Annotated in this window: 163 protein-coding genes and 5 pseudogenes (1 of these 168 only partly in view); 69 read left to right on the plus strand and 99 right to left on the minus strand. The window is 67.9% G+C overall.

All coding sequences use genetic code 11. The annotated features are described in order from the left end of the window. From WFQ67_RS21120 to fadD2, 7 genes are all read right to left on the minus strand, one after another. Window positions 1–242, minus strand: partial view of an SGNH/GDSL hydrolase family protein gene (locus WFQ67_RS21120; protein ID WP_337058089.1) — the start only. 586 nt of this gene lie to the left of the window's left edge; the window shows 242 of its 828 coding nt (coding positions 1–242); its start codon is at window positions 240–242; its stop codon lies beyond the left edge, outside the window. A gap of 372 nt (window positions 243–614) precedes the next feature. Continuing rightward, complete coding sequence (locus tag WFQ67_RS21125) at window positions 615–782, minus strand: hypothetical protein (RefSeq protein WP_213628722.1); 168 nt, start codon at window positions 780–782, stop codon at window positions 615–617. 1 nt (window position 783) lies between these two features. After that, window positions 784–1845 carry an HlyD family secretion protein gene (locus WFQ67_RS21130; RefSeq protein WP_337058090.1) on the minus strand — a complete coding sequence of 354 codons (1062 nt, stop codon included), beginning with the start codon at window positions 1843–1845 and terminating at the stop codon, window positions 784–786. Window positions 1846–1858: 13 nt separating this feature from the next. After that, the gene (locus WFQ67_RS21135) at window positions 1859–3391 is read right to left on the minus strand and encodes an MFS transporter (protein WP_337058091.1); all 1533 of its coding nucleotides are present in this window, start codon (window positions 3389–3391) and stop codon (window positions 1859–1861) included. Window positions 3392–3612: 221 nt separating this feature from the next. Continuing rightward, window positions 3613–4518: a LysR family transcriptional regulator gene (locus WFQ67_RS21140; RefSeq protein ID WP_285962332.1), complete on the minus strand. Its 906-nt coding sequence runs from the start codon at window positions 4516–4518 to the stop codon at window positions 3613–3615. Between the two features lie 225 nt (window positions 4519–4743). After that, window positions 4744–6429 carry a long-chain-fatty-acid--CoA ligase FadD1 gene (gene fadD1, locus WFQ67_RS21145; protein ID WP_337058092.1) on the minus strand — a complete coding sequence of 562 codons (1686 nt, stop codon included), beginning with the start codon at window positions 6427–6429 and terminating at the stop codon, window positions 4744–4746. 285 nt (window positions 6430–6714) lie between these two features. After that, entirely contained in the window at window positions 6715–8403 is a 1689-nt protein-coding gene (gene fadD2 / locus WFQ67_RS21150; protein ID WP_213628718.1) for a long-chain-fatty-acid--CoA ligase FadD2, read from the minus strand. 274 nt (window positions 8404–8677) lie between these two features. Between fadD2 and WFQ67_RS21155 the strand changes: the two genes are divergently transcribed. Then, window positions 8678–9634 carry an alpha/beta hydrolase gene (locus WFQ67_RS21155; RefSeq protein WP_213628717.1) on the plus strand — a complete coding sequence of 319 codons (957 nt, stop codon included), beginning with the start codon at window positions 8678–8680 and terminating at the stop codon, window positions 9632–9634. After that, window positions 9631–10101, plus strand: a complete 471-nt coding sequence (locus tag WFQ67_RS21160; protein ID WP_021219258.1) for a MaoC family dehydratase — start codon at window positions 9631–9633, stop codon at window positions 10099–10101. The genes WFQ67_RS21155 and WFQ67_RS21160 overlap by 4 nt, the downstream gene beginning before the upstream one ends. 63 nt (window positions 10102–10164) lie before the next feature. Here WFQ67_RS21160 and WFQ67_RS21165 read toward each other — a convergent pair whose 3' ends face one another. The 3 genes from WFQ67_RS21165 to WFQ67_RS21175 are packed head-to-tail and all read right to left on the minus strand — an operon-like array spanning window position 10165 to window position 13230. After that, a complete protein-coding gene (locus WFQ67_RS21165) occupies window positions 10165–11037 on the minus strand; it encodes an HlyD family secretion protein (RefSeq protein WP_337058093.1) in 873 nt (290 codons plus the stop codon). A gap of 11 nt (window positions 11038–11048) precedes the next feature. Beyond that, window positions 11049–11255, minus strand: coding sequence for a DUF1656 domain-containing protein (locus WFQ67_RS21170; RefSeq protein ID WP_173176391.1), 207 nt, complete (start codon window positions 11253–11255; stop codon window positions 11049–11051). Continuing rightward, window positions 11242–13230 (minus strand): FUSC family protein, encoded by a 1989-nt coding sequence (locus WFQ67_RS21175; RefSeq protein ID WP_337058094.1) that lies wholly within the window; start codon window positions 13228–13230, stop codon window positions 11242–11244. The genes WFQ67_RS21170 and WFQ67_RS21175 overlap by 14 nt, the downstream gene beginning before the upstream one ends. 176 nt (window positions 13231–13406) lie before the next feature. Between WFQ67_RS21175 and WFQ67_RS21180 the strand changes: the two genes are divergently transcribed. Genes WFQ67_RS21180 through WFQ67_RS21195 form a run of 4 tightly spaced genes read left to right on the plus strand, consistent with a single transcriptional unit; the run spans window position 13407 to window position 17023 of the window. Beyond that, window positions 13407–14042 carry a TetR/AcrR family transcriptional regulator gene (locus tag WFQ67_RS21180; RefSeq protein ID WP_337058095.1) on the plus strand — a complete coding sequence of 212 codons (636 nt, stop codon included), beginning with the start codon at window positions 13407–13409 and terminating at the stop codon, window positions 14040–14042. After that, window positions 14039–15001 (plus strand): HlyD family secretion protein, encoded by a 963-nt coding sequence (locus WFQ67_RS21185; RefSeq protein ID WP_337058096.1) that lies wholly within the window; start codon window positions 14039–14041, stop codon window positions 14999–15001. The genes WFQ67_RS21180 and WFQ67_RS21185 overlap by 4 nt, the downstream gene beginning before the upstream one ends. Beyond that, on the plus strand, window positions 14994–15941 hold the full coding sequence (locus WFQ67_RS21190) for an ABC transporter ATP-binding protein (protein WP_337058097.1): 948 nt from the start codon (window positions 14994–14996) through the stop codon (window positions 15939–15941). Before WFQ67_RS21185 ends, WFQ67_RS21190 begins: the two co-directional genes overlap by 8 nt. Continuing rightward, complete coding sequence (locus WFQ67_RS21195) at window positions 15938–17023, plus strand: ABC transporter permease (protein WP_213628711.1); 1086 nt, start codon at window positions 15938–15940, stop codon at window positions 17021–17023. Before WFQ67_RS21190 ends, WFQ67_RS21195 begins: the two co-directional genes overlap by 4 nt. Before the next feature lie 179 nt (window positions 17024–17202). Here the strand turns inward: WFQ67_RS21195 and ccoM are convergent, their stop codons facing one another. The 4 genes from ccoM to WFQ67_RS21215 all read right to left on the minus strand — a co-directional run bounded on the left by ccoM (window position 17203) and on the right by WFQ67_RS21215 (window position 18567). Continuing rightward, the gene (gene ccoM, locus WFQ67_RS21200) at window positions 17203–17319 is read right to left on the minus strand and encodes a cytochrome c oxidase subunit CcoM (RefSeq protein ID WP_276574430.1); all 117 of its coding nucleotides are present in this window, start codon (window positions 17317–17319) and stop codon (window positions 17203–17205) included. Between the two features lie 161 nt (window positions 17320–17480). Then, the gene (locus WFQ67_RS21205) at window positions 17481–17636 is read right to left on the minus strand and encodes a hypothetical protein (protein ID WP_021219249.1); all 156 of its coding nucleotides are present in this window, start codon (window positions 17634–17636) and stop codon (window positions 17481–17483) included. Next, entirely contained in the window at window positions 17633–18229 is a 597-nt protein-coding gene (locus WFQ67_RS21210) for an alpha-ketoglutarate-dependent dioxygenase AlkB family protein (protein ID WP_173176378.1), read from the minus strand. The genes WFQ67_RS21205 and WFQ67_RS21210 overlap by 4 nt, the downstream gene beginning before the upstream one ends. Window positions 18230–18270: 41 nt before the next feature. After that, window positions 18271–18567, minus strand: a complete 297-nt coding sequence (locus tag WFQ67_RS21215) for an aspartate-semialdehyde dehydrogenase (RefSeq protein ID WP_173176376.1) — start codon at window positions 18565–18567, stop codon at window positions 18271–18273. Between the two features lie 156 nt (window positions 18568–18723). On the opposite strand from WFQ67_RS21215, the gene rapA reads away from it, so the two are divergent. Then, on the plus strand, window positions 18724–21573 hold the full coding sequence (rapA, locus tag WFQ67_RS21220; RefSeq protein ID WP_213628710.1) for an RNA polymerase-associated protein RapA: 2850 nt from the start codon (window positions 18724–18726) through the stop codon (window positions 21571–21573). Window positions 21574–21732: 159 nt separating this feature from the next. On the opposite strand, the gene WFQ67_RS21225 is transcribed toward rapA, so the two are convergent. From WFQ67_RS21225 to WFQ67_RS21250, 6 genes are all read right to left on the minus strand, one after another. After that, window positions 21733–23073 carry a spinster family MFS transporter gene (locus WFQ67_RS21225; protein ID WP_173176548.1) on the minus strand — a complete coding sequence of 447 codons (1341 nt, stop codon included), beginning with the start codon at window positions 23071–23073 and terminating at the stop codon, window positions 21733–21735. Between the two features lie 151 nt (window positions 23074–23224). Beyond that, window positions 23225–24004 (minus strand): hydroxypyruvate isomerase family protein, encoded by a 780-nt coding sequence (locus tag WFQ67_RS21230; protein WP_213628709.1) that lies wholly within the window; start codon window positions 24002–24004, stop codon window positions 23225–23227. Then, window positions 24001–24885 (minus strand): NAD(P)-dependent oxidoreductase, encoded by an 885-nt coding sequence (locus WFQ67_RS21235; RefSeq protein ID WP_337058098.1) that lies wholly within the window; start codon window positions 24883–24885, stop codon window positions 24001–24003. The genes WFQ67_RS21230 and WFQ67_RS21235 overlap by 4 nt, the downstream gene beginning before the upstream one ends. After that, window positions 24882–25133 (minus strand): DUF5064 family protein, encoded by a 252-nt coding sequence (locus WFQ67_RS21240; RefSeq protein WP_337058157.1) that lies wholly within the window; start codon window positions 25131–25133, stop codon window positions 24882–24884. The genes WFQ67_RS21235 and WFQ67_RS21240 overlap by 4 nt, the downstream gene beginning before the upstream one ends. Further along, a complete protein-coding gene (locus WFQ67_RS21245; protein ID WP_337058099.1) occupies window positions 25021–25275 on the minus strand; it encodes a DUF5064 family protein in 255 nt (84 codons plus the stop codon). Before WFQ67_RS21245 ends, WFQ67_RS21240 begins: the two co-directional genes overlap by 113 nt. A gap of 190 nt (window positions 25276–25465) precedes the next feature. After that, window positions 25466–25783, minus strand: a complete 318-nt coding sequence (locus WFQ67_RS21250) for a DUF2288 domain-containing protein (protein ID WP_111260598.1) — start codon at window positions 25781–25783, stop codon at window positions 25466–25468. Window positions 25784–26085: 302 nt separating this feature from the next. Between WFQ67_RS21250 and WFQ67_RS21255 the strand changes: the two genes are divergently transcribed. From WFQ67_RS21255 to WFQ67_RS21275, 5 genes are all read left to right on the plus strand, one after another. Continuing rightward, window positions 26086–27207 carry a branched-chain amino acid ABC transporter substrate-binding protein gene (locus WFQ67_RS21255; protein ID WP_021219241.1) on the plus strand — a complete coding sequence of 374 codons (1122 nt, stop codon included), beginning with the start codon at window positions 26086–26088 and terminating at the stop codon, window positions 27205–27207. 115 nt (window positions 27208–27322) lie between these two features. Next, the gene (gene livH / locus WFQ67_RS21260) at window positions 27323–28246 is read left to right on the plus strand and encodes a high-affinity branched-chain amino acid ABC transporter permease LivH (RefSeq protein WP_111260597.1); all 924 of its coding nucleotides are present in this window, start codon (window positions 27323–27325) and stop codon (window positions 28244–28246) included. Then, entirely contained in the window at window positions 28243–29502 is a 1260-nt protein-coding gene (locus WFQ67_RS21265) for a high-affinity branched-chain amino acid ABC transporter permease LivM (protein WP_173176365.1), read from the plus strand. The genes livH and WFQ67_RS21265 overlap by 4 nt, the downstream gene beginning before the upstream one ends. Next, window positions 29502–30269: a high-affinity branched-chain amino acid ABC transporter ATP-binding protein LivG gene (gene livG, locus WFQ67_RS21270; RefSeq protein WP_021219238.1), complete on the plus strand. Its 768-nt coding sequence runs from the start codon at window positions 29502–29504 to the stop codon at window positions 30267–30269. The genes WFQ67_RS21265 and livG overlap by 1 nt, the downstream gene beginning before the upstream one ends. Window positions 30270–30272: 3 nt before the next feature. Continuing rightward, the gene (locus tag WFQ67_RS21275; protein ID WP_043242782.1) at window positions 30273–30974 is read left to right on the plus strand and encodes an ABC transporter ATP-binding protein; all 702 of its coding nucleotides are present in this window, start codon (window positions 30273–30275) and stop codon (window positions 30972–30974) included. Between the two features lie 188 nt (window positions 30975–31162). Here WFQ67_RS21275 and WFQ67_RS21280 read toward each other — a convergent pair whose 3' ends face one another. Continuing rightward, complete coding sequence (locus WFQ67_RS21280; RefSeq protein WP_337058100.1) at window positions 31163–32077, minus strand: LysR family transcriptional regulator; 915 nt, start codon at window positions 32075–32077, stop codon at window positions 31163–31165. Between the two features lie 115 nt (window positions 32078–32192). Here WFQ67_RS21280 and WFQ67_RS21285 point away from each other — a divergent pair, with 115 nt between their 5' ends. After that, on the plus strand, window positions 32193–32792 hold the full coding sequence (locus WFQ67_RS21285; protein WP_337058101.1) for a short chain dehydrogenase: 600 nt from the start codon (window positions 32193–32195) through the stop codon (window positions 32790–32792). Between the two features lie 3 nt (window positions 32793–32795). Here WFQ67_RS21285 and WFQ67_RS21290 read toward each other — a convergent pair whose 3' ends face one another. Further along, the gene (locus WFQ67_RS21290; RefSeq protein WP_213628705.1) at window positions 32796–33191 is read right to left on the minus strand and encodes a DUF488 domain-containing protein; all 396 of its coding nucleotides are present in this window, start codon (window positions 33189–33191) and stop codon (window positions 32796–32798) included. Window positions 33192–33257: 66 nt separating this feature from the next. Here WFQ67_RS21290 and WFQ67_RS21295 point away from each other — a divergent pair, with 66 nt between their 5' ends. Together WFQ67_RS21295 and gap are read left to right on the plus strand one after the other, a co-directional pair. Continuing rightward, window positions 33258–33920, plus strand: coding sequence for a COG3650 family protein (locus tag WFQ67_RS21295; protein WP_213628704.1), 663 nt, complete (start codon window positions 33258–33260; stop codon window positions 33918–33920). A gap of 129 nt (window positions 33921–34049) precedes the next feature. Continuing rightward, a complete protein-coding gene (gap, locus tag WFQ67_RS21300) occupies window positions 34050–35048 on the plus strand; it encodes a type I glyceraldehyde-3-phosphate dehydrogenase (protein ID WP_213628703.1) in 999 nt (332 codons plus the stop codon). 3 nt (window positions 35049–35051) lie between these two features. Here gap and WFQ67_RS21305 read toward each other — a convergent pair whose 3' ends face one another. From WFQ67_RS21305 to WFQ67_RS21350, 10 genes are all read right to left on the minus strand, one after another. After that, entirely contained in the window at window positions 35052–35564 is a 513-nt protein-coding gene (locus WFQ67_RS21305) for a GNAT family N-acetyltransferase (RefSeq protein WP_337058102.1), read from the minus strand. 1 nt (window position 35565) lies between these two features. Continuing rightward, window positions 35566–36660: a PLP-dependent cysteine synthase family protein gene (locus WFQ67_RS21310; RefSeq protein ID WP_337058103.1), complete on the minus strand. Its 1095-nt coding sequence runs from the start codon at window positions 36658–36660 to the stop codon at window positions 35566–35568. Window positions 36661–36669: 9 nt separating this feature from the next. Next, window positions 36670–37575: a DMT family transporter gene (locus tag WFQ67_RS21315; protein ID WP_337058104.1), complete on the minus strand. Its 906-nt coding sequence runs from the start codon at window positions 37573–37575 to the stop codon at window positions 36670–36672. A gap of 75 nt (window positions 37576–37650) precedes the next feature. After that, entirely contained in the window at window positions 37651–37998 is a 348-nt protein-coding gene (locus WFQ67_RS21320; RefSeq protein WP_213628699.1) for a Na+/H+ antiporter subunit G, read from the minus strand. After that, window positions 37995–38264: a K+/H+ antiporter subunit F gene (locus tag WFQ67_RS21325; protein WP_213628698.1), complete on the minus strand. Its 270-nt coding sequence runs from the start codon at window positions 38262–38264 to the stop codon at window positions 37995–37997. The genes WFQ67_RS21320 and WFQ67_RS21325 overlap by 4 nt, the downstream gene beginning before the upstream one ends. Then, window positions 38249–38749 carry a Na+/H+ antiporter subunit E gene (locus WFQ67_RS21330; protein WP_173176333.1) on the minus strand — a complete coding sequence of 167 codons (501 nt, stop codon included), beginning with the start codon at window positions 38747–38749 and terminating at the stop codon, window positions 38249–38251. Before WFQ67_RS21330 ends, WFQ67_RS21325 begins: the two co-directional genes overlap by 16 nt. Then, a complete protein-coding gene (locus tag WFQ67_RS21335) occupies window positions 38746–40248 on the minus strand; it encodes a monovalent cation/H+ antiporter subunit D (protein WP_337058105.1) in 1503 nt (500 codons plus the stop codon). Before WFQ67_RS21335 ends, WFQ67_RS21330 begins: the two co-directional genes overlap by 4 nt. Continuing rightward, on the minus strand, window positions 40245–40577 hold the full coding sequence (locus WFQ67_RS21340) for a Na+/H+ antiporter subunit C (RefSeq protein WP_021219224.1): 333 nt from the start codon (window positions 40575–40577) through the stop codon (window positions 40245–40247). Before WFQ67_RS21340 ends, WFQ67_RS21335 begins: the two co-directional genes overlap by 4 nt. Next, window positions 40577–43372 carry a monovalent cation/H+ antiporter subunit A gene (locus WFQ67_RS21345; protein ID WP_337058106.1) on the minus strand — a complete coding sequence of 932 codons (2796 nt, stop codon included), beginning with the start codon at window positions 43370–43372 and terminating at the stop codon, window positions 40577–40579. The genes WFQ67_RS21340 and WFQ67_RS21345 overlap by 1 nt, the downstream gene beginning before the upstream one ends. Window positions 43373–43609: 237 nt before the next feature. Further along, window positions 43610–44074 carry a glycine zipper 2TM domain-containing protein gene (locus tag WFQ67_RS21350; RefSeq protein WP_031287607.1) on the minus strand — a complete coding sequence of 155 codons (465 nt, stop codon included), beginning with the start codon at window positions 44072–44074 and terminating at the stop codon, window positions 43610–43612. Between the two features lie 158 nt (window positions 44075–44232). Between WFQ67_RS21350 and WFQ67_RS21355 the strand changes: the two genes are divergently transcribed. Further along, entirely contained in the window at window positions 44233–44469 is a 237-nt protein-coding gene (locus WFQ67_RS21355) for a hypothetical protein (RefSeq protein ID WP_173176327.1), read from the plus strand. Here WFQ67_RS21355 and WFQ67_RS21360 read toward each other — a convergent pair. The 8 genes and pseudogenes from WFQ67_RS21360 to dinG form a co-directional block, all read right to left on the minus strand. Beyond that, window positions 44454–45602, minus strand: a complete 1149-nt coding sequence (locus WFQ67_RS21360) for a glycerate kinase (protein ID WP_337058107.1) — start codon at window positions 45600–45602, stop codon at window positions 44454–44456. The genes WFQ67_RS21355 and WFQ67_RS21360 overlap by 16 nt on opposite strands. Before the next feature lie 51 nt (window positions 45603–45653). Continuing rightward, the gene (locus tag WFQ67_RS21365) at window positions 45654–47012 is read right to left on the minus strand and encodes a GntP family permease (RefSeq protein WP_213628693.1); all 1359 of its coding nucleotides are present in this window, start codon (window positions 47010–47012) and stop codon (window positions 45654–45656) included. Between the two features lie 85 nt (window positions 47013–47097). Further along, window positions 47098–48249, minus strand: a complete 1152-nt coding sequence (locus tag WFQ67_RS21370) for a sugar diacid recognition domain-containing protein (protein ID WP_213628692.1) — start codon at window positions 48247–48249, stop codon at window positions 47098–47100. A 59-nt stretch (window positions 48250–48308) separates the two neighbouring features. Further along, window positions 48309–48956: a pyridoxamine 5'-phosphate oxidase gene (pdxH, locus tag WFQ67_RS21375; protein ID WP_173176318.1), complete on the minus strand. Its 648-nt coding sequence runs from the start codon at window positions 48954–48956 to the stop codon at window positions 48309–48311. A gap of 48 nt (window positions 48957–49004) precedes the next feature. Then, window positions 49005–49670, minus strand: a pseudogene (locus WFQ67_RS21380) (OmpA family protein); the annotation flags it as partial. 177 nt (window positions 49671–49847) lie between these two features. After that, window positions 49848–50993, minus strand: coding sequence for a serine hydrolase domain-containing protein (locus WFQ67_RS21385; protein ID WP_213628691.1), 1146 nt, complete (start codon window positions 50991–50993; stop codon window positions 49848–49850). A 105-nt stretch (window positions 50994–51098) separates the two neighbouring features. Beyond that, window positions 51099–53573, minus strand: a complete 2475-nt coding sequence (locus tag WFQ67_RS21390) for a beta-agarase (RefSeq protein ID WP_337058108.1) — start codon at window positions 53571–53573, stop codon at window positions 51099–51101. Window positions 53574–53710: 137 nt separating this feature from the next. Next, window positions 53711–55855, minus strand: coding sequence for an ATP-dependent DNA helicase DinG (dinG, locus tag WFQ67_RS21395; RefSeq protein ID WP_173176312.1), 2145 nt, complete (start codon window positions 55853–55855; stop codon window positions 53711–53713). A gap of 93 nt (window positions 55856–55948) precedes the next feature. Between dinG and WFQ67_RS21400 the strand changes: the two genes are divergently transcribed. Beyond that, complete coding sequence (locus tag WFQ67_RS21400; RefSeq protein WP_173176310.1) at window positions 55949–56413, plus strand: CopD family protein; 465 nt, start codon at window positions 55949–55951, stop codon at window positions 56411–56413. A 19-nt stretch (window positions 56414–56432) separates the two neighbouring features. Here WFQ67_RS21400 and WFQ67_RS21405 read toward each other — a convergent pair whose 3' ends face one another. From WFQ67_RS21405 to WFQ67_RS21420, 4 genes are all read right to left on the minus strand, one after another. Continuing rightward, a complete protein-coding gene (locus WFQ67_RS21405; RefSeq protein ID WP_337058109.1) occupies window positions 56433–57197 on the minus strand; it encodes a collagen-like protein in 765 nt (254 codons plus the stop codon). Then, entirely contained in the window at window positions 57190–57465 is a 276-nt protein-coding gene (locus WFQ67_RS21410) for a DUF1145 domain-containing protein (RefSeq protein WP_111260571.1), read from the minus strand. Before WFQ67_RS21410 ends, WFQ67_RS21405 begins: the two co-directional genes overlap by 8 nt. 112 nt (window positions 57466–57577) lie before the next feature. Then, the gene (locus WFQ67_RS21415; protein WP_337058110.1) at window positions 57578–58312 is read right to left on the minus strand and encodes an OmpA family protein; all 735 of its coding nucleotides are present in this window, start codon (window positions 58310–58312) and stop codon (window positions 57578–57580) included. Window positions 58313–58411: 99 nt separating this feature from the next. Beyond that, window positions 58412–59110, minus strand: a complete 699-nt coding sequence (locus WFQ67_RS21420) for an OmpA family protein (RefSeq protein WP_213628686.1) — start codon at window positions 59108–59110, stop codon at window positions 58412–58414. A gap of 134 nt (window positions 59111–59244) precedes the next feature. Between WFQ67_RS21420 and WFQ67_RS21425 the strand changes: the two genes are divergently transcribed. Genes WFQ67_RS21425 through WFQ67_RS21435 form a run of 3 tightly spaced genes read left to right on the plus strand, consistent with a single transcriptional unit; the run spans window position 59245 to window position 61363 of the window. After that, entirely contained in the window at window positions 59245–59742 is a 498-nt protein-coding gene (locus WFQ67_RS21425) for a DUF6231 family protein (RefSeq protein ID WP_213628685.1), read from the plus strand. 4 nt (window positions 59743–59746) lie between these two features. Next, window positions 59747–60217, plus strand: coding sequence for a YchJ family protein (locus WFQ67_RS21430; RefSeq protein WP_213628684.1), 471 nt, complete (start codon window positions 59747–59749; stop codon window positions 60215–60217). 51 nt (window positions 60218–60268) lie between these two features. Further along, window positions 60269–61363 carry a hypothetical protein gene (locus WFQ67_RS21435; protein ID WP_337058111.1) on the plus strand — a complete coding sequence of 365 codons (1095 nt, stop codon included), beginning with the start codon at window positions 60269–60271 and terminating at the stop codon, window positions 61361–61363. A gap of 57 nt (window positions 61364–61420) precedes the next feature. Here WFQ67_RS21435 and WFQ67_RS21440 read toward each other — a convergent pair whose 3' ends face one another. From WFQ67_RS21440 to WFQ67_RS21455, 5 genes and pseudogenes are all read right to left on the minus strand, one after another. Continuing rightward, window positions 61421–61990 (minus strand): DUF4166 domain-containing protein, encoded by a 570-nt coding sequence (locus WFQ67_RS21440; protein ID WP_337058112.1) that lies wholly within the window; start codon window positions 61988–61990, stop codon window positions 61421–61423. Further along, window positions 61987–62358 (minus strand): 1-pyrroline-5-carboxylate dehydrogenase, encoded by a 372-nt coding sequence (locus WFQ67_RS21445; protein ID WP_173176294.1) that lies wholly within the window; start codon window positions 62356–62358, stop codon window positions 61987–61989. Before WFQ67_RS21445 ends, WFQ67_RS21440 begins: the two co-directional genes overlap by 4 nt. A gap of 369 nt (window positions 62359–62727) precedes the next feature. Beyond that, entirely contained in the window at window positions 62728–63591 is an 864-nt protein-coding gene (locus tag WFQ67_RS30470; protein ID WP_442969617.1) for a methyl-accepting chemotaxis protein, read from the minus strand. Beyond that, window positions 63583–64353: pseudogene (locus WFQ67_RS30475) on the minus strand (MCP four helix bundle domain-containing protein); the annotation flags it as partial. The pseudogene WFQ67_RS30475 and the gene WFQ67_RS30470, both read right to left, overlap by 9 nt. 150 nt (window positions 64354–64503) lie before the next feature. After that, on the minus strand, window positions 64504–65868 hold the full coding sequence (locus WFQ67_RS21455; protein ID WP_337058114.1) for a CSLREA domain-containing protein: 1365 nt from the start codon (window positions 65866–65868) through the stop codon (window positions 64504–64506). 327 nt (window positions 65869–66195) lie between these two features. Between WFQ67_RS21455 and WFQ67_RS21460 the strand changes: the two genes are divergently transcribed. Beyond that, window positions 66196–66999 (plus strand): SDR family NAD(P)-dependent oxidoreductase, encoded by an 804-nt coding sequence (locus tag WFQ67_RS21460; protein WP_337058115.1) that lies wholly within the window; start codon window positions 66196–66198, stop codon window positions 66997–66999. Window positions 67000–67255: 256 nt separating this feature from the next. Here WFQ67_RS21460 and recJ read toward each other — a convergent pair whose 3' ends face one another. Next, window positions 67256–68971 (minus strand): single-stranded-DNA-specific exonuclease RecJ, encoded by a 1716-nt coding sequence (gene recJ / locus WFQ67_RS21465; protein WP_173176286.1) that lies wholly within the window; start codon window positions 68969–68971, stop codon window positions 67256–67258. A gap of 88 nt (window positions 68972–69059) precedes the next feature. Further along, window positions 69060–69599, minus strand: coding sequence for a YaeQ family protein (locus WFQ67_RS21470; RefSeq protein ID WP_173176284.1), 540 nt, complete (start codon window positions 69597–69599; stop codon window positions 69060–69062). A 190-nt stretch (window positions 69600–69789) separates the two neighbouring features. Between WFQ67_RS21470 and WFQ67_RS21475 the strand changes: the two genes are divergently transcribed. Beyond that, a complete protein-coding gene (locus tag WFQ67_RS21475) occupies window positions 69790–71472 on the plus strand; it encodes a hypothetical protein (protein ID WP_337058116.1) in 1683 nt (560 codons plus the stop codon). 243 nt (window positions 71473–71715) lie between these two features. Here WFQ67_RS21475 and WFQ67_RS21480 read toward each other — a convergent pair whose 3' ends face one another. From WFQ67_RS21480 to bacA, 10 genes and pseudogenes are all read right to left on the minus strand, one after another. After that, window positions 71716–72891 (minus strand): GGDEF domain-containing protein, encoded by a 1176-nt coding sequence (locus WFQ67_RS21480; RefSeq protein ID WP_213628676.1) that lies wholly within the window; start codon window positions 72889–72891, stop codon window positions 71716–71718. Window positions 72892–73071: 180 nt separating this feature from the next. Next, entirely contained in the window at window positions 73072–75789 is a 2718-nt protein-coding gene (locus WFQ67_RS21485; RefSeq protein WP_337058117.1) for an AAA domain-containing protein, read from the minus strand. Between the two features lie 250 nt (window positions 75790–76039). Next, a pseudogene (locus WFQ67_RS21490) lies at window positions 76040–76729 on the minus strand (phospholipase D-like domain-containing protein). 15 nt (window positions 76730–76744) lie between these two features. After that, window positions 76745–77242: a rhomboid family intramembrane serine protease gene (locus WFQ67_RS21495; protein ID WP_173178779.1), complete on the minus strand. Its 498-nt coding sequence runs from the start codon at window positions 77240–77242 to the stop codon at window positions 76745–76747. A gap of 50 nt (window positions 77243–77292) precedes the next feature. Further along, window positions 77293–82545 (minus strand): DNA repair ATPase, encoded by a 5253-nt coding sequence (locus WFQ67_RS21500; protein WP_337058118.1) that lies wholly within the window; start codon window positions 82543–82545, stop codon window positions 77293–77295. 83 nt (window positions 82546–82628) lie between these two features. Further along, window positions 82629–82868, minus strand: coding sequence for a hypothetical protein (locus tag WFQ67_RS21505; protein WP_271105225.1), 240 nt, complete (start codon window positions 82866–82868; stop codon window positions 82629–82631). Between the two features lie 102 nt (window positions 82869–82970). Beyond that, the gene (locus WFQ67_RS21510; protein ID WP_373874747.1) at window positions 82971–85022 is read right to left on the minus strand and encodes a flotillin family protein; all 2052 of its coding nucleotides are present in this window, start codon (window positions 85020–85022) and stop codon (window positions 82971–82973) included. 37 nt (window positions 85023–85059) lie between these two features. Continuing rightward, complete coding sequence (locus WFQ67_RS21515) at window positions 85060–85689, minus strand: OB-fold-containig protein (RefSeq protein ID WP_213628672.1); 630 nt, start codon at window positions 85687–85689, stop codon at window positions 85060–85062. Between the two features lie 61 nt (window positions 85690–85750). Beyond that, entirely contained in the window at window positions 85751–86446 is a 696-nt protein-coding gene (locus tag WFQ67_RS21520; protein WP_337058119.1) for a PspA/IM30 family protein, read from the minus strand. A 14-nt stretch (window positions 86447–86460) separates the two neighbouring features. After that, window positions 86461–87081: a biofilm formation regulator BacA gene (gene bacA, locus WFQ67_RS21525; RefSeq protein ID WP_263153043.1), complete on the minus strand. Its 621-nt coding sequence runs from the start codon at window positions 87079–87081 to the stop codon at window positions 86461–86463. Between the two features lie 331 nt (window positions 87082–87412). On the opposite strand from bacA, the gene WFQ67_RS21530 reads away from it, so the two are divergent. The 4 genes from WFQ67_RS21530 to WFQ67_RS21545 all read left to right on the plus strand — a co-directional run bounded on the left by WFQ67_RS21530 (window position 87413) and on the right by WFQ67_RS21545 (window position 91709). Beyond that, entirely contained in the window at window positions 87413–88612 is a 1200-nt protein-coding gene (locus WFQ67_RS21530; protein ID WP_213628669.1) for a CaiB/BaiF CoA transferase family protein, read from the plus strand. 23 nt (window positions 88613–88635) lie between these two features. After that, complete coding sequence (locus tag WFQ67_RS21535) at window positions 88636–89520, plus strand: TIGR02285 family protein (RefSeq protein WP_337058120.1); 885 nt, start codon at window positions 88636–88638, stop codon at window positions 89518–89520. 166 nt (window positions 89521–89686) lie between these two features. Next, window positions 89687–90838: a copper-containing nitrite reductase gene (gene nirK / locus WFQ67_RS21540; RefSeq protein ID WP_442969615.1), complete on the plus strand. Its 1152-nt coding sequence runs from the start codon at window positions 89687–89689 to the stop codon at window positions 90836–90838. A 58-nt stretch (window positions 90839–90896) separates the two neighbouring features. Continuing rightward, window positions 90897–91709, plus strand: coding sequence for an SUMF1/EgtB/PvdO family nonheme iron enzyme (locus WFQ67_RS21545; RefSeq protein WP_337058121.1), 813 nt, complete (start codon window positions 90897–90899; stop codon window positions 91707–91709). Window positions 91710–91911: 202 nt separating this feature from the next. On the opposite strand, the gene WFQ67_RS21550 is transcribed toward WFQ67_RS21545, so the two are convergent. Further along, on the minus strand, window positions 91912–92223 hold the full coding sequence (locus WFQ67_RS21550; protein WP_337058122.1) for a transcriptional regulator: 312 nt from the start codon (window positions 92221–92223) through the stop codon (window positions 91912–91914). Between the two features lie 370 nt (window positions 92224–92593). On the opposite strand from WFQ67_RS21550, the gene WFQ67_RS21555 reads away from it, so the two are divergent. The 6 genes from WFQ67_RS21555 to WFQ67_RS21580 all read left to right on the plus strand — a co-directional run bounded on the left by WFQ67_RS21555 (window position 92594) and on the right by WFQ67_RS21580 (window position 99183). After that, window positions 92594–93061, plus strand: coding sequence for a BRO-N domain-containing protein (locus tag WFQ67_RS21555; RefSeq protein WP_337058123.1), 468 nt, complete (start codon window positions 92594–92596; stop codon window positions 93059–93061). Continuing rightward, the gene (locus WFQ67_RS21560) at window positions 93058–93309 is read left to right on the plus strand and encodes a hypothetical protein (protein ID WP_173178733.1); all 252 of its coding nucleotides are present in this window, start codon (window positions 93058–93060) and stop codon (window positions 93307–93309) included. The genes WFQ67_RS21555 and WFQ67_RS21560 overlap by 4 nt, the downstream gene beginning before the upstream one ends. Before the next feature lie 831 nt (window positions 93310–94140). Then, entirely contained in the window at window positions 94141–95559 is a 1419-nt protein-coding gene (ccoG, locus tag WFQ67_RS21565; RefSeq protein WP_173178735.1) for a cytochrome c oxidase accessory protein CcoG, read from the plus strand. A gap of 77 nt (window positions 95560–95636) precedes the next feature. Then, window positions 95637–97046: a GntR family transcriptional regulator MpaR gene (gene mapR / locus WFQ67_RS21570; RefSeq protein WP_337058159.1), complete on the plus strand. Its 1410-nt coding sequence runs from the start codon at window positions 95637–95639 to the stop codon at window positions 97044–97046. Window positions 97047–97358: 312 nt separating this feature from the next. Next, the gene (locus WFQ67_RS21575; RefSeq protein ID WP_111263385.1) at window positions 97359–97556 is read left to right on the plus strand and encodes a hypothetical protein; all 198 of its coding nucleotides are present in this window, start codon (window positions 97359–97361) and stop codon (window positions 97554–97556) included. A 154-nt stretch (window positions 97557–97710) separates the two neighbouring features. Further along, a complete protein-coding gene (locus WFQ67_RS21580; protein WP_213628650.1) occupies window positions 97711–99183 on the plus strand; it encodes an inorganic phosphate transporter in 1473 nt (490 codons plus the stop codon). A 61-nt stretch (window positions 99184–99244) separates the two neighbouring features. On the opposite strand, the gene WFQ67_RS21585 is transcribed toward WFQ67_RS21580, so the two are convergent. Beyond that, window positions 99245–100735, minus strand: a complete 1491-nt coding sequence (locus WFQ67_RS21585; protein WP_337058124.1) for a helicase HerA-like domain-containing protein — start codon at window positions 100733–100735, stop codon at window positions 99245–99247. A 118-nt stretch (window positions 100736–100853) separates the two neighbouring features. Between WFQ67_RS21585 and WFQ67_RS30480 the strand changes: the two are divergent. Next, window positions 100854–101873: pseudogene (locus tag WFQ67_RS30480) on the plus strand (HAMP domain-containing protein); the annotation flags it as partial. Between the two features lie 93 nt (window positions 101874–101966). Then, window positions 101967–102731: a methyl-accepting chemotaxis protein gene (locus WFQ67_RS30485; RefSeq protein WP_442969618.1), complete on the plus strand. Its 765-nt coding sequence runs from the start codon at window positions 101967–101969 to the stop codon at window positions 102729–102731. 94 nt (window positions 102732–102825) lie between these two features. On the opposite strand, the gene WFQ67_RS21595 is transcribed toward WFQ67_RS30485, so the two are convergent. Then, window positions 102826–103014, minus strand: a complete 189-nt coding sequence (locus WFQ67_RS21595; protein ID WP_213628648.1) for a hypothetical protein — start codon at window positions 103012–103014, stop codon at window positions 102826–102828. A gap of 37 nt (window positions 103015–103051) precedes the next feature. Continuing rightward, a complete protein-coding gene (purU, locus tag WFQ67_RS21600; protein ID WP_111263380.1) occupies window positions 103052–103903 on the minus strand; it encodes a formyltetrahydrofolate deformylase in 852 nt (283 codons plus the stop codon). 308 nt (window positions 103904–104211) lie between these two features. Between purU and mvaT the strand changes: the two genes are divergently transcribed. After that, complete coding sequence (gene mvaT / locus WFQ67_RS21605; RefSeq protein WP_111263379.1) at window positions 104212–104589, plus strand: histone-like nucleoid-structuring protein MvaT; 378 nt, start codon at window positions 104212–104214, stop codon at window positions 104587–104589. A gap of 82 nt (window positions 104590–104671) precedes the next feature. Here the strand turns inward: mvaT and sbcB are convergent, their stop codons facing one another. Then, window positions 104672–106102, minus strand: a complete 1431-nt coding sequence (sbcB, locus tag WFQ67_RS21610; protein WP_337058126.1) for an exodeoxyribonuclease I — start codon at window positions 106100–106102, stop codon at window positions 104672–104674. Window positions 106103–106283: 181 nt separating this feature from the next. Between sbcB and WFQ67_RS21615 the strand changes: the two genes are divergently transcribed. The 7 genes from WFQ67_RS21615 (at window position 106284) to WFQ67_RS21645 (ending at window position 114176) form a co-directional block, all read left to right on the plus strand. Then, the gene (locus WFQ67_RS21615) at window positions 106284–107036 is read left to right on the plus strand and encodes a hypothetical protein (RefSeq protein ID WP_213628646.1); all 753 of its coding nucleotides are present in this window, start codon (window positions 106284–106286) and stop codon (window positions 107034–107036) included. 90 nt (window positions 107037–107126) lie between these two features. After that, window positions 107127–107864 (plus strand): RDD family protein, encoded by a 738-nt coding sequence (locus tag WFQ67_RS21620; RefSeq protein ID WP_173178743.1) that lies wholly within the window; start codon window positions 107127–107129, stop codon window positions 107862–107864. Further along, window positions 107861–108838 carry a stage II sporulation protein M gene (locus tag WFQ67_RS21625; protein ID WP_213628645.1) on the plus strand — a complete coding sequence of 326 codons (978 nt, stop codon included), beginning with the start codon at window positions 107861–107863 and terminating at the stop codon, window positions 108836–108838. Before WFQ67_RS21620 ends, WFQ67_RS21625 begins: the two co-directional genes overlap by 4 nt. Beyond that, complete coding sequence (locus tag WFQ67_RS21630) at window positions 108825–110426, plus strand: DUF4129 domain-containing protein (RefSeq protein WP_337058127.1); 1602 nt, start codon at window positions 108825–108827, stop codon at window positions 110424–110426. Before WFQ67_RS21625 ends, WFQ67_RS21630 begins: the two co-directional genes overlap by 14 nt. After that, complete coding sequence (locus WFQ67_RS21635; protein WP_337058128.1) at window positions 110423–111724, plus strand: DUF4350 domain-containing protein; 1302 nt, start codon at window positions 110423–110425, stop codon at window positions 111722–111724. The genes WFQ67_RS21630 and WFQ67_RS21635 overlap by 4 nt, the downstream gene beginning before the upstream one ends. Beyond that, window positions 111721–112848 carry an AAA family ATPase gene (locus tag WFQ67_RS21640; protein ID WP_244862989.1) on the plus strand — a complete coding sequence of 376 codons (1128 nt, stop codon included), beginning with the start codon at window positions 111721–111723 and terminating at the stop codon, window positions 112846–112848. Before WFQ67_RS21635 ends, WFQ67_RS21640 begins: the two co-directional genes overlap by 4 nt. After that, window positions 112845–114176 (plus strand): DUF58 domain-containing protein, encoded by a 1332-nt coding sequence (locus WFQ67_RS21645; RefSeq protein ID WP_337058129.1) that lies wholly within the window; start codon window positions 112845–112847, stop codon window positions 114174–114176. The genes WFQ67_RS21640 and WFQ67_RS21645 overlap by 4 nt, the downstream gene beginning before the upstream one ends. A gap of 124 nt (window positions 114177–114300) precedes the next feature. On the opposite strand, the gene WFQ67_RS21650 is transcribed toward WFQ67_RS21645, so the two are convergent. The 3 genes from WFQ67_RS21650 to WFQ67_RS21660 form a co-directional block, all read right to left on the minus strand. Beyond that, on the minus strand, window positions 114301–114660 hold the full coding sequence (locus tag WFQ67_RS21650; protein ID WP_173178748.1) for a PilZ domain-containing protein: 360 nt from the start codon (window positions 114658–114660) through the stop codon (window positions 114301–114303). A 61-nt stretch (window positions 114661–114721) separates the two neighbouring features. Further along, entirely contained in the window at window positions 114722–115144 is a 423-nt protein-coding gene (locus tag WFQ67_RS21655; protein ID WP_111264567.1) for a DUF4124 domain-containing protein, read from the minus strand. Between the two features lie 84 nt (window positions 115145–115228). Continuing rightward, entirely contained in the window at window positions 115229–115603 is a 375-nt protein-coding gene (locus WFQ67_RS21660) for a tetratricopeptide repeat protein (protein WP_213628640.1), read from the minus strand. A 161-nt stretch (window positions 115604–115764) separates the two neighbouring features. On the opposite strand from WFQ67_RS21660, the gene WFQ67_RS21665 reads away from it, so the two are divergent. Both WFQ67_RS21665 and pyk read left to right on the plus strand, forming a co-directional pair. Then, a complete protein-coding gene (locus WFQ67_RS21665; protein ID WP_263153013.1) occupies window positions 115765–116568 on the plus strand; it encodes an outer membrane assembly lipoprotein YfiO in 804 nt (267 codons plus the stop codon). An 87-nt stretch (window positions 116569–116655) separates the two neighbouring features. Then, complete coding sequence (gene pyk, locus WFQ67_RS21670) at window positions 116656–118107, plus strand: pyruvate kinase (RefSeq protein ID WP_263153012.1); 1452 nt, start codon at window positions 116656–116658, stop codon at window positions 118105–118107. Window positions 118108–118343: 236 nt separating this feature from the next. Here pyk and WFQ67_RS21675 read toward each other — a convergent pair whose 3' ends face one another. From WFQ67_RS21675 to WFQ67_RS21685, 3 genes are read right to left on the minus strand one after another with little or no spacing between them, the layout of a single operon-like run. Next, complete coding sequence (locus tag WFQ67_RS21675) at window positions 118344–119117, minus strand: enoyl-CoA hydratase (RefSeq protein ID WP_213628638.1); 774 nt, start codon at window positions 119115–119117, stop codon at window positions 118344–118346. 24 nt (window positions 119118–119141) lie between these two features. Next, window positions 119142–120080: an iron-sulfur-binding ferredoxin reductase gene (locus WFQ67_RS21680; RefSeq protein ID WP_213628637.1), complete on the minus strand. Its 939-nt coding sequence runs from the start codon at window positions 120078–120080 to the stop codon at window positions 119142–119144. Then, window positions 120073–121200, minus strand: coding sequence for a GGDEF domain-containing protein (locus WFQ67_RS21685; protein ID WP_337058130.1), 1128 nt, complete (start codon window positions 121198–121200; stop codon window positions 120073–120075). The genes WFQ67_RS21680 and WFQ67_RS21685 overlap by 8 nt, the downstream gene beginning before the upstream one ends. Before the next feature lie 224 nt (window positions 121201–121424). On the opposite strand from WFQ67_RS21685, the gene WFQ67_RS21690 reads away from it, so the two are divergent. From WFQ67_RS21690 to WFQ67_RS21705, 4 genes are all read left to right on the plus strand, one after another. Then, window positions 121425–122948 (plus strand): fumarate hydratase, encoded by a 1524-nt coding sequence (locus WFQ67_RS21690; RefSeq protein WP_213628635.1) that lies wholly within the window; start codon window positions 121425–121427, stop codon window positions 122946–122948. Window positions 122949–123394: 446 nt separating this feature from the next. After that, window positions 123395–125602 carry a type II secretion system secretin GspD gene (gene gspD / locus WFQ67_RS21695; protein ID WP_442969619.1) on the plus strand — a complete coding sequence of 736 codons (2208 nt, stop codon included), beginning with the start codon at window positions 123395–123397 and terminating at the stop codon, window positions 125600–125602. Window positions 125603–125654: 52 nt separating this feature from the next. After that, complete coding sequence (locus WFQ67_RS21700) at window positions 125655–128453, plus strand: M66 family metalloprotease (RefSeq protein WP_337058132.1); 2799 nt, start codon at window positions 125655–125657, stop codon at window positions 128451–128453. Continuing rightward, window positions 128431–128973 carry a hypothetical protein gene (locus WFQ67_RS21705; RefSeq protein WP_337058133.1) on the plus strand — a complete coding sequence of 181 codons (543 nt, stop codon included), beginning with the start codon at window positions 128431–128433 and terminating at the stop codon, window positions 128971–128973. Before WFQ67_RS21700 ends, WFQ67_RS21705 begins: the two co-directional genes overlap by 23 nt. Before the next feature lie 18 nt (window positions 128974–128991). On the opposite strand, the gene WFQ67_RS21710 is transcribed toward WFQ67_RS21705, so the two are convergent. The 11 genes from WFQ67_RS21710 to WFQ67_RS21760 all read right to left on the minus strand — a co-directional run bounded on the left by WFQ67_RS21710 (window position 128992) and on the right by WFQ67_RS21760 (window position 139777). Next, window positions 128992–130308 (minus strand): Nramp family divalent metal transporter, encoded by a 1317-nt coding sequence (locus WFQ67_RS21710; protein ID WP_213628631.1) that lies wholly within the window; start codon window positions 130306–130308, stop codon window positions 128992–128994. A 110-nt stretch (window positions 130309–130418) separates the two neighbouring features. Next, window positions 130419–130919, minus strand: a complete 501-nt coding sequence (locus WFQ67_RS21715; RefSeq protein WP_213628630.1) for a hypothetical protein — start codon at window positions 130917–130919, stop codon at window positions 130419–130421. 129 nt (window positions 130920–131048) lie between these two features. Further along, the gene (locus tag WFQ67_RS21720; protein WP_173178761.1) at window positions 131049–131351 is read right to left on the minus strand and encodes a ribbon-helix-helix domain-containing protein; all 303 of its coding nucleotides are present in this window, start codon (window positions 131349–131351) and stop codon (window positions 131049–131051) included. A gap of 274 nt (window positions 131352–131625) precedes the next feature. Continuing rightward, complete coding sequence (locus WFQ67_RS21725) at window positions 131626–132207, minus strand: DJ-1/PfpI family protein (protein WP_337058134.1); 582 nt, start codon at window positions 132205–132207, stop codon at window positions 131626–131628. 88 nt (window positions 132208–132295) lie between these two features. Next, a complete protein-coding gene (locus WFQ67_RS21730; RefSeq protein WP_213628628.1) occupies window positions 132296–132859 on the minus strand; it encodes a DUF2846 domain-containing protein in 564 nt (187 codons plus the stop codon). A gap of 76 nt (window positions 132860–132935) precedes the next feature. Beyond that, complete coding sequence (locus WFQ67_RS21735) at window positions 132936–134093, minus strand: phospholipase D-like domain-containing protein (protein ID WP_213630435.1); 1158 nt, start codon at window positions 134091–134093, stop codon at window positions 132936–132938. Then, on the minus strand, window positions 134090–134671 hold the full coding sequence (locus WFQ67_RS21740; RefSeq protein WP_173178764.1) for a YceI family protein: 582 nt from the start codon (window positions 134669–134671) through the stop codon (window positions 134090–134092). Before WFQ67_RS21740 ends, WFQ67_RS21735 begins: the two co-directional genes overlap by 4 nt. 142 nt (window positions 134672–134813) lie before the next feature. Beyond that, window positions 134814–136121 (minus strand): OprD family outer membrane porin, encoded by a 1308-nt coding sequence (locus WFQ67_RS21745; protein WP_337058135.1) that lies wholly within the window; start codon window positions 136119–136121, stop codon window positions 134814–134816. Between the two features lie 131 nt (window positions 136122–136252). After that, complete coding sequence (locus WFQ67_RS21750) at window positions 136253–137023, minus strand: IclR family transcriptional regulator (RefSeq protein WP_213628626.1); 771 nt, start codon at window positions 137021–137023, stop codon at window positions 136253–136255. Between the two features lie 194 nt (window positions 137024–137217). After that, on the minus strand, window positions 137218–138552 hold the full coding sequence (locus tag WFQ67_RS21755; protein ID WP_337058136.1) for a citrate-proton symporter: 1335 nt from the start codon (window positions 138550–138552) through the stop codon (window positions 137218–137220). A gap of 16 nt (window positions 138553–138568) precedes the next feature. Beyond that, window positions 138569–139777: an amidohydrolase gene (locus tag WFQ67_RS21760; protein WP_213628624.1), complete on the minus strand. Its 1209-nt coding sequence runs from the start codon at window positions 139775–139777 to the stop codon at window positions 138569–138571. A 181-nt stretch (window positions 139778–139958) separates the two neighbouring features. On the opposite strand from WFQ67_RS21760, the gene WFQ67_RS21765 reads away from it, so the two are divergent. After that, complete coding sequence (locus WFQ67_RS21765) at window positions 139959–140351, plus strand: GFA family protein (RefSeq protein WP_213628623.1); 393 nt, start codon at window positions 139959–139961, stop codon at window positions 140349–140351. Between the two features lie 152 nt (window positions 140352–140503). On the opposite strand, the gene WFQ67_RS21770 is transcribed toward WFQ67_RS21765, so the two are convergent. The 4 genes from WFQ67_RS21770 to WFQ67_RS21785 form a co-directional block, all read right to left on the minus strand. After that, complete coding sequence (locus WFQ67_RS21770; protein ID WP_213628622.1) at window positions 140504–140836, minus strand: amidase; 333 nt, start codon at window positions 140834–140836, stop codon at window positions 140504–140506. Next, entirely contained in the window at window positions 140833–141945 is a 1113-nt protein-coding gene (locus tag WFQ67_RS21775) for a serine hydrolase domain-containing protein (RefSeq protein ID WP_337058137.1), read from the minus strand. Before WFQ67_RS21775 ends, WFQ67_RS21770 begins: the two co-directional genes overlap by 4 nt. 109 nt (window positions 141946–142054) lie before the next feature. After that, on the minus strand, window positions 142055–142840 hold the full coding sequence (locus WFQ67_RS21780; protein ID WP_111263078.1) for an MBL fold metallo-hydrolase: 786 nt from the start codon (window positions 142838–142840) through the stop codon (window positions 142055–142057). Between the two features lie 268 nt (window positions 142841–143108). Further along, window positions 143109–143993, minus strand: a complete 885-nt coding sequence (locus WFQ67_RS21785) for an acyl-CoA dehydrogenase family protein (RefSeq protein WP_337058138.1) — start codon at window positions 143991–143993, stop codon at window positions 143109–143111. 138 nt (window positions 143994–144131) lie between these two features. Between WFQ67_RS21785 and olsB the strand changes: the two genes are divergently transcribed. Both olsB and WFQ67_RS21795 read left to right on the plus strand, forming a co-directional pair. Then, complete coding sequence (gene olsB / locus WFQ67_RS21790; RefSeq protein ID WP_213628619.1) at window positions 144132–144902, plus strand: L-ornithine N(alpha)-acyltransferase; 771 nt, start codon at window positions 144132–144134, stop codon at window positions 144900–144902. Between the two features lie 14 nt (window positions 144903–144916). Beyond that, window positions 144917–145690 carry a lysophospholipid acyltransferase family protein gene (locus WFQ67_RS21795; RefSeq protein WP_337058139.1) on the plus strand — a complete coding sequence of 258 codons (774 nt, stop codon included), beginning with the start codon at window positions 144917–144919 and terminating at the stop codon, window positions 145688–145690. 3 nt (window positions 145691–145693) lie between these two features. Here the strand turns inward: WFQ67_RS21795 and WFQ67_RS21800 are convergent, their stop codons facing one another. Both WFQ67_RS21800 and WFQ67_RS21805 read right to left on the minus strand, forming a co-directional pair. Then, complete coding sequence (locus tag WFQ67_RS21800; protein ID WP_213628617.1) at window positions 145694–146554, minus strand: universal stress protein; 861 nt, start codon at window positions 146552–146554, stop codon at window positions 145694–145696. A 69-nt stretch (window positions 146555–146623) separates the two neighbouring features. Next, window positions 146624–147205: an acyl carrier protein phosphodiesterase gene (locus WFQ67_RS21805; protein ID WP_337058140.1), complete on the minus strand. Its 582-nt coding sequence runs from the start codon at window positions 147203–147205 to the stop codon at window positions 146624–146626. A gap of 161 nt (window positions 147206–147366) precedes the next feature. On the opposite strand from WFQ67_RS21805, the gene WFQ67_RS21810 reads away from it, so the two are divergent. From WFQ67_RS21810 to WFQ67_RS21820, 3 genes are read left to right on the plus strand one after another with little or no spacing between them, the layout of a single operon-like run. Then, complete coding sequence (locus tag WFQ67_RS21810; protein ID WP_263154411.1) at window positions 147367–147669, plus strand: ArsR/SmtB family transcription factor; 303 nt, start codon at window positions 147367–147369, stop codon at window positions 147667–147669. 44 nt (window positions 147670–147713) lie between these two features. Beyond that, complete coding sequence (locus WFQ67_RS21815; RefSeq protein ID WP_337058141.1) at window positions 147714–148877, plus strand: MFS transporter; 1164 nt, start codon at window positions 147714–147716, stop codon at window positions 148875–148877. Between the two features lie 15 nt (window positions 148878–148892). Beyond that, window positions 148893–149942 carry an alkene reductase gene (locus tag WFQ67_RS21820; protein WP_173178778.1) on the plus strand — a complete coding sequence of 350 codons (1050 nt, stop codon included), beginning with the start codon at window positions 148893–148895 and terminating at the stop codon, window positions 149940–149942. 285 nt (window positions 149943–150227) lie between these two features. Here WFQ67_RS21820 and WFQ67_RS21825 read toward each other — a convergent pair whose 3' ends face one another. Beyond that, window positions 150228–151067, minus strand: coding sequence for an ATPase (locus WFQ67_RS21825; RefSeq protein WP_337058142.1), 840 nt, complete (start codon window positions 151065–151067; stop codon window positions 150228–150230). A gap of 315 nt (window positions 151068–151382) precedes the next feature. Here WFQ67_RS21825 and WFQ67_RS21830 point away from each other — a divergent pair, with 315 nt between their 5' ends. Beyond that, a complete protein-coding gene (locus WFQ67_RS21830; protein WP_111263068.1) occupies window positions 151383–151643 on the plus strand; it encodes a hypothetical protein in 261 nt (86 codons plus the stop codon). 6 nt (window positions 151644–151649) lie between these two features. Here the strand turns inward: WFQ67_RS21830 and WFQ67_RS21835 are convergent, their stop codons facing one another. Continuing rightward, a complete protein-coding gene (locus WFQ67_RS21835) occupies window positions 151650–152639 on the minus strand; it encodes an NAD-dependent epimerase/dehydratase family protein (RefSeq protein ID WP_337058143.1) in 990 nt (329 codons plus the stop codon). 176 nt (window positions 152640–152815) lie between these two features. On the opposite strand from WFQ67_RS21835, the gene WFQ67_RS21840 reads away from it, so the two are divergent. Then, window positions 152816–153874, plus strand: a complete 1059-nt coding sequence (locus tag WFQ67_RS21840) for a saccharopine dehydrogenase family protein (protein ID WP_337058144.1) — start codon at window positions 152816–152818, stop codon at window positions 153872–153874. Window position 153875: 1 nt separating this feature from the next. Here the strand turns inward: WFQ67_RS21840 and WFQ67_RS21845 are convergent, their stop codons facing one another. Next, the gene (locus WFQ67_RS21845; protein ID WP_213630433.1) at window positions 153876–154772 is read right to left on the minus strand and encodes a LysR family transcriptional regulator ArgP; all 897 of its coding nucleotides are present in this window, start codon (window positions 154770–154772) and stop codon (window positions 153876–153878) included. A 91-nt stretch (window positions 154773–154863) separates the two neighbouring features. Between WFQ67_RS21845 and WFQ67_RS21850 the strand changes: the two genes are divergently transcribed. From WFQ67_RS21850 to WFQ67_RS21865, 4 genes are all read left to right on the plus strand, one after another. Next, window positions 154864–155271 carry an ACT domain-containing protein gene (locus WFQ67_RS21850; protein ID WP_337058145.1) on the plus strand — a complete coding sequence of 136 codons (408 nt, stop codon included), beginning with the start codon at window positions 154864–154866 and terminating at the stop codon, window positions 155269–155271. A gap of 3 nt (window positions 155272–155274) precedes the next feature. Beyond that, window positions 155275–155877: a LysE/ArgO family amino acid transporter gene (locus WFQ67_RS21855; RefSeq protein ID WP_213628609.1), complete on the plus strand. Its 603-nt coding sequence runs from the start codon at window positions 155275–155277 to the stop codon at window positions 155875–155877. Window positions 155878–156082: 205 nt separating this feature from the next. Beyond that, the gene (gene sodB, locus WFQ67_RS21860) at window positions 156083–156664 is read left to right on the plus strand and encodes a superoxide dismutase [Fe] (protein ID WP_111263062.1); all 582 of its coding nucleotides are present in this window, start codon (window positions 156083–156085) and stop codon (window positions 156662–156664) included. Window positions 156665–157050: 386 nt separating this feature from the next. After that, complete coding sequence (locus WFQ67_RS21865) at window positions 157051–159117, plus strand: putative bifunctional diguanylate cyclase/phosphodiesterase (protein ID WP_213628607.1); 2067 nt, start codon at window positions 157051–157053, stop codon at window positions 159115–159117. A 170-nt stretch (window positions 159118–159287) separates the two neighbouring features. Here the strand turns inward: WFQ67_RS21865 and WFQ67_RS21870 are convergent, their stop codons facing one another. Together WFQ67_RS21870 and WFQ67_RS21875 are read right to left on the minus strand one after the other, a co-directional pair. Next, the gene (locus tag WFQ67_RS21870) at window positions 159288–160199 is read right to left on the minus strand and encodes a GIDE domain-containing protein (protein WP_213628606.1); all 912 of its coding nucleotides are present in this window, start codon (window positions 160197–160199) and stop codon (window positions 159288–159290) included. Further along, window positions 160199–160771 (minus strand): LemA family protein, encoded by a 573-nt coding sequence (locus WFQ67_RS21875; RefSeq protein WP_043241229.1) that lies wholly within the window; start codon window positions 160769–160771, stop codon window positions 160199–160201. The genes WFQ67_RS21870 and WFQ67_RS21875 overlap by 1 nt, the downstream gene beginning before the upstream one ends. 201 nt (window positions 160772–160972) lie before the next feature. On the opposite strand from WFQ67_RS21875, the gene WFQ67_RS21880 reads away from it, so the two are divergent. From WFQ67_RS21880 to WFQ67_RS21910, 8 genes and pseudogenes are all read left to right on the plus strand, one after another. Beyond that, on the plus strand, window positions 160973–162310 hold the full coding sequence (locus tag WFQ67_RS21880) for an imelysin family protein (RefSeq protein ID WP_263152971.1): 1338 nt from the start codon (window positions 160973–160975) through the stop codon (window positions 162308–162310). Between the two features lie 245 nt (window positions 162311–162555). Continuing rightward, window positions 162556–163983: a di-heme oxidoreductase family protein gene (locus tag WFQ67_RS21885; protein WP_337058146.1), complete on the plus strand. Its 1428-nt coding sequence runs from the start codon at window positions 162556–162558 to the stop codon at window positions 163981–163983. Window positions 163984–163993: 10 nt separating this feature from the next. Continuing rightward, the gene (locus WFQ67_RS21890; protein ID WP_337058147.1) at window positions 163994–165058 is read left to right on the plus strand and encodes an imelysin family protein; all 1065 of its coding nucleotides are present in this window, start codon (window positions 163994–163996) and stop codon (window positions 165056–165058) included. Window position 165059: 1 nt separating this feature from the next. Next, entirely contained in the window at window positions 165060–166154 is a 1095-nt protein-coding gene (locus WFQ67_RS21895) for a DUF1513 domain-containing protein (RefSeq protein WP_337058148.1), read from the plus strand. A 688-nt stretch (window positions 166155–166842) separates the two neighbouring features. Further along, window positions 166843–166953, plus strand: a pseudogene (locus WFQ67_RS30490) (hypothetical protein); the annotation flags it as partial. Between the two features lie 228 nt (window positions 166954–167181). Beyond that, window positions 167182–167886 carry a methyl-accepting chemotaxis protein gene (locus WFQ67_RS30495; RefSeq protein ID WP_373874750.1) on the plus strand — a complete coding sequence of 235 codons (705 nt, stop codon included), beginning with the start codon at window positions 167182–167184 and terminating at the stop codon, window positions 167884–167886. 334 nt (window positions 167887–168220) lie between these two features. Continuing rightward, window positions 168221–169375, plus strand: a complete 1155-nt coding sequence (locus tag WFQ67_RS21905) for an efflux RND transporter periplasmic adaptor subunit (protein ID WP_337058150.1) — start codon at window positions 168221–168223, stop codon at window positions 169373–169375. 23 nt (window positions 169376–169398) lie between these two features. Beyond that, on the plus strand, window positions 169399–172464 hold the full coding sequence (locus tag WFQ67_RS21910; RefSeq protein WP_213628601.1) for a multidrug efflux RND transporter permease subunit: 3066 nt from the start codon (window positions 169399–169401) through the stop codon (window positions 172462–172464). A gap of 55 nt (window positions 172465–172519) precedes the next feature. Here the strand turns inward: WFQ67_RS21910 and WFQ67_RS21915 are convergent, their stop codons facing one another. From WFQ67_RS21915 to WFQ67_RS21930, 4 genes are all read right to left on the minus strand, one after another. Continuing rightward, complete coding sequence (locus tag WFQ67_RS21915; RefSeq protein ID WP_337058160.1) at window positions 172520–173224, minus strand: lipopolysaccharide kinase InaA family protein; 705 nt, start codon at window positions 173222–173224, stop codon at window positions 172520–172522. 385 nt (window positions 173225–173609) lie between these two features. Further along, the gene (locus tag WFQ67_RS21920) at window positions 173610–173834 is read right to left on the minus strand and encodes a hypothetical protein (protein ID WP_111263051.1); all 225 of its coding nucleotides are present in this window, start codon (window positions 173832–173834) and stop codon (window positions 173610–173612) included. A gap of 559 nt (window positions 173835–174393) precedes the next feature. Next, a complete protein-coding gene (locus WFQ67_RS21925; RefSeq protein WP_337058151.1) occupies window positions 174394–175671 on the minus strand; it encodes a sensor histidine kinase in 1278 nt (425 codons plus the stop codon). Further along, window positions 175661–176344 carry a response regulator transcription factor gene (locus WFQ67_RS21930; RefSeq protein WP_213628598.1) on the minus strand — a complete coding sequence of 228 codons (684 nt, stop codon included), beginning with the start codon at window positions 176342–176344 and terminating at the stop codon, window positions 175661–175663. Before WFQ67_RS21930 ends, WFQ67_RS21925 begins: the two co-directional genes overlap by 11 nt. 153 nt (window positions 176345–176497) lie before the next feature. Here WFQ67_RS21930 and WFQ67_RS21935 point away from each other — a divergent pair, with 153 nt between their 5' ends. Further along, window positions 176498–177226 carry a phosphatase PAP2 family protein gene (locus tag WFQ67_RS21935; RefSeq protein WP_173179704.1) on the plus strand — a complete coding sequence of 243 codons (729 nt, stop codon included), beginning with the start codon at window positions 176498–176500 and terminating at the stop codon, window positions 177224–177226. A 95-nt stretch (window positions 177227–177321) separates the two neighbouring features. Here WFQ67_RS21935 and WFQ67_RS21940 read toward each other — a convergent pair. Then, window positions 177322–177726, minus strand: a 405-nt coding sequence (locus tag WFQ67_RS21940) for an integrase core domain-containing protein (protein WP_337058152.1), incomplete at its 5' end; no start/stop codon positions are given.

Here is a 177726-nt window from a genome sequence, read left to right on the forward strand (position 1 = left end):
TCGCGCACGTCCAGCGGGCGCGGCTGGGCGGCATCGAGCGACATCTGCCGGACCATGCGCGGCAGGTCGTTGTAGAAGGTGTAGCTGTTGCCCACGAACAGCACGCTGAGCGGGCGGCCCGTCACGGCCTGCGGCGAGGCGGAACCGATCACCGGTTTCGCGGACGGGTTTTCAGCGGCCACGGTCGGGCCGACGACGACAATTCCCAGCATCCAGGCCAGGAGGATTCGACGCACGTTCATACGCATGGAGGTCCCCCAGGAAGCGCAACGGTGCGGGCCACGGGCCCGCGGACCGGCGCAGGTTATGCGAATCCACCGCTGTCGCAATGCTGGAAACGGGCGCGAGCGACGGGAGGTCATACCGTTCGGTAGAGCTAGCGAAGCGGTGGGTTGAGCGAGTGGAGACATGCTGGATCGTTCCCGGCGTGACGACGCGCAGCTCCTGGCTCCGCTTGGTGGAGGTAGAAAGCGACCTCCACCCCTACGCATCCATCAGCTCCTGTGTGAAGCGTTGTGCCGTTGTGTGGGGGCGACTTCAGTCGCCAAGCGGCGCACAGCGCCGCCGCCCTTTTGTGGGAGCGGATTCATTCGCGATCGCCTTCCCCGGAGCCATCAGGCACCTGGCGCCGCCTCCTCCCCGTCCAGCGCCTGCCAACCGCTAACGAGTGCGCGGTAGAGGGCCACCAGCGCCAGGGCGGCATCGGGCCGGGTGAAGTCCGGGCCGACGCTGCAGGCGCCGAGGCCCATCGCCAGGACCAGCAGAGTCGCGTGTCGACGCATCTCAGTTCACCCCCGCCAGGGCCTCGGGCTCGCCACGGGTGTCCACGTCGGCTTCCACCGACATGCCCACCCGCAGGCGCGCGGCCAGGGGCTGGCCCTCGTCGAGGCGGACCTTCACCGGGATGCGCTGCACCACCTTGGTGAAGTTGCCGGTGGCGTTGTCCGGGGCGATGGCGGCGAAGGTCACGCCGGTGGCCGGGGCGATGCTCTCCACATGGCCTTGCAGCACCTCGCCGGGGAAGCTGTCCACGGTCACCTGCACCGCCTGGCCGGGGCGCATGTGGGTGAGCTGGGTCTCCTGGAAGTTGGCGACCACGTAGGCCCGCGCCAGGGGCACCACCGCCAGCAGGGCCTGGCCGGGGCTGACGAAGGCGCCGACCCGCACCGCGCGGCGGCCGATCGTACCGTCCATGGGGGCGCGCAACTCGGTGTGGGAAAGGTCGAGCTCGGCGCGTTCGAGGCCGGCGCGGGCCTGTTCCAGGGCGGCCTGGGCGGCGTCGCGCTGGGCGGCGAGGATGTCGGTCTGCTTGCGCGTGGCCGAGAGCGCGGCGGTGTGTTCGGCCTGGCGCGCGCGGCTGGTGTCGAAGCGGCTGCGCGCCTGCTGGGCGCTCTGCAGGGTGCCGGCGCCCTGCCCGGCCAGGTGCTGGTAGCGCTCCAGCTCGTGGCGGGCGAACGCCATCTCGGCGCGGTCCGCCTCCACCGTGGCCTCGGCCTGGCGGATCAGCGCGTCCTGGCGCTCCAGAGTGGCGCGGGCGTTGGCCAGCCTGGCCTCGGCGCTGGCCACTGCGGCGCGGGCGCCGGAGCGCGCGGCGCGGTAGTCGCGGTCGTCGATGCGCGCCAGCAACTGGCCGGCCGTCACCGGCTGGTTGTCTTCCACCAGCACCTCGCCGATGAAGCCGGAGACCTTGGGGGCCACCAGGGTGAAGTCGGCCTGGACGAAAGCGTCGTTGGTGCCTTCGCCCCCGCTGCCGGCGGTGAAGTGCCAGGCGCTCCAGGCGATGAGGCCGGCGCCGGCGAGCAAGGCGCCGACGATCAGGGGGGTACGGTTGTGTGTGTCGGTCATGGTGATTCTTCCGTTAGCTCGGGGCACGCGGCGGGTAGATGCGCGTGGGCACGAAGGGGATGGCGATGATCAGCGCGGCCGCCAGGACGGCCAGGCACAGGTAGAGGTCGGCGGAGGCCAGCACCGAGGCCTGCTGGTGGACACGACGGGCCAGTTGCGCGCCCTCCTCCAGCAGCGGGCCGTTGCCCAGGCGGTCCACCAGTTGGGTGGAGTGCAGGTGCAGGCGCAGGGTGCCGAGGGCTTCCAGCACGCCGCCGGCCAGCACCGCGGCGAAACCCTTGATGGTGTTGAACCAGGCCGAGGCGAAAGGGCCGTCCGGCGGCGTGATGCTGCCGGTGGAGAGCATCAGCAGCGGCAGCACCGCCATGGGCTGGCCGAAGATCTGCAACGCCTGCACCAGGTAGAAGTCCTCGCGGGCCCAGGCCGAGGTCATCCCCGAGCCCAGCCAGCAGGCAACGGCGAGCATGGCCAGGCCGCAAGCCAGCACCCAGCGGCAATCCACCCGGCGCAGGTTGCACAGGGCCGCCACCAGGGGCAGCGCCAGCAGTTGCGGCAGGGCGACCACGAGGAACACCGGGGCGCTCTGCAGAGGCCGGTAACCCTGCACCTGGGCCAGGTAGGCGGAGGGCACGCTGATCACCCCCAGCAGCACGAAGAGCACACCGCCCAGCACGAACAGGGCGAAGCTGAGGTTGCGCAGCTTGAGCAACTGGAGCTTGAAGAAGGGCAGCGGGTGCTTCCACTCGTTGAGCAGGAACAGCACCAGCAGCACGGTGCCCCCGCCCAGCAGCAGGCGGATCAGCGGCGACTCGAACCAGTCCAGGCGGTCGCCCTGCACCAGGCCGACCACCAGCATCGACAGCGCGGGGAAGCCCAGCAGCAGGCCCAGCCAGTCGAACTGGCGGAAGCGCTCCAGGCGCAGCGGGTCCTGCGGCAGCCCCCAGGCCACCGCGAGCATGGCCAGCAGGCTCATGGGGACGATCTGCCAGAAGGCCCAGCGCCAGCCGACGAACTCCACCCAGAACGCCGCCAGCGGCGTGCCCAGGCCGGGGCCGAAGGTGGCGATCAGGGCGTAGCCGGCCAGGCCGTAGAGCTTGATGTTGGCGGGCAGGAAGCGCAGCGCCACGGTCATCAGCATCGGCGGCAACGCACCGCCGGCCAGGCCCTGCAGGGCACGCAGGGCCATCAGGCACTGCAGGTTGGGCGCCAGGGGGCCGAGCAGGCCCAGCAGCATGAAGGCGCCGATGGCGGCGAGGGTGAAGCGGCGCAGGGAGAAGGTCACCGAGAACCAGGGGGCGAAGGCCATGGCGCAGACCGAGGGCGCGGCGTAGAGCGCCAGCAGCCAGGTGCCTTCGTCACGGCCGATGCCCATGGCGCCCCGGATATCGGCCAGGGCGATTTTGGTGACGTTCTCGTTGAAGCCGGCCACCAGCACCGCCAGCAACACGCCCACGAGGCCGACGACGATGCGCAGCCCGAAGGGCGTCGGCACCGGAGCGGCCGCGGGCTTGGCGGCGGCCTGGGGCAGGGACAGGGGCACGTTCATCGGAGCGGTGCTCCGAGGGCGCGCGAGTGCATGCAAGACATGGGGCTTTCCGGGTTTCAGGGGTACGCGGAAAGTCTATGGACGGCCATGGCATGCCGAAAATTGCAATATTTCTAATTCATGAGTGCGCACGGCGCACGGATAGATTCAGTGGGTCCCCGCGTTCGGGGATGACGGGGAGAACGGCGTGCGCACGCCAGCGGGGATGGGCGCTCCACTGCTCAACCGGGCAGGCCGTCCTCGCAACAGCGCTTGATCAGCTGGCGCAGCCAGCGGTGCGCCGGATCACTGTCGAAGCGTGGGTGCCAGGACTGGCGCACGCGCACAGTCGCCAGCGGCAGGGGGATCTCGAAGGCGCGCAGGGGCAGGCCAAGCCGTTGGCAGGTGGCGACCACGGGGTCGGGCATCGGCAGGATCAGGTCCGAATCCAGCATCGCCAGCACGGCGGAGAAGAAGCTGGGGGCGATCATCACCACCTTGCGCGACAGGCCGAGTTCCGCCAGCGCCTGGTCGATGGGGCCCTTCGCCAGGCCCCGGCGCGACACGCTGATGTGCTCGCAGGCGGCGAAGCGCTCGACGTCGAGGGGGCCTTCCAGCAGCGGGTGGCCCTCGCGCACCAGGCCGCTGAAACGGCATTCGAACAGGCCCTGGGACTTGATCTCCGGCCCCAGGGTGAGCGAGGCGCCCACCATCAGGTCGATGCGCCCGGCACGCAGGGCGTCGTCGTCGCCGTCGATCTCCGGGACGAAGCGCAGCACCGTGCCTGGTGCCTCGCGGTGGGCGCGCTCGAACAGGCGACCGCCGTAGCAGACCATGAAGATGTCGTTGGTGCGGATGTTGAAGGTGCGCTCCAGGTTGGCGAGGTCCACCCGGTCGGCATGGAACAGGCCGCTGGCGCGCTCCACCAGGTCGCGCACCTGCTCGCGCAGCTCCAGGGCCCGGGGCGTTGGCACCAAGCCGCGACCGGCGCGCACCAGGATCGGGTCGCCCACCGCCTCGCGGATGCGGGCCAGCGTCCGGCTCATGGCCGGGGCGCTCAGGTGCATGCGCCGAGCCGCCCCGGCGACGCTGCCTTCGTCGAGCAGCACGTCCAGGGCGACCAGCAGGTTGAGATCGGGCAAGGGCATGTGCCGGCTCCAGGGCGGTCGCGAAGAGTCGGCACTCTAGCGGGCGGGAAATGGGGCGTCGAGGCGTTGCAGGCGGGATCGGACTTGTAGCCCCGCGCCAACTTGCGGAGCAGTCAGCGACTAAGCGGTGACGGGTTTCGCGGAGCTCTACCCATCCTACGGAGGCCAAGGCGGCGGAGAAAAGAAAAAGCCCCGCGGGTGCGGGGCTCGTTCATGCACAACGGATCAGCCCTTGAGCTTCTTCAGTTCCTGGTCACGCAGTTCACGGCGCAGGATCTTGCCGACGTTGGTGGTCGGCAGGCTGTCGCGGAACTCGACGGCCTTGGGCATCTTGTAGCCGGTGACGTTGGCGCGCATGTGCTGCATCACCTCGTCCTTGGTCAGGCTGGCACCCGGCTTGACCACCACGAAGACCTTGATCGCCTCGCCGGACTTCTCGTCCGGGATGCCGATGGCGGCACATTGCAGCACGCCCGGCAGGGTGGCGAGCACGTCTTCCAGCTCGTTCGGGTACACGTTGAAACCGGAGACCAGGATCATGTCCTTCTTGCGGTCGACGATGCGCATGTAGCCGTCTTCCTGGATCAGGCCGATGTCGCCGGTCTTCAGCCAGCCGTCCGCCGAGAGGATCTCGTCGGTGGCGTCCTGGCGCTGCCAGTAGCCCTTCATCACCTGCGGGCCCTTGACGCACAGCTCGCCGATGGCGCCGATGGCGAGGTCGTTGCCCTCGTCGTCGACCACCTTGCACAGGGTCGAGGGGACCGGGATGCCGATGGTGCCGATATGGATGCTCTGGAACGGGTTCACCGACACCACCGGGCTGGTCTCGGTCATGCCGAAGCCTTCGCAGATGGCGCAGCCGGTGACGTCCTTCCAGCGCTCGGCCGCGGCCAGCTGCAGGGCCATGCCGCCGGACAGGGTCAGCTTGAGGGCGGAGAAGTCGAGCTTGCGGAAGTCCTCGTTGTTGCACAGGGCGACGAACAGGGTGTTGAGCCCCACGAAGCCGGTGAACTTCCAGTTGGACAGCTCCTTGACCATGGTCGGCAGGTCGCGGGGGTTGCTGATCAGCACGTTGTGGTTGCCGGTCAGCATCATGGACATGCAATGGAAGGTGAAGGCGTAGATGTGGTACAGCGGCAGCGGCGTGATCAGCACCTCGCAACCTTCATTGAGGTTGGCGCCCATCAGCGCCTTGCACTGCAGCATGTTGGCGATCAGGTTGCGGTGGGTCAGCATCGCGCCCTTGGCCACGCCCGTGGTGCCGCCGGTGTACTGCAGCACGGCGATGTCGCTGGCAGCCGGGGACGCGTCCTTGACCGGCTTGCCACGGCCCTTGGCCAGGGCATCGTTGAGCTTCACCGCCTGGGGCAGGTGATAGGCCGGGACCATCTTCTTCACGTACTTGACGACGCTGTTGACCAAGAGGCGCTTGAGCGCCGGCAGCATGTCGCCGACTTCGGTGACCACGACGTGCTTGATGCCGGTGCGCGGCAGGACGTCCTGGGCCAGGTGGGCCATGTTGGCCAGGCAGACCAGGGCCTTGGCGCCGGCGTCGTTGAACTGGTGCTCCATCTCCCGCGCGGTGTACAGCGGGTTGGTGTTGACCACGGTGAGGCCGGCGCGCAGGGCACCGAAGACCACGATGGGGTACTGCAGCACGTTCGGCAGCTGCACGGCGATGCGATCGCCGGGTTGCAGGTCGGTGTTCTGTTGCAGGTAGGCCGCGAAGGCGCCGGACAGCTCGTAGAGCTCACCGTAGGTGATGGTCTTGCCCAGGTTGCTGAAAGCGGGCTTGTCGGCAAAGCGTTGGCAGGACTCTTTCAATACCGCCTGGATATTGGGGTACGCGTCGGCATTGATTTCCGCAGGAATGCCTGCTGGATACTTGTCCTTCCAGAAATTTTCGGTCATGGAAGCCCACTCCTAAGCAACAGCTGATCTTCACTGCACGAGGCAGTTGTTTGTTGTGTTCTGTGCGGTCGTTTCGGCCCTTTCCAGGGCAAAAAAACGCGCCGAGAGTAGCAGCTTTGCAAATGGGCGACCAGAGCCAAACAAGGCCCAACGAGTCATTAAAATGACCGAATGCAATGATTTCGGTCATCTTTAGAGTAACGTCTCTAATCGGCGTGCAGAAGGCGTCGCAGAGGGATCGCCGTGCATCCGCCGGCCCTCGCGGGCCGGGGATGGGGGGAAGGGTCAGGCGATGTCGCGCAGCTCGCGACGGAGGATCTTGCCGACCGGCGTCATCGGCAGGGCGTCCTTGAGGACGATGTGCTTGGGCACCTTGTAGCCGGTGAAGTTGGCCTTGCAGTAGGCCTTCAGCTCGTCGACGCTGAGGCCGCCCTCGCGGGCCACGACGAACAGCTTCACCGCCTCGCCGGACTTGTCGTCGGGCACGCCGATGGCCGCGCAGCTGGCCACCTTCGGGTGGGCCATGACCACGTCCTCGATCTCGTTGGGGTAGACGTTGAAGCCGGAGACGATGATCAGGTCCTTCTTGCGGTCGACGATGCGCACGTAGCCGTCCGGGTCGATCACGGCGATGTCGCCGGTCTTCAGCCAGCCTTCGGCGTCGAGCACCTCGGCGGTGGCCTCCTCGCGCTGCCAGTAGCCCTTCATCACCTGCGGGCCCTTGATGCACAGCTCGCCGCGCTCGCCCAGGGGCAGCTCGGCGCCTTCGTCATCGATCACCTTGAAGGCGGTACCCGGCACCGGGATGCCCACGGTGCCCAGGCGCGCCAGGCTGCCGTAGGGGTTGGTGCTGGCCACGGGCGAGGTTTCGGTGAGGCCGTAGCCCTCGACCACGGAGCAGCCGGTCATGGACTGCCAGCGCTCGGCGGTGGCCTTGACCAGCGCGGTGCCGCCGGAGTTGGTGACCTTGAGGTTGGAGAAGTCCAGGTCCTTGAACTCGGGGTGGTCCATCAGCGCGACGAACAGGGTGTTGAGGCCCAGCAGCGCGGAGAAGCGCCACTTCTTCAGCTCCTTGACGAAGCCTGGGATGTCGCGCGGGTTGGTGATCAGCACGTTGTGGTTGCCGTTGACCATCATGCACATGCAGTTCGCGGTGAAGGCATAGATGTGGTAGAGCGGCAGCGGCGCGATCATGATCTCCTGGCCCTGCTTCATCAGCGGCTGGCCGTCCGGGCCCAGCTGCGAGAGGCAGGCGTCCACCTGCTGCATGTTGGCCACCAGGTTGCCGTGGGTGAGCATCGCGCCCTTGGCCACGCCCGTGGTGCCGCCGGTGTACTGCAGCACGGCGATGTCCTCCAGGCCCACCTTCACCGGTTTCAGCGCGTGGCCCTGGCCCTGCTTCAGCGCGGCCTTGAAGGACACGGCCTGGGGCAGGTGGTAGTCCGGCACCATCTTCTTGACCTTCTTCACCACGGTGTTGACCAGCCAGCCCTTGAGGGCCGGCAGCATGTCGCCCATGCGTGCTTCGATCAGGTAGTCGATCTCGGTATCGGGCAGCACTTCCTGCACCAGCTTGCCGAACAGGTTGACGTAGACCAGCGCGCGCACGCCGGCGTCCTTGAACTGGTGGCGCATCTCGCGGGCGGTGTACAGCGGGTTGGTGTTGACCACGATGAGGCCGGCGCGCAGGGCGCCGAACACGGCGATCGGGTACTGCAGCACGTTGGGCATCTGCACCGCGATGCGGTCGCCCGGCTTGAGGTCGGTGTGCTTCTGCAGGTAGGCGGCGAAGGCGCCGGAGAGGCGGTCGAGCTCGGCGTAGGTCAGGGTGACGCCGAGGTTGCTGAAGGCCGGTCGGTCGGCGAATTTCTTGCAGGAACGTTCGAAGACCTCGATCACCGAGCGATAGGCGGTCAGGTCGATCTGGTCGGGGACGCCAGCAGGGCGTTTGTCGCTCCAGAAATCAGGTTGCATTGTTCTTATCCTCTTTGCCCTGAATGTGTCTGGCCCGCGAGCGGGACTGCCCGGAAATTAGCAGGTCCGCACCCGTACGCAAATACTCGCGAACGCGTCATAGACAGTGTGAATCTTGCCGCCATCGCCCGTGCCTGAGCGGCCCGCGGCACCCTGACCACCCGCTGCCCGGGCGGTCCCGCAGGGAACCGATCGGTCAGCCACCTGCCGAGCTTTGCGCCGCCAGGCCGCCCGTGCACAATGCGTCGACACCCCAACGCCACAAGGATTGGCCATGCCCCACGATGCTTTCTGGCTCACCGCCAGCGATGGCGCCTCGCTGCACGTCAACCGCTGGAGCGGCGATGCCCCGCCAAGGGCCGTGGTGATGGTCGCCCACGGCATGGCCGAGCACGGTGGCCGCTACGCGCGCCTGGGCCAGGCCCTGGTGGCGGCGGGCCTGGAGCTCTACGTGCACGACCAGCGCGGCCACGGTCGCACCGCCCAGCACGGCATCCTCGGCCTGTACGCCGAGCACGACGGCTGGAACAAGGTGGTCGGCGACCTGGCCAGCCTCAACCACCACATCCGCCAGCAGCACCCGCAGGTGCCGATCGTCCTGCTCGGCCACAGCATGGGCAGCTACATCGGCCAGGCCTACCTGATGCAGCACAGCTGCAGCCTGCAGGGCGCGATCCTTTCCGGCTCAAACTACCAGCCGGTGGGGCTCTACCGCGCCGCCGCCGTGGTGGCGCGGCTGGAGCGCTGGCGCCAGGGCCCGAACGGCCGGAGCGCGCTGATCGAGTTCCTATCCTTCGGTTCCTTCAACAAGGCCTTCAAGCCCAACCGCACGCCCTTCGACTGGCTCAGCCGCGACCCGGACGAAGTGGACAAGTACGTCAACGACCCGCTGTGCGGCTTCCGCTGCACCAACCAGTTGTGGCTCGACCTGCTCGGCGGGCTTCAGACCATCACCCCGGTGAAGAACCTGGCGCAGATCGACCCCGACCTGCCGTTGCTGGTGGTCGGCGGCGCGCGCGACCCGGTCAGCGACGGTCGCCGCCTGGACGACCTCGCCCGCGCCCTGGGCGAGGCCGGGGTGAAGGACGTGCAACTGAAGATCTACCCCGATGCCCGCCACGAGCTGCTCAACGAGACCAACCGTGACGAGGTGACCGCCCACCTGCTCGACTGGCTGGAGCATGCCCTTGCCCACAGTCGCTACTGCCAACCGAACAAGGAGACCCCATGACCCAGGTAACCAACTTCACCTATGACGCCCTCGAAGTCGGCCAGAAGGCCAGCTACGCCAAGACAGTCGAGGAGCGTGACATCCAGCTGTTCGCCGCCCTCTCCGGCGACCGCAACCCGGTGCACCTGGATGCCGAGTACGCGGCCGGCACGATCTTCAAGGAGCGCATCGCCCACGGCATGTTCAGCGGCGCCCTGATCAGCGCGGCCATCGCCTGCGAACTGCCCGGCCCGGGCACCATCTACCTCGGCCAGCAACTGAAATTCACCCGCCCGGTGAAGCTCGGCGACGCCCTGACCGTGGAACTGGAAATCCTCGAGAAGCTGCCGAAGAACCGCGTGCGCATCGCCACCCGCGTGTTCAACCAGAACGCCGAGCAGGTGGTGGACGGCGAGGCCGAGGTCCTGGCGCCCAAGCAGTCCCTGGCCATCGAGCTGCCGGAGCTGCCGCCGATCACCATCGGCTGAACCCCGCAGGCAGGATGCAAGAAGCCCGGCAATCGCCGGGCTTTTTCGTTGCACAGGAGCACACTATTCCTGCGCGTGCGGCGGGTCCCCGACCGTGACGCTGGCGGTCATCCCCGCGCTGAGCCGGATGTCCTCCGGCACCGGGTCGAGCTTGATCCGCACCGGGATGCGCTGGGCCAGGCGCACCCAGTTGAAGGTGGGCTCGACGTTGGCCAGCAGCTGGCCGTCGGGGCTGGCGTTGCGGTCGGTGATGCCGCGGCTGATGCTTTCCACCGAGCCGGTCAGGGGGCGACCGGCGCTCATCAGCCAGATCTTCACCGGCGCGCCGACGTGGATGCCCGGCAGCTTGGTCTCCTCGAAATAGGCCTGCACATAGAAGGAGGCGTCATCCACCAGCGCCATCACCGGCTGCCCGGCGTTGGCGTAGTTGCCCTGGGCCAGGCGCAGGTTGGTGATCTGTCCGCTGCGCGGCGCGCGCACTTCGCTGCGGGCCAGGTTGAGCTCGGCGACCTTCACGTCCGCCTGGGCCTGGCGATATTCGCCCCGGGCGATGTCGGCGGTGATCTGCGCGTTCTCCTTCAGCTCGGCGCTGATCGCCTGCGGCCCCAGGTGGGCGCGGCGAGAAGCCTCGTGCTCGCGCAGGCGCAGCTGCTGCTGGCGCGTCTCGGCCACCGCGCGGGCTTTCTCCAGGGCCGCCAGGTAGCGCTCGCGGTCGACACTGAGCAGCAGGTCGCCGGCTTTCACCTGCTGGTTGTCGTGGACCTTGAGGTCGACGACCCAGCCGGAGACGTCCGGCGAGATCACCACCACGTCGGCACGGATGCGCGCGTCGCGCGTCCAGGGCGAGAGCATGTAGTGCTGCCAGAGGCTCCAGCCACCGACGATGGCGGCGGCGACCAGGCCCAGGGTGATGACGATACGCAGGGTGGAACGCATGGGTTTCTCCTTCACCAGTGCCCGAACCAGGCGACCAGCAACGACAGGACACAGACATACAGGGCACAGTCGAACAGCGCTTCGTGCCAGATCCAGCGCGCCATGCCGACGCGCTGCAGGGCCAGGCGCAGTACGCCCGTCGCCAGCAGCGCCGCCAGCGCATACATCAGAAAGGGGCTGAGCAGCACGCCGCCCAGGGACCATTCACGCAAGCCCATGGCTCGCCTCCTGTTGTTCACACCATTGGCGCCAGCTCTGCCGCAGCTGCAGCAGGGCCGCCTGGGCCAGGCGCCGGTCGATGCTGGTGCCGGCCTCGCGCAGGGCGCGGATCAGTTGTTCCGAGGGTTCGTCCATCGCACCCGCCAGCGACACCGCCGGCCCGCGCTCCAGCAGCGGCTCGATGCTGCGCAGGAAACGCGCCTCGCAGGCCTCGACCGAGCGCTCGCCGGCGGCCAGGCAACGGCGCAGGTGCAGCAGTTCGTCGCCGATGTCGAGGCTGGTGATGCCGTCGTCCCAGCGGTTGCGCGACTGGCTGGGCAGCGCCGGGTAGTGCCGCGCCAGCTGCAGCAGGCGGTCGGCCATGCGCCCGCCGAACCAGTTCTCGGCACCGGCCAGCGCACGGTGGGTGAGGCGGCCCAGGTCATGGAAGGTGGCCTTGAGCAGGCGCCGCCCGTGCCAGCCGGGGTTGGTCAGCACGATGACGCGGAACACCAGCACCGCGAAGCCCACGCCGAGGAGGATGGCCATGGCCTCGTTGAGGAACAGCGCCACGTCGAAGTGCATGGTGTTCTGCGGTGCGCAGAGCACGATGAAATGCAGGCAGAAGGAGGTGGAGGTCGCCCCCAGTGCCGGCTTGGCCATGCCCAGGGTGCCGAAGAACAGCGGTACGCCGAGGGCCATGCAGAGCAGCGGGAAGCCGCTCATCTGCGGCAGCACCACCTGGCCGATGAAAAAGGCCACCGGCAGCGCGTAGAGGATGCCGCGCAGGAACATCATGCCGATCTGCTCGGCGTTCTCGCGGCTGGCGAACAGGCTGCAGACCACGCAGGTGAGGGTCAGCGCGCCCACCGAGGAGGTCCAGGCGGTGGCCAGCCAGAACGACGCCAGGCCGACGAAGGCGACGCTGCTGCGCAGGCCGTAGAGCAGCGCGGTGGGCAGGTCGCGGTGCCAGGACAGCGGCGCACCGGCATCTTCCGGCGCCTCGCCGCGCTCCACTGCACGCAGGGCTTCGGCGGCGGCGAGCATCTGCCGCAGCATCACCGCCAGGCGGCCCAGGCAATACTGCTGCACGGGCACCAGGTCGTCGGCTTCGGCAGCGTCCAGCAGGCGCTGGCCGAGGGCTTCGCAGGCGGCGTCATCGGGCTCGGCCAGGCGTTGCAGCACCTCTTCCATCCAGGGCGCCAGGCGCTCGGCCTCGCCCGCCGACAGTTGCCGCCACTGCCGGGCCACGCCCCGGGCCAGGCGCAGCAGGCTGAGCAAATCGCGGCTGAGTACCCGCAGAGCGGCGGCGCGCTGGCGGCCACGGTTGCCTTCGAACCAGGCGTGCTCGCGCTGGGCGTCCACGGCGACGATGCGACCCAGCACCCCGAGCAGGCCCTGGCGTTCATGGGGCTCGCCGCGCAACGCCGAACGCGCGGCGGCGATGCCGGCACTCCAGGCATCGCCGGCCTGGCGCGCCAGCTGGCGCTCCACCCGCTGCGGCCAGACCAGCGCGCTGACGGCGGTGGCGCAGATGATGCCGAGGCAGATCTCGGTGCAGCGCGCCACCGCCTGGTCGAAAACGGTCAGCGGGTGGGCGATGGCCGGCAGGCCGATGATCGCCACCGTGTAGCCGGCCAGCACGAAGGAGTAGGACCAGGCGCTGCGCAGCATGGTCGAGGCTGCGGTGCACAGGCCCAGCCAGGTGGCCAACGCGAGGATGAACAGCCAGGGCGCCTGCGCGAACAGGGCCATCGCCACCACAGCCATGACGGTGCCGACCAGGGTCCCGAGCAGCCGTGCCAGGCCCTTCTGCACCACCATCCCGGACAGCGGCTGGGCGACGATGAAGGACGTCATCAGCGCCCATTGCGGCTGCTCCAGGCCGAAGCGCAGCGCGCACCAGAGCGCCAGGCCACCGCCCAGGAGGGTCTTGATGGCGAACTGGAGAGCCGGGATGTCGGGGGCGAGGAACGCCCGCAGGGAATCGCGCACGCACAGGACCTTGAGGGGAATTGCCAGAAGGATAGGCCGCTTCGGCCGGTCATGAGTTCAACGGAAACAATTATTAGCAAGCTATCTAAATGCCGTCCAGCGGATTATCGAAGCACCGTTTGAAAATTAATTAAATGAGTATTTAAATAATTCCATCATTCTCCGGGACTTGCCGCATGACCACTCCCCGCGCCCCCGGCCGCCCCGCCGGCGAAGCCCAGCAACGCGAGCGCCTGCTCGACACCGCCTGCGAAGCCTTCGCCCAGCAGGGCATCAAGGCCAGCAGCCTGCGCGGCATTGCCCAGAGCACCGGGGTGACGCCAGCGATGGTCAATTACTACTTCGGCAACAAGCAGCGCCTGGTGGATGCGGTGGTGGAAGAGCGTTTCCTGCCGTTGGTCCGCAACCTGGCCGCGCGCCTGCAGGAGGCCGGCGACGAGCCCCTGGAACTGGTGCGCCTGTTCGTGCGCGGCATCAGCGAAACGGTCGCCGAACAGCCCTGGATACCACCGCTATGGGTGCGCGAGATCCTCTGCGAGGGCGGCGTGCTGCGCGAGCTGCTGCCCCAGCGCATCGCCCCGCTGATTCCGATGCTGCTGGCCCAGCGCTTCGCTGCGGCCCAGGCCCGTGGCGCCCTCAACCCGGATCTCGACCCGCGTCTGCTGGTGGTCTCGCTGATCGGCCTGACCATGCTGCCCCACGCCGCAGCGCCGCTCTGGCGCGGCATCTTCGCCAACCCGGAGATCGGCAGCGACGCCCTCGTCAACCACACCCTGGCCCTGCTCGAACGCGGCCTGGAGGTATCGCCATGACCGCCCGCACCTTAATTCCCGGCCTCCTCTGCCTGGCCCTGCTGGGCGGTTGCGACCGCCGCGACAACGAGCCCCTGCTGGGCACCCTGGAATGGGACCGCATCGGCGTGCCCGCCGAAGCCTCGGAAACCATCCTCGACTGGAAGGTGGCCGAAGGGGATGCGGTGCAGGCCGGGCAGTTGCTCGTTGAACTGGACCCGCGCCGCCTCGATGCGCGCCTCGACCAGGCGCGCGGCCAGGTGGCCCAGGCCGAGGCGCGCCTGGAGGAACTGAGCAACGGCGCACGCCAGGAAAGCATCGACGCCGCCCGCGCCACCCTGGTGCGCAACCGCGCCGATGCCACCGAGGCCGGACGCAACTACCAGCGCGTCGCCGCCCTCTACACGCGGGGCCAGGTGGCCATCGCCGAGCGCGATCGCGCCCGTGCCAGCCGTGACCAGGCCGACGCCGCGGTGAAGAACGCCGATGCCCAGTTGCGCGAACTCACCAATGGCACCCGCCCGGAACAACTGGCCCAGGCCGCCGCCGAGCTGCAGGCCGCCCGCGCCGCGCTGGCCCGGATGCAGGTGGATCGCGAGCACCTGAGCGTGCGCGCACCCCGCGCCGGCCGGGTCGACGCCCTGCCCTTCCGCCCCGGCGACCAGCCGCCGGCCAACGCCGAGGTGGTCAGCCTGCTGGTGGGCGAGACGCCCTATGCGCGGCTGTTCATCCCCGCCCCGGTGCGTTCGCGCATCGCCATCGGCGACCGCCTGCAGGTGGGCGTCGAGGGGGTCGAGGGCCTCTTCACCGGGCGAGTGCGCAGCATCGCCAGCGAGGCCAGCTTCACCCCCTACTACGCCCTGACCGGCAGCGACGCCAGCCGCCTGGTGTACCGCGCCGAACTGGTGCTGGAGGGAGAGGCAGCCGCACGCCTGCCCGCTGGCCTGCCGCTGCATGCGGAGCGCCCGGGCGATGAATGACGGCGAAGCGGTGATCCGCGCGCGCGGCCTGACCAAGCGCTTCGGCCAACTGACGGCTGTGGACGGATTGAATCTCGAGGTGGACCGCGCCGAGGTATTCGGCTTCCTCGGCCCCAATGGCTGCGGCAAGTCAACCACCATCCGCATGCTCTGCGGCCTGCTGCTGCCCAGCGAGGGGGAGATCGAGGTGCTCGGTTGCCAGATCCCCCGCGACGCCGAGGCGCTGAAGCGACGCATCGGCTACATGACGCAGAAGTTCTCCCTCTACGAGGACCTGACCATCGGCGAGAACCTGGAATTCCTCGCTGCCGTGCAGGGGCTCTCGCGCCCCGAGAGCCGCCGCCGCATCGAGGAGTTGCTGGAGCGCTACTGGCTGGCAGACCGCCGCAAGCAGCTCGCCGGCACCCTCAGCGGCGGGCAGAAGCAGCGCCTGGCCCTGGCCGGGGCGGTCCTGCACAAGCCCGACCTGCTGCTGCTCGACGAACCCACCAGCGCGGTCGACCCGCAATCGCGCCGGGAATTCTGGGACTCGCTGTTCGAGCTGGCCGAGGCCGGCACTACGCTGCTGGTCTCCACCCACTACATGGACGAGGCCGAACGCTGCACGCGACTGGGCATCCTCGACGCCGGCCGGCTGGTGGCCGACGGCAGCCCGGCCGAGCTGATGGGCGCCCTGCCCGGCCACCCGATGCTGATCGAGTGTGCCCAGCCACGCCAGGCGCAACGGGCGCTGCAGGGGACCGACGAGGTGATCGCCATGGCGCAGATCGGCGCCTCGCTGCGGGTACTCAGCGCCGAGGCCAACGCCGGCGAGCGCATCGCCCGGCGCCTGGCCGAGCAGGGTGTGGAGGCCGAGGTGAAGGAGACCGAGCCGAACCTGGAGGACGTCTTCGTCACCGTCACCCACCAGCCGATGCAGAAGGCGGAGGCCGCCCGATGAACCTGCACCGCCTGGGCGCGATCGTCCTCAAGGAGCTGCGCCAGTTGCGCCGCGACCGCCTGACCTTCGCCATGATCGTCGGCATTCCCATCATGCAGCTGGTGCTGTTCGGCTACGCCATCAACATGGATGTGCGCGGCCTCGACGCCGCGGTACTGGACCAGGCGGACACGGCGCGCTCCCGCGAGGCAGTGGCGGAGATCGGCTCCAGCCAGGTGGTGAACTTCCGCTACCACCTGGGCAGCCCCCAGGAAATCGACCAGCTGCTGCGCGTCGGGCGCATCAGCGCGGCGCTGGTGATCCCCCGCGATTTCGAGGCCCGGGTGCAACGCCAGGACCCAGGGCGCCCGCCACTGCAACTGGTGGTGGACGGCTCCGACCAGGTGGTGCAGGCCTCGGCCCGCCAGTTGGCGGGTTTCCCCTTGCAGGGCTGGAACAACCGCCAGGCGATGGCGGTGGTGAACTTCTACAACCCCGAGCGACTGGCACCGCTGAACACGGTGCCGGGGCTGATCGGGGTGATCCTGACCATGACCATGGTGCTGTTCACCGCCATCGCCCTGGTGCGCGAGCGCGAGCGCGGCAACATGGAGATGCTGATCACCACGCCGGTCTCGCCCTGGGAGCTGACCATCGGCAAGGTGCTGCCCTTCGTCGGCATCGGCCTGGTGCAGGTGACGGTGATCCTCATCGTCGGCCTGCTGCTGTTCGAGGTGCCGGTGCGCGGTTCGCTGCTGGAGCTCTACGCAGCGGCGCTGCTGTTCATCTTCGCCAGCCTGACCCTGGGCGTGTTCATCTCCACCCTGGCGCAGAGCCAGTTCCAGGCGATGCAGATGGCCTTCTTCACCTTCCTGCCGCAGATCCTGCTGTCGGGGTTCATGTTCCCCTTCGCCGGCATGCCGCGCATCGCCCAGTGGATAGCCGAGGTGCTGCCGCTCACCCACTTCCTGCGCCTGGCGCGCGGCATCATGCTGCGCAGCGCCACGCTGGCGGAGCTGTGGCTGGAGATGGTCGCGCTGCTGGTGTTCACGGCGGTGATGCTCGGCGTCGCCGTATCGCGGGTGCACAAGCGGCTGGACTGATGGCGATGGACCATAAAGTGCCGTGGGTCGGGAGAGATCCCACATACCGGAGACTGGGCGTCACGGATTTCACCCGCCCTACGTGAAGGTGTGGAGCTCGGCGGGGCAAAAATCGCGGACGAAAAAAAGGGCGACCGAAGTCGCCCGAGGTGCCTTGCGTGCCTGTGAACCTGGTGGACTCAAGCCTTGTCGCGCTTGTGCGAGTCCTTCCAGATGAAATACCCGACGCCTGCGAAGAAGGCGACCATCAGACCTACGGTCCCGATACCGGCGAGAACCACTACATCGATGAACATTTGGCTGCCTCCTGCGTTGGCGTTGTTTGTTTCGATGGGTCAAAGGTAGACCCGCGCCTGGCAGGGGAAATTGATCTGGATCAATGGGCGCAGGGCCCCGCCGGCGAGGCCGTCGGGGAACTGATCCAGGTCAATTTAAATGGGGGGTGCAGCGGAGGGATTCAGCGCTTTTTCGGCTTGCGGGGCTTTTTCGATTTGCCCAGGGGCATGGCCTGCTCGAAGGCGTTGCGCACGTCGTTGAGGCGTTTCTCGTGCAGGTCATGGATGCGTTTGTCACGCTCGGCGCCGAAGTCGACCAGTTTCTCGTCATTGCTCATGAACGGATCCAGCGGAAGGTGAGATTCAGGCGAGGATCGCAGGGCGTGCGCGTCTTCGCCACCTGGTGTTGCCAATGATGCTGTGTCGGACCGCTCATGACCAGCAGCGCCCCGTGCCCGAGCTGCAACGAATGCCCGATGCGCCCACTCCCCTTGCGACGCAGATCGAAACGCCGGGTTCCGCCGAGGTTCAACGAAGCGATGAGCGGATCGCGCCCGAGCTCTGCCTCGTCGTCGCTGTGCCAGCCCATGGAATCCTGGCCGTCGCGGTAATAGTTGAGCAGCGCACCGTTGAGCGGCTGGCCGACCGCCTCCTGCACACGGGCACGGATCTCGGCCAGCAGCGGTGTCCAGGGCAGCGGGCGGTGCACCAGGCCGGAGTAGCGGTAGCTGGCCTCGGCATCGCCGTACCAGGCCAGCAGCCTGGGCACCGGGTAGTCACGGCCGTGCAGATGGACACTGGGTTGTTCCCAGGGGGTTTCGGCGACCAGGCGGGCGAACCAGTCGTCGGCTTCTTCGACGGATAGCCAATGGGGTTCGAAACGCAGTTGGGCGTCGGGCAGGTCGAGGGGGATGTCGTCGAACAGGTCCACGGGGTCAACCGGAAAGGGGCTGGGTGGGAATCATGCGCGCCTCAGACTTCGACATCCACCCACAGCCCCTGGCGCGGGAGCTGCTCGATCACCTCTTCGTCGGCCTGTTTCACATCGCCCTCGGCCAGCTCCTCGGCCGTGTAGCCCCGGCGCTGGCGGCGGCGCTGCTCCTCGCGGAGCATCTCTTCGGCCTCCTGCGGGTGGCGCCGGTCCAGGCCGATGGCGCTTTCCTCGGAGCCTTCCTTCGCCGGCGTGACAGGCGGGATGTCGGGACGCGGCTTGATCACGTCCTGCTGGGATGTCACGGGAACCAGGCTATGGGGTATCGGCGGCAACATGGTTTCGGCCCTCCTCTGATCAGACTGTCGGCAGGGCGTATCACTACTTTAACGCCGCTCGCTACACTGCAACAGACATATGGAGCGCAAGTCCCGTCGCTCTTGGCACCGCGTTCCGTTAAACTTGCCGGCTTTTTTGCATGGTGGGAGAGACGCATGGCGCAGCAGTACCAACCGGGGCAACGCTGGATCAGTGACAGCGAAGCGGAACTGGGGCTCGGGACCATCCTGGCATCGGATGGACGCCTGCTCACAGTGCTCTACCCGGCCACGGGCGAAACCCGCCAGTACGCCCTGCGCAATGCGCCCCTGACCCGCGTCCGCTTCGCCCCGGGTGACGAGATCACCCACTTCGACGGCTGGAAGCTCACCGTCCAGGAAGTCGACGACATCGACGGCCTGCTGATCTACCACGGCCTCACCGCGCAGCACGAAGAACGGACCCTGCCGGAGACCCAGCTCTCCAACTTCATCCAGTTCCGCCTCGCCAGCGATCGCCTGTTCGCCGGCCAGATCGACCCGATGAACTGGTTCGGCCTGCGCTACCACACCCTGGAGCACCAGAGCCGCCTGCTGCAATCCCCGCTCTGGGGCCTCGGCGGCGCCCGCGCGCAACCCATCGCCCACCAGCTGCACATCGCCCGTGAAGTGGCCGACCGCATCGCCCCGCGCGTCCTGCTGGCCGACGAAGTGGGCCTCGGCAAGACCATCGAAGCGGGCCTGGTGATCCACCGCCAGCTGCTGTCCGGCCGCGCCAACCGCGTGCTGATCCTGGTACCGGAGAACCTCCAGCACCAGTGGCTGGTGGAGATGCGCCGCCGCTTCAACCTGCAGGTCGCGCTGTTCGACGGCGAGCGCTTCCTCGAGAGCGACGCCAGCAACCCCTTCGAGGACGCGCAGCTGGCGCTGGTCTCCCTGGAATGGCTGAAGGACAGCGAGAAGGCCCAGGACGCCGCCTTCGCCGCCGGCTGGGACCTGCTGGTGGTCGACGAAGCCCACCACCTGGTCTGGCACCCGGAGCAGGCCAGCGACGAATACCGCCTGGTCGAGCAACTGGCCGAGGTCATCCCCGGTGTGCTGCTGCTCACCGCCACCCCTGAACAGCTGGGCCAGGACAGCCACTTCGCCCGCCTGCGCCTGCTCGACCCGGCGCGCTTCCACGACCTGGAAGCCTTCCGCGCCGAAAGCGCCAACTACAAGCCCATCGCCGAAGCCGTGCAGGAGCTGCTGGACCAGGGCCGCCTGTCGCCCGGTGCGCACGCCACCATCTCCGGCTTCCTCGGCGCCGAAGGCGAAGCCCTGCTGGCCGCCGTCTCCGATGGCGACAGCGAGGCCGCCGCCCGCCTGGTGCGCGAGCTGCTGGACCGCCACGGTACCGGCCGCCTGCTGTTCCGCAACACCCGCGCCGCCGTGCAGGGCTTCCCCGAGCGCAACCTGCACCCCTACCCGCTGCCGAGCCCCGTGGAATACATGGAGCTGCCGGTGGGTGAACACCCCGACCTGTATCCGGAAGTCAGCTTCCAGGCGCAGCAGGAAAGCGGTGACGAGGCCGAGCGCTGGTGGCGCTTCGACCCGCGCGTCGAATGGCTGATCGACACCCTGAAGATGCTCAAGAAGTTCAAGGTGCTGGTGATCTGTGCCCACGCCGAGACCGCCCTGGACCTGGAAGACGCCCTGCGCGTGCGTTCCGGCATCCCCGCCACCGTGTTCCACGAAGGCATGAGCATCCTCGAGCGCGACCGCGCCGCCGCTTACTTCGCCGACGAGGAATTCGGCGCCCAGGTGCTGATCTGCTCCGAGATCGGCAGCGAAGGCCGCAACTTCCAGTTCGCCCACCACCTGGTGCTGTTCGACCTGCCGGCCCACCCGGACCTGCTGGAACAACGCATCGGCCGCCTCGACCGCATCGGCCAGAAGCACACCATCCAGCTGCACGTGCCCTACCTGGAAACCAGCCCGCAGGAGCGCCTGTTCCAGTGGTACAACCAGGCACTCAACGCCTTCCTCGCCACCTGCCCCACCGGCAACGCCCTGCAGCACCAGTTCGGCCCGCGCCTGCTGCCGCTGCTGGACGGCGGTGACGACGGCGAGTGGCAGGCCCTGGTGGACGAGGCCGAAGCCGAGCGCAAGCGCCTGGAAGGCGAGCTGCATGCGGGCCGCGACCGCCTGCTGGAGCTCAACTCCGGCGGTGCCGGCGAAGGCCAGGCGCTGGTGGAGGCGATCCACGAGCAGGACGACCAGTTCGCCCTGCCCATCTATATGGAGGCCCTGTTCGACGCCTTCGGCATCGACAGCGAGGACCACTCCGAGAACGCCCTGGTGCTCAAGCCGGGCGAGAAGATGCTCGACGCCGGCTTCCCCCTGGGCGACGACGAGGGCGTGACCATCACCTACGACCGCAACCAGGCGCTGTCCCGCGAGGACATGCAGTTCCTCACCTGGGAACACCCCATGGTGCAGGGCGGCATGGACCTGGTGCTCTCCGGCTCCATGGGCAACACCTCGGTGGCGCTGATCAAGAACAAGGCGCTCAAACCCGGCACCGTGCTGCTCGAACTGCTCTACGTCAGCGAAGTGGTGGCGCCGCGTGCGTTGCAGCTGGGCCGCTACCTGCCGCCGGCGGCGCTGCGCTGCCTGCTCGACGCCAACGGCAACGACCTGGCCAGCAAGGTGGCGTTCGACACCCTCAACGACCAGCTGGAAAGCGTGCCGCGCGGCAGCGCCAACAAGTTCGTCCAGGCCCAGCGCGACGTGCTTTCGGCGCAGATCCACGCCGCCGAAGCGAAGATCCGCCCGCGTCACGAAGCCCGTGTGGCCGATGCCGTGAAGCGCCTGAGCGCCGAGCTGGACGAGGAACTGGCGCGCATGACCGCCCTCAAGGCCGTCAACCCCAGCGTTCGCGACAGCGAGATCGAAGCCCTGCGCAAGCAGCGTGACGACGGCCTGGCGCTGATGGAAAAAGCCGCCCTGCGCCTGGAGGCGATCCGCGTGCTGGTGGCGGGTTGATCGAGGTTCGCGGGAAGTGAAAAAGCGCGCCTCGGCGCGCTTTTTCTTTATCTGCTGTAGCCCGGGCTTCAACCCGGGGGAAGGCCCGTGCGATGGGTTTCGCTTCGCTCTACGCCACCCTACGAAAGCTGCCGCCACATAGGATGTGCCGTGCAGTCCTCAGGCCGGCACCGCGTTGACGCTGCCCGTTTCCATCCCCGCACGCATGCTGCGGGCATCACGGCCGAAGCAGCGGGCGGCCTGGAGCAACGCCAGCATGGTCAGGCCCAGGGCCACGGGGATCAGGTACATGGCGTCGTGCAGCCCAATGGCCTTGAACTGCTCGGTCATCTCGCTGGCGCCGGCGGCGTACATCGCGGCGTGGGCGAAGTGGTCGGACAACAGCCCCACCACCACCGGGCCGAGGCCACCGCCGAGCAGGTAGAGGCCTGCGAAGAACAGCGCCATCGCCGTGGCCCGCAGGCGCGGCTCGATCACGTCCTGAATGGCGGTGTAGACGCAGGTATAGAAGGTGTAGGCGAACAGCCAGCCGATGCTGAACACGCCGACGAACAGACCGATCTCGATGCGCCCGGAGAACAATGCGAAACCGGTGGCGAGGGTGGCGACCAGCATGCTGCCGGTGGCCAGCAGCAGGCGGCCGCGCTCGGACTTCTCGTGGGCCTTGTCGGCCAGCCAGCCGCCGACGGTGAGGCCGATCAGCCCGGTGACCCCGCAGATCACCCCGGTGGCCACGGCCGCGCTCTGCAGCGGCAGCAGGAAGTAGCGTTGCAGCATCGGCACCATGAAGGAGTTGCAGGCGTAGGTGGCGAAGTTGAAGGTGAGGCCCGCCAGGGTCAGCCACCAGAAGGTGCGGATCGCCAGGACCCGCCGCAGCGGCTTGTCCACGGGCGAGAGGTCGACCTTGACCGACTCCGCGGCCCCCCGGGCCGGTTCCTTGATGAAGAACATGAACAGCGCCAGGATCAGCCCCGGGATCGCGGCGATGACGAAGGGCGCACGCCAGCTGCCGAAGGCCTGGACCATGGCGCCGATGGTGAAGAAGGCCAGCACCAGGCCCAGCGGCAGGCCGAGCATGAAGATGCCCATGGCGCGGGCGCGCTTGTTGGCCGGGAACAGGTCACCGATCAGCGAGTTGGCGGCCGGCGCGTAGCTGGCCTCACCGATGCCCACGCCCATGCGGATCAGCAGGAAGCTCCAGAAATTCCACGCCAGGGCGTTGACCGCCGTCAGCCCGCTCCACACCGCCAGCCCCCAGCCCATGATCTTCTTGCGCGAGCCGGTGTCGGCCATGCGCCCCAGCGGCAGGCCGGCGATGGCATAGACGAGGGTGAAAGCGGTTCCGATCAGGCCGAGCTGGAAATCGCTCAGGCTCCACTCGTGGCGCACCGGCTCGATGATGATGGCCGGGATGGTGCGGTCGAAGAAGTTGAACAGGTTGGCAAGGAACAGCAGGAACAGAACGCGCCAGGCGTTCGCCGCCTGGGGGGAAGGCTGCAAAGGCTGCATGGGGTCGGTCTCGATTGTTGTTATCTGCCGGGCAAACCGCCTGCCAGGCTTGTAAGCCGCAATCTAGACCCTGCGGCCGTGCCCTGTCTGCGAACATTCGCAAGCGTTATGTAGGACAATCCAACACTGCCGCCTCGCGCCCTCAGCGCGCCTTGAATGCGGGCAGCCAGCCCAGGCTCTCCCCGGTTGGCTTGCCCGGCCGGTACTCGGCGGCCAGCCAGCCGGCGTAGCCACTGTCCTCCAGCGCATCGAGCAGGGGCGCGAAATCCGTGGAGCCCGAGCCCGGCTCGGCGCGACCGGGGCAATCGGCGAACTGCACATGGGCGATGCGCCCCGCCAGCAAGCGGATGCCGGCGACCACGTCCAGGTCCTGGCGGGCCATGTGGTACAGGTCGAACTGCGCGGCGACGTTCGGCCGGCCTACGGCACGCAGCAGTTCATCCAGGTGCTCCGGCGTATGGATCAGGAAGCCCGGCATGTCGATCGGGTTGATGGCTTCGGCCAGTACCTGGATGCCCAGCGGGTGGAAGGTGTCGGCGGCCTTGCGCAGGTTCGCCACCAGGGTCGCCAGGGCGGTCTCGCGGTCCAGCCCCTCGCCCAGGCGGCCGGGCAGCACGTTGACGAACAGCGGGTTGACCACCGCCGCGTAGGCGTAGGCCTGGCGCAGCGCGGCATCGAATGCGTCCTGGCGCGCCGGCACCGCCGCCAGGCCCGGGCCGCCCTGCAGCAGGTCGGCGGCGGGCAGGTTGATCAGCAGCAGCGGCAGGCCGGCCTGGTCCAGCGCGGCCTTGAGCTCGCCGGCCGGCAATTCGTAGGGAAACTGGATTTCCACCGCTTCGAAGCCCGCAGCCGCAGCGGCGCCGATGCGTTCGATCAGCGGCAGCTCGGTGAACAGCATGGAGAGGTTGGCGGCGATCCTCATGACTGCTCCTCGCGGTACATCTCCACCAGCGTCGCCGGATCACGCGCCAGGTTGCCCTGGCTGCCGTGCAGGCGCATCAGTTGCGCGGCCAGGCCGCTCATGGGGGTGGCGCTGCCCTCCTCGCGGGACAGCTTGACGGCGGTGTCCAGGTCCTTGAGCAGGGTGCGCACGTGCCACTTGATCGGCTCGAAGCGGCTCTCGGCCATCTGCGGCGCGAGGATCTGCAGCGGCCTGGAATCGGCGAAACCACCCGCGAGCGCGGGGGCCAGCAGGCTGGCATCGACACCGGACCTTTCCGCCAGCGCCACCACCTCGGCGATCACCAGGGCGTTGCACGCGACGATCATCTGGTTGCACACCTTGGTCACCTGGCCGGCACCGACCTCGCCCATGCGAGTCAGGCGCTGGCCGAGATGGGCCAGTATCGGGCGCACGCGCTCGACATCCTCCTCGCGACCGCCGGCCATGATCGCCAGGGTGCCGGCCTCGGCCCCCGGCGTGCCGCCGGAAACCGGTGCGTCCACCCAGCGCATGCCGGTACGGCGCTCGAGCTCGGCCGCCATCTCACGGGTGGCTGCCGGTTCCAGGCTGGAGAAATCCACCAGCAACTGCCCGGGCCGGGCGCCTTCGACGATGCCGCCCGGGCCGAAGACCACCTCGCGCACCACGGCCGTATCGGCGAGGCAGAGCATGACGATATCGGCCTGCGCACAGAGCGCGGCGGGGCTGTCCACACGGCGTGCGCACAAAGCTTCGAGGGGGGCGCATTTGTAGGCGCTGCGGTTCCACACCGACAGCGGGTAGCCGGCGGCGAGCAGGCGACGGGTCATCGGCAGGCCCATCAGGCCGATGCCGGCGAAGGCGATGCTGGGAAGGGTCATGCAGGTGGGCTCCGGAAAACGGGTGCCCAATCTAAACCCAACGGTCGGCCTGTGCACCTCTGCGGCAAGGCGCGGATCGCGCACCAGCATCGGGCAACCGGTAACACCACGCCCCATATAAGGGCACCGAAATGCTCAACGCCCGTCCTTGAGCGGGGGTCGAGGTCCACCGGCTCGCCCGGCTCGACCTGTAATTGCCCACGGATGTCCTCGAACATCGCCTCGAACGCCTCGTGGCCACGCAGGATGGGGGCCGCTATCCAGAGGCAGGCCATGCTTCGCGACGATGCGCGACACGACGCAGGCGAAGTGGCAGGCGATGTCGCGGTGCGACGCGAACGCCTCCTCGAAACGCTCGCCGTCGACCTCACCCAGCAGGCGGAACTGCAACGGCGTGCTCTCCTGCTCGTCATGGCGGGCTGGTAATGGAGATAGGGGATGAATCCGGGCTGGCCGGACAGGCCGGGGAGATCGCCGCGATGCGGATGGCCGGGCTTGAAACTGGAGGCACTCCCGAGGGGATGGCTGGCGTCGGTCGCAGCCGCCTGGACAGACAGGAGTGCCGCAGGTCCCCCTTCGATCAGTGCCGGGTCGGCGCCTCGTCGCGCTCCTGGATCAGCACCCAGGGGGCGACCACCACGGCCCAGAGCTTGGGATCGCGCGCCAGCAGGTCCTGCGCACGGGTCTCCTCGACCTTGCTCAGCGCACCACGGCCCAGCAGCTCGGCGACCTTGGGCTTGTCGTCCTCGGCGACGGCCAGGGCCACGCCGACCAGGTCCTCGGCGCCCTCGACCCAGAGCAGCGCGCCCCGTGCGAAGAAGGGCTGCAGCTCCTCCCAGGTGATGGCGGCGGTCTCGCCAAGCAGCTTGGCATAGAGGGTGCTTGAGGAATCGTTCATGGCTTGCTCTGAGTGGGAAAGTAACGGTTGCAGGGCGGGCAATGATAACCAACGCCTGCCATCTTGTTCACAAGTCCAGCCAGACGCTTCCTGCTCCAATCGGGGCACGCCGTTTTTCTATACGTTTGTTGTGATTAAGCGACATAGGAACATTCACCCCCCATGTGTCGGCTTTTCAAGCCGCAAATCGGCACTCTACACTGTACCGGTACAGTTGCCGCGGGATATGGCGGGGTGGAAAAAGGACCCTGTCCTGTAGGCAATCAGGACAAAAACAACGAAAAACATAAGAGTGGAGCACTATGAACAAGGCTACCAAGCAGATTTCCAAACTGTTCGCCGCCATGGCCCTCGCCGGTGTTGCCAGCTACTCCGTAGCCGCCGACACCATCAAGATCGCCCTGGCCGGCCCGGTAACGGGTGCTGTCGCCCAGTACGGTGAGATGCAGTTCATCGGCGCCAAGATGGCGATCGAGCAGATCAACAAGGCTGGCGGCGTGAACGGCGCTCAACTGGAAGGCGTGGTGTACGACGACGCCTGCGACCCGAAACAAGCGGTCGCCGTAGCCAACAAGATCGTCAACGATGGCGTGAAGTACGTCGTCGGCCACCTGTGCTCCAGCTCCACCCAGCCCGCGTCCGACATCTATGAGGACGAAGGCATCCTGATGATCACCGCGGCGTCCACCAGCCCGGAAATCACCTCCCGTGGCTACCAGCTGGTGTTCCGCACCATCGGCCTGGACAGCCTGCAAGGCCCGACCGCCGGCAACTTCATCGCTGACCACATCAAGCCGAAGACCGTCGCCGTCATCCACGACAAGCAGCAGTACGGCGAAGGCATCGCCACTGCCGTGAAGCAGACCCTGGAAGCCAAGGGTGGCAAGGTCGCCCTGTTCGAAGGCATCAACGCCGGCGACAAGGACTTCTCCGCCCTGATCGCCAAGCTGAAGCAGGCCAACGTCGACTTCGTCTACTACGGCGGCTACCACCCGGAACTCGGCCTGCTGCTGCGCCAGTCGGCTGAAAAAGGCCTGAAGGCCCGCTTCATGGGTCCGGAAGGCGTGGGCAACAAGGAAATCTCGGCCATCGCCGGCCCGGCCTCCGAAGGCCTGCTGGTCACCCTGCCGAAGTCCTTCGACCAGGATCCGAAGAACCAGGCCCTGGTCGACGCCTTCAAGGCCAAGAACGAAGACCCCACCGGCCCGTTCGTATTCCCGGCCTACGCCGCCGTGCAAGTGATTGCCGAAGGCATCAAGAAAGCCGGCGAGGACGACACCGCCAAAGTGGCCGCAGCCCTGCGCGCCAACAGCTTCGCCACCCCCACCGGCAACCTCTCCTTCGACGAGAAGGGCGATCTGAAGGACTTCAGCTTCGTGGTTTACGAATGGCACAAGGACGGCACCAAAACCGAAGCCAAATAAGCTTCCCGCCTTAGCCCAGAGCCCACTGCGAGAGCAGTGGGCTTTGTTTATTCGAGATTTGCGGGCTCCGCTGCGCCACAAGCGCCGCTTTACGTGATGCCCGAGGAGTTGGGGAATGCCTGATCTCTATCACTACCTGCAACAGCTGGTTAACGGCCTGACCGTTGGCAGCACCTATGCCCTGATCGCCATCGGCTACACCATGGTCTACGGCATCATCGGCATGATCAACTTCGCCCATGGCGAGGTTTACATGATTGGCTCGTACGTGGCCTTCATCGTAATCGCCGGACTCACCATGTTCGGTATCGACAGTCTGCCCATCGTCATGATCGCGGCCTTCTCCGCGAGCATCATCGTCGCCAGTGCCTACGGCTACAGCATCGAACGGGTCGCTTACCGGCCGCTGCGCGGCAGCAACCGCCTGATCCCGCTGATCTCCGCCATCGGCATGTCGATATTCCTGCAGAACGAGGTCCTGCTCGCGCAGGATTCCAAGGACAAGGCGATTCCCAACCTGATCCCGGGGAACTTCGTGTTCGGCGAAAGCACCATGAACGGGGTGACCATCTCGTACATGCAGGTGCTGATCTTCGTCGTCACCTTCCTGGTGATGATGGGCCTCACCCTGTTCATCTCCCGCTCGCGCCTCGGACGCGCCTGCCGCGCCTGCGCGGAAGACATCCGCATGGCCAACCTGCTGGGGATCAACACCAACAACATCATCGCCCTAACCTTCGTCATCGGCGCCACCCTGGCCGCCGTCGCCGCGGTGCTGCTGGGCATGCAATACGGCGTGATCAACCCGCACCTGGGCTTCCTCGCCGGCATCAAGGCCTTCACCGCCGCGGTACTCGGCGGCATCGGCAGCATCCCGGGCGCCATGCTCGGCGGCCTGGTCCTCGGCGTGGCCGAAGCCTTCGGCGCCGACATCTTCGGTGACCAGTACAAGGACGTCGTGGCCTTCAGCCTGCTGGTCCTGGTGCTGCTGTTCCGACCCACCGGCATCCTCGGTCGTCCGGAGGTCGAAAAAGTATGATCAGCCAGAAATCCCTCAAGACCGCGTTCTTCAGCGCGCTGCTGGTCCTGGCCGTCGCCTACCCGGTGATGGGCCTGAAGCTCAGCACCGTGGGCATCAGCCTGCAGGTGCAGGGCGCCAGCCCCGCCGTGCTCTGGACCATCGCCGGTTGCGCCATCGCCATGTTCTTCTGGCAACTGTTCCGCACCCGCCTGATGGGCGCCTGGGACAGCGCGCCGAAGCTGCCGAAGCTCTCCAGCAAGGCGAGCAACTTCCTCACCCTGCCCTCCACCCAGCGCTGGATCATCCTCGGCCTGGTGGTGGTCGCCCTCGCCTGGCCGTTCTTCGGCTCGCGCGGTGCGGTGGACATCGCCACCCTGATCCTGATCTACGTGATGCTCGGCCTCGGCCTGAACATCGTGGTCGGCCTCGCCGGCCTGCTGGACCTGGGCTACGTCGGCTTCTACGCCGTGGGCGCCTACAGCTACGCGCTGCTGTCGCACTACTACGGCCTGGGCTTCTGGGTGTGCCTACCGATCGCCGGCATGATGGCCGCGCTGTTCGGCTTCCTGCTGGGCTTCCCGGTGCTGCGCCTGCGCGGTGACTACCTGGCCATCGTGACCCTCGGCTTCGGCGAGATCATCCGCATCCTGCTGCGCAACCTCACCGAGATCACCGGCGGCCCCAACGGCATCAGCAACATCGAGAAGCCGAGCCTGTTCGGCCTCTCCTTCGAGCGCCGTGCGGCCGAAGGCATGCAGACCTTCCACGAGTACTTCGGCATCGCCTACAACTCGGTGAACAAGGTGGTGTTCCTCTACCTGATCGCCCTGCTGCTGGTGCTGCTGACGCTGTTCGTGATCAACCGCCTGCTGCGCATGCCCATCGGCCGTGCCTGGGAAGCGCTGCGCGAAGACGAGATCGCCTGCCGGGCACTGGGCATGAACCCCACCATCATCAAGCTCTCCGCATTCACCCTGGGCGCCTGCTTTGCCGGTTTCGCCGGCAGCTTCTTCGCCGCCCGCCAGGGCCTGGTGACCCCCGAATCCTTCACCTTCATCGAGTCGGCGATCATCCTCGCCATCGTCGTGCTGGGTGGCATGGGTTCGCAGCTGGGGATCATCCTCGCTGCGGTGGTGATGATCCTGCTGCCGGAACTCGCCCGTGAATTCAACGAGTACCGCATGCTGATGTTCGGCGCCCTGATGGTGCTGATGATGATCTGGCGTCCGCAGGGCCTGCTGCCCATGCAACGTCCCCACCTGGAGCTGAAGTGATGAGCCGCCCGATTCTCGAAGTAAGCGGCCTCTCCATGCGTTTCGGCGGCCTCCTGGCCGTCAACGGCGTGGCACTGTCCGTCCAAGAAAAGCAGGTGGTCTCGATGATCGGCCCGAACGGCGCCGGCAAGACCACCGTGTTCAACTGCCTGACCGGCTTCTACCAGCCCACCGGCGGCAGCATCCGCCTCGACGGTGAGCAGATCGAAGGCCTGCCGGGCCACAAGATCGCCCGCAAGGGCGTGGTGCGTACCTTCCAGAACGTCCGCCTGTTCAAGGAAATGACCGCTGTCGAGAACCTGCTGGTCGCCCAGCATCGTCACCTCAACACCAATTTCCTCGCCGGCCTGTTCAAGACCCCGGGCTTCCGCAAGAGCGAGCGCGAGGCCATGGACTACGCCGCGCACTGGCTGGAGCAGGTCAACCTGACCGACGTCGCCAACCGCCCGGCGGGCACCCTCGCCTACGGCCAGCAGCGTCGCCTGGAGATCGCCCGCTGCATGATGACGCGTCCGCGCATCCTCATGCTCGACGAGCCGGCCGCCGGCCTCAACCCGCGCGAGACCGAGGACCTCAAGGCCCTGATCGCCCTGCTGCGCAACGAGTACAACGTCACCGTGCTGCTGATCGAGCACGACATGCACCTGGTCATGAGCATTTCCGACCATATCTACGTGATCAACCAGGGCACGCCCCTGGCCGACGGTACGCCGGAGCAGATCCGCAGCAACCCGGATGTGATCAAAGCCTATCTGGGGGAGGCCTGAGCCATGCTGAGTTTCGACAAGGTTTCCACCTTCTACGGCAAGGTCCAGGCGCTGCACGAGGTCAGCATGGAAGTCAGCCGTGGCGAGATCGTCACCCTGATCGGCGCCAACGGCGCCGGCAAGTCGACCCTGCTGATGACCCTCTGCGGCTCGCCGCGTGCGGCCAGCGGCAGCATCCGCTACCTCGGCGAGGAGCTGGTGGGCCAGGAGTCCAGCGACATCATGCGCAAGAGCATCGCGGTGGTGCCGGAAGGCCGCCGCGTGTTCGCCCGCCTGACGGTCGAGGAGAACCTGGCCATGGGCGGTTTCTTCACGCCCAAGGGTGATTACGACGAGCAGATGGACAAGATCCTCGGCCTCTTCCCGCGCCTCAAGGAACGCTTCGAACAGCGCGCCGGCACCATGTCCGGCGGTGAGCAGCAGATGCTCGCCATCGGCCGCGCGCTGATGAGCAAGCCGCAACTGCTGCTGCTCGACGAGCCGTCCCTGGGCCTGGCGCCGATCATCATCCAGCAGATCTTCGACATCATCGAACAGCTGCGCCGTGATGGCGTGACCGTGTTCCTCGTCGAGCAGAACGCCAACCAGGCGCTCAAGCTGGCGGATCGCGGCTACGTGCTGGAGAACGGGCGGATCGTCATGCAGGGCACCGGCGAAGCGCTGCTCACCGATCCCAAGGTGCGCGACGCCTACCTCGGCGGCTGATCCTCGCGGCACTCCGACAACGGCCCCTTTCGGGGCCGTTTTCGTTGGTGCCGGCTCAGTCGCCGATCCCCGTAGGTTGGCGCCGAGCGCAGCGAGGCCCGACATCTCGCTGCCCGGCCCCGCTGCGCAGGGTTTCTCAGACGTAGGATGGGTAGAGCGCAGCGAAACCCATGCTGAGCAGGAGCCCTCTACAGCCCCAACCTGTCCAGCGCCCGTCGGCTGCGCTCGAACCAGTCCAGCAGGTAATCCATCAGCACCTGGGTGCGGCGTGGCAGGCCGCCCTGGTAGGGATGCACGAGGAACACCGGTGACTGCCGCGTCTGGTAGCCGCGCAGCAGCCACACCAGGCGCCCATCGGCCAGCTCGTCGTGCAGCATGTAGGATGGCAGCCGGGCGATGCCGGCCCCGGACAGCGCCGCCTTCTTCAGCAGGCTGTAGTGATTGCTCGCCAGGTTGCCCGCCACCTGCACCCGCTCCAGCTGGTGCTGGCGGTGATAGAGCCACTCCTCGTGGCCCGCGTAGTGGGTGTTGAGCAGGCACTGGTGCCCGCCCAGTTCCGCCGGCGCTTTCGGCTCGCCGTGGCGGGCCAGGTACGCGGGTGCGGCGCAGGTGATCTCCTCCAGGGAGAACAGCGGCCGCGCCACCAGGCGCTCGTCCAGGTGCGGACCGGAACGCACGCCCAGGTCGTAGCCTTCCGCCACCAGGTCGCGGTAGCTGTTGCTCAGGTCCAGCTCCACCCGCACCTCGGGATGTCGGCGGGTGAACTCCAGCAACAGCGCATCGAAGAAGGTCTCGCCCAGGGACACCGGCACGGTGATGCGCACCCGCCCGGCGATCTCCTCCTGCAGCCGCTGCACCGCCTGGCGCGCCCGGTTGGCCTGGGCCAGCAACGCCTGGGCCTCGGGCAGCAGCGCGGCGCCGGCGGCGGTCAGGTCCAACCGTCGCGTGGTGCGGTGCAGCAGGGTGGCGCCGAGCCCCGCTTCCAACTGACGGATACGCTTGGACAGCTGCCCCTTGCTGCAACCCAGGCGCTCGGCGGCGCCGGTGAAACTGCCCACCTCCAGCAGCACGGCGAAGGCCGCCAGATCATCCATCTCGCTCATGAAGAGCCCCTCACTGTTTCCACATGAGAACCACAGGTTTCCGATTGCCTGGATTATCGACAACAAAGGCGACTCTACACTGGCTTCAGTCATCCACACACACAGGAATCGACCCATGAAGATCATCCTCATCGGTGCCAGCGGCACCATCGGCCGGGCCATCGACGACGAACTGAAGGAGCGCCACGAGATCATCCGCGTCGGCCACAGCAGCGGCGACTTCCAGGTGGACATCCGAGACGCCGCGTCGATCCGCCGCCTGTTCGAGCAGACCGGCCGCTTCGACGCGCTGATCAGCGCCACCGGCAAGGTGCATTTCGGCGCCCTGGCGGAGATGGGCGAGGCGCAGTTCGCCGTGGGCCTGGCGGACAAACTGATGGGCCAGGTGAACCTGGTGCTGATCGGCCGTGAATTCGCCAACGACGGCGCCTCCTTCACCCTCACCTCGGGCGTACTCAGCGACGACCCGATCCGCGCCGGCGCCTCGGCGAGCATGGTCAACGGCGCCATCGACAGCTTCGTCAAAAGCGCCGCCATCGAGCTGCCCCGTGGCCTGCGCATCAACAGCGTCAGCCCCACGGTGATCGAGGAAGCCCTGCCCTCCTACGGCCCCTTCTTCAGGGGCTACAAGGCCGTGCCCGCCGCCCTCGCCGCCCTGGCCTATGCCAAGAGTGCAGAAGGCGCGCAGACCGGCCAGGTGTACCGCGTCTGGTAGGGCTCAGGCCTCGCCGGCATAGCACACCGGCGAGGCGGACGGACCTTCGCGGTCCAGCTCCTCCTCGAGGAACTCGGCCAGCACCCGGGCGTTGTTGGCCTGCTCGTCCTTGGCGGCGAACAGCAGCGTCAGCCGACCTTCCCGGGCCATCTGCAACAGGCCCTGCCAGTGCTCGGGGTGGGCCGCCAGTTCGCCGCGATAGCGCAGGCGAAACTGATCGAACAGCACCGGGTCGTGGCAGAAATCCCGGCGCAGCTCGGTCGAGGGCGCCACGTCGCGCAGCCAGGCGTCGAGCGCCAGCGCCTCCTTGCGGCAGCCCCGTGGCCACAGCCTGTCGACCAGCACCCGACGCCCATCGTCGTGGCGCCTCTCCTCGTAGACCCGCCTGCACTGGATCATCGCGCCTCCCTTGAGATAGTCGATGCGCCCCGGTAACGTGGCCGCTTCCTTAAGGAGGCCCCCCGAATGCGCGTTGTCCGCCCACTGCTTTTCAGTCTGCTCCCCCTCTTCGCCGGCTGCCAGGTGTTCTCCACCGACGACGCCCCCGCGCCGCTGGCACCGCGTACCCAGGGTGAACTGAGCGCGGACGCCGGGCGCCTGCTGTTGCGCCCCTGCTCCGAGCAGCGCCGCTTCGTGGTCGCCGACAGCGGCGCCACCGGCATCCTCCAGGAAGCCGCCACCCTGCTGGACGACGGCCCCGGCCCGCTGTTCGTCGACCTGCGCGGCAACCTCGGCGCCGCCAAGGGCGCCGACGGCCAGATGGACGTCACCCAGCTCTATCGCCTGCAACGCGAAGGCCACGGCTGCGAGGACCTGAACTTCAAGCGCCTGCTGCTGCGCGCCAGCGGCCACGAGCCGGAGTGGAACGTCAACGTCAACGCCAAGGGCCTGGTGCTGGAGCAGCTCGGCCAGGAGCCCGTCGCCCTGCCCTACATGGAAGAGCAACTGCCCGACGGCCGCTTCAACCTCACCAGCGAAGCCAACGGCAAGCGCATCGAACTCTGGGTCGCCCCGCAGCGCTGCGTCGATTCCATGAGCGGCTCGGTGCAGCACCTGACCGCCGAACTGCGCCTGGATGGCAAGCCCCTGCGCGGCTGCGCCTACTTCGGCGGCTCGCGCAACGAGTGACCGCCACCCGGCCGACCCGGGCCGGGCTCCTTTCTCCCAGCACTCTCGGCCGCGGCCACCGGCCGGCCGAGGCGCACGGGCCGCCGCCAGCTCCTAAGCTTGTGCAAGGACAAGCAGAAGGAGAACGTCATGCTGCGCATCGCACTGAATGGATATGGCCGCATCGGCCGCGCCCTGGTCCGCGCCCTGTTCGAACGGGGCCTCGACGCCCGCGTCCGGATCGAGGCGATCAACGACCTCGGCGACGCCGCCACCCTCGCCCACCTCACCCGCTTCGACTCCACCTTCGGCCGCTTCGCCTGCCCCGTGAAGCTGAATGGCGACCGCATGGACATCGGCCTGCAGTCGATCCGCCTGCTCGCCGAACGCGACCCGGTGCGGCTGCCCTGGAGCGAACTGGGCGTCGACCTGGTGCTGGAGTGCTCCGGGCGCATGAAGAGCCGTGAGCAGGTCGAGCGCCACCTGGCCGCCGGCGCCCCCCGGGTGCTGCTCTCGCACCCGCTGGACAGCGCCGACCTGACCCTGGTCTATGGCGTCAACCACGAGTTGCTGGGCGACCAGCGAATCGTTTCCAACGCCTCCTGCACCACCAACTGCCTGGCCCCCCTGGCCCAGGTGCTGCACCAGGCGTTCGGCATCCGCAGCGGCCTGGTGACCACGGTGCACGCCTATACCAATGACCAGAACCTGCTGGACAAGACCCACGACGACCTCTATCGCGCCCGCGCCGCCGCCCTGTCGATGATCCCCACCGGCACCGGCGCGGCGCGCGCCATCGGCCTGGTCATCCCCGAGCTGGCCGGGCGCCTGGACGGCATGGCGGTGCGGGTGCCGACGCCCAACGTCTCGCTGGTGGACCTCTCCTTCATCGCCGAACGCCCAGCCAGCCGCGAGGCGGTCAACGCCGCCCTGCGCGAGGGTGCCGCGCGGATGCCTGCCGGGGTGATGGAATGCAACGAGGAGGCGTTGGTCTCCACCGACTTCAACGGCCACCCGGTCTCCTGCGTAGCGGATCTCGGCCACACCCGCGTGCAGGGCGAACTGGTCAAGGTGCTGGCCTGGTACGACAACGAATGGGCCTTCGCCAACCGCATGCTCGACGTGATGCTGGCCTGGCTGGAGCGCTGAGCCTCAACCCACCCGCAGGTGGCAGAGCGTCGTGCGCCGCGAACCGGTGGCACGGCGCTCCGGGTCATCGAAGGTGCGCACCTCGCGGAAACCCGCCTTGCGCATCATCCCCGCAGAACCTGCGTTCTCCTCGTGCCGCTCGATGAACACATCGCCCACGCCCTGGGCCGCCAGGTGCTCGACCACCGCCGCCAGCAACCGCGAGCCCAGGCCGCGCCCGGCAAGTTCGCGGTGCACCACGGCCTCGCAGATGTAGGCACGGGGCAGGTCGCCACGCGTCACGTCCTGGTCCTCGGCGAATGCCTCGCACCGATGGAAGGTGACGAAGCCCGCCAGGCGTCCCGCCTCCTCGGCCAGATGCGCCTGCACGCGCCCCTCGGCGATACCGCCCAGGTGCTCGCGCACCTCGGCTTCGGGCAGGAAGTTCCAGGGGTTGGGACCGTGCTCGAAGATGAAGCCGGCGAGCGATTCGATGTCCTGCGCCTGGGCGGCGCGCAGCTGGAAGCCATTCGTCATCTCAGAGGCCCGCCAGCTGGATGGAGTCGGGCAGCGCCGCGCCCTGCTCCGCACAGGCCGCGATGGTCGCGATCAGGGGGGCCAGGTCGTAGCCCTGGGCCTGCACCCAGGCATCGTCATAGTAGGTGGTGGCGTAGCGCTCGCCGCCGTCGCAGAGGATGGCGACCACAGAGCCCTTCTCCCCCGCCGCGACCATGCGCAGGCCCACCAGCAGCGCGCCCACCAGGTTGGTGCCGCTGGAACCGCCGACACGCCGCCCAAGGCGCTGGGCCAGGTAGCGCATGGCGGCCAGAGACAGCGCGTCCGGCACCTTGGCCATGGCGTCGATCACCTCCGGCAGGAAGGACGCCTCCACGCGCGGCCGGCCGATGCCCTCGATGCGCGAGCCGCAGTCCAGGGTCAGGCTGCGGTCGCCGCTGCGGTAGGCATCGAAGAACACCGAGCGCTCGGCGTCGGCGCAGAACACCCGGGTGCGGTGCTGGCGATAGCGCACGTAGCGGCCCAGGGTCGCCAGGGTGCCGCCGGTGCCGGGGCTGGAGACCAGCCAGGCGGGCTCGGGGAAATGCTCGTGGCGCAGCTGCTGGAAGATCGACTCGGCGATGTTGTTGTTCGCTCGCCAGTCGGTGGCCCGCTCGGCGTAGGTGAACTGGTCCATGAAATGGCCGCCGCTTTCGCGGGCCAGGCGCTCGGATTCGGCGTGGATCTGCGTCGGGTCGTCCACCAGGTGGCTGCGCCCGCCGTAGAAGGCGATCTGGGCGATCTTCTCCCGCGAGGTGGACGCCGGCACCACGGCGATGAAGGGCAGGCCCAGCAGGCGGGCGAAATAGGCTTCGGAAATCGCCGTCGAACCGCTGGACGCCTCGATCACCGGCGCCCCCGGCTTCAGTCGGCCGTTACACAGCGCGTAGAGGAACAGCGAGCGCGCCAGGCGGTGCTTGAGGCTGCCGGTGGGGTGGCTCGACTCGTCCTTGAAGTACAGCTCGATACCCGGAAGGCCCGGGAGCTCCAGGGGAATCAGGTGGGTGTCGGCGCTGCGCTGGAAGTCCGCCTCGATGATGCGCAGGGCTTCGCGGGTCCAGCTACGGATGTCTTGCATGACGACCTCTCAGTCCAGGATGCCGGCGGGAGCCGGAGGAGCGCTGCGCCACTGGCTCAGGGCCACCCCGGCGAAGACCAGGGCGGCGGCGCCGAACTGCATGGGGCTTAGGCGCTCGTCCAGCAGGAGCATGGCGAAGATAAGGGTGAACACCGGGATCAGGTTGATGAACCCCGATGCCTGGCTGGCCGGCAGGCGGCCCACGCCGAAGTTGTAGAGCCCATAGGCGCCGACCGTGACCACCACGCCCAGGTAGAGCATCGAGCCGATGGCCAGTGCGCCGGGCGCTTGCGGCAGCGGCGCGGTCAACGCGGCGACGGGCAGGAAGAACAGCGCGCCGATGAACGCCTGCATTGCGGTGAGCAGGAACACCGAATAGCGCGCCGACAAATGCTTGAGCAGCAAGGTGTAGCCGGTGGCGCAGACCATGGCGAGGAATTCGTAGAAGTTGCCCAGCAACGGCGCCGTGGCGTGCCCGTCCGCCTCGCCGGCCAGGCTCAGCCACACGGCACCGGCCACCGCCAGGAGGAAGCCCGCCAGGGTGGTGCGGGTGATGCGCTCACGGAGGAAGGCGTAGGCGCCGACCGCCACCAGCAGCGGCAGCAGCGCGGTGATCATCCCGGCCTGGGCAGCGCTGGTGTGCTGCAGCGCCAGGGCCTCGAAGATGAAGTACAGGCAGGGTTCGCAGGCGGCGAGGCCGAGGAAGTATTTCCAGTCCCCGGGCCGGGGATCGCACTCACCGCGCCAGCGCCACGCGAGCACGAAGACCAGGCTGCCGAAGGCCATGCGCGCAAAGATCACCCACATGGGCGCCACTTCGCGGAAGGCCAGCTTGAGGGCAATGAAGGAGCTGCCCCACAAGGCCATGGCCAGGACCAGGCAGGCGACCGCCACCCAACGACCTTGCTGCGCCATCGCCTGCCTCCGGGAAAATCACAAGTCTAGGCGCCGGGCCGGCGCCACGACAGGCACAGCGAGGGGATAAAACTGTTACTGCTCCCAGGGCTTGCCACGGGTGCGCGGCGTCAGCGGCAACTGCTGCAGCACCGCCGCCTTGGCCAGCATGTAGGCACTGACCGGGGCACTGATGAAGAGGAACAGGCTGATCAGCAGCTCGTGCAGGCTGAGGCCTTCGCGGGTCGCCGAGAAGTAGATCAGCGAGGCCACCACCAGGCTGCCCACGCCCAGGGTGGTCGCCTTGGTCGGCCCGTGCAGGCGCATGAAGAAGTCCGGCAGGCGGAACAGGCCGATGGCACCGATCAGCACGAAGGCCGCGCCCAGCAGGAGGAACAGCGAGATGAGGATCTCGACCCAGAGGGCCAGTGGTGCGGCGTTCATTCGATGATGTCTCCTCGCAGCATGTACTTGGCCACCGCCACGGTGCCGACGAAGCCGAGCACGGCGATCAGCAGCGCCACTTCGAAGTAGAGGGTGGTGCCCTGCCAGATGCCCAGCAGGATGACCAGGGCGATGGCGTTGACGTAGAGAGTGTCCAGGGCCAGCACCCGGTCGGGCAGGCAGGGGCCACGGACCAGGCGGGCCAGGGTCAGCAGCAGGGCGACCACCAGCAGCCCGAGGCACAACGGGATCACGTAGGCGAGCATGGGAAGACCTCCTTCAGGGGCGCCTCGTAGCGCGACTTGATCTCGGCGATCAGCGCCGCCTCGTCCGGCACGTCGAGGGCGTGCACCAGCAGGGTCCGGCGGTCCGCCGAGAGGTCGGCGGAGACCGAGCCCGGGGTCAGCGAGACCACGCACACCAGCATGCTGATGGCCATCTCGTTGTCCAGGTCGATGGGCACCTCGACGAAGGCCGGGCGCAGCCTGTGCAGCGGGCCCAGGGTCTGGCGTGCGACCTGGAAGTTGGCCACCAGGATGTCCCACATCACCAGCAGCACGAAACGCACCAGGAGGGTCGGGTGCCATTCGCGGGGGCGCTCGATCATCAACGGGTTGCACAGCAACGGGATGGCCACGCCGAGCAGGCCGCCCAGCAGCCAGTGGCCGAGGGCGACGGAGTCGACCAGCAGCAGCCACACCAGCAGCAACAGCAGGCTCATGGTCGGATGGGGCAGGAGGCGACGGATCATGGCGTCGCTCCTGGCAGGCTCACCTGCCTGTAGAGATCGACGTCATGCAGCTGCACGGCGGTGGCCTGCACGTAATCGAGCAGCGGCGCGGCGAACGCCACCAGCAGCAGGGCGGTGGCGAGCAGCGCGAAGGTCGCCAGCAGTCGGCCACGGTCCAGCTCGGCGCTGCCCAGCACGTCGTTGCCTACCCGCCAGAACAGCGTGCTGCCGGCGCGGCTGAGGGCGACCAGGCAGAGCAGGCTGCCACCGAGCAGCAACGACCACAGCAGCGCCGCCTGCACGCCGGGCGCCACCGCCTTGAGCAGCAGCACCTTGCCGATGAAGCCGGACAGTGGCGGCAGGCCGGCCACGGCGATGGCGCCGAAGAAGAAGGCGCCCCCCAGCAGGTGCGGGTTCATCAGCGCCGGCCCCTGCACCAGCAGGCCGGCCTTGTCGCCGCGCTGGCGGGCGATCAGGTCGGCGAGCAGGAACATCCCGCCCGCCACCCAGGTGCTGTGCAGCAGGTAGAACAGCGCCGCTGCCAGGGATTCGGGCGTGCCCAGCGCGACGGCGGCCAGCAGCGTGCCGGCGGAGAGCAGCACCAGGTAGGCCACCAGCGCCGGCAGGCGGGTGGCGGCGAGGGCGCCGATCGCCGCAAGCGCCATGGTCGCCAGGGCCAGGGGCCAGAGCCAGGCGAGGGCGAGGTCCGCCAGTTCGCCGGCCCCGGTGCCGAACACCAGCAGGTAGATGCGCACGATGGAGTAGACGCCGACCTTGGTCATGATCGCGAACAGCGCCGCCACCGGCGCGCTGGCGGCCGAATAGGCACGCGGTAGCCAGAAATGCAGCGGCAGGAGCGCGGCCTTGAGGGCGAAGACCACCAGCAGGAGCAGGCCGGCGGCGGCCAGCAACGGCGCGCTGTCGGCATCGGCCTGGGCCACCTTGGTGGAAAGGTCGCTCATGTTCAGGGTGCCGGTGACGCCATAGAGCACGCCGATCGCGATCAGGAAGAAGGCCGAGCCCACCAGGTTGAGCACCACGTAGTGCAGCCCGGCACGCACCCGCTCCGCGCCACCACCGTGGAACAGCAGCGCATAGGAAGCGATCAGCATGATCTCGAAGAACACGAAGAGGTTGAACAGGTCGCCGGTCATGAAGGCGCCGTTGATGCCCAGCAGTTGGAGTTGCAGCAGCGCATGGAAGCGCAGGCCGCGACGGTCGTCGCCACGCACCGCATAGAGCACCACGGCACTGCCGAGCACGGCAGTGGCCAGCAGCATCAGCGCCGCAAGGCGATCGAGCAGCAGGACGATGCCGAACGGCGGCTGCCAGCCGCCCAGGGCGTAGACCTGCAGCTGGCCGTCGTCGGCGCGTGCCATCAGCACCAGCGCCAGCGGCACCAGGGCCAGGGTGGCGATGACCGAGATGCCGCGCTTGAGCCGCTCCAGGGACGGCAGCATCAGCAGCAGCGCCCCGGCGAACATCGGAATCAGGATCGGCAGGATGGACAGGTGACTCATCGCCCCTCCCCGTCCGCGCGGCCGTCCACGTGGTCATTGCCCAGCTCCCCCACGCCGCGCAGCGCCAGGGTCACCACGAAGGCGGTCATGGCGAAGCCGATGACGATGGCGGTGAGCACCAGCGCCTGGGGCAGCGGGTCGGCGTATTGCCCGCCGCTGCCGATCACCGCGGCGTCGCCGGCGAGGCGCCCCATGGCGAAGAGGAACAGGTTGACGGCGTAGGACAGCAGGGTCAGCCCCAGCACCACGGGAAAGGTGCGAGCACGCAGCAGCAGGTAGATGCCGCTGGCGGTGAGCAGGCCAAGGGTGACGGCGAACAGGGCCTCCATCAGTGGATATCCTCGGTGATTGGCGGGTGCAGGCTGAGCTTGCCGAGGCCGGCCAGCATCAGCATGACGGCCCCGACCACGGCCAGGTACACGCCCAGGTCGAAGAACAGCGCGGTGGCCAGCTCGATCTCACCCACCAGCGGCAGGTGGAAGTGGTCGAAGGCCGAGGTCAGGAAGGGGGCGCCGAACACCAGGCTGCCGAGCCCGGTGAGGCCCGCGATCATCACCCCGGCACCGGCCATGCGCTGGTAGCGCAGCGGTCGACGCGACTCGACCCAGGCCGAGCCACTGGCAATGTACTGCAGGATCAGCGCGGAGGTGGTGATCAGCCCGGCGATGAAGCCACCGCCAGGCAGGTTGTGCCCACGCAGGAAAATGAAGGCGGACACCAGCAGCGCCAGGGGCAGCAGCAGGCGCGAGAGGGTCTCGAGGATCAGCGGCCGGCTGGAGCGCGCCCAGTTGCGGCCCTGGGGATCGCAGGTGGGGTTGGTCAGGCGCAGGCCGGAAAGCAGCGCATGGACACCGACGGCGGCGATGGCCAGGACGGTGATCTCGCCCAGGGTGTCGAAGCCACGGAAGTCCACGAGGATGACGTTCACCGCGTTGTGCCCACCGCCCCCGCCAACGGCGTTCTCCAGGAAGAAGTCGGCGATGGTCTGGTAAGGCCGGGTCATCACCGCATAGACCAGCACGCCGACCACGCTGCCCCCGCCGAGTGCCAGCAGCAGGTCGCGCAGGCGGCGCGTCATCGAGCTCTCACGGGGGGTGCGCGAGGGCAGGTAGTACATGGCCAGCATCAGCAGGACCATGGTCACCACCTCCACCGAGAGCTGGGTCAACGCCAGGTCGGGAGCGGAGAGGCGGGCGAAGGCCAGGGCCACCAGCAGGCCGCCGACACCGAGCACCAGCAGGGCCACCAGGCGCTGGCGGTGGAACACGGCCGTGAGCACCGCAGTCGCCGAGAGCACCAGCATGCCCACGAGGGCGGCGCCATCCAGCGGCATCGGCGGGCGCGAGCCGGTCAGGTGGGACAGCGGCCACAGCGAGACGCCCACCACCACCAGCGCCGCCAGCACCAGCAGGGCCAGGTAGCGCTGTTGCGAGCCGTTCTCCAGGCATTCGGTCAGGCGGGTGGCGCCGCGCACCAGGCGCTGCATCGCTGCCTCGAACACCAGCTTGGCGTCGGCGTCGGGCAGCCCCGCGTACCAGCGGAACAGCGGCTTGCGCCCGACATAGAGCAGTACGCCGCCGAGCAGCGCCACGCAGCTCATCGCCAGCGGCAGGTTGAGGCCGTGCCAGATCGCCAGGCTGTACTCGGGCAGCTCGCCCCCCAGGCTGGCACTGGCGGCCACTGCGAGCAGCGGCGCCACGGTGAAGTTGGGCGCCATGCCCACAAGCACGCAAAGCGCGACGAGGATCTCCACCGGCACCTTCATGTAGCGCGGCGGCTCATGGGGCGGGAATTTCGGCAGCGGCTTGGGCTCACCGTTGAAGAACACGTCATGCACGAAGCGCAGCGAATAGGCCACGGAGAACACGCCCGCCAGGGTCGCACCCAGCGGCAGCAGCCAGTGTAGGCCGCCGGCCATGTCCTGGCTCAGGGCCTCGCCAAAGAACATCTCCTTGCTGAGGAAGCCGTTGAGCAGCGGTACCCCGGCCATCGCCAGGGACGCCACCATCGCCAGCACGGCGGTGTGCGGCAGGTAGCGCCACATGCCGTTGATCAGGCGCATGTCGCGGCTGCCGGTCTCGTGGTCGATGATCCCGGCGGCCATGAACAGCGAGGCCTTGAAGGTGGCGTGGTTGATGATGTGGAACACCGCCGCGACGTTGGACATCGGCGAGTCGAGGCCGAACAGCAGGGTGATCAGGCCCAGGTGGCTGATGGTCGAGTAGGCCAGCAGTCCCTTGAGGTCGTGCTGGAACAGCGCCATCGTCGCGCCCAGCAGCAGGGTCGCCAGGCCGCTGATGCTCACCAGGTAGAACCACCAGTCGGTGCCGGCCAGCGCCGGGTAGAGCCGCGCAAGGAGGAAGACGCCGGCCTTGACCATGGTCGCCGAGTGCAGGTACGCGGACACCGGGGTCGGCGCCGCCATCGCGTGGGGCAGCCAGAAATGGAAGGGGAACTGCGCCGACTTGGTCAGCGCGCCCAGCAGCACCAGGCACAGCAGCAGCGGATAGAGAGCGTGGGCCCTGATGCGGTCGCCCGCGGCCAGCACGTCGCTCAGCTCGAAGCTGCCGACCACGTGGCCCAGCAGCAGGATGCCCGCCAGCAGCGCGAGGCCGCCGGCGCCGGTCACCGTCAGCGCCATGCGCGCGCCCTTGCGGGCATCCGAGCGATGGCCCCAGAAGCCGATCAACAGGAAGGATGACAGGCTGGTGGCCTCCCAGAACACCAGCATCAGCAGCAGGTTCTCCGAGAGCACCACACCGAGCATCGCGCCCATGAACAGCTGCAGGAAGGCGAAGAAGCGCCCGATGGGTTCGCGCTCGGACAGGTAGTAGCGGGAGTAGAGGATGACCAAAAGGCCGATGCCGAGAATCAGCAGCGCGAAGAGGAAGCCCAGGCCGTCGAGACGCAAGCTGAAGTTCAAGCCCAGGCCAGGCAGCCAGGGCAGGACCAGCTTCAGGGTCTCCCCGGCCAGCACGCCGGGCGCCTGGGTCAGCAGCAGGACCAGGCCTGCCAACGGTGCCAGGGCAGCGGCGAGCGACGCCTGGTTGCGTCCCAGGCGCTCGGCGAACAGGGGCAGCAGTGCGCCCAGAAAAGGCAGCGCGACAATCAGCGCCAGATACATCGATGATCCTCCTTACTTGGCCTCGTCCAGCGCTGAGGACCGGCGTGGCGAAACTCGACGATTATCCATAACTATCGATTGCCGAACATGCATTGAATTATTTCAAAAAACTAGCAAAAGCCCGCCACCTCCGAAAGAGGGGGGCCCGCGCATTGCTGCGCGGCCGCATCTCTCGGAGGTAGCACGGGAGAGTAGAGACGAAACGGGGAGGATTCGCCCGTGGCGGGCGAACCGGGATCAGTGGGAGACGCGGCTGGTACCGTTGACGGTCATGATGCGCACGCGCTCGCCTACACGGAAGATTTCGTTTTCCTGCACTTCCTGTACATAGGCACGCATGGAGCCATCGTCCTCGCGAACGGTGATCTCGACGCCCTGGGTACGGGTCAGGCCTTCCTCGGTCGCGGCACCCAGCAGGCCGCCGGCGACCGCGCCGATAACCGCCGCCACCACGCTGCCACGCCCGCCACCGATGGCGCTGCCGCCGACGCCACCAACGACCGCACCGGCCCCTGCGCCGATCGGGGTCTTGGTGCCTTCGATCTTCACCGGACGCAGCGACTCGATGGTGCCCATGCGCACGGTCTGCACCTGGCGTGCTTCGTCGCGCGAATAGGTGTCTCCGGTCAGGCTCGACTGACAGCCGCCCAGAAGCATCGCTACCGCAGAGAACGAAGCGACTAGCAGAACGGATTTACGCATAGCATTTCCTCCAGATTGGATGCTCGTCCATTAGACTCCGCAGCTGCGGAAACTGTCACCCGGCGCCTGAACAAACTGCCGACCCGTTCAGTTTCCATACAGACTCCTCACTCGGACAACGCCGAAGCGCCCGGGTGCCGCCAGAGCAAGGGTAGTTCATGGATTATTTCATCATCGTCGTCACCACCGCAGCGGGGCTGTACTTCCACTGGTGGATCTACGTGCGCATCAAGCGCTGGATGGATCGCGACCTGGCGCTGTCGCTCGCCGGGGCGGATGCCGGGCGCCGCGACTACATGCTCGACCAACTGCAGGCCGCGCGTCGTGAGGGCGTGAAGCGCAAGGACCTGCCCGCCTGGCTGGAACAGGCCGCGCAGCGTTACCCCGGCGCCTGATTGCGCGCCGCCAGCGCCCAGAGCCGGGCGATGTCGGCGCTGCGTGCTTCCAGCTCCCCGGCGGCCACGGCCATCGCCCGCTCCAGCGTCATCGGCCCGGGCACCAGGCTGAAGGCCGCCTCGATGCCCGCCTCGCGCAGACGCGGGTAGCCCTCCCCCAGGCTGCCCGCCAGGGCGATCACCGGGACGCCGGCAGCGCGTGCGATACGCGCCACGCCCACCGGCGTCTTGCCGTGCAGGCTCTGGGAATCCAGGCGCCCCTCCCCGGTGATCACCAGGTCGGCACCGACCACCGCCTCGGCCAACCCGGCCAGCTCGGCCACCAGTTCGATACCGGGACGGAAACGTGCACCTAGAAAGGCCCGGGCGGCGAAGCCCAACCCACCGGCCGCGCCGACACCCGGTTGGCGGCTGTGATCCTCGCCCAGCTCGGCGGCCACGACATCGGCATAGCGCTGCAAGGCCGCGTCCAGCGCCTCGACCTGCGCCGGGCTCGCCCCCTTCTGCGGGCCGAAGACATGGGAAGCGCCGCGAGGGCCGCAGAGCGGGTTGTCCACATCCGCCGCCACATCGAACGCGACACCTGCGAGGCGTGGATCGATGCCGCTGCGATCGATGCGTGCCAGCCCCGCCAATGCGGCGCCACCGGGCGCCAGCTCCTCGCCATCCGCGTCCAGCAGACGCAGCCCGAGTGCCCGCAGCAGCCCGGCGCCGCCATCGTTGGTGGCGCTGCCGCCGAGGCCGAGGGTGATGCGCGTCGCGCCCGCGTCCAGAGCCTCGCGGATCAGCTCACCGGTGCCGAAACTGCAGGTGCGGGTGGCATCTCGGTCGGCCTGGGGCACCCGGTGCAAGCCGCTGGCGGCGGCCATCTCGATGATCGCGCCGCCCTCCCCCAGCCAACCCCAGTGCGCCTCGACGCCGTACCCCAGCGGCCCCCGCACGATGGCCGTGCGGCGCTCGCCGCCCGTGGCCGCGAGCACGGCATCCACCGTGCCCTCCCCGCCGTCGGCCATGGGGCGCAGCAGTACCTGTGCGGCCGGGTGCACCGAAGTCCAGCCGCGCCCGATGGCGGCGGCCACGTCGGGCGCGCTCAGGCTTTCCTTGAAGGAGTCGGGGGCAATCACAATCTTCATCGGGTTACCTCGGGATGGGCCCGGAGCGCCAGGCTCCGGGCAGTACTGCGGTCAGAGCAGGATCAGGCTGAGCAGCCAGGTGACGAGCATGCCGACGATACCCTGCACCAGGGTCGCCAGGGTCTGCGCACGGTAGGCCAGGGACACCGGCATGCGGCTGAACTGGGTCACCACCCAGAAGAAGCTGTCGTTGGCATGGGACACGGTCATGGCGCCCGCACCGATGGCCATCACGGTGAGCACGCGCCCCATCTCGCTGTCCAGGCCAAGCTGGCCGAGCAGCGGCGCCACCAGGGCGGAAGTGGTGACCAGCGCCACGGTGGTCGAGCCTTGCGCGGTCTTCAGCGCGGCGGCGACCACGAAGGGCATGAACAGCCCGATGCCCAGCGCCGACAGGGTGCTGCCGAGGTAGTCGCCCAGCGGGGTGACCTTGAGCATGGCGCCGAACGCGCCACCGGCACCGGTGATCAGCAGGATGGGCGCGGCGGACACGATGCCCTCCACCACGTGATCGTGGAACTCCTTGCGCTTGTCCTCGCTCTTGAGCAGCGTGCAGGCCAGGGCAACCCCCACCAGCAGGGCCACCACCGGCTGGCCGAGGAAACTCAGCAGGCCGAAGACGGTGCCGCTGCCGAAGGGCTTGGCGGGGAACGCGGCGATGGAGCCCAGGCAGATCAGCAGGATGGGCACGAAGATCGGCGCGAAGGCCTGGAAGGCGCTGGGCAGCTTGCCGTAGCCGGCACGCAGCGCGGCGAAGTCCTGGTCCGCCGACGGCGGCAGGTGGTCGTCCTCCAGCTGCACCTCGCGGCCGATGAAGCGGTTGGCCCACCACATGCCCGCCAGGGCGGTAGCCAGCGCCACCACCAGGCCGACGGCGATCACCAGCCCGAGGCTGGCATCCAGGCCAAGGTTCCCTGCGGCGGCGATGGGCCCGGGGGTGGGCGGCACGAAGGTGTGGGTGGCGTAGAGGCCGGTGGCCAGCGCCACGCTCATGGCCACGGTGGAGACACGCATGCGGGCCGCCAGGGCGTTCTTCAGCGAATTGAGGATGACGAAGCCGGAGTCGCAGAACACCGGGATGGACACCAGGTAGCCGATGATCGACATGGTCAGGGTGGGGAAGCGTTCACCCAGCAGGCGGATGACCGTCTCGGCCATGGTGATGGCCGCGCCGCTGCGCTCGAGGATCACGCCGATGACGGTGCCCAGGACGATGACGATGCCGATGTAGCCGAGGATGCTGCCGAAGCCGGTGGTGATGGTCTTGACGATCTCGCCGGTGGGGACCTGGTAGGCGAAGCCGGCGATGAAGGCCGCGGCGAGCAATGCAAGGAAGGGATGCAGCTTGAAGCGGGTGGTGGACAGCACGATGAAGGCGATCAACGCCACCAGGATCAGGACCAGGCCCATGTGCGGACTCCTTAGTTGTTGTTATGGATACCGGTAGTGGCCCGATTCTGCCGCATCTCCGTCGCCATGGCCTTATGCATGCGCCCTAGGAAGCCCCCTCCAGAGCCGCCTTCACGCGTGCATCTGCACAAAGGTCGCTGGAGCGCAGCAGGTCCAGCCCCATCCCGAGGAGCAGCAACTGGTCGTGACGCGGTTGCTCCAGGCCCACCCGCTCGGCGATGCGCTCCAGGCGGTAGCGCAGGGTGTTGCGGTGGATGCCGAGCGCCTGGGCACAGGTGTTGCCTTGGCCATCGTGCTCGCACCAGCAGCGCAGGGTGCGGCACAACACGCCGTCCTCGTCCTCCAGGACCAGCGCCCGCAACGGGCCGAGCCAGCGCCGGAGCAGCCAGCTGTCACGCTGGGCGAACAGCAGCGTCGACAGCCGGTGCTCCTCCAGGTGGAAGATGCGTTGCCGTGGCCGGCAGGCACGGGCGAAGGCCTGCAGCGAGCGGGTGGCCAGGGCGGCCTCGCGCAGGTCGCCGATACCGGCCTGGGGGTCGCTGATGCACAGGCGGGCGATGCCCCAGCCACGCTCGTCGGCCTGGGCCAGCCAAACGGCATCATCGCGCTCGGCGCTGTAGGGCCGGCAGCAGATCAGTTCACGGGCGGACAATGCCGCACCCAGCACCCCCTGCCGGGCCAGGCCATCCAGGACCCGCGCCCGTCGCTCCGCCGGGTCGCCCTCCTCCATCAGCTCCAGCACGCAGACCTGCTGCCTCCAGGGCAGTTGCAGGCCGATGCGCTCGGCCTCGGCGGCCAGTTGCACCAGGTCGGTCCGTGGGTCGGCGAGCTGGTTCAGCCAGGCGTCCAGCTGGTGGCGCTGCCAGTGCCGCTCGGCTTGCAGCTGGCGCTGCTCCACCAGCATTTCGGCAGCCATGCGCACCAGTTCGGCATAGGGGCGCACCGTATCCGGCTCGCCGGTGATACCGAGCACGCCGATCAGTCGCTCGGCATGGAACAGCGGCAGGTTCACACCGGGGCGCACGCCCCGCAGGCAGGCGGCGGCCTGTTCGTCGATCTCCACCACGCGGCGGTTGGCCAACACCAGTTGGGCGCCCTCGTGGCGGGTGTGCACGCGCAACGGGTCGCCGCTGCCGATGATCATGCCCTGGGCATCCATGACATTGATGTTGTGCGGGAGGATGGCCATGGCGCGGTCGACGATGTGCTGCGCCAGGGTGGAGTCGAGTTCGAGCATGGGGCGGCCTCCTGGGGAAGCCGCCAGTCTACAGGGCGGCTACGCCGCCCGGGAAAGCCTCAGGGGGCGAGGCGTTCGAACATCCACCGGCCATCGACGAGGCGGTAGTTGAGGCGGTCGTGCAGGCGGCTCGGACGGCCTTGCCAGAACTCGACGCGCTCGGGCAGCAGGCGGTAGCCGCCCCAGTGCGGCGGGCAGGTGGGCGCCAGGTTGAGGAAGCGCCGCTCGGTCTCGGCAAGGAGCTGCTCCAGCTCGGCACGGTCGGCGATCACCCGGCTCTGCGGCGAGGCCCATGCGCCGATGCGGCTGCCCAGGGGGCGCACCTGGAAATAGGCATCGGACTCTTCCGGGGTGACCCGCTCGACGCGGCCCTCGATGCGTACCTGCCGCTCCAGGCTGGGCCAGAAGAAGGTCATGGCGGCGAAGGGACGGGCCGCGAGCTGCTCGCCCTTGGCGCTCTCATAGTTGCTGAAGAAGGTGAAGCCGCGCGCATCGAGCCCCTTGAGCAGGAGCACCCGGCAGTGCGGTCGACCGTCGGCATCGACGGTCGCGAGGGTCATGGCGTTGGGCTCGACCGGCAACTGCTCGGTCTTCACCGCATCGCCGAACCACTGCTGGAAGAGGGCGAAGGGCTCCTCGGGAGCCTGGGCTTCGCTGAGGCCGTCGCGGGTGTAGTCGCGGCGCATGTCGGCGAGGGTCTGGGTCATCACGGCGTCCTGGAAAAGGAAAGCCCTAGCTTACCCAAGGAAGGCTCATTTTCCTTGATCTGCCGCAACCACCTGCTGGGCGACCTTCGGTGGCTGGTTGTAGCGGGCCAGCAGGGCCACCAGGGTGTCTTGCGGGGTGAGGAGGATCTCCACGCGACGGTTCAGGGAACGCCCGTCCTTGCTGTCGTTGGCCGCGCGGGGCATGTCGGAACCGACGCCCTTGAGCGACAGGCGATCACGCTGCAGGCCGCTGAGGCGGAAGATCGCCGCCACCGCCTGGGCGCGCTCCTGGCTGAGCTTGCGGTTGAGGGCATCCTCGCCGGAGGTGTCGGCATGGCCGAGGACCAGCACGCCGGTCTTGGGATCGCCTTCCACCAGCTTGGCGACACGGCTGAAGGGGCCGAGGGTGATGGGCAGCAGCATGCTGGGGCGATCGGGATTGAACGAGCCTTCCACCGGCGCGGTGACCACCAGCAGGTTGTCGCGGCGCTCCACTTCCAGCTTGCTGCCCTTGACCGCCTCGCGCAGGCGCGGCTCGTACTGGTCCAGCCAGGCCTGGGTCAGCTTCTCGTCGACCTTGGGCACCTCGGCCTTGGCCACCTTCTCGTCGCTGCCACCGAACGGCCACCACCAGTGGCTGGTGCCGCTGTTCTGTGCATGGGCTTGTTCCGCCGGCTTGTCGTGGCTGAAGGTGCTGCAACCGGAAACGGTCATGCAGAGGATCAAGGTGGACGACTTGAGCAGCTTCATGGAGGGGCCCCCGTAACAGGTGAAGGGAGAAGGCGATGCGCCATCGCATGATGGCGCATCAATCTCAGGTACAGGCTGAAATTCTGGACGCAACCCCTTCATCCGCAAAGGGATATTCCGCTCAACTGACGAGCGGTGTCGCTACAGGCACTCGGCGAAGGTGCGTGCCAGGCGCTGGGCGCGCGGGTCCATCAGCACATAGGGGCCGAGGGTGTTGGTGACGAAGCCGAAGGCGACCTCGCGCTCCGGGTCGGCGAAACCGATGGAGCCGCCGGCGCCGGGATGCCCGAAGGCGAGCCTGCCCATGCCGTAGGTGGCGTTGGCCACGTCCGGCTGGTCGAGCATGCAGCCCAGGCCGAAACGGGTACGGGTCAGCAGGGTGCGGTCGTCGCCGACGGCGTGCTCGCGGGTGAGCTCGGCGAGCAGCGCGGAGTCGAGCAACTGGCCGTCCAGCAGGCCGGCGTAGAAGCCCGCCAGGCTGCGGGCGTTGCCGTGGCCGTTGGCCGCCGGCTGCTGCATGCGCCGCCATTCCGGCTTGTTGGTGCTGGTCATGATCGACGGCGGGTTGGTGAAGGCACGGGTACTGAGGGCGGTGGGCTCGCTCATCATGCACTTGAGCAGGCGCTGGGCCGAGGCGTCGCCCATGTTGCCCTTGGCGCGGGCGATATGGGCCACGCGATGGAACTCGGCGTCATCCAGGCCGACATGGAAATCCAGCCCCAGCGGGCGGGCGATGCGCGCGGCGATGGATTCGCCCGGCCCGCGGCCTTCGGCCAGGCGGATCACCTCGCCGGCCAGCCAGCCATAGGTGATGGGGGCATAACCGTGTTCCTCGCCCGGCGTCCACCAGGGTTCCTCGGCGGCCAGGGCAGTGGTCATCGCCTGCCAGTCGTAGAGGGCTTCTGCGGGCAGCGGCTGGCGGATCGCCGGCAAGCCGGCGCGGTGGGAGAGCAGCTGGCGCAGGGTGATGCGCTCCTTGCCGGCAGCGGCGAACTCGGGCCAGTAGCGGGCCACGGGCACGTCCAGCTCGAGCTTGCCCTCGCCCACCAGCTGCAGCGCGGCGACGGCGGTGAAGGTCTTGGTGCAGGAGAACAGGTTGAGGATGGTGTCGGTCTGCCAGGCCTCCTGGCCGTCCTTGTCGGCGACACCGGCCCAGAGGTCGAGCACGGTCTCGCCGCCCACCTGGACGCAGAGCGCGGCGCCGCGCTCCTGGGGATCGTCGAACAGCGCGGCGAACTGGTCGCGCACCTTCTCGAAGCGCAAGTCGAAGTAACCCTGGGTCTGCACCGGCACTCTCCTCGGAAAAAATGACGGCGGCATTGTTACCAAGGCCGCCGTCCTTTGTGAACCTCGCCGAAGTTCGGCGCAGGGTTCATCGGTCAGTCGAATGACTCAGGATGCATCCGGCGCATCCTGCTTCTGCGCGGGGTCGGTCTCGACCTTCGGCGCGGGGTCGGGCTTGGGCGTCGCCTCGTCGGTGGGCTTGCCGACGGGCTTCTCCGATTGCTCGGGTTGCTCGGCCGGCGCCGCCTCGGGCTTGGGCTCGGCCGGCTTGGCCTCGGGCTTCGCCTCGGCGTTGGCTTCCGGCTTGCTCTCGGGCCTGGCTTCCGGCTTGGGAGCAGGCTTGGCCTCGGGCTTGGCAGCGGGAGCCGGTGCTGCTGCCTTCTCAGCCGGCTTGTCGGCCGGCTTGGCTTCGACGGGCTTGGCCAGTTGCGCGGCGACGTCCAGGTTGGCCTTGCGCACCGCCTTGACGAAGCCGTCATAGGGACGGTCGGTGATACCTACCAGGCCGAGGTGGCCGTTCTCGCCGTCGAGCAGTCGGCCACTGGCCGGCTGGTCGAGGTACTGGAACCAGTGGGCGCCGACGATCAGCGGCTCCTCCAGGGCCTTCTTCAGGAAGTTGGCGTAGGCCGGGCCGCGCTCCTCTTCCTTGTAGACCTCGGCCACACCGCCCCAGAACGGACCGCGATCGCGGGAACCGAAGTGGAACTCGGTGACCATCAGCGGCTTGTCCAGCTTGCGCAGGTACTCGAAGTCGTAGCCATGCTGAGGTTCGCGGGTATAGAAGTTGAAGCTCAGCACATCGCAGTACTGGGCGCAGGACTCCACCGCCTCCGGCACGCTGGCGGCGAAACGACCGCCCAGCAGCAGGTGGTTCGGCGCGTGCCACTTCATCGACTCGGCGATGGTCTTGAAGTAGGTGTCGGCGAAGAAACGCTGGAAGCGCTTGAGGTCTTCCTCGATGGCCGGGTGCTCGGGGTTCGGCAGCGGCGCCTCGAAGCCCGGGTCCTCCATCAGCTCCCACGCGGGCAGCTCGACGCCCCAGGCCTGGGACAGGCCCTGCTGGTTGCGGTACTTGTCGCGCAGCTGCTTGAGGAAGGCACGCTTGGCCGGCACGTCGGTGGTCAGGCGCAGGGTGCCGTAGGCCAGGGCGTAGCGGGACTTCGGGTCGTCGCCGGGGCCGGCCCAGGCCAGCTCGTTGTCGGCGAAGTAGCCGATCAGCCAGGGGTCGTCGCGATGATCACGCGCGGCGATGGCGATGGCCCGCTCGGCGGCCATGGCGAAACGCGGGTCGAACGGGTCGGGCATGCCGCCCCACCAGTCGAGGCCGGTGCTTATGGTGGCGTAGTCGCCGTGGATCGACAGCGGAATGGTGTAGGGCATGCGCTGGCGGGTGTTGAATTCGCCTGCGCTCCAGTTGCCGACCGTGTTGAAGCCCCAGGCCTTGAGGCGCTCGATGCTGTGGTCGACCCAGGCGGCCTTGTCCTGCTTGCCGTAGGTACGTTCCAGGTTGGCGCCATAGAAGTCGTACCAGCGACCGTGGTCGAAGGCGCGTCCCTTGGTCGAGCCGGTGTCGCGGCGGCTGTCGCCGTTGCCGTACCAGGCGGCCAAGGGTTCGCCGTCCTTGGGCAGGGCGGTGAACATCGCCTCGCGGCCTTCCACATAGGTCTGACTGTGCTCGGGAGTGACGGCGTTGACGCCCAGCGAATAGAAGGGATGGCCTTCCGGGGTCACCAGGTACCAGCGCCCGTCGCGCTTCTCGGTGCGGAAGAACCCCTTGGCCTCGAAGCTCGGGCCGGCCAGCCAGCCACCGTAGGCGTCCTGCTCGGGGAGCTTCTTCTGCCACTCATCGAGCTGCTTGCGCTCCTGCTGGGCGGCGCTCTTGAGCTGCTCGTCGTTCTTGATCTTCTCCGGCCAGTCGGCGCGGGTGTACTGGCCGTAGCCGTCGATCAGGCCCTTGTAGTAGTCGTCCTGCAGGCTCTGCTCGGCGGTGCCGAAGCGGCCCAGCAAAACGCTCTGCACGGCGTTGGGGTGGTCGAGGGAAAGGGTCACGGCGCTGACCTTGGTCAGGTCCAGCTCGCCTTCCACTTCGGTGGCCAGCAGGTAGCGCTTGCCGTCGCGGACCCAGGGCTGCGGCGGCGCGGCGCGCATGCCGTGGGCGCGGGGCGAGGTGGCGGTGAGCGGGACCAAGAGCGTCTGCGCCGGGCCGGCGGGCAGGGCCAGGCGGGTGCGCACGACCTTGCCGTCGGCACTCTCGATGGTCACGTCCAGGGTCAGGGCCCAGTCCATGGCGCTCTGCAGGCGCAGGCTCATGGCCCCGGCCTTGCTCCAGTCCCAGGTCCCGCTCTGCGGCGCGAGGCGCAGGCTGGGCTTGTCGGCCTGGTTGAAATTCAGACGACGGAGAATCTCGCCCTCGGGCGTGTTCTCGGCGGTCACGCTGGGCAGGCCGGCGTCCTGGGTGGTGACGGTGACGGAGTCCAGCGGGCGTACGAAGTTGAACAGCGTCTCGGCCTGTGCCGCCGCGCTCAAGCCACCGATGGCGAGCAGGATGGGCAGCAGCAGCGCTGGTTTGGTTCTGGATGACATGAAACCGATTCCCCACATGAAGTCAGTGCATAGACAGCGGAATGGGCGAATGTTGCCCGCGATCTGCAAAACCGTGCCCGCGCAAGCCGGCAATCATCGCAGAGGCGGGCCCGACGTCAAGCGCCGCGGTGGCTGTTTCAGCCGATCTCGCGGCGGAAGGGCGGCAGCGCATTGAGAATCGCCTTGCCGTAGCGCTGGGTCACGACCCGCCGGTCGAGCAGGGTGATGGTGCCGCGGTCGGATTCCGTACGCAGCAGGCGACCGCAGGCCTGCACCAGGCGCAGCGATGCATCGGGCACGGCGATCTCCATGAAGGGGTTGCCGCCGCGCGCCTCGATCCACTCCGACAGCGCCGCTTCCACCGGGTCGTCGGGCACGGCGAAGGGGATCTTGGCGATGACGACGTGCTCGCAGTAGGCGCCGGGCAGGTCGACACCCTCGGCGAAGCTGGCCAGCCCGAACAGCACGCTAGTCTCGCCCTCGTCCACCCGCTGCTTGTGCTTGTTCAGGGTCTCCTGCTTGGACAGGTTGCCCTGGATGAGCACGCGCTTGCGCCAGTCGCGGTCGAGGCCGTCGAAGACCTCCTGCATCTGCTTGCGCGAGGCGTAGAGCACCAGGGTGCCGCGCGAGCCTTCGACCAGCTGCGGCAGGTCGCGGATGATCGCGGCGGTATGGGCCGCGGCATCGCGGGGGTCTGCCTTGAGGTCCGGCACCTTGAGCACGCCCGCGTCGGCATGGTGGAAGGGGCTGGGCACCACGGCGGTGACGGCCTTCTTCGGCAGGCCCGCGCGCATGCGGTAGCGGTCGAAGGTGCCGAGCGCGGTGAGCGTGGCGGAGGTGACCAGGGCGCCATAGGCGACGTTCCACAGGTTCCGCCGCAGGGTCTCGGCGGCGAGGATCGGGCTGGCGTTGACCTCGATGTCATAGGCCGAGCCGAATTCGGCGAGGGTCAGCCAGCGTGCCATGGGCGGGCTCTCCTCCGGGTCCTCGGCGGTGAAGGCGGTCCACAGCTCCCAGTTGCCCTGGGCGCGGGTCTGCAGGCTGCCGAACAGCGGGTACCACTCCTCGGCCTGGTGGCTGGCGATGCCGACGCTGCCCTCCCCGTCCATGGCTTCCTTGAGCAGCTCGGTGAGGCGGGTGAAGACGTCGTTGAGCTTGGCGAAGCCCTTCTTCAGCTCGATGCCCATCTCGATCAGGTGCTCGGGGACCACGCCGGCCTCGAAACGATGGCGCGGGCGCTCGCGCCCTTCCATGTCCTCGCCGGCGCGGAAGTCGGCGACCTCCTCGCAGGCGGTGAACATGAACTGCTGCTGGCCGCGGATCTCCCGCGCCAGCTCCGGCACGTTCTCGATCAGGCGGCCGAGGTCGCCCGGCAGCGGGTGCTGGGCGAGCAGCTTGGTGAGGTTCTTGGCCACCGTCTCCAGCCAGTCGGCGGTGGAGCGCAGGCGGGTGAAATGGGCGAAGTGGCCGATGGCCTTGTCCGGCAGGTGATGGCCTTCGTCGAACACGTAGACGGTCTCGCGCGGGTCCGGCAGCACGGCGCCGCCGCCCAGGGCCAGGTCGGCCAGGACCATGTCGTGGTTGGTGACGATCACGTCGACCTTGGTCATGCCCTCGCGCGCCTTATAGAAGGCGCACTGCTGGAAGTTGGGGCAGTGGCGCTTGGTGCACTGGCTGTGATCGGTGGTGACGCGCGCCCAGTCCTGGTCCTCGATCGCCTCGGGCCAGGAGTCGCGGTCGCCGTCCCAGCGGTTGCCGGCGAGCTTCTCGATCATCTGGTTGAGCAGCTTCTGCCCGCTCTCGTCGACGTCGATGCGAAAGCCCTCGTCGGCGAACAGCTGCGCGGTGGCGCTCTGCGCCTGGCCGTCCTGCAGCAGCATGTCGAGCTTGGACAGGCACAGGTAGCGACCCCGCCCCTTGGCCAGGGCGAAGCTGAAATTGAGGCCGCTGTTGCGGATCAGGTCGGGCAGGTCCTTGTGGACGATCTGCTCCTGCAGCGCCACGGTGGCGGTGGCGATCACCAGGCGCTTCCCGGCGGCCTTGGCCGAGGGGATGGCCGCCAGGCTGTAGGCGACCGTCTTGCCGGTACCGGTGCCCGCCTCCACCGCGACCACGGCGGGCTCGCCATCGCGATGGCCCTCGTCGTCGGCCTTGATGGCGCCCAGCACCTTGGCCACTTCGGCGATCATCAGGCGCTGGCCGTAGCGGGCCTTGAGCCCCTTGGCTTCGAGGAAACGGGAATAGGCGCCCTGGATCTGGGACTTGAGTTCGGTGCTGAGCATGGGTACTTGCGGGCGCGGAAGGCTGGATAAATTTTCAGTACTTTAACAGGGCGGCTATCATAGCGCGCCCTGTTTCCGACTGGAGAAAACCCGATGACGCCCTTCGCCGCGCTCTACGCCGTCCACGTCCTCGCCGCCCTGGTGTGGGTCGGCGGCATGTTCTTCGCCTGGATGGTGCTGCGCCCCGCCGCGGTCCAGGCGCTCGATGCGCCGGCACGGCTGAAGCTCTGGGTCGAGGTGTTCCGCCGCTTCTTCCTCTGGGTCTGGGTGGCGGTGGTCCTGCTGCCGGTGAGCGGCGTGGGCATGATGCACATGCGCTTCGCCGGCTTCGACGGCGCGCCGCGCTACGTACACATCATGATGGGGCTGTACATCGCCATGCTCGCGCTGTTCCTGCGGGTCAACGCCCTGCAGTTGCCGGAGTTGCGCCGCGCGATAGCGGCCGAGGATTGGCCAACCGGCGGCGCGGTACTGGGCCGCATCCGCCGCCTGGTGGGCATCAACCTGCTGCTGGGCCTGTTCCTGGTGGCGATCGCCGCGGCACGCCCGAACTTCTGAGGCCGCAGCGCCTCGACGACTACTGGATGCGCACCACGTCGAGCTGGCCGGCAGCCCCCGCGCTGCCCGGCTGGCCCGGTTGCCCCGGACGGCCCTTGCCACCGGCATCGGTGCGATAGAACAGGCAGCCCTTGGCGGCTCCGCCCGCTCCCGCTGCCCCCGCCTCGCCCGCCGGGCCACCGGCGCCGCCTTCCAGGCGCACCTTCACCTGTTCGACAGGGAAATCCACCGGCACTTCCAGGCGGATGTGGCCGCCCGCGCCCCCGGCCTGGCCATCGCCGCCGTTCTGGCCGTCATGGCCACGGCTGGCGCTGCCCCAGAGGCAGCCGCCCGAATCGCCATCCGCACCGGCGAGCCCGCTGTAACCGGGCGTACCGATGCCGCCACGGACATCCAGGGTGATCTCGTCCACCCGCACCTGCTCCAGGCGCAGGCTCAGGTCGCGGCCGGCGCTGGCCGGCTTCTTCATGCTGCCGGCGGCGCCGGACGCGGTGATGTGGCCGCCGGTGCCGATCTCGCCCTGGCGCACCACGAGGCTGAAGGGCTGGTCGGAGGGGGCGATGCCGATGCGCGCGTCCCGCCCCATCAGCAACTCGCCGATGCGCAGCTCGGTGACGCTGGCCGGGATCACCAGGGTGCCGTAGTCGTTCACCACCACGCGGTCGAGGCTCAGGGAGCCGACCCGGGCGGGAAGCTTGAGAAGGCTGTTGGCATCGACGCTGACGCTGCTTTCAGCCAGGACCACGGGGCTGGCCAGCAAGGCCAGGAGGCAGAGCTTACGCATGCTGGCGACCTCCCTCGGAACGGGGCAGGCCGAGCAGGTGGAAGACCCCGAACAGCAGCAGCTGCAGGCGGTCGTTCCAGGGACGCGGACGAGTGCGCAACTGCCCGTTGCACACCACCAGCTCCAGCAGGTGCAGGCCGAGCACCAGGGCGGCGACGGCATTGAGCAGGGACGCGAACGGTTTGGCGAAAGGCTCGATCAGATTGGCCAGCACCGCCAGCCAGAACACCAGGGCAACCAGCTTGCCCACCCCCAGGAAAAGTTTCATGCCACCCCCTCTGTTTTTTTAGTCCGCCGACCTTACTCCTCGTCTTCGCTGCTGCCAAATGGTGCACATGAAGAAGGGGCCGCAAGGGCCCCTTCGGTACGACGACACCGCCTCAACGCGCGACGTGGATCTCCACGCGACGGTTCTGCGCACGTCCGGCATCGGTGCCGTTGTCCGCCACCGGCTGGCTCTCGCCGAGTCCCTCGGTGGTGAGCTTGCCTGCGGAAACGCCCTGGCTGATCAGGTAGTCGGCCGCACTCCTGGCACGCCGTTCCGAGAGTCCCTGGTTATAGGTATCGGAACCGACGCTGTCGGTGTGGCCCACGACCTTGACGCTGACCGTGGTGGCATCGCTCAGGCGCGTGGCCACTTCGTTCAGTTGCGACTTGGCATCGGCCGTGAGTTCGGCCGAATCGAAGGCGAACAGCACCTTGCCCTGGTCGCTGAGCACGATCACCTCGCTCTGTGGAGCGGGCTCGGGAGCGGGCTCCTCGGCCTTGACCACGGCCGGGTAGGTCTTCTGCGGACAGCCATTGTGGTTGACCTGTGTACCGGCCGGCGTGTTCGGGCAGGTATCACGGCGGTCGAAGACCCCGTCACCATCCTCGTCGCCATCCTGTGCGTAACAGATCAGACCGCCGACGATGGCACCTGCAACGGCACCTCCACCAGCCCAAGCGGAACTCTCGATAGCGCCCAGCCCACCGCCGGCCAGACCGCCAATCGCACTGCAAAGAGGCCAGTTCCCCTGGTTGAGCGGCGCGTCGCCCGTACTGGACGTCGAGACGCAACCCGAGAGAACACTGCCGACCAGAAGAAGTAGAGCAGCCCGTGAGAAGGTTCTCATGGTGAGGATCTCCTGTGTCACCGGTCCCATACCGGTAACACAGGAGTAAAGACCCGCCCGTCACGGCGCACAAGCTGCACGCCGCGACGGACGCGGGGTTCAGCGGTCGATCAGGATTTCCACCCTGCGGTTCAGCGCGCGACCGTCGGCCGTGCCGTTGTCGGCGACCGGCTGGCTTTCGCCCGCACCGCTGACACCGACGATGCTGCCCTTGGGTACGCCGGTCGAGACCAGGTAGTCCGTCACGGAGTGGGCGCGCTTCTCGGAGAGTTTCTGGTTGTAGCTGTCGGCGCCGACGCTGTCGGTGTGACCGGTGATGGTCAGCTTGGCGGTCGGGGCTTCGTTGCGCAGGCGGCTGGCGATGGTGTCCAGCTTGGCCTTGTCGGCCGGGTCCAGCGCCGCGGAGTCGAAGGCGAACAGCAGGTCGCGCACGACGATGGTCTCGTCCTCGACCACGACCACTTCCTCGACCCGTTCTTCCACGACCGGCGCGGGCGGGCAACCGTTCGCATCCACCTGCACGCCCGGCGGAGTGCCCGGGCACTTGTCGCGACTGTCAGGCACACCATCGCCATCCTCGTCGCCGTCGCCATGGACCCAGCAGTAGCCGGCAGCCATGCCGCCGCCGATCAACGCGCCCCAGCCTGCCCAGGAACTGCTTTCGATCGCACCCAACGCTGCACCGCCTACACCGCCTACTGCTGCACACTTGGGCCAGTCGGTCTTCTGCAGGCCGGCGCAACCGGTCAGCAGGGATGACACAAGTAGCAAGGGTATTGCTGTCCTTGTGATGCTCATATGCGTGTCTCCTCGTGATATCGGCCTTTGGAAACCGATAACTGGGGAGTAAAGACCTGCGATTAAAAAACCGCCAGCACTAGGCCAGCAGCGGGCAGCAGGCTAGTCTTCGCAGACTTGTCCGAGGATTTTCGATGACCGCAAGCTTCTCCTCCCGCACCCCGCAGCAGGCCCTTGCCGCCCTGCTCGACCGCTATGCACCGGCGCGCCTGCTGCTGGTGGGCGACTCCCCGCTCCCGGCCCTCGAAGCCTTTGCCGCCGCCCACCCGGAAAGCCAGGTGGTGCAGGTGCCCGCCGGCCCGCTGCCGGCTGAACAGGCGGCGCAACGCTTCGACCTGGCGCTGGTCGCCGATTGCCTCGAACACCTGCCCAAGCGCACCGCCCTGCAACTGCTCGGCGGCATCCGCAACCTCAACGCCAGCCGCATCGCCGTGCTGGTGGACCTCGGCGCCTGCGAATGGACCGACACCGACTTCTTCGCCCTGGCCCTGCAGGCCACCGAGCGCTTCCAGCGCGATGAACAGGTGCTCAGCCTGTTCACCTACGACCTGCGCGAATACAAGCAGGTACCCGACTGGCTGAACGCGAAGTTCTGGGCCAACCCCGAGAACTTCGGCAAGTACTGGTGGTGACGGCATGAACGCGAGCACATGCCCCTGCGGCAGCGGCAACCTCCTCGACCTCTGCTGCGGCCGCCATCACGGCGGCCACCCCGCCCCCAGCGCCGAGGCCCTGATGCGCTCGCGCTACAGCGCCTATGTGCTCGGCCTGGTGGACTACCTGGTGGAAACCACGCTGCCCGCCCAGCGCGACGGGCTGGACCGCGACGCGATGAAGGCCTGGAGCCTCCAGAGCACCTGGCTCGGCCTCGAGGTGGAGGCCTTCGAGCTGCTCGGCGGCAAGCCCGAGCACGCCCTGGTCACCTTCACCGCCCGCTGGCACGACCAGGGCGGCGAACACAGCCATCGCGAACGCTCCTCCTTCGTGCAGAACGACGGGCGCTGGTACTTCATCGACCCGACCGTGGGAACCAGGGCTGGGCGCAACGACCCGTGCATCTGCGGCAGCGGGCAGAAATTCAAGAAATGCTGTGCGGGATACCTCTGACCGAGCGCCCCGCCCCGGAAGGATTCGCCACACGACAACAAGGAGATGTCCATGCGCATGCGCACCCTGCTCGCCCCGCTCCTCGCGGGTCTCGCCTGTTTCGCCCAGGCCGCCGACGTCCAGGTCAGCCTGGGCAGCCAGGAACGGGTCACCCGCCTGTTCGCCTACCCCAACAACTGCAGCGTCATCTGCTACCGCGACTGGACCCTGGAACAGACCGTGGAGCACTACCTCGGGCAGAGCCTGAAGCGCGATGGCATCGCCGGTGGCCAGGTCAAGGTGGGCCGTGACGACAAGGGGCTCTACGCCCGCTTCAGCGGCGTGCCCGCCGACTACGGCCTGCCCCTGGTGCAGCTGCTGGATGCGGGCGATCTCGCCTACAAGGGCGCCAGCCAGCTCAACACCGATGGCAAGTGGCAGTACAGCTGGTACCTCTTCCTGCCCCTGGGCATGGCCCTGGAGAACCGCCGCAGCATCGAACTGCTGCACTTCCCGCCGGATTACTCGCTGACCAAGGCCCAGGACTACCTGGAGTCGGCCACCACCGACCGCTGGGCCGACCTGCTGGAGCAGAACGGTGTCGCCGCTGACGATACGCCCGGCTACCAGACCATCATCGACATCGCCCCCATCGCCGCCCCGGCCAGCGCCGGCAGCGACCTGGAAGGCGTCTACAGCTACTTCACCCCTTACCAGACGCGCATGGTGCAGCAGCTCACCAAGGGCAGCCCGGCGCTGCCGATGGTCGCCTTCGGCGGGCCGGTGCGCAGCTGGATCAAGCAGCAGTACGGCACCACCATCGGCGTGCTCGGCCTCGGCACCATCAGCCCCGCAGCCGACCAGAAGGTGCCGGTGCTGGGCAGCAACCACCCCAGCTACATTTGGTACGCCGCCGACCCGGAGAACTACGACGGCGACCAGGCCAAGGCCGATGCCGCCGGCCTCAAGGTCATGGGCCAGGACATCACCGCCGCCTGCTGGCAGGCCGGAATGGGCAAGGACCACAGCGCCAACCCGAGCAGCACGCTCGACCGCTGCAAGCAGAAGTGGCTGGTGACCGACAAGGTGCAGACCTGCGAGCTGTTCTACACCTCCATCCGCAAGCTGGACGCGGACAAGGCGAAGGAGAAGTGCACGGCGCCGTGAAGCCCGTATGAGCCGAAGACAGAGGGGTCGCGGCCTGCCCGGCGACCTCTCCCGGGCTCAGGCGCCCCCTGCGATACCGGCGGGCAGGAGCTCCAGGCCGCCGCTGTAGGAGAACAACTCCCCCAGCCCCGGCAACGAGAAACCGACGTAGAAGTGATAACGCCCGCCCTCGATGCGCTTGTAGGCGGTGGTACGCGGCAACAGGGCCAGCGGAATGCGGATGCCCCGGACCCAGGCCGCAATCGGCACCCAGCGCCAGCCACCGTCACGGGTATCCACCTTCAGTGCCAGGCGCAGGGCACCGGTGCATTCCTCCCAGTGCCCATCCGGCCAACGCCCCACGGGGCGGAACAGGGAAACCAGGGTGGCGGAACCCGCGAAACGCCTGCTCCAGTGCAAGCCCGACTCGTCGCAATGGATATCCACGCGCAAGGGCACGCGCCGCGCACCGAGGGGAATGCCCAGTTTTCCCGCCAGCCGGCGCCCCAGCCACCCGGCGAGGCCTGCGCCCGACGCCAGCTCCACTTCGCCTTCGAGCACGCCACCCTGGCGATGCAGCCGCTGCAGCAAGGGGTGCAGCCCGATGAAGCCCTCGCCGAACCAGGACTCGACCCGGTCCGTGCTCATCGCCCGTCCAGTTGGCGGCGCACCGCCTCGTCGTTGAGTTCGTCGCCGATGTGCACCCGCACCCGCCGCCCGCCGACGCCTGCACCGAGCTCGTGGAAGATCCGCTCCTCGACCTGGGACAGGCCGCCTTCGGTCATCTCCATCGGCTGCACGAGAATGGTGGGCGCCATGGACATCCACTTGCCACGCAGCATCAGCTTGATCGCCTGGCGCAGCGCGACCCTGGCTTCATTGAACTGCCCGACCAGCAACCGCTCGGTGCTGAAGCTCGCATGCACATCCTGCTCGCGCTGGGCCTGGAGCTCGCGGATCAGCATGCGGTTGCGGTAGACGCGGACGTACAACGTCGGCTTGAGAAGATCGAACACCATCGCTCCTTGGAAGACTGTGAACCCCGCGCCACGACCGGCGCCCGGCAACGCTATGCCGCCGCCCGGCCGCTTGTCCAGAGGCCTACAGCTGTTCGTCCGTGGGAGTGGGAGATGGTTCCCATGCCGGGAAGCGGAGGGCTGGAGGAGCTTGGGAAAGGCATCGCGAATGAGTTCGCACCAGGAGGAAAAAGCAGGCGATCGGCGCCGTGGGTCGGCGCCGAACGCAGGGGCGGCTCATGTCGGGGCCGTCCCGTGAAGAGCTTCGCGAATGAATTCGCTCCCACGGAGTGAAGCTCGGCTCCCGGTGGCGAGCACCTCCGCGCGGTGGATGCCGAAAGCGACATCCACCGCGCGGGCTTGCCCACCTCAAACGCTGAACCGCGCCACCAGCCCCTTCAGGTCCACCGCCAGGCGCGCCAGCTCGCTGCTGGCCGTCGTGGTCTGGTGCGCACCGGCGGCGCTCTGGATGGACAGGTCGCGGATGCTCATCAGGTTGCGGTCCACCTCGCGTGCCACATGGGCCTGCTGCTCGGAGGCCGTGGCGATCTGCATGTTGCGCTCGTCGATGGTGCCCACCGCCTCGGTGATCTCCTGCAATGCACGCCCTGCCTCGTCGGCCGAAAGCTGCGTGGCCTGGGCCTGGCTGTTGCTCGCCTGCATGGCCTGCACCGCCGAATGGGTGCCGGACTGGATCGAGGAAATCATCTTCTCGATCTCCAGCGTCGAGGTCTGGGTGCGGTGCGCCAGGGCACGCACTTCATCGGCCACCACGGCGAAGCCTCGGCCCTGCTCGCCGGCCCGCGCCGCCTCGATGGCAGCGTTGAGCGCCAGCAGGTTGGTCTGCTCGGCGATGGAACGGATGACATTGAGTACCTGGCTGATATCCACCGCCTGCTGGGCCAGGCCCTGGACACGTGCTTCGGTTTCCTGCACCTGCTGGGAAAGATGACGGATCGCATCCAGGGTCTGGGCCACGCGCTGGTTGCCCAGGTTCGCCGCCTCGCTGGACTGGCGCGCCGACGTCGAGGCCGACGCCGCGTTGCGCGCCACCTCCTCCACCGCGGCGGTCATCTGGTTGACCGCCGCGGCGGCCTGCTCGATCTCGGAATTCTGCTGCTGCAGGGTCAGGCTGCCCTGCTCGGTGACGCTGGTCATCTCCTCGGCCGCCGAGGCGAGCTGGATGGAGGAGTCGGAAATCTGCCGGATGGTCTGCCGCAGGCTCTCCTGCATGCGCCGCAGCGCCTCGCTGAGGCGCGTGGCCTCGTCCTGCCCGCTGACTTCGACGGTGCGGGTCAGGTCGCCCTTGGCGATGGATTCGGCGAAGCGCAGCGAGTCGCCCAGCGGCCGCACGATGCTGCGGGTCAGGGTCATGGCCAGCGCCACGGTCATCGCCAGGGCCAGCAGCACCGCGCCGATGACGATGCTGATGCTGGTGTCGTAGGCATCACTGGCGGCAACGCCGGAGCGCTTGACGCCAGCGGCGTTGAGGTCGATCAGCTTGGTCACGTGCTGCTGGTAGGTCGTCGCCAGGTCGCGTTGGCCGCCGTTGGCCCAGAGCAGCGCCTGGGCGGGGTCGCTGCCTTGCAGGTCGATCAGCTTCTGCAACCCCGTCATATAAGCCTGCAGGGCCTGCGCCGAGCCATCGAACACGCGCTGTTCTTCGGCACTGGTGATCATGTTGCGGCGGTAGTGCTCGCTTTTCTCGGTCAGGGTCTGGCGTGCGCTCTGCAGCTGGTCGAGCGCGTTGCGCTGTTCGGCGGGGGTGGTACTGGCCAGCAGCCGCAGGCTCTCCAGGCGGACGTGCAGCAGGCTGGTCTGGATGTCGTTAGCGGTCTGGATGGAGGGTAGCCAGTTGGTCTCGATGTCCTGTTCAGCACCCCGCAGCACATGCATCTGCTGCCATGAGAAACCACCGAGGACGATCACCAGCAGGGTGATCAGGGCGAAACACAGGGAAGCGCGCGAAGCGATGGTGATGGATCGTATGGACATGGCAGTACCTGCGGGTTGGGGTCTCGCCAGCGTCCCTGCCGATTCGGATTGCAGCTTCAGTCTTATCAGCCGAACAGGCCCGATCCTGAAATTGCTTTTTCTTATCGACGCGTCAGGCTTGAAACAATTTGCAAAAAATCTGCCTGCGCCTCAGGGCTTGGGCCGCTCATAGGCACCCAGGTCGCACAGCGCCATGCCGTCGCCATCTCCATCCCGTGGCCGCATGGAACCGCGCTGGTCCTGCCGGGTGCAGGAGCCGACGCCGGTGTCCACCGCCGGGCTGCGAGGGCGCAGGGCATGGGTCGGCAGGCTGGAACCATTGGCCGCCAGCGGATAGAGCACCCGGGTGAAGGCCTCGGCATCGTTCACCTGGATGTCGGCGGTGCAGTTGCCGGTATCGGTGCCCAGCAGCAGGCCACTGGCCTGGTAGCTCGCCCTATCACCGCCATTGGCGCAGTTGGCGACGCCGATGGATTCGTTGCCGTTGCCGACGATCAGGCTGTTGCGAACCGACAGACGGCCATGGTTGAGCAGGCCGAGGGTGAGGTTGTCGGCGATGGTGACGTTGACCAGTTGCAGGCTCGGCGTACCGGCGAACATCGGGTAGTCGGAGCCGTTGGCGACCACCGCGTCGTACTCCCCCTCGCCGTTGGCGTTCTTGCCGGAGACGGTGACGTTGGTCAGCCTGAGCACACCGTTGCCGTCGTTGCGGATGACCACGCCGGGCCCATCGGCGCGGTGATGGAGAAAGGCGCTGCGGGCGACATCGGCGGTGCCGGTGTTGAACAGCGCCCCTCCGAGGGCGACCACGTCGTCGCCATTGGTGACGTTCTCGCTGAACAGGCTGTCGCGCAGGGTCAGCAGCCCGCCGTTGAAGATCGCGCCGCCCAGGGCGCGCCCTGAATCGCCGAAGTCCGCGCGGTTGCGCTCGAACACCGAGCTATGGACCTCCAGCGTGCCGCGATTGGAGATCGCGCCGCCGTCGCCATCGTAGAAGCCGAAGCTGGCGCGGTTGTCCTGGAATGCCACGCGCCGCACCACCAGGTAGCCGAAGTTCTCGATGGCACCGCCGTTGCGGGTGGTGTGGCCGTTGCGCAGGGTCAGGTCCTGGAGCCGCAGGGTGACGCCGAGGTCGACCTCCAGCAGGCGGTCGATGCCCGAGCCATCGATGACACTGACCCCCACCCCCGCCCCCACCAGGGCCAGCTCGCCAGCACGCAGGTCGAGGTCGCCGTTGAGGTTCAGGTCCTCGTCGAGGATCTCGCCCTCCTCGCCCAGCGCCGGCGGCAAGGTCAGGGCATAGGTTCCGGCGGGCAGCAGGATGCGGTTCCTGCCACCCAGTCGGTTCGCGGCCTCGACCGCATCGCGCAGGGAACAGTCGGCATCGCAGCGGCCATTGAAAACGTCATCGGTGCGGGTCACGTGGAAATCCCGTGCAGCTGCCAGGGTCGGCAGCGCGAGCAGGGAGGCGAGCATCAGCGAGGTGGCCAGGCGCGGCCGGCAGCGGTGGGACATGGCGAGTTCCTTTCGGCGACAGCCGGTCATTGGCCATGGCAGCGGTCGCCCTGTCGGCCACCGCATCAGCGTGGCCCGCATCCGCGTCCTGCCATCCTGGCGGCCACGGAAAATGGACCGGTCAGCGGGGCGCCGGTTCACGGCCGTTCATCCGGCCACCGCCCTCGCACCACCACTCGTCCGCCAGCGCAGCACCGGCTGGAATCCGTTTGTCGCTCCGCTTGAATGACGGTGATGCTCCGCTTGACAGTTAAAATTATAGTCATAATATAAATCGTGAATTACATGCATCATATAAACATCCCTTACCCGTTCCGGAGATCCGCAATGAGCTCGCACAACCTCAAAGGCACCGCACTGATCACTGGCGCATCCTCCGGGATCGGCGCCACCTACGCCGAACGCCTGGCCCGCCGTGGCCTCGACCTGCTGCTGGTGGCTCGCGACCAGAAGCGCCTGGACGAACTGGCCCGGCGCCTCGGCGGTGAATACGGCGTGAAGGTCGACACCCTCAAGGCCGACCTCACCCAGCGCGCCGACCTGCGCGCGGTCGAACAGCGCCTGGCCACCGACGCCGCCATCAAGGTGCTGGTCAACAACGCCGGCGTGGCGCAGAACGGTACGCTCGCCGACGCTGATCTCGACCAGGTCGACTCGATGATCCAGCTCAACGTCACCGCTCTCACCCACCTCTCCGCCGTCGCCGCCAAGCGCTTCGGCGAAGCCGGCGAGGGCGCGATCATCAACCTCGCCTCGGTGGTCGCGCTGATCCCCGAGATGTTCAACGCCACCTACAGCGCCACCAAGGCCTACGTGCTGAGCCTGACCCAGACCCTGAACCACGAGGTCGCCGCCAAGGGCGTGCAGGTGCAGGCCGTGCTGCCGGGCATCACCCGCACCGAGATCTGGGAACGCTCCGGCATCGACGCCGCGCACCTGGACCCGAACATGATCATGGAAGCCGGCGAGATGGTGGACGCCGCGCTGGCCGGCTTCGACCAGGGCGAACTGGTCACCATCCCCTCCCTCCCCGACGCCGCCGATTGGGCCGCCGTGGTCAGCGCCCGCACCAAGCTCGGCCCGAACATGTCCCGCAGCAGCGCCGCAGCGCGGTACAAGACGGCGGGGTGATGGAACGGCCACGGGGGGCCGTTGATAAGGAGCGAGGCCGATCGCGACTGAAGTCGCCCCTGCACAGGGCAGGAGCATGACCGCTGCGTAGGGTGGAGGTCGCTTTTTACCTCCACCGGGCGGAGTCGAACGTGGCACGCGGCTGTGCCTGTACACGGGCGTTCGGCAGGGCTTCGAAATGGCTGGGGGGTCAGAGAAACGGTGGGCTGAAGCGCCACCCTACGCCCCCATGCCCACCCTGTGCCCGCCGGCGCGATCAGCGTGGCGCGATGTGCGCCACCATCAGTTGCACGCTTTCCTGTCCCCGGTATTCGTTGACGTCCAGCTTGTAGGCCAGCTCCGCCCAGCGCACGGTCGGGTTCGGCCACTGGTCGCGGTCGATGTTGAAGGCGATGCCATCGAGCTGCAGCGACCCGCACTCGGTCTTGAGCACCAGCTTGAGATGCCGTTCGCCGACCAGGCGCTGTTGCACCACCTGGAAGATGCCGTGGAACACCGGCTCGGGGAAATGCTGGCCCCAGGGGCCGGCCTGGCGCAGGGCGCGGGCCAGTTCCAGGTGGAATTCCTGGAGGCTCAGCTGGCCGTCGGAGAGCAGGCGACCGGTGAGGTCGTCCTCGCTCAACTGGCGGCGCACCTCGGCGTCGAAGGCCGCGGCGAAGGCGCCGAAGTTCTCCACGGGCAGCGACAGGCCGGCGGCCATGGCGTGGCCGCCGAACTTGCTGATGAGCCCCGGGTGGCGGGCCGCCACGGCGTCCAGCGCATCACGGATATGAAAGCCCTGAACCGAGCGCGCCGAGCCCTTGAGCAGCCCCTCGCCGGCGTCGGCGAAGGCGATGGTCGGGCGGTGGTAACGCTCCTTCATGCGCGAGGCGAGGATGCCGATCACGCCCTGGTGCCAGTCCGCCTCGAACAGGCACAGGCCGAAGGGCAGGTCCTCCAGCGGCAGGTCCTTGAGCTGGGCCAGCGCCTCGCGCTGCATGCCCTGCTCGATGGCCTTGCGGTCCTGGTTGAGCTGGTCGAGCTGCACCGCCATGTCGCGCGCCAGGGCCTCGTCCTCGCAGAGCAGGCATTCGATGCCCAGGCTCATGTCGTCCAGGCGGCCGGCAGCATTCAGGCGCGGCCCGAGGATGAAGCCCAGGTCGGTGGAGGTGATGCGTGCGGCCGGGCGGCCGGCGACCTCCAGCACCGCCTTGAGGCCGGGGCGTGCACGGCCCGCGCGGATGCGCGCCAGGCCCTGGTGCACCAGGATGCGATTGTTGGCGTCCAGCGGTACCACGTCGGCGACGCTGCCCAGGGCCACGAGATCGAGCAGCTCGGCGAGGTTGGCGTCGGGGCGGCCGGTCCGGGCGAACCAGTCCAACTGGCGCAGGCGCGCACGCAGGGCCAGCAGCACGTAGAAGATCACGCCGACCCCGGCCATGGCCTTGCTGGGGAACTCGCAACCCGGCTGGTTGGGGTTGACGATGGCGTCCGCCGCCGGCAGCTCGGGGCCGGGCAGGTGGTGGTCGGTGACCAGCACCTTGAGCCCCGCGGCCTTGGCCGCGGCGACGCCATCGACGCTGGAGATGCCGTTGTCCACGGTCACCAGCAGGTCGGGGCGGCGCTCCAGGGCCACGGCGACGATCTCCGGGGTCAGGCCGTAGCCGTATTCGAAGCGGTTGGGCACCAGGTAGTCGACGTGGGCCGCGCCGAGCATGCGCAGGCCGAGCACCCCGACGGTGCTGGCGGTGGCGCCGTCGGCGTCGAAGTCGCCCACATAAAGGATGCGCTGGCGCTTCTCCAGGGCCTCCACCAGCAGCTCGACCGCGGCGTCGATGCCCTTGAGCTTCTGGTACGGGATCAGCCGCGCCAGGCCCTTGTCCAGTTCCTCGACCGATTGCACGCCACGGGCGGCGTAGAGGCGGGTCAGCAGGGGCGGCAGGTCGCCGAGGTCAGGCAGGGTGGCGGGCAACGGGCGGGGATCGATACGCATGCGGCTCAGTCTTCAGGCTTGCGGGCGGGCGCTGCCGCCGTGAAACAGGGGCCGCCCGGGTGAGCCGGGCGGCCGCGTGGGGCGGTGATCAGCGTTCGCCGGCCAGCCACTCCAGGGGAATCTCGTGCTGGCCACGCTCGTCGGTCACGAACAGCTCGCCGTCGCTGATCATCACGCTCCAGTTGATCGAGCGCGGCAGGTCCTTGGCCAGGTTCTCCAGGGCCTGCTGGTCGATGCCGACCACATTGATGTTCTTCAGGCTGCGCACGCCGTCCAGCACCTTGGTCTGCCACACGCGCAGGTTGCCGTAGGCCACCAGGCTGAAACGCTCGGTACGGCGCGAACACCAGGTGATGCGCTCGGCGTCCGGCTGGCCCACCTCGATCCAGTGGAGGACGCGATCATCGAGGCTCTTCTCCCACAGCGCCGGCTCGTCGACGTCCGACAGGCCACGGCCGAAGGACAGCTGCTCGTGGTACCACAGGGCGTAGGCGATCAGGCGCACGGCCAGGCGCTCCTCGGTTTCCGAGGGGTGCTTGGCGACGGTGAAGCGCAGGTTCTCGTACACGCTGCGGTCGAGGTCGGTGAGGTTGAGTTCGACTTTGTAGGGCGTCGCTTGCAGGGCCATGTGCGGGCTTCTTGGTTAGGCGAAAAGGCGGCAAGTCTAACCCGAAACCCGCTGCCGCGCCCGGGCGCCATCCGGCCGTTCGGCGCCCTGGAAATGCGCTCGGGTTCCCAGCCCGCGCGACTCGGGGTTGCCAGCCGGGGGCGGCCCCCTTTATAAGCCGGCCCGGTCCGCACTTCAGGAAAGGAAGCCAATGGAAGCGTTCATCATCGTGGCCGGCATCGCCGCCCTCCTGGCCGTGGCGCTGCTGCGTTCGGCCCGGCGTGCCCGGCCCACCCGCGTCAGCGCCGAGGGTGCCGCGCAGATCAACCGGGTCGCCCTGCTCACCCTGCTCGAACCGCACCTGGGCCACCAGCTGGCGCAACGCCTGGACGGCGAGGCGCGGCAACTGGCCATGCACCAGGTGGCCCCGGCCCTGCTGCTCGCCGGCGACCGCGCCCTGGCGCTGGAAGCCCTCGCCGAGCTGAAGGCCGGCTACCGCCAGTCCGCCCTGGAATCCATGCTGGAGAACCTGCTGGAGACGGCCGACGCCCTCGCCGCCCTCGACCTGCTCGAGGCCAGCGCCAGCCCCCTGCCCGAAGCCCCGCTGCTGAGCATCCCGCTGATGGCCGCGGCCGGCCGCACGGAGCAGGCCCGCCAGTTGCTCGACAGCGTCACCGCCGGCCAGGAAGGCCAGGTGGGCCAGGCCCTCTCCGCCCGCCAGAACCTGCTGCTGGCCGGCCTGCAACGCCAGCTGGAACGTCCCGAGGCCGCCAGCCGCAGCCTGGAGCGCGCCCGCGCCATGCTCAACGTCCCGGTGCAGGAGGCCCCCGGCGACTTCCAGGCACTGCTGCGCGAATGCCTGGCCCAGGAACGCCTCGACCTGCTCGGCGAGCTCGCCGTCACCCCCGACGCGCTCCTGGCCAACGACGCCGTCACCCTGTTGCTGGAGAACAACCGCGAAGCCCAGGCCCTGGAGCTGCTCGCGCGCCCGGACATGCCCCTGCACGCCCTCGACTGGCACGGCATGCTGCGCCTGGCGCTGGACGGCGAACGCCCGCAACTGGCCGAACGCCTGCTGGCCCTGGCCCCCGAAGGGATGCAGCAGGACCTGCTAGCCGACCTCATGGCCTGGCATGCCGGCCATGCCGACACCGCCCGCGCCGATGCCCTGCTGCGCGCCAGCGGCCTGGACGGCACCGACGCCACCTGGCTGTGCCTGGAACTGGCGGGACGTTGCGCCGAGGCCCAGCCGGCCTGGAGCGCGGCGCTGCTGCACCAGGGGCTGGAAGCCATGGAGACCGTGGACGACGAGACCGACTGGATTCGCCTGCGCCTGCTGGCCCTGCGCAGCCGCCTGCAGGGCGACCCGGCCCGCGACCCGGTGCGGATGACCGCCGACCTGGAGGAATTCGACGCCCTGCGCCAGCAACTGGAATGGGACGAACAGCTGGACCAGGCCTGCCACCTGGCCTGCCTGCAACACCGCCTGGGGCTGCAGGACGCTGCCCGAGAGACCCTGGACAAGGCGCTGGCGCACTGGGAAGCCCAGGAGATCGAAGACCCGGACGAACGCACCTGGTACCTGGAGACGCTGGCCGAAGCGGCCATCGCCATCGACCAGGCGGAGCAGGCCGCCACCCTGCGCGACCGCCTGCTGGAACTGGGCGGCGACAGCCGCGACCTCGACGCCGCGCTGCTGCGCCATCACATCGACCAGGGCCGTTATCCACAGGCCATCGCCCTGCTCGACCTGCGCAACCTGATGGCCCCCGAAAACCCCCTCGCCCGCCTGCGCCAGGCCATCGAACGCCTGCGCCCGGAAGCCCCGCAACGGGCCGATGAGCTGCAGCGCGAGCTGCTCGATGCGCTGGCCAACGGCGCCCTGGGCGCCTGACAGCGTCGGCGAGCGAAGTCGCCCCAACAGGAAGAGCATGACCGCTGCGTAGGGTGGAGGTCGCTTCTTACCTCCACCAGGCGGAGCCGAGCCCGGCACGCCGGCAATGCCTGGGACCCCGCATTGATGGGTTTCGCGAAGCTCGCGGAACGCCGCCCGACCCATCCTACGAATTGGCCACGTGACCCGACGCATGCGACTTGAGCCTGTTCCTCACGCGGCGATGGCCACGCAGCCGGTTCTTCAGCTGCCCCGGGCGGGGCGGGTGGGAATGGCGGAGTGGTAGTGCTCCACGCGATTGCGCCCCTGGTTCTTCGCCTCGTAGAGCGCCTTGTCCGCCAGGGACAGCAGCCGATACAGCTCGTGCCCGGCCTGGGACGAGGTGGCGATGCCGATGCTCACGCTGAGCCGCCCGGGCCCGAGGAGGTCGCTCTCGGCGAATTCGCGACGGATGCGCTCGGCCACCAGCGTGGCGGTGGCCGCATCGGCGTCGCTCAGCAGGCAGGCGAACTCCTCGCCACCGATCCGGCCGAACACATCGTGCTTGCGCATGCGTGCCGAGGTCACCGCGCAGAAGCCCATCAGCACCTCGTCGCCGGCCGAATGGCCGAAGGTGTCGTTGAGCCGCTTGAAGTTGTCGAGGTCGCAGAGCAGCAGCGCCACCGACTCCTTGCGCGCCGCGCAGGCCTTGAGCAGCGCCTCGCCGGAGGTCATGAAGGCACGCCGGTTGCCGATGCCGGTGAGCGGGTCGCTGAAGGCGGCGTGCTTGTACTGCAGCTCGGTGCGCTCCTTGACCATCGCCAGGGTGACGAAGGCCATGCCGATGGCGTAGAGCAGCGTCTCGAACACCATCACCGCGAAGAAACCGGTGCTCTGCCCGTCCACCGCGGCCTGGAACGGCACGCCCCGGTCCACCACCAGGCGCACGCCATAGGTGGCGAAGTGGATCAGGTGCAGCGCCAGCGCCGGCTTTATGGACACCTGCAGCTCGTGCCGCGCGCGCCACAGCTCCAGGCCGGCGAGCAGGGTGTAGCCCAGGGTCAGCGCCGTGCCGACGAAGACCCGCGCCGGCAGCGATTCATAGAAGGCCGGCACGCTGCAGAGCACGGCCCAGAGCAGCGGCCCGGCGAGGATGCCCGGCAGGTGCGCGCGGCGCCCGGCGAACACGCGCATGGCCGTCCAGTTCATGGCGCAGCTGAACTGCAGCACGATATTGCCGAGGAGAATGGGCACCAGATCGATGTTCATCCCGCGCAGGCTGCCGAGCACCGTGGCCAGCGCGCCGAGCAGCAGCATCAGGCTCAGGTAGCCGAGGGTGGGCTCGGGGCTGCCCCGGCGCCAGGCGCGGCCCGCCAGCAGGCCGAGGAGCATGAGGATGTAGACGTCGACCAGCACCAGCGTGGGGATGTTCAGCGCCATGACGCCACTCCATGGCGAACGATCGCCGCCCCGGAAAGGGGCGGCGGGCTGGAGTGACGAGCGACGGCGTGCATGGTGGTACCGGAAAAGGCAGCGAATGAAAATGTGACCTACGTCGCACTTTACGCGTAACCGTGTGCGCCCGCCACGGCCTGCCGTCGGCCAATGGCCACCCGCCATTCACAGCCGCAGCAGTAACGCCTCCAGGGCCACCTGGGGCTGCAGCTTCCATACCGCATAGCTGAGCGGGATCATTTCCAGCCCGGCGCGGGCCAGCACCTGGTAGCGCTCCAGGTCGAAGACGTCCTCGCTGGCGCCGGGGTAGCCGATCAGGTCGATGGCCAGCACCCGCTCGCCGCGCTGGCAGAACAGGTCCAGGCAATGCCCGGCCACCGGGTAGCCGGACCAGACGCGCACGCCCTGCGCCTGCAGCGCCTCCGCCACCTGCTGCTGGAAGGCATCCACCGCCTGGCCACCGTTGTCGTGGCCCTGCCCCTGCTCCAGGCGCTCCAGGTAACGCCGCAACAGGTGGCCGGGGGCGAACTGCCGCTCGTCGCCGCTGAACAGCAGCATCTGGTGCTCGCGGGCACGGGTGATGGCGACGTTGAACATGTCCTCGCGGTTGAGGTAGTGCGCCGCCTGGGCGCCGGCTCCGTCGATGGCGAAGCTGAGGATCATCAGGTCGCGCTCCTCGCCCTGGAAGCCGTAGGGCGTGGCCACGCGCACCCGGAACTGCGCCAGCAACTCGCCCGGCAGGCGTTCGGCGAGCAGGCGCCGCAAGTGTTCCACCTGGTCGCGGAAGGGCGAGAGCAGGCCGACGCTGGGCTTGACCTGGCTGTCTCGGTAGCGGCCGACATGCTCTTCGAGCAGCTCCAGGGCGCGCTGCGCCTCCACCGGGTTGTGCCCGGCCGGCACGCGCTGGCCCTCCAGCCGGTGAAGGCTGAGGCTTTCGGCGGCGAGCTGCTCGGGGCGCTCCTTCATCACCCGGATACGGCCGTTGTAGAAGGCCTCGTTGCTGAAGCGGATCAGCGCCGGGCGGCCGCGGAAATGTTCGTCGAGGAAGGTCAGCGCGCGCTGGCTGGCCAGGCGTTCGCCCACCAGGTCGAGCAGGCTGTTGTCGCGGTAGCTCCAGGCCTGCTGGTCGCTCTCCGGCAGCTCGGCACGCTGCAGCAGCTGGCGCTCCTGGGCGCGGGAGAGGAAGGACACGTGGCGCAGCTGGCGGCTGTCGCCGGCCACCACCGCGCGCTTGCAACGCTGCAGGGCCGGCAGCGCACTGGCGATGTCGCACTGGGTGGCTTCGTCTATCACCAGCACGTCGAACAGCCCCTCGCGCAACGGCAGCACCTTGTGCAGGTCGTCCAGGCTCACTACCCAGATGGGGAAGGCGGCGAGCAGGCGCGCCGGGTCGAGTTCGTCGAACAGCGACTGCTGGCGCTGCGAACTGCGCGCGCGGATCGCCTGGTTGTAGCGCACGAAGGTCTGCCGGTCGCTGTCCAGCAGCCGTTGCAGGCGTTCGACCCGCAGGCTGTCGATGTACTGCCGGCTGTGGGCCTCGCGGCGGCGCTGGCAGTCGCGCAGGTCGTCGAGTATCTGCCAGTGGCGCACGCTGCCGCGCACCCGTCGTTCGACCCAGGGCACCTGCAGCCAGCGCTGCCAGAAGGCCAGGGTGCCGCGCTCGGCACGCACCAGCAGGCCGCTCCAGCGCAAGGCCTGGCGGCTGCGCTTGTCGAAGGCCCGGGACAAGGCGGCCTCCTCGTCCAGCAGGTCCTTCAATGCGCGCTGCTGGCGCGCCACGGCGCCCTCCTCCAATGGCGGCAGCTCGCCCTGCAGCAGTTGGTCGAGGCGCGAACGCAGGGTGCGCAAAAGTGATTGCTCCTCCACCTGCAGCACGCCGTCGCGCAGGCCGAGGTCGTCGCGCAGCTTGTCGGCGATCACCGTGACCGCCTGCTGGCTGCGGCTGACCAGCAGCACGCTCTCGCCCTGCAGGTGGCGGTCCAGCGCCAGCGCCGCGAGGGTGTAGCTCTTGCCGGTGCCGGGCGGCCCGGCGACGAAGCTCAGGGGGTAGCGGGTGGCGTTGGCCAGGGCCTGGCGCTGGGCCAGGCTGAGGGAGGCCGGCAACGCTTCCGGGCGGCTGGGGGTACCGAGGATCATGCTCTCCTCGCCGACCGCATCCTCGCCCAGCAACTGCCGCAGTGCCGGCGAATGGCGCTCCGCGCCCTGCAGCAATTGCAGTTCATGAAGAATGCCGCGGCTGCCGGCACCGCGCTCGGCCAGGGCCACCAGCGCTGCGGCGCGCAGCGACAGGCGTTGCGCAGCCATGGCCTTCTTCAGCGTCGCGGCGCCCTCCAGCACCGGGAAGGCGCTGGCCGGCAGCACCTCGCCGACCACGGTGAAGCGTTGCAGCCAGGCCATCAGGTCGGCCAGGTAGTGATCGTCCAGCGCACCGCTGGGCAGCGGCAGGCTTTCCAGCCCCGGCTCGGCATCGGCCTTGAGCAGCTGGCGCAGCAGGCGGCGGTTGAGCTGGGGCTGGGCGAGGTCGATGGCCAGGCTGGGCGGCGCGCCCTCGCCGAGGCTTTCCAGGCGCGCCTCGAAGTACACCAGCGGCGCGCAGTGGCGCACCGTCCTGCCTTCCGCATCGCTACGCCGGCCGCACACCGGCAGCACGCCGTAGATCAGCTGCAGCTCGCGCTGGTAGAGGTTCTGCTGCTGCAACAGGTGCTCGCCCAGCTCGGCCGACAGCGCGGCGAAGGGCATGGCGCCGCTGACCAGCTCCTCGCGCCCGTCCAGCCAGCCCCAGCGCTCGGCCTTGAAGGTACTGACATCGTCCAGTTGCAGTTCGCGGCTATCGGCCTGGTAGCAGGCGCGGTAGAAGGACAGGCGTTTCGCGATCGACGGCATGGGGCGTCCCGGGCGGTTTCCAGCGGCGCATTGTGCCGGAATCAGGGGGATGGGCTGAATCGGCGGATGCGGATTTTGGGGGATGGATTCACGGTCGGGGCACTTCCGGGGCGGCGCTACGCGCCGCTTGGCGACTGAAGGCGCCCCTACGAAAACGGCGGTGCCGGGCTGATACTCGCGAGACGCCCGGGACTTCGCATCGATGGGTTTCGTGCCTCTACCCATCCTACGAGCGCGGTGTCGCGCCCAATCAGCTCGGGGCGTAGCGCTTCCAGAGCTCTTCGAACTCCGCCAGGTAGCTGCCCACCAGTTGCGCATTGTCGATCACCAGCAGGTTCTCCTCGTTGCTGGTGCTGGCGCTGCGGGTCCAGTTGAAGCTGCCGTTGAGCAGCAGGCGACCGTCGAACAGGGCGAACTTGTGGTGCATGTGGAACGGGCTGTCGTCGATGCGCAGCGGCACGCCGGCTTCCAGCAACTGGCGGATGTCGCTGCCTTCGTCGAACTGTTTCTCGTTGTCGCTGATCACCCGCACCGCGATGCCACGCTGGTGGCAGGCGAGGATCTCGCTGCTGAGCTGGTCGTCGGAGATGGTTTAGACGCAGATGTCCACGCTCTGCCGCGCCTGGCGCAGCAACTCGCGGATCTTGCGCCGGCATTCCTCGCCGGGGCTGAAGTGGGCGCTGGCGAGGGTGCGCACCGGTGCTGCGCTGACGTCCAGGGTCTTGACCACCTGCTCGAGCCATTTCAGCGCCGGCAAGGTGTTGGCGGCGTCGGCCAGGGCCAGCTCGCGCACCAGGTCGAAGGCGCGGTTGCGCAGGTAACGCACCTGGTCCGGGCCCAGCTCACTGCCCAGCTGGCGCAGCTCGTCACGCTCCTCGTTGCTCAGTTTCAGATCCAGCAGGCTGTCGCGCAGCTGCTGGTCGAGTCCGTCGAAATCCATGGAGCCTCCCTGTCTTCAGGTTGTGCGGCGCGGCCTGGCCAGGGCGGCATAGAGCCCGCCACAGAGCGCACCGGCGATGTGATATTCGAATGAAACCCCGGACTGCGGCAGCAGGCCGGAGACCCAGCCGCCGTAGTAGAACAGCACCAGCGCGGCCACCAGCAGGTCGAGCCAGCTGCGCTGGAACCAGGCACGCACCAGCAGCAGCGCCCAGAGGCCGAACAGCCAGCCGCTGGCGCCGACGTGCATGCCGGTGCGGCCGAACAGCCAGACCAGCAGGCCGCTGCCGAGGATGATGCTGGCGCTGGCCAGGAGGAAGGCGCGGATGCCGCCGAGCATCGCCAGCCAGCCGAGCACCAGCAGGCCCGGCAGGTTGCTCGCCAGGTGCGCCCAGCTGCCGTGCAGCCAGGGGGCGAAGAGGATGCCGGGCAGCCCGTCCAGGTGCCGGGGCAGCAGGCCCCAGGCGTTCAGGGCCTGCCCGCTGAGGCTGTTGGCGAGCTGCAGCAGGAGCATGAGCCCGGCGATGCCGGCGAGCAGCCGGATGCGCGGGCCGGCCCGACGGGTCACGACGACTCGCCGCCCGGTGCCTTGCCGGCGCCCATCATCTCGCCGAGCTGGTTGAGGCGATTGGAGATGTCGGTGATGCGGTGGTGGGTGCGCAGGTCGACGTCGATCTTCTTGTCCATCACCCGGATCAGCGGCAGGAAGCTGTTCTCCAGGCTCGCGGCCAGGCTCTCCAGTACCTCGCGCACGCCCTGCTGGGCCGGGGCGACCACTTCGACCTCGAGGTTGGCCGGCTTCTGCACCAGCTTCTCCAGGGCCGCCAGCAGTTCGCGCCAGGGCATCTGGGCATCGGCCGGTGCCTCCTCCGCTTCGGGCTGGCGGGCCAGGCCGCGCACGCCTTCCACCAGGTCGTTGAGCTGGGCCACCACGCGGCCGCCGACATCGGTGTCGCTGCCGCCCATGGACTTGTTGCGCATGAAGTCGCGCTTGATCTGCGCCCAGCGCTCGGCCTGTTCCGCGCTCTGGTTGCCGCGCAGCTCGGCGAGCTTGAGCAGGTTCTCCTCGGCGCCGGTGGTGAGCAGCTGCGACTCGCCCTGGTAGTGGTCGGCCATGAGCTGCAGCAGCTCGGCGTCGTTCATCACGGCGGAGATCTTCTCCGCCATCTTGTTCATGTTGCGGTAGCTGCCCTGCAGCTTGAACGGCGGTTCGGTGCGGTACTGGTCGGCCTGGGCGGCGCTGGCGATGTACTGCTGGTTGACCTTGAGCACCACGTCGCGCACCTGCATCAGGCGCTGCAGGGTGGTGGTGATCTCGTTGATCTCGGCTCCGCTGTAGCTGTGGCTCAGCTCGTTGGCGGAGAAGGGCTTGCCCTCGGCGCGGGCCACGAAGCGGTAGACGTCGGCCATGTCGCGGGTGGCCAGGGGCGCCAGCACCGGGTTGGAGGTCAGGCCGTTCTCGATGTAGCTGAGGGCGAAGGCGTCCTGCATGCCGCCCAGGGTGTCGCCGAGGTTATAGATGTCGGCGCGGTTGGCGAGCATGTCGGGGATGCGGAACACATCGCCCGACTCGGTGTAGGGGTTGCCCGACATCACCACGCAGAACTTCTTGCCGCGCATGTCGTAGGTCTTGGTGCGGCCCTTCCACACGCCCTCGATGCGGCGCGTGCCGTCACAGAGCGAGATGAACTTCTGCAGGAACTCCGGGTGGGTGTGCTGGATGTCGTCGACGTAGAGCATCACGTTGTTGCCCATCTCCAGCGCCAGGTTGAGCTTCTCCAGCTCCTGGCGCGAGGTGGCGTCCGGCGCCTGGGCCGGGTCCAGCGAGCGCACTTCGTGGCCAAGGGCCGGGCCGTTGATCTTCATGAAGATCAGGCCGAGGCGGTGGGCGACGTACTCCATCAGGGTGGTCTTGCCGTAGCCGGGCGGCGAGATGAGCATCAAGAGGCCCATCAGGTCGGTGCGCTTGTTCTCCCCGGCGGTGCCCATCTGTTTGGCCAGGTTGTCGCCGATCACGCCCAGGTAGACATCGTTGATCAGCTTGTTGCGCACGAAGGAGCTGAGCGGGCGCGGCTTGAACTCGGCCAGGCGCAGGGCCTCGCGCTCACGGCCGATGACCGCCTGGCGCAGCGCCTGGTAGCGCTGCAGGCCGGGCAGGAAGCTTTCGCGGTGCTGGCGCAGGCGGGCGAAGAAGTCGTCCACCGCCAGCTGCAGGCTGTGCTCCTGGATGCGCGGGTGCTCGCCCATCAAGCCGGTGACGACGAAGCGCAGGTCGACCTCGGTGACCCGACGCGGGAAGTCCTCGGCCAGCAGCGACAGCGCCACCGCCTCGGGCAGGTAGTCCTGCAATGCGCCGTACTCCGCCTCGGAACACAGGCCACGCAGCCAGTTGCCGGCCAGCGCCCACTGCGCCGCCGGGCGGCCGTCGAGGCGACCGAGCGCCTGCTGGTAGTCGTCCCACATGCGCGCGCCCTGCAGGCGCAGCTTGAGCGCCTCCTGCAGCTGGCGGGCGTACTTGCTGAAGGTGAATTCGATGCGCTCGGCGGCCAGTTCGCTCACCAGGTATTCGGCGGCCTCCCGCACCTCGGCCGGGGCCAGGCCCAGGGGCTCGGTGGCGAGGAAGGCGTCCATGGCGGCGGCGATCTCCGCCTGCAGGTCGAGCAGGCCGTCGCGGCGGCCGAACAGTTGCTGGATATGGCGGCTGGTGCGTGCCCGCTCCGGCCACTGGGCCGGGCCTTCGGCGGCGCGTTGCAGGTCCCAGTAGAGCGCGGCGAAGGCACGCGGCAGCGGCCCGTGGCGCAGCAACCCGGCGCTTTCGCGCAGCGGCAGCAGCTGGGCGAGGATGGCGGCGGCGTCGTGATCGTGGATGCCCTTCTCGTAGCCTTCCCTGTAGCGCGGTGCGGCGAAGTCGCGGATCACCCGCGCCAGCTCCTCCGGCTGCCCCAGCCATTGCTTGAGGCCGTCGAGGCTGAGGTTCTCCTGCGAGGCGTCGGCGGCGTCGAGCACCTGGCCGGCGAGGTATTCGGCGCGGTACAGGTGTTCGGACTCGGACTCCAGCGACACCTGCCAGAAGGCCTTGAGGGTCTCCAGCTCCGGGTCGCGCAACGGTTCGAGGAAGTCGGTGCCGGTGAGGTGCAGGTAGAGCGCCTCGCCCCGGGGCATCAGGGTCAGGTCCAGCTCCTGGGTGTTGACGCTGAAGCGGTGGCGCGGGCCGAGGCGGATGACGTTGCCGCCTTCCTCGAACAGCTCGCTCTTGTCGCGCAGGGCGCGCACCGCCTGGTCGCGGGCACCCTTGAGGCGGGCCTCGACGTCGTCGGCCTTGACGCTGTCCTTGAGCTCGCGCAGGCGCTGGGCCAGCTCGCGCAGCTTGAGGATCAGCGGGTCGGCGGCGAAGAAGGCGTTGAGTTCCTCGGCCTGGGTGAATTTGGCGGTGCGCCGGCCGAGGCTCTCGAGGATGCGCCGGGCGGCGTCGAGCAGGCCCTGGGCCTTGCGCTGGCGCTCGTCGAGCAGGGATTGCTTGTGGGCCTCGAAGGTTTCCAGCAGCTCCTCGCGCTTGGCGAGGATGTCGCCGAGGAACTGTTCGTGATCGCCGAAGCGGCTCTCCAGTTCCTCCAGCTGCACCAGCAGGCGCGAGAGCTGCTCGTCGCAGCGCTCGGGGTCCTGGGCCTGGGCCAGGGCGCTGGTGATGCCCTGGCCGAAGAGTTTGAACTGGGCACCGAACTGGGCGACGGTCTCGGTGGAGCCGAGCCCCTTGCGGCGCTGCTCGGCACGGGCCTTGGCCTGGTTGAGGCGGGCGTAGATCTCGGAGATGGACTCGATGATGCGGGTGCGCTGGGTGGCGTCGTCGATCTGCAGCGAGGCCATGAGGCTGGAGAGCATGTCGAGGTCGGCGGCCATGGCCTGCAGGGCGGCCAGGGGAGCCGCCAGCTGGGCCACGGTCTCGGCCTTCTGCGCCTCGGCATCGAGGGTCTCCAGGCGGGTGACGAAGGGCTGCAGGGCCTGCTCGCTGGCGAGGAAGGTCGCGGTGGCGGCGGCAGTCTTCGCCTGGGCCTCGAGCAGCTCGGCCTCCATGGCGTCGATGCGCGCGACATCGATGTAGCGGTAGTCGCGGATGGTCAGCAGCAGGCCGCGCTGGGCGGTGATGCCGTTGAGCGCGTCGACGAAGCTCTGCGCCTGGTCCCAGCTGTCGGGCAGCAGGCCGTCGAGCAGGGTCTTCTGCTTCGCCTCGGCGCCGGCCATGGCCTGGTCGGACTGGCGGCGGATGCTCTCGACCTTCTCGTATTCGTCCAGCACCAGTTCGGCGGTGGCGGCCACCTCGCGCAGCAGCGGCGCCAGGCCGTCGAGCTGGTCGCTGCCCAGCCAGTGGTAGACGTCGAACAGGCGGCGGGTGTTCTGGCACAGCAGCGAGTATCGCTGCACCGAGACGGCGGGCGCGTCGATCTCGCGGCACAGGTCGTAGAGGTCGGAGACGCCGCGCACCAGCTCGGCGTTGCCGATGCGCCCGAGGAAGCCGCTGCGGGCCGGCTGGCGGGCGGCGAATTCCTCGGTGCAGAAGGGGGTCTGCCAGACCTGCATCGGGTGGATGCGGGTGGGCTCGTCGCCCTCGGCGGCGAAGATCACCATGCGCCCGTCCTCCAGGCGCGCGTAGCCGTGGCCGAACAGCGGGTTCTGCAGCTGGCGGTTGATCATGTTGTAGGTGAGCAGCACCGCGCGGCCCTGCTCGGGGTGGTAGAAGACGTACTGCACGTCCTCGCCGTTGGGCGAGCGCACGGCGCGCTTGAAGCGCATGCCGTCCATGGACTGCTCGAAGGTCTTGTACTCGCCGCTCTGCAGGTAGTAGCCGCCGGGGAAGATGATGCCGTGGTCTTCCGGCAGCTGGACGCAGGCCAGGCCAATGGCGTCGATGCGCTCGACCTTGCGGGTCAGGCCGTTGAACACCAGGTAGCGCCACTGCTCCTCGCGGTAGGGCAGCACCTTGAGCAGCACCAGGCTGCCGAGGCGGGCGAACTCCACCTGGGCGTCGTCGAGGGACTGGGTCTTGTCGAGCACCTCCTCGCGGTAGATGCCCAGGCCATCCTCGGTGTTGTTCTCCACCTTGATGGTGAGGTCACCGCCGATGGTTTCGACGAACACCGTGTCGAGGATGTTCAGGTGCGGGAAGCGCCCCTGTACCACCATGTCGCGGGTGGCCTTCTTCCATTCGAAGTCGAAGGGCGCCGGCAGGGCGATGTCGCGCTCGCCCCGGTTGTCGATGTAGCGCACGTCGCGGCCATCGGCGGAGATGGACCAGCGGAACACGCGGATGTCGCTGATGCGCTCGCCGATCTGGAAGCTCGCCAGCAGCTTGCCGTCGCGGATGGCCAGCTGCAGCAGGCGGGTGTTCTTGTAGTAGGTGTAGAGCTCGTTGAAGTCGTTGACGAAGCCCTGGGCCGCGAGGAACGAACCCTCCAGCGGCACCGGCTCGGCTTCGTAGCCCTCGCCCTCCTCCACCAGGCGGTAGAGGGAGAACACGTCGGCGACATGGGTTTCCTTGCGCAGCCCGATGAACACGTTGTAGCCGAACAGCAGGCAGTCGCCGACCTGGACGATGTCGCGGGCGATGCAGTTGTTCTCGGTGCGGATGCGCACACGGCCGATGACGTCCATGCGGCTGTTGCCGAACTCTTCCAGGCGCTTCTGGTTGAGGGCCTCGGTGGTCTGCCGCAGGCGCTGCCCCTGCTCCTGCAGGCGCTTGTGCAGCACCTCGTAGGCGCCGCCTTCGGCGACGGCCTTGTCCAATACATCCTGTGCGGGGGTTGCGGCGGTGACGTCCGACATCGTGTTCTTCCTGAATCTGCTGGGTCTGCGAGCAAGGCCCCTCAGATGGAGGGGCCGGGCACGCGGGGACGCGGGGCCTGGGCTCAGGCACCGATCTTGCGGGCGACCTCGGCCATCTGCTCGCGCAGGGCGGGGTCGATTTCCTCAGGCCGGACGTGGGCGAGGATTTTCTTCAGTACGCGCTTCTCGTTGTCATCGATTACGCCGTCGCGCTCGGCAATGGCGAGCAGGGCGGCCAGTTCGTGCACGTCCAGGCGGCCGTCGTTGGCGAAGCAGTGGATGGAGCGGAAGGACAGCTCCAGGTAGTCACGGGGTTCCGACATGGCAAGGTTCCTCTTGGTGGGTAGGCGGGCCCGTCCCCTTTTGCAAGGCGGGGCGGACCCTTTGCATGGCATCGGGCCCCGGGAGTTCCGGGGCCCGCTCGATCAGGCGTCGGCTGCCGGAGCGGCGTCAGCCTTGGGCGCGACCGCAGGGGTGCGACCATTGAGCAGGCGCGCCAGCACGTCCTGCACCACCGGGCTCTTGCCCACCACGCCTTCGATGGCCTTGCCCACGGAGAGCGACTTGGCGAAGGAGTTGAAGAAGTCGCCTTCGCCGCCGACGATCTCGATCTTCGCCTTGCCCAGTGCGGTGGCGAGCACCTCGGCCTGGTCCTTGGCGATGTCCTTGTTGGCGGCGATGGCGGCCATGGCTTCCTCAAAGCTCTTCTCCAGCTGCATGCGGAACTCCTCGTGCTGGCGAGCGCTGTCGCTGAGGGCGTCGAGGGCACCGAACTTCTTGCCCAGGCCTTCGGCCTCGGCGTTGAGGCGCTGCAGGAGGATTTCCGCTTCCGCCGAACCCAGGTCCTTGGTGGCCTTGGCCTTGGCGGCGCCGAGTTGTTCTTCGCCACGCGCCTGGGCGCCCAGCTTCTCTTCCAGCACCTTGGCTTCGGCCAGGCCGTCCTTCTCCTTGGCTGCTGCGGCGGCTTCCAGCACGCGGGCGTCGGCCAGGCCTTTCTCCTGCTCGCCACGGGCTTCGGCGATCAGTTGCTCGGCACGCACACGGGCTTCGGCGAGGCCTTCCTTCTCCTTGGCGGCGGCGGTGACTTCCAGCACCCGCGCATCGGCCAGGCCGGGGGCGGCACGCTCGGCCTCGATGCCTTCGGCCAGGCGTTTCTTGGCTTCGGCCTGCTTGGCAGCGGCTTCCAGCTCGGCCTGGGCCAGGTTGTTGATTTCCACGGCCTTGTGCTTGGAGCGGGTCTCGTCGGCCTCGGCCTGCTTGACCTGGCGCACCAGCTCCTGCTCGGCCTCGGCCTGCGCCTGGAGCACGATGACCTGCTTGGCACGCTCGGCCTCGGAGATCTCACGCACTTCCTTGATGCGCTCCTCTTCCTGGGCCACGGTCTTCTCGACGGCGACGCGGTCGCGGATCACGTTGGCGATGTTCTTGCGCTGTTCTTCCAGCGCCTTTTCCTTCTCGATGCGCTGCAGCTCGACCTCGCGCTCGCGGGCGACCACTTCCAGGTCCTTGGCACGGGTGACCTTCTCCACCTCGATGACCACGGCGCGCTGGCGGTTCTGCTGGGCCACTTCCACTTCGCGCTGGTGGTTCTCGACGCGCACGTCGATCTCCTGCTGCGCCTGGATGCGCGCCTGCTCGGCCTTGAGGCGCTCCTCTTCCTTGACCTTGGCGGTCTCGGCTTCCTCGCGGGCGCGGATGGTCTCGATCTCGCGCTTCTGCCGGGCTTCGGCGTCGGCCTGCTGGCGTTCCAGGGCCAGGGCGGCTTCGCGGGTCTCGACGTTCTTCTTCTGGATCGCCAGCTCCTGGTTGCGCTCCAGCTCGTTGGTGATGACGTTCTGCGCGGCGGTCAGCTCGGTGATCTTGCGGATGCCTTCGGCGTCGAGGATGTTGCTCGGGTCGAGGGAGTTCTTCGCGGTCTGCTCCAGGTAGTCGATGGCGACGTCTTCGAGCACGTAGCCGTTCAGGTCGTTGCCGATCACCTCGATGATGCGGTCGCGGAAGTCCTGGCGGTTCTCGAACAGCTGGACGAAGTCGAACTGCTTGCCGACGGTCTTCAGCGCTTCGGAGAACTTGGCGTTGAACAGCTCGTTCACCGCGGCGCGGTCGGAGGCACGCTCGACGCCAATGGCCTTGGCCACCTTGAGCACGTCTTCCTGGGTTTCATTGACGCGCAGGTAGAAGGCGACGGTGATGTCGGCGCGCATGTTGTCGCGGCAGATCAGCCCGTCCTTGGCACGGCGATCGACCTCCAGGGTGATCAGCGAGATGCGCATGAACTCCTTGAGGTGGATGACCGGGTACACCAGGGCGCCGGTGAAGTGCACCTTGGGCGTGGAGGACATGTCGTTGACGATCAGCGCGGTGCCCTGCGGGACCTTGATGTAGAAGGCCTTGAACAGGGCCAGGATGCCGACCACGAACAGGACGACGAGTCCGAGCACGGTCAGGAAGGGCATCACCCACTCGATGTTGTTCATTTGCAATCACTCTCCTTTGATGCTGAGGCGCACCGGGTCATATGCCCCGGAATTCGTCCTCGGTGATGACCCGATAGGCGTGCTGCGCCTCCAGGTATTCCAGTAATACGACGCGGTCGCCGCGCTTGAGCCCGAGGGCTTCGTCGGCACGGACCTTGAGGATCAGCCCGGCGCCACCGTCTTCGAGCACGGCTTCGCCATGCGCAAGGGTGACCCGGCCGCTGCGCACCATGGCGGTCTGGCCGAGCACGCTCTTGCTGGTGACGGCCTCCGCCTTGTGGAACAGCGGCCGCAGCGGGCTGCAGATGAGCGCCGCCACAGGCAGCGACAGGCCCAGCGCGACCACGGCCACGACCAGGCCCAGCGGGTAGCGCAGGAGGCCCAGGGGCAGGTGGCTGAGGACCAGGAGTTCGGCGAAATAGCTGAGGAACCAGGAGCCGGCGAACAGCAGGCTGAGCACCAGGGTGACCGGCACGCCGTTGAGCTTGAGCTTCGACAGCAGGGCCGCGACGCCATCGCCGGCGAGCAGCGAGTCGGCCTCGACGTCCAGCAGGTCGACCTCGACCAGACCGAGCGCGACGATCGCCCAGTAGACGATGGCCAGGCACAGCAGGAAGCTGAACAGCACGGTGGGGAACGACAGTGCGGTCTGCAGGAAGATTTCCATCGCTTTCCTATCCCTGAAAAGGCTGGGCGGGGTCGAGCGACCCCGCCCGTTCAACGGTGGATCAGGACTTGCCCTTGTCCTTCAGGCGGGCCAGCACGCTGTCGGCGCTGGTGCCGTCGGCGACGATGCCGGCTGCGCGCAGCTTGGCATCGAGGTCATCGTCCGGGCTGCTGGTGGCGGCCAGTTCGGCGGCCGCTTCCATCTTCGCCGCACGCTCGGCCTGCTGGCGCTTGATCCGCTCCAGCGATTCGACGGCGGTGTGCAGCTTGGTCTGCGAGCCGCTGTAGCGCTGGGCCACGGCCATCTGCGCCTTCTGCACGCTCTCGGTGGCCTTGACGGTATCGACCTGTTGTTTCAGGTGCTTGATGTTGCCTTCGGCCTGGGTCACGGCCTTGCGCAGCTGGGCCACGCTGGCGGCGAAGCCGGCGGCCTGCTCGCGCTCGACGGCCAGCTCGTTCTCCAGGTTGGCGATCTTCTCCGCCACTTCCTTGGCCAGGGCCTCGTTGCCGCTTTCCAGGGCCTTCAGGGCATAGGCTTCGTACTCGCCGATCTTGGCGGTGCATTTGCCGGCACGATCCTCGGCCAGCTTCTGCCGCGCCATGATCTCGGCCAGGGCTTCCTTGGACTTGCGCAGCTCCAGGTCGGCGTCGCGGATCTCCTGGTCGAGGATGCGCAGCGCCTGGCTGTCGACAATGGCCTCGCCGGCTTCGTTGACACCGCCGCGCAGGGCGGTGAGCAGCTTGCTCCAAACGTTCATGTGCTTCCTCCAGGTCAGGCCTGAGCCTTCAGGTAGCCTTCGTAGGCTTCGGTGGCGCGGATCACGTTGCTGGCGAGCGTCTCGATCTCGTAAACCACGTTGGACAGGATCGAGGAGGCGCTCAGGGCGCCGAACATGGTGTAGCAACGCTCGCCGCCGGGCAGCGTCTCCAGGCCGATGCTGGACAGCGGGAACAACTGGCGACTGAGCAGCACCTCCTCGTTGAAGGCAGCCACGTCGCGCACGTCGCTCTGCGGCCAGAGCAGCGCCTCGACGATGATCTGCTCACCGTGCAGGGCGACGAACAACGGCAGGTCGCCGTACTCGCGCATGGTCACGTGCAGGCTGGGCTCGGCACCTTCGATCAGCTCGATGCCGGCATCGCCACGGGTGAAGAGCTCGGTCGCGGCCAAGGCCTCGCAGAGCGCTCGCGCATTCCAGATCTGAGGCATTTCCATGGCCCCCTCCTTTTCCAGATTGACCGGCCCCGGTTGAGGCTGGCGCAGCTTGCGTTCAACCGCCAGGAGCGCCTGGGCGTTCTCCGGCAGTATCCAGACTTCCTTTTTCACCAGCCCCTGATCACGCAGGCGCTGGCGGAACAAACGTTGGTAATGGGCGGATGACTTGTTTTCCATGGGCGCAGATTAATCCATCACATGTAAGCTTTCAATCCATCACATGTAATATTTTCGAAGCGTGCCAGACGCGCGCAGGACTAAGCCTCGGAGCGGGCCCGAAGGGTTCTGCAAAGGTGGGAAGAGGAGCGACGGGGCATGAGGACCTGTCCATGGTTTCTGCTGTACGCGTGCCGTGTCGCCGGGGATTAGAACCCCCTCGTCGCGCCTTGGAAAGCGGGGATCGGCCGAAGACCGAACTGATTCACGAAAAAGCAGCCGGCCGACGGCTGCCCTGAAACGGGGCAATGGTCTAGGCTAGGCGGGTTTTTTCCTGCCCCACGGACGTGCAATGGATACCCTCGCCAAGCCCCTCGCCGGACTGAAAGTCATCGAACTCGGCACCCTGATCGCCGGCCCCTTCGCCTCGCGCCTGTGCGCGGAGTTCGGCGCCGAGGTGATCAAGGTCGAGTCCCCCGACGGCGGCGACCCGCTGCGCAAGTGGCGCAAGCTCTACGAGGGCACCTCGCTCTGGTGGTTCGTGCAGGCGCGCAACAAGAAGTCGCTGACGCTGAACCTCAAGCACCCCGACGGCATCGCCATCCTCAAGCGCCTGCTGAGCGAGGCGGACATCCTCATCGAGAACTTCCGCCCCGGCGTGCTGGAGAAGCTCGGCCTGGGCTGGGACGTGCTCCACGCGCTGAACCCCAGGCTGGTGATGCTGCGCCTCTCAGGCTTCGGCCAGAGCGGCCCGATGAAGGACCAGCCGGGCTTCGGCGCGGTGGGCGAATCCATGGGCGGGCTGCGCTACATCACCGGCTTCGAGGACCGCCCGCCGGTGCGCACCGGCATCTCCATCGGCGACTCCATCGCCGCGCTCTGGGGCGTGATCGGCGCGCTCATGGCGCTGCGCCACCGCGAGGTCAACGGCGGCGAAGGCCAGGTGGTGGACGTGGCGCTGTACGAGGCGGTGTTCGCCATGATGGAGAGCATGGTCCCGGAGTTCGACGTGTTCGGCTTCATCCGCGAACGCACCGGCAACATCATGCCCGGCATCACCCCCTCCTCCATCCACACCAGCGCCGACGGCCGCCACGTGCAGATCGGCGCCAACGGCGATGCCATCTTCAAGCGCTTCATGCTCGCCATCGACCGCGAGGACCTGGCCCTGGATCCGACGCTCGCCAGCAACGACGGCCGTGACGCGCGCCGCGACGAACTCTACGGGGTGATCGACCGCTGGGTCGGCTCGCTACCCCTGGACCAGGTGCTGGCGGTGCTGACCCGTGCCGAGGTGCCGGCCAGCCGCATCTATTCCGCCGAGGACATGTTCGCCGACCCGCAGTTCATCGCCCGCGAGATGTTCCTCCAGGCGCGCCTGCCCGACGGCAAGCCGTTCCGCATGCCCGGCATCGTGCCCAAGCTCTCGGCGACCCCGGGCTCGGCCGAATGGGTCGGCCCGGAACTGGGCGAACACAATGCCGAAGTGCTCGGTGCCCTGGGCTACGACGCCGCACGCATCGACGCCCTGCGCAAGGAAGGCGCCATCTGAGCTGCCCACCCTCCCCCTCGCCCATGGCGGGTCGGCCCGGATTCCGCTCGCGCCTGCGCGGCCTGCTGCTCGGCGGCGCGCTGCTGGTGGCCGCCGGCGGCTGTGCGGCGGCACCCGACACGCTGATCACCTGGACGGTGCGCGACATGGCGCCGTTCAACATCATGGAAGGCCCGCTCAAGGGCCAGGGCATCGCCGACCGGATGCTCGGCCTGTTGCAGCAGCGACTGCCGCAGTACCGCCACGTCAACAGCCGCGTCAATCGCGCTCGTGCCAACCAGATGTTCGCCCGCGACACCCTCACCTGCGACGCGGGCGTGCTGAGGACCCAGGAGCGCGAGCAACTGATGTACTTCTCCATCCCCACCCTGGGCGTGGTGACCAACGGCGTGGTGGTGCGCCGGGAACTGGAGGACGAGATCCAGCCCTACCTGAAGGACGGCAGGATCGACCTGGCGGCCTTTCTCGCCGACCCGCGCCAGCGCCTCGGCGTACTGGTGGAACGCAGCTACGGGCCGTCGATCGACGCCACGCTTCACGCCGCAGCCCCCGAGCGCCTGCTGGTGCACCACGGCAACAACGCCCTGGGCAGCCTGCTGCAGATGCAACAGCACGGCCGCATCAGCGCCCTGCTCGGCTACTGGCCCGAGGTGCGCTACCTGGCCGAGACCGATGGCGTGGATGTCTCCGACCTGCGCTTCCATCCGGTGCAGGGCATGCCCAGCTACCTGCTCGCCTACGTGGGCTGCTCGAAGACACCCGAAGGCAAGCGGGCCATCGAGGCGATCAACGAGGTGATCCGCGAGCTGCGCGGCGAGGAGCTGATCCAGCTCTACGCCCGCTGGCTGGACGGCCCCACCCGCGAGGCCTACCTGCAGGACGCCAAGGGCTTTTTCGGGAAGGATTGAGCCCGCCCCACCTTGCGCAAGGCCGGCACCTGCACAAACGCGACATGACGCACATCCTCCCTGCAGCAGGTTGCCCAGTTGCAGGCTTGCTTGTCTCAGCTCAAGGAAAGTTCCTGGCCACGCGGTATCTCTGTAGCCAACGACGGTAGTCATTACGGAGATGATCATGCACGACGAGGAAGCGATGTCCCTTTCCCGCCGCACCCTGCTCGCAGGCGCGGTGGTGCTCGGCGTCACCGGCTCGGTGCTCGGCAGCGGCAAGGCGCTGGCCGGGGCGGAGCCGGCACCGAAGAAACCGGGCGAGGCCCCGGACCTGTCCAGGCTGGAGCGGGTCAAGGTCGAGCTGGTCGCCCCACCCTTCGTCCACGCCCACGAGGCCCGCGCCAGCGGCTCGCCGAAGGTGGTGGAGTTCACCCTGACCATCGAAGAGAAGACCCTGGTGCTCGACGACGAAGGCACCGAAGTCCACGCCATGACCTTCAACGGCTCGGTACCCGGCCCGCTGATGGTGGTGCACCAGGACGACTACGTGGAGCTCACCCTGGTCAACCCCGCGACCAACGGCATGGCCCACAACATCGACTTCCACGCCGCCACCGGTGCCCTGGGCGGCGGCGCGCTGACCATCGTCAGCCCCGGCGAGCAGGTGAAGCTGCGCTTCAAGGCCACCCGCGCCGGCGTATTCGTCTACCACTGCGCACCGGGTGGCGCGATGATCCCCTGGCACGTGGTCTCGGGCATGAACGGCGCGATCATGGTGCTGCCCCGTGACGGCCTGAAGGACCGCGCCGGCAAGGGGCTGAAGTACGACAAGGTGTTCTACGTCGGCGAACAGGACTTCTACGTCCCGCGTGACAAGGACGGCAGGTTCAAGCGCTACGCCAGCCCGATGGAGAGCTTCGCCGACATGCTGGGCGTCATGAAGGGGCTGGTCCCCAGCCACATCGTGTTCAACGGCAAGGTGGGCGCCCTGACCGGCAAGAACGCCCTCAAGGCCCGCGTCGGCGATACGGTGCTGGTCGTCCACTCCCAGGCCAACCGCGACACCCGCCCGCACCTGATCGGCGGCCACGGCGACCACGTCTGGGCCAGCGGCAAGTTCAGCAACCCGCCGGAGCAGGACCTGGAGACCTGGTTCATCCCGGGTGGCGCGGCCGGCGCGGCGCTCTACACCTTCCGCCAGCCGGGCCTGTACGCCTACCTCAACCACAACCTGATCGAAGGCGTGCTGCTGGGCGCCACCGCGCACTTCCAGGTCGAGGGCGAATGGGACGCCGACCTGATGAGCCAGGTCGAGCCGCCATCGCCGATCAAATGAGCCCGCCGGCCGGCCCGCAAGGGCCGGCCATCCACCCTGGCCAACGGACGCCGCCGCCATGCACAAGGCCACCCGGATCAGCCTGCCAGCCGTCTTCGCCATCGCGGCGGCGGCCCTTCTCCTCGGCCCCCGTCACCCGCCCGAACCGGCACCGGAAACGGTGGCACTGATGGCCCGTGCCTTCACCTTCCGCCCCGCCGGCGACTACTGGCAGGAGGCACGCGCCATCGACGCCCCCGCCCGGCGCGAGCGGCTACAACCCGGCTTCGAGGTGATGAAGTACCAGGTCAGCCAGGCCGAATACGCGCGCTGCGTGGCCGAGGGCGACTGCCTGCCGCTGAGCGAAGGGGGCAGCCCCCGCGACGACCTGCCCATCACCGGCGTGAGCCTGCTGGACGCACAGTTCTATGCCGACTGGCTAAGCCGCCGCACCGGCCAGCGCTGGCGCCTGCCCAGTGACCTGGAATGGGCCTTCTTCGCCGGCTCGCGCTGGGCCGACGACGCCCTGCTCATCGACAACGACGGCAGCAACCCGGCACGGCGCTGGCTGGCCCGCTACAGCTTCGAGGCCGAGATGCGCACCACCGAATCGGCCCGGCCGCTGGCACGCGGCGGCCATGGGCTCAACGAATTCGGCATCGCCGACCTCGCCGGCAACGTCTGGGAATGGACCGACAGCTGCCACCAGCGCATCAAGCTCGATGCCCGAGGGGCGCAGCTCAGCCGCATCGAGGCCTGCTCGATCCGCATCGCCGAAGGCCGCCACCGCGCAGCGATCAACGACTTCGTGCGCGACGCGCGCGGCGGTGGCTGCACCGCCGGACAGCCGCCGGACAACCTCGGCTTCCGCCTGGTCAGGGACATCCCGTGATCCCCCTCGACTGCGCCTGGCTGGCTAGCTTGCCACTCACCTCAACGCCCTGGGCGGCCACAACCAGCGGTGCTGCCAGTGCCCCAGGATTCAACCTCGCTCGGGCCTGGTTATAGGCCCCGTTCAATCAGCATCAGGCCATTGCTCTCGCGCAAGGTGCCCATCTGATCGTGGTTAATCCAGACATTGAGTGATCGATCCATCAATCTCGCGCCGGCTCAAGGCTCTCGGAATGGGCCACCTTGTTTCGCTTGTTGTTCATGGTTTCAAGAATTCTCAAAGTGTCGTGAGCGAAGGGCTCTGGCACCTCGACCGTTATGGACAGGCCAAGCTCCTGCATCACCTGAAACAACTTGCTCCATTGAACCGTCTCGCCACCACGCTCGACTTTACCCAAGAAGTTTTCGGATACGCCGATGCTTCCCGCCGTATCGTCCTGGCGCATTTGCATCGCCTTGCGGCTCGCGCTAATGAGCGAACCAAGCTGCTCGGGGGAATTGATGTCGAACTTCATTTCACAGTCCTCACACTTTCGACTGTGAGGAGAGGTGCGATAACGCCGCAGCCGATGGGCATCACCATCCCTTGCCCTCCCACTCCCTCCTCCCTATCCTCCCCGAGCCACGGTAAATCCCGTGGCCGGGTTTGACAGCCCGATGACAAGGCGCGGTGCGCCACAAGGTGCATGCGGAAAACAGCGAATGTTTTTTGCAGGCACGAGCACGCATGCAGTTTTCAACTGCATTGCTTTATGGCGGATCGCGCGGGGAGACCCTCGTGGTCTGCCGGTCTCTTGTCCCGGTCTGTCAACCCCGTGCGATTCGCCACCCTTCGAATGACAGCGAAGGATGGCGGAGTGGTCCACCGGACAAGGAACCTATGCCATGAAAAATGCATTCACTCCTCTCGTTTTCTATCACCACCACCAACGCCTGCGCGCCGTGATGGTCGACAACCAGCCCTGGTTCGTCGCCCATGATTTCGCGCAGTTGATCGGCCTCGCCGATGCCCTTCCCTTGCTCCCGACCCTGGAGCCTCACCAGCAGCAAACCCTCGCCCTCATCTACACCGACGGCTTCCACGAAGAGGTGGTGGTGATCAGCGATATCGGCGCCTACCGGGCGCTGTTCCAGTTCGGCACGCCCAGGCACGGCAGTGTGGGCCGCTGGGTGAACGAGGTGCTGGTGCCGACGCTGCATGACTATCACCGCACGCCCGATGCGGCACCCATTCGCGAAACGCTGATCTACGAGGGCCGGCAGTTGGGTGTAGTGCGCTGGCAGGGTGAGCTGTGGGTGGCGTGGCGGGATTTGCCGCTGTTCATGGCCGGCCGCCAGGAGGTGTCGGTATGAGCCAGGAGGTGGCAGAACGCCGGCTGCGGCAGTTGGTGGATCGGATGGAGTCTCGGTTGAACACCGTGCATGTGATCGCCGAGATCATCCGGGACAACGCGGGCCTGCGCGAGGGAATCCCCGGGCCCTACCTGGATGAGGTCGGCGAAGGGGCCTTGATGGATGCGATGGTGGACCTGTGCCGCAGCAACCAGCAGGAGTTCTGGCAGTTGATGAAGCTGGAGCAGCTGGCGTTGTGGAAGAGCTGACCTGAGCCTGGCCCCTCTCGGATCGGGAGGGGCCTTTGGGGCAACGGGGTTGCCCTTGTACGGGTGCTCTGGATGGACCGCGCGGGAGAAGTCTTTCACGAGTAAAAATCCACGCTCGTGGAAGGTGGCTTCGCTTTTGCCCGTCTGGAAGGGTCGCAATCAGGCCTCGGAGCATGCAGCCGCCGCTCACTCCGGACGTAGGGTGTGCTGCGCGCACCTCGGACTCGCCACCAGCACCGCGCTGAATGCACCCGTCATGCACATGTGGCCCTGTTGCAGACAGCCTTGCGCGGGAACTCCCCCGCCCTCTGTCGAGTGGTTTCCCGCATTCGCGAGGATGACGGGGGTTGGCTGGGCGCCCGGATTTGTACCGTCACCCTCGCGAACGCGGGGGCCACTGAAACGTTGTGCCATGCAGATTCGGGCACCGCTGCGCGAATGAAATCGATCCCACACCGCTGCGGCACTCCATGGTGCTGCTCCATCCGGACGATGCGCCTGCACAGGTGCGGGGCGAAGCCTTGCCGGTCCTCATCACGTGCTGCTGGTGCGCGAGTACGCCATGGGGGTGGAACAGCGCCGGCCGGGGTCAACCCCTGCCAGGCGCAGATCGCCAACTGCTATCGCCCGGTGCTGCGCCTCTAGCGCTGCGACCTATTGCCGCGCATGCCGCACGGTGCACCCGGGCTACGCCCGGAACCACGCGCCTTGCGGCATGAGCGGTCATCCCGCTCCATCTGATACGGTTTTTGTCCGTTCACCTGAATCTGTTTCCAGTATCAGCCTCTCCCTATAGTCCGCCTCGCCGTCATAGCCCAAAAGGCCAGCATCATGAGCGAGATGATTCCCGTCAGGCAGGTAGAGGTCGTCCAACCGAGTCGCCCCGCCGCCGCCAGCAAGTCCCTTTACGCCTCCAGTGCCCCCATCCACACCCGCAGTTTCACGGGACGGTTCCGCAACTTCCGCCTGCTCGGCGCGGGGCTGCTGTGCCTGTTGTTCTTCGGCACTCTCTGGTTCGACTGGGATGGCCGCCAGGCCGTGCTCTGGAGCCTGGAGGACAGCAAGTTCTACATCTTCGGCGCGACCTTCTGGCCGCAGGATTTCATCCTGCTTTCGGGGCTGCTGATCATCTGCGCCTTCGGGCTGTTCTTCATCACGGTGTTCGCCGGCCGCGTCTGGTGCGGCTACAGCTGCCCGCAAAGCGTCTGGACCTGGATGTTCATGTGGGTCGAGCAGCGCACCCAGGGCGACCGCAACCAGCGCATCAAGCTGGCCGCCGCCCCCTGGGGCGTGGAGAAGGTGGCGCGCAACGTCGCCAAGCACGGCCTGTGGCTCGCCATCAGCCTGGCGACGGCGGTGACCTTCGTCGGTTACTTCACCCCCGTGCGCGAACTGGCCACCGAGCTGGTGACCCTTCAGGCCGGCGGCGTCTCGCTGTTCTGGGTGCTGTTCTTCACCGCCGCCACCTACGTGAACGCCGGCTGGATGCGCGAGCAGGTGTGCATCCACATGTGCCCCTACGCCCGCTTCCAGAGCGTGATGTTCGACAAGGACACGCTGATCGTTTCCTACGACGCCGCCCGGGGCGAGTCCCGTGGGGCGCGCAAGAAGGGTAGCGACCCGAAGGCCCAGGGCCTGGGTGATTGCATCGATTGCACGGTGTGCGTGCAGGTCTGCCCCACCGGCATCGACATCCGCGATGGCCTGCAGATCGCCTGCATCGGCTGCGCGGCCTGCGTGGACGCCTGTGATTCGGTGATGGACAAGATGGGCTACGCCCGTGGCCTGGTGGGCTACAGCTCGGAACGCGCCCTGGAGGGCGGCCACACCCACCTGCTGCGGCCGCGCCTGATCGGCTACGCCACGGCCCTGGTGCTGATGATCGGCGCCTTCGGCTGGTTGCTGGCCTCGCGTTCGGAAATCTCCGTGGACGTGATCAAGGACCGTGGCATGTTCCGCGAGAACGCCGCCGGCGAGATCGAGAACATCTACAACCTCAAGCTGATCAACAAGACCCAGCTCAGCCATCGCTACCGCCTGGAGCTGGCCGAGGGCGAGGGCCTGCGCCTGCAGGCACCGGCGGAGGTGAGCATCGAGGCTGGGGAGATCCTCGAGCTGCCGGTCTCGGTGGCGCAGGAAGACGACACCCTGGGCGGCGGCTCCCGCGAGCTGGTGTTCCGCATCACCAGCCTGGACGGCGACACGGCGACCGCCACCGCCGACAGCACCTTCGTCAGCCCGAGGCGCTGAGCATGGACGGCGCAGCTGGCGGCGTCCCGACGCAGCGCTTAGAGTGGGCGGCCCAGGCCGCCCACCCGCAGGACAAGATGAAGCGCTACGAGAAATTCGCCGACGAGATCGCCGAACTGATCCGTACCGGCGTGCTCGCACCGGGCCAGAAGGTGCCCTCGGTGCGGCATGCCAGCCGCACCTACGGCGTCAGCGCCTCCACCGTGTTCCAGGCCTACTACCTGCTGGAGAGCCGTGGCCTGATCATGGCCCGCGCACGCTCCGGCTACTTCGTCTGCCAGCACGTGCAGCGCCCGCTGCGCGAGCCAGAGGTGGCCAGCCGCGAGGCCGCCACCACCGAGGTGGATGTCAGCGAGCTGGTGTTCTCGGTGCTCAGCTCCATCAAGGACCCGGACACCGTGCCCTTCGGCTCGGCCTTCCCCAGTCCGGAGCTGTTCCCCCTGCAACGCCTGGCGCGCTCCATGTCCCACGCGGTGCGGGAGATGGACCCGCGCTCCACCGTCGCCGACATGACGCCTGGCAACCACGGCCTGCGCCGGCAGATCGCCCTGCGCTACATGGTCGGCGGCCTGCCGCTGCCCATCGAGGAGCTGGTGATCACCAACGGCGCACTGGAGGCACTCAACCTCTGCCTGCAGGTGGTGACCCGCCCGGGCGACCTGGTGGCCATCGAGTCGCCGGCCTTCTACGCCAGCCTGCAGGTGCTGGAACGGCTCAAGCTGAAGGCGGTGGAGATCCCCGTGCACCCCCGCGAGGGCATCGACCTGGAAGTGCTGGAGCGCAGCCTCGGACAGTTGCCGATCAAGGCCTGCTGGTTCATGAGCAACTTCCACAACCCGCTGGGGGCGAGCCTGGCCGAAGCGCGCAAGCGACGCCTGGCGGAACTGCTCAAGCAATACCAGGTGCCGATGATCGAGGACGACGTCTATGCCGAGCTGTATTTCGGCCAACAGGCGCCCAAGCCGGTGAAGGCCTTCGACAGCGAGGGCCTGGTGATGCACTGCAGTTCGTTCTCCAAGAGCCTGGCACCGGGCTACCGGGTCGGCTGGGTGTCCGGGGGGCGCTATGCCGGGGAGATCGAGCGGCTGAAGCTGATGACCAGCATTTCCGCCTCGGTCCCGGCCCAGGCGGCCATCGCCGACTACCTGCAGCACGGCGGCTACGACCGCCACCTGCGACGCCTGCGCTACGCCCTGGAAAGCCAGCAGAACGCGATGCTCGCCGCGGTCGCCCGCCATCTGCCGGAGCAGACCCGGGTGAGCCGTCCGGACGGGGGCTACTTCCTCTGGCTGGAATTCCCCGAGCAGGTGGACTCGCTGCGCCTGTTCCAGCTGGCGCTCGCCCAGGGCATCAGCATCGCGCCGGGGCCGATCTTCTCGGCGACCCGGAGCTTCAGCAATTGCGCACGCCTGAACTACGGCCACCCCTGGACGACACGCAGCGAACAGGCGATGGAAACACTCGGACGTATCATCCGCAGCCTCTGAACATGCACCAGGGAAGTGCACGGCGAGTGCAACGAAAGTTGAACTCGTCGTGCCTTCGGCTTTCTATTCGATAGAGCTTCTGGTGAGTTTCCCTATATACTTCGCCGCCCCTCCGAAGTTAGCCGGCTTAATTGCGCGAAGGCGCGGTGCGCCTGGCTCTCGGTGGTGTGTGAAAGTCGACCGGGACGGTCGCTGAAGAAAATGGAACGGCCGTCCGGCCCAAGTCCATGACAGGCGAAAGTTGCAGAAGGCCCTCGCGCCTTCCATCGCCGGAAACTCAAGACCCATTATTCAGACCAAGCGGATCAACACGTGACGAAAGACGAACTGCGCGCCGAACTCGAGCGCCAGGAAAAACGTTACAAGGATGTTTACGGCGGCGAAGTGACCACTTACGCCGCGCAGCCCGAACCCGAACGCAAACCCTGGCGCAAGCGCCCCACCTACCAGGACCAGGCCTTCGAGCGGGAAATCCAGAAGATCGAGAAAGAACTCGGCCAGGACAGCTGAAACGATTTCGAACAATGCCCTGCATGGCCCTGATTTACTGGGCTGCGCTGCCGTGACGCAGTGGCAACGGGTACCGATCGGCGGTCAGACGCTGGGCGCGGGCCGGTTTTCTGGCATAATTCGCGCCCCCTAACCAGCCTGTCACTAAACCTTCATGTTCGATCTCTTCAGCGGGCTTGATGCCTGGCTGGTGCTGAGCCTGTTGCTCGCCCTGGCATTCGTCCTGACCTTCGAGTTCATCAACGGTTTCCATGACACCGCCAACGCGGTCGCCACGGTCATCTACACCAAGGCCATGTCGCCCTACCGCGCGGTGGTCCTCTCCGGCATCTTCAACTTCCTCGGCGTGCTGCTGGGCGGCGTCGGCGTCGCCTACGCCATCGTCCACCTGCTGCCGGTGGAGCTGCTGATCAACGTCAACACCGGCCACGGCCTGGCCATGGTGTTCTCGCTGCTGGCGGCGGCCATCACCTGGAACCTCGGCACCTGGTACTTCGGTATCCCGGCCTCCAGCTCGCACACCCTGATCGGTTCGATCCTCGGCGTCGGCCTGGCCAACGCGCTGATCAGCGACCTGCCGCTGGGCGAAGGCGTGAACTGGGGCAAGGCCATCGATATCGGCCTGTCGCTGATCTTCTCGCCGGCCGCCGGCTTCATGGTCGCGGCATTGCTGCTGCTGTCGCTGAAGTGGCTGTACCCGGCGTCGAAGATGCACAAGACCCCGGAGACCCGCAAGGAAGTCGACGACAAGAAGCACCCGCCCTTCTGGAACCGCCTGGTACTGGTGCTTTCGGCCATGGCCGTGAGCTTCGTGCACGGCTCCAACGACGGCCAGAAAGGCATCGGCCTGATCATGCTGGTGCTGATCGGCATCGTCCCGGCCAAGTTCGTGCTCGACCTGAACAGCACCACCTACCAGATCGAACGCACCCGTGACGCGGCCACGCACCTGAGCCAGTTCTACCAGCGCCACACCGACACCCTCGGTGAGATGCTGGCCCTGGGCAAGGCCACTCCCAGCGAGATGCCGCAGGCGTTCCGTTGCGATCCCAAGCAGACCGAAGCGACCATCGCCGGGCTGATGACCAACCTCAAGGGCGTGGCCAGCTACACCGACATGAGCGAGGCAACCCGCGTCGAGACCCGTCGCTACCTGCTCTGCCTGGACGACACCGCGAAGAAGGTGGGCAAGCTCTCCGACCTGCCGGCGCGCGAGAAGGCGGACCTGGAGAAGCTGCGCAAGGACCTGACCGCCACCACCGAATATGCCCCCTTCTGGGTGATCATCGCGGTGGCCCTGGCCCTCGGCATCGGCACCATGGTCGGCTGGAAGCGCGTGGTACTCACCGTCGGCGAGAAGATCGGCAAGCAGGGCATGAGCTATGCCCAGGGCATGAGCGCGCAGATCACCGCCGCCGCCGCCATCGGCCTGGCCAACATCTACAGCCTGCCGGTATCCACCACCCACGTGCTGTCATCCGGCGTCGCCGGCACCATGGTCGCCAACAAGAGCGGCCTGCAGGGCGGCACCGTGCGCAATATCCTGCTGGCCTGGGTGCTGACCCTGCCCACCTCCATGGCCCTGGCCGCCGCGCTGTTCTGGATCTCGACCAAGCTGTTCGTCTGATCCCCTCAGCCATGAAAAAGGGCGCCTCAGGGCGCCCTTTTTCGTTGCGGCGAGAACCCGGCTAGCGGCGCTTGCCGCCCAGCAGCGAGCCCATCAACCCGCGTACCAGTTGCCGGCCCAGCTGGTTGGCCGCCTGGCGCACGGCGGTCTTCATCGCCTGGGTGGCGAGGCTGCCCAGGAGTTCGCCGGCGGCACCGGCGAAACCCGCATCCGCCTCGGCGGGCCTGGCCTTGCCCTTGGCCTCGGGAGCGGCCGGCGCCTCGGCGGCGCGGGCGGTGAGGATCTCGTAGGCGGACTCACGGTCGATCGGCTTGTCGTAGCGCCCGGCCTGGGGCGAGGTGCGCACCCGCTCGGCGCGCTCGGCCTCGCTGAGCGGTCCGATGCGCGACTGCGGCGGCGCGATGGCCACGCGCTGCACCATGGCCGGCGTGCCCTTTTCCTCCAGCGTGCTCACCAACGCTTCGCCTATGCCCAGTTCGGTGAGCACGCCGAGGCTGTCGAAGGCCGGGTTGGGACGAAAGCCGTCGGCGACCGCGCGCAGGGATTTCTGTTCCTTGGCGGTGAAGGCGCGCAAGCCGTGCTGGATGCGCAGGCCCAGCTGGGCCAGCACCTCGTCGGGCAGGTCGCCGGGGGACTGGGTGACGAAATAGACGCCGACGCCCTTGGAGCGGATCAGCCTCACCACCTGTTCCAGGCGTTCCTGCAGGGCACGGGGCGTGTCGTTGAACAGCAGGTGCGCCTCGTCGAAGAACAGCGCCAGTACCGGTTGCTCGGCATCGCCGCGCTCGGGCAGCTGCTCGAACAGCTCGGCCAGCAACCAGAGCAGGAAGGTGGCGTAGACCTTCGGCGCCTCGTGCACCAGGCGGCTGGCATCGAGCAGGTGGATGCGACCACGACCGTCGCGGTCGGGGTGAAGGATGTCCTCCAGTTGCAGTGCCGGCTCGCCGAACAGCGCATCGGCGCCCTGCTGCTCCAGGGTCGCCAGGCGCCGCAGCAGTGCCTGGGCGGAGGCACCGGCGAACAGGGCGCGGTCCTCGCCGAGCAGTTCGGGGTGTTCGCGCAGGTGGTTGAGCAGCGCCTTCAGGTCCTTCAGGTCGAGCAGCAGCAGGCCCTCGCGGTCGGCCACCTGGAAGGCGGCATAGAGCGCGGCCTGCTGGCTGTCGGTGAGTTCCAGCAGGTTGCCCAGCAGCAGCGGGCCCATTTCGCTGAGGGTGGTGCGCAGCGGGTGGCCGCTCTTGCCAGCGACGTCCCAGAGCGTCACCGGGTAGGCCTTGCTCTGGTGTTCGAGCCAGGGCATCGAGGCGATGCGTTCGGCGACCTTGCCCTGGGGCGCGCCGGCGGCACCGAGGCCGCACAAGTCGCCCTTGATGTCGGCCGCGAAGACCGCCACGCCCGCATCGCTGAAGGCCTCGGCGAGGCGCTGCAGGGTCACTGTCTTGCCGGTTCCGGTGGCACCCGCGACCAGGCCGTGACGGTTGGCCAGGCGCAACGCCTGGGTGATCGGCTGGCCGGAGGGGTCAGCGCCAAGAATTATCGATCTGGATGCAGGCATCTCGCCATCCTCAAGCTTTACTGGTTCTGTACCGACACAGTGTTCAACGCCGGATCCGTTCATAAAAAACCGGTGGCCCGCCAAGACTGGTACCTGCCTCAATCGGACGCAAGAAAACATGACCAAGAACCTGAAGTTCAGCCACAAGATCCTGCTGGCAGCCTCTCTGGTAGTGATAGCGGCGTTCTCGCTGTTCACGCTCTACAACGACTACCTGCAACGGAATGCGATCCGCGAGGATCTTGAAAGCTACCTCAGGGAAATGGGGGACGTGACCTCAAGCAACATCCAGAACTGGCTTTCGGGCCGCATCCTGCTGGTGGAGAACGTCGCGCAGAATATCGCCCGGCATGCCGAGGCCGAATCCGTGACCTCGCTGCTGGAGCAGAAGGTGCTGGCCTCGACCTTCGCCTTCACCTACCTGGGCAGTTCGGACGGCTCCTTCACCATGCGCCCGGACAGCGCGATGCCGGAAGGCTACGACCCGCGCACCCGCCCCTGGTACAAGGACGCCATGGCCGCCGGCGCCACCACCCTGACCGAGCCCTACATCGATGCCGCCACCAGCACGCTGATCATGACCATCGCCACGCCCGCCGGGGACAAGGGCGTGGTCGGTGGCGACCTGAGCCTGGATACGCTGCAGCAGATCGTCAATTCGCTGGACTTCCAGGGCATGGGCTACGCCTTCCTGGTCAGCGAGGACGGCACGATCCTGGTCCACCCCAACAAGGACCTGGTGATGAAGAAGCTGGCGGATCTCTACCCGCAGAACACGCCGCGCATCAGCACCGACTTCTCCGAGGCCGAACTGGATGGCCAGGCGCGCATCCTCACCTTCGCCCCGATCAAGGGCCTGCCGACGGTGAAGTGGTACATCGGCCTGTCGATCGACAAGGCCGAAGCGTTCGCCATGCTGCGTGAGTTCCGCACCTCGGCGATCATCGTCACCGTCATCGCGGTGGTGATCATCATTGCCCTGCTGGGCATGCTGATCCGCGTGCTGATGCAGCCGTTGTTGCTGATGGGCCGCGCCATGCAGGACATCGCCCAGGGCGAAGGCGACCTGACCCGCCGCCTGGAGGTGCATTCCCAGGACGAGTTCGGCGAGCTGGCCCAGTCCTTCAACCAGTTCGTCGAGCGCATCCACTCCTCCATCCGCGAGGTCTCCGCCACCACGCGCCAGGTCAACGAAGTCGCCAAGCTGGTGCTGTCGGCCTCCAACTCGTCGATGAGCAACTCCGACGAGCAGGCCCAGCGCACCAACAGCGTCGCCGCGGCGATCAACGAGCTGGGCGCCGCCGCCCAGGAGATCGCCCGCAACGCCGCCGACGCCTCGCACCAGGCCTCCGATGCGCGCAACCAGTCCGAGGACGGTCGCCAGGTGGTGGAGAAGACCATCATCGCGATGAGCGACCTGTCCGGGAAGATCCGCGCCTCGTGCGGCAACATCGAGACGCTGAACAGCAAGACGGTGAACATCGGGCAGATCCTCGAGGTCATCAAGGGCATCTCCGAGCAGACCAACCTGCTGGCGCTCAACGCCGCCATCGAAGCGGCCCGCGCCGGTGAAGCCGGCCGGGGCTTCGCCGTGGTGGCGGACGAGGTGCGCAACCTCGCCCACCGAACCCAGGAGTCGGCGCAGGAAATCCAGAAGATGATCGAGGAGCTGCAGGTAGGCGCGCGCGAGGCGGTCAACACCATGACCGAGAGCCAGCGCTACAGCGAGGAGAGCGTGACCATCGCCAACCTCGCCGGCGAGCGGCTCTCCAGCGTGACCCAGCGCATCGGCGAGATCGACGGGATGAACCAGTCCGTGGCCACCGCGACCGAGGAACAGACCTCGGTGGTGGAGTCGCTCAACATGGACATCAACGAGATCAACATGCTCAACCAGGAAGGCGTGGAGAACCTCCAGGCCACCCTGCGCGCCTGCGCCGACCTGGAGCAGCAGGCTGCGCGCCTGAAGCACCTGGTGGACAGCTTCCGCATCTGATCGGGATCGCTGAAAGGGAGGAGGCGCCTGCGGGCGCCTTTTTCATTCGGGAGGATGGCCCTGGCAGGGCTCGACCCAGCGGGAGCGCCTTGCGCTACGGGGCGTCGCCCTCGTCCCCGGGCGGTTGCGGCTGCTCCTTGCGCACCCGCTCCCACAACTCCGCGGCACCGGGAAAGTCGGTGCCGTTCTCCTCGGTCAGCTCATCGGGGTCGTAGCGGCGCACGCAGCCCTCGCCGAGGGTTGGCGGCGGGCTGGAGGTACCCCGGTTGCGTGGATCGGTCATGCCGGCCTCCCGACGCCACTGGCGGACGTCCGTTGTGTCAGTCGAACACCACGGTCTTGTTGTCGTGAACCAGCACGCGGTCTTCCAGGTGATAGCGCAGGCCGCGGGCCAGCACCAGCTTTTCCACGTCCTTGCCGAGGCGCACCAGGTCCTCGATGTTGTCGCGGTGACTGATGCGCACCACGTCCTGTTCGATGATCGGGCCGGCGTCCAGTTCCTCGGTGACGTAGTGGCAGGTCGCACCGATCAGCTTCACGCCACGCAGGGACGCCTGGTGGTAAGGCTTGGCGCCGATGAACGAGGGCAGGAAGCTGTGGTGGATGTTGATCACCTGGTGGCGGTACTTCTGGCACAGGTCCGGCGGGATGATCTGCATGTAGCGCGCCAGCACCACGTTGTCGGCCTTGTGTTCGTCGATCAGGCGCGAGACCTGCTCGAAGGCCGGCTGCTTGTTCTTCGGGTCCACCGGGACGTGGAAGTAAGGGATGCCGTGCCATTCGACCATGCTGCGCAGGTCGTCGTGGTTGGCGATCACGCAGGGGATCTCGCAATCCAGCTCGCCGCTATGCCAGCGGTGCAGCAGGTCGGCCAGGCAGTGGGACTCGCGGCTGGCCATCAGCACGACGCGCTTCTTGACGGCGGAGTCGGTGATGCGCCACTCCATGGAGAACTCACGGGCGATCGGCGCGAAGGCCTGGCGGAAACCCTCCAGGTCGAAAGGCAGCGAATCGGCGCGAATCTCGTGGCGCATGAAGAACCAGCCACTCTGGGTGTCGGAGTGATGGCTCGCCTCGGTAATCCAGCCGTTATAAGTAGCCAGGAAATTACTGACCTTGGCTACGATGCCAACGCCGTCCGGACAGGCGATCACCAGACGAAATGTGCGCATGGGGGAAACTCCAGATACTTCGCAAAGGCGGCCATTCTATCCACACGCCGTGAAAACTTCAGCAGCCCCGTGAACTTCCCGTCGCGCATGCACCCCATCGGGCCAACTCGGACGGAGGCCCGAATGCACACAAGTTCCAACCTCCGGATCGATCGCTTCGGACAGTGCGCATTAATTCAAACAACGGCATATCCGGAAAATAATCCCGACAAAACTTTTCCCGCTGTTTACTTGTATTAACGCGCTGACTATTATCCCTGACATTCAAGTCACCGCCGCCAACACCATTTTCACCAAGGGACTCAGACATGTCGCTGATCAACGAATACCGCGCTACCGAAGAAGCCATCAAAGAACTGCAAGAGCGCCTGAAGAACCTGTCGCAAGACGACAAGCTGAAGAAAGAGCTGGAATTCGAAGGCAAACTGCGCACCCTGATGGGCGAATACCAGAAGTCCCTGCGCGATATCATCGCCCTGCTCGATCCGGACTCCAAAACTTCCAAGGCCCCGCGTGTTGCCGCCAAGACCACTGGCAGCAAACGCGCCCGCAAGGTCAAGCAATACAAGAACCCGCACACCGGCGAAGTTATCGAAACCAAAGGCGGCAACCACAAGACGCTGAAAGAGTGGAAAGCCAAGTGGGGCGCCGACACCGTTGAAAGCTGGGCCACCCTGCTGGGCTAATTGCCAACGGTACGAAAAACGCCAGCGAAAGCTGGCGTTTTTTATTGTCCGGAATAACCCCTTCTTGCAAAGGGGCATCCATTCATAGCCGGTAGCGCTGGCGCAACGCGCCGGCGTGCTCCGCCCAGGCCTGGAGTATCGCCAACTGGGCGGGCGTGGCGCCGACACTCAGCTCCTGCACGGCCTGATCGAACGCCGCCAGGGTATTGGGCGCGCCCAGGGCCGGATCAACGAGCCGGTTTCTGCAGAACACCGTCCATTGATCCTGTTCCGCGGGGGACAAAGTATCCGGGAAGTTTCGAGCGCGGTAACGGAAGAGCAACTCCGGTAAACGCGGATCATCGAATGGCCAGGGTTCACGCGCCAGGCGAAGCGGTTCGGCATTTCGCACTTGCTCGCAGAGTCGCCTGTCGCGATCACCAATAAAACCGTCATAGAGTTGCTGCTCCGGATCTTCGGTTCCGGGAAAGGCTTCCTCCGCGTAAATGGCCGGCAACTTGTCCTGCCATTGCGTGCGCAACTCGGCAAGTTGTCGCGCCGTTTCCTGAATCCCCGCCAAGTCCACTTGCAGGCGCTGCTGGTCCGCCGCCCGCAGGACACTAAGGGGCGCCACTACCGGGCAACGATTGATATGCACGAGTTTCAACGGCACCGGCACTTCACCCTCCGCCAATTCATCGCGCCTTGTATAGAGGCGACGTCGCAGAGTTTCCGCATCGAGGTTCAGCAGCGGCGATACATCCGATAACAGGTCGCAGACTATCAATGCATTGCGGTTCTTCGGATGCCAGGCGAGCGGCAGTACCACGGAGAAGTAATGCCGTGCCGCTGAAAAGCGACCGGATATATGCACCAGCGGCTGCAGCAGGCGGATCTGTTCCTGCACCTTGTGCTTGCTGCGCAACTGGAAGAGGAAGTCGTACAACCTCGGCTGCCGGTCCCGCACCAGGCGCGCCAGGGCGATGGTGGCGCGCACATCGGAGAGGGCGTCGTGGGCCTGGCCATGGTCGATGCCGTTGGCGGCGGTCAGGCGTTCGAGGCGCAGCGACACGCGCCCCTCCTCCGTCGGCCACTCGATGCCTTCCGGGCGCAGGGCGTAGGCGGTACGCAGGGTGTCGATCAGGTCCCAGCGGCTGTTGCCACCCTGCCACTCCCGAGCATAGGGGTCGTGGAAGTTGCGGTAGAAGCTGTAGCGGGTCATCTCGTCGTCGAAACGCAGGGTGTTGTAGCCCGCACCGCAGGTGCCCGGTCGCGACAATTCGGCGTGCACGCGGGTGATGAACTCGCCTTCGTCCAGACCCTTTTCGCGCAGGGTCTGCGGAAGGATCCCGGTGACCAGGCAGGCGCCCGGGTGGGGAAGGATGTCGTCGCTGGGCCGGCAATAGAGGTTCAGCGGCTGCTCGATCTCGTTGAGCGCCTCGTCCGTGCGGATGCCCGCCACCTGGATGGGGCGGTCGCAACGCGGATTGATGCCGGTGGTTTCGTAGTCGTACCAGAAGATGCTGGAAGTCACGCTGCCTCCTATGGCCAAGGGGCCGGAGTCTATCACCCGGACGGCAGGGGCCGGCGTCCGCCAATTCGCCAAACAGTGACGCAGCCGATTGAATTCGTCCTGCCGAAACCAGAAAATATCGCGCTCGCGCCATGCCCGCCCCGGGCCTGAGCCTCCTGCACCGACTCACAAGGAAGCGACCATGCAAGGCACCCCCGAAAACCCCTATTCCGCACCCCAGAGCGCCCTGGTCGAAACCAGCGACAATGGCGCCCTGAGCGTCGAAGCCGCCCTGGCCCGTGGCTACGACTTCAACATCGGCGATGTGATCAGCGAGTCCTGGCAGCGGGTCAAGGGCTCCAAGGGCATGATCGTCTGCGGCATGATCATCTACGGTGTCGCCAGCCAGGTCCTGGCCACACTGTTCGGCCTGGTCCTGGGCTTCATCGGCGGCATGGCCGGTGAAATCGCCGCCACGGTGCTGTCCTTCATCGGCGGCGTCATCGGCTCCGGCCTCTGCGCCACGATTCTCGGCGGCATCTACCTGCTGGGCATCCGCCAGGCTGCCGGCCAGCCGCTGAACTTCAACGAGCTTTTCAGCAACTTCAACCTGTTCGTGCCGCTGTTCATCCTCAATATCCTGATGGCGGTGCTGATCTACATCGGCTTCCTGCTGCTGCTCATCCCCGGCTTCTACCTGGCCATCGCCTACATGCTCGCCCTGCCCCTGGCGATGGAGCGCAAGCTGTCGCCCTGGGAAGCCCTGGAGGCCTCGCGCAAGGCCATCACCCAGCGCTGGTTCAAGGTCTTCGGCCTGATGCTGGTGCTGTCGCTGATCATGATCCTGAGCATGATCCCGCTGGGCATCGGCCTGATCTGGACCTTCCCGATGTTCATCATCGCGGTCGGCATCCTCTACCGCACCATCTTCGGCGTGCTGCCCCCGCCGCAGTGATCCGCTCAGTGCCGACCCGCCACCGGCGGGTCGGTTGCCTCGCCAAGTGATGCTCCGCTAGCATCGTGCTTTCCCCAACGCAGTCGACCCATGACATCGACGTCCCGCACCACCAGCCCATATGGAAATGAGCAGGGTCAGTCCGCCCCCCTGGACACCCGCTACCAGGTGGAAACGCCCGAGGGCATCGACCTCGTGCTGCGCCCCGCCAGCCTCCTGCCCCGCGCCCTCGCCTATACGGTGGACCTGCTGATCCGCGGCATCCTGCTGCTGGTGCTGTATTCGGTGTTCCTGCTGCTCGGGCAGTTCGGCATGGGCCTCGGCCTGATCGTCACCTTCCTCGTCACCTGGTGGTACATGGTGCTGTTCGAGGTGCTCAACCAGGGCCGCTCGCCGGGCAAGCACCTGATGGGGCTGCGCGTGGTCCACGACGACGGCACGCCCGTTGGCTGGTCCTCGTCACTGGTGCGCAACCTGCTGCGCTTCGTCGACATCCTCCCCTTCGGCTACGCCCTGGGCATCCTCAGTACGCTGATGCACCCCGCCTTCAAGCGCCTCGGCGATCTCGCCGCCGGCACCCTGGTGGTCTACCGCGAGGACAAGCCCTCGCGCCCGCAACTGCCGGACGCCGAGCCACAACGTGCGCCCTTCATCCTGAGCCTCACCGAGCAACGCGCCATCCTCGGCTACGCCGAGCGCCAGGCCGGCCTCTCCAGCGGTCGCCGCGCCGAGCTCGCGGGCATCCTCGCCGAGCCGCTGGAGGTCCCGGCCGAGCAGGCCGAGGCCCGCCTCAACGGCATCGCCAGGAGCCTACTGGGAAGTCCATGAAACAGAGCCTATTCGAACGTCGCCACCAGGCCGACTGGGAACGCTTCGGCGCCCAGCTCGACGCCCTGGAGCGCGGCAAGGCCGACGCCAAGTCCTGCGAGGGCTTCGCCGCCGATTACCGCCACCTCTGCCAGCAACTGGCCCTGGCCCAGGAACGCGGCTACAGCAGCCACCTGATCGACCAGTTGCAGCAACTGGCCATGCGCGGCCACCAGCAGTTCTACCGCCACCGCAGCCACCTGGGCGCGCAGATCCTCGGCTTCGTCCTCGGCGGCTTCCCGCGCCTGGTCCGCGAGCAGTGGCGCAGCGTCCTCATCGCCAGCCTGCTGTTCTACGTCAGCCTGGCGGTGATGGGCGTGCTGGTGCACCAGTTCCCCGACCTCGTCTACAGCGTGGTGCCGCCGGACCAGGTGGCCGAGATGGAATCCATGTACGAGCCCGACGCCCATCGCATCGGCGCCAGCGAACGCGACTCCGGCGACGACTGGATGATGTTCGGCCACTACATCATGAACAACATCGGCATCGCCTTTCAGACCTACGCCAGCGGCCTGCTCTTCGGACTCGGCAGCCTGTTCTTCCTGTTCTTCAACGGCCTGATGATCGGCGCCGTCGCCGGCCACCTGACCGAGGTCGGCTATGGCGAGACCTTCTGGTCCTTCGTCATCGGCCACGGCGCCTTCGAGCTCACCGCCATCACCTTCGCCGGTGCCGCCGGGCTGCAGCTGGGCTGGTCGCTGCTCGCCCCCGGGCGGATGACCCGCGCCGAATCCCTGCGCCTGGCCGCCACCCACAGCGTCAAGCTGATCGCCGGCGCCATGCTCATGCTGCTGATCGCTGCCTTCATCGAGGCCTACTGGTCGTCCATGACCTTCACCACGCCCAAGGTCAAATACATCGTGGGCGCGGGCCTGTGGCTGCTGGTGGGCAGCTACTTCTGCTTCGCCGGTCGGAGTCGCCATGCGCCTGACTGATGCCAGCGTCGCCATCCGCCCCCGCAGCGCCTGGGAAGCCATGGACCTCGGCGTGCTGCTCGCCCGGCGCCACATGGGCCTGCTCATGGCCAGCTGGGCGCTGATCACCCTGCCGGTGTTCCTCCTGCTTAGCCTGCTGCTGTGGAATTACTCCGGCTGGGCGATGTTCGTCTTCTGGCTGCTCAAGCCCGCCTTCGAGCGCCTGCCGCTGTACATCCTCTCCCGCGCGCTGTTCGGCGACACGCCGACGCTCAAGGAGGCGCTCAAGGCCTACCCGCGCCTGCTCAAGCCACAGCTGATCGCCAGCCTCACCTGGCGCCGCCTCAGCCCCACGCGCAGCTTCGACATGCCGGTGATGCAACTCGAAGGCCTCTCCGGCGCGGCCCGCAGCCAGCGCCTGGTGGTCCTCGGCCAGCGCGATGCCGGCGGCGCCACCTGGCTCACCATCATCGGCATGCACCTGGAAACCGCCCTGTGGATGGGCCTGATCACCCTCCTCTACCTGATGCTGCCGCAGCAGGTGGTGGCCGACTGGGACTGGCAGAAACTGCTGGAGCAGGCCGAAGGCGACTGGGTGTGGATGGAGCACCTGTCCAACAGCCTGTATTTCTTCGTGCTCATGGTCTGGGAACCGGTCTACGTCGCCTGCGGCTTCACCCTCTACCTGAACCGCCGCACCGCACTCGAGGCCTGGGACATCGAACTGGTGTTCCGCCGCCTGCGCCAGCGCCTGACCGGCCTCGCCTACGCCCTGGTGCTGGGCATGGGCGTGGTCCTGGCGAGCGCCCTGCCCGCCCAGCCGGTGCTGGCCGCCGAAGGCGCCAGCAGCTGCCCGCTCCCGGTCGAAGACCCCAACGGCCCCGACGCCCCGCGCCTCACCCACCAGGAACTGAGCAGCCAGGCCGCCAGCGAGAGCATCGCCAAGCTGCTCGACGAGCCCCCCTTCGAGAACCGCGAGACGGTGACCCGCTGGCGCTTCCCCGACACCGACGCCAAGGACAAGAAGAAGGAAGAGCTCTCCAAGGAAGACGCGGAAAGCCTCACCAACTTCATCAAGGGCCTGTTCAAGCTGGCCGACCTCTGGAACAGCACTTCCTGGCTGGCGCTCATCATCAAGGTCGTGCTCTGGGGGCTGCTGGTCAGCCTCGTCGCCCTGATCATCTGGCGCTACCGCGAATGGCTCTCCACCTTCGTCGGCAGCATCGGCCTGCCCCAACGCAAGCGTCGCGAGGCGCCGTTGCAGCTGTTCGGCCTGGAAGTCGCGCCCGAGACCCTGCCCGACGATGTCGCCAGCGAAGCCGAGCGGCTCTGGGCCGAGCACCCGCGCGAGGCCCTCGGCCTGCTCTACCGTGCGCTGCTCAGCCACCTGCTCCACGATTTCCGCCTGCCGCTCAAGGGCTCCCACACCGAAGGCGAGGTACTCGGCCTGGTGCAGGGGCTGCAGCGTGACGAGCTGTCCCGCTTCGCCCAGGTCCTCACCCGTCACTGGCAGAACCTCGCCTACGGCCACCAGTTGCCGCCGGAGAGCCTCAAGCGCGGCCTCTGCGAGGGCTGGCGCCGGCTGATCGCCAAGGGAGCCAGCGCATGACCCGTCGCGGCGGCTTCATCTTCGGTGCCCTGCTCTTCCTGTTGCTCGGCCTGTTCCTCATCTGGCTGCTGAACAAGATCGAGCCGTACCAGGAAACCCTGACCCACGGCCCCTCGCCCGAGGCGCGTTTCAACGACTACCTCGCCGCCGAGAGCTTCCTGCGCAAACAGGGGCTCAGGGTCAGTCGCGCCGATGGCCTGGAGGTCCTGGCCGACCTGCCCGCCCCCGGCCATACCCTGCTGCTGCTCGCCGATCGCAGCCGCATGACCCCGCGGCAGGCCGATCGCGTGCTGGACTGGGCGGCCCACGGCGGCCACGTGCTGTTCGTCGCCGAAGCCCTGTACGACGAGGACGAAGGCGAGAGCGGCGACCTGCTGCTGGATCGCCTCGGCATCCAGCAGTTCGAGACCGAAGACCTCGACGAAGAAGACAGCGAGGACGCCGAGCAGAGCGAAGCGACCGAGGGCGAGGAAGACGCCGCCACCGAGGAAGGCGTCGAGAGCGACGCGGCCGAGCATGACCAGCAGCAGGCCCAGGGCGAGGAAGAAGCCCCGGCCGAGGCCGACGCCGAGCCGGAGGAAGAGGACCGCTACCCCGAGCTGACCAAGCTCTACCTGGAGAACGAGGACGCGCCGGCGTACATCGACTTCGACACCGGCTTCCACCTCTACGACAGCGAAGACCGCGCCCATGCCTGGGCCAACAGCGCCAACGCCACCCACATGCTGCAGATGAACCATGGCGACGGCCTGATCACCGTGCTCACCGACAGCTGGATCTGGCAGAACCGCAACATCGTCAGCCACGACAACGCCTGGCTGCTCTGGTACCTGACCCAGGACACCGAGGTGACGCTGCTCTACAGGGCCGAACGCGACGACCTCCCGGCGCTGCTCTGGCGCAACTTCCCCGAGGCCCTGGTGGCCCTGGCCCTGCTCATCGCCCTGGTGCTCTGGCACGTCGGTCGCCGCCAGGGGCCGCAACTGGCGCCTGCCAGCCGTTCGCGCCGCCAACTGGAGGAGCACCTGCGCGCCAGCGCCGACTTCCTCCTGCGCCGCAGCGGCAAGCACGTACTGTTGCAGGGCCTGCAGCGCGACATCCTGCGCCGCGCGCGGCGCCGTCACCCCGGTTTCGAACGACTCGGCGTGGCCGAGCAGTGGCAGGTGCTCAGCCGCCTGACCCGCATGCCCACCGCCGCCATCAGCCAGGCCATGCGGCCGCTGCCCAGGCAGCGCCTCAGCGCCTCCGAATTCACCCGCCAGGTCGCCCACCTGCAAAGCCTCAGGAATGCCCTATGAGCGAACAGACGCCCGATCAGCCGATCAACGATGAAGCCGAAGGCCTGAACCTGGACCTTTCCGACGTCACCCCCGAAGCCCCGCCCGCCGTGGCGCCGGCTTCCCAGCCGAGCGAGCCCGTCGCCGCGCCGGTCGCACCGGCTGCCGCCCCCTCGGCCGCCAGCAGCCAGCGCCAGCGCGCCAGCCAGCTGGCCCAGGCCCTGCGCCAGGAGCTGCAGAAGGCCGTGGTCGGCCAGACCGCCGTCATCGACGATGTGCTCACCGCCCTGATCGCCGCCGGCCACGTGCTGGTCGAAGGCGTGCCGGGCCTGGGCAAGACCCTGCTGGTGCGTGCCCTGGCGCGTTGCTTCGGCGGCGAGTTCTCGCGCATCCAGTTCACCCCCGACCTGATGCCCAGCGACGTCACCGGCCACGCCGTGTACGACATGCAGAGCGAGCAGTTCAAGCTGCGCAAGGGCCCGGTGTTCACCAACCTGCTGCTGGCGGACGAGATCAACCGCGCCCCGGCCAAGACCCAGGCCGCGCTGCTGGAAGTGATGCAGGAGCGCCAGGTGACCCTCGAAGGCCGCGCCCTTCCGGTGCCCCTGCCCTTCCTGGTGATGGCGACCCAGAACCCCATCGAGCAGGAAGGCACCTACCCGCTGCCGGAAGCCGAGCTCGACCGCTTCATGCTCAAGCTGCGCATGGACTACCCCGAGGCCGGCGAGGAGCTCGCCCTGGTGCGCCAGGTGACCCGCTCCGCCCGCGCCGACATGCTGGAGGTGGCGCCGCTGCGCACCCTGCTGCAGGCCAAGGACGTGCAGGCCCTGCAGCGCATCGCCAGCGAGCTGCCGATGGACGACCAGGTGCTCGACTACGCCGTGCGCCTGGCCCGTGCCACCCGTACCTGGCCGGGCCTGGCCCTGGGTGCCGGCCCGCGCGCCTCCATCGCCCTGGTCCGTGGCGGTCGCGCCCGCGCCCTGCTGCGTGGCGGCGACTTCGTGCTGCCCGATGACGTGAAGAGCTGCGCCCTGGCCGTGCTGCGCCACCGCGTGCGCCTGTCGCCGGAACTGGATATCGAAGGCCAGTCCGTGGACCAGGTCCTGCAACAACTGCTGGAACAGGTGCCGGCGCCGCGCCTATGAAACCATCGCGCATCCTGCTCGGCCTGATCGCCGGCCTGCTGGCCGTGGCGCTGGTCCTGGGCACCCTGCATGCCCTCGGCACCAAGCTGCCGGACCAGTTGCGCCTGCTCTGGTGGGGGCTGCTCTGCGCCCTCGCCCTGCTCGCCGTGCTCGATGCCCTGTGGCTGCGCCGCCTGCCTTCGCCCGCGCTGGAGCGCCAGTTGCCGGGCAACCTGTCGCTGGGCCGCTGGGGCGAGGTGCGCATGCGCGTGCACCACGCCTTCACCCGCGCCCTGCAACTCAAGGTCTACGACCACGTGCCGGCGGGGATGGACACCGAGTTCCTGCCCCAGTCCGTTGCCCTGCATCCGGGCGAGGTCACCGAGTTCGGCTATCGCGTGCGCCCGCTCGAGCGCGGCCGCTTCGCCTTCCCCCTGTGCGAGGTGGAGTTGCCCAGCCCCCTGGGCCTCTGGGGCCAGCGGCGCTACCTCGACCTGCCGGGCGAGACCCGCGTCTACCCCGACTTCGCCCGCCTCTACGGCGCCCAGTTGATGGCAGTGGACGATTGGCTCAGCCAGCTCGGCGTGCGCCAGCGCCCGCGCCGTGGCCTGGGCCTGGAGTTCCACCAGCTGCGTGAATTCCGCGACGGCGACACCCTGCGCCAGATCGACTGGAAGGCCACCGCGCGCAAGCGCACGCCCATCGCCCGCGAGTACCAGGACGAGCGCGACCAGCAAATCGTCTTCATGCTCGACTGCGGCCGTCGCATGCGCAGCCAGGATGGCGACCTCTCGCACTTCGACCACGCCCTCAACGCCAGCCTGCTGCTGAGCTACGTGGCCCTGCGCCAGGGCGATGCGGTCGGCCTCACCACCTTCGCCGGCGACCAGCAGCGCTACCTCGCACCGGTCAAGGGCCCGGCCCAGTTGAGCGTGCTGCTCAACGCCGTCTACGACCTCGAGAGCACCCAGCGCCCGGCCGACTTCGGCGCCGCCATCGACGCCCTGCTGGCCCGCCAGCGCCGCCGCGCCCTGGTGGTGCTGGTGACCAACCTGCGCGACGAGGACGACGAGGAGCTGCTGGCCGCGGTCAAGCGCCTCGGTCGCCACCACCGGGTGCTGATCGCCAGCCTGCGTGAAGAAGTGCTGGACGCCTTGCGCCACAAACCGGTGCAAGGCTTCGAACAGGCGCTGTCCTACTGCGGCACGGTGGACTACCTCAACGCCCGCGCCAGCCTGCACGAGCGCCTCGCCGCCCACGACGTCCCGGTGCTGGATTGCCGCCCCGGCGAACTCGGCCCCGAGCTGGTGGGGCGCTACCTGGCCTGGAAGAAAGCCGGCGTGCTCTGACGCCCATCAAGGCGCAACCGTCCCCGTAGGATGGGTAGAGATACGAAACCCATGCTGCCCGCCCCCCAGACCCAAGTCCGGGGGGGGGGCCTGCGTTGACCACAGCGGCTAGCGTCTGACGCGGTCAGACCGAGGTCGGGAGGGGACGAAAGCTGAAGTAGTGGCGCAGCGCCTCGACCATCTCGACGTACTCCGGCGGCGGCGCCACCAGGGCGAACCCGGAATCGAAGTTGCCCGGGTTGACGTCTTCCCGGCTCCACTGGCAGGTCGCGTAGAAGTCGATGAAATGCTGCTGGCCGTCATGCCCCGGGATCTTCAGGCGCATGTCGAAACGGGCCCCCACCAGCATCGGCAGTTGGCTGATGAGCATCAGGCCGTCGAGGGAAACGTTGCCCAGATAGCCCATGGGTTTGTCGGTGATGCGGTTGAATACCTTCAGGTAGTAGGGCAACTGATGGCGTTCTATTCGGCGCTGGCTACGCATGATGGCGAATCGCTATTGATGGCCGTTCAGTATGGCCTCACTACTGCACTCGAACCAACTATTAACCGCAGTGCTGGCTGATCTCCGCGGTCAATTGGCGACGGGCGGCATCGATCTCGCCGTCGCTGTAGTACTGACGCTCACCCTTCTCGTCGAGACGGTAGAAAGAGGCACCCTCGCGAAGCCGCGCGAGATCGCTGCGCAGCTTGCCGCATTGCTGTTGACGCTGGTTGCGTGCGTCCGCCGCCTTGCGCTGGGCCTCGGCCTGCTCCTGGCGGCGGGCATCGAAGAACTGCTCGGTGCGTTGCTCGCGCTCGCGGGTGGCCTCGTCACGCTCCACCACCTGCGGCTTGACCTGGACCTGCTGGGCTCCGGCCTGGGGACGCTCGCTGAAATGGACCTTGCCACTGGCGTCGGTCCAGCGATAGATCTCCGCGCTGGCCAGCCCAGGCAGCAGGACGACCAGCAAAAGCAGGCGACGCATGGCACCCCTCCCTGAAACAAAGGCAAAGCTTAGCGCTGGCACGAGGCCACTCAAGCGAGCCACGACCGACGGTCGAAACATCGGTCAGAGCGCGGCCGGGCTGGCCTTGGCGGGCACGGCACCGCTGATCTGGCCGAGCTTCTCCAGGGTCTCCAGCCGCGCCCGGGCACGGTAGGCGTACTCGCTGGTAGGGTAGCGGCCGATGATGAAGTGGTAGGTCTGCGCGGCGTCCACGAACAGGCTCTGGCGTTCCAGGCACTGGCCGCGCAGCAGGGAGATCTCCGGCTGCATGTAGGCCCGCGAGCGACTCTTGCGCTCGGCCTGGGACAGCTCGAGCATGACCGTGTCGCAGTCACCTTCGTCGTAGGCGTGGTAGGCGTTGTTCAGGTGGTGGTCGAGTGACCAGCGGGTGCAGCCGGTGAGGCCGGCGAGCAGGGCCAGGATGATCAGCGTGCGCATGGGTAGTTCCTCCGTTGGCGAGTATATCGGCGCTGTCGGATATTTCTGCAACGCCGTCCGGCAGAGACCCGGGCACATCCTCCGATGGGACTTGCGCAACGCACCCGCGGCCCCGACCGAGGCGCTGCTAGACTCGCGGAAACGCCGCCATCGGAGCCTCCATGCAGCCCGTCCGCCCCGCCCTCCTGAGCGCCCTCCTGCTGCTCGCCGCCTGCTCCCCCACCACGCCGCTGTTCATCGCCCAGGTGACCACCAACGAAGCGGTGGAATACAAGGTGATGAAGAACAACCGCATGGCCGCGGCCGTGGAGGAAGACGGCGACCTGCTGACCTACAGCGCCATGGCCATCCGCGACGGCACCAGTGCCGAGGCCGAGAAGCTCTACCTGACCGGCTACGAGGACCGCCAGTTCAGCGCCGAGGTGCGCGCCATCTCGCTCTACCAGATCGGCCTGATCTACATGAGCCGCTACAACGACCAGCGCGACGACACCAAGGCGCTCAACCGCTTCTACCAGATCACCAACGAATTCCCCGGCACCCGCGCCGCCGAGCGAGCCGAAGCGCGCATCCTGATGATCCGCCAGCGCGCCGACGAGCCGGTGCAGAAGACCGCCCGCGAGTTGCTGGCGGACTGGAAGCCCAGCCAGAACCTCGACCTCTACCGCAGCGACCTCGACCCGGACATGACCCTGCTCTCGCGCCGCGCCGTGCTCAAGGACCGCGTCGACGAAGCCGAGCAGCTCTACTCCCTGGCCCTGGGCGATGCCCATGTGCAGCCCGACATCAAGGCCCGCTCGCTGTACCAGATGGCGCTGATGAACCTCGCACCGGCCAACCCCCGGGCCGACCGGGGCCGCGCCATCGGCTACCTGCGCCGCCTGCTCGCCGAGTTCCCCGATGCCGAGCAGGCCGAGAACGCCGCGCGGCACCTGGACCAGGCCTTGAATCCGGGCGTGGAATGACCCGCGCAAAGGGTAGTGAAGAGGAACAATGACTACAGGTTGCCAGCGGTGTAGCCTCGGGCTCTGCTTGAAAAATGGAGCCTTCGCATGTCCCTTCGCCGCACCAAGATAGTCGCCACCCTCGGCCCAGCCAGCAACTCGCCCGAGGTGCTGGAACAGCTGATCCTCGCCGGTATCGACGTCGCCCGCCTGAACTTCTCCCACGGCACCCCCGACGAGCACAAGGCGCGCGCGCGCCTGGTCCGCGAGCTGGCGGCCAAGCACGGCCGCTTCGTGGCCCTGCTCGGCGACCTGCAAGGCCCGAAGATCCGCATCGCCAAGTTCGAAGGCAAGCGCATCGAACTGGACGTTGGCGACAAATTCCGCTTCTCCGTCACCCACCCGCGTGACGCCGGCAACCAGGAAGTGGTGGGCATCGACTACCCCGACCTGATCAAGGACTGCGGCGTCGGCGACGAACTGCTGCTGGACGACGGCCGCGTGGTCATGCGCGTCGACGCCACCACCGCCGACGAACTGCACTGCACCGTGCTGATCGGCGGCCCGCTGTCCGACCACAAGGGCATCAACCGTCGCGGCGGCGGCCTCACCGCCCCGGCCCTGACCGCCAAGGACAAGGCCGACATCAAGCTGGCCGCCGAGATGGACCTGGACTACCTGGCCGTCTCCTTCCCCCGTGACGCCGCCGACATGGAACTGGCCCGCCGCCTGCGCGACGAAGCCGGTGGCAGCGCCTGGCTGGTGGCCAAGATCGAACGCGCCGAAGCCGTGGCTGACGACGAAGCCCTGGACGGCCTGATCCGCGCCAGCGACGCCGTGATGGTGGCCCGTGGCGACCTGGGCGTGGAGATCGGCGACGCCGAGCTGGTCGGCATCCAGAAGAAGATCATCCTGCACGCCCGCCGCTACAACAAAGCCGTGATCACCGCGACCCAGATGATGGAATCGATGATCCACAGCCCGATGCCGACCCGCGCCGAAGTCTCCGACGTAGCCAACGCCGCGCTGGACTACACGGACGCCGTGATGCTCTCCGCCGAGAGCGCCGCCGGTGAATACCCGGTGGAAGCGGTCAAGGCCATGGCGCGCGTCTGCGTCGGTGCCGAGAAACACCCCACCAGCCAGAAATCCAGCCACCGCCTGGGGCACACCTTCAGCCGCTGCGACGAGAGCGTGGCCCTGGCGACCATGTACACCGCCAACCACTTCCCGGGCGTGAAGGCCATCATCTGCCTCACCGAGAGTGGCTACAGCCCGCTGATCATGTCGCGCATCCGCTCCTCGGTGCCGATCTTCGCCTTCTCCCCCCACCGTGCCACCCAGGCCCGCGTCGCCCTCTTCCGCGGCGTGCAGACCGTGCCCTTCGACCCGGCCGCGCTGCCGGCCGACAAGGTCAGCCAGGCCGCCGTGGACGAACTGCTCAAGCGCGGCATCGTGCAGCAGGGCGACTGGGTCATCCTGACCAAGGGCGACAGCTACCACACCGTTGGCGGCACCAACACCATGAAGATCCTCCACGTCGGCGACCCGCTGGTGTAAGGCATCTGCAACAAGTGAAAAGGCCGCTCATCGAGCGGCCTTTTTTCATTCGAGCAGAGCATGACCGATACGTAGGGTGGAGGTCGCTTTTTACCTCCACCAAGCGGAGTCGAGCGTGGCACCTGTGCGTGCCTGACCCGCCTTATCGATGGGTTTCGCGGAGCTCGCGGAACGCCGCCCGACCCATCCTGCGGTTGCCGGAGCGCCGTGGGGCGGGTGAAACCCGCCTGCGAGCCTCAGGCGAACCTGGAGAAATCCGGCTTGCGGCGCTGCATGAATGCCGAGAGCGCCTCGATCGCCTCGGGTGTGCGCAGGCGCTGACCGAACAGCTCGCCCTCTTCCATGATCACCTGGCGCAATTCCTCGCGCCCCGGCTCGCGCATCAGGCGCTTGCTCACCGCCACCGCAGAGGGCGCCAGCTGCTCGAAGCGCTGGGCCATCTCGCGAGCACGGGCCAGGGTCGCGGCACCATCGTCCAGTGCCTCGTTGGCGATGCCCCAGGCCGCCGCCTGCTCGCCGGTGAAGGCTTCGCCGAGCAGCAGCAATTGTGCGGCGCGGGCATGGCCGAGCATGCGCGGCAGGATCAGGCTGGAACCGAACTCCGGGCACAGCCCGAGGTTGACGAAGGGCATCTTCAGCTTGGCGTCGCGGGCGACATAGACCAGGTCGCAATGCAGCAGCAGCGTGGTGCCGATGCCCACCGCCGGACCGCTCACCGCCGCCACCACCGGCTTGGCGAAATCGAACAGCGCCTTCATGAAGCGGAACACTTCGCTGTCCAGCCCCGAAGGCGGTGCCTGGATGAAATCGGCGACATCGTTGCCGCTGGTGAAGCAGGTCTCGCTGCCGGTGATCAGCACCGCGCGCACGCTGCGATCCTCGCCAGCCGCGTCCAGGGCGTCGGCCATGGCGCCGTACATGGCACGGGTCAGGGCGTTCATCTTGTCCGCTCGCTGCATGCGGATGGTCAGTAGGCCCTGGTCACGTTCCAGGTGGATGTGCTCGCTCATGGTGGCTCCTCGGCGGTGGCCGCCTCAGAAGGAGCGGCTCAGGAATACGTCGGCCAGCAGTTGATTGCGCGGCAAACCGGCCAGATAGAGGCGGCGCGCGAAGTCTTCGACGCTGGCGGGGCTGCCGCAGAGTAAGGCGACGGTCCGGCGCGAAACAAGCCGGAGATCGGCCAAAACACCTTGCAGCTGCGCCGCAGTGACCAGCTCGACCCGCAGGCTTTCATGGCGCCCGGCCAGTGCCTGCAGGGGTTCGGCGAGGTAGTGCCCGGCCGGGTCATGGGCCAGGTGAATGAGGCGGATCGCGCCCTGGTGATGCCGGCGCAAGGCCTCGCGGAGGAGGCCCCAGAGCGGCGCCAGGCCGGTGCCCGCAGCGAGGATCAGCAGGGGGCGACCGTCCCAGTCCGGGTCGTAGTGCAGGGCGCCACCGCGCAACTCGCCCAGGCGCAGGGTGGCGCCGACCTGCAATGGCCGCAGCGCATCGGCGAAGGCGCCGGGCTGGCGGCAGTCGATGTGGAACTCCAGCCAGGGCTCCTCGCCAGGCACGCTGGCCAGCGAATAGGGCCGGGCGACACCCTCGGCGTTCCATAGCAGCAGGTGCTGCCCGGGGCTGTAGCGCAACGGGCGGTGGGGACGCAGGCGCAGGCGCGCGACGTCACCCAGCCAGTCCAGCGCCACCACCTCCGCCGGCAGGCCATCACGCTGCGGGTCGAACACCTCCACCACCATGTCCGTCACCACCTGGCACTGGCAGGAGAGGCGCCAGCCTTCGGCGCGGCGCTCGGGGTCGAGCGCCTCGGGCCGCGCGTCGAGCGGCTCGCCGGCCACGCAGCGCACCATGCAGGCATGGCAACTGCCGGCCCGGCAACTGAAGGGGACCTTGCATCCTGCGGCGTTGAGCTGGTCCAGCAGATTGCTGGCCGGTGGTACGTTCCAGCGTCTTCCCGATACCTCGAGTTCAGGCACCCTGCTCCTCCCAGGCGGCATCGCAGCGGTTCCGCCCGCCACGTTTGGCCCGATAGAGTGCCTGATCGGCGCGCTGCAGCGCATCATCGAGTTCATCGCTCACCGCCAGCAGCGTCATGCCGGCCGACAGGCTCAGCCCGTCCACCTGCACACCCACCGGATCGGCGGCGGCGAAGGCCTCGCGCAGGCGCTCGCAGCAGGCGGTGAGGCGGTCGGCATCGCAATTGGGCAACAGCAGGACGAACTCCTCGCCACCGTAGCGCGCCAGGATGTCGCCATCGCGCAGGCAGGCCCGCGCCACGGCGGCGAAGGTCTGCAGCACGCGGTCACCGGCGGCATGGCCGTGGATGTCGTTGATGCGCTTGAAGTGATCGAGGTCGATCAGCGCCAGGCCGTGCTGGCGGCCGGGCGCCAGGGCTTCCAGCTCACGGGTGGCCAGGCGCAGGAAGTGACGGCGGTTGAACAGGCCGGTCAGCTCGTCGGTGGCGACCAGGTCTTCGAGCTGGCGCATCATGCCGCGCAACGTGTCCTGGTGCGCCTGCAGGGCGAAGCGCCGCTGGCGCATGCGCTGGCGCAGGGCCTGCACGTAGCTGGCGAACAGGGCCAGCCAGCCCAGCACCACGAACAGCGCGCACACTTGCAGTACCGCCAGGGCCGGCTCGGCGAGGCGCATCTGGTACGCCTCCCACAGGTTCAGCCCGGTGAAGGCGAAGAAGCCGATGGCCGAGCACCGTACGAAAACCCGCGGCTGCAGCTGGAACACGCCGAACAGCATGATCAGCACATAGACCACCAGCAGTGCGCCCCGGGCGCCTTCCAGGTCGGACAGCAGCAAGGTATGCCAGGCGAGGGCCACCAGGACCTGTGCCTCGGTCAGGCTGGGGTCGCGAAAGGCCAGGTTGCGGCCGCTGAGGAAAATGAACAGGAAGACCAGTTGCGAGAGCACGATCAGAGCGCAGGCGGCCAGCGCACTGGCGATGGTCGCGTGGTACAGGTTCCCCAGCACGGCTATCCAGAACAGGCAGAGGGCAAGGGCATAGGTGCAGGCCGCCATGCCGAAGCGTTTCAGCAGCAGGCTTTGCAACGCGCGATGGGTGACCCGTTGACTCGCTGTGCTCATGGGCTCCATCCCGTAGTGGCACCATGCCGCCACTCTACGCCCGTGATCACAAAAAACCTAGGGGACGCGTGAGGGGCGATCAACGACCAAGGTCGACTGTCGGCGGGTGTGCCCACGCTTGAGCACGCGGTATACTTCCGCGCCATTTTCACCCCCAATCCAATGCGCGCCGGGTCGTGGTCCGGCGCTTCCCGATGTTCCCGAATTCAAGAGGAGCGCGCCCCATGACCGTGATCAAGCAGGACGACCTGATACAGAGCGTCGCCGACGCCCTGCAGTTCATTTCCTATTACCACCCCGTCGACTTCATCCAGGCCATGCACGAGGCATACCTGCGCGAGGAGTCGCCCGCCGCGCGCGACTCGATGGCGCAGATCCTGATCAACTCGCGCATGTGCGCCACCGGCCATCGCCCGATCTGCCAGGACACCGGCATCGTCACCGTTTTCGTGCGTGTCGGCATGGACGTGCGCTGGGATGGCGCCACCATGAGCGTCGACGACATGATCAACGAAGGGGTACGCCGCGCCTACAACCTGCCGGAGAACGTGCTGCGCGCCTCGATCCTGGCCGACCCGGCCGGTGCCCGCAAGAACACCAAGGACAACACCCCGGCGGTCATCCACTACTCCATCGTCCCCGGCAACACCGTGGAAGTGGACGTCGCGGCCAAGGGCGGCGGCTCCGAGAACAAGTCGAAGATGGCCATGCTCAACCCCTCCGACTCCATCGTCGACTGGGTCCTCAAGACCGTCCCCACCATGGGCGCCGGCTGGTGCCCGCCGGGCATGCTCGGCATCGGCATCGGCGGTACCGCCGAGAAAGCCGCGGTGATGGCCAAGGAAGTGCTGATGGAGTCCATCGACATCCATGAGCTGAAAGCCCGTGGCCCGCAGAACAGGATCGAGGAGATGCGCCTGGAGCTGTTCGAGAAGGTCAACCAGCTGGGCATCGGTGCCCAGGGCCTGGGCGGCCTGACCACCGTGCTCGACGTGAAGATCATGGACTACCCGACCCACGCCGCCTCCCTGCCGGTGTGCATGATCCCCAACTGCGCCGCCACCCGTCACGCCCACTTCGTGCTCGACGGCTCCGGCCCGGCCGAACTGGAAGCGCCGCCGCTGGACGCCTACCCGGAGATCGTCTGGGAAGCCGGCCCCTCCGCGCGCCGCGTCGACCTCGACACCCTGACCCCGGAAGACGTGCAGAGCTGGAAGCCGGGCGAGACCGTCCTGCTCAACGGCAAGATGCTCACCGGCCGCGACGCCGCGCACAAGCGCATGGTCGACATGCTCAACAAGGGCGAAGAGCTGCCGGTGGACCTCAAGGGGCGCTTCATCTATTACGTCGGCCCGGTCGATCCGGTCGGTGACGAAGTGGTCGGCCCTGCAGGCCCCACCACCGCCACCCGCATGGACAAGTTCACCCGCCAGATCCTCGAGCAGACCGGCCTGCTGGGCATGATCGGCAAGTCCGAGCGCGGCCCCATCGCCATCGACGCGATCAAGGACAACAAGGCCGTGTACCTGATGGCCGTCGGCGGTGCCGCCTACCTGGTGGCCCAGGCGATCAAGAAGTCCAAGGTCCTGGCCTTCGCCGAACTGGGCATGGAAGCGATCTACGAGTTCGAGGTGAAGGACATGCCGGTCACCGTCGCCGTCGACACCAAGGGCGAATCGGTGCACATCACAGGCCCGGCGATCTGGAACAAGAAGATCGCCGAGAGCCTGGCGGTGGAAGTGAAGTAAGCCTCCCCGCTCCATGAAGAAGCCCGGCCCTGCGCCGGGCTTTTTCATGGGCGCAGATCGGCGCCACCGTCACTGCAGGCCGGGTCGATCCATCAAAAAAACAAGGCGGCATCGCGGGGCAACGCCCGGGATTTTCCTCAATCTGCCAACCAGTCGCACATGACCGAATGGTCAGGATAAACAGTGTGAAACCGCCCACAGTTGCAAGCGGATTTTTAGTACATGCGTGCAACTTTACTTATTCTCGCCAGTCCTTCGGCCCCGGGTAGGGCCCTCCAGAGAAAACCAGCAAGGCGCACGGATGCGCGGATGTCTGTCGAGCTTTCCACATGCTTCGTACCACACCCGTATTCCCGCCGTTGCGGGTGGCCCGCTACCTGCTGCTGACGCTGTGCACCAGGCTCCGTCATGCCGCCTGGATCGTCCTGCTGCTCTGCCCCCTGGCGATGGCGCAACCGCCCGCTGACGGCAGCGAAGAACGCTGGACCATCAACATGCGCGATGCCGACATCCAGGACTTCACCGAACTGGTGGCGGGCATCAGCGGCCAGACGCTGGTGCTGGACCCGCGCGTCAAGGGCCAGGTCACCGTCATCTCCGAGTCACCACTGACCCTCAGCGAGGTCTACCAGCTGTTCCTCTCGGTGATGAGCACCCACGGCTACAGCGTGATCGCCCAGGGCAACCAGGCGCGCATCGTTCCCGACATCGACGGTCGCAGCGTCGCCAACAGCCCCGTCGGCAGCGGGCCGGAAACCCTCGAGACGCGCCTGCTGCAAGTGCAGCAGACCCCGGTCAACGAACTGCTCCCGCTGATCCGCCCGCTGGTGCCGCAGAACGGCCACCTGGCGGCCATCCCCTCCAGCAACTCGCTGATCGTCAGCGACAAGCGCGCCAACATCGAGCGGCTGATCGCCCTGATCACCCAGCTTGACCGGGCCGGCGCCGACGACAGCGTGTTCTACGACATGCAGCACGCCTGGGCCAAGGACGTGGCCGCCATGCTCCAGGAAAGCCTGCGCCGGGGTCAGGCCGTCGGCAACGGCAACGCCCAGGTGATCGCCGACCCGCGCACCAACCGCCTGCTGCTGCTGGGCCCGCCCGAAGCCCGCGAGCGCCTGCTGAAGATGGCCCGCCAACTGGACACGGCGCCCGTGCGCTCCGCCAACACCCGGGTGGTGCGCCTGCGCCACGGCGACGCCAAGGACCTGGCCAAGACCCTCAGCGACCTGTCCGAGCAACTGCGCGGCGCCACCTCGCCCACCACCACCCAGGCGCCGGTGCTGATCCGTGCCGACGAAGGGCTCAACGCCCTCATCCTGATGGCCGAGCCCGACATGGTCAGCCAGCTGGAAGAGCTGATACACCAGCTCGACGTTCCCCGGGCCCAGGTGCTGGTGGAAGCCGCCATCGTCGAGATGTCCGGCGACGTCAGCGAAGCGCTCGGCGTGCAGTGGGCCATCGACGGCCGTTCCGACAGCGGCCCCATCGGCGGCACCAACTTCAGCAACACCGGACTGTCGGTGGGCACCCTGCTCGGCGCCATCGAAGCCAAGACCCCGGTCAACCTGCCCGACGGCGCCATCGTCGGCATCGGCAACGACAACTTCGGCGCCCTTATCACCGCGCTGTCGGCCAGCGGCCACAGCAACCTGCTGTCCACCCCCAGCCTGCTCACCCTCGACAACCAGCAGGCCGAGATCCTCGTCGGCCAGAACGTGCCCTTCCAGACCGGCTCCTACACCACCGACGCCGCCGGGGCCAACAACCCCTTCACCACCATCGAGCGCAAGGATGTCGGCGTCACCCTCAAGGTCACCCCGCACATCAACGAAGGCGGCACCCTGCGCCTGGTGATCGAGCAGGAGATCTCCTCCATCGCCCCCAGCACCGGGGCGGCCTCGCGGGCGGTCGACCTGGTCACCAACAAACGCATGATCAAGAGCACCGTGCTGGCCGACAACGGCCAGGTCATCGTGCTCGGCGGCCTGATCCAGGACGACGTGACACGCAGCGAAAGCAAGGTGCCGCTGCTGGGCGACGTCCCGCTGGTCGGCGGCCTGTTCCGCTCCAGCAAGGACGTCAACGTCAAGCGCAACCTCATGGTCTTCCTGCGGCCCAGGGTGGTGCGTGACGGCACCCGCCTGGCCGACCTGAGCCAGGAGAAGTACCAGGACATGCGCCACCTCACCGCCACGAAGGACGCCCAGCGCGCCCTGCCGCAGGACCCGGTGCAGCTGTTCCAGCAGCCGGCACCGCAAGCCCCGGCGCGAGCCACCCCGCCGCCCCCCGCCAGGCCCGAGCCGGCCGACGTCGCGCGTCCCTACGCGGCACCGTCCGAACCGCCCCTGCACGCCAGCACCCAGGCCAGCGCCCCCCCTTCCGCCGCCAAGGCCAGCCCGCCGCCTGCCGCCCCCTCGGTGGAGAAGCGCTACAGCATCAACCTCATCGAAGGCAGCAACGAGCAGTACATGCGCGCACTGATGGCCCGCCACCCCGGGGAGCCCCTGCGCATCCAGCGCTCGCAACGCGATGGCCGCGACTGGTACCGCATGTTCTACGGCGACTACCCCCAGGCGGACCTGGCCGAGCGCGCCCTGCACAACCTGCCGGCCACCCTGCCCAGCCATCGCGGCCAGGTGACCGCGCTGTAACGGACACACGGAACAACCACAACAACGCCGAACTGTGAACAAGCGAGGGACCATGTTGCGCAAGATCGTTCTTATCTCCGGGTTGCTGAGCCTGGCCGGCTGCCTCGATCTGGGTGGCGGCGGAGGCGGCGGGGGCAGCAGCCCCGGCACCGGCGGGTCCGGCAGCGTCACCACGCCGCCCGCCCAGCCGGGCACGCCGCCGGACGAGACCGCGCCCCCCGAGATACCGGTCACGCCGCCGGTGACCCCGCCCACCGAACCGCCCGTGACGCAGCCGGGCGAACGCTTCCCAGAGCCGGATGCCGCGGTGGTCGACGAGGTGAACGCCCGGGGCTTCTACGACCAGACCGCCGACGGCCAGACCCGCCCCGTGCGCAACGACCTCACCGGCACCCTTGCGGCGATGCTGCAGTTCGTGCAGAGCCACTCGGTGGACCCACAAGGCAACGAAGCGAAGAACATGCCGCGCCTGACCAGCGAGCGCGAAGCCCTGCTGCTGGTCACCCCCGCCCCGGACCAGCCCCTGCCCAGGTCCCTGCGCGTGCAGGTGCTGGTGGACGGCGCCCTCAAGGGTGACCTGACGCTGCGCCACCCCGACGAGCTCTACCGTGCCGACCGCACCGGCAGCGACGCCCGCCCCGACGTGGTGTATTCGCGCCGCGCCTGGTCCGCCGTGCTGCCCTGGGACTGGGTGGTGCCCGGCATGAGCCTGCAGCTCAGCGACGACCGGGGCCGCAGCGGCCAGCGCGGCGCCGAGGCCTTCGACTTCGCCCCGCCCGCCGAGCTGCTGGTCCAGGCCATTCGCATCGGCATGCTCACCCCCGAGGTCCCGGGCGGCCAGCACTGGTTCAACACCCAGCCGGCCCAGGCCGCCACCGACTACTTCCAGACCGTGCCCATCGCCCGCATGGTGGCCAGCCGGTACGAGGACGTGCTGCTGCGCAAGGTGATGGTGGCCAACGGCACGATCTACGACGCCGACCAGGGCCAGGTGAGCGCCACCACCGGCGACGTCTACAGCGGCGACATGCGCGAGAACACTGCCAAGTCCACCTTCAGCACCGGCATCAACCTGGCCAACTGGGGCATCACCAGCGCCGGCATGGCCAGCCAGGAGCAGCCGCAACTGACCAACTCGGCGGTCATCCACCACGCCCGCGGCCTGTACAGCAACGGCACCGTCAACCATGGCCTCAGCGGCGGCAACGGCATCCTCACCCTGATCGACTCGGTGGGGAACGAATTCAGCCACGAGATCGGCCACCACTACGGCCTCGGCCACTACCCCGGGCAGAGCGGCGACAACTACTTCTGGTCCGGGCATCACCAGGACAGCGGCTGGGGCTACATCGCCTACCGCAAGCGCATGCGCGCCAACCTGCACTGGACCCGCGCCAAGACCGGCGGCCTCAACGGCATGCCGATCTACGCCGATGCCTACAGCTTCGCCACCGACGCCATGGCCGGCGGCAACTTCGCCAGCGGCCTGTCGCGCTACACCCACTACACCGGCTACAGCACCAGGCAGAAGATCCAGCCAGCGCTGAACCGCGCCGTCTGGGCCCCCGACTCCCCCACCGGCTACCGCAAGTGGGACGCCACGAGCCGCAAGATGGAGGTGTTCCAGCCGAAGACGCCGACCTCCCGCAACGTCTGGTACGACAGCGCCGACGGCAACTACCGCAAGCCGCGCCTGTTCGGCGTCCCGGTCATCACCCTGCTTGGCGGCTACGACCCGGAGACAGGCGCCGCCGTGCTCTACCCGGCCCTGCGCGGCAACTGGGGCCAGGTCTACGACCTGCCGCCGCCAAACGCCGCCGCCACCAGCCGGCAATGCTGGCTGGAGGTCAGCTTCGCCAACGACAGGACCCAGCGCATCGCCGTCGCTCCCACGCGCATGGGCAGCAATGCCAACAAGCTGCACGTCAACCTGGCCCAGGCCGAACAACCCGTCGCGGCGGCCCTGCAATGCCGCGACACGGCCGGCGCCGCCACCACCGAGCTGGCCAGCCTGATCATTCCCCAGGGGATGCCGGCGATGGCACCCGCCGTCATCGTCGGTCGTGACGCACGCTTCGACGCGCTGCGCGAGGTGGAACTGCCGAAGCTGGACAGCGCCCTCGCCGCCCTCGCCGGGCAGGCGGTGCCGACGCTCAAGGGCGAAGCGCGCGTGCTCTTCGACAGCTACAGCGACCGCCCCGACGGCCTCTCCGGTGCGGCCCGGGAGGTGCTGCAACGCCTCAACCAACAGCAGGCGAAGGCCCAGCGCCTGAACCGCTGGCTGGATGCCTACGGCAGCCGCCTGGCCAGCGACGCCGAGGCCGCCAGGGCGCTCGACACCCTGCTGGCCACCCTGCAACTCGACGCCACTCCGCTGCTGCCGCCGGCCCAACCGCTGGCCATGAGCAACGGCAACTGCGTGCGCATCGAACAGGTCGATGGCGCCTGGAGGCCCTACGTCGCCGCCAAGGCCCAGTGCACCGGGGCGATCGACGAAAAATGGCGGGTCGATGCCGGTGGCCGCATCCATAGCGCGGCCCAGCCGACGCAGTGCCTGACCGCCAACGGCGACATCGGCCTCAGCACCTGCGACAGCCAGGTCGACGCCCAGGCCTGGGACTTCTCCGCCCTGCCGCAGCTGAAATACGGCAACCGCTGCATGGACCTTTCCGGGGGCTACCTCACCGACGGGCGCGGCAAGCTGATCACCTACGGCTGCACCGGCGGTGGCAACCAGAAGTGGTACGGGCCGACGCTCAACGACAACGGGCTGTTCCCGCTGCTGCAGAGCCGCAACCTGAACCTGTTCATGGCCTATGCCGAGCAACGTGCCAGCCGCACCGCGCCCTAGCGTCGCCACCCGTGGCGGCCGCCGCAGCCGAGCGCTGCTGGCGGCCCTGCTGCTGAGCGCGCCCGTCTCGGCGGTGCAGCTGCCCCAGGCACTGCTCGCCGAACCCGCCCCCCTGTCGCTGAAGCCCTACCCTGCGCCCCGCCCGCTGGCGGGCCTCGACGGCTGGCGCCTGTACAGCGTCTTCAGCCGGGGCGACGGCCAGGGCCTGGCATCGCTCAGCCTCGACGACGGCAGGCTGCTCAGCGTGCAGGCCGGCGACCGGCTGCCCGATGGCATCGAGGTGCTGGCCGTGGAGCGGGATCGCCTGCTGCTGCGGCGCGGTATTCAGGTGGGCGAACTGGTGATCCAGGGGCGCGCGCTCCGGGCCCCGGATGCGGCCATCCGTGCCGTCGACGTCGAACCCGCGGCGATGTTGCCGGTGCTGCCGGCGGGCTGCGAATCCTTCGTCCAGGCCGGCGTGCCCCTGGACGAGTTGCAGGCCCTGGGCGGCTGCCCGACGGCGGTCGACCCCGGCCTCTGAAACACGCCTGCCTGCCGGTCAGGCCATCCAGAAATACAGCAGCGTCAGGTTGGCCAGGGAGATCAGCCCGAACAGGCTCCAGGCGATGCTCGCCACCAGGCGGCTGTTGGCGAACGGCCCCATCAGCCGGCGGTCACTGGTGAAGCGGATCAGCGGCCAGAGGGCGAACGGCAGTTGCAGGCTCAGCACCACCTGGCTCAGCACCAGCAGCTTGCCCACCGCGCCCTCCCCCAGCCAGATGACGCCGACCAGCGCCGGCACCAGCGCCAGGGCGCGGGTGATCAGGCGGCGCTGCCAGCAGGGGATCTTCGCTTGCAGGAAGCCCTCCATCACCACCTGGCCGGCGATGGTGCCGGTGAAGGTGGAGCTCTGCCCCGCCGCCAGCAGCGCGAAGCCGAACAGGAAGCTGGCCAGCGCCCCGCCCACCAGGGGGTCGAGCAGGTGGTAGGCGTCCTGGATCTCCACCACCTCGGTGTGGCCGCTGCCGTGGAAAGCCGCCGCCGCGAGGATCATGATCGCCGCGTTGACCAGCAGCGCCAGGGACAGCGAGCCGATGGTGTCGAGGCGGGAGAACCGGATAGCACTGCGCTTGCTCGCCTCGTCGTCGCCATTGACCCGGGTCTGCACCACGGACGAATGCAGGTAGAGGTTGTGCGGCATCACCGTGGCGCCGAGGATGCCGATCGCCAGGTACAGCGGTTCCTGGCTGGAGAGCACGTCCCAGGAGGGACGCAGCCCGGCGGCGACGTCCGGCCAATGGGGCTTGATCAGTACCAGCTCGACGAAGAAACACGCGCCGATGGTGGTGATCAGCCCCAGCACTATGGCTTCCAGGCGGCGGAAATTGGCGCCCTGCAGGGCGAGGACGATCAGCGTGTCGAAGGCGGTCAGCACCACGCCCGTGGTGATCGACACCCCCAGCAGCAGGTGGAAGGCCAGCGCCGCGCCGAGCACCTCGGCCAGGTCGGTGGCAATGATCGACAGCTCGGCGAGCAGCCATTGCCCGCGCGCCACGACGGGGCGGTAGCGCTCCCGCGAGAGCTGCGCCAGGTCGCGCCCGGTGGCGATGCCCAGGCGCGAACAGAGGCTCTGCAGCAACATGCCCGAGAAGCTCGCCAGCACCACCACGAACAGCAGCGCATAGCCGAAGCGCGAACCGGCCTCGATGGCGGTCGCCCAGTTGCCCGGGTCCATGTAGCCCACCGACACCAGCAGGCCGGGGCCGACGAAGAGCATGAGCTTGCGCCCAAGGGACGCGTTGGCCGGCACCGCCACGCTGTGGCTGACGGCGGAGGGGCAGAACGGCGCGGTGGCCGTGGTGGGCAGCTTGTACATCGGGGACGCGCCGGGCGGAGGGGATGACGCAGCTTAAACGCCGCGACGCCCCGCGCAAAAGCCCGCGCGCAGGAGAAGGGCCAGCCCGGTTGCGGGCCGGCCCGGCAGGATCAGAGCTTGGCTTCCAGCGCCTTCTGGATCGCCTCGGCGCGGGCATCGACGTCGTCGACGTTGGTGAAGGGCTTGAAGTTCAGGCTCAGCACGCCGCCGTCGAAGGCGACGCCATCGGGGTAGTTGCTGGAGGGCGCGGTGGCCTCGTCGTAACGCACCACCACCTTGCTCAGCTTGGCCTTGAGCGCCTGCTTGCCCATGTCGTCCACGGCCACGGAGGCGAAGGCCTTCTCCAGCGGGGTGAAGTAGACCTGCTTCCAGAAGCCGTCCTGGGTGTAGTTCTGCGACTGGTCAGGCAGCGCGATGCTGTTCCACTGCACGTCCAGCGGCACCTCGAAGCCGGCGGCGGCCTGGATGGCCTTCAGCTGCTCGACGTAGGGGCCTTCCTGGTAGGCGGTGATGGCGCGGCGCTCGGCCAGGGACGGGTCGGCGAAGGCGCTGGTGCCGGCCAGCAGGCAGGCGGCGAGGAGGGAAACGGAAAAGAGGCGTTTGGCAGCCATGAAAGTAACTCCTGGGATCTGGACTCCAGCCACGACGGCGACTGGCAGGCGCGCGGCCAAGGCATCCCTGCCACGCGCGCTAACAGCCTAGACCGGCCGGTCAGGGAATTCCGCCGACCGCCGCAAGTTTCAGCCAGCCCGCCGCGGCAGCAGTGCCAGGTTGGCCGGCGCGGCGCGCTGGGCCAGGTAGCGGGTGCAGCTCACCCGCAGGAAGGAGGCGAAGTTCACCACCTCGCCGCGGTAGTCCATGACTTCCTCGTAGAGCTTGGTGATCAGTTGGTTGGTGGTCATGCCGTCCACCTCGGCGATCTCCCGCAGGATGTCCCAGAACTGGTTCTCCAGCCGTAGCGTGGTCACCACGCCGCGGATGCGCAGCGAGCGCGAGCGGGACTCGTAGAGGATCGGGTCGGCCTTTACATAGAGTTCGCACATGGAGCGGGGTCCTTTTCGAATGTGGCCTGGAAAACCTGTAGGGGCGAATTCATTCGCCAGGCGGTGCGCGGCATCGCCATTGTGCATCGAACGCCCCGCACGGAGGTGGCTCGCGCAGGATGGCGTAGAGCGAAGCGAAACCCATCGCGCGGAGCCATGGCCGTGGGCCGGCATCCACGTTCGCGAGGATGGCGGTCGCCTGTATGGTGCCAGGCCCCGTCATCCCCGCGCACGCGGGGACCCGGTGAAGAGCACGGGCCTGCGGCCCGCATCCTCACAGGGTGATGCGCGTACCCAGCACCTCGAGGAATTTCGCCAGCCAGGCCGGGTGCGCGGGCCAGGCGGGGGCGGTGACCAGGTTGCCGTCGACGTGGGCCTGGTCCACGGGGATGTCCACGTAATCGCCACCGGCCAGGGTCACTTCCGGGCCACAGGCCGGGTAGGCGCTGCAGGCGCGGCCCTTGAGCACGCCGGCGGCCGCCAGCAGCTGGGCGCCGTGGCAGACGGCGGCGATGGGTTTGCCCGCGGCGTCGAAGGCCTTCACCAGTTCGATGACCCGGGCGTTCAGGCGCAGGTACTCGGGGGCGCGGCCACCGGGGACCAGCAGGGCGTCGTAGTCCTCGGCACGGACCTTGTCGAAGTCGAAGTTCAGCGCGAAGTTGTGGCCCGGCTTCTCGCTGTAGGTCTGGTCGCCCTCGAAGTCGTGGATGGCGGTGCGCACGCTCTGGCCGGCACGCTTGTCCGGGCACACCGCATGCACGGCGTGGCCGACCATCAGCAGGGCCTGGAAGGGCACCATGGTTTCGTAGTCTTCGGCGTAGTCGCCGACCAGCATCAGGATCTTCTTCGCCGCCATGGCGGGTTCCTCCGTGTGGGGCCTTCGAGGATTCAAAGGGTAGACGAAGTATCCGCCCGCCCTCCCCGCACCGGGTAACAGGCGGCTACTACAGGTCGTCCAGCGGCTCGCCGGCGGAACCGAAGCGCTGCAGCGGGTGCACCTCGCGGGTGGCGGCGATCTCGCTGGCACCCAGCTCGGCACCCACCAGTTGCAGCGGGCCGTCGCCCTGGGGCGGCAGCTCGGCGTTCTGCGGCGGCGGGTTCAGCTCGTCGTAGCGCAGGTAGTAGGTGGCGCCGGCCCCGGCGTCGAGGGCGAAGCTGGTGATCTCGGTGAAGTCCAGCGGGCCGCCGGCGAAGAAGGTCCAGTAGCTGCCCAGCAGCGGGCGGCGCATCTCCAGGCGGTAGCTGGCGGTCTCGAACTCCAGGGGCAGGTAGCCGTTGCTCGGCAACGCGCCGATCAGCTCGCCATTGATGAACAGGCCCGGCGCCTCCAGCTCCTGGTCGGCCCAGTCGCTGCGCGGGCGATAGAGGTAGACCAGCGCGTGGTCGGCATCGCTGGGCGTGCGCGCGACGAAGGCCGGCCCGTCGGTGGCGCCGAAGAAGGCCCCGGGCGTGGAGCAGCCGGCAAGCAGGAGGGCGAGGAGCGACAGGGCGGGAAGCGGACGGCGCATGGGCACATCTCTTGTTGTGGTTATGCGGGGAGATTAGCCGGCGCGCGGGCCCGGCCGACACCCGACAAAGGTTCGGCTAGCGACGGCGGTCCAGCAGGTTGACGGCGAGGCGGTCGAGCCAGCCCCAGAGCCGCTGGTAGAAGCGCTTGATCAACGGCCGCGCATGCCAGGCCTCGAGGGTGATCTCGCGGCTGTCGTCGAAGTCGCGGCTCAGGCTGGCGGCCACCTCGGCGGTGAAGTGACGGTCCAGCGCCTCCAGGTTGGCTTCCAGGTTGAAGCGCAGGTTCCAGTGGTCGAAGTTGCAGGACCCGACGCTCACCCAGTCGTCCACCAGCACCATCTTCAGGTGCAGGAAGCGCGGCTGGTACTCGAAGATGCGCAGCCCGGCGCGCAACAGGCGCGGGTAATAGCGCTGGCCGGCGAAGCGCACCGGCGGGTGATCGGTGTTGCGGCTGGTCAGCAGCAGGCGCACGTCGACACCACGCCGCGCGGCCTTGAGCAGTGCGCGGCGGACCTTCCAGCTCGGCAGGAAATACGGCGTAGCCAGCCAGATGCGGGTCTTGGCGTTGCGGATGCTGCGCACCAGCGACTGCACGATGTCCCAGTGCTGGCGGGCGTCGGCGTAGGCCACCCGGCCCATGCCGATGCCGGCGGAGGGCAGCGGCGGCAGGCGCTCCAGGCCCGGGGCCTCGTCGGGGCGCCAGGGCCGGCGATGCAGGTTGGCCAGCCACTGGTAGTCGAAGATCAGCTTCCAGTGCACCACCAGCGGCCCCTCGATGGCGACCATCACCTCGTGCCAGCGGCTCTCGGGCTGCTCGGGCTCCCAGAACTCGTCGGTGGAGCCGGTGCCGCCCACGTAGGCGACGCGGTCGTCCACCACCAGCACCTTGCGGTGGTCGCGATAGAAATTGCGCACCCCGCGCCGCCAGCGCACCGGGTTGTAGAACTGCAGCTGCACGCCGGCCAGCACCATGCGCTGGCGCAGGGCGCTGCCGAGCTTCTTGCTGCCGAAGCCGTCGAACAGGCAACGCACCTTCACCCCGCGCTGCGCGGCCAGGCACAGCGCCTCGACCAGCGCCTCGCTGCAGCGACCGTCTTCCACCAGGTAGAGCTCCAGGGACACGTGGTGCTCGGCCCGGGCGATGTCGGTGAGCATCGCGGGGAAGAAGCTCGGCCCGTCGATCAGCAGCTCGAAGCGGTTGCCGGATTTCCAGGGGAAGATGTGGCCCATCAGCGCGCGGTGAAGATCAGCACGGCACCCACCGGCACCGAGAGGCTGATGGAGGGCAGCCCGGCCATCTCGCGCAGCATGCCGAGGGACTCGGTGAGGCCGAAGTCCTCCACCTGCAGCACCAGGGGCGCCAGGGTCACCACCTGGAAGCGGCGATCGTCCAGGCGCGTGGCCAGCAGCTCGGCCATGTACTCGTGCTCGCGGCCGTGCAGCTTCACCTTCAGCGGCAGGCGCAGCTCCAGCTGGGCGCCGGGGGCGAGGTCGGTGATGGGGCGCAGGTCGAGCTGGGCGAAGACCTCGGCCTCGGGGTTGCGCTCGATCTCGAAGAACAGGTCGCGCAGGCGCTGGTCCCGCAGCGGGATGCCGGTGCTCACCGACTCCAGTTCGACGCGCAGGTGCGCCTTGCCGCTGTCGGCGATGTTGCCGTGCAGGGTGAGGAAGCGGTGGACCTCGGAGAGGTTGCCGCCCTTGGTGGAGATGAAGGAGAGGCGCGAGGACTCGTTGTCCAGGTACCAATCGGCCTGCACCGGCAGCGCAAGGGCGCCGAGCAGGGCGGGAATGAGGGGGAATAGCTTGGCCATGCGGGCTCCTGTCGCACAATCGCGCCACCTTAAACCGGCAGTCGGTGCGCCTGCAAACCACAGGCACGGGGCGGCGAACGCTCATGGGGTCGGCGCCCGCCCCGCGAGGAGGGAGGCGGCCGGGAGGGTCCCGGCCAGCCGATCAGAAGCTATAGACGTAGTTCAGGTAAAGGCGTTCCGCGTTGTGGGTGATGATGCCGGCGGGCCCCCGCGAGGTGGTGAAGCGGGTGACCCCGTCGGCACGCCCCTTGGTGTGGAACTCGTTGTGCAGCCAGGCCAGGCTGAGGCCGTCGAGCAGGCCGGCGAAGCGGTATTGCAGCACGCCCTGGAATTCCCGCCGGGAGAAGCCGTCGTACCCCGCCGCATGGTCGGAGAAGGCGTAGTGGCCGTCCAGGCGCAACCCCGGCAGGCCCAGCGCCGCGAAGTCGGTGCCGGCCACCAGCTTGAACATCGCCTCGTCCTCGGCACCGAACAGGTAGAACAGCTTGGCGCTGCTGTTCCAGGTGCCGTGGTCCTGGCTGAAGAAGAAGCGGTCGAAGTCGTCGCCCCGCACCTGGTTCCAGGTCATGCCCAGGTAGTGGTGCGGCCAGCGCATGCGCGCGGAGAGGTCCAGGTAGCGCGCCCGGTGCGACGAGGTGGCGTCGTAGAGGCCGGTGACGCCGCCGTAGTCGAACAGCCGCCCGGCATCCTGCTGGGCGCCGAGGGTGGCATGGAGGTCGAGGAAGCGCTCCCCGCCCAGCTCGACGCTGCGTTCGAGCTTCGCCGAGCCCACCCGCAGGTAGTCCTCCGACTCGCTGTATTCCAGCTTCAGCGTGCCGGCGCCGGGTAGGTCCAGGCCCAGGGCGAACAGGTGCAGGGCGTCGATCTTCCGGCCGCGGAAGTTGGTCAGGCCGTCCGCCCAGCCCGATTCGTTGCGCGCGCTGAAGCCCTCGATGCGGCTGTAGCGCAGCTCCAGGCCGGGGCGGCGGAACTCCACGTCCGCCCCCAGGGTGGAGGGCGGCAGGACGCGGCTGAAGGGGTCGTCGTAGTACTGGGCGTAGCGCCGGCTCTTCTTGCCCAGCCCCAGTTGCAGCTCGCCCGGCTCGCCGGCCAGGCGTGCCCGCAGGTAGGCCTCCACCGGCTTGGCGATGCCATGGGGCGACTGCACCGAATGGCCCGCCTCCAGGTTGCTGATGCTGGTGGCGTCGCGCCCCACGTGCAGGTCGTCGGCCAGCCCGTAGGCGTAGTCGAATCCCAGCACCTCGCGGTACCAGCCGGAGTTGAAGCTGAGCAGCGTGGCCTGCACCCATTCGTCCCGCACGGGGCCGACCTCGCCGCCGTTGCTCTCCTTCCAGTAGTACTGGCTGTAGCGCACGGCGAGCTTGCTGTCGTCGAGGAAGGTGCCGCCCTGGCACAGGCTGGTGAGCAGCAGGCAGGCGGCGCCCGCCAGGCCCTTGTCGAGCATGTTCATCTCATGTCCTTCTTGTTGTTCTGGATGAGGTGGATGCCGTCCGGACGGGCAGGCTCCATTGTCGATCCGGGGCCGGGAAGGGCAATCGAATTGGGTTCCGCCCCACGGAACGGGGCGGCGGGTGCGCGGCCTCAGCCGAGGCTGCGCTGCAGGTCGTCGACGGCCTCGGCGAGGTCGTCCAGATGCCGCCGGCTGACCCGCTCGACGCTGTCCTGGTCCCTCGGCCAGTGCAGCGCCACGCTGCCCACCGGGCGGCCCTGGCGGTACACCGGCAGGGCCACCGCGCGGATCAGGAAGGGCAGGCGCACCGAGTATTCCCAGGAGCCTTCGATGCGCTCGCCGAAGCCTTGGTCATGGGTCTGCCGATGGGCGAGCCGCAGCGTCTCGTCCGGCAGCGCGTGGCGCCTGGCGAGGCGTTGCAGCTCCTCGTCACCGAGGGTGGCGAGGCAGGCGCGGCCCATGGCGGAATCGGCGAGGCTGGCCTTCAGCCCCACCACCAGGCGGTTGCTGGGGTAGCGTCGGCGCAACACCTCGGGCACCGCACTCTCCACCACGTGCAGGTCGTCCCCGTCGAAGAACGACAGGTCGGCCACCAGGCCGGTGCGCTCGGCCAGTGCGCTGAGCAGGGGCGAGGCCCGTTCCACCAGCTGGCGGGCGAAGCGCTGGTCCGGGTCGCCGAACAGGCGCTGGGCGCTGAGCCGGTAACGCCGGTCGCACAGGCCGCGATACAGCCAGCCCTGCTCGAGCAGCGTATGCAACAGCCGCGAGACGGTGGCCTTGGGCAGGCCGGTCAGGTAGTGCAGCTCCTCCAGCCCCAGCGAATCGTGTTCCCCCAGCAGCTCGACGATGGCCAGGGCACGCTCCACCGAGCGCACGGTGCCGCTTTCTTCTCTGCTGCGCATCTGCGCCTCCCCCTCGCCCGCCGAGGTCACGCCCGACTCCTGCACGCAACGGGCCCGCCTCGGTGGGCCCCGCTCGGGCCCAACCTTGCAGCGCCGTTGGGCAGCGCTGCAAGCATCGGGCCCGCCGCTCGCGGGCGTGGGGTCGCCCCCCGCGGCCTGGGCGACGCGCTCGGTCAGGGGACGTCCGCAACGGCTCATTCGACCAGCCTCCGTGTGGCGTGGGCCAGCAGCCGGCGCCGCTCGCGACGCTCCAGCGCGGCCGGGGCCCCTTCGCGCAGGTTCCAGGCCGCGACCAGCCCGATGCCGGCGGCGAAGAGGACGTAATAGGCCGGGGCGACCGGATCATCGGCGACCTGGGTCAGCCAGGTGACGATGAAGGGTGCGAAGCCGCCGAAGAGCATCACCCCCAGGTTGTTCGACAGCGCCAGCCCGGTGGAGCGCACCCCGGTGGGGAATTGCTCCGCGCCGGCGGTGGGGCCCGGTCCGTAGAGGGTGCCGATGGCGGCGCACAGCAGCAGCTGCATCACCAGCAGGCGCTCCAGGCTGGGCGCCGCCGCCACCCAGGCAAACAGCGGGTAGACCAGCACCAGGAAAGCGAAGGTGCCGGCCAGCAGCACCGGCCGGCGACCGTAGAGGTCCGAGAGCGCACCGGCGATGGGGATCACCAGGGTCATCAGCGCCACCGCCGCCATCTGCACCATGAACACCTGGTCCAGCGGCAGGCCGAGCTGCTTGTGGGCGAAGGTCGGCATGTTCACCAGCACCACGTAGAAGGCCACGGTGCCGCTGATGGTGTTGCCCAGGGTCACCAGCACGCCTCGCCGGTTGTCCCGCAGCAGCCGCCCCAGGCCGATATTCTCACCCCCCTGGCTGGCACGGCTTTCGAGGAAGGCTTCGGTCTCCTCCATGTGCCGGCGCATCCACAGCCCCACCGGGCCGATCAGCAGGCCGATGACGAAGGGCAGGCGCCAGCCCCAGCTGTCCAGTGCCTCGGGCGAGAGGCTGTGAGTGACCAGGGCGCCCATCCCGGAGCCGGCGAACACCGCCAGGCACTGGCCGAACAGCTGCCACGAGCCATACAGGCCACGGCGATGGGCCGGCGCGCACTCCACCAGGAAGGCCGTGGCGCTGGCGTACTCGCCGCCGGTGGCGAAGCCCTGGATCATCCGCGCGACCACGATCAGCAGCGGCGCACCCAGGCCGATGGCGGCGTAGTCCGGGGCGAAGGCGATCAGGGCGATGGAGAAGGTCATCAGCAGGATGATCAGCTGCATCGCCGCCTTGCGTCCCTTGCGGTCGGCATAGAGGCCCAGCAGCACGCCACCGACCGGGCGCATGAAGAAGCCGACGCCGAAGGTGGCCAGGGCCATCAGCAGCGAGGCGTATTCGTTATCGGAAGGGAAGAACAACCTGGCGATGATGCTCGCCAGGAAGCCGTAGACGATGAAGTCGTACCACTCGAGGGCGTTGCCGATGACGGCAGCGGTCACCTGGCGGCCGCGCGAGGCGCCGCGGGTTGGCGTGTGCATGGTGGGCCTCCTGGGCTCAGGCGTGGGCGGGGGTCGCGCTGCTGGGCAGGTCGCTGCGTGCGGCCTGGAGCCAGGCCTCCGCCAGGGCGGCCCAATAGGCCGCGCCGCGCACGAGGATGTCGTCGTTGAAGTCGTAGCCGGGGTTGTGGACCATCGGCCCCTCGCCGTTGCCGATCATCAGGTAGCTGCCGGGGCAGCGTTGCAGCATCCAGCCGAAGTCCTCGCTGCCCATCAGCGTTTGCGCCTCCTGCACCGCGCCCTCCCCCAGCAGCCCTGAGGCCACGTCGCGGGCGAAGGCGGTCTCGGCCGCATGGTTGACCGTCACCGGGTACGCCGGGCGGTGCTCGATGGCCACGCGGCAACCGTGGCTCGCGGCATGCCCGCGGATGATCGCGGTGACCCGCTGCAGCTGCAGCTCGCGCACCTCCGGGTCGAGCGCCCGCAGGCTCAGGCGCAGCAAGGCGCTCTGCGGGACGACGTTGGCCGCCTCCCCCGCCTGCAGCGCACCCACGGTGACCACGGCGGCGCGTTGCGCATCGATGTTGCGCGCCACCACCGTCTGCAGGGCCATGACGATATCGGCGGCGGCCACCAGCGGGTCGACGCACAGGTGCGGCATGGAGCCGTGGCCGCCGACGCCTTCCAGGGTGACCTCCAGCAGGTCCTGGGAGGCCATCACCGGCCCGGCGCGGAAGGCCATGCGCCCTGCCTCCAGCCCCGGCATGTTGTGCATGGCGAACAGCGCATCGCAGGGGAAGCGTTCCAGCAGGCCGTCGGCGAGCATCGCCTCGGCACCGCCCTGCCCTTCCTCGGCGGGCTGGAAGATCAGGTTGAGGGTGCCGTCGAAGCGCCCCGCCTCGGCCAGGTAGCGCGCGGCCCCCAGCAGCATCGCGGTGTGGCCGTCGTGGCCGCAGGCATGCATGCAACCGGGATGACGGCTGGCGTGGGCGACACCGGTGGCCTCGATGATCGGCAACGCATCCATGTCGGCGCGCAACCCCAGGCGCCGCCTGCCGTCACCCCGGCGCAGCACGCCGACCACGCCGGTGCGGCCGACGCCCCGGTGCACCTCGTAGCCCCAGCCTTCCAGGGCACGGGCCACCAGTCCGGCGGTGCGGGTTTCCTCGAAGCCCAGCTCGGGGTGGGCGTGGATGTCCTGGCGCAGGCGGCGCAACTCGTCGTCGATGCCATTGAGCCAGGCAGGGATGTGCGCGTAACGGGTCATTGTTGTTGTTCTCCTCGTCATGGCCGCCCGGGAAGGCGGCCCGGCGCCAGTCAAGCGCCACGGGGCGAGGAGGACAATCGAAGACGGTTCCGCAGGGTGGAACAGGGCGCCACCGCTTGGCCACACGGGGCCTGGGCCCGCTATAAGGAATGCCTCAGTCCATCTTCAGAGGAGATTCGCCATGGAACGATTCACCGGTGGTTGCCTGTGCGGCGCGGTGCGCATCGTCGCCTCCGGGCGCCCGTATCGGGTCGGCCTGTGCCACTGCCTGGACTGCCGCAAGCACCACGGCGCGCTGTTCCACACCTCGGCGATCTTCCCCGTGGACGCGGTGGCGATCGAGGGCGTGGTGGGCGAGTACGCCGGGCGCTGCTTCTGCCCCACATGCGGCTCCTCGGTATTCGGACGCAGCGGCGACGAGATCGAGGTGAACCTCGGCGCCCTGGACGCCCCCGACCAGCTGCAACCGACCTACGAGCTGTGGACGGTGCGCCGTGAGACATGGCTGCCGCCTTTCCCTCTCGCCCGGCATTACCCACGCGACCGTGACGAGAGCAGCCGTTTCGAGGGGTGAATCGAATGGCGTACTGATGGGTTTCGCTGCGCTCTACCCATCCTACGAAACTCGCGAAGCGCTTCGCAGCACGGGCACATAGCGAGCGCAGGGTGGGCGTAGGGTGGGCTTCAGCCCACCGCACTTCTTCGGGCGGGCCGGGCCAGCGCTCATCAGGGCAGGCTGTCCGCCTGCGGCAGCAACTGGCAGCCCTGGCGCGGGCCGAGCCAGGCGGCAGTGGAGGTGGCGCCGAGGCCGCGCGAGGTCACGCGCTTGGCGGCGGCGTCATCGAGGAAGGCGCTGGTGGGCACGTACTGCTTCACGTAGCCCTGGCAGTAGTCCGCCGGGTTGTCCATGACGTAGCGGCAGGAGCAGTACTCCTTGGCGGTGTAGGCGCTGATGATGCCGGGGAAGGCCTGGATGTGGACGCGGTTCTGCCAGGCGAGGCCGGCCAGCACCAGAAGCAGCAGGGCCAGGATGGCGAGGATGGGGTGGCGGCGGATCATGGCTGCACCTCCTGGGCGAAGGCGGCCTGGGCCAGCTTGAGGAACGCATTGTGCTGGTAGCTGCCGTCGCGGTCATCGGCGAAGCGCACGATCACCAGTTTCTGCGCCGGCAGCACGTAGAGCGCCTGGCCCCAGTGACCGAGGGCGGCGAAGGTGTCTTCCGGGGCGTCTGGCCAGGGCTTGGCACTGCCCGCCACCACCGCGTTGAGCCACCAGTGGCCGCCTGGCACGGCGTCGCCGGGGGCCTTGGGGTCGGTATGGAATTCGGCGAAGGGCTTACGGTTGAACGCCACCCATTCCTTCGGCAGCAACTGGCGGTCGACCCAGCGGCCGTCGCGTTGCATCAGCAGGCCGACGCGGGCGAGGTCACGGGCGCTCATGTAGGCATAGGACGACCCGACGAAGGTGCCGGCGGCGTCGGTTTCCCACACCGCCGAGCGGATGCCCAGGGGGTCGAACAGCGCGGTCCAGGGGTAGTCCTTGTAGGCATCCCCGACCATGCCCCTGAGCGCGGCGGAGAGCACGTTGGTGTCGCCACTGGAGTAGCGGAAGCGCTTGCCGGGCACGGCATCCAGCGGGTGCGCGGCGGCGAAGGCGGCCATATCGCCACGGCCCCGGGTGTAGAGCATGGCCACCACCGAGGACTTCAGCGGCGCGTATTCGTAGTCCTCCTGCCAGGCGAGGCCCGAGGCCCAGTGCAGCAGGTGGTTCATCTGCACCGCACCATGGCCGGCGAAGGCCGGGTAGTGGCGGGCGACCGGGTCGTCGAGCTTGAAGCGGCCTTCGCCATAGGCCACGCCCAGGGTGGCGGCGAGCAGGCTCTTGCTCACCGACCAGGTGAGGTGCGGCGTCTCGGCGCGGGTGGGGCCGGCATAGCGCTCGTAGATGAGTTCGCCATCGCGGATCACCACCACGGCGTCGGTGCGCACGCCCTTGCGCTGGGCATCGTCACGGGTGGGGAAGGCATAGGCCTCGAAGGCGTCGAGGGCGGCGCCGGAGGGTTTGGCGCCCTGGGCCCATTCGGCACCGGGCCAGGTTTCGGCGTGGGCGAGCGTGGCGGCGCAGAGGCCGAGTGCCAGGCTCAGGAATCGCAGCAGCGGGACGGGCATTGGTCAGCCTCTTGTTGTCAGCGGAGGCGGAACCGTAGCACGGGGAATATGACGCTAAAAAGCGCCGAACGTGCCGCTTGCGGGGACATTCGGCGCGAAAGGTCAGTGTTCAGCGGGGCAGACGGTAATCGTCCGGGCCCATCAGGTCGAGGCCGCATTGCAGGTTCTCGATCCAGTAGAGGAAGGCACTGATCATCTCCTTGCCCACGAAGGGCCGGCCGTGTTGCGGCACGATCATCTCCACGTCCATCTCGCGGACCATGGCGGCCCACAGGCGACAGGCCTTGTTGCCGGCCATGTAGCGGCGGTGGAAGCCTTCCATCTCGGGCACATGGTTGACGAAATCACGCACCGGGTTGGCGTCGTCGACCATGGACGCGCCCATGTCGCCGGAGAAGAGGATCTTGCTGATCGGGTCGTAGATCTGGAAGTTGCCCACCGAGTGCAGGAAGTGCGCCGGCACCGCCTTGAGGTTGCAACGCCCGAGCGGGATCGACTGGCCACGGTCGGGCAGCGCGATGATGCGATCGTAGGTGGAGATGCCGTGGCTGATGGCCAGGTAGTTGGCCGTCAGGTGCGGCAAAAAGCGCGCCCAGAGCTTGGAGCAGATGACCTTGGCGCGGGTGTGCAGCAGCCACTTGTCCAGCGACGCGATGATGTCCGGGTCCTGGTGGGAGGCGAAGATGTAGGTCAGCTCCTGCAGCGGGATGTGCTTGGACAACTCCAGCGACAGGGGGGTGTAGGTCAGGTCGCCGCCCGGGTCGAGCAGCAGGTATTGCTCATGATCGGTGATCAGGAACTGGTTGGACTGCACGCCATCACCACTGACCAGGTCGTCGAACATCAGGCATTGGTGGGCGCCGTTGTCGAACAGCACTATGGGTTCACGCCGCATGGAAACCTCGAATTGGTTGCGGCGGCCAGCATCGTGGTTGTGGATTTTTCCCGTACTGACCTGAATCAAGCGAACCCGGCGTCAAGGGCGAAAACGTCGCAGGGACGCGCGCCATGTCGCGATTGGTAGGGGTGGAACGGGGCGTAGGGTGGAGGACGCTTTTTTCCTCCACCAGGCGAGGCCCGGCCGGGCCCCCGATGATGGGTTTCGCGTAGCTCTACCCATCCTACGAACCAAGCCCAACCTACGGTGTGTGCTCCCCCGCCGCTCAGCCCAGGCCGAGGCCGGCGCGTGCCTTCTCCAGGCGCTTGGCGCGGGGGCCACTGGCGATGGCGAGCAGGCCCTGGTCGCGCTGCCAGAGACTGGCCCATTCCTGCGGGCCTTCGGCCAGCGCGGCTTCCAGCTCGGGGCGCAGGCCGTCGAACTGGGCGAACAGGCCGGCCAGCATCAGGTGCATCACCGGGCTGGTGGCGCACAGGCGGGAGACTTCCGCAGCACTGCCCAGCAACCCCAGCAGGCGCAGCTGCAGGGCTTCCGGCCAGCCGCTGTCACGGCCGATGCCGAACAGCCAGCCACCGATGGCGGCGAGCACGTGCAGGTCCTCGATGCTGCGGAAGGGCTTCACGTAGGCATCCCAACCATCACCGGCCAGGCGCTCGCAATGGGCGGCGTCCAGGTGCAGGCGGGCGTGGGGGATATCCGGCATCAGCGGCAGCGACGGCAAGGTCTCGATGCGCACGCCGGGCGCGCCGTTGCGCACCACCACCAGGGCCAGCCGCGGCGGCTGGCCTTCGGCGTCCTCGCGGGCGGCCACCAGCAGCCAGTCGGCGGCGTCGGCGGCGGTGACGAAATCCTTGCGCCCGGACAGGCTCAACCCGGTGACGCGGGTCTGCATTTCCGCCGGGCGGGTGCTGCGGCTTTCGGTCACGCACAGGGCGCCGAGGCTCTGCGGGGCGGACGGCCAGAGCAGGCGCAATGCCCCCTGGTAGCCGGCGAGGAAGGCCAGGCCAGGCGTCGCGGCGAGCCGGCCGCCGAGCACCGCCAGCTCGAAGGGCGAGGCTTCGCCCAGGCGCCCCAGCAGCGCGCCGTACCAGTCCTCCAGGGGGGCCGGGGGCAGGCGGTCGTTGATGTCCAGCAGGCGTTGCCAGGTCATGTCGGGCTCCTTTGGTCGCTGTCATTCAAGCATCACGGAAACGTCATGGTGGTGACACCGGGTCTCCCTAGCCTGACTTTGCACAACAAGATCGACCGGCTGCAACCGGGATCTAGCCGGCTAACGGAGGCTTCATTCATGACTCAGATCGCCATCACCCGCGACAACGCCGCCCGCGGCGAGAAAAGCCCGCGCCGCCTGCAGGCCGAGCGCCTGAGCGGCATCGCCGCGCTGCGTGAAGCCCAGGCCCTGCGCTACCAGGTATTCAGCGCGGAGTTCGACGCCAAGCTCAAGGGCGCCGAGTTCGGCCTCGACATGGACGACTACGACCCGCACTGCATGCACATCGGCGTGCGCGACCTGGACAGCGACCGCCTGGTGGCCACCACCCGCCTGCTCGATCACCGCGCCGCCCACGACATCGGCCGCTTCTACAGCGAAGAGGAATTCCAGCTGGTAGGCCTGGGCGACCTGCAAGGCCCGGTGCTGGAGATCGGCCGCACCTGCGTCGACCCGGCCTACCGCAACGGCGGCACCATCGCCGTGCTCTGGAGCGAGCTGGCCGAGGTGCTCAACGAAGGCGGCTACCGCTACCTGATGGGCTGCGCCAGCATCCCCATGCAGGACGGCGGCATCCAGGCCCAGGCCATCATGCAGCGCCTGCGCGAACGCTACCTGTGCACCGAACACCTGCGTGCCGAACCGCGCACCCCGCTGCCGGCGCTGGAGTTGCCCGGCAACGTCATCGCCGAGATGCCGCCGCTACTCAAGGCCTACATGCGCCTGGGCGCGAAGATCTGCGGCGAGCCCTGCTGGGACCAGGATTTCCAAGTCGCCGACGTGTTCATCCTGCTCAAGCGCGACGAGCTCTGCCCACGCTACGCCCGCCACTTCAAGGCGGCGGTCTGAACGGAGGCGCCGGCATGAGCAAAGTGCGCCTGTACCTGCGCATCGCCCGCCTGCTGGCGGTGGTCGGCCTCGGCCTGCTGCTGGCCTGCTGGGTCGGGGTGCTGGAGCGCCTGTTCCGGGGCCGCGACCTGATGGTGCGGCGCCAGCGCCTGACCCGCTGGTTCCTCGCCCGCCTGAGCGCTGCCCTGCCCTTTCGCGTGAAGGTGACGGGGGACGTACCGCGCCAGCCGATGCTGTGGGTGTCCAACCACGTGTCCTGGACCGATATCCCGCTGCTGGGCATGCTCGCGCCGCTGTCGTTCCTGTCCAAGGCCGAAGTCCGCGCCTGGCCGGTCGCGGGCTGGCTGGCGCACAAGGCCGGGACGCTGTTCATCCGCCGTGGCGCGGGCGACAGCAACCTGGTGGGCCAGCAACTCGCCCGCCACCTGGGGCTGGGCCGCCAGCTGGCGATCTTCCCCGAAGGCACCACCACCGACGGCAGCCTGCTGCGCACCTTCCACAGCCGCCTGCTGACCAGCGCCTGCGAAACCGGCGTGCCGGTGCAACCGGTGGCGATCCGTTACCTGCGCGACGGCCAGCGTGACGGGATAGCGCCCTTCATCGGCGACGACGATCTGCTCTCGCACCTGCTGCGCCTGCTCGGCAGCGAGGTCGCCCTGGTCGAGATCCACCTGCTGCCGCCCATCCCCACGCTCGACCAGAGCCGCACGGTGGTCAGCCGCCAGGCCCACGGCGCGATCCGCACGCAGCTGTTCGGCGAGCAAGCCGCCGAGGAGCTGGCGGCCTGAACCTCAGTCCCGCCCCGGCGGGACCGCGAGGATGTCGCACTCGAATTCGCGCAGCGCCGCATCGGCGACGCTGCCGATCAGCACACGCTTGATCCCGCCCATGCCCCGGGTGCCCAGCACCAGCAGGTCCGGCGGCGAGTCGGCCATGACCCGGCGCAGAATGGTCATCGGCAACCCCTCCTCCACGCGCAGCTCGCCCACCAGGGCCAGCAGGCCCTGTTCGTCGAGGAAGGCCATCAGGTTCAGCCGCGCGTTGCGCTCCTCGCCGGTAAGGTGGTCGTCCAGCGCGGGGGTGGCGATGCCGGCGTTCATCAGCATCACCTTGGCGAAGGGTTCGAAGGCATGCACCGCCCGGCAGCGCGCGCCATCCATCAGCCCCAGCGCCTTGGCCGCCCGCACGGCACGGGCCGAGGTGGGCGAGAGATCGAGGGCCAGCACCAGGTCGCGGTAGGAGGACTCGGGCTCGCGGTTGACCACCAGCACCGGTTTCTCGCAGGTGCGCACCACGCGCTCCAGGGTGGTGCCGACGAAGACGTCGCGCAGGGCGTTGCGTCGGTGAACCCCCATTACCAGCAGGTCGATATCGCCCCAGCGCGCGCATTCGGCGATGCGCGGCGCCGGGTCCCCGGCCTCCACCCAGATTTCCGGAGCGCGGCCGGCCCGTTCGGTGAATTCGCCGAGGCGCGCCTCCAGGTCGCGGCGGATCTGCTCCACCTCCAGCTCGACGCGCAACTGCGGCTGGTCGCTGTCGACCACGTGGAGGATGAACCAGGGGCAGTCGAACTGCCGCACCAGGCTCGCGGCGCGCAGCAGGGCGCGCTCGGAGCGCGAGGACAGGTCGGTCGCCAGCAGCAGGGATTTCATGGGGCACCTCCGTAACCAGTTAGCTACGGATATTGCACGCCGGTACGGGGTGGTGGCGCTTGATGCAGGTCAAGCGCGGCGGGATGCCTCGGAGGCGAAGCCCTGCAGCTCGGGGTAGAAGCGACGGAAGGTATCGCTGAGCGGCTCGTACAAGCGCTCGATCTCCGCGAAGGCGCCGTCCAGCAGGCCGGGACGGGAGAAGCGGCGCGACATGCCGACCAGCACCTGCTCGATGATCGCGAAGTCGCGGTAGCTGCCGAGCCAGTCCTGCGCGGCCATGCGAGGGGCGATGAAGGCCAGCCGCTCGGGCAGCGCCGGCTCCTCGGCCAGCACCCGGTAGACCTGGCCGGTGAAGGCCGGCAGCGGCACCTCGGCATAGCGCTGCCAGTCGCGCGCAAGGCAGTGGTCGAAGAACAGGTCGAGGAGGATGCTGGCGACGCGCCGGCGCTCGGCCGGGAACAGCGCCCTGGCCTCGGCGGTGAGCGGGTGGGCATCGGTGAACACGTCGATGCGCCGATGCAGGCGGATACCGGCCTCGATGTCCGCCGGCCAGCGCCCGTCCAGCGGCCCCTTGACGAAGTCGCCGTAGAGGCTGCCGAGCAGTTGGGCGGGCTGGTGGCCGCCGAGGTGCAGGTGGGCGAGGTAATTCATCGGCCAAGCTTACGCCCATGGCCGGGGGCGCTTCCATCAGCCAGCGTGATGAAGACTATCGGCACAAACGATCCTGTATCGCCCGGAGCCGATATATAGTTCGCCCATTCCCGATATGGCTTTACCCGGATTGCCCAATGACCACGCCCATCGACATCGACATCGACATCGACATCGACGAAATCATCAAGGCCCTCGCCCATCCGGTGCGGCGCGAGATGCTGCAGTGGCTGAAAGACCCGCACAAGCACTTCGTCGAACAGGACCACCCGTTCGAGATCGGCGTCTGCGCCGGCAAGTTCGACCAGCGCACGGGGCTTTCGCAGTCGACCGTCTCGGTGCACCTGGCGACCCTGCAGCGTGCCGGGCTGGTCACCAGCCGCAAGGTCGGGCAGTGGAACTTCTTCAAAAGAAATGAAGCCGTAATCAGTGAATTCCTTCGCCAGATGAGCGACGAGCTCTAGGCCTTCATACCTGCCACAACCCTCAACTTTCCAGGAGCAGGCCAATGCCGACTTCGCTTCTCGTCCTCGCTTTGTCCGCGTTCGCCATCGGCACCACGGAATTCGTGATCATGGGGCTGCTGCCCGATGTAGCCGCCGACCTCGGCGTGTCGATTCCCGGCGCCGGCTGGCTGGTCACCGGCTACGCCCTGGGCGTGGCCGTGGGCGCCCCGTTCATGGCCATGGCAACGGCCCGCTTCCCCCGCAAGGCCGCGCTGCTGGCACTGATGGGCATCTTCATCCTCGGCAACCTGCTGTGCGCGGTGGCCGCCAACTACGAGTTGCTGATGCTGGCGCGGGTGATCACCGCCCTCTGCCATGGCGCCTTCTTCGGTATCGGTTCGGTGGTCGCCGCCAGCCTGGTGCCGGAGAACCGCAAGGCCTCGGCCGTGGCGCTGATGTTCACCGGCCTGACCCTGGCCAACGTGCTCGGCGTGCCCCTGGGCACCGCGCTGGGCCAGGCCGCCGGCTGGCGCTCGACCTTCTGGGCCGTGACCCTGATCGGCATCGCCGCGCTGATCGGCCTGTGGCGCGTGCTGCCCAACCGACATGACGAAGAGAAGGCCGACATGCGCAGCGAAATGGCCGCGCTCAACGGCGCGGGGCTGTGGCTGGCGCTGTCGACCACCGTGCTGTTCTCCGCTGCCGTGTTCTGCATCTTCACCTACGTGGCACCGCTGCTGGGCGAAGTCACCGGCGTCTCGCCCCGTGGCGTGACCCTGAGCCTGCTGCTGATCGGCCTGGGCCTGACCCTGGGCAATGTCATCGGCGGCCGCCTGGCCGACTGGAAGCTGGCGCAGACCCTGATGGGCGTATTCGTCGCCCTGGCCGTCGCCTCCACGGCGCTGAGCTGGACCAGCGTGGCGCTGATCCCCACCGAGATCACCCTGTTCCTCTGGGCCACGGCCGCCTTCGCCGCCGTGCCCGCCCTGCAAGTCAACGTGGTGGCCTTCGGCGCCGGTGCGCCGAACCTGGTCTCCACCCTGAACATCGGCGCCTTCAACGTGGGCAACGCCCTCGGCGCCTGGGTCGGCGGCCTGGTCATCGACCAGGGCCTGGGCCTGACCCGTGTCCCACTGGCCGCAGCCGTGCTGGCGATCCTCGCCCTGGTCGCGACCGTCCTGACCTTCAGTCAACGCAAACCCGAGCTGGAAACCGCTCTCGACTAAACCGAGGTGTATCCCATGGCAACGCTTTTCGATCCCATCAAGATCGGCGAACTGGAACTCGCCAACCGCATCATCATGGCCCCGCTGACCCGCTGCCGCGCCGACGAGGGCCGCGTGCCCAACGCGCTGATGGCCGAGTACTACACCCAGCGCGCCTCCGCCGGCCTGATCATCAGCGAGGCCACCTCCGTGACCCCGCTGGGCGTCGGCTACCCCGACACCCCCGGCATCTGGAGCGACGAGCAGGTCAAGGGCTGGAGCAACATCACCAAGGCCGTGCACGCCAACGGCGGCAAGATCGTCCTGCAGCTGTGGCACGTGGGCCGCATCTCCGACCCCAGCTACCTGGGCGGCGAAACCCCGGTCGCCCCCAGCGCCATCGCCGCCAAGGGCCACGTCAGCCTGCTGCGCCCGCTGCGTGACTACCCGGTGCCCCGCGCCCTGGAAACCGAAGAGATCGGCGACATCATCGAGGCCTACCGCGTGGGCGCCGAGAACGCCCAGGCCGCCGGCTTCGACGGCGTGGAGCTGCACGCCGCCAACGGCTACCTGATCGACCAGTTCCTGCAGGACAGCACCAACAAGCGCACCGACCTCTACGGCGGCTCCCTGGAGAACCGCGCACGCCTGCTGCTGGAGGTGACCGACGCACTGATCAAGGTCTGGGGCGCAGGCCGCGTGGGCGTGCACCTGGCGCCGCGCGCCGACTCCCACGACATGGGCGACTCCAACCGCGCCGAGACCTTCGGCTACGTCGCCCGTGAGCTGGGCAAGCGTGGCGTGGCCTTCATCTGCGCCCGCGAGAAGGTCGCCGACGACAGCCTGACCCCGAGCCTGAAGGAAGCCTTCGGCGGCGTGTTCATCGCCAACGAACGCTTCACCAAGGAACAGGCCAACGCCTGGCTGGCCGAAGGCAAGGCCGATGCCGTGGCCTTCGGCATCCCCTTCATCGCCAACCCCGACCTGCCGGCGCGCCTGGCCCAGGACGCCCCGCTGAACGAGCCGCACCCGGAAACCTTCTACGGCAAGGGCCCGGTCGGCTACATCGACTACCCGCGCCTGTAAGCGGCGACGCTGCGATGAACCAAGCCCCGGCCCGCAAGGCCGGGGCTTTTTCGTGGCTGTGGATAAGTGCGGGCGACGGAAGAGCCGCCGGCCAACACGAACCGTAGGATGGCGTAGAGCGCAGCGAAACCCATCACCACCGTTGCCGGTGACAACGGAGCGCGATTGCATGCAGAACGGGCGAATGAATTCGCCCCAACAGGGTGCTCCCGGCAACATCGCGATCCGTCCGGGCATGAAAAAGCCCCGGTCCTTGCGGAGCGGGGCTTTTCATGGCGGCAGGGATCAGCGGGCGTTGATCTGCTGCTGCAGGTTCTGCACCTGGCTTTGCAGGGTGCTGATGTTGCGGGTCATCTGTGCGCGGAAGGCGTCGAACTCGGCGGTGTTGCCGCCCACGTTCTGGGCCGGTGCCGGGCGGTTGTCCAGTTCGCTGCGCAGCACCAGCAGGTCCTGTTCCAGGCTCTTGATCGCCTGGTTGGGGTTGCCCTGCTTCTTCAGCGCGTCGATTTCAGCGGAGAGGGCCTTCAGGCGCTCGTCGACCTTGGAGGAATCGCCCTGGGCAGCCTTGAGCTTGCCCTGCTCGTCCGCCAGGCCCTTGAGGCGGCCATCGAGCTGGCCGGCGGTGCCTTCCTGGGCCTTGAGGTCGGCGGCGATCTGGTCGACACGCTTGCCCTGGCCGCCGATCTGGGTGTTGAGGCTCTGCTGCTGCTTGACCAGTTCGGCGACCTTGCCCTGCAGTTGCTTGAGCTCGAGCTTCAGCGACTCGCTGCCGCTGGTGACGTTGGATTCGGTGGCGACCACCTTGCCGCTGATGTCCTGGATGCGACCGGCGGCTTCCTCGCTGATGCGGGCGAAGCTCTCCTGGGTAGCGACCAGTTGCTGCTCCATCAGCGAGATCTGCTGGAAGCTCCACCAGCCGAGGCCGCAGAAGGCGATCAGCAGCGCGCCGATCAACGCCCACAGCGGGCCGGTGCTGGGCACCTTGACCGCCGCTGCATGGCCGCGGCCCGCATGGCCGGGCTGGGCGTGGGCGGCGTGGCCATGGTGGCCGTACGCGTCGCGATCCCGGGAGTCGGTGGTCAGGCTGGGGACATCGTCCAGTTCATCGAGAGCATCGTTACGCATGGTTGACCTTCGGAAGAGAGCACTAAGGGCCGCGGCTGGCCACAAGTGCGCCAGTATACCGTTTCGCTCGGGCGGCATCAGCGTCGCGCCAAGCTGGTGCGATTTCGCACCGCCACGGGGCGACGCACGGTCGATCGACCCGCTGCAGGCCCCAGGGTTCCTGAATACGTGAACTGGTACGCACCTTGCTAATCACCCCATAGGGCGTCTTGGGGGCGCCTCAGCCTGGCGGGCCCGTGCAGTGGGGGCCCGACGCGCTCCGCCGATCCGGGAAGAGACGGACGGAGCTCTCTTCTGATCATGGGGGGATTACGCGTGGAACTGACCAAAGCCGTACTGGACTGCATGCAAACCCTGCGTCGGCAGATTCGCGAGGAGCAGGCGCTGGACATCCGTCTCAGCCAGCCCGACGCCATCCAGTCGATGCTCAAGGCCTGCGCCGAGTCGCGACAGGACAGCATCATCAGCCTGGGCGAACGGCTCAGCGAACTCACCGGCATCCGCGTGAAGAAGGAGCTGAGCGAGGAAGAGCTGATCCGCAAGTACACCCAGTACGCCGGCCCGCTGCGCGGCTGAGCCGCCTCAGGACTGCTGGGCCTTCCACCAGGTGCAGAACTCGTCCAGTGCCGACCAGACGCTGGCCTTGGGGTCGTATTCCAGGTAGTGCCGTGCGCGGCTGATGTCGAGGGAGAAATCCCGCGCCATCACCGCCACGCCGAGGCGGAACAGCGAAGGTTCCGGGCGCCCCGGCAGCAGCTTGCAGACGGTCTCGTTGATAGTCGCCGCCGCGTGGGCAATGCCGAAGGGCACGTGCCGGGTCACCGGCGGCAGGTCGAGGCGGCGCAGTACGTAGTTGACCACGTCCCACAGCGGCACCGGCTGGCCGTTGCTGATGTTGTACACCTTGCCCAGCGCCGGCCCCGCCGCCAGCAGGCCGCTCAGCAACACCTCGTTGAGGTTGTGCACGCTGGTGAAGTCCACCTTGTTCAGGCCGTTGCCGATGATCGCCAGGCGACCCTTGCGCTGCATCTCGATCAGCCGCGGGAAGATGCTGGTGTCGCCGGCCCCGGTGACGAAGCGCGGGCGGAAGGCGATCACTTCCAGGCCGAATTCCTCGGCGGCGAACACCTTCTGCTCGGCCAGGTACTTGGTGGCGCCGTAGTGGTCGGAAAAGCGCTTGGGCACCTGCTCCTCGCGGATGCCCACATGGGAGCGACCGTCGAAATAGATGGAAGGCGAGGACAGGTGCACCAGGCGCCGCACCTTCCGCTTCAGGCAGGCTTCGACCATGTTCTCGGTGACTTCGACGTTGGCCTGGTAGAAATGCTGGTAGCTACCCCAGACCCCCACCGCGCCGGCGCAATGCACCACGGCCTCGACGTCGTCGCAAAGGGCCAGCGCCAGCTTAGGGTCGGCCAGGTCGCCCTGGACGAATTCAGCGCCGCGCCGCACCAGGTGCTCCACCGCTTCGGGGCGACGGCCATTGATCCGCACCGCCAGGCCCTGCTCCAGCGCGAAGCGGGCGAAGCGCCCGCCGATGAAGCCGCTCGCCCCCGTTACCAGAATCTTCATTGCTCATCCCCCGGTGTTCTCGTCATGCCTGCGACTCTAGCAGCGCGGGCCAGGCGGCGCCGTGGCGTCGCGAGCCAGCGGCCCGACCTTGAAAGCCAAGACGCCCAACCTAGGTCCGGCATCACGTGGCGAAGAGACGGCTAGTCTTGTCGACCACGTCAACGAGGAGATAGGGCATGGGCGATTCAGCCTGGATGATCTACGGCGCCAACGGCTACACCGGCCGGCTGGTAGCCGCCGAAGCGGTGCGCCAGGGACTGGCGCCCATACTGGCCGGGCGCAACGCGCAGGAGGTGGAGCGCGTCGCCGCCGAGCTGTCGCTGCCTGCCCGCACCTTCGACCTGGCCGACCCGCTGGCCAGCCGTGCGGCACTCGCGGGGGTGACGGTCGTGGCCCATTGCGCCGGCCCCTTCTCCGCCACCAGCGCGCCGATGATCGAGGCATGCCTGGCCAGCGCCAGTCACTACGTCGACATCACCGGCGAGATCGCCGTGTTCGAGCAGGCCCGTGCCTATGACCTGCTGGCCAGGGAAGCGGCCCTGGTGATCTGCCCGGGCGTCGGCTTCGACGTCATTCCCACCGATTGCGTGGCGGCCTGCCTGAAGCAGGCGCTGCCAGATGCCAGCCACCTGGCGCTGGGCTTCGACACCGGCAGCGGCCTGTCGCCGGGCACCGCCAAGACCTCGGTGGAGGGGCTGCGCCTGGGCGGGCAGGTACGCCGGGATGGCGAACGCGTCAGGGTGCCCCTGGGCTACCGCCAGCGACGCATCGACTTCGGCCGTGGCGAGAAGAACGCGGTGACCATCCCCTGGGGCGATGTGGCCACGGCCTATTACTCCACGGGCATCCCCAATATCGAGGTCTACCTGCCGGCACCACCGGCGGCGGCGCTGGGCATGCGCCTGATCGACCCGCTGCGCGGCCTGCTGGGCGGCGCGGCGGCGCAGAAGTGGCTGAAGGGCCAGGTGGATAAGCGCGTGCGCGGCCCCGACCAGGCCACCCGTGAACGCCTGCGCACCTGGGTCTGGGGCGAGGCACGCAACGCCGCCGGGGAAACCCGCACCGCGCACCTGGAAACGGCCAACGGCTACGAGGTCACCGTCCACGGCGTGCTGCTCGCCGTGCGCCACCTGCTCGCCTACAACGGGCCCGGGGGCTACCGCACGCCGTCGCAGCTGTTCGGCGAGCGCTGCGTGGAGCAGTTGCCGGGCAGCGGGCGCATCCGCATCGCCTGAATCAGGCCTGCACCAGCCAGCGGGCACCGGCGTGGGCCAGGTGCTCGGTGAGCTGGGCGAGCAGCTCGCCGCCGTGGCGCCAGTGATGCCAGTAGAGCGGCACGTCGATGGGGCGCCCGGGAATCAGCTCGCGCAGCTCCCCCCGCGCCAGCTGGCCTTCCACCTGGTGCTCGGGCACCAGCCCCCAGCCCAGGCCGCCTTCGGTGAGACGCACGAAGCCCTCGGACGACGGGCAGAGGTGATGGGGGAAGCTGCCGGCGATGCCCAATGACTCCATGTAGCGGTGCTGGAGCAGGTCGTCGGGCCCGTAGACGATGGAAGGCGACCGGGCCAGCGCCGCCGGGGTGACGCCCTCGGCGAAGTGCCGGGCGATGAAGGCCGGGCTGGCCAGCGCGCGATAGCGCATGGCGCCCAGGGGAATGCTGCGCGCCCCGGCCACCGGCCGCTCGGCACCGCATACGCACCCCGCCACCTCGCCGGCACGCATGCGCTTGAGGCCGACGTCCTGGTCCTCCACCACCAGGTCCATCAGCACCTCGTGGCGCGAGCAGAAGTCCGCCACCGCCCGCGCCCACCAGGTGGCCAGGGTGTCGGCGTTGATGGCGATGCGCAGGCGCTCGCGGGGGCCACCTTCGTCCAGGGCCGGCACCTGGGACTGCAGGTCGCGCTCCAGCAGGCGCACCTGCTGCACGTGGTTGAGCAGGCGGGTGCCGATCTCGGTCGAGGTGGGCGGCGTGGCGCGCACCAGCACCGGCTGGCCGACCCGCGCCTCCAGCAGCTTGATGCGCTGGGACACCGCCGACTGCGACAGGCCGAGTACCTGTGCAGCGCGTTCGAAGCCGCCCTGCTCCACCACCGCCGCCAGGGCGGCCAGCAACTTGTAGTCGAACAAATCGATTTTCCTAATAGGGGATCAGCATGATTTGTTTTTCTTATACACGCCTCCTCCGCAGAATCGCCACATCTCCCCCTCGAACAGGACCCCCTCCATGGCCGGCGAAACCTCCCTCGCACTGCTGATCCGCAGCATGTCCCCGCACCTGAACGAGGGCGACTACGTGTTCTGCACCCTCGACGACACCCGCGCGCTGCAAGGCTGCGAGGCCGTCGGCAGCTTCCGCGAGCGCGAGGGACTGACCGTGATCCTGGCCCGCGAGGACGCCGACCGTCTCGGCCTGGCCTACGACTACGTAGCCGCCTGGATCACCCTGGAGGTGCATTCCTCGCTGGCCGCCGTCGGCCTCACCGCCGCCTTCGCCGGCGCCCTCGCCCAGGCCGGCGTCAGCTGCAACGTCATCGCCGGCTATTACCACGACCACCTGTTCGTCACCCGCAGCGATGCCGAACGCGCCCTCTCCACCCTGCGGGCGCTGGCCGCCAGCGCCGGGGAGGCCTGAGCCATGTGGCAGAGCTACCTCAACGGGATGCTGGTGGCGGCGGGGCTGATCATCGCCATCGGCGCGCAGAACGCCTTCGTCCTGGCCCAGAGCCTGCGCCGCGAGCACCACTTGCCGGTGGCCGCGCTCTGCGTGCTGTGCGATGCGGTGCTGGTCTGCGCCGGAGTCTTCGGCCTGGCCACGCTGCTGGCTCAGAACCCGACGCTGCTGGCCGTCGCGCGCTGGGGCGGCATCGCCTTCCTCAGCTGGTACGGCGCCAAGGCGCTGCTCCGGGCGCTCGCCCCGCAGACGCTGGGCCAGGCGGCAAACGCCGGCCCGCGCTCACGCAAGGCGGTGCTGCTGGCGGCCCTGGCGGTGACCCTGCTCAACCCCCACGTGTACCTGGACACGGTGCTGCTGATCGGCTCCCTGGGCGCCCAGCAGCCGGTGCCCGGTGCCTACGCCCTGGGCGCCGCCAGCGCCTCGCTGATCTGGTTCTTCGCCCTGGCCCTGGGCGCCGCCTGGCTGGCGCCCTGGCTGGCCAGGCCAGCCACCTGGCGCCTGCTCGACTTCGGCGTGGCACTGATGATGTTCGCCATGGCCGCACAATTGCTGAACGGTCTCTGAGCACACCTTGTCGAACCCGTCAGGCACGATGCAAAGGCCCTGGCGCCGCGATTTCCACACGTTTGCTGCGTGGTTATGCCGCAGGGCCGATGCTATGATCCGGGCTTCGCGGCAAAAAAGAGTACAAACTCGCAGCCGCCTACCGGCCGCCCGTGAACGGCCCCGCGCCTCGCGCACAAATCCAGACCTGATGAAGGAGATAGACATGGCTTTCGAATTGCCGCCGCTGCCGTACGAGAAGAATGCCCTCGAGCCGCACATTTCCGCCGAGACCCTGGAATTCCACCACGACAAGCACCACAACACCTATGTCGTGAACCTGAACAACCTGGTTCCGGGCACCGAGTTCGAAGGCAAGAGCCTGGAAGAGATCGTCAAGACCTCGTCGGGCGGCATCTTCAACAACGCCGCCCAGGTGTGGAACCACACCTTCTACTGGAACTGCCTGAGCCCCAACGGCGGTGGCCAGCCCACCGGCGCCCTGGCTGACGCCATCAACGCTGCCTTCGGTTCCTTCGACAAGTTCAAGGAAGAGTTCAGCAAGACCTCCATCGGCACCTTCGGCTCCGGCTGGGGCTGGCTGGTGAAGAAGGCCGACGGCTCCCTGGCCCTGGCCAGCACCATCGGTGCCGGCTGCCCGCTGACCAGCGGCGACACTCCGCTGCTGACCTGCGACGTCTGGGAACACGCCTACTACATCGACTACCGCAACCTGCGTCCGAAGTACGTCGAGGCATTCTGGAACCTGGTCAACTGGGACTTCGTAGCCAAGAACTACGCTGCCTGAGACCCGCTCCAGCTCCACGAAAAGACCCGGCCCTAGTGCCGGGTCTTTTCATTTGCGCGTCCGGCGCGGACGCGCCCCGGTGCGAAGCTTGCAGGGCCATGGGCGCTCGACGGCGCGCAGCCGGGCCTGTGGGGCGCGCCGTCCGCCGGCTCGCCAAGGCATTGGCCCAGGCTGTGCCAGAATAAATCCGTCGAACGGCATTCAAGTAGGGAGGATGTGCACCGACACAGTGCGGGATGGGACAAGGTTCGTCCGCCCATGCGCCGGTAGAGGACCGGGCAAGGTGAAAATACCCGCATTTGCGTAATGGCCCTTTGACGGCTATCTCGTGTTTGCCAATACTCAAGCGGTCTGACGCCTACCGGCATCGAACAAGGAATCCCTACTTGAAGCTGGATCTCAAACACAGCTTGTCACTGAAGTTGCTCCGCGTGGTGCTGATGTCCGCGCTGGTGGTCGGTGTAGTGCTGAGCTGCGCGCAGATAGTGTTCGACGTCTACAAGACACGGCAGGCGGTGGCCAACGACGCCCATCGCATCCTCGGCATGTTCCGCGACCCCTCGACCCAGGCCGTCTACAGCCTCGACCGGGAGATGGGCATGCAGGTCATCGAGGGCCTGTTCCAGCACGAGTCGGTCCGCTTCGCCGCCATCGGCCACCCCAACGAGCCGATGCTCGCCGAGAAATCCCGCCCGCTGATGGAGCTGCCGACGCGCTGGCTCACCGACGCGATCCTCGGCAAGGAACAGAACTTCACCACCCAACTGGTGGGCCGCGGCCCGTACAGCGAGTACTACGGCGACCTCAACATCACCCTGGACACCGCGCCCTACGGCGAAGACTTCGTCATCAGCTCGGTGATCATCTTCGTCTCCGGCGTATTGCGCGCCCTGGCCATGGGCCTGGTGCTCTACTCGGTCTACCACTGGCTGCTGACCAAGCCGCTGTCGAAGATCATCGAGCACCTCACCAACATCAACCCGGACCGCCCCAGCGAACACAAGCTGCCCATGCTCAAGGGCAACGAGAAGAACGAACTGGGGCTGTGGATAAACACCGCCAACGAGTTGCTGGCCTCCATCGAGCGCAACACCCACCTGCGCCGGGAAGCGGAAAACAGCCTGCTGCGAATGGCCCAGTACGACTTCCTCACCGGCCTGCCCAACCGCCAGCAGCTGCAGCAGCAGCTGGACCAGATCCTCGATGATGCCGGCCGCCTGCAGCGCCGCGTCGCCGTGCTCTGCGTGGGGCTGGACGATTTCAAGGGCGTCAACGAACAGTTCAGCTACCAGACAGGCGACCAGTTGCTGATCGCCCTCGCCGACCGCCTGCGCGGCCACAGCGGCCGGCTCGGCGCGCTGGCCCGCCTGGGGGGCGACCAGTTCGCCCTGGTCCAGGCCGATATCGAGCAGCCTTATGAAGCGGCCGAACTGGCCCAGAGCGTGCTCGACGACCTTGAGGCGCCCTTCGCCCTGGAGCAGCAGGAAGTGCGCCTGCGCGCCACCATCGGCATCACCCTGTTCCCGGAAGACGGCGACAGCACCGAGAAGCTGCTGCAGAAAGCCGAACAGACCATGACCCTGGCCAAGAGCCGCTCGCGCAACCGCTACCAGTTCTACATCGCCAGCGTCGACAGCGAGATGCGTCGCCGCCGCGAGCTGGAGAAGGACCTGCGCGAAGCCCTCACCCGCAACGAGCTGCACCTGGTCTACCAGCCCCAGGTCGACTACCGCGACCACCGCGTGGTCGGCGTCGAGGCGCTGCTGCGCTGGCAGCACCCGCAGCATGGCTTCGTGCCGCCGGACCTGTTCATCCCCCTGGCCGAGCAGAACGGCTCCATCATCCCCATCGGTGAATGGGTGCTCGACCAGGCCTGCCGCCAGTTGCGCGAATGGCACGACCAGGGCTTCAGCGAGCTGCGCATGGCCATCAACCTCTCCACCGTGCAGTTGCACCACGCCGAGCTGCCGCGGGTGGTCAACAACCTGCTGCAGGTCTACCGCCTGCCGCCGCGCAGCCTGGAAGTGGAAGTCACCGAGACCGGCCTGATGGAGGACATCTCCACCGCCGCCCAGCACCTGCTGAGCCTGCGCCGCTCCGGCGCACTGATCGCGATCGACGACTTCGGGACCGGCTACTCCTCGCTGAGCTACCTGAAGAGCCTGCCGCTGGACAAGATCAAGATCGACAAGAGCTTCGTCCAGGACGTGCTCGAGGACGAGGACGACGCCACCATCGTGCGCGCCATCATCCAGCTCGCCCGCAGCCTGGGCATGCAGGTGATCGCCGAAGGCGTGGAGACCCAGGAGCAGGAGGCGTACATCATCTCCCAGGGTTGCAACGAGGGTCAGGGCTACCTGTACAGCAAGCCCCTGCCCGCCCGCGAGCTCACCGGCTACCTCAAGCAGGCGCGCCGCCTGACCAACGCCGCCTCCAACCCCGCGACGCTCTGAACCCGGAAATGAAAAAGCCCGCCTCGAAGGCGGGCTTCTTCATGGCTGTGGTTCGTGTTCATGCGCGCCCTTCCCGGGCTGAAGCCCGGGCTACGGGACAGGGTCGACAGACAGATTGGCGCGTAGGTTGGTGCCAAGCGCAGCGAGGCCCAACGCAAGGGCGCGAGGCGTCACATCAGCCCCGTCACCTGCAACAGGTACACGGTGCCCACCGCCCCAGCGATGCACACCAGTCCACCCCCCAGGGCCTGCCAGTAGAAGGAGCGCGCCAGCACGTCCTCGCCATGGCTGGAAAGCAGGAAGGGCCGCGACTCGCCCGGCTTGCGCAGGTGGTTCACCGCAGGTGCCGCGCTGGTGGAACGGTGGCGGTCCTCGGCCTCCAGCTGGGCGGCGAGGCGCACGCGGTTCCACTCGGCCTCGTCCAACTGGCCATCGCCGTTGCTGTCGAAACGCCGCAGCAGCCCGGCGAAATCGCTCTTCCATTCACGGATCACCGCGCCCTGAGCCGCCGAGCCATCGAAGCCCTGGTGCCCCGCGCCGGCGGTATGGAAATCACCGATGGCGTAGAGCGGGCCGCCGAGGTGCAGGCGCTCCTCGGTGTAACGGTATTCACCGCCCCCCAGCAGCATGCCGAAGAACCCGGCCGGAGCCGCGCCATTGCGCGGGTGGCGCTGGTTGCCCTTCCACACCTCGCGGGTGGACGGGCGCACTTCGGCGCCACGCGGGTCGATCAGGCAATCGCCGGTGCCGTCGCCCAGTTGCAGCCACTGGTCGCTGGTGCCGCTTTCGATCACCCGCCAGCTCTTGTTCTTGCCACTCTCCTGGTACTCCTCGATACGGAAGCGCCACCACAGGCAGGGCTTGCCGGTGAGCGGCGCCTGCAGCTGGCCCAGGGTGGACTCCTGGAGCACGCCGTAGAGTTCCACGTAGCCCTGGGCGGCGGAGCGGATCTTCGAGGTCGGCGTGTCCAGCAGGAAGCGCGCCTCGGACAGGCGCTTGATGCACCACCACCCGCCGCCGAAGAAGGCGCCGAGGCTGAAGGCCAGGCTCATCGCGAGCCCGGCGGCATCACCGCCGGCCATCAGTTGAACAGCGACTTGAGGTCGACGTCGGCTTTCTCGGCCTCGCTGAACACCAGCAGTTCGGCGGGCTTGAAGCCGAACAGGCGAGCCAGCAGCACGTCGGGGAACTGCTCGATGCGCACGTTGTTGAGGTTCACCGCCTCGTTGTACAGCTCGCGGCGGTCGGCGATACCGTTCTCCAGCCCGCTGATGCGCTGCTGGAGGAACTGGAAGCTCTCGTTGGCCTTGAGCTGCGGGTAGTTCTCCGCCAGGGCGAAGAGCTGGCCGAGGCCCGCGCGCAGACCGCTCTCGGCCTGGCCCAGGGCGCCGACGTCGCCACGCTCGCGGGCACTGGCCACGGCGTTGCGGGCGGCGATGACGTTCTCCAGGGTGGTGCGCTCGTGCTGCATGTACTGCTTGCAGGTCTCCACCAGCTTGGGCAGCTCGTCGTGGCGTTGCTTGAGCAGCACCTCGATGTTCGACCAGGCCTTGGTCACCCCGTGCTTGAGGCGCACCAGGGCGTTGTAGAGCGTCACCGCGTAAGCGGCGACCAGCAGGGCAGCGACGATCAGGGCAACACTGGTCAGGGACATGCGAGCGACTCCTTGGCTTCGGTGGAACATGACTGCTGGCATTCTAACGTCAGCCAGGCTGGCGCATAGAGACGACGGGCACATCCCGCATCCAGGGGACGGTGCATCGGGCCTTTTCAAAAATGCAAATCTTTCGCATTATGTCGCGGTTTCTCGGGCGCAATTGCGCCACGTCCCCCACAACACGCAAAGGAATTCGCCATGAGTCGTATGCCCCTGGCTACTGCCAGCCTGCTTGCCATCGCCATCACCCTCGCCGGTTGCGGCGACGACAAGGACAAGGCCGCAGCACCGCAAGCCGCCGCTCCCGCAGCCGCCAGCAGCACCCCAGCCGCGACCGTAGCGAAAGTCGATGAAGCCGCCGCCAAGGCCGTGGTCAAGCACTACGCCGACCTGGCCCTGGCCGTCTTCAGCGACGCCCACAGCACCGCCGTCGACCTGCAGAAAGCCGTCGACGCCTTTATCGCCAAGCCTGGCGACGACACCCTGAAAGCCGCCCGTGAAGCCTGGCTGGCCGCCCGCACCCCGTACATGCAGAGCGAAGTCTTCCGCTTCGGCAACGCCGTCGTCGACGACTGGGAAGGCGGCCTCAACGCCTGGCCGCTGGACGAGGGCCTGATCGACTACGTCGCCAAGGACTACCAGCACGCGCTGGGCAACCCGGGCGCCACCGCCAACATCATCGCCAACAAGGAAATCCAGGTCGGCGAAGACAAGATCGACGTCACCGAGATCACCGGCGAGAAGCTCTCCAGCCTCAACGAGCTGGGCGGCTCCGAAGCCAACGTCGCCACCGGCTACCACGCCATCGAATTCCTCCTCTGGGGCCAGGACCTGAACGGCACCGGCCCGGGCGCCGGCAACCGCCCGGCCACCGACTACGCCCAGGGCAAGGACTGCACCGGCGGCAACTGCGACCGCCGCGCCGCCTACCTGAAGGCCGCCACCGACCTGCTGGTCAGCGACCTGGAATACATGGTCGGCCAGTGGAAAGCCGGCGTCGCCGACAACTACCGCGCCAAGCTGGAAGCCGAGCCTGCCGAGTCCGGCCTGCGCAAGATGCTGTTCGGCATGGGCAGCCTGTCCCTCGGCGAACTGGCCGGTGAGCGCATGAAGGTCGCCCTGGAAGCCAACTCGCCCGAGGACGAGCACGACTGCTTCAGCGACAACACCCACAACTCGCACTTCTACAACGGCAAGGGCATCCGCAACGTGTACCTGGGCGAGTACAAGAAGGTCGACGGCACCACCCTGACCGGCCCGAGCCTGTCCTCCCTGGTGGCCAAGATCGACGCCCAGGCCGACGCCACCCTGAAGGCCGACCTGGAAGCCACCGAAGCCAAGCTGCAAGTGCTGGTGGACAGCGCCGACAAGGGCGTGCACTTCGACCAACTGATCGCCCCGGACAACGCCGAAGGCAACCAGATCGTCCGTGACGCCATCGCCGCCCTGGTCAAGCAGACCGGTGCCATCGAGCAGGCCGCCGGCAAGCTGGGCATCAGCGACCTGAAACCGGACAACGCCGATCACGAGTTCTGATCGCCCCGGTAACCCGCCAAGCGGATGCGGCGCAACGCCGCATCCGCTTTTTTGTGCGCGTCAGGCAGCCATGACGAGCGCGCCTGCCGACCGCTCCACATGCGGGCTCCGGCCCTCGCCCCGGCCTTTTTGACGCACCCGCGCCAGCCTCGGAAGGACCCTAGAGGCAAACGCAAATCCCTCTTATTTAATGATCCTTCGCCTGCTAACATTGCCCGCCTGTTTTCAGCCGACCGGACCCTCCAATGCCCGCCTCATCGGCCTTTCGCCGCGCATTTCCCCTGCTGCTAGCACTTGGCCTGGGCGCTTGCGACGACGCGCCACGCTTCACCCGGGCCGAGCCGGGCGAGCACCTTTCCGGCGGCGCCACCACGGTCGAGCAGAGTGATCGCAATGCCTTCTCGCTGCCCTCGGCCAACCTGCCGCCGAGCCGCCGCCTGGACTTCAGCGTCGGCAACAGCTTCTTCCGCAATCCCTGGGTGATCGCGCCCTCCTCCACCACCGCACGTGACGGCCTGGGCCCGCTGTTCAACACCAACGCCTGCCAGAACTGCCACATCAAGGACGGCCGCGGCCACCCGCCCGAAGCGGGCGCGGTCAACGCCGTGTCCATGCTCGTGCGCCTGTCGATTCCCGCCGAGGCCAAGGCCGAGCACCAGCAGGCCCTGGAGCGCCTGGGGGTGGTGCCCGAACCGGTCTACGGCGGCCAGCTGCAGGACGTGGCCATCCCCGGCGTCGCCCCGGAAGGCAAGGTGCGCATGCGCTACGAAGCCGTCCCGGTGACCCTCGCCGACGGCACCCGCGTCGAGCTGCAGAAACCGATCCTGGAGATCACCCAGCTCGGCTACGGTCCCCTGCACCCGCAGACGATGTTCTCCGCCCGCGTCGCCCCGCCGATGATCGGCCTGGGCCTGCTGGAAGCCATTCCCGAATCCGCCATCCTCGCCAACGCGGGCGCCTCGAAGGACAAGCCCGCCGGCATCGTCGGCCGCGCCAACCGGGTCTGGGACGACGCCGCCGGCCAGACCGTGCTCGGTCGCTTCGGCTGGAAGGCCGGCCAGCCCAGCCTCAACCAGCAGAACGCCCACGCCTTCTCCGGCGACATGGGCCTGACCACCAGCCTGCTGCCCCGCGACGACTGCATGCCCGCCCAGGTCGACTGCCTGGCCGCCGTCAACGGCGGCGTGCCCGAGGTCAGCGACAACATCCTGCGCCTGGTGCTGTTCTACGCCCGCAACCTCGCGGTGCCCGCGCGGCGCCAGGTGAACGACCCGCTGGTGCTCGAAGGCAAGGGCCTGTTCCACCAGGCCGGCTGCCAGGGCTGCCACGTACCGAGCTTCACCACCGGCAGCGATGCCGCCGAGCCGGAACTGGCCAACCAGGTGATCCGCCCCTACAGCGACCTGCTGCTGCACGACATGGGCGAAGGCCTGGCCGACGGCCGTCCCGAGTTCCAGGCCGGCGGCCGCGACTGGCGCACCGCGCCCCTCTGGGGCATCGGCCTGACCCAGGCGGTCAACGGCCACACCCGTTTCCTCCACGATGGGCGCGCCCGCAACCTGCTCGAGGCCATCCTCTGGCACGGCGGCGAGGCCGAGGCGGCGAAACAGACCGTCATGCGCTATGACGCTGGACAGCGAGCCGCGCTGCTGGCATTCCTGAATTCCCTTTAAGGAGCCCTGCATGTTCAGACCCAAACTGCTCTTCACCAGCCTCGCCGCCCTGGCCCTGGGCGCCTGCGCCCCGCAGGACCCGCAGGCCCAGGCCACCGCCGCGCTGGCCAAGCAGGTGATCCTGCCCACCTACAGCCGCTGGGTGGAAGCCGACCGCGCCCTGGCCGCCAGCGCGCTGGCGTTCTGCTCCGGGAAGGAAGACCTGGCCAAGGCCCGTGCCGACTTCCTCGCGGCGCAGAAGGCCTGGGCCGAGCTGCAACCGCTGATGGTCGGCCCCCTGGCCGAGGGCAACCGCGCCTGGCAGGTGCAGTTCTGGCCGGACAAGAAGAACCTGGTGGGTCGCCAGGTCGAGCAACTGGTCCAGGCCAAGCCCGAGATCGACGCCGCCGGCCTGGCCAAGTCCAGCGTCGTGGTACAGGGCCTCTCCGCCTACGAATACATCCTCTTCGACAGCAACCTGGACCTCGCCGACCAGGAGCAGAAGGCCCGCTACTGCCCGTTGCTGGAAGCCATCGGCCAGCGCCAGCAGAGCCTCGCCGAGGAGATCCTCGCCTCCTGGAACAGCAAGGACGGCATGCTCGAGCAACTGAGCAAGTTCCCCAACCAGCGCTACGCCGACTCCCACGAGGCCGTCTCCGAGCTGCTGCGTGTCCAGGTCACCGCCCTGGACACCCTGAAGAAGAAGCTCGGCACGCCCATGGGCCGCCAGGCCAAGAGCCAGCCGCAGCCCTACCAGGCCGATGGCTGGCGCAGCGACACCTCCCTGGCCAGCCTGGGCGCCAGCCTGCTCAGCGCCGAGCAGCTGTGGAACGGTGCCGACGGCAAGGGCCTCCGCAGCCTGCTGGGTGACGACCAGAAGGCCCTGGCCGAGAAGATCGACGGCGCCTACGCCGACGCCCGCGCCAAGCTGGACGCCCTGCAACCGCCGCTGAGCAAGCTGCTGCAGAGCGAGGAAGGCCTCAAGCAACTGAACGTCTTCTACGACAGCCTCGACGTGGTGCACCGCCTGCACTCCAACGAGCTGGCCCGCGTCCTCAACGTGCAACTCGGCTTCAACGCCAACGATGGTGACTGATATGTTCCGCCGCCAGGTACTCGCCCTCGGCAGCCTCCTGCTCGGCGCCGTGACGCTGGGCGGCTGGACCCTGAGCCGCAAGGGTCGCGACCCGCTGCTGCTCTCCGCCCGTGACGATGCCGATGGCGGCCACTACGCCGTCGGCTACCGCCTCGACGGCACCCAGGTGTTCGCCACCCGCGTGGCGCAGCGCTGCCACGACATCGTCGAACACCCCAGCGAGGCGGTGGCCCTGTTCGTCGCCCGCCGCCCGGGCACCGAGAGCTACCTGATCGACCTCACCGACGGCAGCCTGCTGCAGACGCTGCGCTCGCAGCCGGACCGCCACTTCTACGGGCACGGCGTGTTCCACAAGAGCGGCGAGTGGCTCTACACCACCGACAACGACACCACCGACCCCGGTCGCGGCCTGCTCGGCGTGTATGCCTACGCCGACCGCCGGCTGAGCTTCCAGGGCGAGCTGTCCACCCACGGCCTGGGGCCGCACCAGGTGTCCTGGATGCCGGACGGCGAGACCTTCGTGGTCGCCAACGGCGGCATCCGCACCGAGGCCGAGAGCCGCGTGGAGATGAACCTCCATGCCATGGAGCCCAGCCTGGTGCTGATGCGCCGCGACGGCAGCCTGATCAGCCGCGAGACCCTGCCCCAGCAGATGAACAGCGTGCGCCACCTGGCCATCGCGAGCGACGGCACCATAGTCGCCGGCCAGCAATACATGGGCGATGCCGGCGACCATGCCGACCTGCTGGCGATCAAGCGCCCGGGCCAGCGCTTCCAGCCCTTCCCCCTGGCCGACGAGCAATGCCTGTCGATGGCCCAGTACACCGCCAGCGTCGCCATCCACGACGAACTGCGCCTGGTGGCCCTGACCGCCCCGCGCGGCAACCGTTTCTTCATCTGGGACCTGGACAGCGGCGCCGTGCGCCTCGACGCCCCGCTCCCCGACTGCGCCGGCGTCGGGGCGGTGAAGGACGGTTTCGTGGTCACCTCCGGCCAGGGCCGCTGCCGCTTCTACGATTGCCGCAAGGCGACGATCACCGCCGCTCCTCTGCAACTGCCCGCCGGGCTCTGGGACAACCACCTGCACCTCGCCTGACACCTGCATTTCGTCGCCGCGACCTCAACGAACGGTCGCGGCGGCCGACCTATACTTCACCAGCCAACCCTTCCCTCCCACGTCCCTGAGGCGTAACTACATGTCCCTGCAAAACTCCCTGCGAGGTCAGCTCCTCGCGCTGCTGGGCGGCAGCCTGCTGCTGATCCTGGTCATCGCCCTGACCTGCTTCAACTTTCTATCTGGAGGGATCCAGTCCTACCGCAACCTGGTAGGTGGCACGCTGGAGGCATCCAGCCTCGTCGACAGCGCGAACGTCGAATTCAAGGGCCAGGTGCAGGAATGGAAGAACGTCCTGCTGCGCGGCAAGGACCCGGCCGCCCTGAGCAAGTACTGGGGCCAGTTCGAGGATCAGGAGCGCAAGGTCCAGAACCTGCTCGGCAAGCTGGTCAACGAAGCCCGCGAGCAGGGCGACAGCAGCCTGCAGAGTCAGGTGGAGCGCCTGCGCAGCGAGCACCAGACCCTGGGGGCGGCCTACCGCAAAGGCCGCGAGGCCTTCCTCGCCGCCGGCGCCGACCCGACCGCGGGCGACAAGGCGGTGCAGGGCATCGACCGCGCCGCCAGCGAGCAGATGACCGCCCTGGTCACCCAGTTGCATGACCGCGGCACACAGCAGTCCGCCGAGATCAGCGCCAGCGCCGCCAGTACCGTGACCACCGGCCTGGTGGTGATGCTGGTGTCCAGCGTGCTGGTGGGCCTGCTGGCGATCTGGCTGATCAACCGTCGCCTGATCGATCCGATCCGCACCCTGATCGACCACATCGGCCGCCTCAGCCAGGGCAACTTCGGCGAGCGCGTCGACAGCAGCCGCCGCGACGAACTGGGGCGCCTGGCCAACTCGGCGAACATCCTGCGGGACTTCCTCGCCGACACCTTCAACCGCCTCAAGCACAGCACCGCCGAGTTGGACAGCGCCAGCGGCGAGCTCAACGCCATCGCCACGCTGATGGCCGGCGGCACCCGCGAGCAGTTCTCGCGCACCGACCAGGTGGCCACGGCGATGCACGAGATGTCCGCCACCGCCCAGGAGGTGGCCCGCCATGCCGCCGATGCCGCGCGCGCCGCCGACGACGCCGACAGCTCGGCCCAGCAGGGCGAGCGAGTGATGCAGGCGACCATCCAGAGCATCACCGGCATGCGCGGCGAGATCGACTCCACTGCCGAGGTGATCCGCCGCCTGGAGAACGACAGCGGCCGCATCAGCAAGGTGCTGGAAGTGATCCGCGGCATCGCCGAGCAGACCAACCTGCTGGCGCTCAACGCCGCCATCGAGGCCGCCCGCGCCGGCGAGCAGGGCCGAGGCTTCGCGGTGGTCGCCGACGAGGTGCGGACCCTCGCCCAGCGCACCGCCGAATCCACCGCCGAGATCCACCAGATCATCGACACGGTGCAGACCGGCGCGGTGAACGCGGTACGCGCCATCGAAAGCGGTCAGAGCCGCAGCGAGCAGAGCGTCACCCAGGTGACCGAGGCCGGCGCGATGCTGCAACGCATCACCGGCGCGGTGGAGGCCATCCGCGACATGAACCGGCAGATCGCCACGGCGGCGGAGGAGCAGACCTCGGTGGCCGAGGACATCTCGCGCAACCTCACCGAAATCACCGCCATCGCCGTCACCAACAACGAGAACGTGCAACGCACCGAGGCGGCCAGCAACCGCCTGCACGAACTCTCCGGCGACCTGAGCGAGGTCACCCGCCGCTTCAGCGCCTGACACCGCACCCGGCACATGGACGTGCCTTCTCCGTCACAGCCCGGTGGCACCCTTGCCGCCCCCATGATTCCCCGGAGTTGCACCCGCCCGCTGCCAGGGCGCCGCTGTGCTGCCTTCTGCGCTTAACGGGCCTTCCCGCCCAGGCGCCTTTCGTGTCGACTGAAAAGCACCGATCCGTAGCGATCTCCGGCGATCTGCAAGGCACCGAATGGGCATCGTGCCAGCATGTAAACTTTTGCAATTCCGCGCCTTTGACTTGCCCCCGCCAGTGGTACTAAGGTGCACCCCTTGCCTATTCCCAGGCCCTCAATCTGCCTTGCCAAGGAACCGGAATATGTTGCTCCGCCGCATGCTCATCATGCTCGGCGTGGTCATCCTCGTGGTGGCCGCGCTTGCCGCGTACAAGTTCTTCTCCATCAAACAGCAGATCGCGATGTTCACGGCGCCCAAGCCTGCCATCAGCGTCTCGGCCGCCAAGGCGGTGGAAGTGCCCTGGCAGGAGCGCCTGCCGGCCATCGGTTCGCTCAAGGCGTTCCAGGGCGTGGACCTGACCGTGGAAGTCGGCGGCACCGTGCAGGAGGTGCAGTTCCTTTCCGGCGAGAAGGTCAAGCTCGGCCAGCCGCTGATCCAGATGGACAGCGACGTCGAACAGGCCAGCCTGGCGACCGCGGAAGCCACCCTGGCCCTTGCTCGCGTGGAGTTCGAGCGCGGTCGCAGCCTGGTGAACCGGCAGAACATCTCCAAGAGCGAATTCGACCGCCTCTCCTCGGAGCTGCAGAAGTCGAACGCCAGCGTCGCCCAACTGAAGGCCATGCTGGCGAAGAAGCGCATCGTCGCGCCGTTCGCCGGCACCATCGGCATCCGCCAGGTGGACGTCGGTGACTTCCTCTCCTCGGGCACCACCATCGCCACCCTGCAGGACCTCAGTACCCTGTTCCTCGACTTCTACCTGCCCGAGCAGGCGGTGCCCAAGCTCGCCATCGGCCAGCATGTGCGGATCAGCGTCGCCGCCTACCCGGGCGAGTTCTTCGAAGGCTCCATCGCCGCGATCAACCCCAAGGTCGAGGACAGTACCCGCAACCTGCAGGTGCGTGCGCTGCTGCAGAACCCCGACGCCAAGCTGCTGCCGGGCATGTTCGCCAATCTCGAGGTCCTGCTGCCGGGCGACAACCTGCGCATCGTGGTGCCGGAAACCGCCATCACCTACACCCTCTACGGCAACTCGGTCTACGTGATCGACGCCAAGAAGGGCGAGGACGGCCAGGCGCTGAAGGACGACAAGGGCCAGCCGGTCCTGGTGGTCGAACGCCGCTTCGTCGAGACCGGCCAGCGCCGCGACGGCAAGGTCGTGGTGCTCAAGGGCCTGAAGGCCGACGAACAGGTGGTGACCGCAGGCCAGCTGAAACTGGACAACGGCTCCAATGTCGCCATCGCCGATGACCAGGCCCTGCAACCGAAAACGGACAAACAAGCCAGCGCCGAGCAGTAAGCACGGCGCCAAGGAATACCGATATGGCTTTCACAGATCCCTTCATCCGTCGCCCGGTACTGGCGACCGTGGTCAGCCTGCTGATCGTGCTGCTGGGCTTCCAGGCCTTCAGCAAGCTGGTGATCCGCCAGTACCCGCAGATGGAAAACGCCCTGATCACGGTGACCACCGCCTACCCGGGGGCCAATGCCGAGACCATCCAGGGCTACATCACCCAGCCGTTGCAACAGAGCCTGGCGAGCGCCGAAGGCATCGACTACATGACGTCGTCGAGCCAGCAGAACATGTCGGTCATCTCGATCTACGCACGCATCGGCGCCAACTCGGATCGCCTCTTCACCGAACTGCTGGCCAAGGCCAACGAGGTGAAGAACCAGCTGCCGCAGGACGCCGAGGACCCCGTCCTGTCCAAGGAGGCGGCCGACGCCTCGGCGCTGATGTACATCAGCTTCTACAGCGACGAGCTATCCAACCCGCAGATCACCGACTACCTGTCGCGGGTCATCCAGCCCAAGCTGGCGACCCTGCCGGGCATGGCGGAAGCGGAGATCCTCGGTAACCAGGTCTTCGCCATGCGCCTGTGGCTGGACCCGGTGAAGATGGCCGCCTACGGCGTCACCGCCGGCGATGTCAGCGATGCGGTGCGCAAGTACAACTTCCTCTCGGCCGCCGGCCAGGTGAAGGGCGAGTACGTGGTGACCAGCATCAACGCCACCACCGACCTCAAGTCCCCCGAAGCCTTCGCCGCCATCCCGGTGAAGACCCAGGGCGACCGCCGCGTGCTGGTACGTGACATCGCCCGCGTCGAGATGGGCGCCGAGAACTACGACTCCATCAGCTCCTTCGACGGCATCCCCTCGGTCTACATCGGCATCAAGGGCACGCCCAGCGCCAACCCGCTGGACGTGATCAAGCACGTGCGCGCGATCATGCCCGAGCTGGAAGCGCAGCTGCCGCCGAACCTCAAGGTGTCCATCGCCTATGACGCCACGCGCTTCATCCAGGCGTCCATCGACGAGGTGGTGAAGACCCTCGGCGAGGCGGTGCTGATCGTCATCGTGGTCGTGTTCCTGTTCCTCGGTGCCTTCCGCTCGGTGCTGATCCCGGTCATCACCATCCCGCTGTCGATGATCGGCGTGCTGTTCTTCATGCAGCTGATGGGCTACTCCATCAACCTGCTGACGCTGCTGGCCATGGTGCTCGCCATCGGCCTGGTGGTGGACGACGCCATCGTGGTGGTGGAGAACATCCACCGGCACATCGAGGAGGGCAAGACGCCCTTCGACGCCGCCATCGAGGGCGCCCGCGAGATCGCCGTGCCGGTCATCTCCATGACCATTACCCTGGCGGCGGTGTATGCCCCCATCGGCTTCCTCGAAGGCCTCACCGGCGCATTGTTCCGCGAGTTCGCCCTGACCCTGGCGGGCGCGGTGATCATCTCCGGCATCGTCGCCCTGACCCTGTCGCCGATGATGTGCTCCAAGCTGCTGCGCCACGAGGAGAACCCGAGCGGCCTGGCCCACAGGCTGGACATGATCTTCGAGCGGCTCAAGCGTCGATACCAGAGCGCGCTGCACGGCACTCTCAACACCCGCCCGGTGGTGGTGGTGTTCGCGCTCATCGTGATGGCGCTGATCCCGGTGCTGCTGATGATGACCAAGAGCGAGCTGGCCCCCGACGAGGACCAGGGCATCGTCTTCCTCATGGCCAAGGCGCCGCAGCCGACCAACCTCGAATACCTGAACGCCTACACCGACGAGTTCGTGGAGATATTCAAGTCCTTCCCCGAGTACTACTCGTCGTTCCAGATCAACGGCTTCGATGGTGTGCAGGCCGGTATCGGCGGCTTCCTGCTCAAGCCATGGGACGAGCGCGAGCGCACCCAGATGGAGCTGCTGCAGGAGGTGCAGGGCAAGCTCGACCGCATACCCGGCCTGCAGATCTTCGGCTTCAACCTGCCGTCGCTGCCGGGGACCGGTGAAGGCCTCCCCTTCCAGTTCGTGGTCAACACCCCGAACGACTACGAGTCCCTGCTGCAGGTGACCGAGCGCATCAAGCAGCGCGCGGAAGCCTCGGGCAAGTTCGCCTTCCTCAACGTCGACCTGGCGTTCGACAAGCCGGAAGTGGTGGTCGACATCGACCGCCAGAAGGCCGCGCAGATGGGCGTCTCCATGGAAGACCTCGGCTCCACCCTGGCGCTGCTGCTGGGCGAGGGCGAGATCAACCGCTTCACCATCGACGGTCGCAGCTACAAGGTGATCGCCCAGGTGGAACGTGCCTATCGCGACAACCCGGACTGGCTGAACAGCTACTACGTGAAGAGCGAAAGCGGTGCGATGGTGCCCCTGTCGACCCTGATCACGGTGCACGACACCGCCCGGCCGACCAAGCTCAAGCAGTTCCAGCAGCTGAACTCGGCGATCATCGAGGGCTTCCCGGTTGTGAGCATGGGCGATGCGGTGGATACCGTGGCGCAGATCGCCCGCGAGGAAGCCCCGCGCGGCTTCGCCTTCGACTACGCCGGCGCCTCGCGCCAGTACGTCCAGGAAGGTAGCGCGCTGTACGTCACCTTCGGCCTGGCCCTGGCGATCATCTTCCTGGTGCTGGCCGCCCAGTTCGAGAGCTTCCGCGACCCACTGGTGATTCTGGTGACGGTGCCGCTGTCGATCTGCGGCGCGTTGATCCCGCTGTTCCTGGGGATCTCCAGCATGAACATCTACACCCAGGTGGGCCTGGTGACGCTGATCGGCCTGATCAGCAAGCACGGCATCCTGATCGTGGAGTTCGCCAACCAGCTGCGTCGCGACAAGGGCCTGAGTGCGCGCGAAGCGGTGGAGGAAGCCGCCTCCATCCGCCTGCGCCCGGTACTGATGACCACCGCCGCGATGGTGTTCGGCATGGTGCCGCTGATCCTCGCCACCGGCGCGGGTGCGGTGAGCCGCTTCGATATCGGAACGGTGATCGCCACCGGCATGTCCATCGGCACGCTGTTCACCCTGTTCGTGCTGCCCTGCGTCTATACCCTGCTGGCCAAGCCGGACCCACGGCCGGCTGCCCAGCCCGAGGCAGAGCCCGTCGCGAGCCACTGAACCCGGTTGAACGAGAAGGCCCCGCATCTGCGGGGCCTTCTTCATTCCAGGGTTCTCAAAGCCGGTGCAGCGCCTCCACGCGGCTGCCGAAGGCACGCTCGTAGGCCGCCAGCAGGTAGGCCCAGTCCTCGTCGCGGATGGCCGAATGGCGCCTGATCTGGCCGACATCGTTGCGCGCCGCCCGGGCATGGGCGAAGCGACGGCGGCTCTTCTCCAGGTCGATCAGGGCGATTTCCACCGATTCGGCGCCCTCCCCTTCCCCGACGCGGATGAACACGTGCTTGGGATAAAGGCAACCGTGTTGCCAACCGCCCCGGTGCAACCGCGCCAGCACCTCCGCCATCTGGCCGAGCACCCGCTCGCGCTCGCCCTTGGCGTCGGCGCGCCCCTCCAGGGAGGCGTACCAGCGCTCGAAATCGATGAAGCCCTCCAGCGCCTCCGTCACCAGCAGCGCCTGCCAAGCGCCCTCGCCGCCGCGCCGCGCGCCGCAGAACACCAGCCGCGGCACCCTCACGCCGAGGCGTTCGAAGGCGCGGATGGCATCCCGTTCGCGAAGCACCGTCGGGCGTCCGAAGGGGTGCAGCACGCTGCGATAGAGATGGCCGCACTGGCGCTTGCTATACAACAGGACACCGTCGTCCCGGCGCACCCGCTCCACCCCGCTTTCACCGCCCCGTCGCAGGTTGGGTGCTTCGACCCATTCCCCACGCCAGTTCCAGAAGCGCTCGAACGGGTCGTCCATATCGCTCGCCAACGCAATCACAGCTGCCTCCATCAGACCATCCCCTGCGTTTATCGCCTGGTCGGTCGCAGTCTCCGTCGAGAACCAGACCGCCCAGGGGGGCGAATGACTCACGCCCTTTTTGATGTCGCTTGCGGTAACAGGAACGTGCACTCGGTAACCCTGTGCACGGCGGCAAGCCCGGCCCCAAGTCACCTCATGGGGCAACGATGCCTCTATTCCGGGCGGTAAGCCGCAGCAACCCTACTCTCGCCAGCGGGTGAGCAGCAGGTTTGCAAGGTCCGTACCGTTGCAGGACGTCGGCGCTGGAGGGACGAGAAAAGGTGCGTGGCGATCACGGAATGACGGCGGCGCAAATGAAAAGCCCCGCATGCGCGGGGCCTGGATGTCTACGGGACGCTGCTCAGCCTTGCGGCCCCATGCCCTGGGAAAGCCCGAACATCAGCAGCAGCAACTGCCTGTCGGGCACCGCGTCGGCCTTGTGCCGGGCATTGGGAGGCAGGGGACAATAGCCGAGGCCATTGACGCTGACGACCGAAGGTGACGGCTCATGCCAAGCCGCCGCGGCGATGGACGCGACGCCCAGGGCTCCTACGAGGAACAAAGCTCGCGTTATTTCTAACTTCATGATCGCAACCCCTTGATAGCGCTGCCAAACGCTGTGTCTTCACACTAGATCAATAGTTCACAGTCCGCTTTTTCGAAGTGACGAATGGCATGTCGCTCTGGCCTGGTCATCCCTTCGCGGCTCTTGTCCCTAAGGAGCAGCGCACTCTCAACCGCCTGTTTGCCGCATCACGCGGCGCCGTCGGCCTCGGTACCGTCGGTTGGCAGACGGGCGAGGCTAGCGGTGATTCATTGCAAATCCATGTCAGTTCATCGTCCGGGCCTGGTCACCGCCCGCTGGTCGAGCCCAGCGCAGCTGCACAGGTAACAGGCATCACCCCGGAGTAACCCGATTGCCCACGTGCAAGGCCCCGGTGGGACCGCGCGCAAGGCGCCAGGTTCCCTGAAAGCCCCATGCGGCCTTCCGCTCGCCCTCCCCCTGGGCGTGGCGAGTGTTACCCCGGCGCAATGGGAGCCGAGCACTGCAAGGTCCGTACCCTCTACAGGCCGTCGGGTCCCTGGATACGATCAGCTTCCGCCGGCAGCCGTCATGCCGGCGTCAAGCCGATGTGAAAAATCTGTCAGGCAGCGCCATCCAGGTCGACGCGGAAGTGACAGCCGCCGGAGCCGGACGGCGACAGGCGAACCACCCAGCCCTGGCTCTCGCAGATGCGCTTGACCAGCGACAGACCCAGCCCGAGGCCATCTCCGCGCTGCTCGATACCCCGCACGAAGGGCAGGAACATCGCCTCGCGCTGCTCTTCCGGGATACCGACCCCGCTGTCCTCGACGCTGAATCCGCGCTCGTCCAGGCGCAGCTCGATGTGGCCCGACTCGGTGTAGTGCAGGGCATTGCGCAACAGGTTGCCCAGTACCGAGCGGAGCAAGGCCGCGTTGTAGAGAACCTCCGAGGTGACGCCGGGGTGGTAGTCGAAGCGCAACCCCTTGGCCTCGATGGGGTCGCGCCAGAGGCCGGCCAGCTCATCCGCCAGGCTGCCGAGCCGGGATTGCGGCACCATCTCGCCACCGTTGCGCTGGGCACGGGCGAGCATGAGGAAGGTCTGCACCAGGTCGCGCATCTCCTCACTGGCACGACCGATACGAAGCACCTGCTGGCGCGAGCGCTCGTCGAGGTGGTCGTTTTCCATCAGCAGTTCGCAGGAGGTGGCGATCACCATCAGGGGCGTGCGCAGTTCATGGCTCACATCGCTGGTGAACAGGCGCTCGCGGGTCAGGGCATCGCGCAACCGCCCGAGGGTGTCGTCGAACGCCTGGGCCAGCTGGCCCACTTCGTCGGAGGTGTAGTCCGGCGCCAGCGGTGGCGCCAGGCCGAGCAGCTGGTCGCGATGGCGGACCTGCCCGGCCAGGCGTACCACCGGCGCGATGACCTTGCGCGCCAGCAGCCAGCCGAGCAGCGCCGAAAGCAGCACGCTGAGGATGAAGCCCACCAGCACCACGCCATAGAGCGCCTGCTCGCGGTCCTCGAAATCGCTCTGGTCCTGCAGCAGTACGTAGCGGTGGCCGTCGATGTCCCGCACCAGGGCGTGGAACGAGAGCTGGCCTTCGAAGAGTTCGTGGAAACCCGGCGCCAGCTTGGCGTATTCGACGGGCAGGGCGTAGGGGCCGGTTCCCTCGCCGAAGTAGAAGCGGGTGTCGCTGTCCAGGCTCGGCGCCCGGCCCTTGGCGAGGTTCTCGTAGAGGATGCGCTCCAGCTCGTTGTTCAGGTCGCGGGAGATCAGCTGTTCCTCGATCAGGTGCACCACTTCGATGATGCCCAGCGAGAAGGTCCCCCCAACCAGCGCCGTCATCAGGGTGAAGGCGATGACGATGCGCCGCGCGAGGCTCTGCCTAAACTCCATCGGCCGACTCCGCCAGGCGATAGCCCAGGCCGTGGAGGGTGTGCAGCAGGGGGGTGCCGAAGGGCTTGTCGATCACCTGGCGCAGCTGGTGGATGTGGCTGCGCAGGCTGTCGCTGTCCGGGCAGTCGTCGCCCCATAGCGCCTCCTCGAGGGCTTCCCGGCGCACCAGATGGGGGCTTTTCTGCATCAGCACGGCCAGCAGCTTGAGGCCGATGGGGTTGAGCTTGAGCGGCTTGCCGGCACGGCTGACCGCCAGGGTGTCGAGGTCGTAGCTCAAATCGCCCACCTGCAGGCTGCGCTTGCCGCCGCCCTGGGAGCGCCGCAGCACGGCCTCGATGCGCGCCGACAGCTCGGAGAGCGCGAAGGGCTTGAGCAGGTAGTCGTCGGCCCCGGACTTGAACCCCTGCAGCCGGTCGTCGAGTGCATCGCGCGCGGTGAGCATGATCACCGGCGTGTCGCGTCGCGCCTCCTCGCGCAGGCGCCGGCAGAGGGCGTAGCCATCCAGGCCGGGAAGCATGATGTCGAGCACGATCAGGTCGAAGTGTTCGGTGGCCGCCAGGTGCAGGCCGGACAGGCCGTCCTGGGCGCAGTCGACGCTGTAGCCCTTGAGCTCCAGGTAATCGGCCATGTTGGCCAGGATGTCGCGATTGTCTTCCACCAGCAAAATCCGCATCTGCAGCTCCCCACGCCTCATCGATGCCCTTCCGGGCCTGGGCGTCTTTGACAGTTTTTTCACCCGCGGTTCACGGTGCCACCACGGCGGCCACGGCAGATTACGCCCATTCCCTCGCCTGACAATCCCCCGCATGCAATCCGGAGACGCCCCATGCCCCCTACCCTCTCCTCCCGCCCGATCGCCTATGGCTGGGCGCTCGGCCTGCCGCTGGCGATCATCCTCGCCCTGCTGGTGATCGAGCCGACGCGCCTCGACTTCGCCCTGGCCGACCTGTTCTACCGGCCTGGAGAAGGCTTCATCGGCGCCCACAGCTTCTTCCTCGAGGACGTGATGCATGACCGCGCCAAGCAGGCGGTGATCGCGGTGGCGCTGCTGGCCCTGGCCGGGTTCGTCGCCAGTTGCCTGTATCGCCCCTGGTACGGCCTGCGCAGGCGCCTCGGCTACCTGGTCCTGGCGATGGGCCTGTCCACCGCGATCGTGACGCCCCTGAAGGCGCTGACCGCCGTGCACTGCCCCTGGGACCTGACCCGCTATGGCGGCGTGGAGACCTACACCCCGCTGCTGGCCGAACGCGCGCCCACCGCCAAGCCCGGGCGTTGCTGGCCGGGCGGCCACGCCAGCAGCGGCTTCACCTTCTTCGCGCTGTACTTCCTCCTGCGCGACCGCAATCGCCGCCTCGCACGCCTCGCCCTGGTCGGAGCCCTGGCCCTGGGCGGGCTGTTCTCGGTGGGAAGGATGATGCAGGGTGCGCACTTTCTCTCCCACAACCTGTGGACGGCGCTGCTGGACTGGCTGATCTGCCTCGGCTGCTACCGCTTGATGCTCTATGCGCCCCAGGCCGACGAGGCGCCCCAAGGCGCCACGGAACTGGCGCCCTAGCAGGTAGCGGGCGCATCGGACGATGCCCGACCCGCGACGTTTCCACATGTCTAGTCCTGAAATAGGTTTACACCTTTCAGGCCAAGCTCCAGACCTCAAACCGCCCGATGCACCGCATTGGGCGTTTTGTATTTCAGAGCCAGGTGAGGCCGCTCCCGGTTATAGATATCGACGGCTTCGCGCACCATGCGGCGCGCCTGTCCGAGGTCGGTGGGAGGGTGCTCCAGCAACTCGTTCTTCAGGATGCCGTTGACGCGCTCAGCCAGCGCATTCTGGTAACAGTCGTAACCATCGGTCATCGAGCAGGTTGCCCCGTGCTGCGCGTGCAGGCGCTGGTACAGCTCCGAGCAGTACTGGATGCCTCGGTCGGAGTGATGCACCAGGGGGGGCCGCGTCGTGCGGTACCGCAGCGCCTGGCTGTAGGCTCGGGCCACCGACTCGGCATGCAGGCTGTCGTGGACGTGATGGCCGACGATCTTGCGCGAATAGGCATCGGTGAC

The sequence above is a fragment of the Pseudomonas sp. USHLN015 genome (assembly GCF_037153275.1).
GTDB lineage: Bacteria > Pseudomonadota > Gammaproteobacteria > Pseudomonadales > Pseudomonadaceae > Metapseudomonas > Metapseudomonas tohonis.

Coding starts and splice junctions, on each gene's coding strand:
- WFQ67_RS30495 (WP_373874750.1), top strand. CDS start 167,182: ATGTCCGCCACCGCCCAGGAGGTGGCCCGCCATGCCGCCGATGCCGCG.
- WFQ67_RS21770 (WP_213628622.1), bottom strand. CDS start 140,836: ATGATCCGCCGCCACCCCATCCTCGCCATCCTGGCCCTGCTGCTTCTG.
- WFQ67_RS21615 (WP_213628646.1), top strand. CDS start 106,284: ATGCAAGGCACCCCCGAAAACCCCTATTCCGCACCCCAGAGCGCCCTG.
- WFQ67_RS21710 (WP_213628631.1), bottom strand. CDS start 130,308: ATGTACAAGCTGCCCACCACGGCCACCGCGCCGTTCTGCCCCTCCGCC.
- WFQ67_RS21135 (WP_337058091.1), bottom strand. CDS start 3,391: ATGAACGTGCCCCTGTCCCTGCCCCAGGCCGCCGCCAAGCCCGCGGCC.
- WFQ67_RS21180 (WP_337058095.1), top strand. CDS start 13,407: ATGACCACTCCCCGCGCCCCCGGCCGCCCCGCCGGCGAAGCCCAGCAA.
- WFQ67_RS21415 (WP_337058110.1), bottom strand. CDS start 58,312: ATGAGAACCTTCTCACGGGCTGCTCTACTTCTTCTGGTCGGCAGTGTT.
- WFQ67_RS21230 (WP_213628709.1), bottom strand. CDS start 24,004: ATGAGGATCGCCGCCAACCTCTCCATGCTGTTCACCGAGCTGCCGCTG.
- WFQ67_RS21800 (WP_213628617.1), bottom strand. CDS start 146,554: ATGAAATCCCTGCTGCTGGCGACCGACCTGTCCTCGCGCTCCGAGCGC.
- WFQ67_RS21320 (WP_213628699.1), bottom strand. CDS start 37,998: ATGAACGCCGCACCACTGGCCCTCTGGGTCGAGATCCTCATCTCGCTG.
- WFQ67_RS21355 (WP_173176327.1), top strand. CDS start 44,233: ATGGATTATTTCATCATCGTCGTCACCACCGCAGCGGGGCTGTACTTC.
- WFQ67_RS21630 (WP_337058127.1), top strand. CDS start 108,825: ATGCGCCTGACTGATGCCAGCGTCGCCATCCGCCCCCGCAGCGCCTGG.
- WFQ67_RS21655 (WP_111264567.1), bottom strand. CDS start 115,144: ATGCGTCGCCTGCTTTTGCTGGTCGTCCTGCTGCCTGGGCTGGCCAGC.
- sodB (WP_111263062.1), top strand. CDS start 156,083: ATGGCTTTCGAATTGCCGCCGCTGCCGTACGAGAAGAATGCCCTCGAG.
- WFQ67_RS21285 (WP_337058101.1), top strand. CDS start 32,193: ATGAAGATCATCCTCATCGGTGCCAGCGGCACCATCGGCCGGGCCATC.
- WFQ67_RS21910 (WP_213628601.1), top strand. CDS start 169,399: ATGGCTTTCACAGATCCCTTCATCCGTCGCCCGGTACTGGCGACCGTG.
- WFQ67_RS21365 (WP_213628693.1), bottom strand. CDS start 47,012: ATGGGCCTGGTCCTGATCCTGGTGGCGTTGATCGCCTTCATCGTGCTG.
- WFQ67_RS21635 (WP_337058128.1), top strand. CDS start 110,423: ATGACCCGTCGCGGCGGCTTCATCTTCGGTGCCCTGCTCTTCCTGTTG.
- WFQ67_RS21535 (WP_337058120.1), top strand. CDS start 88,636: ATGGCGGGTCGGCCCGGATTCCGCTCGCGCCTGCGCGGCCTGCTGCTC.
- mvaT (WP_111263379.1), top strand. CDS start 104,212: ATGTCGCTGATCAACGAATACCGCGCTACCGAAGAAGCCATCAAAGAA.
- WFQ67_RS21795 (WP_337058139.1), top strand. CDS start 144,917: ATGAGCAAAGTGCGCCTGTACCTGCGCATCGCCCGCCTGCTGGCGGTG.
- WFQ67_RS21500 (WP_337058118.1), bottom strand. CDS start 82,545: ATGTCGGACGTCACCGCCGCAACCCCCGCACAGGATGTATTGGACAAG.
- WFQ67_RS21780 (WP_111263078.1), bottom strand. CDS start 142,840: ATGCGGCGTGAACCCATAGTGCTGTTCGACAACGGCGCCCACCAATGC.
- gap (WP_213628703.1), top strand. CDS start 34,050: ATGCTGCGCATCGCACTGAATGGATATGGCCGCATCGGCCGCGCCCTG.
- WFQ67_RS21235 (WP_337058098.1), bottom strand. CDS start 24,885: ATGACCCTTCCCAGCATCGCCTTCGCCGGCATCGGCCTGATGGGCCTG.
- WFQ67_RS21580 (WP_213628650.1), top strand. CDS start 97,711: ATGTTCGATCTCTTCAGCGGGCTTGATGCCTGGCTGGTGCTGAGCCTG.
- WFQ67_RS21325 (WP_213628698.1), bottom strand. CDS start 38,264: ATGCTCGCCTACGTGATCCCGTTGTGCCTCGGGCTGCTGGTGGTCGCC.
- WFQ67_RS21665 (WP_263153013.1), top strand. CDS start 115,765: ATGCAGCCCGTCCGCCCCGCCCTCCTGAGCGCCCTCCTGCTGCTCGCC.
- WFQ67_RS21935 (WP_173179704.1), top strand. CDS start 176,498: ATGCCCCCTACCCTCTCCTCCCGCCCGATCGCCTATGGCTGGGCGCTC.
- livH (WP_111260597.1), top strand. CDS start 27,323: ATGCCTGATCTCTATCACTACCTGCAACAGCTGGTTAACGGCCTGACC.
- WFQ67_RS21130 (WP_337058090.1), bottom strand. CDS start 1,845: ATGACCGACACACACAACCGTACCCCCCTGATCGTCGGCGCCTTGCTC.
- WFQ67_RS21820 (WP_173178778.1), top strand. CDS start 148,893: ATGGCAACGCTTTTCGATCCCATCAAGATCGGCGAACTGGAACTCGCC.
- WFQ67_RS21685 (WP_337058130.1), bottom strand. CDS start 121,200: ATGAGCACAGCGAGTCAACGGGTCACCCATCGCGCGTTGCAAAGCCTG.
- WFQ67_RS21405 (WP_337058109.1), bottom strand. CDS start 57,197: ATGCGTAAGCTCTGCCTCCTGGCCTTGCTGGCCAGCCCCGTGGTCCTG.
- WFQ67_RS21265 (WP_173176365.1), top strand. CDS start 28,243: ATGATCAGCCAGAAATCCCTCAAGACCGCGTTCTTCAGCGCGCTGCTG.
- WFQ67_RS21330 (WP_173176333.1), bottom strand. CDS start 38,749: ATGATCCGTCGCCTCCTGCCCCATCCGACCATGAGCCTGCTGTTGCTG.
- WFQ67_RS21725 (WP_337058134.1), bottom strand. CDS start 132,207: ATGGCGGCGAAGAAGATCCTGATGCTGGTCGGCGACTACGCCGAAGAC.
- WFQ67_RS21750 (WP_213628626.1), bottom strand. CDS start 137,023: ATGCGCAGCAGAGAAGAAAGCGGCACCGTGCGCTCGGTGGAGCGTGCC.
- WFQ67_RS30485 (WP_442969618.1), top strand. CDS start 101,967: ATGAGCAACTCCGACGAGCAGGCCCAGCGCACCAACAGCGTCGCCGCG.
- pdxH (WP_173176318.1), bottom strand. CDS start 48,956: ATGACCCAGACCCTCGCCGACATGCGCCGCGACTACACCCGCGACGGC.
- WFQ67_RS21920 (WP_111263051.1), bottom strand. CDS start 173,834: ATGAAGTTAGAAATAACGCGAGCTTTGTTCCTCGTAGGAGCCCTGGGC.
- WFQ67_RS21435 (WP_337058111.1), top strand. CDS start 60,269: ATGCGCATGCGCACCCTGCTCGCCCCGCTCCTCGCGGGTCTCGCCTGT.
- WFQ67_RS30470 (WP_442969617.1), bottom strand. CDS start 63,591: ATGCAGGAGAGCCTGCGGCAGACCATCCGGCAGATTTCCGACTCCTCC.
- WFQ67_RS21530 (WP_213628669.1), top strand. CDS start 87,413: ATGGATACCCTCGCCAAGCCCCTCGCCGGACTGAAAGTCATCGAACTC.
- WFQ67_RS21690 (WP_213628635.1), top strand. CDS start 121,425: ATGACCGTGATCAAGCAGGACGACCTGATACAGAGCGTCGCCGACGCC.
- WFQ67_RS21875 (WP_043241229.1), bottom strand. CDS start 160,771: ATGTCCCTGACCAGTGTTGCCCTGATCGTCGCTGCCCTGCTGGTCGCC.
- WFQ67_RS21660 (WP_213628640.1), bottom strand. CDS start 115,603: ATGCGCACGCTGATCATCCTGGCCCTGCTCGCCGGCCTCACCGGCTGC.
- WFQ67_RS21835 (WP_337058143.1), bottom strand. CDS start 152,639: ATGAAGATTCTGGTAACGGGGGCGAGCGGCTTCATCGGCGGGCGCTTC.
- fadD1 (WP_337058092.1), bottom strand. CDS start 6,429: ATGACCGAAAATTTCTGGAAGGACAAGTATCCAGCAGGCATTCCTGCG.
- WFQ67_RS21305 (WP_337058102.1), bottom strand. CDS start 35,564: ATGACGAATGGCTTCCAGCTGCGCGCCGCCCAGGCGCAGGACATCGAA.
- WFQ67_RS21290 (WP_213628705.1), bottom strand. CDS start 33,191: ATGATCCAGTGCAGGCGGGTCTACGAGGAGAGGCGCCACGACGATGGG.
- WFQ67_RS21520 (WP_337058119.1), bottom strand. CDS start 86,446: ATGAACGTTTGGAGCAAGCTGCTCACCGCCCTGCGCGGCGGTGTCAAC.
- WFQ67_RS21815 (WP_337058141.1), top strand. CDS start 147,714: ATGCCGACTTCGCTTCTCGTCCTCGCTTTGTCCGCGTTCGCCATCGGC.
- WFQ67_RS21255 (WP_021219241.1), top strand. CDS start 26,086: ATGAACAAGGCTACCAAGCAGATTTCCAAACTGTTCGCCGCCATGGCC.
- WFQ67_RS21825 (WP_337058142.1), bottom strand. CDS start 151,067: ATGCGTAACGATGCTCTCGATGAACTGGACGATGTCCCCAGCCTGACC.
- WFQ67_RS21470 (WP_173176284.1), bottom strand. CDS start 69,599: ATGGCCCTGCAAGCGACGCCCTACAAAGTCGAACTCAACCTCACCGAC.
- WFQ67_RS21855 (WP_213628609.1), top strand. CDS start 155,275: ATGTGGCAGAGCTACCTCAACGGGATGCTGGTGGCGGCGGGGCTGATC.
- pyk (WP_263153012.1), top strand. CDS start 116,656: ATGTCCCTTCGCCGCACCAAGATAGTCGCCACCCTCGGCCCAGCCAGC.
- livG (WP_021219238.1), top strand. CDS start 29,502: ATGAGCCGCCCGATTCTCGAAGTAAGCGGCCTCTCCATGCGTTTCGGC.
- WFQ67_RS21125 (WP_213628722.1), bottom strand. CDS start 782: ATGCGTCGACACGCGACTCTGCTGGTCCTGGCGATGGGCCTCGGCGCC.
- recJ (WP_173176286.1), bottom strand. CDS start 68,971: ATGCGTATCGATCCCCGCCCGTTGCCCGCCACCCTGCCTGACCTCGGC.
- WFQ67_RS21480 (WP_213628676.1), bottom strand. CDS start 72,891: ATGGCGCTGAACATCCCCACGCTGGTGCTGGTCGACGTCTACATCCTC.
- WFQ67_RS21755 (WP_337058136.1), bottom strand. CDS start 138,552: ATGCACACGCCAACCCGCGGCGCCTCGCGCGGCCGCCAGGTGACCGCT.
- WFQ67_RS21390 (WP_337058108.1), bottom strand. CDS start 53,573: ATGTCATCCAGAACCAAACCAGCGCTGCTGCTGCCCATCCTGCTCGCC.
- WFQ67_RS21545 (WP_337058121.1), top strand. CDS start 90,897: ATGCACAAGGCCACCCGGATCAGCCTGCCAGCCGTCTTCGCCATCGCG.
- WFQ67_RS21505 (WP_271105225.1), bottom strand. CDS start 82,868: ATGTCGGAACCCCGTGACTACCTGGAGCTGTCCTTCCGCTCCATCCAC.
- WFQ67_RS21190 (WP_337058097.1), top strand. CDS start 14,994: ATGAATGACGGCGAAGCGGTGATCCGCGCGCGCGGCCTGACCAAGCGC.
- WFQ67_RS21775 (WP_337058137.1), bottom strand. CDS start 141,945: ATGCCCGTCCCGCTGCTGCGATTCCTGAGCCTGGCACTCGGCCTCTGC.
- WFQ67_RS21475 (WP_337058116.1), top strand. CDS start 69,790: ATGGAAGCGTTCATCATCGTGGCCGGCATCGCCGCCCTCCTGGCCGTG.
- WFQ67_RS21675 (WP_213628638.1), bottom strand. CDS start 119,117: ATGAGCGAGCACATCCACCTGGAACGTGACCAGGGCCTACTGACCATC.
- WFQ67_RS21170 (WP_173176391.1), bottom strand. CDS start 11,255: ATGGGCTTGCGTGAATGGTCCCTGGGCGGCGTGCTGCTCAGCCCCTTT.
- WFQ67_RS21360 (WP_337058107.1), bottom strand. CDS start 45,602: ATGAAGATTGTGATTGCCCCCGACTCCTTCAAGGAAAGCCTGAGCGCG.
- WFQ67_RS21345 (WP_337058106.1), bottom strand. CDS start 43,372: ATGTATCTGGCGCTGATTGTCGCGCTGCCTTTTCTGGGCGCACTGCTG.
- bacA (WP_263153043.1), bottom strand. CDS start 87,081: ATGGAAAACAAGTCATCCGCCCATTACCAACGTTTGTTCCGCCAGCGC.
- WFQ67_RS21745 (WP_337058135.1), bottom strand. CDS start 136,121: ATGAACATGCTCGACAAGGGCCTGGCGGGCGCCGCCTGCCTGCTGCTC.
- WFQ67_RS21715 (WP_213628630.1), bottom strand. CDS start 130,919: ATGGCTGCCAAACGCCTCTTTTCCGTTTCCCTCCTCGCCGCCTGCCTG.
- WFQ67_RS21420 (WP_213628686.1), bottom strand. CDS start 59,110: ATGAGCATCACAAGGACAGCAATACCCTTGCTACTTGTGTCATCCCTG.
- WFQ67_RS21400 (WP_173176310.1), top strand. CDS start 55,949: ATGACGCCCTTCGCCGCGCTCTACGCCGTCCACGTCCTCGCCGCCCTG.
- WFQ67_RS21430 (WP_213628684.1), top strand. CDS start 59,747: ATGAACGCGAGCACATGCCCCTGCGGCAGCGGCAACCTCCTCGACCTC.
- WFQ67_RS21905 (WP_337058150.1), top strand. CDS start 168,221: ATGTTGCTCCGCCGCATGCTCATCATGCTCGGCGTGGTCATCCTCGTG.
- WFQ67_RS21840 (WP_337058144.1), top strand. CDS start 152,816: ATGGGCGATTCAGCCTGGATGATCTACGGCGCCAACGGCTACACCGGC.
- WFQ67_RS21155 (WP_213628717.1), top strand. CDS start 8,678: ATGCCCCACGATGCTTTCTGGCTCACCGCCAGCGATGGCGCCTCGCTG.
- WFQ67_RS21455 (WP_337058114.1), bottom strand. CDS start 65,868: ATGTCCCACCGCTGCCGGCCGCGCCTGGCCACCTCGCTGATGCTCGCC.
- WFQ67_RS21720 (WP_173178761.1), bottom strand. CDS start 131,351: ATGTGCGAACTCTATGTAAAGGCCGACCCGATCCTCTACGAGTCCCGC.
- WFQ67_RS21555 (WP_337058123.1), top strand. CDS start 92,594: ATGAAAAATGCATTCACTCCTCTCGTTTTCTATCACCACCACCAACGC.
- WFQ67_RS21515 (WP_213628672.1), bottom strand. CDS start 85,689: ATGGAAATCTTCCTGCAGACCGCACTGTCGTTCCCCACCGTGCTGTTC.
- WFQ67_RS21315 (WP_337058104.1), bottom strand. CDS start 37,575: ATGGCGCAGCAAGGTCGTTGGGTGGCGGTCGCCTGCCTGGTCCTGGCC.
- ccoM (WP_276574430.1), bottom strand. CDS start 17,319: ATGTTCATCGATGTAGTGGTTCTCGCCGGTATCGGGACCGTAGGTCTG.
- WFQ67_RS21890 (WP_337058147.1), top strand. CDS start 163,994: ATGTTCAGACCCAAACTGCTCTTCACCAGCCTCGCCGCCCTGGCCCTG.
- WFQ67_RS21700 (WP_337058132.1), top strand. CDS start 125,655: ATGTTGCGCAAGATCGTTCTTATCTCCGGGTTGCTGAGCCTGGCCGGC.
- WFQ67_RS21620 (WP_173178743.1), top strand. CDS start 107,127: ATGACATCGACGTCCCGCACCACCAGCCCATATGGAAATGAGCAGGGT.
- WFQ67_RS21350 (WP_031287607.1), bottom strand. CDS start 44,074: ATGCGTAAATCCGTTCTGCTAGTCGCTTCGTTCTCTGCGGTAGCGATG.
- WFQ67_RS21425 (WP_213628685.1), top strand. CDS start 59,245: ATGACCGCAAGCTTCTCCTCCCGCACCCCGCAGCAGGCCCTTGCCGCC.
- WFQ67_RS21485 (WP_337058117.1), bottom strand. CDS start 75,789: ATGCCGTCGATCGCGAAACGCCTGTCCTTCTACCGCGCCTGCTACCAG.
- WFQ67_RS21880 (WP_263152971.1), top strand. CDS start 160,973: ATGAGTCGTATGCCCCTGGCTACTGCCAGCCTGCTTGCCATCGCCATC.
- WFQ67_RS21215 (WP_173176376.1), bottom strand. CDS start 18,567: ATGTTGCCGCCGATACCCCATAGCCTGGTTCCCGTGACATCCCAGCAG.
- WFQ67_RS21440 (WP_337058112.1), bottom strand. CDS start 61,990: ATGAGCACGGACCGGGTCGAGTCCTGGTTCGGCGAGGGCTTCATCGGG.
- mapR (WP_337058159.1), top strand. CDS start 95,637: ATGAAGCGCTACGAGAAATTCGCCGACGAGATCGCCGAACTGATCCGT.
- WFQ67_RS21410 (WP_111260571.1), bottom strand. CDS start 57,465: ATGAAACTTTTCCTGGGGGTGGGCAAGCTGGTTGCCCTGGTGTTCTGG.
- WFQ67_RS21275 (WP_043242782.1), top strand. CDS start 30,273: ATGCTGAGTTTCGACAAGGTTTCCACCTTCTACGGCAAGGTCCAGGCG.
- WFQ67_RS21870 (WP_213628606.1), bottom strand. CDS start 160,199: ATGGCCGGCGGTGATGCCGCCGGGCTCGCGATGAGCCTGGCCTTCAGC.
- WFQ67_RS21250 (WP_111260598.1), bottom strand. CDS start 25,783: ATGAACGATTCCTCAAGCACCCTCTATGCCAAGCTGCTTGGCGAGACC.
- WFQ67_RS21340 (WP_021219224.1), bottom strand. CDS start 40,577: ATGGAGGCCCTGTTCGCCGTCACCCTTGGCCTGCTCACCGCCAGCGGC.
- nirK (WP_442969615.1), top strand. CDS start 89,687: ATGCACGACGAGGAAGCGATGTCCCTTTCCCGCCGCACCCTGCTCGCA.
- WFQ67_RS21585 (WP_337058124.1), bottom strand. CDS start 100,735: ATGCCTGCATCCAGATCGATAATTCTTGGCGCTGACCCCTCCGGCCAG.
- WFQ67_RS21925 (WP_337058151.1), bottom strand. CDS start 175,671: ATGGAGTTTAGGCAGAGCCTCGCGCGGCGCATCGTCATCGCCTTCACC.
- WFQ67_RS21295 (WP_213628704.1), top strand. CDS start 33,258: ATGCGCGTTGTCCGCCCACTGCTTTTCAGTCTGCTCCCCCTCTTCGCC.
- WFQ67_RS21560 (WP_173178733.1), top strand. CDS start 93,058: ATGAGCCAGGAGGTGGCAGAACGCCGGCTGCGGCAGTTGGTGGATCGG.
- WFQ67_RS21335 (WP_337058105.1), bottom strand. CDS start 40,248: ATGAGTCACCTGTCCATCCTGCCGATCCTGATTCCGATGTTCGCCGGG.
- fadD2 (WP_213628718.1), bottom strand. CDS start 8,403: ATGCAACCTGATTTCTGGAGCGACAAACGCCCTGCTGGCGTCCCCGAC.
- WFQ67_RS21625 (WP_213628645.1), top strand. CDS start 107,861: ATGAAACAGAGCCTATTCGAACGTCGCCACCAGGCCGACTGGGAACGC.
- WFQ67_RS21370 (WP_213628692.1), bottom strand. CDS start 48,249: ATGCTCGAACTCGACTCCACCCTGGCGCAGCACATCGTCGACCGCGCC.
- WFQ67_RS21280 (WP_337058100.1), bottom strand. CDS start 32,077: ATGAGCGAGATGGATGATCTGGCGGCCTTCGCCGTGCTGCTGGAGGTG.
- WFQ67_RS21205 (WP_021219249.1), bottom strand. CDS start 17,636: ATGAGCAATGACGAGAAACTGGTCGACTTCGGCGCCGAGCGTGACAAA.
- WFQ67_RS21510 (WP_373874747.1), bottom strand. CDS start 85,022: ATGAACAACATCGAGTGGGTGATGCCCTTCCTGACCGTGCTCGGACTC.
- WFQ67_RS21765 (WP_213628623.1), top strand. CDS start 139,959: ATGGAACGATTCACCGGTGGTTGCCTGTGCGGCGCGGTGCGCATCGTC.
- WFQ67_RS21740 (WP_173178764.1), bottom strand. CDS start 134,671: ATGGCCAAGCTATTCCCCCTCATTCCCGCCCTGCTCGGCGCCCTTGCG.
- WFQ67_RS21140 (WP_285962332.1), bottom strand. CDS start 4,518: ATGCCCTTGCCCGATCTCAACCTGCTGGTCGCCCTGGACGTGCTGCTC.
- WFQ67_RS21495 (WP_173178779.1), bottom strand. CDS start 77,242: ATGCTCCTGCTGCAGCTCGCCAACAGCCTCAGCGGGCAGGCCCTGAAC.
- WFQ67_RS21640 (WP_244862989.1), top strand. CDS start 111,721: ATGAGCGAACAGACGCCCGATCAGCCGATCAACGATGAAGCCGAAGGC.
- WFQ67_RS21850 (WP_337058145.1), top strand. CDS start 154,864: ATGGCCGGCGAAACCTCCCTCGCACTGCTGATCCGCAGCATGTCCCCG.
- WFQ67_RS21805 (WP_337058140.1), bottom strand. CDS start 147,205: ATGAATTACCTCGCCCACCTGCACCTCGGCGGCCACCAGCCCGCCCAA.
- dinG (WP_173176312.1), bottom strand. CDS start 55,855: ATGCTCAGCACCGAACTCAAGTCCCAGATCCAGGGCGCCTATTCCCGT.
- WFQ67_RS21885 (WP_337058146.1), top strand. CDS start 162,556: ATGCCCGCCTCATCGGCCTTTCGCCGCGCATTTCCCCTGCTGCTAGCA.
- WFQ67_RS21460 (WP_337058115.1), top strand. CDS start 66,196: ATGAGCTCGCACAACCTCAAAGGCACCGCACTGATCACTGGCGCATCC.
- WFQ67_RS21195 (WP_213628711.1), top strand. CDS start 15,938: ATGAACCTGCACCGCCTGGGCGCGATCGTCCTCAAGGAGCTGCGCCAG.
- WFQ67_RS21185 (WP_337058096.1), top strand. CDS start 14,039: ATGACCGCCCGCACCTTAATTCCCGGCCTCCTCTGCCTGGCCCTGCTG.
- WFQ67_RS21310 (WP_337058103.1), bottom strand. CDS start 36,660: ATGCAAGACATCCGTAGCTGGACCCGCGAAGCCCTGCGCATCATCGAG.
- rapA (WP_213628710.1), top strand. CDS start 18,724: ATGGCGCAGCAGTACCAACCGGGGCAACGCTGGATCAGTGACAGCGAA.
- olsB (WP_213628619.1), top strand. CDS start 144,132: ATGACTCAGATCGCCATCACCCGCGACAACGCCGCCCGCGGCGAGAAA.
- purU (WP_111263380.1), bottom strand. CDS start 103,903: ATGCGCACATTTCGTCTGGTGATCGCCTGTCCGGACGGCGTTGGCATC.
- WFQ67_RS21895 (WP_337058148.1), top strand. CDS start 165,060: ATGTTCCGCCGCCAGGTACTCGCCCTCGGCAGCCTCCTGCTCGGCGCC.
- WFQ67_RS21730 (WP_213628628.1), bottom strand. CDS start 132,859: ATGCGCCGTCCGCTTCCCGCCCTGTCGCTCCTCGCCCTCCTGCTTGCC.
- WFQ67_RS21595 (WP_213628648.1), bottom strand. CDS start 103,014: ATGACCGATCCACGCAACCGGGGTACCTCCAGCCCGCCGCCAACCCTC.
- WFQ67_RS21650 (WP_173178748.1), bottom strand. CDS start 114,660: ATGCGTAGCCAGCGCCGAATAGAACGCCATCAGTTGCCCTACTACCTG.
- WFQ67_RS21760 (WP_213628624.1), bottom strand. CDS start 139,777: ATGACCCGTTACGCGCACATCCCTGCCTGGCTCAATGGCATCGACGAC.
- gspD (WP_442969619.1), top strand. CDS start 123,395: ATGGCGCAACCGCCCGCTGACGGCAGCGAAGAACGCTGGACCATCAAC.
- WFQ67_RS21645 (WP_337058129.1), top strand. CDS start 112,845: ATGAAACCATCGCGCATCCTGCTCGGCCTGATCGCCGGCCTGCTGGCC.
- WFQ67_RS21785 (WP_337058138.1), bottom strand. CDS start 143,993: ATGACCTGGCAACGCCTGCTGGACATCAACGACCGCCTGCCCCCGGCC.
- WFQ67_RS21165 (WP_337058093.1), bottom strand. CDS start 11,037: ATGCGTTCCACCCTGCGTATCGTCATCACCCTGGGCCTGGTCGCCGCC.
- WFQ67_RS21160 (WP_021219258.1), top strand. CDS start 9,631: ATGACCCAGGTAACCAACTTCACCTATGACGCCCTCGAAGTCGGCCAG.
- ccoG (WP_173178735.1), top strand. CDS start 94,141: ATGAGCGAGATGATTCCCGTCAGGCAGGTAGAGGTCGTCCAACCGAGT.
- WFQ67_RS21550 (WP_337058122.1), bottom strand. CDS start 92,223: ATGAAGTTCGACATCAATTCCCCCGAGCAGCTTGGTTCGCTCATTAGC.
- WFQ67_RS21930 (WP_213628598.1), bottom strand. CDS start 176,344: ATGCGGATTTTGCTGGTGGAAGACAATCGCGACATCCTGGCCAACATG.